This is a genomic window from Mucilaginibacter sp. NFR10 (assembly GCF_900100445.1).
In the GTDB taxonomy this organism is placed as follows: Bacteria; Bacteroidota; Bacteroidia; order Sphingobacteriales; family Sphingobacteriaceae; genus Mucilaginibacter; species Mucilaginibacter rubeus.
This window is the reverse complement of the sequence record NZ_FMTV01000003.1, coordinates 115344-346029: the sequence shown is the minus strand read 5'-3', so window position 1 is coordinate 346029 and position 230686 is coordinate 115344. Positions and strand designations below refer to the sequence as shown.

Here is a 230686-nt window from a genome sequence, read left to right as displayed (position 1 = left end):
TCTTTCTGTTCAGTCAGAAAAAATTGTTTTTTATGAGGCAGACATTACGCAGCCAATAAAAATAGAACTTAAGCATCAATATGACGTGTTTATCCATTTGGCTGCCGCGAATGATATTGATTCTTTGGATCCTAAAACAGCTATGCTCACTACAGTATTGGGTACTAAATACTGTCTTGATCTGTGTAAGGCCAACGGCATAAACAAGTTCATTTACTTTTCAACTTTCCAGGTATATGGAAAGGTAAGTGGAGTAATGAATGAAGAAACGGTGCTTGAGCCAGTAAATGATTATGCTATAACTCATATGCAGGCCGAAGATTATGTTAAGATGTTTAGCCGGACAACTTCAATAAAGCACATTATTGTGAGGCCTACTAATATTTATGGTGCTCCGGTTAATAAAGATATTGATAGATGGACACTTGTGCCTAATTGTTTTTGCAAAGAAGCGGTTGAAAAGAAGACCATCACATTAATGAGTTCCGGAAAGCAAACAAGGGACTTTATCGATTTGAATGATCTTTCAAACGTTACTATTATGCTCTGCGAATCATTTGCTGATTATGAAAATACAATCGTTAACGGAGCATCCGGAAACAATTTTACCATAGTTGAGATCGCTGGAATAGTAAAAGAGATTTATGAGGATAAGTACAATGAGGAGTGCAAACTGGTAATAAAATCTGATCAGCCTTTAGAAGCAAATCAGGTTTCGATAAGTACGGATATGATTACAAAATCGGGATTCAGTTTATCCGGTAAAGAATCTATCAGAGCCGAAATTTCGAGGATATTTGATCTGCTTAAATAACGTATTGCCTGGTTACAAATTAACATTTAAAATTCAGTTCTATTAACGTAACAACGTATGTTGCACAAGATTTTCCGATATCTCAAGACATTAATCAAAATGGATTATTTTTCCAGGTTAATGTTAATCAGAAGAACATATCGTCACGTTTTTACACAATTTTATTTAAAGTTTTTTTTTAATGGTGTTGGCAAAAAGGCCATAGTTTTTAAGCAAAATATATTAGTATTTGCTAAAGGAATCACATTAGGAAATAATGCAATTCTTTTACCTAACAGCCGGATAGAACTTTTGCCACGTTATGCGGGAGTGGAATTTGAACCTAAGTTAGTTTTAGGTGATAATTCTCAAATTCATCCAAACTGCCATATTACCTGTGCAGATTCAATAGTTATTGGTAACGATGTAATTGTAACATCAAACGTAACGATTACTGATATAATACATCCGCATGATGATATTAACATTCCGATAAATAAAACTAAACTCAAAACCTTTCCGGTAAAGTTGGGTGATCAAACTTATGTTTATAACAACTCGGTTATACTTCCGGGCACCGAAACAGGCAGGCATTGTGTAATTGCCGCTAATAGCGTTGTAAGTGGAAAGTATCCTGATTACTGTGTGATTGCTGGAGCACCTGCCAAAATCATAAAAAAATATAATGCAGAATCGGGTTTATGGGAAAAAGTTTAACCGTGTTTACAAGCCGCAGAAGTTGCTTAATACAATCTTTGTTTGGCTTTAATAATATTTAATGTTTGTTTCAAAATATCCTTATTAATAATAGAAAAATTATTTTATGAATAAAATCCTTGTTGTTACAACGGCTCATGATGAAGATTATCAATTTGACCAGTGGTGCAGTTTTTATAATGAGTTTAAAGATGAAGTGTATGAACACGTAATTGTTGATAACGGTTCAAAACCCGGCTATAAAAAGAAAGTTAGGGACTATTACACAAATTCAACAATTATTGAGCTTGAGAAAGATGGTGGTGTAGCAGGTGGCTTCAATGCCGGGATAAAATATGCCATGACCCGGGATTGTACGCACATCATTTTTATAATTCAGGATATGTACCTTCCAAAGGGCAGCCTTACCCGTATGGCTGAAATAATGGAAGAAAAGCCTGAATATGGAGTTATATGCCCGGTGATTTTTTATGAAAAAAGATCGCCCATAATTCGCGAATACGGAGGTGAAATTTCAACTAAGGATTTTGTGATAAAGAAACATTATGTAGGATCTAAACTTGATGCTTCTATCCCGGCTTATAAAGAGGTGACTTTTGTTTGTGGAGGAATGTATATGGTTAAAAAGGAGTTTTGGGAAAAAGTTGGTCTTTACGATGAGAAGATATTTTTATACGGCGACGAAACAGATGTATTTTACCGGGCAGTAAAACATGGTATTAAGATAGCGGTTACCACTGATGTTCATTGCTGGCATGAACATATATGGAAAGATGGCGCAGGTGAAAAAGGAAGGCGGTTCCCATCAAATGAAGCGTTGTTTTATACCGCACGTAATTATTTCTATCTGATTAAGAAACATGGAACCGCCAAAAACCTGGTATATGGCATTGGCAAGCAATTATGGATGCTTCCTAAGTTTGTATACAGGTACATTTTCAGAGATTATTTTCCTGATAAGGTTGGTGTATATATAAAAGGGCTAATGGTAGGGTTGTTTAAAAAGATATAGTGAATAGGTAAGGCGATGATCCATCCCATTTTTACAGCCTGAAAAAAGATTTTAATTTGATAATGGTTAGTTTAGTAGCGAAGTTTAAAAAAGTAGGCACCTTAAAAGTTGTAAAAAACTTTAGCGAGTTGGTTTTTGGTAACCTGGTTTATCAGGTTTTTAACCTTCTGAGCTTAATTTATATAGCCCGGAGATTAAAATCAGAAGGCTTTGGTGAATTTAGTTACCTACTTGTGCAGGGACAGTTATTTGCTACCATAGCTTCTATCGGGATTAAGAATATTTTAATTCGGAATATAGCCAGAGATCTGAATCAATCAAATACCATTTTTTGGGCTGGTATTTACCTGCAGGGTATCGGATTTATTGGATCTATTATTTTATTAGGCCTGTACAGCTGGTTGGTATCTCCTTATGATGCATTTACGTTTGTTATTTTAAGTATTAATATAATGTCGTTGAACTTTTGGGATACTTCTGAAGCTGTTTATATGGCTCATCAAAGAATGCTTTATCCCGGAGTGTTAAAATCAATAACATTAGCCATTTGGGTAGTTTTCATTTTTGTCATAAGTAATAAATTGTTTACTTATCAAACTATGTTTATCACCTACACTATAGTGTTGTTTATAAACATAGTGGTTGCCTACTTTGCGTTAAAACAAGCTAAATTGTTAGATAACAAAATAGTTGATTTTGCGGCGACAGTGAAAAACATTTTTGGTCAGGCTTTGCCATACTTTATACTAATCGTGGTAAATCTTCCGATAAACTTTTTGGCAAACAACTTTTTGAAAATAAATAGTAGTAATGCTGAGTTAGGATACTTTAATACAAGCAACAGGCTTACACAGCCCGTAAAATTAATTACAACTCTTGCACTTTCTTCTTTTTTTCCTAACGTAAGCGTGTTATGGGTTAACAATGCCGAACGTTTTAAAGATAAGATTCAGCAATTGATGCCATTGTTTATTAATATTTTATTGCTGATATGCGTGTTCTTTTCAATTTTCAGCAAGGAGATAATCCTCATTGTATTCGGAAAGGACTATCTGCCCGCTATTTTTATTTTTAAATATCAAATTTGGTTTGTTTTCTTATTTACTATCCAGGGTTTGGTCGGAACACTTTGGATGGCAGCAGATAAACAAAGGATTTTGTCGATATGCGGTATAGCGAACGCTATATTATGTACTCCTGTATTGTGGTTTGGGTCGTACTATGGGGCAAAAGGCGAAGCGCTGGCATATTTTTTATCATATTTGATTATTACGCCATTATTGTTTTTGGTTTTCTACAGATCATTGAAGCTAACGTTTTCAGTTATGATAAAGCCTTCAATAGCTTCACTTGCGGTAATAGCTATTGGTATATTTATACCAGATAATAGCTTGATCTTAAGAATAGGAGTATGTGCTTTGATATTCTTTGTTATACTGTACTTTAATAATAGTAGCATTAAAGCTTTTTTTAAACGTGAAAATCAATAACTGTGGTTAGTTTTTTTAATATAATAATGCGTAGATGGCAGTGTTGGGGGTTAAACGGTAAATAGATGAAATTAAAAACTATTTTTCTTTCGCTTATACTTTTTATGGGATCGGGCTATTTCAGGTTGATCTTTTTTAGCGTGAATGTTATTGCCGTAAGTCAGGCGCTGGTTATAATTTATTTATTTGGTACTGTGTTAGCCAATTTGAATAAGTTAAAACTTACCATTTTTCAAAGGCCGATTTTTTTTATACTTGGTTGTGTTTTTATCAGCGCGTTCAATGCGATAATGTTTCATGATCAGGATTTCGCGACTACTTTTCTCGAGCAGCGGTTCATGTACTTTTATTTATTATATTTTTATCTGTTGGTAACAAAGCCGGATATAGATATGATGTATAACACCATATTGATCCTGGCATCACTGGTTTCTTTGATAGTAATCATACAGGTAATAGTTTATCCAATTGAAATTGTAAATAGTTCCAATTTTCTCGTCGAAAGATCAACCGTTCGTTTCAGAATCGACGGACAGGAATACATATATCTGGGACTGTTTTTCCTGATTGACAGAATGATCCGCCAGGGATTTAAGGTGTTTCAATTCGCATTAGTTATTCTTTTAACGGCAGGCTTGTTTTTACAGGGGTCGCGCTATATATTGTTTGCTTGTGCCGTTGGTATATTCCTTTTATTTATCAACTCTAAAGAAAAAGCAAGGGCGATTGTGGTAATGTTCCTTTTATTTGTCGCAGCTATTTTCTTAATCCCAACTAAGTATTATGAAGAGATAACGGCTTTAACGGCCGATCAGATACATCAGGGCGATAGCTACATCAGGGTAAAGGCCGCCAATTATTTCTTGTTTAATTTCTCTGATAATATTTCGGAGGTATTGTTTGGAAATGGACAGTATGATGCCAGTTCGGCATATGGCGCCAAAGTAACGCGATTAGGTGCATCTGAAGGGTATTTTTTGTCCGATGTAGGTTTCATAGGAGATTATGCACGCTTTGGACTAATTTATCTGTGTGTATATTTTTCCCTGATATACAAAACCATGCGAAAGTCAAAGAAAACAACTGAGTTTTTTTTCTTAATAACAATACTCTTAATGAGTTTACTCAGCTGGCCATTTTCTTATGCTGCGGGCGTTATCTGCTTTTCAATCTGTCTTTATATAGTCAATGAAAAAGCCCGGTTAAAAAAGATAATGTTAAATAGTCAGGCAGAAACGCAACTTATTAAATCATGAAGGTAGCTGTATTTGCATTAAATTATAAAAACAACTACTCTGGAGGGCGAATCCACGCGCTGATGATGGCGCATGGCTTTGCTGCAAACGGTTATACGGTTGATTATTATACCAATTTAGCGCCGGTGTTTTTTGATGATTTTAACATTTACCCCGGAAGCGGAAATTTGCACTTAAAAGTGAGTAAGTATTTTAATTTTCCGCGTGTAAATAATTACGACTTATTACTGGTTGTTCCGCACCTGGCTTCAAAAAAATCTATCGTGTTTGATAGGTTCTTTTTCTATCCAACTGTTAAGAAGTTTCAACGTGCTTCCAAATGTCAGTTGTGGTTTCTTGATTTCGAAAGTCCAAACTGGATTAATAAACTAACCCCGCAAAGCAGGCCGGAGAGTGCTTATAAATATAGCAATAAGATTTTGCCATCAGTTGATGCAATACTGTCAACTACGAAGGAAGGAACAAAGTATGCTGAAGAATATTATGCCCGATTTAATCCTAACTTAAGTTTTAAACAACTGTATCTGAGTATTAACTCAAAGGTTGCAGATGGTTTTATCGATACTCAAAAAAGAAACCAGGTTATTTATTTCGGACGTTTTGGAGAAAAGCACAAAAACTCAAATGTGCTTAACGATATTATAAATGCTTTACCTGCCGGGTATATTTTACTTGTTATTGGTAATCCGGCAAAATTAAATCCGGAGATATATCAGGCTTTGATCAATCAGGCAAAAGAAAACAGTATCGAGTTGGTTTTTAAATCGGGTATTTCTGAGTCCGAAAAATATAAGCATTTAGCGTCGTCAAAACTATTAATCTACAGTTCGTCATTTGAAGGGTATGGTTTACCACCTATAGAGGCACAGTACGTTGGAACGCCGGCGTTATGTTCTGATATTCCGGTATTGAGAGAAGTAAATAAGGGAGCTGAGTTTATCAACTTTGATGATAAAGAAGCATTAACCGCCAAAATTAATAGCATGTTAAACACAAGCTATGACAAAGAAAGGCTTAAAGCAAGTGTAAGTTCTTTTGCTGAGTTTGATAATTATGTTAAAAATATAAAATATTTAGTTGATTCAATTTAAGATAGAATACGTTGTAGAAATGCCGGGTAGTAAAAGGGCAGCTGAAAAATTTTGAATTAATAAACGGCAACCCCATGGTATTATACACTATTAAGGCTGCGAAGGCATCTATATTTGTTGCTAAAAGTTTAATCGCGATAAAGCAACAATCAAAAAAAGGATAATCTGATTTAAAAGTCAGTCGTTAATAATATTATAATCTCATTCTATGAAATTAGGAAAAGTAATAGCTCATATCCCCGCAAGAGGCGGAAGTAAAAGGGTACAGTCAAAAAACCTTAGGTACATGGATGGTAAACCAATGATTGCCTATAGCATTGAAAGTGCTTTAAGTTGTAACCTGTTAGATGAGGTTTATGTGAACACCGATGATGATTCACTTGCGGCAATAGCTGAAAGTTTAAACTGTAAAGTATACCGGCGCCCCGCATTATTGGGTGGAGACGACGCAACCGGCGAAGATTTTACTTATGATTTTATTAATGCCAAAAATCCGGATACACTGGTGCTTGTTAATCCTGTTTGCCCTCTTATCCGGGAAGCTGATATCCAGGGTGCGCTCGAGGCATATTCGGCATCAGATGCAGACACTCTTATTGGATGTACACAAACACAAATGCAGTCATTTGTTGATAATGAACCAATAAACATTGTAGTTGATGGCCCGCTTGCACCATCGCAGAATAATAGGGTGATTACAATATGTAATTGGGCTGTAACTATATGGAACGCAAATGTTTTTAGAAAACTATACGAAAACAACCGAAGCGGATATTTTGGGGTGAACAGGCTTTTTTGGCCGCTTGACCCATTGGTAGCTGTGAAGGTAAGCGAGGAAAAAGATTTCAGGCTTGCCGAGGCGCTATTAATTGCCAGGAAATATCAGTCAACCCAAAATGCAACGCCCAAGTACTGGAGCAAGTAATTAAGGACACCATTGCATTTTGTCAACATAACAATTGTAATAAAAGAACGATAATTTATACTATGAAAATATTAACCTCGCCCTCGTCTTTTGGCCAAGTTGGAAATGAACCTGTAGAGTTGCTTCTCCAAAATGGTTATGAAGTAATCAATAACCCTTACGGAAGAAAGCTAACAGAAGATGAAGTTATAGAGTTGGCTGCAGACTGCATTGGTATAGTAGCCGGTGTAGAACCACTTACCGCCAGGGTAATGGATGCACTGCCTAAGTTGAAATGTATCAGCCGCGTTGGAATAGGCATGGATAGCGTAGATTTAAAATACGCAGCCGAAAAAGGGATTATTGTAACCAATACCCCCGATGGCCCAACCAGGGCAGTTGCAGAATTGACACTGGCTATGACACTGTCATTATTGCGAAAAATACCACAGGCTCATGCTGATCTTAAAAATAAAGTATGGAAAAAGCAGGTAGGCAACCTTTTTCTTAATAAAGTTGTTGGAGTTGTAGGTTTAGGACGTATTGGTAAACTGGTATCGCAACTGTTCAGGGGGATAGGGAACCCGGTAATTGGTTATGACCCTTACGCTGATGCTGCTTGGGCAACAGATAACGGAGTTGAATTGGTTGATTTTGATACATTGTTAACCAAAGCCGATGTCGTTACAATTCATGTACCAGGCAATGAAGACGGATCTGCGGTAATAGGTACTAAAGAGATTGATTTGATGAAAACAGGCGCGTTCCTGGTAAATATATCCCGCGGTGGTATTGTTGATGAAGAAGCTTTATATAATGCCCTTGCAGCCAATAAATTAACCGGAGCTGCTATTGACGTTTTCTCTTCTGAGCCATATTCAGGCCCTTTATGCGATCTGGATAATGTAGTGCTTACCCCTCACCTTGGTTCATACGCCGAAGAAGGAAAACTATTAATGGAAATTGACGCTGTTAAAAACTTAATTAACGCACTAAAATAATACATACTATGAATTACAAAATTGGTATAATAGGTTATGGTGTAATGGGAAAAATCCGGCACCAGGCTATCGATGAAATTAAAAAAGGCGTTGTAGTAGCTGTATCTGAGCCCAATGGAGAAACTGAAATAAAAGGTATCCCCAATATCAGCCATGAGGAAATTATAAATCATGCAGATATAGATGCGATCATAGTTTGCACCCCCAACTTTTTAAACAAAGATTTAACCATACGGGCCCTGAATGCCGGAAAGCATGTTTTTTGCGAAAAACCACCCGCTTTTACCGGTGCTGATATATTAGAGATACAAAAGGCCGAAGCAGCCAGCGGCAAAAAATTGATGTACGGTTTTAATCACCGTCATCATGACAGCGTTATGCATATCAAAAAGCTGATTGACAGCGGTGAATATGGAAAAGTATTATGGTTGCGTGGCCGTTACGGAAAAAGTGTAACCAGCGATTATTTTAACCAATGGAGGGCTAAAAAGGAATTAGCCGGCGGTGGTATCTTAATGGATCAGGGTATTCATATGCTTGATTTGTTCCTGTACCTTTCAGGTGATTTTGATGTTGTTAAAGCTGAGGTTTCAAACCTTTATTGGCACATGGATGTTGAGGATAACGCTTTTGTGATCCTTAAAGAATCGGCAACGGGCAAAGTAGCTTCATTACACTCTACCATGTCGCAATGGCGCCATTTGTTTTCGTTAGAGATATTCCTTGAAAAAGGTTATATGGTATTAAACGGGCTTATAACATCATCAATGTCATATGGCGAAGAAACACTCTCCATTGCCAAAAACAGGTCGACGGCGCCTGCGGCTACCTGGAAAGATGAAATAGTAACCAAGTATGTTGATAACAACAGCTGGCGTTACGAAATGGATCATTTTTTTGATTCAATTACTGCTGATAAGCCGATAGCCATCGGTAATTCGGAGGATGCTTACAAACTCATGCGTATCATAGATAAAGTATACGAACAAAAAGAATTTTAATTAGTAACAATAAGATAAAAATCTATTACAATGGAAAGACAAGAGAAAGTTAAAAACTACCTGGGTGATTATATCGCCCGTTTGACTGATATTTTAAATAAAATTGAAGTTACAAAACTTGAGCAGGTAATTACTGCTATGATCACCGCCTTTAAAAACGGCAATACCATTTATGTTGTTGGTAATGGCGGGAGCGCTGCTACAGCATCTCACATGCAGGCCGACTTCAGGTTCTTTGTTCGTTATTTCTCAAAGTTCCGCCCTAAGATTATCGCTTTAACCGATAACGTACCTATGATTACCGCAATAGGTAATGATAATAACTTTGACGATGTTTTTGTTGAGCAAATGCGCGGTCAGTTTGTTTCAGGCGACATTTTGATCGCTATATCAGCAAGTGGAAATTCACCAAATTTGGTGAAGGCTGCCGAGTTTGCTAATGAATTAGGCGGTACTACAATTGCATTCGTAGGCTTTTTGGGTGGAAAATTAAATGAAATATCATCTATACCACTGTATACACCAAACCCTAAAGGAGATTACGGCCCGATTGAAGACGTGCATATGATCTTAAATCATATAATAGTAAACTACCTTTCAACCGACGAGGAGTTTTTAGCACTTACTGCTAACTAATTATTCTTTATGGATAGCATATCTAACATAAAGATTGATCTGACTGGTAAAGTGGCACTTATAACCGGCGGTACAAGGGGCATTGGCAACGCGATAGCCGAACGCTTTCTTGAAGCCGGTTGTTCTGTAATTTTAACCGGAACTAATGCTTCCGAAATAGAGCGTTTAAATAATGAAAATACCGTTAAGAGGATCAGTTATTTACAGCTTGATTTCACCCGTCCTGAATCAGTTGAAAGGTTTTTGTTGAAACTGAATGAATTAGATAAGATAGATGTGCTTATCAATAATGCGGGGATTAACAAGGTTGCGCTCAACGTGGATACTACCGATGCCGATTTTGATTTGCTGCATAATGTTAATGTAAAGGGACCGTACGTGCTTTGCCGTGAAGTTAGCAAACTGATGAAAAAAAACGGTTATGGCCGCATTGTTAATATCACCTCTATCTGGAGCGCTATTACCAGGCCGGGGCGTTCTGTTTACACCACCAATAAAAATGCCATTGTTGGGCTTACCAAAACGTTGGCAATTGAATTGGGTAAGTATGATATACTGGTAAATGCAGTTGGGCCCGGTTTTACGCTTACGGAGCTTACAGCTACCACAAACTCGGCCGAAGATTTGAAAAAACTAACTGAAGTTATCCCTATGAACAGGATGGCTCAACCTGTAGAAATTGCTAACGTTGTACTTTTTTTAAGCAGCAATTTAAATAGTTATTTAACAGGTCAAAATATAATTGTTGACGGAGGATATACCAATGTATAATTTTAAAATAAAATCAATTGTTCACGATTACGGTGTTCAGTTTATTGATGATACGCAAGGAGTTTTACTTAAGGAACTTAAAGAAGGCGACGTAATTATCATTGATAACAAAATAAAGGAGCTATATAAAGATCTGCTTCAGCCGGTACTTGATTTGTATTGGCACATTGGCATTGATGCCTCCGAAAAGGTTAAGAGTTACCAGGGGGTAATGCCTATAATTGAAAACCTGATAGATAATGGTTTCAGAAAAAATCATAGGTTGGTTGCCATTGGCGGCGGTATAACCCAGGATGCTACAGCATTTATAGCGTCAATCATGTACCGTGGGGTCGATTGGTATTTTTTCCCAACATCATTACTTGCCCAGGGCGATAGCTGCATAGGAAGTAAAACCTCTATCAATTTTAATCAATATAAAAATCAGCTGGGAGGTTTTTATCCGCCTAACCAAATATTTATTAACCTTGAATTTTTAGATACCCTTTCATTGTGGGATTTGAAATCAGGAATGGGCGAAATGTGCCACTATTTCATTGTATCGGGCGAAGAGGATTTTACAAGGTTTAAAAATGAATATGCGCAGGCCCTAACAGATAAAAAAGTTTTAGCCGGTATCATTAACAGAAGCCTGGAAATAAAGAAAGGCTACATTGAGCGGGATGAATTTGACAAAAACGAGCGCCTTGTATTTAATTACGGGCATTCATTCGGGCATGCTATCGAATCATTAACTAATTATCGGATACCTCACGGAATTGCTGTAAGTTACGGTATGGATATAGCCAATTTTGTATCAGTAAAGCTTGGATACATTGATAATTCGGTGCGTCAAAACATAAGGGAGTTATTAAAACAAGTATGGGAGGGAACTTCTATTACTGATATCTCGCTTGATAAATTTACGGTAGCATTAAGCAAAGACAAAAAGAACGTAGGTAAAACATTGGGCTTGATCCTTAATAAAGGTTACGGCAAAATATTCAAAGATTTAAGGCCGATGGATGAACAATTTGTTGGATGGCTAAACGAGTATTTTACAAACGAATTAAACTAATTATACAATGATAGTTGATAAATTAAAGAATATTGATACATATAAAGGCATTTCTGAGGATATATATGCTGGTCTTCAATATTTACAAAATGCCACTCCGGATATTGAAGTTGGTGTTTATAAAATTAACGATAACGTAAAAGCGATTGTTAGCGAATATAATACCGTTGAAAACTTTGAAAGGGGATATGAAGCTCATAAACACGTTATTGACATTCAATATCCTATAAGGGGCCTTGAAAGGGTTAAATGGTCGCCAATTGAAGGTATGAATGTAAATATTCCGTATAGTGAAGAGCATGACCGTACCTTCTATAAAGATCCATCAAGCCAGGGTACTCATGTTGATATAGGGAACGGAATATTTGCTATAATGTTTCCCGAAGACGGACACGGCCCTCAGCATTACGTTAATCAGCCAGAGTTTATTAAAAAAATTACTATTAAGGTAGCTATTTAGCGTGTTGGTAATCTGTTAACAGGTGCTATATATTAATCAACATTGTTGCTGCCCAAATTTCATGTTTAAAATAAATCTATCCCTATGAATATCCGCCTTTCACATATTATCTCACAAAATACGCCGTCGTACGGAAATAAGGATCGCGTATTTATAAGGGATAATTCGTCAATTTTAAAAGGCGAAACGGCAAATACGGCTTGCTGGATATTTTCAAATAACCATATAGGTACCCATATCGATTCGCCTTTTCATTTTTGCCAGGACGGAAAAAAGACTTTTGAAATACCCCTGGAAGAATATTTTTATAAAAACGTTGTTACGGTAGAGATTCTTTGCAGCGAGGCAAAATTGATAAACATCAGTGATTTTGAAAATTTACCACCAATTAATAAAGATGTTGAGCTTTTGCTGATACGTACTGGATTTGAAAATTACAGGAATGACGATAAGTACTGGAACGATAACCCTGGGTTGGCGCCGGAACTGGCAGATTACTTCAGAACCGAATACCCTGAACTAAGATGTGTAGGCTTTGATTTTATATCCCTTACTTCATGGAAGTTCCGACCACAGGGAAGGGAAAGCCACAGGCAGTTCCTTTGCCCGGGCGGCGATAAGAAAAGTATTCTTGTAATAGAGGATATGGCGTTAAACGAAGCATATCATGAATTTGAATGGGTAATTGTAGCCCCTTTATTTGTGGAAGATGGAAATGGTGGTGCTGTAACAGTTTTGGCAAAAAAGCGTGAATCTTAAGCACTGAAAAAATAATTACAGCTTGATCAAACATTATGGCATTAGGAAATATTAAACGTTTATTAACCCTGAAAAGGAGCGATGTTACCCTATCAAGGATAAGTAAAGCGATTTGGAGAAGGATTGCTGATATACCTCAAAAAGTTATTTGGGCTGCCCCTTTTCCATTCACAAAAGCAAACAGGAGCGGTATTGAGCAATTTAAAAATATACATGCCGGCAAACGGTGTTTTTTAATTGCCAATGGCCCAAGTTTGAAGCATATCGATTTTTCACTATTGAAAAATGAATATACTATAGGCTTAAACCGGATTTATTTAATGGAAAAAGAAACTGGTTTTTCGCCTACATATTTAGCGTGTATCGATATAGAAGCCCAGTTATCTCAATTTATTGATGACTATGATAATTTACAGTTGCCATGTTTTTTCAATTGGGATTATAGACACAAGTTTTCAAAAAGAAAAAATCAATACTTTATAAAAGATAAATTAACACCTGAATTTTCTACAAACATCGCCAGACAAGGATATGGTACCGGCCAGTCAGTTACTTATATGGCAATGCAGCTGGCGTTTTATATGGGGTTTAACGAGCTATATATTATAGGAAAAGATCACTCATATAATACCAATGCGAAATCAGGGGCAACTATTAAAAGTACAGGAAAAGAAGACAATCATTTTATAAAAGGGTATTATAAACCTGGAATGACATGGTTTGCGCCGGATTTGCAAAGCGAAGAATTTGCCTATAAATTGTCTCGGAAGGCGTTTGAGCAAGATGGACGGATAATTAAGGATGCCACAATTGGCGGGAATTTGCAAATATTTGAAAAAATTGATTTTTACTCATTATTTCCCTCAAGAAATAAAGGATAACACCTTACGGGGCATAAGTAGTTAACAGATTTATCACATTGGTAATTGCAAAAAAGATAATTTATCGTAAATTACAGTGCTTTAATTTCAATATTTTCCGTGTTTTAAATTAAATTTGTTAAAAGTTTAATCAAAAAAGGCGGCCTTTAGTAATAAAAAATATTAGCTGCATGAAAATAAATACCATATGAAAAATATATTCAACACTATAAGTTGTCTTGGCTATACTGTTTATGCTGACTCATTGAATAAGGTTTCTATAAAGGAGAAAGCCTTAATTTCAACCATTAATCAATATTCATATTGTATTGCTAAAGAAGATGTTGATTTTAAAGAATCTCTTAAAAAATCTGAAATACTGCTGCCCGACGGTGTTGCTATTGTTTGGGCTACAAGATTGCTGACCGGGAAACGAATAAAGAAAATTGCAGGAGCCGATATACATAGCTATTTGTTAAATGAGGCAAATTTGAATAATGGTTCATGTTTCTATCTCGGTGCAACAGATGAAACTTTAGGAAAAATCATAAAGCGGGTAAATGATGAGTATCCTAATATTAAAGTTGGGTCATATTCGCCCCCGTATAAACCGCAATTTAGCGACAGCGATAATAAGGAAATGCTTAAAGCCATAAATGATTTTAAGCCGGATGTACTATTTGTTGGTATGACAGCCCCAAAACAGGAAAAATGGGCCTATGCTTTAAAAGATCAAATTGATGCAAATGTAATTTGCTCGATAGGGGCAGTATTTGATTTTTATGCAGGAACAGTAAAACGACCAGGTAAGCTTGCAATTAACCTGGGAATGGAATGGCTGCTGAGATTATTGAAGGAGCCAAGGCGCTTATGGAGACGTTACTTATATTATGGGCCGATTTTTTTGTACGAAATATTTATGATCAAATTTAAAAGGAGGGTTATTCCTTCGTAGCCGGCTTCTTTTTGCTTAACTGTTTAATTTTAAGTAATAGTTGCCTAACAGAAATTATTTGAAATAGAGGTTCCGTTTGTAGTATTTAATAAAAGAAAATATAATGAAGAAAATTGCTTTAATCACAGGGATAACAGGCCAGGACGGTGCCTATCTAACCGAACTACTATTGTCAAAAGGATACGTGGTACACGGTATAAAACGCCGCAGCTCGTTATTTAATACAGATAGGATTGACCATTTATATCAGGATCCGCACGATGATAATAAAAATATGATCCTACATTATGGTGATCTTAGCGACAGTACTAACCTTATCCGCATTATTCAGCAAGTACAGCCCGATGAGATCTATAATCTTGGGGCTATGTCGCATGTTAAGGTTAGTTTTGATACTCCCGAATACACCGCTAATGCTGATGGTATTGGTACTTTAAGATTGCTTGAAGCAATCCGGATTTTAGGGCTTGAAAAGAAAACTAAGATATACCAGGCTTCAACATCTGAACTTTATGGACTGGTACAAGCAGTTCCTCAATCAGAAACCACTCCATTTTACCCTCGTTCTCCGTATGCAGTTGCAAAAATGTATGCGTATTGGATAACTGTAAACTATAGGGAAGCTTACGGAATTTACGCATGCAACGGTATTTTATTTAATCATGAAAGCCCATTGCGTGGTGAAACTTTTGTGACCCGTAAAATTACCCGCGCAACTGCAAAAATTGCTATGGGGTTGCAGGATAAATTATTTCTGGGCAATCTGGATGCTCAAAGGGACTGGGGACATGCTAAGGATTATGTGGAGGCCATGTACCTTATATTACAGCAGGAAGTTGCTGAAGACTATGTCATCGCTACTGGGGTAACTACCAGGGTTCGCGAATTTGTAAGGCTGGCATTTGCCGAAGTTGGTATCGAGATTGAATTTAAAGGTGAAGGTGTTAACGAAGTTGGATATGTTGTTAGCTGTAATAACCCTGATTTTCAGATCGAAATTGGTAAGGAAGTAGTAGCGGTCGACAAAGCGTATTTCCGCCCGACAGAAGTTGATTTACTTATCGGCGATCCAACAAAATCTAAAACAAAATTAGGTTGGGCTCCTAAATATGACCTGCAGGGATTGGTTAAAGAAATGGTTGCGGCTGATGTGGATTTATTCAGAAGGGAAAAGTTATTGAAAGAATCAGGATACAGCATTAAAAACCAATTTGAATAATATGGATAAATCAAGTAAAATATACATCGCCGGTCACAGGGGGATGGTTGGTTCAGCCATTCAGCGAAAGCTCGAAAAGGAGGGTTTTACTAACTTTGTTACCCGTAGTTCATCTGCACTTGATCTAAGAGACCAAAAAGCGGTAGCTGATTTTTTTGAACAGGAAAAACCAGATTACGTTTTTTTGGCTGCAGCAAAAGTAGGAGGTATTGTAGCCAATAATGTTTACCGCGCCGAGTTTTTGTACGATAATCTGCAAATACAAAACAACATCATCCATCAATCATACTTGAATGATGTAAAAAAGCTGATGTTTCTTGGTTCAAGTTGTATTTATCCTAAACTTGCTCCTCAACCATTAAAAGAAGATTACTTATTAACGGGTTTGTTGGAAGAAACGAATGAGCCTTATGCAGTTGCAAAAATTGCCGGAATAAAGATGTGCGATGCATACAGGGCTCAATATGGCTGTAATTACATATCAGTTATGCCTACAAATTTATACGGGTTTAATGATAATTACCATCCTCAAAATTCGCATGTTTTGCCGGCACTGATACGTAGGTTTCATGAAGCCAAAGAGCAGGAAGCGCCGTTTGTAACCATTTGGGGAACGGGTTCTCCGAAACGGGAATTTTTATTTGCCGATGACCTTGCCGAAGCATGCTATTATTTAATGGAGAACTATAATGAACCCGGTCTTGTTAACATTGGCACGGGTGAGGATATATCTATAAAAGATTTGGCATTGCTTGTTAAAAAAATTATCGGTTATGAAGGAGAGATTACTTTCGATGTTTCTAAACCAGATGGTACACCAAGAAAATTAATGGATGTAACCAAGTTGAGTGAAGCCGGATGGAAATATCATACCGGCCTGGAAGATGGAATTAAATTTGCTTACCAGGATTTTTTGAGCAAAGAGGGTGAATTTGCTCAACGTTAAATGATTCCGTTTTATAACGCGCTTTAACTATATGCCGCTTGCGGCAGTTATTTCAAAAAAAGTTTGCCTTTTTATAAGGCAAACTTTTTTTTTGAAGATTTTGGGGGCTTTCTGGACTTGTTATTAGGATGGCGATTATATAATAATGTCTCCAAAATTTGCTAAAACGCCCCACGATTTCGTGAGGCGTTTTGAGGTAATAAGTTATTTAGATATGAGTTGCCGGGCAGCATTAACCATAGCGGCAACCGCGGGTTTAGGCTTCAAATTATCATCTAATATATTGGCGTGCATCTTGCCAAGGGGATTTCCTGTTAATTTGTTTTTGTATTGAGTATTTGTCGAGCTGGTTGGGTCCCATTCGCCCCATAATATTATAGCATCGCATTTTTGGGCCTTAATGCAGGCTGAAATTACGCCGGCAAATAATTTTCCTTGCTTATCAAAATCAACCTGGGTTGGTGAACCGATAATTGTCGGCCTGAATAAAGGTGGGTCAACTGGTGATGTAGTTGACATAATTGCGTCTAACTCAGTTATTTCGCTTGTAAGGCCAATAGCTGCAAACCTGTCCATGTTTTCAGTTAACTCGCTAAATGGATGGTTATATCCCTGATACAAATGGGTTTGGAAACCCACGCCATTAATAGGAACGCCTTTATCTTTTAGTTGTTTAACGATATTAAACCATCTGTCCATTTTAAAACCTTTGTATTCAACGTTAAATTCGGTCCAATAGAGTTTCGCTGTAGGATCAGCTTCGTGCGCCCATTCAAATGCTAATTGAATATAATCAGTAGGGTCATTTGAACCGGGCTTGTGAATTACATTCCATATTGGTAAGTTACTTCTAAGTCCGTTTGGCAACGAATATTTTGGATTAAAATCGGGGCTGTCACTCATCGATTCATTGACAATGGCCCATGAAAGCACGGCTCCCGGATATTTATCCCTATAATGGCGCATTACAGCCTGGATATGATTTTTTAGGATATTTTTAAGCTCATCGGGCGTAAAGTTTCCTTTTTTTACCCAATCAGGCACATACCACCACACAGGGCTTTGCATTTGTATTTTGGCGCCATGCGCTACAGCAAAGTCTGCAACTTCATCAATGCCCCTAAAATCATACTGGCCGTTTTTGAGTTCCACATGATGAAACCAGGCAGGCACGGTATACAGATTAAAATACTGGTTAATTTGTGTTAAGAAGTTCGCCGGACGCGGAGCTGCGAGTTCAACATCTTCGTTCCCCAAAAAATCGCCAAAATAAATGCCTTTTTTTATTAAAAGTTTTTTCAGGGTACTGGGATCTGAACTATCCTGAATATCTTCTTTTTTTGCCAGGCTTGCAATGGCATTGCGGATAGGTTTTTGTTCTGGTTGTTTTTGTTCTGGTTGCTTTTGTTCCTGTGCGGTAATACTTAATTTATCATCCTTTGAATTAGCCTCGTTGTCTGTTGATTTTAATTCAGGGTCAGCTACTGTGCGCTGCTGTTGAACCTCACGCTCTTTGAAATAGAGATTGATACAGAAGAACAACAAAAAAAGACTAAGTAATGAGATAATTATGTGGGAACGATATTTATTTATTTGCATGCTATCAATTAATTATTTGTTAATCCTTTTTCTTTTGTAAATGCCTTTATTTAAGACGTAATAAACGATTTTTGTATGAATTAATTATGAATGTTATTTAAGTATTTCGTGCAATCCACTGTAGCCTGATTAAGAAGAAGGTGCAAATTAACGTAACTTGAATTACTTTTTTTAACATTTGCGGCTGCATAATTTTGCTATAATGAGAAACTTAAGTTTTTTGCCATCGTAAGAAGTATAACTATTATTGATGTAACCAGGGTTTTATTTAAGCCGTTAAAAGACTTTTTGAATGATTATCGGCTTTGATTATAGATCTATTAGTTAATATTGCATAAATTTTAATGTGTTTTGTCAATTATATCAAATTATAATGACCACACATTACTGTGTTTATAAGGGAAACATATGACTATAATACCAACCCCGCTTGAGGGATGTTTATTAATAAAACCACGTATTTTTAATGATGACCGCGGTTATTTTTTTGAATCGTTTAATCAACAGCGGTTTGCTGATGCTACGGGCTTCAATGTCAATTTTGTACAGGATAATCAATCCTATTCAACTAAAGGTGTATTACGTGGCCTGCACTTGCAAAAAGGTCGGTTTTCGCAAGCTAAGTTGGTTAGGGTAACCAAAGGCGAAGTATTAGACGTAGCTGTCGACCTGCGCAAGGGATCGGCAACTTATGGGCAATATCATGGAGTGCATTTAACCGAACAGAATAACGAGCAATTTTTTATTCCCCGTGGATTTGCCCATGGCTTTATTGTATTGAGCGATGAAGCTGTATTCCAGTATAAATGTGATAACTACTATAACAAAGAGTCAGAAAGTGGTCTGCATTATGCCGATCCTGATTTAAATATTGATTGGCAGCTCAGCGGGAGCGATGTGCTGGTATCGGACAAAGACCTTGAACTGCCCTTTTTAAAGGATGCTCCTGATTTTGGGTTCTAATTTTTATCCTGGTTTAATCAAAAAATAACACTTCTAAAAAATGCAAAATATCATCGTATTTGGAGCATCAGGACAATTGGGTAACTGCTTAAAGAAAGTTGCAGGCGAAAGGAAAATAGATTATATCCATTTCCTGCCCGAAGAAGAGGCAGACATTTTGCGGGACGATTTGCTCGATATTGTTTTTGAAAAATATAAACCAACGTTTGCTATCAATTGCGCTGCTTATACCGCTGTTGATAAAGCGGAAGACGAAGTTGACCTGGCCCGGGCGATCAATAAAACCGGGGCCGCAAATCTTGCCAGGCATTGTAAAGCATATGGTGCTACCCTTGTGCAGATCTCAACTGATTTTATTTTTAAGGGAGACGTGGCATTGCCACTCACAGAAGAAGCCATTGCTGAGCCTATCAGTGTATATGGCCTTACCAAACTGGAGGGAGAACAGGCAATTGCGGAAATTCTTGATGAACACTATACAATTCGTACAAGCTGGCTATACTCCGAGTATGGCAACAATTTTGTAAAAACCATGCTAAGGCTTGGGGCCGACCGTGATGAGCTTAAGGTGATTGCAGACCAGGTGGGCACACCCACATATGCTATTGACCTGGCAGAAGCAATTTTAACTATCATAACAGCTGGCAAAAAAGCATATGGTATTTATCATTACAGCAATGAAGGGGTAACCTCATGGTATGACTTTGCCAAAGGCATCTTTGATATTTCAGGTACTGATGTTAAAGTACTCCCAATACGCACATCAGAATATCCAACGAATGCGCAACGACCGGCATATTCGGTACTGGATAAGGCTAAGATCAAAGCTACGTTTAATATAGAGATCCCTTACTGGCGCGACAGCTTAAAAGCTTGTATTAAAAAATTGGCTGCCGCACAATAAACAATGAGTTTTAAAAAAAATAAAATGCCAGGCTTTTCTTACAAACCTGGCATTTTTTAGCTTTTTTCCAAATAGCTTACAGGAATGTCCCTGCTGCTACCGTTTCATTAGTTGATTCATCAACCAGGATCAATGAGCCGGTAATACGGTTTTTGCGATACTCGTCAAACACTACGGGTTGAGTGGTGCGTAAACGGATCTTCACCATTTCGTTCATCTTAATATCAGTATTTTCTTCCTGCTTTTCAAGCGTATTGATATCAAGTTTATAATAAACTTCCTTAATGATTGACATTACCTCGCGGGTGGTGGTTTTGAGATGATATTTAGCACCTGGGCGCGGGCTGCGGGTTGCCATCCAGCAAATCATGGCGTCAAGGTCCTGGCTCACCTGCGGTTCGCTGTCATCTTTTACAATCATATCGCCGCGGCTTACATCAATATCATCCTCCAAAGTAATGGAAACCGACATTGGTGCAAAAGCTTCCTCAACCGGGCCCGAATAGGTATCGATAGATTTTATAGCCGATGTTAGCCCTGACGGCAATACAGTGATCTTATCGCCAGGCCTGAAAATGCCGCCTGCTATCCGGCCGGCATAACCGCGGTAATCATGATATTCAGCCGCATGAGGACGGATCACTGTTTGCACCGGGAAGCGGGCATCAGAGTGGTTTTCATCACTGGCAATATGAATAGTCTCCAGTGTATGTAACAGGCTTTCGCCTTTGTACCATGGCATGTTTTCCGAATCGTTAACCACATTGTCACCAGCTAAAGCACTGATAGGTACAAAACGGATATCGGTAACATCAATTTTTGCTGCAAAAGCTTCATATTGTTCAACTACTTTGTTAAAAGCCTCTTCGCTGTAGTCAACCAAATCCATTTTGTTCACACAAACAATAATGTGTGGTATTTTTAATAGTGATGCAATAAATGAGTGGCGGCAGGTTTGCTCAACCACGCCTTTGCGGGCATCAATAAGTACCAGGGCAAGGTTTGCGGTTGAAGCGCCGGTAACCATGTTGCGGGTATACTGGATATGGCCGGGGGTATCGGCTATAATAAATTTACGTTTGGGCGTGGCAAAATAGCGGTAGGCCACGTCAATGGTAATGCCCTGCTCGCGCTCCGAACGTAAACCATCAGTTAATAATGAAAGATCAACATGCTGAAGCCCTTTTCGTTCGCTCGATTGTTTTACAGCCTCCATCTGGTCTTCAAAGATGGATTTCGAATCGTATAGCAAGCGCCCTATAAGGGTGCTTTTCCCATCGTCAACACTACCTGCTGTAGTAAAACGTAATAATTCCATTGTGGTGGTATGTTTTGCTCCGGGCTTGACTGCCTGAAGGCTCATTGAATCAAATTTAAAAATAACCTTGTTTTTTCCTGTCTTCCATTGATGTATCCGAGCGTTTATCGTCACTTCGGTTACCGCGTTCGGTGCTGCGGGTTGCTGATACTTCAGCAACTATCTTCTCCAGTGTATCGGCGTCTGATTCGATACCGCCGGTGATGGTGATATCGCCCAGGGTACGAAAACGCATGAGTTTGTTTTCGATAGTTTCACCCTCCCTAAGCTGTAAGAACTCTGAAGCGGGCAGCCAGGTATTATCGCGGTAAACCGCGTTACGCTGGTGTGCAAAGTATAATGAAGGTATAGCTATATTTTCCTGCAGAATGTAGTTCCAGATATCCATTTCGGTCCAGTTACTGATCGGGAACACACGGAAGTGTTCGCCCATGCGCTTGCGGCCGTTAAAGATATTCCAGAGCTCGGGGCGTTGGTTTTTAGGATCCCACTGGCCAAACTCATCGCGGTGACTGAAGAAACGTTCTTTAGCACGGGCCTTTTCTTCATCACGGCGCGCACCGCCGATAGCAGCATCTATCTTGTTGCTTTCGATGGTATCAAGCAGGGTTACTATCTGCAATTCGTTGCGGCTGGCGTTGATACCGCTTTCCTCAACTGCGCGGCCTTTGTTAATTGATTCCTGAACTGAGCCTACAATAAGTTGTACGCCAAGGTTTTCAACCAGCTTATCCCTAAACTCCATAGTTTCAGGAAAGTTATGACCGGTATCAATATGGATTAGTGGCATCGGGATTTTAGCGGGCCAGAATGCCTTTTTTGCCAGGTGTGTTACAACAATAGAGTCTTTCCCGCCCGAAAACAGGATGGCAGGACGATCAAATTGTGCAACCACTTCCCTGATAACGTAAATGGCCTCTGATTCTAATTCCTGCAGATGAGTAAGATAATATTTATGCATGTTAACAATGAAAATCCGCTAAATCCACCTAAATAGTAGTTTTTAACGTTCAAACTGCAATAATAACAATTTTATGCTAATGTTGAGGGGATTAAATGGATTTTGCTTTTGAAAAAGGCTTGTTGCCTGGTACATGGTTTATGTTCAAAATAATCAGATAAAATATAAGTTTGCATATTGAACAATAAATACCAACTTTATACCTGATAGCATTGTTCAATAGTATAATAATGGGTGCTGATATTACGGGAGCATTATTATATACTAACTTCGGGATGTTTACTTAAAAATTAGTATAATCAAATATGAAAGGCATTATTTTAGCAGGAGGGTCAGGCACCCGGCTTTATCCTATAACCAGGGCAATCAGTAAACAACTCATGCCTATTTATGATAAGCCTATGATATACTACCCGCTATCGGTTTTGATGCAGGCGGATATCAAAGAAATTCTGATCATTACTACAGCCGAAGATAATCCCGGTTTTAAGCGGTTATTGGGCGATGGTACAGAGTTAGGCTGTAAATTTGAATATGCTATACAGGAAAAACCTAATGGCCTCGCCCAGGCTTTTGTTATTGGCGAGCAATTTATAGGCGATGATAAAGTAGCTTTGATATTGGGCGATAATATATTTTATGGTACCGGATTTAACGAATTGATCCGCAGTTTTAATGATGTAGATGGCGCAGCTATTTTTGCCTATCATGTGGCCGATCCTGAACGTTACGGTGTGGTTGAGTTTGATGCCGAATTCAGGGCCTTGTCAATTGAAGAGAAACCTTTGCAGCCAAAATCGAAATTTGCAGTACCCGGCCTTTATTTTTATGATAATTCGGTAATTCAAATAGCTAAAGATCTTGAACCTTCACCCCGCGGTGAGTATGAAATTACCGATGTTAACAAGTTTTACCTTGAACAGGGTAACCTGCATGTTGGCGTTATGGATAAGGGAACAGCCTGGTTAGATACGGGTACGTTTGATTCATTGAGCGATGCTACCGAATATGTGCGCGTGATCGAAAAACGCCAGTCAACAAAAATCGGGTGTATTGAGGAGGTTGCTTACCGCCGTGGGTTTATCAATGACGATCAGTTGCGGCTGTTAGTTAACAAGTATATCAAAAGTGGTTACGGCAAATATTTGCAAAGCCTGCTGCCGCAATAAAATAATTATGCGGAAGTTTCAATGGCTTTGACCATCTGGTCAATAATATCGGGAACACCGGCATCAAACCAAACAAAATCTTTATCTTTTCTGAACCAGGTAAGCTGCCTTTTGGCAAAGCGCCTGGTATTTTGTTTTATAAGCAGCAGGGCTTCATCGAGGCTGGTTTTACCATCGAAGTAATCAAATAGCTCTGAATAACCCACAGTATTTAAAGCATTAAGCTCCCGGTAGGGCAGGAGGCTTTTTACTTCTTGAATAAGGCCTTGTTTAACCATCAGATCGACGCGAAGGTTTATACGCTCATATAGTTTTTCGCGGGGCATATCAAGTGCCAGTTTGATAATATTAAAAGGTCTTTTATTTACAGTAGCGTTGCGGTAAGATGAAAATGGTTTACCTGAGGTTTCAAATACTTCCAACGCCCTGATGATACGCTGAGGATTATTAAGGTCGACCTGGGTGTAATAATCCGGGTCGACCTGTTGTAGTTGTTTTTGTAATGTAGTAATTCCTTCCCTTTCCAGTTGTTGGTTTAGTTTTTCACGGACTGAAATATCGGCTACGGGCAAGTTATCAAAGCCTTCACAAATAGCTTTAATGTACAAACCTGATCCTCCCGCCAGGATCACCTTATCATGTACTTTAAAAAGTTCATCTAAAAGCGCAAGCCCCTGTTTTTCAAAATCGCCAACAGAAAAACTTTCGGATATGGAGTGCGAATTGATAAAGTAGTGTTTGGCCGCAGCCAACTCGCTTTCATCAGGTTTGGCAGTACCAATACTCATCTCCCTGAAAAATTGTCTCGAATCGGCAGAAACCACCACAGTATTGAAATGCTGCGCCAACTTAATAGCTGCAGCTGTTTTCCCTACTGCAGTGGGGCCGGCAACTACAATGAGGGTTTTATTACCCTGCGTCATGTTCATAAGCCTAAGCTTTACTCATATCAAAAATGTCGGTAACTAAATATACTTCGTCCCGAACTTATTTTTTACATCGGCCACAACCTGCTTGATGTTTTGTTCTTGGTCGCGGGGGCAAATGAGCAGGGAGTTGTTCGATTCTACTACGATATAATCATGCAGGCCCTGCAATATTACCAGTTTTTCGCCCGGCACGTTTACCATACAGTTTGAAGAATCATACATGATCACTTTTTCGGCGGGGATAACGGCATTGCCCACATAATCCTTGTCGGCAAGGTCATATATTGATGCCCAGGTACCCAGATCGCTCCACCCAAAATCCGAAGGTAATACATATACATTATCTGCTTTTTCCATAATGCCGTAATCTATCGAGATATTAACGCATTGCTGGTATACATTGTGAACGTGAGGTTTCTCTTTATCCGAATTGTACACCGGTTTTGCATCAGCAAAAATCTCGTGCATTTCGGGCAGATACTGGCTAAAGGCTTTAACAATAGTTTTGGCCGACCAAACAAAGATGCCGGCATTCCATAAAAAGTCGCCGCTTTGAATAAAGGTTTTAGCTATTTCAAGAGTGGGTTTTTCGGTAAAGGTTTTTACTTTATGAAACTCATCATTGATAACGTTATCAGTGTATTGGATATATCCGTAACCGGTATCTGGCCTTGATGGTTTAATGCCCAGGGTTATCAGATAATCATTTGAAGCGGCGGTTTGCAATGATTTTTCGATAGCGGCAACAAAAGCATCCTCATCCAGAATCTGCTGATCGGAAGGGGCCACAACAATGGCGGCATCGGGGTTAAGGCTTTCAATTTTAAAACAGCCATAGGCAACACAAGGTGCGGTGTTCCGCATTACCGGTTCGGTAAGGATCTGCTGATCCTCCATATCGGGCAATTGTTGTTTTACCAGTTTGGTGTAGTTTTCGTTAGTAACAACGTAAATATTTTCTTTGGGGCAAACTTTCAGGAAGCGTTCGTAGGTGTTTTGTATTAAGGTTTTACCGGTACCGAGTATATCGATAAACTGTTTGGGGTGCGATGTACGGCTTATCGGCCAAAAGCGGCTTCCAATTCCTCCGGCCATAATTATGGCATAGTAATTTTTGTTATTCATTGATAAATGGGGGTAAATTATTATGAGCTGGTTAAAGTATCAAAACAAGTGAGACGGCCTAACATAAAAAACGAGTATATAAATTATATACTCGTTTTTTGTGATTAATAATCGTCGCTACTGCTACGGCCGGGCCTTTCATCATCATCAAAGCCTTCGTCATCGCTAAATTCATTGCCGAATTCATCTTCCTCCTCTTCTTCTTCGCCGCCGGTGTGTTTTTCTTCCGGCAGATCATCGGTATCTGTAACTTCCGAAAAATCTTCGGCATCCTCCGGGTTAAAGGCCATTTCGTTCAAAAAGTCGAAGTCTTCGGTAACAGGCGGTAAAACGGTAGCATTAAATGCATTGCCAAATTGTTTAGGCGCTTCGCCAACTGATTTTACAACGGCAGGGTAAGTAGTACCCGGTGTTTCATCTAAAATGATCTTCATTAGTTCCACATGAAAATCAAACGGGCGGTCGAAATTGAATGTATAGTAAAATTTTTGGTGCGGATCATCAATAAAACTCAACAGCTTTACTTTATTCATTAATGATACACCACGGTCAATACGCCTTTGGTTAGGCAGGTAAGTTATTTCTTCACCTTTAGTCCACTGATCATTGCTGATATAAAATGATGAAGGAAATTCCGGATTATAACCGGTTGACTGATGAATTGCGCGGTGAAGATCTTCGAAAGTTTGATTTGATTTTACATCAATTTCTCTCGTAACGTCATCGTAGTCTTCAAAAGTAACCCTGAACCTGTATACTGCCATTGCTTATTGTAGATTTTGGACAAAAATAATAATGTTTTAATTTAATTTGGGGTAGTCACAACTTTTAAGCCAATTTCAAGGCCCTTGCTTATTGTAAAGCTTAACGCGGCCTCCCGATTGTTAGGAATTTCGCCTTCCAATATGGCTTCGCGGATCTGATTTTTGATTATTCCCACCTCGCGGCCTTCTTTTATACCGAACATGGTCATGATATCGTTACCGGTAACCGGCGGTTGCCAGTTACGGATGCTGTCGCGTTCTTCAACATCTTTTAATTTTTGTTGAACAAGCTCAAAATTGTTACGATATTTTTTAACCTTATATTCATTTTTGGTGGTGATGTCTGCTTTACACAACAACATGAGTGCTTCAATATCGTCTCCTGCCTCAAAAAGCAAACGCCTCACTGCCGAATCGGTAACTATGGATTGTGAAAGTACGATGGGCCTTAAATGCAGCTGCACCAACTTTTGAACCTGCTTCATTTTTTCATTAAGCGGCAGCTTAAGCTGGGTGAAGATCTTGGGCACCATGCGTGCGCCCCGGTCTTCATGACCATGAAAAGTCCAGCCGTGGCCGGGCTCAAAACGTTTGGTGGCGGGTTTGGCTATGTCATGCAGTATAGCAGCCCAGCGTAACCATAGGTCGTCAGTAGTTTCGCAGATGTTGTCAAGTACCTGAAGGGTATGGTAAAAGTTATCCTTATGGCCTTTACCATCTACATAGTCAACCCCGTAAAGGGCTACCATTTGCGGGAAGATCTTATGCAGCAGCCCGGTATCAAACAAATAATTAAAGCCGATTGATGGTACCGGCGACAGGATGATCTTGTTCAATTCATCGGTAATGCGCTCTTGCGATATGATACTGATCCTGTCGGCAGTGGTTTTAATGGCTTCAACAGCGATATCATCAATCCTGAAATTAAGCTGGGTAGCAAACCTGATGGCTCGCATCATGCGCAGCGGATCATCAGAAAATGTTTCGTTAGGATTAAGCGGTGTGCGGATCAGCTTGTTTTTCAGGTCGGCAATGCCGTTAAAGGGATCAAGTAACTCGCCAAAAGTATCCGGGTGGAGGGAAATGGCCAGCGCGTTGATGGTAAAATCGCGGCGTTTCTGGTCATCTTCCAAAGTGCCGTTCTCCACAATTGGCTTGCGCGAGTCGCGGCGGTACGATTCCTTGCGGGCGCCAACAAACTCTATCTCCAGATCACGGTATTTGAGCGAGGCAGTACCGAAGTTTTTATAAACCGCCAATTTAACTTTAAGTGTATTGGAAACAATTTCGGCAAAAGCTATCCCGTTGCCAATAATTACGATATCAATGTCCTTCGACGGGCGGTTCAGGAAAATATCGCGCACAAAACCACCTATAGCATAGGCCTGTACATTTTGTTCGCCCGCCAAACGGGATATAACAGAAAATACGGGATGCCTGAGGTGTTGTTGCATAGTTGGATGCTTAAAAACGCTAATAAGGGTACAAAGGTAAGATTAATTGGTAAAATGCCCCGGTAAAGTCAAAAGTCTTAAGTGGGAAGTCTTAAGTGGAAAGTCCTAAGTATCTTTCCGCTTAATAAACAAAATCTTCAGACTTCAGACTTTGGACCTCATACTTCCGGCTTTCTGCACGACAGGGGGTTAACAGGGTTAACACAATTTAAATTGTTTTGATTTAAATAATTGATAATCAATGCATTGAATATATAGAGGGGTTACGCCAAAGATTTTCCAAAAATGTTTCTGTTAAAAGATATTTTCAAAAATGCCTTTTTAACTAATCGCTAATCTCCAGCCTCTAATCAATCGTTAACGACGCAAAAACTCAAACCTGCCATCAGGGGCCAACCTCATGATGGTTGACGGTGTTTTGATCTCCTTGCTGTGCTGCTCTAAATCAACAACATAATCAACACCGTCAATAATTTCCTGGTCTATTTGCGAAAAATATTGCGGCGAGGGCTTGCCGCTAATATTAGCTGATGTTGACACCAAAGGTTTGCGTAAACGCTGGATCAGCTGTTGGCAAAAAGGCGTGTCTTTTACAACCCTGACCCCCACACTGCCATCGGCGGCAATTAATGCCGGAGAAATGTTTTTGGCGCCCGGCATTACCAGTGTTAAAGGGTTTTCTGCGTATTCAATCAGTTCAAAGGCCAGCGGGTTTACTTCACTGATATAGCTTTCCACCTTGTTTTCAGTATCCAGCAAAATGATCATGCTTTTGGCCTCATCGCGCTGTTTCAGGCGGTAGATCTTTTGAATGGCTTCGGTGTTGGTGGCGTCACAGCCGATGCCCCAAATGGTATCGGTAGGATAAAGGATGATGCCACCCTCTTGTACAATTTTAAAAGCCTTGGCTACTTCGTCTCTAAGCATGGTTCAAAATGTTTTGGTAAAGCTGCATTAATTGCCGGCTTAGTTTATCATCGGTAAAATTAGCTGCGTGAGCGCGGCCTTTGGTGATCATGGTTTGCCTTAAGCTATCATCACTAAGCACCTGGTTTAGTTTTTCGGCAAGACCGGCATCATCATCCGGGTTTACATAAAGACTGCCCGGCCCGCCTGCTTCTTCGAGGCAGGAGCCTGTTGCTGCTATAACCGGCGTGCCGCAGTTTAAAGCTTCTAACACCGGTATACCAAAGCCTTCGTACCGTGATGGGTAAACAAATACTGATGCCAGCTGATAAACAGCAGGTAACTCTGCAAAGGTAACGTCTTTTAAAAATATTACCCGGTGGTTTAAGTTATTAGCTGTTATATATGTTTTAACCAATTCTGTGTATCGGGTTTCTTTGCCAATTACTACCAGCGTTATGTCATCCACATTTTTCAACGCCTTAACGGTTAACAGCAGGTTTTTGCGTTCTTCAATAGTGCCAACACTCAAAATAAAGCGGTTGGGTAGCTTATATTTTTCTTTTACAGCCGATTTTTGCGCGGCGGTTTGTTCAATTGCAAATGAAGGGTCACATCCCTGGTAAATAACTTCTATTTTTTGGGGGCCGATGCTGAGCAGGTCGACAAGGTCATCCTTTGTTTTTTGGCTTATGGCGATAATTTGATCCGCGACGCGGCAGGCATGTTTAACCTTAGCGAGGTAAATACGGTAATTAACTGCACCAAAATGTTTCGGATAACGTATGAAGATCAGGTCATGCATGGTGACAACCGACTTAATGCCGGTATGTTCGATTCCCGAAGGCAACTCGTGACTTAAACCATGGTACACTTCAATACCATCACGTTTTAAATCTTTGATAATTCCTTTACTACGCCACCATGAAGTGAACCATTTGCTTTTTGGGGTAACTGTGCGAATGCTGGGATAATCGCCAATAAAATTAAGCCGCGGATTGGCTTTGGCCTTTGGCGTATATAAATATAAAATGTTGGATAGATTGAGCGACGCTATGCCTTTAATTAACCAGCGGCTGTAATTACCCAAGCCGGTATTATTGTAAAAAGCCCGTTTAGCATCGTATCCTATCTTCATGTTTTAGATATGAGATGTGAGATATGAGACGTGAGAAATGCTGCATTCTCAGAGGAATATAGCAGATGTGAAATAAAGGTATTGCCGGAATCTTTACCATGCAAAATCTCATATCTCACATCTGATATCTCATATCTATAATTATACCGCTACGTTGTTTTCACGCAGGGCGTCATTTAATGACGTTTTTTTGTCGGTTGATTCCTTGCGGGTGCCGATGATGAGGGCGCAAGGCACCTGGTATTCGCCGGCAGCAAACTTTTTGGTATATGAACCCGGAATTACCACCGAGCGGGCAGGTACGCGGCCTTTATATTCAACCGGGGTGCTGTGGGTAACATCGATGATTTTGGTTGATGCGGTTAATACCACGTTTGCACCTAATACAGCTTCATGTTCAACATGTACGCCCTCAACAACAATGGCACGTGAACCAATAAAGCAGTTATCTTCAATAATAACCGGGGCAGCCTGTAGCGGTTCTAAAACACCACCAATACCAACACCACCGCTTAAGTGTACATGTTTGCCAATCTGCGCACATGAGCCTACAGTAGCCCAGGTATCAACCATGGTGCCTTCATCAACATAAGCGCCAATATTTACGTACGATGGCATCATGATAACACCTTTGGCCAGGTGGGCACCGTAGCGGGCAATACCATGAGGTACCACGCGAACGCCGGTTTGCTTGTAATCCGTTTTGAGTTTCATTTTGTCATGAAAAACAAAAGGGCCGGTTTTAATTTCTTCCATCTGCCTGGTCGGGAAATACAAAACAACCGCCTTTTTAATCCACTCATTTACATGCCAGCGTGTGCCAATGGGTTCGGCCACACGGATCTCGCCTTTGTCCAAACGGTCAATAACGGTTTCAATGGCGTTGGTGTATTCATTATAGTTCAGCAGGTTCCTGTCTTCCCAGGCCTCTTCAATCAGTTTTTTAAGATCTTGCATTGGTGAAATTAAACTTTTGGCAAATTAAAGGATTTTTTACTTTTATGCTGTTTTGATGCCTTCATGGCCATAAAGGGACAAAACAGGGACAAAATTGATTACCTTATATTAATGTTTTTTGAGTTATGAATTTATTTACTTGCACACTTCCGAAGAAGATTAGCAGGGACAAAGATAATAAAAAGTGGTTTGTTCGCTACTCCATTACTTATAATGGCGAAAAAACAGAATACCCTAAAGAGTATAGTGAAAATTCACCCCGGAATTTCAATAAGTCTCCAATTCGATTGCTTTGGTAGAATCCCAACCTTTCTTTTTAAAAAGTCTTTTGCTTAAAAGTAGTCCTAAAGACAAACCTAAAACTACTCCTGATACGCTGAACGGCAAAACGAAATTGACAGGGTTTTTCAATATAGCAAATTGGTAAAAGATTGCTACACCAACAAGCAAATAAGAAATGATGGTCGATATTGAAACCCCGATTTTTTTAGGCCGGGGAACGAAATAAGCAGTAAGTACTATCAGAACAAAACACAGAATGAAAAACACAAGGAAATGATACATTGCATCAGTAACAATGTTTTTAGCCATAAAATCATTTAAAGGGTTGGCGTATGCTAATGCAGATATCAGGCCAGTAAAAATTAAAAAGGCAAATAAAACTCCTAAAATCGTTTTAAAGATATTCATCCTGTAGGTTCGGTTATCAAAGATAAAAATACTTCGGTCTAATATTTATTAATGTGAAATTGATAAAGAAGGCTTGGGATTCATTTAGAATGAAGAAGGTGTAGTTTTACATGCTTACAAAGATATTGTAGGTGTTTGGACTATCTGTATAGGCTGTACTTATTATCCGAACAGTAAACCAGTAAAAGAAGGTGATATCATCACTCAAATCCAATGTGATGACCTTTTTTTGAATGTTTGCGTATAATATTTTGACTTACAGAGCCTTGTTTTACACACATTTATACAATATCCGGACAATCGATGGGTAGCTATATAAAAAACATTAAGTAAGCCTTAATTTTATGTAAACGGAAACCAACGTTTAAACTAATTAGGTGTCAAAGCCTTCCGGACAGCGAGTGTCGGGGAGGCTTACTTTTTTTATTTCAACGGGCGCTTATAGGTATAATTCCGGGGTTGGTATAATAGGATTTTTGGGTAAATAACTTGATTTTAAAAGAGCGTTTATTTATTGTTATTTGTTAATGTTGTTGGTAAATAAGTTTATAAAACAGTAAACATTAGCACTTTACTTATCGTATAACTGCTTATTATATCAATCTGTTAGCTTAGCTGAATATTGGTATAATTGTTTTAACCTTTTAATTTATTGCTGTTAACAAATTATTCCCAATATGACCCCTTTAGTACTATTTGCAGTTATTTTGCTTTCGGTGGCACTGCTGCTTATCTTAAGCGTTTTGTTTTTTAGTTTACTCAAATACATCCAAAGGCGCTATTATCCACACTGGAAATTTCCGGATTATGTTAGTGTTGGTTATGCCGAATACCTTTATCATAAGTTCATTAAAAAAGACCTGCCCAAGTAAATTGTAAAAACGAAGTTTTGCGGTTGTTGATTTGCCAGCATATTAAAAAATGTTGTGTTAATTAGCCCTTGTGACTGTGAATCGTAATTTTTATAAAGACGTATTATTTGGTGTAGCCGTTGGCGACGCACTGGGTGTTCCTGTTGAATTTAAATCGCGGGAAGACATTGCTAAAAAGCCGGTAACTGATATGACCGGTTTCGGTACTTATGGACAGCCGCCGGGTACATGGTCGGACGATAGTTCGTTGACTTTTTGTCTCGCCGATGTTTTAGCAGATGGTTATAGTTTGCAAAAAATTGCCGATAGTTTTGTTAACTGGTTATATAACGAACAATGGACTGCGCGCGGAGAGGTGTTTGACGTAGGCATGGCAACCCGAGTTGCTATTGAACGGGTTTTACACAAAGTACGGCCCGATCTGGCCGGTGAGTTCGATGAATCATCAAATGGCAATGGTTCGTTAATGCGGATTCTGCCTCTACTATTTTACATAAAAGATAAGCCTGTAAAAGAGCGTTTTGCCATCGCAAAAGAGGTATCATCTATAACACATGGACATGTGCGTTCGGTAATAGCTTGTTTTTATTACCTGGAGTTTGCCCGTAGCTTGCTGGCAAATAATGATCCTGAATCTGTTTATCAGAAAGTAAAGACTGAAGTGTCTTCGTTTTTAGAGGGAACAACTATTAACCCTGATGAGATAGCCTTGTTTGACAGGTTATTGAAAGGCGATATTTACATGCTGCCTGTAACTGAAATACAAAGTAGCGGGTACGTACTGCATACTCTTGAAGCGGCAATTTGGTGTTTGTTAACCACAACGAACTATAGCGAAGCCGTATTAAAATCTGTAAATTTGGGCCTTGATACCGATACCACCGCAGCGGTAACAGGTGGATTGGCTGGTTTAATTTATGGTTTTGAAAGTATTCCCGAACATTGGGTAATTATGCTTGCCCGGAAAAATGATATTGATGCATTGGCCGAACGCCTGGCCGGTAAATATAAAAGAAATTGAATATTATGGCCGAAAAAGAGAAACTGAGAATAGATAAATACCTGTGGGCCATCCGCGTGTTTAAAACACGTACGCTGGCTTCTGATGCCTGTAAGGCCGGCCGCATCAAGCTGGACGGTAAAAACATCAAGCCGTCATACGAGGTGAAAATTGGCGATGTTTACCAGGTAGCAAAAGGCATTGAACGCAAGGTTGTAAAAGTAACCGGCTTGTTGGAAAACCGGGTAGACGCCAAAACGGCTGTCAATTTTTACGAGGATATAACTCCTGTTGAACAAACCCAGGCCTTTAAATCAATGTTCCATGCCCCGATACTGAAGCGTGATCGTGGCACGGGCCGTCCCACGAAGGCCGACAGGCGTGAGATTGATGACCTGAAAGATAATTTTTTTGAAGAGCAGGAGGAGAGCCAGGATTAGTCTGAACCATGATTAGCAGGATTTTAGGATTTTCATGAGAACTAAAAGTGTCAGACGCTCAGTAAAAAATTATACTTTTACTGTATTGAATCCTATTAATCCGGCGAATCCCCCCAAATCCCGGTCAATAATGATCTTTATGTTCGGTTGTTTCCCAAAGTTTAAAAGCAGTTAGCGCTTCATCACGAAGGATTTGGACAAAAGGGAGTTTGCGTTTTTCCATGGTACAGCCCAGTTCATCATAAATAAAATGATCGTCGAAACCTATCGCGGCCGCATCGGCTTTGGTATTGGCGTAATAGATTTTATCGATACGGGCCCAGTAAATGGCACCCAGGCACATGGGGCATGGTTCGCAGCTGGTATAAATTTCGCAGCCTGATAAATTATAGGTTCCCAGTTCCTGGCAGGCCAGACGGATCACCGAGACTTCGGCGTGTGCGGTAGGGTCATTAGTGGGCACAACACGGTTGGCACTGCGGGCTATGATCATGCCGTCCTTAACTATTACGGCCCCAAAAGGCCCGCCCATTCCACGCTTTACATTGTCTTCGGCCAGTTCAATGGCTATGCGCATAAATTTTTCGTGTGCCGTATTTTCCATATTGCCCTAAATTAAAAAACCTCAACCGAAGTTGAGGTTTTAATTTGAAAATGTGTCAATTTGAATATTTGAAAATGACTTGTAATTTTCAAATTACTACATCATCAAATTTTCAAATCGTATATTATTTTTTGTCTTTAGCGTAAGCTTCGTTAAGGCGTTTGGCAACGTCAACGGTAACATCTAAAGATGGATCACCATACAATACGGTTGGATTGGCTTTTGAATAGGTTAACACCAGTTTGTAGCCTTTTTCTTTAGCATAACCTTTTACAAAGTCGGCAATTTTATCATACAGCTTAGCATTTTCAGAGGCTTGTTCGTTTTGGAATTCGGCACCTGCGTTTTGAGAGTAGCCCTGTAATTCCTGTTGTTTACGCTGTAACTGTTGCTCAGTAGCCTGGCGCTGATCGGCAGGCATAGTAGCCTGATTTTTCTGGTACTCGGCAACCTGGCGCTGAAATGCCTGACCGCGGTTTTGCAGATCGGTTTGTGATGCTTTGCCTTTTTCTTCAAGGCGTTTTGACATATCCTTAAAGTAATCGTACTTGTTTAATAAAGAGTCAGAGTTTACATAAACAATAGTTTCTTTATCAGGCGTTGCTGTGGTTGCAGCAGCCGGTTTATCGGCGGTTTTATTTTGAGTACAGGCCGCAACGCTACCTGCAATTGCTAATCCTAAAGTAAGTTTGGTTAAAACTGAAGCACTGGTTTTCATTTCTGTCAATCTGAAAAATATTATAAAATTTTGACAAAGATAATCTTTCATTGCAAGTATCCTAATCGGATGTGCAGATAATCAGATGTGCAGATTTCAGATACGCGAATGTGTAGATGATGTTTGTTGCGGCGGCCCGTTATTTGAAAACGAAGATTTTTTTCACGCTAAGGCGCTAAGGCCGCAAAGGTTGGGTTGCCTCAAAGGTTTTTATGGTCTGTAAATTTGCGTTAGGGATAGTAGCGGATACCGGCCTGAGTGTAATGCCTGCAGGCGTATGAGCGGATAGCCCGGCCGCAGGCAACGCCATTAATGATTTTGAATATCGGATTTTTGATTTCGGAACTTATGAACTGGATTCTTTAAAATTATTAATGCATTGCCAGGGTTGGAAATACAACAAATTCTATAAATCCTTTAAATTCTATAAAATTCGAGTTCAGACAAGGTATTCTGTTAATCCTAAAATCCTGTAAATTCTGATTCTGACAACTCTCCACAACTGTACTTTTATCCACAAATAATCGTTAATACGGGGTATTTTTTGTAATTTTGAAGATTGTTTCATTAAATAAATATGAGCGAAGAAATTCAGGATAAATCCAATTATTCAGCAGATAACATACAGGTTTTAGAAGGTTTAGAGGCGGTGCGCAAGCGTCCGTCGATGTACATTGGCGATACAGGTGTTAAAGGTTTGCACCACCTTGTATATGAAGTAGTTGATAACTCTATCGACGAAGCCCTTGCCGGTTATTGCGATGATATAAAAGTTACTATACATGTTGGCAATTCCATAACCGTATCAGATAACGGTCGTGGTATCCCTACGGGTATCAATACAAAAGAGGGTAAATCGGCGCTTGAAATTGTAATGACCGTTTTGCACGCCGGTGGTAAATTTGATAAGGATACTTATAAAGTATCCGGCGGTTTACACGGTGTGGGTGTGAGTTGCGTTAACGCATTATCAACCCATGTGAAGACCCTTGTGCACCGTGAAGGCAAGATCTTTACCCAGGAATACGAACGCGGCAAGCCGATGTTTGATGTTAAGGAAATTGGCGTATCTGATAAAACAGGTACTATTCAAACCTTTCAACCCGATCCGGAGATTTTTACTACAACTACCGAGTATAAATATGATACGCTTGCTGCCCGTTTGCGTGAGTTGTCATTCCTGAACAAAGGCATTCGCCTAAGTTTAACCGATGAGCGTGAAACCCAGGAAGATGGTACTTTCCGTAGCGAAGAGTTTTTCTCAGAAGGTGGTTTGCGCGAGTTTGTTAAGTTTTTGGACGGAACACGTACATCGATCATCCCCGAGCCCATTTATGTAGATGGTAATAAGGGGGGCATCCCGGTTGAGCTTGCCCTCCAGTATAATGATACATACAGCGAGAATGTTTTTTCGTACGTAAATAACATTAACACCATTGAGGGTGGTACGCACGTAGCAGGCTTCCGTCGCGGTTTAACCCGTACCTTAAAGGCTTATGCCGATAAAGAGGGCTTGCTGAAAAACGTAAAAGTTGAGATCAGCGGCGATGACTTCCGCGAAGGATTAACTGCCATTATATCAGTAAAAGTTCAGGAGCCTCAGTTTGAAGGCCAAACCAAAAGTAAGTTGGGTAACAACGAGGTAATGGGCGCGGTTGACGTAGCTGTGGGTGAAATTTTGGGTAACTTTTTGGAAGAGAACCCTAAAGAAGCCCGCCTGATTGTAAATAAAGTGATCCTTGCCGCTACTGCCCGTGCCGCCGCCCGTAAAGCGCGCGAAATGGTGCAGCGCAAGAGTGTGATGACAGGCTCGGGATTGCCGGGTAAGCTGTCTGATTGTGCCAATAGCGATCCAACCCTTTGTGAGTTATTCCTTGTCGAAGGTGACTCGGCGGGTGGTACCGCCAAACAGGGCCGTAACCGCGAGTATCAAGCTATTTTACCATTACGTGGTAAGATCCTGAACGTGGAGAAAGCCATGGAGCATAAAATTTACGAAAACGAGGAGATCAAGAACATGTTTACCGGTTTGGGCGTAAGCCGCGGTACACCTGAAGATGATAAAGCCCTTAACTTAAGCAAGCTCCGTTACCATAAGATCATCATCATGACGGATGCCGACGTGGACGGTTCGCACATTACCACGCTGATCCTTACCTTCTTCTTCCGTTACATGAAGGAGCTGGTTGAGGCCGGTTATGTATATATTGCTTCGCCGCCGCTTTACCAGGTTAAAAAAGGTAAGGAGTATGAATACTGCTGGAACGACGTACAGCGCGATGCCGCTATTCAGCGCCTTAAAGGTGCCGGCAAGGAAGACAGTGTGCACGTGCAGCGCTATAAAGGTTTGGGTGAGATGAACGATATCCAGCTTTGGGATACTACCATGAACCCGGCAACCCGTACGCTTAAACGCGCTACCATTGAAAACGCCGCCGAGTGCGACCATACCTTCAGTATGCTGATGGGTGATGAAGTTGCCCCACGCCGCGAGTTCATTGAGCGCAACGCTAAATACGCTAAAATAGATTCGTAAGCGCCCCTCCATCCCTGAATGGGAGGGATGGTTAATACATTTTTAAGGCCTGCTTCTTTTTGAAGCGGGCCTTTTTTGCAGGAGCTTGTCCGCGCTTGGTTTTGGCGGGGCGTATTTAAATCCATTTTGCCGGAGTTATTGTAATCGCTAACTTTAATTATGGAACATTACGATAACCGGGTTGATGCCTACATCGAAAAATCGCCCGAATTTGCAAAGCCAATTTTAAACTATCTGAGAGCTGTGGTGCATGAAGCCTCGCCTATGATAATTGAAACCATGAAATGGAGCATGCCTTTTTTTGATTACAAAGGTGTGGTTTGCAATATGGCCGCTTTTAAACAACATTGTTCATTTGGTTTTTGGAAGGCATCGTTATTATACGACCCACAAAAGGTATTAAGCCTGGCCGATCAGGCTGCAGGTAGCTTCGGCCGCCTGACCAGTATTGATGACCTACCTCCAAGGGAAGTACTTATCGAGTTTATACAACAGGCGATAGCTTTAAATGAGGACAATAAACCGAGGCCGGCTTCCCAAAAAAAGTCGCCCGCCCAACGCGACGAGCTGGTAGTACCTGACTACTTCGTGAAATTTTTAGAAGCCCACCCGCAAGCCTGGTTAAACTTGAACCAATTCAGCTACTCGCAGAAAAAGGAGTATATTGAATGGATAACCGAAGCCAAAACCGAGGCCACCCGCCTTAAGCGTATGGAAACCGCCGCTGAGTGGCTTACTGAAGGTAAATCAAGGCACTGGAAGTACAAATAAATTCCAAATACCGAATATTAAACTTAACGCTTATGTTTTTCATCGATCTTAAGTATATCGCCCCTCTTGAAGAGATTGATGCTTATATGGAGGTCCATCTGAAGCATCTTAATAAATATTATGATGAAAAGGTGTTCGTTGTTTGGGGGCCTAAGGTGCCGCGCACGGGTGGAGCTATCCTGGCCTTTGCAGGCTCAAGGGAGCAAATAGAGAAGATCATTACCCAAGATCCATTTTACAAGCATAAACTTGCTGAATTTACCGTCACCGAGTTCTTAACTCCTGTGTATCATCCAGATTTAACGGCACTGCTGGACGGTGCGGAATAGGTTTAGTTTATTTTATCGAGCCGGGTTGGTTTTTCATTTGGAAAGCTGAACACCATGTACATTTTGTTGCCTTCTGTATGGAAAGTAATATCGGCCCGTTCATTTTCGTACATAAAGAATGATGCTTTTGCATATGGTATAATTACCATAGGTATTGCATCATTTTGGACGAAATATAGTTTGCCTTCAGCAACATAAGTCTTGAATTTGTTTTTTTCATCGCCTGCTATCTGGTAATTACCTTCATATTGTTCCAATTGCTTTGCAGGTATATTAATAGCCTTATGCTGTCTGCAATAAGCAAATTTTATTGCGTTTTGCATTACTTGCGCCAATGCTGCCCCATGCCCGGCATTTGGGGTGATCGCGGTAGCAATATCAAGCCCTTTACAATGCTGGTTTTCCATGTAGATTTTAAAATCCTGAATATTTTTGCTGGTTAAGAGCTCAAAAGAACCTACGCCTAAAAACACCCTGCAGTTAATGTCATGATTATTGGCAAAGTATTTTTTAGCCGAAGGAATCAGTTCACTGCCGCTGTTGCCCGGAGCGCCTATGAAAATCATGTTAAACAGGTTGGGGTGCTCAAACAATACCATAGTAGTGAACATACCTCCAAACGAATAGCCATATAAGGCTTTATTATCGGCTACACGATACTTGCTTTGTATAAAAGGAATTACTTCCTGCTCAATAAATGATATGAACTTTGGTCCGCCGGTTGCGGGGTTCAGGTCGCGGCTGCGCTGGTTTGGGCGGCTGCCGTAACCAATGCCTACAATGAGTGCTTCGGTGGTTTCATAATCCTGCCGGAGCATGTTGAAGCAGTTCATGGCAACAGTCATGTTCCAGTCGCCATCGGTCATGTATAATACCGGGTATTTGGTTTTAGTAGTATCATAACCCGGAGGAAAATGTACGTAGATGGTATAATCTTCGCCAATAACTATTGAGTGATAGTCCCATTGCACCATGTCTTTGTCCGTAAAAGGGGCGGGGGTATCACTTTTAACCTGCGCGGCAGCAATGTTTGCGAAAAAGATAAAAGCAAGCAGACAGAGGTTGGTCTTGATACTTTGTTTCAACATGGCGTGTGGTTATATAAATTAAGATAGTCTTAATTTACAAATGGTTACAGCGTTGCCGAAATAAAAAAGGAATACCGGGAGAGGAATTTTCATTCCCCCTTTAGGGGGCAGGGGCTAAAAATCCAGCGGCCCCAACCGCTTCATATTTTTCATAATGAGGTATTGCCTGTGCCTTAAATATTTGGTTGGGTTGGTGGCCGACCATTTTAGCGGGCTTGGGAAAATCACCGCTATGGCGGCGGCTTCCTGCCGGGTTAAATCGGAGGCCGGTTTGTGAAAATAAGCCTGTGAAGCAGCCTCAACTCCGTATATGCCATCGCCCATTTCAATCTCGTTCAGGTAAACCTCCATGATGCGCTTTTTGCTCCAAAAGGTTTCTATCAATATGGTAAAATAAGCTTCGATACCTTTACGGAGTATGGAACGGCCTTCCCAAAGGAAAACATTTTTGGCTACCTGCTGTGATATGGTACTGCCGCCAATTAGTTTTTTGCTGTGCGAGTTTTTTTCGATAGCTTTTTCGATGGCGTTAAAATCGAAACCGTGGTGCTCTAAAAAGGTCTGATCTTCGGCAGCAACGGCGGCACGTTTCATATTGTCGGAGATCTCGTCAAAATCTTTCCACTTTTTATCTATCTTCCATTCCTTACCTGCCGATTTACGCTGGAAGCCGCGTTCGATCATTAACCAGGTAAAAGGAGGGTTTATAAAACGGTAACCAATTACACCCAAAAGGCTTAAACCAAAAAACAGGATGAATATCAGTTTAAAAATTCTGAATATCAATTTAGGGATGCCATAAAGCTTTGAATCCGATGGTGAATTCCGTTTGCCCGACTTTGATTTTTGGTTGTTTTTGCCGAAGAATTTGAACACTGTTATAAAATATTTCCTGATAAAAGAAGAGGGTGCTTTGCTTTAGCAAAACACCCTCTAAAATTCTAAATTTTTTCCAGAAATCCGAAATAAATATTCTTGATTTAGGATTTCGAGTTTTCGATTTCGAATTTGTTTTTATTTAATTCTAATCATAAAAAAAAGGTGTTTTGAATTAACAAAACACCTTTTAAGTTTTTCAAAATCCGAAATCTTAAATCCGAATTCCGAAATATAATTATTCCGCTACTACTTCAAACGGAACCTGTACTTTAACTTCTTTGTGCAGGTTGATGTTGGCTACGTATTCACCAACAAATTTTGGCTCCTGGTCAAAAGTGATACGACGACGGTCAACTTCAAAACCTTCTTTTTTCAATGCATCAGCAATTTGGATAGTGTTGATAGCACCGAAGATTTTGCCTGTTTCGCCGGCTTTAGCACCAATGTTAAGTTTAACACCTTCTAAACGAGCTGCAATAGCATCAGCATCCTTGCGGATTTTTTCTTGCTTAAATTGAGCTTGTTTAAGGTTTTCGGCTAAAACTTTACGTGCGCTTTCAGTAGCTAATATGGCGTAGCCTTTTGGTAAAAGGTAGTTACGGCCATAACCTGGTTTCACATTTACGATATCGTCTTTATCTCCCAGGTTTTTTACATCTTGTTTTAAAATAACTTCCATTTCTTAAATCTCCTATTATTTTAATGAATCTGTAACGTAAGGTAATAAACCGATGTGGCGTGCGCGTTTAACAGCCTGTGCCACTTTACGCTGAAACTTTAATGAAGTACCGGTTAAACGGCGTGGTAATACTTTACCCTGGTCGTTAATGAACTTCAATAAAAAGTTTGCGTCTTTGTAATCAATATACTTGATACCGTTCTTTTTGAAACGGCAGTATTTTTTACGGTTATCCTCCACTTTTGGAGCGGTAACGTATTTAATTTGTTCGTTAGCCATTAGTTTGCTGCCTCCTCTGCTTTAGCTGCTGGTTTTTTGTTAAAAGCACCGCTGCGTTTTTTGTCATTGTAAGCAATGGCATGTTTATCCAAAGCAATGGTCAGGAAACGCAAAACACGCTCATCGCGCCTTAACTCTATCTCCAATTTGTTAATTAATTCACCCGGAGCCTTAAATTCAGTTAAGTGATAGTACCCTGTAGTTTTCTTTTGGATTGGGTACGCTAATTTTCTCAAACCCCAATTATCCTCCTGGACAATTTCGGCTCCGCCATCAGTAAGAATTTTGCTGTATTTGGCATTTGCCTCTTTAGCAGTCTCTTCTGAAAGCAACGGGGTTAGAACGATCACGATTTCGTACTGTTGCATTATACTTGATTTTTAATTATTTACCCGCTATAACGGGGCTGCAAATGTAGGGGTAATTATTGAAACAATCAAATGTTTTTAAATGAAATGCTACGTGTGTAACAGCAAATTAGCCCGGCAGTGCTATATTAGCAGCCAAATTAATATTATGAAAAAGAACCTGCTCCTTTTTATCGCATTTTTTATAACAACAACCGGTGCAATAAAAGCACAAACAATAGGGCCCGCGCAGCAACGCCTGCTTGATTCGCTTTGTAAGGAACTGTCCAAAATTGACGTGGCAAAGATATCTACCAAACAAGCTGCCAATGATGCTTTTGAAAAGTGCTTTGAAAACCATGCCGACTTGCTGACGGATGTAGCCAAAGAGCAAAATGTTGAGGTAACCGATGAACCGGCAATGAGTAAAGTAGGCGTGGAGATCGGTAAAAACCTGATGAAGCAAAAATGTGGATCTTTTATGCAACTGGCCATGAAAATGGGAAAGGGTGACGATGCTGAGGGTACCGGCGCGCAGGTTACTACCGGCGTATTTAAACGGATTGATACAAAAGGATTCAATTATATTGTTATAACAGATAAGGCGGCGGCCGAAAAATCATTTATCTGGCTCAGGCAGTTTTCCGGGTCTGAGAAATTTATGGATGCTCCACCGGCTAAACTTGCCGGTAAAAAACTGCAGATAACCTGGAAGGACCTGGAAGTGTATCTGCCGCAGGCCAAGGGGTATTATACGGTAAAGGAAATAGTATCGATAGATATTCTGTAAACAGGGGAGAGATTGTGTTGATAAAAACAATATTTTTTCTAAAACTTATGGCATAGCTTATGGTTTTACTTAAAAACTCATAAGCTATGCAACCCGCAACTATTCAAGCCGAAAAAGGAACAAGCAATCCGCTTACTTTCGATGAGATCTTAATGTATGGCGGAGGGGATGATCCCCTTGAAGGCGACTGGGACGACCAGGAAGATGAAGATTTTGATGATATCCTTGAGGATAAAGAAGATCTGCATGAAATACAGGTTGATGGCAGTATCGGTGAGCCCGACCCCGAAGATGATGATCATTTGCCTGATGATGATATTTAATATATTATGTGTTAAGTCTTGTTTGTTTGACCGCGACATATTAAGTTCCTTTTTGCTTATTCCTGTTTATTTCCTGTTGCTGCCTTAAAAAGGCAATCAGAGCAGCTTGTTCCCTGAGCTGAGTTAAATCAAAATTGCGTAGTAATCATAACGCAGGCTCTTTTGTGTCTATTTTTTTTCTCCAAGATTTAATTTTTTTCGACCTGAGTTTCATTGACTTAAACGGATAGTTAAATTTAATTTGAAGTTAAAATGCGAATAATGTAATTTATTTGCTACATTACGATTGTTTTTGTATTAGCAATAGTATTATTGATGTGATTTTAATAAAAAAATAATATTATTTTTAATAAATTATCATTTTTTGTTATTTGAAATTAATCGTTAGCCGAAACTGTCTGTTATGAAAAAATTAGTCGTCTTATTGCCGATATTATTATCTTTTTTTTTAGCAAAAGCACAAAATCAGGATGTGCATATTAGCCTGGAGGCCCAGGGCATTGTCACTACCAATAATTCAGTGCCATTTTGGTTAAGGGCAAATCAGTTTGGCAGTATTCCGTTATCGGGTGGGTCCGGTAGCTTAATCGGAAAAATTCGGAAAGATTATGATACAACAAAAACTTACGACTGGGCCGCATCCTTTGAAGGTAGAGGAAATGCCGGAAATAATAGCAAGTTTATTTTAATTGAGGGATTTGTAAAGGCCCACGCCGGTATTTTTGAATTGAAAGCTGGCCGTTCAAAGGATATTGTGGGGATTGTAGATTCGACCCTTTCATCCGGGTCATTTCCGATTTCAGGTAATGCCTTAGGCATACCCAAGATTAGTTTAAGCATACCCAACTATTATAGTATTCCATTTTTCGGGAAATTATTTGCAGTTAAGGGGACGTTAGCAAGTGGTTATTTAGGAGATGTTAAAGTTAGAACTGGTGAAAGGCCAACAGATTTCAAAGGTTATTATCTGGAAAATACATTGTATGTTAAAATAGGCAAGCCATCATGGAGATTTAAGTTTCAGGCGGGCTATAATCATGAAGCCTTATGGGGAAATGAAAAACGTGTGTTTAGCCGTTTTCAATTGTCGGGATCCGAAACGTATTGGTATGTGCTTACCGGTAAATTATATCAGGGAAGTAAAGTTGGCAATCATTTAGGGTCGTTAGACATGGGCGCTGAATATAGATTTGATGGGGTCACGGTATCAATATATCGCCAAAACTTTTATGATATAGGTGCCTTAAGGTCATTAGCTAATGTCACAGATGGCTTAAACGGAATTACTTTCGTTAATAACAAGCCAAACTCGGATCATTTTTACTGGAAGAAGTTTTTATTTGAATTTTTATACACAGCGAACCAGGCTGGTAAGGCGGATTCCAAGAAAACAAAATCAGGTGCTGAAAATTATTACAATAATTATGAGTACGAAGAAGGATGGTCATATAACGAAGTTGGATTGGGTACCCCCTTTATAACTACAGTAAATGATGTAAGAGACAGCCAAATAGGTAATAACAAACAATTTTTTGTAAATAACAGGGTTTTAGCGTTGCATACCGGTGTGCAGTTTTATGCCTTTAACTGGCTTTATACAGGCAAGTTTTCCTATTCAGAAAATATGGGAACTTATGATAATGGCACTGAACTGTATAGATCGGTTGGAGGCAAAATACGAAGCCCTGCCAATTATGGGGCATTTAAAAAGGTGCATCAATACTCAACTTATTTTGAGGGAATCAGGGCGTTAAAAAATGGTTATTCTGTTGGATATGATCTGGCATATGATCATGGGGGCCTGCTTTACAATTCGTTTGGCATTATTTTAAAGGTGTCAAAAGCGTTTATGTAATAATGCCGGGTTTAACATGGCGAAGAGGCCGGTGTGTAAAAAAATTAGCAAAGCCGCTCTTTCACCAAATCTAATTTCTCACTACCTTAGCACTTGTGGATAATTTCATTGTTTCGGCCCGTAAGTATCGCCCGGCTACTTTTGAAACCGTTGTTGGTCAGCAACATATAACCAATACGCTCAAAAACGCTATAAAAAATAACCAGCTGGCACAGGCATTTTTGTTCTGTGGGCCGCGTGGCGTGGGCAAAACTACCTGCGCACGGATCCTGGCAAAAACCATTAACTGTACCAATTTACAGCCCAATGGCGAAGCCTGCGGCGAATGCGCTTCATGCAAGGCTTTTGAAAACGGAAATTCTTTTAATGTTCATGAGCTTGACGCTGCTTCAAACAACTCTGTTGATGATATCCGCAGTTTGATTGAGCAGGTACGGATCCCGCCCCAGGCGGCACGTTACAAGGTTTATATTATTGATGAGGTGCACATGCTGTCGCAGGCCGCTTTTAACGCGTTCCTGAAAACACTTGAGGAACCACCTCATTATGCCATATTTATATTAGCTACTACCGAAAAGCATAAGATCCTGCCAACCATTCTTTCGCGCTGCCAGATCTTTGATTTTAACCGCATCAGGGTTGAGGATATGGCCAACCATCTGGCATCAATTGCCGGCAAGGAAAGCATAGGTTATGAGCCCGACGGTCTGCATATCATAGCCCAGAAAGCCGATGGCGGTTTGCGCGACGCGCTTTCGATGTTTGATCAGATTGTAAGCTTCTCTGGTGGCAAAGTTACTTATCGTTCGGTTATCGATAACCTGAACATACTTGATTACGATTATTATTTTAATATAACTGAGAGCCTGCTTAAGGAAGATACCGCTAAAGTATTATTGTTTTTTGACGAGATCCTTTCGCGCGGGTTCGATGGCGCGCATTTTATAGCCGGGCTTTCTGAACATTTCAGAAATCTGTTGGTGGGGAAGGATCAATCGACACTAAAGTTGCTTGAGGTGAGTGAAGGCATTAAAACAAAATACCTGCAGCAATCGCAGCAGGCATCGGTGTCATTTTTGCTCTCGGCCATGAATATTGCCAATCAGTGCGATATTAGTTATAAGCTCAGCAAAAATCAACGGCTCCAGGTTGAACTGGCATTACTCAAGATGTGCCACCTGCCATCGGTGTTTAACCTGGCAACCACACCACTCACTGTAACTTCCGCGACCGACGGGGGACTAAAAAAAAAACCTGATACCTCAACAGTAGCGCCTGTTAACGGAGCGCAGGCAAGCCCTGCTGTATCTATGGTGAGCGAAGCCGCACCGGTATACAGTGCCCCACCAAAAGAGGTTGTAACGCCATCTGTACAGGTAAAAGAAACAATAACATCGCCTGCTGAAAAGCCTAAGATAGTAATGCCTTCGCGAAGTACGCTCACCCCTTCATTAACCGGTGAAGTTAAAACGCAGGAAGAATTACTTGAAGAAGAGGACCCATATTTAAAAGGAGAGGATAAAGAGGATTTTACTATGGACGCCTTTTTGCAATGCTGGAGCGATTTTGCTGCATTCGCAAAAAAAGAGGGTAAAAAAACTTTGCTAACCGTTCTTACAGCGGGCGCGCCGCGCATGCTAAAGCCCTATGTTTTTGAAGTAATAGTAGGCAATATGGTGCAGGAAAACATTTTCAGGGATGAAAAGCCGGTTATGTTGAATTATCTGCGCAGTACACTTAAAAATTTTACTATCGAGGTAAATGCCCGGGTTGACGAACAAAAGGTAGTACGTAAGCCTTATACCGCGCCCGAAAAGTTTCAGCATATGGCAGCCCGCAACCCGCAGTTGCTGGAATTGAAAAGCCGGTTTAATCTTGATTTTGATTAACCGGGTTTTGAATGCTGAGCTGCGGGCTTAATTAAAAACCCACAACTCAGCAGTTAATAAATTATCTCAGGGGTTCCCTGTCATTTTTGGGGTATCCCTCTTCATCAAGGTCGTCGCGGTCATCTTCGGGAGTATGAGAAAGGGCGGCATCAACCGGATCAATCTCAACACTTTCTCCGTTGTCAATGTGCATTCCCAATTCATCTACATCGGTTTCAAGCGAACGGTCTTCGTCAAATTCGCCCTCTACATCGTAAGGGTTTGCCTCGTCATAGGTGGAGTTAAAATCCTCGCCGTTTTTTGCGGCAGTGTGATACGGGTCGGGATGGTCATAATCCGGGTCATCGCTTTTAACATCGTATTCGTAGCTATTATCGTCCGGGTTATAGCTCAGGTCTTCCTTATCAATGGTTTCGCCCAGTTCATCTTTCAGGCTTTCGTCGCGATCAGGCAGATCATCATTGAAACCTGCATCGTCTATTTGATCGTAGTTCATAGGTTTGTGCTTTTATTATATAAATATACGCAGTAAAAATCCTGCCAAAAAGCAAATCAACCAAAAAAGATTTAGCCTAAGCTTAATAATGGATCTGTTTGCGGTAAGATGTAACACCACCAATGGCAAATTTAAAACCTAAAGTAACCTGCGAATACGCGTCATTATGCGCGCCGGCTACGTAGGCGTCCAGATTATCGCCCATAATAAAATTGTACTGGTAGCCCAGGTCAATTTTAACTGCAGGCTGGTTGTAACTGTTAAACAGCTTAAACTCATAACCCAGCCTTAGTGGTATAAATATTTCATTTGTTTTGCGTTCGTAGGGTAATTCCAGGCCCTGCTCTAATAAAAGCGCATCTTGTGTTCTGTCTACAACATTATTATTAATGTATCCTAAGCCCGATGACAGGTAAAGGTTTTTAAAAGCATTTGCTACAGCACTTTTCGAGTAGTCAATTAATTCGCCTGCCTGTACCTGCACCCTGAAAGAGTAAGCACTGAAATGGTTTTCAAATTGCCTTTGAGTACTTGTAGCCGGCGAACCGCCTTTTAAACGGCCTACCTCCACATTAAATACATAATTTACAAACGGGCTTTGATTGTAAGTAAAGTTAAGATTTATAGAAGGTGTTGTTTTTAGGGTTTGCACATCGGTGGAACTGGCCTGGTTGATACCTGCGGCAAAGCCAACGTCATATTGTGCATAATCAAAGCCTATTTGGGCTTTAGCTAAAAAAGATACAGAACACAGCAGGATTATAATGGAGATTTTTAGTATGGATTTTATCATAAATAAACGGCAGCACCTGTATAAAAGGAGCTTGTTTTATGGTAAGCGTTTTATTTTATAAAAATAGCACCAAAGTTTATAAAAACAACAATGCCGGTACTAATAATTGTCATTATAACGAAATCTATAATTTTTCATTGCGTTATTTGATAAAATTGATAAAGTCAATTTTATATATTTGGGCCGTTTGTATAACAAAAACCACATCAGGCATGTCAAAAATAAAAGTAGAGAATCCGGTAGTTGAACTGGATGGCGATGAAATGACCCGAATAATCTGGAAATTCATCAAAGACAAATTGATTACCCCGTACCTTGATCTTGATATTAAATATTACGATCTGGGTATCGAGTACCGCGACCAAACCGACGACCAGGTAACTATTGACGCAGCTAACGCTATTAAACAATACGGCGTTGGTATTAAATGTGCTACTATTACGCCCGACGAAGCGAGGGTGAAAGAGTTTGGGTTAAAACAAATGTGGAAATCGCCGAACGGTACTATCCGTAACATATTGGACGGCACTGTTTTTCGTGAGCCTATTGTTATGTCCAATGTACCCCGCCTGGTACCTAACTGGACAGCACCTATCTGTATTGGCCGTCACGCGTTTGGCGATCAGTACCGTGCTACCGATTTCTTAACCAAAGGCAAAGGTAAATTAACCGTTAAGTTTACTCCTGAAGATGGCGGCCCCGAGCAATCATACGAGGTATTTAACTTTAAAGGCGATGGTGTTGCATTGACGATGTACAATACCGATGAATCTATCAAAGGATTTGCGCATGCCTGCTTTAACCAGGCTTTAATGAAAGGCTGGCCTTTATACCTTTCAACCAAAAATACCATCCTTAAAAAATATGATGGCCGCTTCAAAGATATTTTTGAAGAGATCTATCAAAATGATTACAAACAAAAGTTTGAAGCAGCCGGTATCACGTATGAGCACCGCTTAATTGACGACATGGTTGCATCGGCCCTTAAATGGAACGGTAACTTTGTTTGGGCTTGTAAAAACTACGATGGCGACGTACAGTCAGATACTGTAGCACAAGGCTTTGGTTCATTAGGTTTAATGACCTCAACCCTCGTTACCCCTGATGGTACTGTAATGGAAGCTGAAGCTGCCCACGGTACTGTAACCCGTCACTATCGTGATCACCAGGCCGGTAAGCCAACTTCAACCAATCCAATTGCCTCTATTTTTGCATGGACAAGAGGTTTGGAATTCCGTGGCATCTTAGATAAGAACACTGAATTGATCAATTTCTGCAAGGCTTTGGAAGAAGTTTGTATTGAAACCGTTGAAAGCGGCAAAATGACCAAGGATTTGGCCATCACCATTAAACCAAAAGTGGAGCATGGTACCGATTACCTGTACACCGAAGAGTTTTTGGCTGCAATTGACGAGAACCTGAAAAAACGCTTAGGTAAATAATTGCCAGGCGATTTAAATAAGAAAAAGCTCATACATTATAGTATGGGCTTTTTTGTTACACATTAAGCTGAGTAAACCAATTTAGCGTTTTCAATTTTCTATTTAACTCCTAACTTAGCGGGCAAAAATACATAACACTATGTCGGCATTATATCCATTAAAATTTAAAACCATATATAAAGACAAGATATGGGGCGGTCAAAAGATCAAAACCTATTTGCATAAAGATTTTGGCAGCCTGCCAAACTGCGGCGAAACCTGGGAAATATCGGGAGTGAAATCTGATGTTTCGGTTGTTGCTTCAGGCGCCCTTGAAGGTGAATCATTAGCCGATTTACTGGAGCAATACAAAGACGAGCTGGTTGGCAAAAAAGTTTATGACCATTTCGGTAACATCTTCCCTTTATTGGTAAAGTTTATTGATGCCAATGACGATCTTTCGGTACAGGTACACCCTGACGATAAGCTGGCTAAAGTACGTCATAACTCATTTGGTAAAACCGAAATGTGGTATATCATTGAAGCTGATCCGGGTTCGACATTGATCACCGGTTTTAACCAGGAAATGACCGAGCAGAAATATGTAGATGCTTTAAACAGCGGCCACATCATGGATATCCTTAACAAAGAGAAGGCAGTAGCTGACGATGTTTTCTTTTTACCCGCAGGCAGGGTGCATACTATTGGCAAAGGTTTGCTGATTGCCGAAATTCAGCAAACATCTGATATCACTTACCGTATTTACGATTTTGACCGCGTTGATGATAAAGGCAATAAACGTGAGCTACATACTGAAGAAGCCCTTGCTGCTATTGATTACAAGCATTATCCCGAATATAAAACCCAATACGAACCTAAAAAGAACGAGACTGTAAAACTGGTTACCTGCCCTTATTTTACTACCAATGTGCTCGATTTTGACGAAAGTACATCGAAAGACTATTCGGCACTTGATTCATTTGTGATCCATGTTTGTGTTGAAGGTGGATATACCGTTAAATATAACAATGAAGCGTACGCCGTTAAAATGGGCGAATGTATCCTGTTGCCAAAAAGCATCGATAAAATTGAGCTGGAAACAACAGGTGGCTTTAAAATACTGGAAAGCTATATCGAATAATAGCATACGGTTGTTTCCTGCGTTTATGAAAAAACAAATATATTTTTTAAGCCTGGCCACAGTAGCATTACTTGCGGGTAATGCCTGCAAAAAAGAAAAGGGTGAACCTGTAAATGCTTATGCAGGTAAGTATTCGCTGATATCAGAAACGAATATAAACATCACCACCGGTCACTCAGATACCTATACAAACGTTGCATCTCCATGCATAAGTGATAACCAAACTACCCTGAAAGGTGATGGCACATGGACAGCCGCTTACGTAGGCGCTGAAGATTGTTATGTTTCACGGACTGATAATAGTTATACTATTATTGGGCAAAAGGGGGCATCTGCGTCAGGTTCCTGGGTGCAAAGCGGTAACCGGATAAAGTTTACTTTGTCTAATAAATCTGTTTCATACGGCGTGGTGAGCAATGTAGGCGGAAAAGTTCAGCTAACATTTAAAGATACCTCCCAATACTTTATTTCTACTTCGGTGTTAATGAAGCAATAATAAATACGGAGCCTTTTAGGTTCCGTATTTATTTACTTGCTCGTTCACTTGCAGTTAAACGTTGTCAAAAACCTCTTTTAACTGATTTATTCTTACAGGTTTGAACAGATAGTCAGAAACTTCAGAAATATTTTTAGCCCGGTGGATATCGTTAAGATCAACGGATGAGCTCACCATATAAACAGCGATCTTTTTCCCCGTTCGGGGTTTTATTTTCGCAAATTCATGCATAAACTCCCATCCATCCATAACCGGCATATTAATATCCAGTAATATTACATCGGGTAGGTTATGGTCTTCGTTTGCTTTTTTCAATGCGCAAATGGCTTCTTCTCCATTTACAAAATGGCTTAATTGGGTATTCAGTTCCTTTATGCTTATTAATTTTTTAAGGCCGTAAACGTAAATACTATCATCATCCACAATCCAGGTGTTAGCCGGACTTCGCTCTGCAATCATCTCTTGGTAATTTTAATTATACCAGTCTGATAGTAAATTTTGTGCCAACGTTTACTGTACTGTCAACTTTAATGCTTCCGCCTAATGCTTCAATCTGGTTACGGGTTATAAATAAGCCAATGCCTTTTGCATCCGTATTTTGATGAAATGTTTTATACATGCCAAAAATCTTATCGCCATAACGGTCAAGATCAATACCAAGGCCGTTATCTTCAAAAATGAGATAAATATGTTTCCCTTCTGTTAAGGTATAGCATTTTATAACGGGCTGCCTGTCGGGGTGACTGTATTTTAAAGAGTTGGTAAGCAGGTTTTGTAAAATACTTTCCATGTAAGCCGGTATATAACTAATCTCGCGGCATTGCGTAAAGTCACCTTCAACGTGGGCGTTTATGGTCTCAATATTATTTTTTAGTGCCGAGCAAATGTTTTTGAACATCGGCTCCAACTCAACCACTTTCCGCTCTTTGGTAATTTCAGTTTGAATCTTAACTATTTCGTTGATGTGTTCGATAGTCAGGTCCAGGCTGTCGCTGATGGTTTTAATATGCGAAAAGATCTCCTCCCGTTCTTCAGTTGTTTCGGTTTGTTCAAACAGGTTTACCATAAATTGAAGGTTGCCCGTATGCGAACGAAGATTATGTGAAACAATGTACGCGAAGTTTTGCAGGCGGCGGTTTTGGTCGGTCAGTAAATTTATCGACTGTTCAAGTTTCAGCAACTTTCTTTTTTCGCTGTCGATATCCTGGATAACCCCTTTTACTGATGTGCATTTACCCAGGTGATCAATCACAGGTACAGCCTTTACTTTTAGCCATAACATATTGTTTTTGGCCGAACGTAAAAGCAATTCAATATCAAAGGGCCTGCTGTCTTCAACAGTATGGTTAATAGCATTTTGTAAAACAGGCCGGTACGGAGGCTCAAAAAAACTAATAAACTCTTCAACGCTAAGTTTTAAATGATTTTGAAGATCAAATAAGTCATATACTTGTTTTGACAGCACAATGGTATTGATGTTTTGAGGATCAATTTCCCAGATGCCTAAGCGTGCTGTTTTAAAGGCACCATCATTGGTGATTTGGCTATGAGCCGATAATAAGTCATCTTGTTTGTAACGGTTGATGTTTACAAGCGAACCGTAAACTATACTGCCATGCTCGTCGTCCAGTTTCCTGATAGTGGTTTCAAACCACTGGTACCCGTTTTTTTTTGTTAAAAAACGTAATTGGAGCGGTGGTGTGTCTTCCGCTATCCTGTTGTTAATGGCGTTGAAAAAAAACGGTTTATCGCCGTGGTAAAGCAGATGTTCAAAAAAAGTATAAGCATCACATTCAATTTCATTGACTTGATAACCTAACAGCGTATAGAAGCCCGTCGACCATTTTACTTCCCTTGTATTGAAATTGTACTTCCAGATCCCCGTATCCAGATCATTGATCAAAGGGGTAAGATGTACATCATCGCCGGAAAGTTTGCCCTTTTCAAAAAAACTCATATCAACAATCTGTTCACTAATTCAACTTGTTTTTGACACGTGCATATGACTAAAACATGTGCCATGATTTGAAGTTTTTATAATTTATAACCATCAGTTGTATGGCCGTGGCTTCTTATCAATCATTTATTCCACATTTGGCCTGCTTCAAATATAATATTTTTGATACTTTATAATGTATTCTTTTACTGGTATTTACGGCTTGAAGAATATTTGGCCATATCTACTCTTAATTGAAGTGATATTTTACAAAAATATGCTCACACTTCATTTTTGTGTTAAAAAAATGAAGGTATCCTTCATGAAATTGTTTGATGTAATTGAATTGTAAAAAATTGCGGCCACCAGTTTAGTAAATATGGGTGAACTATTATTGGGTTTTATAATGTCCTATTTTACAGGCAATTTGCCGGAAATTTAACTTTGTAGAAAATATTAAATCATTATTTTCTTATTAGTTCATCAAGCGCGTTTTTTGCAATCCATTTGGCCGATTTGCTGGGCTGGTTATATATATTTTGTGCAGTGTTAATGGCTTTAACTTTTAATATATTATTCCGTTTGCCTATTTGACGTAAAGCCCAGTTAATAGCTTTTTTAACAAAGTTCCGGTTATCCCAGGCTTCCCGCTCCATAATGGGAAACAGGTTTGTAAATATTTTGTCGGGCGCCGTTTTATTATGAACTGCATATTCGGCCATTAAAACGAAACCGGCACGTTTTACAAATTCCTGCTCATGACTGCTATATTCAACAGCTTTATCAATGGCAAATGGGGTGCGGTCAAAAAGATTACCGCAAACCTGGTCGCAAATATCCCATGAATAAAAGCCGCCGGTCCAGCTGTCCATTAGTTCGGGGGTAACCTGTTTAGGATCGGCTATCATGGAGGCCAGCATCCGGGCTTCATGTATTTGCGTATTCCAAAGTGCTAAAGCCAGCTCATGATCTTTTTCAATGATCTTAGCCAGTTTGCGGATCTCCGGCAATTTTACCCCTAAAGCCCTCGAATTATCAATACCAAAACGGGCCATGCCTTTTAAGTACGCAGCATCAGCTTTTTCTTTAAGCTGTTCAAGTACAAATAGTACGTCATCCATTTAATTGGTCATGCTTTTCTTTTGGAGGGTGTTGTGAATCGGCACTACCTGCATCAGCGCCGCGCTGCAATAAAAAGGGTGCAGCTCCATAACTAAAGTTCCTGCTTTGATGGCCGGATCTGTTTCAGTAAGTTTTTGGGCTTCGTCTACGGTTTCTACATTAAAAATAAAGATACCACGTAAGGGTTGGTTATCCAGAAACGGACCGGCCACAACTAACTTACCCTCGGCAGCAAGCCGGCCAATGTTTTTAAGGTGCGCCATCTGCAGCTGCATGTTAGCCGCCGAATCTTTGAGTTGTGTTGGCCCTTCTTTTAAAAAGGCCATCACATATTTTTTCATGCCGTAATCATCAGCCCCAAGCTTTTTGGCCAGGACAGCATCGTAAACAGGTTTTGAAGCAGCAGTATTCTGAGCTAAGCAGTTAAAGCTTAATGCAACAGCGGCAATGATGAGTAAAGCTTTCTTCATAAAAGTAATTATTGGTTATATCAAATATAAATAATGCTGGCAAATAAAAAGCCGGGCAACCGCCCGGCTCCAAATCATAATTTCAATATTAAAAATCCGAAATCTAAATTCCGAAATCCGATATCAATCAAAGATTTCCCCTTGCTTCTTGTTCACGTTCAATGGCCTCAAATAGGGCTTTAAAATTACCTGCGCCGAATGATTTGGCACCCTTGCGCTGAATAATTTCAAAGAACAGGGTTGGCCTGTCTTCAACAGGTTTGGTGAAGATCTGCAACAGGTATCCTTCGTCATCGCGATCAACCAAAATACCTAAGCGTTTCAACGGCTCAAGGTCTTCGTCAATATGGCCAACACGGTCAATCAGATCATCATAATAAGTTGAAGGAACAGTTAAGAATTCAACGCCCCGGTTTTGCAGTTCGGTAACAGTAGCTACAATATCATGGGTGGCAAGGGCCAGGTGCTGTACACCTTCGTCCTCGTAAAACTCCAGGTATTCCTCAATCTGCGATTTCTTTTTACCTTCGGCAGGTTCATTGATCGGGAATTTTACATAGCCGTTTCCGTTGCTCATCACCTTGCTCATCAAAGCCGAATATTCGGTCGAGATCATTTTATCATCAAAAGTGAGGATATTTCGGAAACCTAAAACCTCTTCATAAAAGTTAACCCATTCGTTCATTTTATGCCAGCCCACGTTGCCCACGCAGTGGTCAACATACAGCAAACCGGTATCTGCCGGATTGTAGTTATTTTCCAGCTTTTGATATCCCGGTAAAAACAAGCCTTTGTAGTTTTTACGTTCAATGAACATATGCACCGTTTCGCCGTATAATTTAATGCCGCTGGTACGTACTTCGCCGTTTTCATCAGTCAGAGTTTGCGGTTGCTGGTATGGCTGGGCGCCTCGTTTGGTGGTTTGCTCAAAGGCATCATAGGCGTCGTCAACCCAAAGGGCCAGCACTTTTACACCATCGCCATGTTTTTTAACATGATCGGCAATAGGGTGATCAGAGTGCAGGGGAGTGGTAAGCACAATCCTGATTTTGCCTTGTTGTAATACGTATGATGCCCTGTCGCGCACCCCGGTTTCGGGTCCGGCATACGCCAGGTTTTGAAAACCGAAGGCGGTTTTATAGTAATGGGCAGCCTGTTTGGCGTTGCCAACATAAAACTCCACATAATCGGTGCCGTTAAGGGGCAGGAAGTCAGCCCCCTCTAAATCTCCCCCGGTAGGGGAAACTTTTTTATCTAAAGTTTGTGTGTGCATTTTAATTAGTGATTTAGTGAGTTAATGATTAGTGATTTTGGCATTACGGCTAATAGCCCTTCAGCTTTTACCTTTCGCCTTTAACCTCACATCTGCCAGCTTTTATAATAATTTTCATCCTCTATCCTGATGGCATCCTCCGTGAGCATCAGCGGCCTGAACGGGTCGATCATCACAGCCAGTTCGTCCGTTGATTCTTTGCCTATTGATTTTTCGACCGAGCCGGGATGCGGGCCGTGTGGGATACCCCCCGGATGCAGGGTGATTTGCCCTTTTACCACGCTTTTGCGGCTCATGAAATCGCCATCTACATAATATAACACCTCGTCGCTATCTACATTGCTGTGGTTGTAAGGAGCAGGGATAGATAACGGATGGTAATCAAACTTGCGGGGCACAAAGGAGCAGATCACGAAGTTATTACCCTCAAAGGTTTGGTGTACCGGTGGTGGCTGATGTAACCTGCCTGTTATTGGTTCAAAATCATGGATAGATAGCGCCCAGGGATAATGGAATCCATCCCAGCCCACAAAATCAAAAGGATGAGTGCCATATATATAGGGATAAATAAGACCTTGCTTTTTGATCAGGATCTTGAAATCGCCATGTTCATCATAAGTTTTCAGATCGGCCGGTAGTTTGATATCACGCTCACAATAAGGCGAATGTTCCATCAATTGACCATATTGGTTACGGTAGCGCTTTGGCGGCCGGATAGGGCTAAAGCTTTCCACAATAAAAAGCCGGTTAGCCATGCCGTCAAACTCCATCTGGTAAATGGTGCCACGGGGGATCACCAGGTAATCGCCATACTGGAACTTGATATTGCCGAAGCCGGTTTTTAAAGTGCCTGTGCCTTCGTGAATGAAAACTACCTCATCGGCCTGGCTGTTCTTGTAAAAATAGTCGGTCATACTTTTGCGCGGTGCTGCCAGCGAAATATGCAGATCGCTGTTTACCAGTACCGGCTTGCGGCTTTGCAGGTAGTCATCCTCGGGCTGGATATTGAAACCTATCAAACTGGTATGCTTCAGGTGTTTTTCGCGTGCTATTTTAGGTTCCACACTATAAGGCTCGCCAAGGGTTTTTACAATGGTGGGCGGATAGGCGTGGTACACCAGCGAATAAAGGCTTGAAAAACCTTCGGTTGACACCAGCTCTTCGGCATATAAACTACCATCGGGCTTACGGAATTGCGTATGCCGCTTAGGCGGAATTGATCCTAAACTATGATATAGAGGCATGGATTGGTTTAATTGGTTAACTATAAAACGTATAAAATGCTGATTTGTGTTCGGGCTAAAAAGTCCGTAACGCATAACCTGACCATTTAATAAATAATTGGTTAAAAATAATAGAGGAAAGAGGAGGGGAAATTAGTATTGCGCCAGCACGATCTTAGCAAGCATAGCATCTCTGAACGATGACGCATCGCTCATGGAGGTTAACCCCAATGAAAACAGAAAATGCATTTGTACGCGTAACATGATACTAAGTTAGCGGGATTATATTTAGGATGCAAGTTTTGGGTTGAATAGTGAGTGGTTGATTAGGTGACTGGTTAGTTATTTTTTAATCCTTACGCCGCCGCTCGGCTCCAGCCGAGTGGCAACTATAAAACGGCCTCTGGCCGCCGGCATGATGTATACAGGCCAGAGGCCTGGGAATAATTACCACCCGGCTGGAGCCGAGCGGTGGCAGTATATCTTTATATACGCCCGCGAGAGGGACCTCTCAACTTAATCAACCATTCACTATAATTCCCTCAATCAAAATCATTAGCTTTGATTATACCAATTAAGCTACTCTATGAAATTAGTATCCTATAAAACCGAAGACCGTGAACATCTTGGCGTTTTTGTTAATGGCCATATCTACAATTTAAACTCCTGCGATAAGCTGATCCCCGACAATATGAACGAGTTTTTATGGGGAGGCCCCGAACTGATGGAGCATGCTGCACGGGTTAACGAAGATATCCGGTCGGGAAAGATAGAGGCTAAAGAGGAACTGTTTTTTGAGCTGATGGCACCGGTACCCCATCCAACATCATGTCGTGACGGTTATGCATTTCGCCAGCACGTGGCTTCGGCAAGGCGCAACCGTAAGCTGGATATGATACCTGAGTTTGATCAGTATCCTATTTTTTATTTCACCAATCACAACGCCATACAAGGCCCCGGCGAAATTGAATGTATGCCCGATCATTTTCAAAAGCTTGATTTTGAGCTGGAAGTTGCCGTTGTTCTCCATAAAAAAGGCCGTAACATTACAGCTGCCGAAGCCGATAGTTTTATAGCGGGATATATGATCATGAATGATATGAGCGCCCGCACCCTGCAAATGGAAGAAATGCTGCTGAACCTTGGCCCGGCAAAGGGTAAGGATTTTTCGACGGTGATTGGTCCCTGGTTGGTGACGCCCGATGAATTGGAGCAATACAAAGTGCCTGCGAAGCCCGGGCATGCCGGCAACGCCTATAACCTGGAGATGAAATGCGTGGTGAATGGCAAACAGGTATCGGCAGGTAATATGGCCGATATGGACTGGACCTTTGCCGAGATCATTGAGCGTGCTGCCTACGGTTGTGATGTATTACCGGGCGATGTAATTGGTTCAGGAACGGTTGGTACAGGCTGTTTTCTTGAACTGAATGGCACCGGTGTACTTAATAATGCCGATTATGAACCACAATGGCTGCAGCCGGGAGATTTGGTTGAAATGGAGGTTACCGGTTTAGGGATGCTGGGGAATATTATTAAAAAAGCAAATAGTGATTTTTCGATATTGAAGTTGAAGAAGTAAGAAATAATACCAGTAAGCATAAAATGCGTCATTGCTATAACCCACTAGGAAACCCCGGGAAAAAATGGTGATGACCTTTAAAATGTATTATGACGTGCGGGGCCGCGTTAGGGATTGCAGTGAAAAGCCCCACAGCGCGTGCAGGGATTGCGGGTAGGAAAGGCGAGGACTTGTAACGGAAAGCCCGGGCCGCAGGCAACGCCCATGTTATAAAATTGATCGAGAAAATATACTTAATAATCAATGACTTATAATTCCGTCATTATAAGGTACGAAGCAATCCCAAACTATACAGAGGGACTTGTATAGCTTCTCTGCTAATTGGGGATTGCTTCGTACCTCGCAATGACGGTTGAAAGTAAAACGTCCATGCCAAGCATCCACATATCCGATCTTTCTCCTGTTCAACTGCAAAGCTACCTGAACTTTGCGGTAGCTCCGCGACCGATTTGCCTGGCCTCTACAGTTGACAAGGCCGGGAATGTAAACCTGAGCCCTTTTAGTTACTTTAATATTTTCAGCGTTAATCCGCCGATATGTATTTTTTCGCCTTCGCGGCGGGTGAGGGACAATACCACCAAACACACGCTCGAAAATATCAGGGAAGTGCCCGAATGCGTGATCAATATTGTTAATTATGATATGGTACAGCAAACTTCGCTCTCAAGCGTAGAGTATCCGCAGGGTGTTAATGAGTTTATTAAATCGGGTTTAACACCTGTGCCATCCCAATTGGTAAAACCGCCACGCGTGGCGGAGTCATATGTGCAAATGGAATGTGTAGTTAAGGAGGTTGTTGAATTGGGACAAGGCCATGGCGCCGGCAATCTTGTATTCGCCGAAATCAAGATGATGCACATTAATGATGCCGTTTTAGACGCGGATGGCAAAATAAACCAGGCCAAAATGGACCTGGTTGCCCGGCTTGGCGGCGACTGGTATTGCCGGGTTACTAAAGATAACCTGTTTAAAGTAGCCAAACCCAATACCAAAATGGGTATAGGTGTTGATGCACTGCCTTATGCTATCCGCAACTCGAGGATCCTTACAGGTAACAACCTCGGGCAATTGGGTAACCTCGAAGCTATACCCGGCGATGAGGCTATCGAAGCCTTTGCGCTTACCCCGGAGATAAAAGAAGTACTTGATGCCACCATCGGCGACAGCCAGACCCGTGAGCTGCAATTACATTTGAAAGCTAAGCATTTACTTGAAGAAGAGCGGGTTGAAGAAGCTTTGATGGTGTTGCTGATGGAATGATAGCTGAATACGTATTCTTCTGCCAGTGTGAGACGGATCATCAGCTACATCCCTTTAAAGTCTGTTATAGTGTTTCCATCATACCGGTACACTCCACCTATAGCACCAAACCAAATATTTCCTTTATCATCATCTAAAATCCCAAAAACCATTGGCTTATTAGTTATTTCGGTTACTGATGGCTTTTTATCAGACAAGGATTTTTCATCGTAACGGGAAAGCGCCCAGGCCGCTGTATTAGCGCTAAAACCAGAAAGTACCCTGTTGGGGTTATCAGCACTTTCTGAACTTGTCCAAATGTTTCCTTTTTTATCTTCGTAAACGTAACCCGCAAATTTCCGGGTGAAATTGGTAAATGAACTACCATCATAGCGCCACAGTCCATCACTGCCGGCGAGCCAGATATTGCCCTTTTTATCTTCCATTACAGAACGAACATTGGTAAAAGGTTTGCCATTACGGCTTAAAACGTTAAATATTTTGCCGTCGTACACAAAGGTGTTGCCTCTTGTGGCAAACCAAAGCTTGCCCGTTCTGTCTTCAATAATTGAATTAACTTCATAAGGTGCCCTATCCGGAAATGTTTTCCCTGTTGGGTCTTCATTCATCCCATATCCGTTTATGATATAATTCCGAAATGATATTCCATCATACCGACTTGTTCCACCCCAAACGCCGAACCAGATGCTGCCTTTTTTATCTTCATAAATACTTACAACATCATTATTGAGAAGGCCATCCTTTATTGTAAAATTACGAAAGGATTTCCCGTCGTAACGGTAAACACCTGAACCGATAGAGCCGAACCACAAGTTGCCTTTCCTATCTTCTAAAACAGAAAAAAAGCGGGCCGAACTCACTTTACTTGTGATATTGGTAAAGGATTTCCCATCGTACCGAAAAATACCATCAAATGCAGCAATCCAAATGTTGCCTTTTTTATCTTGTATGATATTACGGGTAATACGGTTAGGTCCGGCGAAAGGGATTACGCTTTCGGCATGCTTTTGCTGGGCCTGTGCAGGGGAATAAATTACTCCTGCCAGCAGAATAATCAGGCAGGACAAAACGTTTCTTTTATTTTTCATATCATATCAAAGTTGATCCAGCGAAATTACTTTGATACCTTACTGTCAGAAGAACCAGGATTGTAAATAAAAATGTAAACTTTGTAAATAAAGTCTCCATGTTATGCCTGGTGGCCGAAGTCTCCTCCCCCGGGGAATGCAAATCCTTGTTCGGATTGACATTGAGTGTGTGTTAACGCCAGAAGTGTTCGGAAGAAATAGAAAAAGCGAGGGATTGTGCGATTCCCTCCCCTGGGAGGGTGTAGGGAGGGGTTTTAACGAGATACCTGATTGTTGCAAGGCGTATAAACCCCTCCCTGCCACCACAAAATCCAGCCGCACCCCTCCCAAGGGAGGGAATTAAAATCTTTCGAATACTTCTGGTGATAACACCGATCACAAGCTAAATATTTGAGCCCCATCCGCGTAATCAAAAAATCAACGGTTAATAAGCGTATTCCTTCCCCTTAAGATGATAATCAACTGGTAGCTGTCGTTTTTCAAATAATTCGTAAGCCGGTTTGAGGCTGCGCCAAAAGGCATCCTGTCTGTAAGCCGCATAGCGCTTTAAGTTTGCGTCATCCATCCGGAAAGGGAAAATATCAACACGGACTTGCTTTTGGCCGGCTACAAATGCCTCGTAAACCAGGGTATAAATTTCTTCTATCCGTGCATCGGTCATGGCATAGCAACCTATAGAAGCACAATGCCCATGTACCATGATGGCACTGCCGGTATAACCTTTGGCTTTTTCCACAGCATTAGGATAGCCTACATTAATAGCCAGGTAATAGTTGCTTACCGGGTTTAGTTGTTTGGGCTCTATGGTATATAAGCCTTCCGGGCTTTTACCGTCGCCGCTGCGGGTTTTGGTACCTAACCCGCCTGAATATGTGCATACGTCATAAGTTTTAAAGAGCTGGTATTTATTAGCCGATTTTACCCATACTTCAAGTACGCTGATGTCTTTAATGATACGGAGGTACACTGAGCCATAGGGGGCAAAGCCTTTGTCTTTAAGCTCTTTCTGAAGCTTAGGCCATACTTTAAGACGCACATCGTTAGCTCTTTTGCTGTCGGGGATTTCGGTTTTGTGAAGTGCTGCCAATATAATTAATAGCAGCAATGTAATTGGTTTAGGCATTGGTCAGGTTTTTAACTATAATTATAGTTAACGGAGTTGTTGGAAGGAAATTATGCGGGAGGGGAGATTTTTTTATTGGCTAAAAATGCAGGTTATAATCTCCATGTCATTGCGAGCGCAGCGCGGCAATCGCACGGATGCATAGCCGCTCTGTATAGCATGCGATTGCTTCGTCGTCCCTCCTCGCAATGACATTTTTTTGTTGTAAGCAGTTGGTTCTATATCCCCAGCACCTGTTTCAACTTCACATACCCTGTTTTACTTACCGGGATTTTAGCGCCTGATTTCAGGATGGCCAGGTGCGCGTCTTTTTCGTATGGGTCGATACGGGTGATTTGTTGTATAGCTACGATGTAGGAACGATGAACTCGAACAAAATGATTAGGATCAAGGGTTTGCTCAAAAAAGCTCATGGTTTTGTTTTTGAGGTACGAGCCTTCTTTGGTGATCACACTTACATAATCATCATCGGCCTGTAAATACTCAACATCGGCAACGGGGATGATCTTTACCTTGGTGCCGGTTTTAACCACAATACGCTCATGCTGGGCGGGCGACTGGGTAGCGGCGGTCTCCAGCAACTCTTCCGTTTGCTTAACGGCAGGTTTTGGCGCGGCTGAGGCCAGGAACTTTTCAACCGCTTTATTAAACCGTTCTTTACTGAATGGTTTTAATAAATAGTCAACCGCGTGGGCTTCAAAAGCTTTGATGGCGTATTCGTCAAATGCGGTGGCAAATATTACGGCAGGAGGTTGTTCAACCAGTTCAAGCATTTCGAAGCCGGTAATTTTAGGCATCTGGATATCTAAAAAAACCAGGTCGGGCTGGTGCTGCTGAATGGCTTTGAGGCCTTCAAAGCCGTCGTTGCATTCCTGTATCAGTTCAATGTCTTTAAAATCAAGCAGGTATTCCCTTACAACCATGCGGGCTAAAGGTTCATCATCAATAATTAAAGCTCGCTTCATAGTTGCGGTATTTTTATAATGGTTGTGTACAGATCATCGCTCGCATGGGTTTCCATTAAATCATTGCGGGCATACAGCAAATATAATCGCCGTTGCACTCCCCGCAAACCAAAACCTGTACCTTTTTTTGGTTTCGATGTTTGTGGGTCATATGGGTTCTGTACCATTAAGTTCAGGTAGCCATCCTCAATTTCACCGCGAATGCTCACTGTAACTTCGCCTATGGTGTCGTACAGGCCAAATTTAATGGCATTTTCAACCAAAGGCTGTAACAGCATAGATGGCAATATGGCACTTCCGCATTTGGGGTCGCAGCTTATTTCGGTTTGTAAACGGTGGCCAAAGCGTACTTTTTCTATATCGAGGTATAAATTAAGATGTGCCAATTCCTCGGTAAGGCTAACCTGTAACTGATCGTCCTTTTTAAGCGTTCCGCGTAAAAAATCGGATAACTGGTGGATCATCCTGCGGGCTTCATCAGGCTTAAAGCCAATAAGCGCGTTTATAGAGTTAAGACTGTTGAACAGGAAGTGGGGTTGTAATTGCTGACGCAGGTTATAAAGCTCGGCCTCGCGGGCCAACTGCTCGGCTTCGGTTTTGCGTTTCAGGGTTTCTTTCTGGTCGAGCTGTGAAAACCACAGTAAGCTGATCATAGCCATCCAGCCGATAGCTAAAAAGTCGGTAAAAAAGCGGATGGTTAACGACTGGGCCAGGAAACCGGTGTAAATTGTGTCGCTGTTAATGAGCGGTAACAGGTAACGGCAGCCGGCGGTGCAGATCCCTGCCAGCGCAACGCACCAGATAAACAGGTTAATATAGCTGCCCTTACCCGGCTGATAGTAGCGTAAGTTATTGTTGATAAGCCAGCAGGCACATGAAAGCAACACGGCGCTCAACAGGCCATCTGTTGCGGCGGTGAACCATAAAAAACCAAAACTATGAATGATGTAAGTTTGTAATGCAGCCCAGGCCACACCGCATATTACAAATGCCGCATATAGTTTTGATGTTTGTATTGATGGAACTTCCAAAACGGTTACTTTCTGTGGTTTTAAGGTTTAATTTCTGATGCCCAATAAGGCCGACTTATGATGTGCCCAGGCAATGTACAGGTCGGCATCGGGTGTTTCGTGTATGTTGTAATACAATTCGGCGCCGTCGGTAAGTTCGCCAAGTTGGTTAAGCTCGGCTACATCAATAAATTGCCATTTAACGGTTTGCTTTTCAATATTCTTAAAGCTATCCTGGTTGGCGTGACCTATGCGGTTGGCTTTTTCATAAGCCACCAGTTCATTATCTGCGCTGATTAACCTTAATTGCTCATCAAACTGCGCCTGATGGTCGCCATCCCCGCTTATCACCCTGAAAACTAATTTTGCTACGTACCAGTTCATGTTTTTATGCTTTTCGTAATTAGCTGCCTTGATTAATTAATAACTGCGGATATCTACACCCGCAAATATGGATACGCCTTTAAGTACCAGCACCTTCTCGCTGCCTACACTTGCGGTGCTCCTGATGCGCTTATCATCAACACTGGCAAAAACTGCTGCCAGGTCAGATACTACCTGCCAGTTTGATGGCACAATAATTTTGGTGCCGCCGAAGATCTGGGTAATGTCAATGATAATACGGCCGTTAATATCTGCCTGGGTAAAATCAAGCTCGGCACCGCCAAATATGTTTACGATATCGCCACCGCGGAACTGTTTGGAAAGGATGGTTTTGTTAACCCCGCCAAAAATGGATACGGTATCGATATAATCGTCGCCGGAGTATTTGGTGTTGTATTGCTGTTGTTTTTGAGCGTAGGGATCAACCGGGGGGATCTCGCTGCCTTCTTCTTTTACGGTGTAGTCAACAGTTTCGGCTTTTTCAAATTGGAAGGGCTCTTTTTTATCCCAGTTGGTCCATTTTTCTCCTTTGAAATCGTTTTTCCACTGCTGCGGATCAAAATGTTTGTTGCGTCTTAATATCAGCCACATACCAAATCCAATTACAGCTAAGGGGCCTACTATCCGATCGGAGTTGTTAATGTTTTGGGTGATCAGGAATACAGTACCTAAAGCTACCAGCAATACCCACGATGCCTTTTTGTAATTATGCTTGGCGCCTATGTATATCCCCCAGAAAATAAGCCATAAGGGCCACAGGGAAAGATGAGCGGGTATGAAAAAAATTCGGAATTGCTGAAGCAGCAATATGCCGCCTACAGCAAGTAAAATGATCCCGGCAACAGATTTGCCTTTGTTGGGATCTTTTGGATGTTCTATATCGTTGTTCATTGTATTATCTGCAAATTAAAATCATATCCAAAACTAAGGTAACATTATAGTTGAGCCAAACAAAAATTGGCGATGTATTTAAAGAAATCGGTGAGTGGGGATGTTTTGGCGGTGAAAAAGTTGCGGTTGATTATTTATCATCCGGCAAAAATAAAAATTTGTATGTTGCGACAGTTTTTTATCAGTAAATAACCATACTAAACTTTATCATATTAAAAAATGAAACAGGAATACACTATATCGCTATACTGGCGAATTTTTTATGGAGCAATGGGGACATCAGCAATTGTTTTTTCATTATTCCTGCTAACTAAACCGACTAATGGACTTATTATATTCCCCGTTGTATTTGGAACGGGAGGTGTGGTAACATTAATAAACCAATTTAAAAGTAAGCTTATAATATCTGATTACAGTATTGTAAGAACGACCGTATTTGGTACCAAAGAGCTTTTGCGTGCTGATATTAAAGGTTTCAGGATTAACAATAAGGTAATTGTTATTGAGCCTGTAGAAGCAGGCTATTCCAAAATAAAAATTCGCGACTATTCAAGCATCGGGAATCTTAATAACCTAACCTCTTGGTTGCGCACTAATCTTAAGGATTTAAATAAAGAAGATTACGAAAAGGAGAAAAATGATATAATAAATAATGCTAATTTGGGATATAGCGAAGGGGAGAGGACAGACAAGTTTAAAGCAATAACACGGTTATCGGGGATATACAACTTTGTTGGGTTTGTACTTTTTGTATTGTTCTTGTTTTTTCTGAGGGATACCAGCGCGGCTGATGCAATATTATTGGTTTTTCCTTTAATTGGTATTTCGATTATTTATTTCAGTAAGGGGCTTGTAACATTAATTTCTAAAAGAAACAGCGCTTATAACAATGTAATGCCGGGCTTATATCTCGGAGTATTATTATTGGTTTTAAAATCTCTGAATTATTATCACATAACTAACTATGATAAATTAACTGTTCCAAGTCTGATTTTAGGTTCAGTTATTCTCGGAGTATTAGCAGTGAAAGGATTTAATAACACATATAGTTCACGTATCGGGCAATTTTTACTAATGATTATATTTTCAGCAGCTTATGCTATAGGGGTAATAGCCAATGTTAATTGTTCTTTTGATAAGTCAAGTGCTCAAATCTATTCTACAACTGTAACCGATAAATTTATCTCCTATAAGCATGCAACTAATTATCATATCCGGATAGATAGTTGGGGGGATCATCACGAAGCGGAATATATTATAGTTCCCAAATCTTTTTATTACCATACAAGTGTTGGCTCAACGGTGCGTGTAATGGAGAAAAAGGGACTTTTTAAAATGCCATGGTTTTATGTCGACTTATAATATTTTTAAATCGATGGGAGGACAAACAAAAAGCCGGAGCTTTTTAAAAATGCCCCGGCTTTGATATATGATGGATGATTGAGTTTAAGCTTCGGTTTTGGGTTGTTCAAAGTCGAAGTGTTGTTTAGCTTTTTCGTTCTTTTCCCAGAAGTCCCGGTCGGTTTGTTTGGCCGGTTTGATGGCTATCCAGGTACCAAGCAGCATCAATGCAATTGGCCAGGTTATGCGGTCGGCGTTATAAACGTTATCATTTACCAGGAATATGATGCCTAACAGTATCATAAAGATCCATGATGGTTTTTTAAAGTCATGTTTGGCACCCATGTAAGCGCCCCAGGCTATGAACCACATTGGCCAGCTAAAAAGCCAGTCGGGAATAAGGAAGGCATTGAGCTGATCTATCAGAAATAAACCACCGGCGGCCAGTAAAATTATTCCTAACATGATTTTGCCATTTCTTTTGTTTTCGGTGTTTATTATATCGTTGTTCATCGCTTTAAGTTTTAATGTTACCCAAAACTACAGCAACATGGCAGGCGGGTCAATCAATTATTGGCGATGTAAGGGGAGATGTCGGTAAAGTAGGGGATAAAGGCGGTGAAAAAGAAGCGGAGCGGCAAGAGCCAGGAAGTCAAGAGTCAAGAAGCAAGATATAGAAAGCGGCAAGAGGTCAAGATGGAAGAAACAAGATAAAAAGGAAAAGCTTCATTTAAAAAAGCGAATTGTCATTTCGACGAATGAGTAGGGTAAAGTGTGTGTGGAGAAGCAGAAATCTTATACGCCCTGCTTTAAGCCAATGCATCGCTGCTTTACAAGGCGTAGAAGATTTCTCTTTCGCCCCGATGCTCAATACCACTGTCGCTCTGTCGAAATGACAACAAACAAAAAAGCCTCCCTTCAGGGGAGGGTTGGGTGGGCCTGTTATTCCGGTTCCTGCTGGCTGAGGCAGTGGAAACTGCCGAGGCCCCAGATAATGTCGGTACTGTCAATGCCTACAACCTTGCGGTCGGAAAAGCATTTGGTTAATATATCAAGCGCTTTATCATCGTTCTTTGAACGGTAAGTAGGCACAATCACGGCCGAGTTAGCTATATAAAAATTAGCGTAAGAGGCCGGTAAGCGGGTGTCTTCATAAATTACCGCGTCGGGCATTGGCAGCTCAATAATGTTAAGTTGTTTGCCGTTAAGCAGGCGCATGGTTTTCAGCGTTTCGAGGTTTTCCTGTAGCAGGTGATAGTTTTCATCGTTCTTATCTTCCTCCACAACGGTAACTACGGTATCCTCGTTTACAAAGCGGGTGATATCGTCGATATGTCCGTCGGTATCATCACCTACAATGCCATCACCCAGCCAAAGGATCTGTTCTGCGCCATAATAATTTTGCAGGTAGCTTTCAATCTGTTGCTGGTTAAGCTGCGGGTTCCGATTTTTGTTAAGCAGGCAGGCAGTGGTAGTTAAAATTGTGCCTTTACCGTTAAAGTCGACCGAGCCGCCTTCCATTACTATGCCGGGATTAAATATCGGCAAACCAAAGTGGTTACCTATTTTGGTAGGGATTACGTCATCCAAATCAAATGGGGGGTATTTGCCGCCCCATGCGTTATAACCCCAGTCTACGATAGCTTTTTGACTTGTAGTCGGGTTGATCAAAAACGCCGGACCGTGGTCGCGGCACCAGGCATCATTGGTCGGGAATTCAAAGATCTCTATTTTGTTAAGATCAACACCTGCGTTTTGCAACTGGAAAATCACCGAGGCCTTCATATCAGCATCAGTCACGTTAATGCGTACCAGTTCGCCTTCGGTAACAATCTTTATAAACTCAATGTAAGGCGCGTAAATGGTATCGATCTTGCCAGGCCATGATGCCTCTTTGTGAGGCCAGCTTAGCCAGGTAGCCGTATGTTTAGCCCATTCAGCAGGGAAAGAAAAGCCCTGCGAAGCGGGTGTGTTTTTGTCCATGGTCGATGGTCCATGGTCCATGGTAAATGGTTTCATAATGTGTTTTTTAAAGACGTTATCATTTTACATAATGATTGATAGTCATTATATAACATGGTAAAATCATCTTCATTAATAATTTTCCTTTTTTTGGCAATAAACAAACAAGCTACAACTTCGATGGCAGATCTTAATGAATAACCTAAAAAGGTTTTGAATACCGCGTTTGTTTGTCCGGTACAACCTTCAGCAATATTTAATACAACAGAGTCCGCAGCTCTTTTTATTTGCGATGTTAAAATAAATAACTCCTCTTTAGGAAAACTGCTTTTTGTCAAAGTATTGACTTCGTCAGTCAACTCCAATGCCTTTTGCCAAACCTGAAGATTTTCGAATTTAAAAGCCATACTTTTTACTATGGTCTATGGACTATCGACCATGGACTAATCCTCATCTAAAAGTCTCTTTGTCATCGGCTGATAAGAATCGATACGACGATCCCTCAAAAACGGCCAATGGCTGCGGTAGTAATCAGATTTATCGAGATCAAGCTCCTGTACTATAACTTCTTCCTGATCGTGTGATGTTTGATGGATAATTGCACCAAATGGATTAGCAAAGAATGAACCGCCCCAGAATTTTACACCGGCTTCTTCGCCAACACGGTTAACGCTTACTACGTGTATGCCGTTAGCTACAGCGTGCGAACGTTGAATAGTTTGCCATGCGTTGTATTGCTCAACGTTGGTTGCTTCATCCTGCGTGGTAGCCCAGCCGATAGCGGTTGGGTAAAATAATATATCGGCACCCATTAGGGCAGTGATGCGTGCAGCTTCAGGATACCATTGGTCCCAGCAGATCAGTACACCTACACGGGCAAATTTGGTGTTAAATACTTTGTAACCTAAATCGCCGGGAGTGAAGTAAAATTTTTCGTAAAAGCCCGGGTCATCAGGGATATGCATTTTGCGGTATTTGCCTAAATAGCTTCCGTCGGCATCAAGCACAGCGGTGGTGTTATGGTAAACACCCTGAGCACGTTTTTCAAACAATGAAGCAATGATCACCACATTAAGCTCGGCAGCAACTTTTGAAAGCTCATCGGTTGATGGGCCGGGAATAGCTTCGGCCAGCTTAAAATTATTGTAATCTTCTTCATCGCAAAAATAAAGTGAGGTAAAAAGTTCCTGTAAACAAACTATTTGCGCGCCTTTAGCAGCCGCTTCCCTTACTTTAACAATTGCTTTTTGCAGGTTCTGCTCTTTATCAGCAGTACAGCTCATTTGTACTAAACCAACTTTTACTTTACTCATCTCCAAAAAATTTGCGCAAAAATAACACTTTGTTATTAGGATTTTACTGATTTGATATTATGATTACACAGAGTTGAATATTTGATTACAATAGCCATCGTTTAATTGTAGAAGCGATGAATTAATGGGGCGGAAAATTGTGCTGTAATAATTACCTGATTTACTGGTTTTAATGTTTGTGAAAACAAAATGAAGAAAAATTGTTAATTGACTATCCCGTACATCCAAATAAAAAAATAACATAGCTTTGCAGCCGAATGACACAAACAGAAGACATCATTGACGAAGGTGCCGAACACAAAACCTGGAAAGGTAAGCTTTGGGGCGTTGTAAAAGTAATCCTTATTATTGTAGTAACCGGCGGCTTGCTTTACTATGTATTCAGTAAGGTTCCGTTTGCGAAAATTAAATATCGTTTAGTCCATGCCGACCGCGCCTGGCTAACCGCCGCTATAGCCTGTTATATCGGGTCGATGTTTTTTTCATCATGGCGGTTATTAAGCTATTTCAAATCCATTGGTTTACGGTTAGACTGGCGCTTCAACCTCCGCCTGTATTTTCTTGGCTTGTGCTATAACGTGCTATTGCCCGGCGGTATCGGTGGCGATGGTTACAAAATTTACCTGTTGCACAAACGCTATCATTTACCTACAAAAAAAGTGTTCTGGGCCATCCTGTTTGACAGGCTTAGCGGTTTTTGGGCGATAGGCGCCATTGTAGTGGGGCTGGTTGTTTTAATACCGAGTTTTCCCTATCACCTGGCCTGGCCGCTTGGTATAGTATCGGTTGGTTCTGTGATCTATTACGCCGTAGCCCGTAAATTTTTTAAAGAATACACCCACAACTTTATACAGGCACATTTAAAAGCCATAGGTGTACAAAGCATGCAATTGCTTACCATTATTTGTTTACTGCTTGCGCAGGATTTCAACGGTAAGTTTGCTCCGTATCTGCTATCGTTTCTTTTCTCGTCGTTAGCGGCAATTATTCCATTTAGTTTGGGCGGCGGCGGTATCCGCGACGCGCTGTTCCTTACACTGGCCCGGCAGTTTAACCTGGCCGAAGATATGGCTGTGTACCTGAGCTTTGGATTTTATCTCATCTCAATTATTGTAGCTTTATTAGGTGTATATTATGTGCTTATTCCTAAACGACTTGAGGCTGGCCTTAAAAAAGGCGAAGAACCAAAATTGGAAAATCATCCAATAGAAGAATAATATTTTGCTGTTATTTTAATTTCAGAATAATAAACTGAAACTTGTTTTCATGGCAACCATCTGCTAAACTTGGCGTTGTATTATAAATCGCCAGTTATCAATGAGCCATTTTAATGATTTTAATAATCCGCAGGTTGCGGCATTGCCCGGTCATTTAAAACAATTTATAGTCGACCAGCACTACGAGCATTATACGCCTATCGATCATGCGGTGTGGCGCTATGTCATGCGCCAAAATTATAGTTATCTAAAGGATGTCGCTTACTACCCGTACATTCCCGGCCTGCAAAAAGCAGGTTTAACTATTGAACATATTCCCAATTTACAGGAGATGAATGATGCCCTCGGCAAAATTGGCTGGGGTGCTGTTACGGTCGACGGCTTTATCCCGCCGGCGGCCTTTATGGAGTACCAGGCGTACCGGGTGCTGGTTATCGCCGCTGATATACGCCAGTTAAAACATATTGAATATACTCCAGCTCCTGATATCATTCATGAATCGGCAGGGCATGCGCCCATAATTGCCGACAAGGATTACCATGAATACCTGAGTTATTTTGGATCGATAGGGGCTAAAGCCATGTTTTCGGCACAGGATTTTGAGCTTTATGAGGCTATCCGCGCACTATCGATATTAAAAGAAATGCCTGATGCTGATGAACAGGAAATACTTAAAGCCGAAGAGCTGGTAACTTATTGCCAGGAAAACATGGGCGAACCATCGGAAATGGCCCTCCTGAGCCGCCTGCACTGGTGGACGGTTGAGTACGGCCTGATTGGAACGCTGGAGCACCCAAAAATCTACGGCGCGGGCCTGCTTTCATCTATCGGTGAAAGTTCAACCTGTATGAATAAAGATGTTCAAAAGCTATGGTATACTATTGACGCTGTTAAATATCCCTATGATATCACCAAGCCACAGCCCCAGCTTTTTGTAACCCCCGATTTTCAGAACCTGATCAGCGTGCTGGAAGAGTTTGCCAATACCATGGCTTTCAGAAAAGGAGGGGCTTATGGTTTACAGAAAGCTGTTGAAAGTAAAAATACCTGTACCGTAGTTTATAGTTCGGGCTTGCAGGTTTCGGGTAACATTACCGATTTTAAGACAGATGCAGCCGGCAAACCTTATTTTATAAAAACCACCGGCCCTACCGCGCTGGCCCTGAACAATAAACAGTTAAGAGGCCACGGTAAAGATTATCATAAAGATGGTTTCAGCTCGCCGGTTGGTAAATTGAAAGGCTATCACGATACACCTTTGGAGGATTTTTCGGAGGATGATCTGAAAGCAGCGGGTATGATAAAAGGGTTGGGCACCGAACTGCATTTTGAAAGCGGGATCACCGTAAAAGGCATTATTAAAAATATCTTTTCGGACGATGGCAAAATCTGCCTGATCACTTTTGATAACGTAACCGTTACTGATGATAATGGAACGTTGTTGTTTGATCCGGCCTGGGGCGTTTATGACATGGCCGTTGGCGAAGAGATCATTTCGGTATTTTGTGGCGCGGCCGACAGGGAAGCTTATGAAACCATTGTTTATAAATCCAAAACCGAAACCCATCACGCCCGGCATGATCATAAAACCAAAGAATTGCACAAGCTTTACCAGCAGGTACGAAATTGCCGCATTAACCATGGTGATTATGGCTTTTTAGGCAATGTATGGCAGCAACTGCAAAAAGACCATCATGACGACTGGCTTTGTGCCCTCGAGATACTGGAAATACTTGACCATGAAGGTGTAGACCCAGTGTTAGCAGCCGGGATCAAGCATTTTCTTGAAGAAAAAGGCCGTAACGAGCCCGAATATGGTAAACTCATCAGTGACGGCTTTTACCTGATTAAGCACCCGGTTGAGCAAAAATTGGTAGTTTAGCGTTGATTTATCATCTTAGAGGATAAATCACGCGTCATTGTGAAGAACGAGGCAAGGACGCGTGGGAAATGAAATTAATAATAAATAATCATTCCCCCTTTAGGGGGTTAGGGGGCATATGAACATCATAATAACCGGCGCCAGCAGCGGCGTGGGCTTTGAAGCCGTAATTGAACTAATACTTTCGGGCAGCCATAAGGTAATAGCCCTGGCCCGCTCACAGGATAAACTGGAACGTTTGCTGGAGATAGCACATGGTTTAAACCCCGATTGCCAGTTGTTTGCTTTAAAATTTGATATAGTGCATGATGATTATGAAGGTTTGCAGCAGTTCATCGCATCACATTTTGATAATCGGGTTGATATTTTAATCAACAATGCAGGGGTGCTTATCAATAAGCCATTTGCCGAATTACTCGAGTCGGATTTTGTAGAGATGTTGCAAAGCAATTTTATTGGTCATGTACGTGCTATCCAGGCATTGCTTCCTTTAATGCCTGCGGGCTCGCACATTGTTAATATTGGCAGCATGGGAGGATTTCAGGGGAGCGCTAAATTTCCGGGGCTGGCGGCTTACTCAGCAAGTAAATCAGCATTGCATACGCTAACCGAATGTTTAGCACAGGAGTTAACCGAACAAGGGATCAAAGTAAATTGCCTGGCTTTAGGATCGGCACAAACCGAGATGCTGGAACAAGCTTTCCCGGGTTATGAATCGCCGGTAATGGCATTTGAAATGGGAAAATATATCGCCGATTTCGCCTTAACCGGGAGCAAGTTTTTTAACGGAAAAATAATACCTGTAGCAGCAACTACCCCTTGAAATATTAGATAATATTGCAAACATTTTTTATAACTTAGTTATTATAACTATGTTATACCTGCCGCGTATGGACACAAGGTTTACGTCACTCTTTACTCATTCAAAAGATATTTTTTTTGTCATGGATATGAATGGCGTGATCATGCATATCAATCATGCTTTTCGTAATACTCTTAACTATAGCGATGAGGAGTTAACGGGTATAAATATTGAAGCTATATGCCATCCGGCAGATAAAGAACGCCAGACAGAGTCACAAAACAGCCTTCTGCTTAATAAAAAATTAGTTGGCTATCAAAGCCGTATTAAAGCTAAAGACGGGTGTTACTTTAGTATTATCTGGTCGGTAATACTGAATGAGGATGATAACCTGATTTATTCGAGCGGGAATACACTGGCCGGCGTGATCGGTCAATCAGAAGATGATATTGTTCAGCATACTATTCAAAGCCTCAATGAAGGCTTTATTGTACTTGATGCCAACTGGGATATAATTTCCTTTAATCCGGCGTTCCAGGCTATGACTAACCTTAGTTTAACCGAGCTTGCTGAGGCCAATTTTATGGAGATTAAAAGTCTTGGTTTAACTGAATCAGTAGAGAGTGAGTTTCAACTTTCATTAACCTGCAAAAAATCCATACAGGTACAATATTTAAATGCCTATTCAAACAGCTGGCTTCGGATCAATATATACCCTTATCAGGATCAGCTGGCTGTTTTTATACGTGATATAACGGAAATAAAAATGCAGGAATGGGTATTGGAGCTTGAAAAGAAGGTGCTGGAATTAAACGCGATGTCACAATATACGCTGGCGCAATCTGCTACCGAACTACTTATGGGAATTGAAAGGATCTTCCCGGATATGATCTGTTCTGTTTTGGAAGTTGACGATAAGCAGGAGAAATTACATACGCTTGCCGGTCCGCGGTTGCCACAGGCTTACAGTAATCAACTGGAAGGTTTATCAATAGGGCCCAATGTAGGATCGTGCGGTACGTCGGCATTTCACCGTAAGCAGGTTATAGTAAGCGACATTGAAAACGACCCGCTTTGGGCTGATTATGTTGGTCTTGCCAAACCATACGGACTAAAGGCTTGCTGGTCGTCGCCTGTAATGAGTTCGAAAAACTCAAAGGTTCTGGCTGTATTTGGCATTTATTACCATACCATGCGTAAGCCAAATAAGGAGGAGTTAAATATCATTGAACGCACGGTGAATATTTTGAGGGTGTTGATAGAAAGCAAAAAAACCGAAGATAACATACGCGAGCAAAACCACAGGCTGCAAACCATAGCCAATATCAGTTCGCACGAATTGCGTAAGCCGGTAGCTACTATTTTGGGTTTAGTTAATCTGTTTGATAACGATGATCTGCAAAACCCACTCAACAAGGAGATCATCGGGCATATTGATACTACATCGCAGCAACTTGACGGGGTTATTCATTCTATTGTGGAAAGAACCGCGTATATTAAGGCATTCGGGGCTGATGCGTAACTGCGAGTTTTAATCAATGGTTATATTTTTTACGTCTTAAAGTAGGTAATTGTGTAGGAATTTCTTAAATTGGGGGTATAATATAAAACCTATGCGCCTTTTATTTACACTTATCACGTTATTGATCATTAATGCCGCTTTCGGGCAAGCTGTAACCGAAACCTATCCTAAAACCCTATTTTGCCCCGACGATTCGATCAGGCTTAGTTTTTCAAAATTTCCTGGAAAAGAAGCTTATTGCGTCAGCGGCCTCAAAACCAGCCCCGGTACTGATGCCACAACTGGCATATATGCTACTTTTTACTACGGGAAAGATTCTGTGAAGATAAACTATCGTAATAACCTGCCATACGGTCACGTAGTATACATTAAGCTTGAATCGCCAAAAGGTAGTAGTACTTTAAGACTTCACTTTAATGATATCTCTAATTCCTTCCCGAAAGCTTATATGGCAAAAAATCTTAATAATATACAATTTGATATCCCCGAACCTTATGAGCTGGCCAATATCATCTGGACGCTTTCGCCTGCCGGGCAAAAAGCTACTGATCTGAACAAAGAAGGTGATTACTATAAAAAGGTGGTAAGTTGGTTTAAACCTTATATGGACCATAAAGTGTTTAAAGCGTTGAGTATTCCGGATAGTCTTTACGGCAGTAAATACTATGAGTTCCGGGAAAATAGTTTTGCGTTTAATTTCCAGGATACAGTACCCGGTTCAAAAAATACAAAATTGCTTTTCAACGGGCCTTACTATTATGTTTATGGCAATGAACTTGCCGATAGCAGCTTGTTTGGAAAGCTAAAGCCATTGGTTGAAGATTTTGCTGCAAAGTCTAACTTCAGGAAGTTTTATCAGCAGAATTTACCTTATTACCGGCAACAACTTGCACGTCAAAAAACACTATTACCGGTGAGGCAAATGTGGACCTGGCTTGAAAATCAATTTCCGAAACGGAAGTACCAATCATACAGGATAGTATCCTCTCCGCTTATTGGCGGTTCGCACAGTACACAACGTTATGCTACCTATGACTACGACGAAAATAAACTATTTACCGAAAATGCGATGTTTATATGCGGAACAGACAGGTATGACCGTGAAAAAGAACTTTCAGAAAAACAACGCGAAGGTTTAATGACAGGCATTGTATTTACGGAGATAGATCATAATTATATTAACCCTACAACAAGTGTATACGCTAAACAAATTGACAGCATATTTTCAAAGCGTTCTGTTTGGGCCAAGACAGGTAATAGCAGCGATTTTTATGAAAACCCTGTCAGCGTGTTTAATGAATATATGACCCACGCCGCTTTTTGTCTTTATATAGCTGATAATTATGACAAACCGGTAGCTGATTATGTGATTGAACGCCGCGAAGCTCTAATGGTAGAGCGTCGGAATTTTATCCACTTTAAAGAATTTGATCAGGAGCTGTTACGCTTACACCGCCAAAATAGAAACTTAAAAACGGCCGATCTTTACCCCATGATCGTATCCTGGTGTAAAACGCAGATATAAGTAATCAGCAAATGAGTGGATATAAGCCTGTGTAGAATGAAATATTTGATTTGCATTAGTTTTTTCTTGTTTGTGTGTGCTGCTTCTTTTGCGCAGGTTACCACATTCACCATTGATAGTAGTAAGTTAAACAGGTCATTAATGATAGTTTTGGATTCTATTTATCAATCAGATCAATCGGTTAGAATAAAATATCTGCGGGCAAAAAGAGATAATGCACAAATCAACGTTGCCGATAGCCTGCAAGACGTTATGCATAAAACTGACAGTCAAAATTTGATCAGGGTAAATACTATTCTAACAAAGTATGGTTGGCTTGGTCCACAAAAAGTAGGTATTACAGGTAGCCAGGCTTTGTTCCTGGTAATCCAACATGCCGATTTGCAAACGCAGCAAAACTACTTACCACTGATCAGAACCGCGGAGAAAAACGGCGAAATACTTTCAAGCAACCTTGCCATTCTTGAAGACAGGATCAATATGCGGACCGGCAAAAAGCAAGTTTACGGCAGCCAGGGATTTACAGATAAGCAAACAGGCAAAATATATGTCTATCCTATTGTTGATGTTGATCATTTAGATGAGCGACGCAGGGCAATGGGGATGCCGCCAATGAAAGATTATGCTAAAAATTGGGATGCAGAGGATTACAAAAGGCAATTGCCGGAGATAGAGAAGATAGTTCAGGCGCAGAATATCAGATAACGTTCCAGATAAATACCTACGGGAAGCTTAAACCTACGCTCAAGCTTCCCGTAAAGGGTGTTCTTCTTTAGGCGATACCTGGGCTCTTGTATCTACCGATTTTACCCGCCAATGCCCCACAGCTTTTGGCGTATCGCCATTTGCTCTTCAGCCTTTTGCGCCCACTTTTAAAAACTCATTAACTACTATTTCGGATACATAACGTTTAACGCCATCTTTGTCGGTGTAATTACGATTGGCCAGTTTGCCTTCTACAGCAACTTCATCACCTTTTTTTAGCAGGTCTTCGGCAAGTTTGGCTTGTGGCCCCCAAAAAACCAGGTTATGCCACTGGGTATCGGTTATTTTCTCGCCTTTATCATTTTTGTAGCTTTCATTGGTGGCAATAGAAAGGCGCACCATTTTTTTATTACTGTCGAATACCTTTACTTCCGGGTCCATACCTAAGTTACCTACAAGGCGTACACTGTTTCTTAATGAGTTCATAGTTTTAATATTTATTGCTTAATGTTTGTTTGAATCAACAATACAAAGGTGCGGCAAGTCAAAAGAGTTAACCGGATATTAACCGTTTATAGTCGATAGTATCCGTTTGTAAGCGTTTGCAAACGGATAAATTAATTGCTACCTTTATGTCATGAACCAGGAAAGAGTATGCTTAGATTGCGGCACGCCATTACAGGGCCGGGCTGATAAAAAGTTTTGTAATGATCTGTGCCGCAATAATTACAATAACCAGCTCAACAGCAGTAGCTATAACCTGGTGCGCAATATCAATAATATCCTTCGCCGTAATCGCCGTGTGTTGGAAGAGTTGAACCCGACCGGCAAAACCAAAACAACCCGTAAAAAGCTTGCTGCAAAAGGTTTTGATTTCGACCATATCACCAGCATCTATCAAACAAAAACCGGGTCGACCTATTTTTTTAATTATGAGTACGGCTACCTGTTATTGGATAATGATGAAGTGCTGCTGGTGAAACGTGAAGGGGAGCAGTAGCAGTTGGCAGTTTTCAGTGGGCAGTTTGCTTGAGTGGCAGTAGCAGTTTATAGTGGGCGGCAGTTTGCTGTGGGATTTGCCGGTTTATTTGCTTTGAGCTTTAGGCGTTCTGCTTTGAGCTTTAAAATCCAATTCTCTATAGATTTAATAGCATTTAACAGTTTAATATTTTGATAATTAATACTTAACAGTTGTTTCATTCGGCGCTTTATGTTTTCAATAAATTTAAGTACGTTTGGGGAAATGTAAATTTTTAATTTTTGACTGATCTTACTAATTTAAAATGAAATTATTTATTAAGAAACCGATTGCTCAACTAATGGCTGCTTCGGCAGAGACGGAGAAGTCGCTCAAGAGAACCTTAGGCGTTGGCTCACTTATAGCACTCGGTATCGGCGCGATTATAGGTGCCGGTATTTTCGTTCGTACGGCAGCCGCGGCAGGTGAACATGCCGGGCCTGCGGTTACCATCTCATTCCTTATAGCAGCCGCCGGTTGCGCCCTGGCTGGTTTGTGCTATGCGGAATTTGCCAGTATGATCCCCATCGCAGGATCTGCTTATACCTACTCTTACGCTACCATGGGCGAGTTTATTGCCTGGATTATTGGCTGGGACTTAGTGCTTGAATACGCGCTTGGGGCCGCTACCGTTTCCATCGGCTGGTCGCAGTATTTTAATGAGTTTTTAACAACGTTCTTTAACGTGCACATACCATATGCATGGTCGCACTCGTTTATGGAAACCTCAAACACTACCGTAGGTATGTATGCCAGCGAGTTAGGTACAAGAGGTATTGTTAACCTGCCTGCTATCCTGATCCTGTTCCTGTTAACGATGTTGCTGATTCGGGGCACGGCCGAATCTGCGGTTGTAAATAATATCATTGTAGTTGTAAAAGTTGCTATCGTATTAATGATCATTGGTTTAGGCTGGCACTTTATTAATCCCGCCTTCCATACGCCTTATACTATCCCTGCCGATGCAGGAAAGATCAAAGTAAGTGCGGGTATAGTTGATTATGCCGATACCTTTAACCATGGATGGCTCGGCGTGTTGCGCGGTGCAAGCGTTGTATTCTTTGCTTTTATTGGTTTTGACGCGGTTTCAACTGCTGCGCAGGAAGCTAAAAATCCCCAAAGAGATATGCCAAAAGGTATCCTGATATCACTGGTTATCTGTACTGCGCTTTATATCCTGTTCTCGCATGTGTTAACAGGTTTGGTATCTTACAAAGATTTCCTTATCCAGGGTAAAGAAGCATCGGTAAGTTACGCTATCAAAACCGCTATGCCTGGTTACGGATGGTTGGCTTCATTTGTTACAGTATCAATACTTGCAGGTTTTTCTTCAGTGATCCTGGTGATGCTGATGGGCCAGACCCGTGTATTTTACACCATGAGCACCGATGGTTTGATCCCTAAAGTATTCTCAAAGCTGCACCCTAAGTTCCGTACGCCTTACAAATCGCAATGGTTATTCTTTGTGTTTGTATCATTGTTTGCCGGTTTTATTCCTGATAAATATGTAGGCGATATGGTGAGTATAGGAACACTGTTCGCTTTTGTGCTTGTATGTATTGGTATCTTTATTTTAAGAAGAACCGACCCGGGCATTGAACGCCCGTTCAAAACTCCGGCTTATATGATAGTTTGCCCGCTTGGCGCCATCATATGCCTGTGTATGATTGCCAGCGAAGGCTGGGAAAACTGGGCAAGGCTTATTGTTTGGTTATTGATCGGTTTTGCCGTTTACTTTGGCTATAGCATCAAACGCTCGCATGTAAGGCATGGTAAGGTTGAAGGTGCCGTTAATCCTATCAACCCTAAATTTGTTGAATAGTATAACAATGTTATCATAAACAAAAAAGGTTCTGAGTTTTCAGGACCTTTTTTGTTACATTCCTTTTTTATACCGGTAAACCAATAAAACCGCTTCATGAAGGGCGATAAAAACCTGTGGGTATTAGTATTTGTATGTGTCATTAACTCGTTAGGGTTTGGCATCATTGTACCAATACTTTACTCTTATGGTAAAACCTTTGGCGTTACCGGCGAAACATTAGGCATCCTCACCGCTTCCTTTTCAGTAGCTCAGTTTTTTGCTACACCTGTTTTGGGTTCCCTGTCTGATAAATGGGGACGAAAGCCTTTACTGGTGATCAGCCTGGCAGGTACCTGTATCTCCTTTATCCTTTTTGCCGAAGCCCGGAGCATGATCATGCTTTTTGCAGCCAGAATTTTAGATGGCCTTACGGGTGGTAATGTGTCCGTTGCGCAGGCTATGGTATCTGATACGGCTAAACCCGATAACCGTGCCAAAAGGTTTGGCATTTTAAGCTCGGCCTTTGGCTTTGGCTTTGTGATTGGGCCGGCTGTGGGCGGCTTCCTGAACAGGTACGGTATGCAGGTGCCTTTCTTTTTTGCGGCGGGTATTTCACTTATAGGCACACTTTGCAGCCTGTTCTTTTTAAAGGAAACCAACCCGCCCGATAAAACAAAAAAGAATTCAGAAAAAACTAAATTTTCGTTTACCTCGCTGATAACTACCCTTAAACGGCCGGTTATTGGCACGGCCGTATTTACAGGCTTTATGCTCACCATGGCGCAGTTTACCATGATTATCGCATTTCAAACTTTTACTGTTGATGTATTGAAGATCAACCCTACACAGATCGGTATTCTGTACGCAGGTTTCGGCGTGAGCGGTATTATTATGCAGCTTTGTGTGCCGCTGTTTACCAAATGGTTTTCATCTAAATCAATGATCCTGTTGCTCTCTACTTTTCTTTGCCTTGCGGCGATGTTTGCAACCGGGCTCACCAATCATTTTATTCCGTTCGTTATAGGTATTTGTATTTATGGCCTGTTCAACGGTCTGCGTAATCCTATGCTCAACGCAATAATTGCCGATCATATTGACCATAAAGAACAAGGCAAAATATTGGGCATCAACCAGTCGTATGCTTCCATAGGGCAAACCCTTGGTCCGGTTACAGCCGGCTTTGCAGCTTTGCTATCGGTACATGCTATTTTCTTCTTATCTTCATGCTATATTTTAGCTGCGTTGCTGCTAAGTATCCGGTTAAAGAGAAAAGAATAAATTTAAGAGACCATGCCGCACCCATTTATTTTTAAGGAGATCATTTCGGTTACGATGATCCTTTTTGCTATTATTGATATTTTGGGTGCTATACCGGTAATTATCCAGCTCAGGCAACGTGTAGGTCATATCGAGTCGGAAAAGGCCAGTATAGCCGTGCTGGTGCTTATGGTGACCTTTCTTTTTATAGGTGATGAACTATTGGCTGTAATAGGCTTGGATATTTCTTCATTTGCTATTGCAGGTTCATTGGTGATTTTCATCATTGCCATGGAAATGATTTTAGGTGTCGACTTTTTTAAAGAGGAATTACCACAGGCTGCGTCCATTGTACCACTGGCTTTCCCGCTTATTGCAGGCGCTGGTACCATGACCACGCTGTTATCTTTGAAATCGCAATATCAGACGCAGAATATACTTGTGGGCATTGTGTTAAACACACTTGTGGTTTATTTGGTACTTAAGAACGTAAAGTGGCTGGAAAGGTTGCTTGGGCCGATAGGTTTGAGCGTATTGCGTAAAGCATTCGGGATTATTTTATTGGCTATAGCCATTAAGCTTTTCAGGAGTAATACGCATTTGTAGATATCAAATATATACTACATGTCATTGCGGGGAGCAGCCGGGGAATGTGCGCAAAGGGCGACGCGGCAATCTCGTAGCTAATGCATATTAGATTGGCATGATGGTCATTAACGCGACGAGATTGCCGCGCTATGCTCGCAATGACATATTTTTTATTAAACGATTGGAGAGGGGTTCAGCCTTGCCACAAACATGGTATCCGCCTTACGCTCGTATCCTTTTAATACCGCTTTCTCTTCCAGTTTTAAACCAAGCTCGTTTACCAAATAATCAACCACATCTTCATTTTCACCTTTAAAGGCCGAGCAGGTGATGTAGATAAGCGGCTTACCGGGTTTAAGATATTTAACCACGTTTTGGGCGATGCTTTTTTGTAGCTTTTGGAAAAACTCAATCTTATGCACATCAAACTGGGCTATCATTTCAGGAGTACGTCCCCAGGTGCCCGAGCCACTGCACGGGGCATCAAGGATGATCCCGTCAAATGCATAATCATGCATCACCGAATCAATGTTTTGGGTAAGGTCGAGGGCTTTTTTCTGATATTTGGTTAATCCGGCCAATTGAAAGCGCTCATCAAGGTTAGCCAATATCGATTCGCGGATATCGGATACAACCAGTTTGATATTAGGCTCATCTTCATGCAGTAATAATGATTTACCACCCGACGCTGCGCAGGCATCCCACCAGCTATCCCAGCGCTGTGGTTTAAAGTAATTACCTGTTTGTTGCGATGAATAATCCTGCACCTCAAACCAGTGTTGTTTGGGAAATATGGTTTCGAGGCGCGTACCGTTTGGCAGCGAATAACAGCCGTTGCCCTCATCCTTAAAAACAACCTCCGCTTTGGACAGTTCGGCTTTTACCAAATGATCATAACCGTTGCGTACGCGGATAAACAGATCGGGCTGACAAAAAAATGATTTCAGGAAAGCTTCTTTATCAATCCCGTCTGAAAGCTGGCTGCTCCATGGGAAAACATCTGCCAGTTTAAAATCAGGGTAGGCGGTTTTTACAAGGGCTAGTTTATCATCGTCATTAAAACCAATACATGCAGCCCATTCTGGTTTGAAGTGTTGCAGGTAAGAGTTAGTTTGGGTATTGCATAAAAATTCGGCAACCATTAGCCGCTCATCTTCAGGTAAGTTTGGAAGTGCCCTGCCCAGGCGAAAGTAATTGTATACTAACCGGTTGGCCACCCGCCTGTCGGTTGAGCCCATTTGTTTGTTCTGCCGGTAAAAGCCGGGTAAAAATTTACTTAGTGGCGTATCGGCAGGATATTCACCCAAAATTCGCTGAAACGTTTTAAGCTGGTTTATGGCCTTCATTCTACCTGTTTTAGCTCAAAGTTAGTGTACATTAATATTTTTACGTGGGTGTTGATCCAGCCCAACCCCGGCTTTTTGATGAAATGGAAGCCGTTGTGTAAGCCGGTAAAATCGGTCTCATCTATAGATTGCATGCCTTTATCCGTAAAAAGTAGCTTTCCAAAATACAATCCTTCATCAAAACCCTTAATGGCGTATTCGGTCGGTTCAACGTGATATGCACGCCTATAGTTACGTAAAAATGTTGTTGTAGCCCCTGCTTTGTAATTTATTTTTTCGGTAGAGGTAATATGCGTATTCAAACGTTGTAAAAGTTGCGGTTTCAGGAAGCTGAACTTCTCCCAGCTCGGGTGCCCGAACACCATAACCGGGTAGTGTTTGTTCAATGTATCTAACGATCGGAGGGTTACACCCAAAAATGCCTGGTCGGTTGCAGGGATAACAAACACATTTTTCTCTGTTTTAGAAAGCTGCGGAAGCAGGCTACTCAGTTTGCCCCGTATAACATATACGTTGGTAACCTTTACCTTCTTTTTGCTTAAGCTGTCGATAGCCTTTTTAAAATTAACAGCGTAATCATTTTCCTGGTTAAAGCCCGAACGCAGAATAAAGATTTTTTTAGGCTTAACTGTTCTGTTAATGTATTCGGCAGCGCCCCATGCGTGATATTCAAGCGGCGGAATAGCAGTGATTAAATTTTTGCTTTTAATTGTGCTTGGATTGGCAGGCGATAAGGGAGATAAAATTGGCCCCTTTGAATATGATAACGCCCCGGAAAATGCCTTCACCCCATCCGGAAAAACCGGGCCGACTATCAGATCGCTTGAACGTACAAACGCGTTTAAAGCCAGATCATGCGCTTGCATGGCCTCATCTCTTGAGTCAAAGATCTGTAGCTTGTAATTATTGCCGTAAGCAGTAAGCGAATCAAGGGCAAGTTTAAAGCCCTGGTAATATTCAACGGCAATATTAGCCTGGCTTAATTGTATAGGGCTATATTTTTGAGCTGGATTTAAATGCTCAAGATTCAAAGGCAGGATCATGGCTATATTAGCCACCTTTTGTTCCGAGGGCTTATCTGATGGTTTTTCGGTAGTATTGCTGGGCTTTTTTTCGGTATCAGTCGGTTTTTTTACGGTAGTTGCTACCGGCCGCGTTTTGGGTGAACACGCGGCCAGCAGCAAGGCTATGCAAAAAAACGGTAACCACTTATTCCCACTCAATGGTGGCCGGTGGTTTTGAACTGATATCATATACTACCCGGTTAATTCCTTTTACGTTGTTGATGATCTCGTTGCTGATCTTGGCCAGCAAGTCGTACGGTAAATGGCACCAGTCGGCGGTCATCCCGTCAACCGATTCAACAGCACGGAGACAGATCACGTTTTCGTAAGTACGCTCATCGCCCATTACGCCTACCGACTGTACCGGTAAAAATATAGCGCCGGCCTGCCAAACTTTATCGTAAACCCCGGCAGCACGTAAATTGTTTATATAAATTGCATCAGCTTCCTGTAATATCGCTACTTTTTCAGGCGTGATGTCTCCCAAAATCCTGATAGCCAGGCCCGGGCCCGGGAAAGGGTGACGGCCTAAAATGTTAGGATCGATACCTAAAGCCTTACCTACTTTCCTAACCTCGTCTTTAAACAACGTGTTAAGCGGCTCAACTACTTTGAGCTTCATGAAATCGGGCAAACCGCCAACGTTATGGTGCGATTTGATAGTAGCAGAAGGGCCTTTAACTGATACCGACTCGATAACGTCGGGATAGATTGTGCCCTGGCCAAGCCATTTCACGTCCTGTACCTCATGCGCGGCATCATCAAATACTTCGATGAATACGCGGCCGATCGCTTTACGTTTTTTTTCAGGATCGGTTAAGCCGGCAAGCGCGTCATAAAAACGTTGTTTGGCATCGATGCCTTTTATGTTTAAGCCCATGTGCTGGTATGAATCAAGCACCTGCTCAAATTCATCCTTACGCAAAAGTCCGTTATCTACAAATATACAATGCAGGTTTTTGCCGATAGCATGGTGCAGCAATACTGCCGCAACCGACGAATCAACGCCTCCTGATAAACCAAGTACTACCTTATCATCGCCCAGTTTTTCGCGAAGAGCGGCAACTGTGGTTTCGATGAATGAATCAGGTGTCCAGTCTTGTTTGCAACCGCAAATGTCAACCAAAAAGTTTTGCAGCAATTGCTTGCCGTCAATACTGTGCGTAACTTCCGGGTGAAATTGGATGCCGTAAGTTTGGGTTCCGGTTACCTGGTAAGCGGCAACTTTAACGCTATCGGTACTTGCAATTACCTCAAAGTTATCGCCAATGGTAGCAATGGTATCGCCGTGCGACATCCACACCTGTGAGCCACCAGGAACATCCTTAAACAATGGATTATCCTGTTTAATATATTCCAAATTGGCGCGACCGTATTCACGGGTACTTGAAGGCAATACTTCGCCGCCATGAAAATGGGCAACATACTGCGCACCGTAACAAACACCTAAAATAGGGCGTGTGGTATGGAATTTTTCAAATTCGAAATGAGGAGCATCTTCCTGCCTTACAGAATAAGGGCTGCCGGAAAGAATGATACCTTTTACAGTGCTGTCAATTTCGGGATAATGATTGAAGGGGTGGATCTCACAATAAATATTGAGCTCCCTGACGCGGCGCGCTATAAGTTGGGTGAATTGCGAACCAAAGTCAAGAATGAGGATTTTTTCTTGCATGGGCAAAGATAGGATTTTGATTTCGGAATTGGGAGTTGGGATTTCGGATTTTTTTATTTGATGATTTGCCGATGAACTTGCGCTCATTTGTGATGAGTGCTTAATATGGTTCCGCATTTGTAATGCGATTCGCGATGCAATCGCTGAGCCACGTTAAGCGCTCGTTGCAAACGGGCGCAAGTAGATTTTCAGGACAAGACACGGACCAAAAATCCCCCCAAATCCCGGTTCAAACGTTCTGATAATTCAACATCCAGTTAATTCCATACTTATCAGTAAACTCTGCGAAGTATGCCCCAAAGAACATATCGCTCAATGGCATGGTAACCACACCACCGGCCGAAAGTTCATTGAACAGGCGCTCGGTTTCTTCGCGGCTTTCGGGTTCAACGTTGATGTGCATATTATTGCCGGTTTGCAGTTTAAAGCCCATACTCTCCGGCGCGTCGGTAGCCATTAGTACGTGGCCTCCCATAATGGTAAGTTCGCCGTGGATGATCAATTTTTTATCAGCTTCGTTCATCCGGACCTCAGCCGGCAACTCTATATCACTGAACCGCGTAAGTTTTTTGCCGGTAAACTCACCCTTAAAAACCTCTTTGTAAAAGGTTAAAGCCTCTTCAGTGTTCCCCGGGAAGTTTAAATAGGTGGTAACCCTCGGCGAGTTGTTGGGCTTCAGGTCTTTCCTGATCCTGAAAGCTGTGCTCAGGTAATGATCAAGGTTGCTTAAGCCGGCAGTGAAGCCTTCCTGGAAGCCCATACCAACAATGGCTTGCATATCTTCCACTTTATCAAAATAGATATCGATGTTAACGGTAGTATGCTCACCCTCGCCTGTAAAGTTCTTCTCCCAGTTCATAACAGGGAAATTGGTATTGGTTACAGCATTTTCATCACAAAAGGAAACAGCATTGGCAATTTTTTGCGGGACTACAATGGTTTTATACTCTTCCTTGCACCATGTTGGATGTTCAGTATGCTCCGGGCCAACCATCTGGTATAGCCAGTAACCGCCTTCCCTAAAATCCTGCGTTTTGGTTTCGGTACGATAGGGATGAGGTGCCCACCATTGGTCAAGGATCTCACTTTCGGTCCATGCCTGCCATACTAAATTGAGTGGCGCGTCAAAAGTTCTTACCACATTAAGCCTTTTGTTGTGCAGGTCTTTGGTAAATACGGTTTCGTTGTTTGTCATGACTGTTTGTTTTTTAGGTTTTGTAGTACGTTATCTAACTGGCTAAAACGGGTTTCCCACAGGGCGCGGAACTGGTCCATCCAAACATCCACTTCTTTCATTTTTTGAGCGTTAAAATGATAATAAATTTCGCGGCCGGTTTGTTTTTGATTAACCAGCTGGCATTCGCTCAGGATTTGGATATGCTTAGATACAGCTTGCCTGCTGCTTTGAAAATGTTCGGCAATGGCATTGGGTGTCATAGCCTGCAAAGCAAGCAAACTAATAATGGCCCTGCGGGTAGGATCGGCAATGGCCTGAAATACATCTCTTCTCATAAAAGTCTCTTTTTGCAACCGTTCGATTGCAAATATAAATGCAATTAATCGGTTGCGGAAATTTATTCGAAAATATATTTTAAAGCTGGGATTTCAGGGTTTGAAACATTGGGATTGATTTCCCTGGAAAGCTAAATGTATTTTAGCTTTTGTCCCCGTGAAAATACTCATATGCAAATGCCTCAATTTCTCCCGAGCCGGTTAATTCGTTCTTATTCGGATCAAAAAGCTTATAGAGTTGTTGAACTCCGCCGATATTTGCTGCTCCATCAATACCTAATAAAAAAGTGTAATATGTATCGGTTAGGATTGTATCTATAATTTCCCGAAGTATGGTCATTTCTTTTTCATCCGGGTCGAGCTGGTTTATAAGGTTTGAGACGTAGGTATCTTGGTGTTTATTCAAATAATTGTCAAATTGATCTTGTTTCTCAGTATAAAATATTTTCACAAATTGTTCAGGCGTCATAAGTAAGTTGGTTATTAATTCTAAAAGATAGGGCTATTTCTCATCCGTAAAATGAACCTTTCGCTTTTCCTGAGCAAATTTATCTGCATTGTAATTTTCAGATTGCCCCCTGGGGATAGATAGCGAATGCCAGTTTTCATTGCAAAGCATCTTACCTAAAAAAACGATCTGGCCAACGTGGTAAGGGTAATGGGCCAGCTGCCGGTTAATGGCTTCCATAACCGTATGGCCCTGGTTGCGGATATAGATGATCTTATCGAGATCGTCGGCGGTTAGTTTATCAAGCGTATCAAAAAGGCATTGCCATCCCTGTTCCCAGGTTTCGGTAATTGTTTGGCGGGTGGGGGTAGAAGGGGTAAATTCAGCTTCCCGGTTACGGGTGGATTTTTCACCATCAGTAGCGAAAATATCAGTCCATCTGGAAATCATATTGCCTGCCATGTGCTTCACGATCATGGCAATGCTGTTTGATTCGGGGTTATATTGCCAATATAATTGTTCGTCGGTAAGTTGTTCAAACGTTTTTTCGCCGAGGGATTTGTAATAAGCAAACTGCTTTTTTACACTGGTTAGATAGTCGTTTTCCATAAGTTAAAGTTACAGATGAAAATAGAACGCAAAAAGCATAAAGCTATGAGCTTTGGTATTAAATTTATAATTGTTCACACAGTTTTTTTAATATGGCAAGTGTTACATTCCAGTAAAAATTAACATGCTTGTAAATTATTTTGTCCGGAAAATTATTTAAGGTTAATATAATCATTGTTTTATCTTCAATGGGGGTTAATACAAAGCGGACTTCTGTGTAATTTTCAGGTATATCAGGCAGGTTTGAAAGCGAACTCCAATAATTATATTGAAAAACCTTTTCGGGGTCGAATTGCCGGATAGTGCCCTTGTTTTCAAAACTTATCCAGTGCAGATCCCCCCGGAAAATTATTGGGCTTCCAACCTGCCATTCGGATATCACATCAATTGCAGAATCAGACATCCATAACTTAATTAATGCCGGAATTGTCATGGCATCCCACACCTTTGAAACCGGGGCATTGATATTAACCGTTTTATTTATTTCTGTTTCATATGGTGAACTGTCTGTCATGTTTCCCTGGTAGTTGATTAAGAGGTAAAGTGAAAATAAAATTTAAAAATAGGAAAGACCAGCGTTAATCAATTTATATGACCGCAATTGAACATGATATGTGCAAAATCAGACGGTTGGAGTGAATGTGTTTTTGCTTAAGGTGTTGGTTTTTAATTATTTAAAACAATGGCACGATATGCGTGTATAATAAAGTACAGGCTGAGATTTAACCTGGTTTAGTTGATCGATATCAATGAGATGTTGTCGAGATTGCGTTCCGGGGTGAGATACGGAACGCATTTTTTTGAGAGGATTATCAAACAAAAGTAATTGTCATTTCGAAACGAGGAACGAGTTAGAAATCTCTCTCGCCGTTGTTGGTGTTGTCACCAACAACTCCGCGCCGCTCAATTACTACGTGCATAGCAAATGGTGATTTCGTGACTATAAGAGACAAAACAGGCAAAAAAGTTGTTGGTGACAACACCAACAACGGCATGAGCCACTCAAAAAGGAAATAGAAATAAGTTTTTAAGTAATTACTGTTTCCCTTTCAAACTATCAGCTTTTGCTTTTTCTTTCTTTTTGAAAAAACCTCTCAGGAAAAAGTTATGCTGAACAGCTTCCAGATCATCATTTAATTTGATAGATGCTGCCTGCAGGTTATTGATGGCCGATTGTGTTTGCACCGCCGCTTTGGGATCGTTCAATAATACGCCCAGAGCATTATCGGTAGTGTTAAGCTTGTTACTTGCCCTGGTAAGATTGCTGGTAAGTGTTGAAGCGTTTGCTGCGGTTTGCTGCAGTTGGCCTACAGCCTGTTTAATTTGAGCAAAGGTAGCTGTATCCGTAAGCATTTTATCGGCAAGGCCGCCTTTGGTGTTCATTTTACGGCTAAACTGGTCAAGCTGTACAGCCATTAAAGCAGCACTTTGAGTAGTGGCCTGCAGGTTGCGCATGGCGCCGCGCAGTTGTATCGCCATGGTGCTGTCGGCTAATAATGCGCCAACGGTACCTTTACCTTGCAATATGTTATGGCTTAATGATTTAAAATCGTTAGTGATGGCTAACAGGTTTTGGTTATTATCCTGCAGGGTTTTAAGCATGTCATCGGTCGAGAGCATTTTTTCGGATTGCAATACGTCACCATCTTCAATTACCGGTGCCTGTGCGGTTCCGCCTTCTATCACAATAATTTTATTACCTATCAAACCGTCTGATCCTATTTTGGCCATCGCGTTGCGGCGGATGTATTGCTGTGTAGCCTCATCAACATTCATATACACCTGGACCTCTGATGGGCCGATAAATTTGATATTGCTGATAGTGCCAACTTTAACGCCCGAAAACCAAATGGCGTTGCCTTTCTTTAAACCGGCAACATCGGTAAATACGGCGCTTAACTTTATATTTTTAACAAAGGCTTTTTGCTGGCCCCCCAGGGTAAATACCCCCAATATAAACAATATGAGCCCAAGTGCCAGGAATATGCCTACTATGATCGATTTTCTTTTTTCTGCTGGATCCATGATAATGGTATATCTTATCTAATTGTTGTTATTCAATAAAGTTGTAATCGTAAAATGGTTTCACCCGGCTATCGGTGGTGTTAAACACCTCGTCGAAAGTGCCGGTGCGCTGAAACTGCCCGTCTAAGAGCATGGCTATCCTGTCGCCGGTTTGCTTGGCGCAGGTCAGATCATGTGTTATAATGATGGATGATGTATTATACCGCTGCTGCACCTCGTTAATCAGGTCATTGATTTCGATACAGGTGATAGGGTCAAGGCCGGCGGTAGGTTCATCATACAGCATAACCTCGGGGTTCAGGATCAGTGTTCGTGCAATGCCGATACGCTTACGCTGCCCGCCCGAAAGCTCGGATGGCATCTGGTTGATGGTTTGCGAAAGTCCAACCGCGTCAAGCACCGTTTCAACCGCGGTATTGATCTCCCCGCGGGTAAGGTTACGTTTGTTACGCACCAACGGGAACTCCAGGTTTTTACGCACGGTCATACTATCGTACAAAGCGCTGTTCTGAAACGAAAAGCCGATACGGATGCGTAATTTCTGTAAGTCATCTTCGGTAATATGAGCGATATCCTGGCCAAATACTTTTACCATACCCTCATCAGGTTTAAGCAGGCCCGATATGATCTTGATCAGTACCGACTTACCTGTACCTGAGCGGCCAAGCACTACAAGGTTTTCACCCTGGTAAAGGTCAAGGTCAATACCGCGGAGTACGGCATAATCCTGGAAAGCTTTTTTTAAGCCCCTGATGCTGATAACCGGGTTATTATGATCTGTGTGTACTGCTGCCTTTTTCATATCTCCATAAATTAGCGGAACCAGCCGGTTATCTGTACAATAATAACTTCTTCAATAAACACCAGGAACATGGCGGTAATTACCGCGCCGTTTGCAGCTTTACCCACGCCTTCGGTTCCTTTATTGGAGTTATAGCCCTGGTAACAGCCCACAATGCCAATGGTAAAGCCAAATACAATTGATTTTATAAGCGATGCCACAAAATCGGTAAAGGTTAGCGGCTCAAAAACTTCCTGTGTAAAAGTTGTCCAGGTGGTGCCTTCGTTCATGGTTACATTTAAATACCCGCCAAATAAAGCCACAAAGCCTGTATAGGTTGATAAAATTGGAATAGTAAGCGTGGTAGCCAGCACGCGGGTACATACCAGGTATTTAAATGGTTTGGTGCCCGATACTTCCATCGCGTCTATCTGCTCGGTAACGCGCATGGACCCCAGCTCGGCGCCAATGCTTGAGCCTACTTTTCCGGATGCTATCAGTGCGGTAACCAAGGGCGCAAGCGCACGCATGATGGCTATGGATACCAGCGAAGGCAACCACGATTCGGCGCCAAACTGTGATAACGATGGCCTTGATTGCTTGGTAAATATCACCCCCACAATAAAACCCGTAACCGATATCAGGGTAAATGAACGTACACCTACTTCATAACACTGGCGTATAACTTCCTTAAGTTCAAAAGGCGGTACAAAAGCTTCTTTAAAAAAGCGGATGATGAACTGGTTTATGCGATAAAGCGTTAAAAAAAAGTCGCTCAGGCTTTGTTTAAGCTTCACGAATCTTTTGTTTGTATGCCTGGTAATGCTTTGCGTATTGTCCATTAAAAATGTACTTGTATATGCGTATGGTAACTCTACAAAACCCGCAGGTGTTTGTTTGCTGTACCGTGGTTTATTTCCTTTAAGATACTTTGGGTAACTTTTTAAATCGTTTTAAAAAGAGTTTATTTAATTGATAAAATGACATAAAAGTATTAGGTATCGGTGCTTTATTTTGAGTGTTTACAGTAGTAATTTAAACGTTTTTGGTAATTTAAAACTAAATAATGAAAAAAAAGTATTATATCTTGCCCGTGCATTAAAAGTACATTTGATAATAAATCAATTATAAAATGCTGTAGCAAAAGGCCGGCCAAAATCTCTGCCGGCAAATTATCAATACAGTATTAATGACAGATTAAATTACGGCTAAATAAACCTTTGACCGTTTGGGTTAAATGTTTAAACCAATTTGTCTGCAAACCTAAAAGTTAAAATTTATATAGCGCAGTACAGCCCCTAAAATATTAGTTAATGAAGTGTAAAATTTTGATAAGTTGCCTTATATTATACTGTATTACCGGGCATTTTAAAACGCGCTGCCAAATTCATTTGAGTTTTCACGGCTTGATATAACAGTAAATTATCAGATAGTGGGGCGAACTTTGATTTTGCCATATAACTAACGTTAAGCCCTGCAGGGACATTTTAATTGTTTACGGCGCTGTAAGGGGGCATAATACGCAATGAGGTAACGAAAATTGATAATTAATTGTTTAATTGACATTTTGAAAGTATAAAAGTGTTAAATTAGTATCATTAATTAGTAAACTTATTTTAGTGGATTCTATGACGACAAGTAATGTAATGCGGGAGATAACTCCGCTAACGCCAAGTGATTGTTTTACTATTTTTTCGAGGGTAAAAAAGAAATTTGATTTTCCGCTTCATTATCATGACGAATACGAGCTTAATTTAATTATCAACGCCAAAGGGGCCAAAAGGGTGGTAGGTGGCCATATTGAGGTTATTGAAGAAGTGGAACTGGCGCTGATAGGCCCAAACTTATACCATGCCTGGTTTACGCACCAATGTCAAAGCGAAGATATAACCGAGGTTACCATCCAGTTTCATAAAGACCTGTTTGATGAAAAGTTTCTGAAGCGAAATCAGTTAAGTTTTGTAAAAAGCATGCTCGAGCGCTCGCAAAGGGGGATTTCTTTCTCATCGGAAACCATTTACGCGCTTAAAGACAGGATTATGCAATTGGATAAAAAGAGCGGTTTTGACTCCGTATTAGAGCTTCTGTCCATTCTTCATGACCTGTCAATTTCCCGCAATATGAAAATGCTGTCGGATCCAAGCTTTACAAATGAGAAGTTTTACTACAACAGCCGCCGCATTGAAAAAGTGTTTGAGCACATGAATATTAACTATAACAAGCAAATCACCCTTGCCGAAGTAGCTAAAATTGCCAATATGCCCGAAGCTTCATTTAGCAGGTTTATCAAAAAGCGCACGGGCAAAACCTTTATTGACAGTTTGAACGAGATCAGGCTTGGGCATGCTTCCAGGATGCTTATTGACTCTACAACCACGGTAGCCGAAATTGCCTATAAATGCGGCTTTAACAATATCTCCAATTTCAACAGGATCTTTAAGCGTAAAAAAATGTGTATTCCCAAAGAATTCAGGGAAACCTATACCGGAAACCGCGTATTTATTTAACTGGTATTTATTTGGCTTTATGGCTGGTTAAAAATGTATTAGCCTATCGATAAAGTTAAATATAAGGTTAAAAAAGTATTATAAAGTTGCTGATAATAAATTCATTTTTGAGTAATGACAGTTAGGTGTCTGAACTCGAATTTTTGGAATTTATGAATTCGTCGAATTTATTGTATTTGGCCATTTTTAAACCAGGATTGTAGTATTCTGACAATTATTTAATTCAAAAAATTCCGGTTCAGACAAAATCAGACAAGATGAAGTTACACTTACTTGATGTTGCCATTATAGTTTTATACCTGCTGAGCACCATTTTTATTGGTTTATGGTACCGTAAAAAGGCCCGCGAAAATAAGGAAAGCTATATGCTGGGCGGCAAATCTTTACCCTGGTATAAACTGGGTTTAAGCGATGCCTCCGATATGTTCGACATCAGTGGCACCATGTGGATGGTAAGCCTGTGCTTTGTTTATGGCATGAAAAGTATCTGGATCCCCTGGCTATGGCCGGTATTTAACCAGGTGTTTTTGATGATGTACCTGTCGCGCTGGCTGCGTCGGTCAAACGCCGCTACCGGGGCCGAATGGCTGGCAACCCGCTTCGGTAAAACTGGGCCAGGGGTAACCGGCTCAAATGTGGTGGTTATCGCTTTTGCGCTACTGAGCTGTTTCGGTTTTTTAGCCTACGGATTTATCGGTTTGGGCAAGTTCATTGAAATATTTATCCCGTGGGACCTGGTTAAAGCTTACGTGCCCTTCCATGTTGCACCTCAGTATGTGCCGCATATGTACGGGATCATATTTACGCTATTCGCCATGTTTTATTCTATCATAGGCGGCATGCATAGTATTGTATTGGGCGATATGATCAAATATGGCATCATGACCGTAGCCTGCGTATGGATCAGTTTCATAGCTGCAGGCAAACTCAGCGGCAATCACCTCAATGTGCCCGATGGGTGGTATAGCCCTTTTTTTGGTAAAAATCTGGGCCTCAGCTGGACGGGGATCATCAGCGAGGTAAATAACAAGATCAAAGAAGATGGTTATTCGCTGTTCGGCCTGTTTTTTATGATGATGACTTTTAAAGGCTTCTTCGCGGCAGTGGCCGGGCCCGCGCCTAATTATGATATGCAAAAGATCCTCTCCACCCGCTCGCCCGAAGAGGCCAGCAAAATGAGCGGCTTTGTAAATATCATCCTGCTGCCTATCCGTTATTCGCTTATTGTGAGTTTAACTATCCTGGGCGTACTTTTTTATCACCAAATGGATTTGAAAGACGCCAAAGGGGCTATTGATTTTGAACGCATCCTGCCGGCCGTGATCAACAACTTTTTGCCGGTTGGTTTGGTTGGATTGTTGCTGGCCGGTTTGCTTGGAGCTTTCATGAGCACCTTCAGCGGTACCATGAACGCGGCGCAAGCTTATATTGTGAATGATATCTACCTCAAATATATCAACCCAAAGGCATCTACCAAAAAAATCATCACTGCCAATTACATGGTGGGGGTTTGTGTGGTAGCGGTAGGCGTGATACTCGGCTTTTTTGTAAAGGATGTGAACAGTGTGCTGCAATGGATAGTATCGGCACTTTATGGCGGTTATATAGCCAGTAACGTACTTAAATGGCATTGGTGGCGCTTTAATGCCAACGGTTTTTTTTACGGGATGCTTTCGGGGATTTTGTCAGCCATGATATTCTCGCTTATTATCCCTTCGGTCCAACTGTTGTACTGGTTCCCGGTGCTGTTTGCCATCTCGCTGGGGGGCTCGGTTATCGGCTCGTACGCTACAGCGCCAACGGATATGACCGTGTTGCGGTCGTTTTATACCACCGTAAGGCCATGGGGCTTTTGGGGGCCTGTTAAGGCTTTGGTAATGGAGAAAGATCCATCATTTGTGCCCAACAAAAACTTTAAGCTAAACATGTTCAACGTGGTTATAGGCACTATTACACAATGCTGCCTTACCATACTGCCCATGTACCTGATACTGGCACAAAAAACATCGCTTATAGTTACCGTAGCTATACTGGTGGTAACTATCACCATACTGAAAAAAACCTGGTGGAATAAATTAAAAGACTATTGATAAAAAACTATATGACGCAGGAATTTAACCAAAGGCTCGTTCAACTACAGGCCGAACAAGCGCAATTGATTAACCGGCAAAACCAGGTTGAGGAAACAGGCAACGGTATTTTTTGCCGGTTTAAATATCCTGTGCTTACTGCCGCCCATACCCCGCTTGAGTGGCGGTATGATCTTGATGCTAAAACCAACCCTCATTTAATGGAACGTTTTGGTATTAACGCCGTTTTTAATGCCGGCGCTATAAAGTTTAACGGCAAATACCTAATGGTAGCGAGGGTTGAAGGCGCCGATCGGAAATCATTTTTCGCTGTGGCCGAAAGTGCTGATGGGATCAATGGTTTTAAATTTTGGGATTACCCGGTTGAGCTGCCCCAAACCGATGAACCCGATACCAATGTGTACGATATGCGCCTTACCCAGCATGAAGATGGCTGGATCTATGGCCTGTTTTGTACCGAACGCCGTGACCCCGAAGCTCCGTCATATGATCAGTCGATGGCGATAGCGGCCTGCGGTATCGCGCGCACCAGGGACCTGGTAAAATGGGAGCGCCTGCCCGATCTGAAAACCAACTCGCCCCAGCAGCGCAACGTGGTGTTACACCCCGAGTTTGTTGATGGTAAGTATGCCTTGTATACCCGTCCGCAGGATGGTTTTATCAGCGCAGGGACCGGCGGTGGAATAGGTCTTGGCTTATGCGACACTATGGAAAACGCGGTTGTTGACCATGAAACTATCATTCACAATAAAAGCTACCATACCGTTTACGAAGCCAAGAATGGCCAGGGCCCGGCGCCAATCAAAACGGAAAAAGGCTGGCTGCACCTGGCGCATGGCGTACGCAATACAGCTGCTGGTTTACGTTATGTGTTGTACATGTTTATGACCGACCTTCATGACCTTACTAAGGTACTTTACCAACCAGCAGGTTATTTTTTGGCCCCGGTTGGTGACGAGCGTATCGGCGATGTATCCAATGTGGTGTTCTGTAACGGCTGGATAGCTGACGATAACGGATCTGTTTATGTTTATTATGCATCCTCAGATACCCGCATGCATGTAGCCACCACCACAATTGATAAACTGATAGACTATGCCATGAACACACCGGCCGATGGTTTGCGTTCGGCCTCATCGGTACAGGCAGTGTACAATATTATCGATAAAAATAAAGCTTTAAGCCAATTACAGGGAGCCGGCGCCTGAACAGAGATTTAAACATGCTTCAACTATCAAATACTGTTTCAAATCATCAGCTTGCTGTCTTTAGCAATGAGCTAACAGGTGAGTTGAAAAATGTCCTCAATTATTGGCTTAATTATACTGTAGATGAAGTAAATGGTGGTTTTTGGGGCAAGATCAACAATGACAACCAGGTTATTCCCGGTGCTCCCAAAGGTTCGGTCTTAAACGCAAGGATCCTGTGGAGCTTTTCAGCTGCTTATAATCAAAATCCTGATGAAGCTTATTTACAGGCAGCTGAGCGGGCCTATGATTATATCAAAGCTCATTTTGTTGATGATGAGTTTGGCGGTGTGTATTGGTCGGTTGATTATAAAGGCGATATGTTGGATACAAAAAAACAGGTATATGCCAATGCCTTTACCATTTACGCGCTGAGCGAATACTATATAGCTTCGAAATCGGAAAGGGTAAAGGAGGAAGCCATCGGCCTCTATCATCTTTTGGTTGATAAAAGTTGCGACAACGATAAAACGGGTTATTTCGAAGCTTTCACGCGCGATTGGCAGCCGCTCGGCGATCTTAGGCTAAGCGCTAAGGATGCCAACGAGAAAAAGACCATGAACACCCATCTGCACCTACTGGAAGCTTATACCAATCTGTACCGCATCTGGGCCGATGAGGGACTTAAACAGCAGATTGAAACCCTGATCAATAATTTTTTTGATCATTTTATTGATGCTGGAACCGGGCACCTCGTGCTGTTTTTTGATGAGGATTGGAACCGCCGGTCAGAAACCATATCGTATGGGCATGATATTGAAGCCACCTGGCTTTTACTGGAGGCCGCCGAAGTTATCGGCAATCAGGAAATGATCGAGAAGGTCAGCAGTATTTGTATAGCGATAGCAGAAGCAACTGTACAGGGTTTAGATGTAGATGGTGGTTTATGGTATGAATATGAACCGGAAAATGATCATCTAATCAAAGAAAAACACTGGTGGGTACAGGCCGAAGCTATGGTAGGCTTTTACAATACCTGGCAGGTTAGCGGTAATGATAAATACTTTCATTTGGCCCTTAAAAACTGGGCTTTTATAAAAGATAAAATACTGGATAAACAGCATGGCGAATGGGTTTGGGGTATTAAAGCCGATGGCAGTATTATGCCCGGCGAGGACAAAGCTGGGCTTTGGAAATGCCCCTATCATAACAGCCGTGCATGTATTGAAATTATCAGGCGTATAGGCCCGATAAATTAGCGATAAAGCAAGGCTTCAAATGGTTTAACTTAGCGGCAGTGATTATGATAAAATTTTTTAGAAGGATTGCTGTTTTATACCTGCTGATCCATAGTTCAACCGCTATGGCGCAACTGTTTGAACCTGCCGATAAGCATGCCACAACCGAAACCCGGCAGCTTTTTTACAGTATGCAGCGCCTGCTTAACGTGGGGGTAATATTTGGTCACCACGATGACCTGGCTTATGGTGTGGGATGGCGTAATGAACCAGGCCGCTCAGATGTTAAGAGTGTTACCGGATCATACCCGGCCCTGTATGGTTGGGATTTGGCCAGGATTGAGCACGACAGCATTCACGATATTAACGGAATCGCCTTTGAACAGCAGAAGCAGTTTGTTAAGGATGTTTACGCGCGCGGCGGCATCAATACATTTTGCTGGCATATGGATAACCCGGCCAATGGCAAAACCGCCTGGGATACCACGCAGCATACGGTAAAAGATCTTATCCCCGGCGGCGCGTTTCATGATGTATATGTTGAATATCTTGATCATGCGGCCAATTATTTAGCTGATATGAAAGGCCCGGAAGGCGAGGCTATCCCGATATTGTTCCGGCCATTTCATGAACTTACGGGCAATTGGTTTTGGTGGTGCAAAAACACCAGTACCACCGATGAATTTAAAGCCCTGTGGCGTTTTACTATCGATTACCTGCGGGATAAAAAGAAGCTGCATAACCTGCTCATCGTATATTCGGCGGCTGATTTTGAATCAGAAGATGAGTTTTTGGAACGCTATCCCGGCGATGCTTACGCGGATTTTATAGGCTTTGATAATTATTGTACGCAAAGCGTTGAGCGTTTTCAAGCTAAGCTGGATCAACGCCTTGCCATTGTTGATGGCATTGCTGTAAAACACCATAAAATAACATGCCTGCCCGAAACCGGCTATGAAGGTGTCCCCATGCCCAACTGGTGGACGGATATATTACTGCAAACCCTCGCTAAGCATAAAGTATCCTACGTAATGGCCTGGCGCAACGGAAACGATCATCATTATTACGTTCCATACCCCGGCCAAATCAGCGCCGGTGATTTTATAAAGTTTTATAACAACCAGCAAACCATTTTCCAAAACCGCATAACACCACTGGGCATTTATGGTAAGCCAAATTGGAAGCAGTAGCCTTGCGGTTCATGGATGATAGTTCATGGTTCATAGAGGAGGTGGATAATACATTCATTTTGGCTTTATGCTTTAAGCCTTCGGCTTTTTGCTTAAAACAGCTACCCCCGATATTCCGGCCAGTAAAGAGGCTAACAGGATCCCATATTTGGCCTGGTCAATCATTTCGGCATGATCAAAGGCCAGTGCCGATATAAAAAGGGACATGGTAAAACCTACGCCTGCAAGCAAAGCCACACCTGTCATTTGTTTCCAGGATGAGCCTGCGGGTAATTGTGCGCCAAATTTTACCATGAGCCAGGTAAAGAGCAATACACCTGTAAACTTGCCGGCAAGCAGGCCTATAGCCACACCCATGCTAACAGGGTTGGCCAGTGACGAGAAAAAGTCATGGCTAACAATAATCCCGGCATTAGCCAAAGCAAAAAGCGGCATGATGACGAAAGCGACCCAGGGATGCAGGGTGTGTTCAATTTTTTGCAGCGGTGTTTCGGCGTCAAGGCTCAGCTTTTTTATTTTATCAATAATGTGGTGCTGTTCGGGCGTTATAAGCGTGCTGTTGTTTGGCTGCTCGTTTTCAAAATCGGTAAGGTATTGCTTTACAGATTGGGTGTAACTGATCTCGCTGATGCGGGTACGGGCAGGAATGGTAAAAGCCACCAACACACCCGCGATGGTTGCGTGGACGCCTGAAAGTAAAAAAGCTATCCAAACAGCGAAGCCTATGATCAAATAAAAAGCGGTACTCCTGATCCCCATTTTATTGCCGATAAGCAGCAGCACCAGCAGCCAAACCCCAAAGGTAAGTGGTACAAGCGCTATGTGACTGCTGTAAAACAGGGCAATTACCAATACCGCGCCAAGGTCATCAGCAACGGCCAATGCCGACAGGAAAACTTTTACAGAGGATGGAATATGTTTGCCCGCCATAGATAGTAAAGCCAGCGCGAAGGCAATATCTGTAGCCATCGGGATCCCCCAGCCATGGGCTGATGGCTTACCTGTATTAAAAAGGAAAAAGATGAAAGCGGGCACCAGCATTCCGCCCAACGCGGCAAACATGGGGAGCGAAGCCTTTTTTACAGACGATAGTTCGCCGGCCATGAACTCGCGTTTCAACTCGAGGCCTATCACAAAGAAAAATAAAGCCATAAGGCCGTCGTTGATCCAAAGGTGCAGGGGATGGTTTAAAACATATTTATCAAAACCGATTGATAGTGTGAGTTCCCAAAGTTGGTGGTAACTGTGCTGAAAAGGCGAGTTTACCCATACGATAGCCACAATTACGCTGATAAAAAGCACGATGCCGCCGGTATGTTCCTGGTTTATGAATTTGCTTACCGGCTGCGTGATTTTATCAATAGGGTAGCTTTGTTTCATAGATGCCTAAAATAAGGAATTAAGTTTGATTTTTGGGTGACACAACCTGTCGATTCAGGGAAATCGCTTTTAACCACATGCGGATTGAAAAACAATAAATGAAAAATTTCACACTAATTTTTACGGATTAATCGAATTACACGAATTGAATCAATTTAAGATTCGTGTAATTCGATTAATTGTGGAGCGCTGCAAAGCATTTGTGTAGAAATTTTTCAGTATGAGATTAGTAAAACAAATCGAATTATTTTAAACGCGATTTCCCCGCCTGTCGATTACATCCATTTAAAACAAAACCCGGCCATAAAACATTTATCAATGAAACCAGATATTATGAATAACTATCAGCAAAAATGGATAAGTACATTGAAAAACGCTCATTTAAATGGTTGGGAAATCAAGCCCCAGGGAGATGATATTTTTGTGGAGATGCCGCATGTTACGGATCTTAAACTGATAAGGGATAACCTGCCTGAAACGCTTGCGCTGATGGCTTTGGATATTAATTTACCGAAGGAAAGGCTGAAGTTTATTTTTCACAACGGGTACGAGCAGTTTGAATACCTGCTTAATCCTGCCGCTGCGGATTTGGAACAGGAGGGCTAAAATCAACGGTTGTTGTTTCGTTTGGTAATTCCTCTTTGGTATTATCCGAATCAATTTTGGCCATAGTTGATACCACTACTACCGAAATTCCCATACAGGCAATCAGGATAAAAGAGGCCCTGAGGGTAGCAATTCCTGCTATAAAACCGATAACCGGCGGGCCGACTAAAAAGCCCATAAAACCAATAGTTGATACTGCAGCCAGTGCAACGCCCGGCGACATAGTTTTTGATTTACCGGCAGCGCTGTATACCATTGGTACTACAGATGATACACCTGCACCAACCAGTAAAAAGCCTGCCATGGCCGTATAAACATAGGGGAAAGCTACGGCAATTAACAAACCCATTGCGGTTAATGAGCCGCTAACCTGTAAGGTGCGTTTTAAGCCAAACTTGTGAGCAAACCAATCGGCCACAAAACGTCCGCCTGCCATGGTGAACATGAATGTAGTAAAGCCTATGCCAACCAACGCCTCGGGAGCCAGCACCACTTTTTTGAAGTAGATCACGCTCCAGTCGAACATGGCGCCTTCGCAAATCATGGAACAGAAGGCTATAATACCTAATTTAATGAGCGACTTATCGGGCATTACAAATACAGGCCCGGAATCGGTTACTTTATCATCTTTCAGATAACGGGCAGCTACGGCCACGCCAATCGCTATCACGATCAGCATTAACGAAAAATGATGAAAAGGGATAATGCCGTTGGCTATCATGAACGTGCCTATACCTGCCCCGGTAAAACCGGCCAGGCTCCACAGTCCGTGAAAAAAAGCCATAATGGGCCGCTGGTAAAGCTGCTCGGTAGCCACTGCCTGCGTGTTTACCGCAATGTTTACAGAATTGCTTGCAAAGCCGAAGCATAGCAGGCAGATGATAAGTTGAAACGTATTTTGTGCGAGGCCTAAACTTACCAATGCGGCAGCATAAACCAATAGCGCGGCGATAACGAGTTTTTTACTGCCTATTTTGGTGATGATCCAGCCCGAGAAGGGCAGGGAACACATAAGGCCGACAGGAAGGGCGAACAACACAGCACCCAAACCGGCATCTGATAAACCTAAATTTTGCTGAACAGTAGCAATGCGCGATGCCCAGCTGGAGAAACTTAACCCCGCCATAAAAAACATAGCGCCCACGGCAATGCGGAGCGTTAGTTTGTTAATGATATCTGTTTTTTGCGGGAAATTGTTCATGTTTTAGTACGATCATAGTGTCATTTGGACACTATGATTAATTGCTACAAATATAAGGCAATTAATTGTACTTTTAATAAGCTAAATCGTTTTTTACTTTTGTGTGAAATGGACCTAAAAAAAGAAGCCTCGACTCATTTTTAAATACAAATCAGGACTTTATGTTTTGAGGATTTATTGTTTCAGATTAAAAGATCCTTGTACGTTGCGGTGGATTTTATCGGTAGAGAACTCTTTCATATCCGCCTGGAATGTTCCCTGCATGGTTCCGAGGAAACCACTGGTTGCAAATTTTGTAACTTTCACTTTTCCTAAGCCCGGTATAAGTCCCAGCTCGCCAATATCTAATTTTTCTAATGTGAACGTACCTGTTGATTTGCCGTTAAAGTCAAGATTCATATCATAATCACCCATACCGGTAATATATACGTCCCCGTCTAAAGCACTGCTGTGATCGAGAATAGCCGCAAAAGAGTTTGTTTTGTCTGTATAGGTTACCCCGTCTATCTTAAATATAATTGTGCCGACAGGCCCAAGTGCTAATCCATCTCCGGTTATGTTAGTCACCGCCGGATCAGTGCCCGTTCCGGTCCCTGTACCAGTTCCAGTGCCTGTACCAGTTCCCGCCCCCGTCCCCGTTCCCGTTCCCGTTCCTGTACCTGTACCTGTACCTGTACCAGTTCCCGTCCCCGTCCCCGTTCCAGTGCCTGTACCAGTTCCCGTCCCTGTATTTGTAGTAGGGACAACGTCAATAGCTTTTGTTTCTTTATCCGGGCCGAGAGGAGGGTCAAGTTTGCAGCTACTTACCGAAGCTGCTATTAAAAGAAGGGTAATTACTTTGCAGTAAATTTTTTTCATATATACAAAGAGTGATAGTTTATGGTTTTACGGTTTAAATATAAGTATTTTAGCTCTTTGTACGTATGAGAAAAACTATTTGATACAAATAATGTTAAGAAAGGTTTACAATTTTTTCAATTATTTACAGTCGCCATCGGGGCTGCATGATTCGCCTTCGATTGTATCAAACGCTGGTTTGGGGTTTTCTTCCTGCCAGCCGGTAAATGCTTTTGCAAGGGTATCTTTAAATACGGCCACTTCCTGTGCCCCTGATACGGCATATTTGCGGTTCATTACAAAAAACGGAACACCACGCACACCTAAATATTGAGCTTCGGCAATATCATGTTTTACATCGTCGGAGTAGGTGTCGCTTTCAAGCGTTTGTTTAATTTCTTCAGCGTTCAGGCCAATCGCTGTGCCCATTTCAATAAGGGTTTCGGTATCATCAATATTGCGGCCTTCAGTAAAATACGCCCTGAACAAAGCTTCTTCGGCAGCGTCTCCCAAACCATGTTTTTTGGCCAGATGAGCTAACCTGTGCGCATTAAAACTATTAGCTACAACCGATTTGCTGAAGTTATAAGTAAGGCCGGCCTGTGCCGCCATTTGGGTAACATGATCGTTCATCTGTTCGGCATGGTCAAGCGTCCATCCTTTTATATCGGCCAGGTACTGGTTAATGCTGATATTGGGGTTGGTTTTAAGATCGGGGTTTAGCTGAAAGCTTTTCCATTCTATCTCAATTTGTTCTTTGCCTTCAAAGCCGGCCAGTGCTTCCTCGAACCTGCGTTTGCCTATATAACAAAACGGACACATCACATCCGACCATATTTCTACTTTCATCATTTCCATTTTAAATGTTTAAACAAATTTAAGGCCTGTAATTCTTATCCCCGTAAGGGCAAAGTAAAATTTAACGGGCTTTGTTAGATGCCAGAGTAATTTTTGAACTACTTTTATGGCTTTAAAAACACGTCCCCCTCATGAAGAATTTATGCCTGAGATGCTTTTCGCTCTTAATGATCTTTACAAGCCTTAAAACATCGGCACAGCAAAAAGTAGTTGATAAAAATTTATTCAGCGCAGGTTACGCGGCAGGTTTTATCGGCGGCTTGTATGATTCCTATTATCCGTATAAACAATTAAAACAACATGGCGATTTTGGTTTGGGCGCCCCGGGCAAGCTTGATGGTGAGCTCATTGTGTTTAACGGCAAACTTTATCAAACCCAGTCAACGGGTAAAACAACCCAACTTGCCGATACCGGCAAAACCCCTTATGCTGTGGTTTGCTTTTTTCATGCCGAAAAAACATATAAGTGTAATAAGCCTTTATCTAAATCGGCACTGTTTAGCTACCTCGACAGTATCTTAACCAACCAGAACGGGATCTACGCTATCCACATCAAAGGAAATTTTAGTACGGTTAAAACAAGGGCTTTCCCGCCGGTTGATAAACCTTATTTGCCCTTGGCGGCGATGCTTGACAGGCAACATTTTTTTGATTTTAAGAACATCAAAGGCGATTTCATAGGTTTTAAGATCCCCGCACTGATGGAAGGAGCGCATATCAGCGGTTACCATTTTCATTTTTTATCTGATGATAAAACCGGTGGCGGCCATATTATTGATTTGCTTGCAGATGATATCACCATTGAAGTTGAAACGTTGACAAGTTATACCATTGACTTGCCGCAAACGCCGGAATTTAACAGCTTTGACTTTAAGAAAGACCGCAAGGAAGAGATCAAAAGCGTGGAGAATGGAAAAAAGCAATAATTGCCGATCGTTTTATTTGGGCTATAATTTTTTGTAATATGTAAATTTTTATAAATTAGGAAATTATAAACCAATTATAAACTTATTGAGGTAACAGCCCAATGCTGAGGATTTATTGAATAAGCATGAGATGGAACAGTGCTAAAATATTCTGGATAGGTATCATTTTACTGGTGGTGCCCGGCCTTGTTCATGCTTACCTGCTCATGCCATTTCCGGGCAGCCAGGATCTGAATGCCATAACCCTGTGTTACTATCTCGAAAAGGTGATCATGCCGCTGCGCTTGATTGGCTTGCTATTCGTTGTTTGGTACCTGTTTAAATTCTACGCTAAAAATACCTTTAAACAAAAGGCTGTTAAAGCCGCTGTTTTTGTGCTTTGTATAGGCAGCTTTTACATAACCGATTATATGTATAAAGCCGAAACCATGTTTAAAGAAACCACAAAAGCTGTTTTTGCCAATGGATTAAAAAACAGGGTGCCGTTAAGCTACCTGGTAGTAGGTGTTGTAAACAACGGTGTCGCCAAAGCTTATCCGCTCATCTACCTGGGCTATCATCATAAACTGCAGGACGATGTAGGCAATAAACCTGTTTTGGTTACCTATTGCACCATGTGCCGTACAGGCAGGGTTTACAGTCCGGTTATAAACGGAGTAAGGCAAAACTTCAGGCTGGTGGGGGCAAGGCACTATAATGCCATAATTGAAGATGAAAACACTAAAACCTGGTGGTACCAGGCTACCGGTAACGCGGCTGTTGGGGAGCTGAAAGGAAAACAATTAACCGAGCTGCCTTATGAGCAATTAACCCTCGCGGCTTGGTTACAGAAACATCCCGAAACGCTCATTTTACAACCCGACAGGCTATACACCGCAGATTATGCCGACCTGAAAAACTACGACCGTGTGCAAGCTATCGATCGTGACAGCACTATAAAAAACAAAGACTCCCTGATGCGTAAAAGCTGGGTAATTGGTGTGATCATAAACGGCAAAGCCAAAGCTTACGACTGGCGCCACATGTACGCCAAACGCCTGCTAAACGATGAGTTGAACAAAAGTTCACTGCTTATTGGCATTGAAAAAGACAGCCTCAGCTATCATGCCTGGAATACATCAGTAAGCGGTAAAACCCTTCACTTTAAACTGGATGATAAAGGCATGCTCACCGACGAAGAAACCGCTTCGGTTTGGGATTGGGACGGCCTGTGTTTAACCGGTACACAAAAAGGGCAGCGCCTTGCTAAAATTCAGGCCTACCAGGAATACTGGCACTCATGGAAACATTTTCATCCCGGTACCGTGTTTTGGAAAGGCGATGAATCGCTGGAGCAAACGGCATCCATTTACCCGCCTTTTTAACAACAGCTTTAATTAGATAGCGGTTGCTATTTTGCTGATGTCATCGTCATTAAGCAGAGCTTCTTCAGAAATGTTGGGGTAATACTTATTTAGTATCTTTTGAATAAGCTGGTAGCTTTCGATGGATTGAATGGGAGCGGAAGCCAGTTCAGTGATGGTTGAACCAATAAGCTTAAGTTTTTTCGCCTCGTACTGGTTGATCACAAAGTCAGAAGTTTTTTTCTTACGGCTTTGTTGTATGAGATCATCAAGTTTCTTGATCTCTTCAACCAGGTCAATCATTTTTAATACTTCCACCTTTTTCATCAGCGCCAAAATTAGTGATTTATTTGTAACAGGGGGTATAACAGGATATAAGTTGTATTGTTTGTAAGTATGAGACGGGTGGAAGCTGTAATTGTTACCGATAGAAATTGAGCACGTTTTCTGTGTGCAAGATAGCAAAACAAAAAAGCGTCATTACGAAGCAATCCCCATGAGGCAGAGTGGTTATGCACGTTTCTCTGTACGGTTTGGGACTGCTTCGTTATCTTATAATGACGTGATTGTAAGTTGTTGGTTATTAAATATATTTTTTTGATCGATATTATAAATATGGGCGTTGCCTGTGGCCCGTGTTATACGCTCATACTGCACAGGCATTAGCCACAAGGCCGGTACCCGCTCCTATCACTAACGCGCCCCGCGCGCCATCTCTAAAATATGTTTTATACATCATTACTTTTTTTTTCGGGGTTTACCTGGTGTTTCCTTGCAATGACGGGTCAGAGGCAGAATTAAAACGATTATTTCTTATCCTCTGTAGTATCCCTTTCAACCAGGGCCATGCCGCATTTAGGGCAGGTGCCGGGTTTCTCAAAGGTAAGATCGGGGTGCATGGTGCAGGTGTATTTGCCTTTTTTCTTTACGGTTGAGGTGCTGTCGGTTTTGCCGGTGCTTTTAACCGCACTGTTGCAGGCGCCAAGGGCCATGCTGGCAAAGGCTAAAATGATAAAGCTTTTTTTCATTGATTATTTGTTTTTGATGAATGAGGCCAACCCGAACAACGATACTACCAGCACACCTAAGGCGGCCAGCATACTCACTATATCGCGGATATCCTTACCCGCCCAGGTCATGCCGAAATACTTGTGTAAAAATATAAAAGAAAGCCCTTCAATCCGGTCAATCCCTGCAACTTTTGTAGCCAGTTTTGATGAGGTAGTTTCAATATACCAATTGCTGCCGTCGGCGTAGCTTACCCGCTCAACCGGCAGGCGTTTGTTGATGAAACCGTACCCGTTATCAAACTGCTTTACCTGGTTAACTTTTACCCTGCCATAAAACTGGTCAGGATCCTGGTGGGTATGGTAATAGGTACTTAAAAAACGGGCATAATCCTCATCTCCATTAATTTGTTCTATGCCGGTTAAGGTGTTAAAGTACGAGATCTGCTTTTTATCATCAGTTACCTGGTAATAAGTATTACCACCAAAGTTAACCACAGCTATCCTTTTGATGATACTGTCGGCAACAGGAAGCTGAAGGTTGGAGATAGCCAACTGTTTCCTGTTGATCACTTGCCCGTGATCAGGCTTTGGTGTTTCGGTATTGTGCAGTTTTACGACAAGGTGAAAAGCCCCGCTGATCACGAAAGTAAACATCACAAAGGAAACAATAAGCCCTATCTGCCTGTGATAACGATGAACGATGCGCGTGTCCTCACCGCCATTTTCTTTTCGCTTTTGAGTTACGGATTTAAACTTCTTCCACATTAAACCATAAACAGTTAAGCCGCTGATGAGGGCGAACAGCATTACCACCATGATGATGAGTAATATTACATTACGGAAAACATCGCCGCCGATATCGGCTAAAAACTGCCAGGTATGGAACTGTTCAAACAGCCAAAGGAAAGCTTTGCGGGTATTGTTATTAAATGTCCCCATGCGGCTCTGACTGGTTTCAATATAAATATCCATACCATCGGGGCGGTCAAAACTAATCTTCCAAACAGGCAAAAGGTGATTGATGGGCTGGTATTGCCCATCAAACGTTGTTTGCAGATCGATCTTTTTAATGTTAGATGTCGAATCCTGCGTAAAATAGCGGGCAAGATAAGTGGCATATAGCTTATCCCCATTTTTTAACAATACCCCATCATTGGCCGAGTAGTAATTGTACACGCTATCTTTATCCAGCACCTGGTAATAAGTGTTGTGATTGAAATTAACCAGTCCGAAGTTCCTGATAACGGAAATGTTATTTTTATCCAATACCTGCTGAATGCTGAGCACCGGTTTCATCTGGCTTTGAGGTAGCGGTTTAAACACTTCCTCCGCAATTGAAGGCCTGAACCAGTTTGACATGAACGGGTGTGAAAGACCGCTCAATGTCCAGAAGATCACCGGGATGAGGGCCGTTAAGCCCAGCACCCGGTGCCATTTATAAAAGTTGCTTTTTACTGTTGCAGATGCCATTGATCAATATTTTGAAAATGAATAACTGATGCCCAGGGCATAGGTACGCGGCGGCGCGGCGTTATAGGTATCGCCGTACTGGCTGCTGGTTACCGTAGTTGCATAAAGCTTATTGGTTAAGTTGAGCACATTGAACCAGATGCCTGCGCCTTTTAATATGCTGCTTTTTACCTCATAGCCCAAACGCAGGTTGTAAATATCATAACCTGAGTAAGTTTTGGTATTGGCGGGGTTGGTGTAGTATTGATTGATGTGCTGCCACTCTGTTGCTATCCTGAAACCGGGCAGGTATTGCGGCTTGTAGCTGAGCTCGGAGTTGGCAACCCAGGCCGGCGCGTTGTTCATGCGTTTCCCATCATAGTTGGTAACCGTGTTGGCACCGGTGGTGTAATTGGTGGTCACCTCGCTGTATTCCACATAGGTGTGTTTGGCATTGGTACCGCTAAACCTGAAGGTAAGCTCTTTAACCGGGGCTACAGTAAGCGAGTATTCAATTCCCCGGTGACGTGTTGCGCCTGCGTTTTGGTTCTGGGTAGTATTATCCGGCAGCAGTTGGTTAATGATTTCGTTATGGCCTTCTAAATCAAACACACTCAGCTCAAAATATAGCTTTTTGTTAAAAGCGGAAAACCAGCCGCCGGCTTCGTAATTATCAAAAGTGGCCTGTTTAAGCTGGGTAAGCTGACGTGAGCTGTACAAGTCGCCGGTTTCCGGCGGTTGAAAACCTACGCTGTAGTTGGCATAAAAACCTTTGTTGTTACCCAGGTTATAGGTAAGGCCAAGTTTGGGGGCTACAATGTTAAAATTGTTGGTCTCCTGTTGTTTATACTTGGTTTGCCCGGCGGGGATCTCATTATCAAAGTTGTAATGCACCCTGTCGTACCGTAAACCGCCAACTATTCTTAATGCTTCCGTAGGCTTGACTTCATACTGGACATAAGCCGCTGTGTTGAACAACTTGATCTTGTAATTATCAATGTACCTGCCGGTATTGCTGAAGCCGGTGTAGTAGTTGTTAGCTACATCTTTGGTGATATCAAGATATTGGGCATAATATGAACTCGGGCTATCATCCATATAAACACCGCCAATCAGCCTCGAATGCAGGAAATCAAAATCAACCCGGTGCTGTGCCAGTAAGCCATAGCTGTTGAATTTTTGATCATTTACTTGTCCGTTGCTGCTTTTGTAAACACCGTTAGCGTCGCGCACATCAGAGATATAATAACTTGGCAGCTGCGCAGTTGAGTTGTTGCGGAAAAACAGCGTCACAAAAGTGCTGTTCTTGTCATCCCACTGATGATCCAGACGGGTGCCGGCACGAAACGATTTTACCTTGCGATAGGCGAAACGTTGGTTGGAGCCGTAGCTGCGGTCATAAAACCGGGCGCTGTCCAAACTACCCGGAGTTTGCGTATTGAGATAATTGTACGCTACAGAGGTTGTCAATTTAGTTTTGGCGCTGAAATCATAAGTAGTTTTAAAATTGGCCGAGTATTTATCAAAATCAGAATAATCCTGCCAGCTATCGGTTTGATGGGCTACATATCCTCCTGCATACAAACCAAATTTGCCCTGTGTGAAACCACCATCGGCATCAACGCGGCGATAATGGTAGTTATCGCCCTGAACAGCAACATTGCCTGCATAACCTGTAGGCGGTCCCTGGGTAATAAAGTTAACCGCGCCACCAATGGTGTTACTGCCATAAAGCGATGATGCAGGCCCTTTGATCACTTCGATATCCTTAACGCCCGACATGTTGATCTCATACAGCGAGTTATGGTTGAAGATGCCCGTAGGGCGGATAGGTACGCCATCCTCCATATACAGGTAAAGGGCATTGTAAGTTATGGGCTGACGAATAGCCATGGTATGCTGCTCATTACCCAAATTCACCATGTAAACACCTGCAACCTTGTTCAGCAATTGATAAAGGGCAGTGGCTTTGGTGTCCTTAATTTGGGTGGAATTGATTTTACTGATGGCGATGGGGGCGTCCTGCCTGGCCTGGCCTTCGCGGCTGGCGGTTACCACAACAGGTTGCAGATCCACAGTTGAAGGCTCTAAGGCAACATCAAGCTTTTGGCCTTTTATGGTTGATACTTCAACAATACGTGCGCTGTAACCAACCATGGCAAATTTAAGCCGGATAATGCTTTGCGTATTAATGCTGAAGTGCCCTTTGGCGTTAGTCATGCCCAGTTTCGCACCTGTAGTGGCATCGGCATTGCAGATTGATGCACCCGCGATTGCTTCGTGGGTATTGGCATCTGTTATGGTGCCTTGTATATTTTGACCGTAAGCCTGTGTTTTAGCAAGTATAAAAGTTATAAATAGGATTAAATATCGTTTCATTATATAGTATTACAGGAGTTGCCTCCCGGTGTAAAAATGGGTAGAGTAGGGTGTGGAGCGATTGATGGGAATGGATTGTAGCTTCTGCCTGCCATTACTTTTTGCCGATGATTGGTCAAAAAACGTATGTCACGCCGAGGAACGAAGTACTTAAAAACGGGTGTCATGCTGAGCTCGTCGAAGCATGGTGGGGGGCCTCTGCGCGCGTCCTTCGACAGGCTCAGGATGACAATCCCTCCGCACCCAATGTCATTTAACCTTCTTTTGATGGTTTTTTAGCACGTAATTACAAGGTTGTAGTTATACAACTGATATAGCTATCCTACACCATCAATCAAAAACCAATAAAAATGAAATGATTATCCTAACTGCGGAGGCTGGAATATCGTAGCCGGGCGATCGGCCGGTACGGTGGGGGTGTAAGGGGTTGAAATAACCTGCAACAGGCTGGAGTGGAATTTAACATCAGTTGAGCTGATGACATAAACCTCCTGAAAGAGGCTCTTTTGCGACTGCCTTTCGTCGCTGGCCTGCTTGTCCTCTGCCTGTTTGATCTTTTTCGCGAAGTAGCATTTACCGTCACAATGCAACCAGGGTCTGTTCCTGTTTTCGCAAAGCTTGGTAGCAATGTAATTCCTGTTCAGCTCAAAACCCGCGAAAATGAAAAACCGCGAGAAATTGACCGTGATCAGCGAAAAGATGAGTAAATAGGCTGTAATACGTTGCAGCATGGCGCAAAGGTACGCCCTGTGGGTTTAATACACAACATTTAGTTCAAAGTCTATAGTCTCAATCTATAAGTCATACAATAATCTGACTTTCGACCTGAAAAATTGCCGCACTCCTTTTGACTAAAGACTCCATACTTAAGACTTTCGACTTCACTTGTCTCTTTTCAATGTAGCATGCAGGTGCTGACCTTTGTAAACCAGGTCCATACCAATAGAATCCTGATAAACTTTACCCGTATGGGGCGAACTGCCTCCCGGTACCGGGATACTGAAAGAGAAATTATCGCCGTTGATCATGCCGTCGGTAATAGCTACATCACCCTGCGGAGCATGGGCTGTACCTGTAAGTTTGCCGCTGTCTACCTTAAAAGTGTAGCTTAAGGGAAAATGATCATCGCCCGGAAGCGTTAGCGAACCTATCCATTTGCCGTTAATATCGGCCATCGAAATAAAACTAAAAGCGGTAATGATAACAAACGCACTGATCACCAGGAACTCTTTTTTCATTGTTGATATAGCTTAAGCAGATGCCTATATGCAGTAATTTTAAACTATATACAATTTTGTTGCCTTTAAGTTTAAAAAAAAGAAAAACCTTACCGGACGGGGTAAGGTCTTTCTTTTTTTGATATTTAAGATACGTCATCCTGAACTTGTTTCAGGATCCCACGAGACAGGCAGACCATGCAAGGCCGCTTAGCAAGTGGGGTGCTGAAACAAGTTACCCATGACAACTTAAAAAATGGGTGTCATACTGAGCCCGTCGAAGTATGGCGGGCAGGCCTCTGCTCACGAGTCTTCGACAGGCTCAGACTGACAGGCCCTCTTTTGTCATTTCACCTTCAGAGGCCTCCGGATTTAAACACTCAGCATGACGATCATATTTGAAAATTATTTCTTTTCAACAGGTCTTTTCAATACCGAGCTGCTTTTTGAGCCATTGATATCCAGTTCAACGTTAACCGAATCGCCCATGAATTTGCCTGTATGAGGTATCACGATACCGCTGGTGGCTACTGTAAATGAAAAGTCGGTACCATTGGTTTTGCCTTCTTTAATGTCAACGTCGCCTTCCGGAGTTAAGGCTGTGCCGGTCAGTTTATCGCCATCAACCTTAAAATTATAAAGCAGTGGGTATTCCTGGCCGTCGCTTGTAACTAATTTGCCTGCCCATTTGCCGTTAAGATCAGCTATAGCTGCAAGACATATCATAAAGCAGCTTACCAATAGTGTAGTAGTAAAAATCTTTTTTTTCATAAATGTGAATTTTGGTTTATAAATATAAGCACCTTGATTTATAGGATGAAATGATTATATGATATTTTATGGTGTGGAATTTGAATATCATGTAATTCTTAAATCAGGAAATTAAGGTTGTTGAGCTCTTTTTAAAGTGCTATGTACTTTTGAGCCATTGGCTTCAATATCAACACCTACCGAATCGCCATAGAATTTACCTGTATGGGCAATGTGAATATCTTCGATGCTTACGGTAAATTTAAAACTGTCGCCGGTTATTTTGCCATCTTCAATCGGCATATCGCCTTTAGGCGTTTTGGCTGTGCCAGTTAGTTTGTTCCCATCAATCTGAAAATTATAAAGCAATGGGTAAACTTCTCCGGTTTCTGTTTCAAGCTTACCTTCCCATTTTCCGGAAATTCCCGCAAGGGCTGCAAAGCAGGCTACAAAACAAACTGTTACAAGGGCTAAGGTTAAAAAAGTCTTTTTCATAGCTGTTGTTTTTCTATCAGTAAATGTATAATCGATATTGAACCAGAACGTAAACTGTACATTAAATTTACCGTCGGCAGTATTATCGGTTTATGAACAAAGATTGTACTATAACGGCTTGGTAATTAATGCCGGGTTCAATTTTTTACTTTCACTTGTATTTAGGGGCATTTTTTGACTATCTCTAAATAAATGTTAATGATACATTTCCAATTATTCAAAATCATTGTACCTTTAAATCTGCATACTAACCGGGCGAAATCCTGTTTCGCTTTTCACTTTTAAACAACCTATAATAATGAAGAAAATTTTTACCGCATTGCTATTGTTGGGTGGTACATATCTGGGCGCTTCTGCACAGGATGTTCAGCTTAACAAAGGCTGGAAATTTGCTGTGGGTGATTCTGCCCAATGGTCGTCCCCAACTTTTAACGATCAAAACTGGCAAAACATTGATGTCGCCCATTCCTGGGAGCCGCAGGGACACCCTAATTACGATGGCTTCGGCTGGTACCGCGTCCATGTAGTGATCCCATCATCGCTTAAGGAAAAAGCTTATTTAAAGGATAGTCTCCGCTTAAGCCTGGCCAGTGTTGATGATAATGACGAGGTGTATTTAAACGGAAGGCTTATCGCCAAATATGGCGGTCACAGCGGAACCATTAAGGACGGAAATTACGGGCCGCGAACTTATAATATCTCAGCTTCAGATCCGGCTATTTTGTGGGATAAAGAAAATGTGCTGGCCATCCGCATTTATGATACCGGCGGAGATGGTGGTATTTACGGCGATAATTTTTCTATTGCCATGGCCGATGTAATGGATCACGTTACAGTTAATACCGATGGCGATTTTACTTTCCAGGAAAATAACAGCCTGGCCAAATCGGTTAAATTGATTACGACCAATAAATACCAGTACCAGGGTACTTTGGCCTTTAAAGTTACCGATCCTGAAACGGGCGCGGTGATCTACGAAAAAACAAACCCTGCAAACTTTACCACCGGCAAGCCTTTTACCTATTCGTTTGTGATAGCCCGCTTAGCAAAAAAATCGTATACCATAGCTTATACTTTTACAGATCAAAAATCGGGTAAAGAGATTGTTAAAACCGAAACCACGCCTTATGTGCTTACACCTTACCCATCGCCCAGGCCAAAAATTAATGGTGCCGATGTTTACGGTGCAAGGCCGGGTAACCCTTTCCTTTATCTGATCCCGGCAACCGGTAAAAAGCCGCTTACCTATAAAGCTGCGGGCTTGCCCGCGGGCTTAACGCTTGATGCTAAAACCGGTATCATTTCGGGTGTAGTAAACCAAAAGGGAGATTATCCTGTAACGCTTACGGTTACCAATAGCTTAGGCAATAAAACCAAAACACTAACGATTAGCATTGGCGATAAAATCGGTCTTACCCCAGCCCTCGGCTGGAACAGCTGGAATGCCTGGGGATTAAGTGTTAATGACGAAAAAGTAAAGATCTCGGCTAAAGAAATGTCGGAGAAATTAAGTGCTTATGGCTGGAACTATATCAATATCGACGATGGCTGGGAGGCGGAAAACCGTGCTGCCGATGGCGCCATTGTAGCTAACAGCAAGTTTCCGGATATGAAAGGGCTGACCGATTATGTACACAGCCTTGGCTTGCATACCGGGATTTATTCATCGCCTGGTCCGCGCACCTGCGGCGGCTTTTTGGGCAGCTGGCAGCATGAAGACCAGGACGCCAAAACTTATGCCGACTGGGGTTTTGACTATTTGAAATATGACTGGTGCTCCTACTCGGAAGTTACCCCACCGCATCCCGACCTGCCTGCACTTAAGAAACCATACGAAGTAATGCGTACCTCTTTAAATAAGGTAAACCGCGATATTATGTTCAGTTTTTGCCAGTACGGCTGGGGCGATGTTTGGAAATGGGGTGCCGAAACCGGCGGTAACAGCTGGCGTACCACCGGCGATATCCAGGATACCTGGAGAAGTATGAGTGATATTGGCTTTAGCCAGGATCCTGCTTCGCCTTACGCTGGTCCGGGACATTTTAATGATCCGGATATGCTGGTTGTAGGCAAAGTAGGCTGGGGGCCAAGCCTGCACAATAGCCGTTTAACCTATGATGAGCAGTATACCCACATCAGTTTATGGAGCCTGCTGTCTGCGCCGCTGTTAATCGGCTGCGATATGGGGCACCTGGACAGGTTTACGCTTAGCTTGTTGACGAATGATGAAGTACTGGCTATTGACCAGGATGCCTTAGGCAAAGGTGCAAGACAGGCTTCTAAAACAGATGAGCAGCAGATTTGGGTAAAAGAGCTTACCAAAGGTGAAAAAGCAATAGGTTTCTTTAACACATCTGATAAATATCAAACTGTTAACCTGGAAGCTAATGACAAGTTGTTAAAAGGCTTTACCAAAGCCCGCGATGTTTGGGAACAGAAATACCTGATAGCGGTTAACCACAAATACACTTTCAAAATCCCACCGCATGGCGTAAAGCTTATTAGGGTTATGTAAGGATTTAGGATAGGGAGATAAAAACACGCGTCGTTGCGAGGTACGAAGCAATCCCCGATGAGCAGGGCCACCCTGTATAGTTTGGGATTGCTTCGTACCTCGCAATGACGCTTTTTATTTGATTAGCTGATTTTCATGTCCCCTCATGGTCTCTCGCAGAGGACCCTGAGGTTCACCGCGTTTGGGTACTTAGAACAGCTGATCTGGCGTATACATCAATCTGCATGGCGTATACATCAGGGTCCTCTGCGAGAGACCCTGATGGGACGTTGATAGCAAAAATGGCCTATATCTATTCGATAAAGGCCATTTTTATATAACGTAGTTGGGAAAATCAATTTGGCACATCGTAATGATATACCGGCGAAAAAACTCCTTCACTTGTAGTGTAGTAGCCTTTGCCATCTGGCTGAAAACCTATAGCCTCGCCCTGTTTTTCAACTTTGTAGGTAAGTTCCCGTGGCTTGCGTACCATGGTTTCCCATATGGGTTCGTTATGCTGACGGCGCCAGTAGTAAACTTTGTCGTAACTTTTTAGCAGGATCTGCTGCCCGTCTTTAGAGATATCGCCGGCTGTGATCCATTTAAAAGGTTTAAAACCAGCGAAGAACAATTTGCAGCGTTTGGTTAATACTGTTGTTGTATTGGCCTGGTATTTTAACGGACTGGTGTAAACCGCAACGGTATCACCCCTTTTGCTTACAATGATCAATTGTTTGCCTATCGGGTCAATCATCAATGTTTCCGCATCTTTAGGGCCATCCGGATATTTAAAATCTGCCCGTACAGCTTGTGTGTTTGTAATGGCCTTATCACCTGTAGCCCATGATTTTTTTTCGGCCATGCGGTAAACTGTAATATATGGCCTGTTTTGATTGTTATCGCCTATATCGCCAAGGTAAACGTAGCTTTTACCTTTTTCCGGTCCGGGGCCAACATCAATATCTTCACAATCCTGTACACCCAGCTTTTGAGTGCTGTCTCCCTTAAAATAAATGGTTGATTTAAGTTTGCCTTCGGCTGTTATAGCAAAAAAACGGCTGGTATCGCCGCTGTCGTTATGTACATAGTAAGTGTCGGGACTAATAGACGATGCCGCAATACCCGACGTTTCATCCATCTCTTTATCATTCAGGGTGCCTGTAATGTCCTGCCTGTCGAGCAGCCTGTGCTTGGCAAAGGCCCCCATAAAAAGCAGGGATACAAGTGGTAGTAGTATATTTAATTTTTTTGATCGGCTCATTCTGTTTCTTGCAAACAATAACGCAAATAAAGCGCGTTAGTATGAAGTTGACATTAATTATTTGATTTTGTTACGACTATATGAAAATTAAGTAACAAACAGGGCAAATGGTACACAATATTCGTACCATGAAACATTTATGCCGATTCAAATGCATGTAATAAAGCATTTTGCCTGTATATTTCGGTAGGGGCACGGTAATCGGCCAGTTCCAGTTCCTGAACATATTTGCAATTACAGGGGTGCCCGGGTTCAATAAAAACAGGCATATCATAGCCCAGTTGCTGGTAGTATGGAGTGATGAACGCTTTTACAGGCAGATCGTTTGCTGCTGAGACAACATCGGGCGTAAGTTTTTTTAAAGGCTTTAAAAGTAACTTAATTTCGCAAAGCCTGAAGTTATCATAAAGCGGGATCCAGCGTATTACATCGTCAATATTAACTGCTATGGCATTATGTTTTACTCCAGTAAGGACGCCAATATTCACTTCGCTATTGTTTAAAAGACTAATGATCATAACCTGCTGACCGATATAACGACTAAAAATCACGAGCTGGGCTACCACACTTACTTGTTTCATTTTACTAATTTTATTAGCAATTATACGGAAATTAGTTAGTGAGATGCAAGGGCGAATGTGAAATGTTTTTAGGCGTGGTTGGGCAATGTACTATCAAAAAAAAGGGCCTTATTTCAGGCCCTTTTTCATCGCTACCGCAAGCGTCCTCGCTTGTGGGTATCATGCTAAGCTATGCGAGAGGCTAATCAGGTTGTATACCTAAACGCGGGCCACAAGCGTGGACGCTTGCGGCAGCGGCGGATGCAAGGGCGAATGTGAAATGTTTTGGGCGGGGGAGGCAATGTGCTACCAACAAAAAAGGACCTTATTTCAAGGCCCTTTTTTGTTTTCTTATTTCTCAACGTCTATAAGCTCCGGTTTTGTTGCTTCGGACTTGGTGAGGTCAATATCTGGTTTTGAAATGTCTGTTAGCGCTACACGACCGCGGTCTTTACGCAGAATGCGGTTAAACAACGAGATCTCCCTGTCAAACAAAAACTGGAAGAACAGCTTTGTCCATGAAGTATGATAGTGTAATGTATCGTAATACTCAGGAGCCGTTTTCCTGATCTCCGGAAGTTTATTCCATGGGATAGAAGGAAAATCATGGTGCTCATTATGGAAACCTACGTTAAAGGCTACCGCGTTAAAATTGCCATAATAGCTGTATGTTTCCTGTTCTTCGGTAACGGTAAGGTAATGTTCCTGGATCCAGCGTGCGCCCAAAGGGTGCAGGCCAACCGAAAATGAAAAGCTTAACAGCAGGAAGGCTACCGCATGCCATCCCATAAAGTAAGCGATTGCGGTTGTAAATGCTGCCTGTAATAACCAGTTTGTCAGGATCCAGCCATCAAAAGGATGGATTTCCCTTAGACGTGAAAGGCGGAACAATTGAAATACCGGGAAAAACAGCAGCCAGATTGCTTTACCAAAAAATGAATTGCTGATCAGTTTTGCTTCCCAGCGGTTCGGTAAATCGGCATCAAGCTCATGCACACCCTGAAAGGAGTGATGTTTGATGTGGTACTTTTCGAACGAAATAGCGCTTGGCAATATCTGCGGTAAATTGGCAAACATGGATGCCCAACGGTTTGCGTTGCGGTTTTTAAACAATAGCTGGTGTGTACACTCGTGGATCATTACAAACAGCGCGTGATCGGCAAAAGCGCCGAGCAAATAAGCCGCTCCGAAAACTATCCACCATGACTGGTCGCGTACAAACCAGGCTAAAACAACCTGAAAAGCTACTAAACCAACAATGGCCCATATGGTTTTTGGGTTTTTACCTATAAGCTTTCGCAGTTGCGGAAACTCTTTTAAGATTTTTTTTGTGCGGATACGATGAGGTTCAGACTCCTGGGAATAAACAAAATCAGTCTTTTTAATCATATAGTGTTAAAACGTTAAATATAACGATAACGTGCGCAAAAGTTCATTTTTTTGTAAAAATTAATTAGTAATATTAGGAATAAACAAAATCTTCATGATCATTTCATATAAATTTTATATACAATTTACGTTAGTTTTGCTTAAAAACAAGCACCTTAAACGTATTGGGAATGGCTTTACGTGTGCCGGGTTCAAACTGTGCAACGCTTAAATAAATTTTGTGGGTTTTGGCGTCAAGTGTCATGGTGCGCGCCCTTTCGGCGGTTTTTAGGGTTTGGATCACCTCATATTCTTCAGCCGATTTTTGTTTGATGATGGTAGTTGTGCCATCGCCGCATGAGCAAAATATCAGTTTCGTTTCAGGGTCATAAACCACCGCGTCAACACCCGCGCCAATTGGCAGGGTAGCAGTCACTTTACCTGTTTTGATATCAACAACACTCAGTCCCTTATTTTCGCGGCAAACGGTAAACAATTTCTGATTAGCGGCATCAAGCGCTAAGCCTGTTGGGCCGCCGCAGGGGGCAAGGGGATAGTTTTTAATCACCTTAAGGCTTTTGCTGTCGATAACATTCAGGCTGCTTTTATCTTCAAGGTTATTGTAGATTTTGCCTTTACCGTCGGATACAGCAAACTCGGGGCCGCCGCCGAGTGCAACCGTGCCAACCTGTTTAAGCGTTGCCGGGTTAATTACCGATGAATTATTGCTTTCGCCGTTGAAGGTAAACACCCGGTCGGAGTAAGGGTCATACATAATGGCATCCGGGCCATTGGCAGCTGTTAGGGCAATTGTAGTAATGGTTTTAAAAGTTTTCAGATCAAAAACTACTACCGCATTTGCCTTGCCATCACTAATGAAACCACGATTAAGTTTATTTACAATGGCTATACCGTGAACGCCTTTCATGTTATCAATAACGCCAACCGGCTTTTCGGTATCCAGGTTGATGACATTTACGGCGTTACCATGCGATACATACAGGTTGCGGTTGATCTTGTCGATAGCCAGGTAATCGTAACCACCGTCACCCGGTAGCGCGATGGTTTTATCGGCCACATAGGTTTGCGCGTTCAGTTTAAAAGGAGCTATACCTGCTATGAGCAAGGCTACGGCCAAAATTTGCTTTTTCATTTTTCGGGAGTGTTTATTGCCATGAAATTAAGTCCCGAATCTGTAAAAATGCTGTGTTAACCGTGATGGCTTTCATTAATTTCATTTAAATGGGTACTAAACCCTTTGCTGTACAATATACGGAGCATAGCCGGTAAAACAATAAGCAATAATGGCAATGCTGCTAAAAAACCGCCGATAACTGCAATTGCTAATGGCTGATGCAATTGAGCGCCGGCACCTATGCCTAAAGCAAGCGGCAACAGGGCTATAATGGCCCCCAAGGCGGTCATCAGTTTTGGTCTTAAACGGGTACTGATGGCAAAGGTTATAGCCGCGTCAATGTTTTTATTTTCATTTTCAATAGCGCTTTCCTTAAACTGCAGGAAGGTGAAAATAGCATTTTCGCCAATAATGCCCACAATCATGATCAACCCTGTATAGCTGCCCACATTCAGCGGCGTACCGGTAATAAATAAGGCCAGGAAGCTGCCGGCGATGCCTAAAATGCCAATTACCAAAATAAGCAGCGCTATCCTGAACTGCCTGAACAGGAATAATATCACACCAAAAACCAGTAAACAGGCAGTTATGAGGATAATAAGCAATTCTTTAAATGACTGCTGCTGCTGGGCGTAGGCCCCTCCGTACTCCACATGGTAGCCTGTTGGCAGGTTTACGTTATCGTGGATGGTTTTTTGAATGGCCGTTATTACGGTACCGAGGTCGCTGCCTTCCAGCCGGGCACTTACTACGTTCATGCTTTGCAGGTTTTCGCGGTTGATCTCGGCATCGCCGGGCTTTAACTCTACCGAGGCGAGCTCAGTTATAGGGATGAGTTTGCCGTTGGGTAAAAATATATGCAGGTTATGGATGTCATTCACGTTAAGCGAGCGGTTACCCGGGTAAACCATGCGAATGGGTGAAAGCTGTTCTTTCTCCAGTAAGCTGCCTATCACATTACCTTCCAGCGCGGTTTGGACCTGCATTTGCAGATCGGCGGCGGTAATTCCATACTGTGCGATTTTGCTGTAATGAGGTTGAATGCTTACCGAAGGACCGGCGATAACAATACCCGGCAGCACATCGGCAGTGCCTTTTACTTTTTCAACCAGCCCGGCTATCTGCCTTGACAGGTTTTGCAATGTTTGTTGATTATCACCAAATACTTTGATCTCGATAGGCTCGGCTGATGTGGTGAGGTCGCCAAGCATGTCGGATATTACCTGGCCAAACTCAACCTGCAGCGCGGGTTGGGTTTCTTCAACCATTTTGCGCAAATCGCTGATCACCTCTTCGGTGCCTTTGGTGCGATCTTTTTTTAGCTGTATAAGATAATCGCCGCTATTAGGCTCTGTAATAAAAAAGCCCATTTGTGTACCCGTGCGGCGCGAATAGGCAGTTACATCCGGATGTTTTATGATCTGCTTTTCTATCTGGCGCAACATCCGGTCGGTTTCTTCCAGTGATGTTCCCGGAGGCGATTTATAGTCGAGCACGATGGCGCCTTCGTCCATATCAGGCAGAAATCCTGTTTCCAGCAAAGGCGGTACTATCACTATCACTGCTGCCAACGCGGCAACAATAATAAGGCTTACATAGGGGCGCAGGATAAAGAAACTAACCCACTTTTGTTGTTTAACTGTATGTATTTCTTCTGTCTTGGCTTTTGCTGTATTTAATTTAGGCTTACGCGTTACGAGCAGGTAAATTACAGGCAAACCGATCCAGGTTACAAAGAATGAGCTCAGCAAGGTTATGATCATGGTATCGGTAAGCACCTTGAAGTAGGCCCCGGCCACACCCGTCATCAAAACAAAAGGAATAAAAATTACGATAGTACTGATAGATGAGCCCACCATGGCCGGGAAAAGGTAATCAATAGCCTTGCGAACCAAATGGCTGCTCAGCTCATCAGGGTGTTCTTCATGTACCCGGTGGATCTGTTCAACCACTACAATGGCATCGTCAATAATTAATCCTATGGATGCTGCGATAGCACCCAGCGTCATGATATTAAAAGTATAGCCAAGCCAGTATAGTATAAGCAGGGTAAGCCCGAGTGTAACCGGGATGGTAATCAATATGGTGATGCTTGCCTTGAATGATCGTAAAAAGATCACGGCCACAATAATAGCCAGGAGCAAGCCTATCCAAAGGCTGTCACTCACGCTCCTAACCGAATCGTTCACAAAATCGGCCTGAACATAATATGGCCGTATACTTACCCCCCGCGGGAGCAGTTTTTTCAGCGCGTCAATCTTATCGGCCATATCGTTACTAACCGAAATGAGGTTGGCATTGGGCTGCTTCACTACAGCGATCAGTACCCCATCGTGCCCGTTGGCGTTGATGCGGGTGTATTCAATCCCTTCGTTAACCTGGATGCTTGCAAAATCCTTGAGCCGTACTATTCTTTTGCGGTTGTTGCTGATCACCAGGTCTTCCAGCTGATCTTTGGCATTGATGGTAGCATCAGTAACAGTGAGGTACATGCGCTTATAATCAGACAGATAACCCTCTGATTTTACAAAATTGGTAGTAGCAAGCGTATTGCTGATAATATCAGGTGTGAGGCCCAACGAAGTCATTTTTTGCTGATCGAGCGTGAGCCAGTATTCTTTAAGTTTACCGCCGATCACCCTGATCTCCGATACCCCGTCGACCTGCGAAAGGAATGGTTTTACTGTGTATGTAGCTAACTGCCTTAATTCAATAGGGGACAGGTTATGGCTCTCCAAAGTGTAACCGCTTACCGGTAAAATGGAAGGGTTCATTTTGGCTACGCTGATATTTACATCGGCAGGAAGGTCGTTCTTGATCTGGTCGATGCTCGACTGGATACGCTGCTGGCTCAGGTCGATATCGGCATTCCAGTTGAGCAGGGCCGAAATTTCGCAGCTTCCCCTGCTCGTAGTACTGCGTACCAGTTGCAGGTCGGGCACCTGCTTAATGGCATTTTCCAGCGGTTTGGTAACCGTAACCATCATTTTATTTACCGGCTGCAGGCCCTCGTCGGCAATGATCTTGATCTTGGGGAAAGTGATTTCAGGAAAAAGCGAAGTTTGCAGTTTTGAATAAGCAAACAAACCGCCCATAATAATCAGGGCCAGCACCAGGCCTAAAGGCTTGCGATGGGTTATGAAGTAATTTTTGCGCTGGTTTTCCTTCATCACTCTACAATTTTCACTTTAGCCGTATCTGCCAGTCCGTAATTACCTGTAACCACTATTTTATCATTCGCCGAAAATTTGGGGGTTAAAATTTCCACCCTGCCGCCGGCTTCAATGCCTTTGGTTATGGCGGTTTTTACCGCGGTAGTAGGATTGATCAGCTTCATTACCCAAAACTCCGTTTGTGTTTCATTGCTTAGTATGGCCGATTTTGGAAGTGATAGCGTATGCGGGCGTATCGACTTAATGATCCGCGCTTTAGCTACCAAATTTTCAGGGATGGGATTGGCGCTGTTTACCTTAAGCACAATGCCCTGGGTTTGCGATAGTGAATCAACAGCAGGCATTGATGAGCTTACTTGTGCCGTCAATTTTTCGCCGCCGGGCAGTACAAGTTGTACGTCCTGATTGTTTTTTACATAGCTACGCAGTTCATAAGGCAATTGCATCACAAATACAAAGCTTGAGCGGTCGCTGATCACGGCAAGCTGCTCACCATCCTGCACATAATCGCCCTGCTGGTGATTGAGTTGGGTAACGTAGCCATTACCGGCAGCTTTTATTTTATTTACGCCCGAAAACTTAAACGTAGTATCCAGCACATTGATGCTGTTACCAATACTCTGTGCTTCTTTAGTTTTTATGCTGAATAAAAACTCGCCTTTATTTACATAATGCCCCGGCAGGATGTTCACCTTTTGGATGTAACCGTTAGCATTGGCTTTCACAATGTTTTTTTGCTGAAAAACGGAGGTAGCGCTGAGGTCAATATAGTCCATCATGGCGCTATCGGCAACTGTAGTTACGGTTACAGGTGTTTGAGCGGCCGAACCTCCGTCGCCGGCATCATCCGCAGGTTGGGTATTGCCTTTGCAGCTATACAGCAAGATTAAAAGGCCTGCAAATAGGTATATATGTTTAAATTTCATATTATTTATTCCAGTAATTGAGCTGATTAATGAGCTGCAGCTTATTAATATTGGTTTGCGTTTTAAGGTTTTTAATAGCAAGATAATTATTAATGGCCAATACCAAATCGGCCACACGTACGTCACCTGTTTGCAGCAGTTGGGTGTCAACTTTTACCAGGCTTTCGGTATATTTCATCTGTTCATCTATCTGGGCTAACAGCTTTTCAGAACCATCAATCTGCTGGTTTAACTGGGCAATCTGCTGGCGGTATTGGGTATCAAAAAATGCTTTGTAGCTGCGCCGGGTATCCTCTTCTAACGACAGCTTACGGTACTGGATTTTGCGCTGACCACCGTCATACAATGGCAGCGTAAAGCTAAAACCAATACTGGCGCCGAAATTTTTATATGCCGGTCCGCTTAAAAAATCGGAGTTATAGCCGCCATCGGCCAGCAGATTGATCTTAGGTTTGTAGCTGAAATCCACCAATGCACGGCTATTCACCAGCTTAAGGCTATCCGTTTTATACTGGTTGAAAAAGATGCTGTTGCTGATATCGGCCCGGATAGTTTTTTGAATACCGGGATCCTGTAATTCGATGTAACTGGTATCGGCAATGCCGGTTAAATAGTTAAGCGTTGTATAGTCATTTTTATATTGCAGCCTTGCCTGCGACAGCGTTAGTTCCTGCTGCTTAAGGGTAACCAGAAAGGTAAGGTAATCGCTTTGGTGATAAACATTGGTGCGCGTTAACTTTTTAAGCAGCGCTTCCTCCCGGTTAAGCAGGGTGATCACTTCCTGGTTAAATTTTACCTGCTGCAGGCTGCCAAATGCGGCGATGTATTGCGCGGTGACTGCTTTTTTCAGATCCTGCTCGGATATTTTAGCGGTATTGAGCACCGATTGCGATTGCAGCTTAACTGCGTCGATCTGGGCGGCGATATTTTTTTTGCTATCCAGCGATTGATTGATGCCTAATAGTGCATTGAGCGTATGTTCGTTGGTTATAGCAGGCGCATAACCATAACCGCCGGACACCGGGGCATAAAGTCCTGCACTGTTAGCGCTAACCTGTGGCCTGTAACCTGCCCTGATCCGGAGGCTGTCCAATTGACCTGAAGCAACCTGGTTTTGCAGGTCCTTTAACAGCGGACTGTTGCTTTTGGCAAGCTCCAAATAATGTTCAAGATTGTAGGTTTGTGCCTGTGTAGCAGCACTAAGCAGGCAAAATAAAAAGCCGAAAACCCATTTTATCCGGATGGTCAAAATAATGCGTATTGTTTAAATAATAGCTAAGCTACACGATAATTCTGGAAAAAATTGGTAGGGACAGTGTAACAAATTTAAAAGTTAACCTTGAAGATATGGTAAGGCTCTTCATAACTGTAAACCAGTTGATAACCCAAACTTTCGCAGATCTGTTTGGAGATAGTGAGCCCCAGCCCGCTGCCTTCAGATGTGGATGCTTTATGAAAGCGGGTAAAGATATTTTCAGGATTCAAGGCTATTTGCTCGCCGGTGTTTTTGATTGTTAAATTTTCGGTTGTGAGGCTGATGATGATCTCGCCTCCGGTTTGGTTATGCCGAACCGCGTTGATGATGAGGTTATTCAACAGGATCTCAATAAGGTAATTGCTGGCTTCAATTTCCTTTTTGCCAATTGTTGAAATAACCGTTATTTCTTTGTCGTTGAAAATATCTTCCAATTGATACAGCAAATCATCTATAAGTTCCTGTAAATCCAGGTGCTGTCGATCGTTCAGTAGTTTGTTCTCAATCTTTACCAGTAATAATAACGATTGATTAAGCCTGCTCAGGCGCGATACCGCGCTGTAAAGGTCATTGAGTAACTTGCTTTGATGCTCGCTAAAGTTTTCTGTCTGGATCAGGGTATCCAGTTTGGAATTGATCACAGCGATAGGGGTAAGCAATTCGTGCGAGGCGTTTTCGGTAAAGGTTTTAAGGTTTTTGTAGTCTTTTTTTACCCTTTCGGCCATGGCGGTAACTTCGGCCTGAAGTTCGTTAAACTCATCGATAGTAGTATTGGGAGATGGCATTTCCCGGCTGTCGGTAACGTTAAATAGTTTCAACTCACTCAGGATACTGTAAAATGGCTGCCAAAGCCGGCTCAATATGAGGCGGTTGGTAATTACCAGCACCAGCAGCAGTAATAAGATAACGCCAATGGTAATGCCGAAGATGATCTGGATCAGGTCTTCAGTTTCTACTTTCGATTCAACTATCAGAATTTTATAATACCTGTCGCCAACTTTTACCGAACTGACCAGGCCGCGACCAGATTCCGGCTCGTCTTTTTCGCGGTAATAAGTAGTGTTAAAAAATTCGCGTTTAACAGAATTGGGGTCGGCCGAAATAAAGGTGATCTGCTGGTCTTTCGAGGCAAAAACCTGGGGCAGGTGGTGATTGAGCTTTACGTAATCAAAAACTTCCTGCTCTTCAACCTTAAGTGAATTGTCTTTTTGATTAGTAAGGATGAGGCTGATAGCCTGGTAATAAATAACGCCGGTTATCAGCATGATAACGATAGTGGCAATTAAATTTACCCGGTTATACCTTTCCGAAAGCTTCATTATTGATCGGCAAATTTGTAACCCATGCCATAGGCTGCATAAATATAATCCTTACCGCCGGCTTCCATTATTTTTTTGCGGATGTTTTTGATGTGCGAATAAATAAAGTCGAAATTATTGGCCAGGTCGATGCCATCTCCCCATAAATGTTCGGCAATGGCGTTTTTTGAAATTACCTTGCCTTTGTTGGAGATAAAATAGATAAGCAAAGCAAATTCCTTGCGGGTAAACTTTACCGGTGTGCCGTTTACAGCTACGGTTTTGGCCATCAGGTCGATACTGAGCTCGTTAAAGTTAAGCACGTTGCTGCCATTGAACATTTTACGCCTGATGATGGCAGATACCCTTGCCTTCAATTCCGAAAGGTGAAAGGGTTTTACCAGATAGTCATCGGCACCGAGGTCAAGGCCCTGGAGGCGGTCATCGAGCGAATTTTTGGCCGATATAATGAGCACACCGTCGGTATAATTATTGGCTTTAAGCTTTTTTAATATATCAATACCATTACCTCCGGGCAGGGTGATATCCAGCAGGATGCAATCGTAACGGTATAATTCAACCTTAGCGAGCGCTGCTGCATAGCTGGCCGCGGTTTCACAAATGTTACCGGCTTCGGTAAAATATTCTTCAATACTTTCGCGCAGGCCTTCTTCGTCTTCGATGATGAGTATTTTCAAAACGTTTTTTTGATAAAGTTAAAACGCCAATTTGTACAGATTCTGGATTTTGAGTAAGACTGACAGCTATCTCACAGATTTTGTACAGAATGCCTAAGCAAATTTGCACTTAGCTTGTTGCAAGTTAAATACAAATCTGATCATTATGTGGTGGATCTACGCATTACTTTCGGCACTGTTTGCAGCGCTTACAGCCATTTTTTCCAAAATAGGGATTAAAGGAGTTGATACCGACCTCGCTACGGCCATCCGTACCGTAATAGTCCTGATCCTGGCCTGGGCCATAGCGCTTTTTAAAGGGACTCATGGCGGTATCGGCAGTCTTACTAAAACCAACTGGACTTTCCTCATTCTTTCGGGCTGTGCAACCGGCCTTTCGTGGATCTGTTATTTCCGCGCCCTGCAGTTGGGCAAGGTAAGCCAGGTTGCCCCTGTTGATAAACTAAGCGTTGCTTTGGCCATAGCGCTTTCTGTTATTTTCCTCGGCGAGCCATTAACTTTAAAAAATGCCATAGGCGCGCTGCTTATCATCGGCGGAACAATTGTATTGATTTTTTAATCTTTTTGTAACATGCTCATATACAATGTAACAAGCATATATACATAACAAAAACATATTGTAACAAATACACTTCAATACCATTTAATTCAGATTTAATCCAATCTTTCTTATAAAATTTGTGGTTCCAAACACCCGTATTTTATAATGAAATCTGTTTTTTTGATATTATTTTCTTTTATTTTTATAACCACCTTACACGCCCAAACTGTCCCCGGAGCCAAGGGGAAAATCACTGGTAAAGTTACCGATGCCACTACAAAGCAACCGGTTGACTATGCAACCGTATCTGTATTTAAACAAGGCGCTGCTTCACCCTTCAATGGCATCAGCACCGATCCTAAAGGAAATTTTAGCATAAATAACATCCCCGCCGGGGAGTATAAAATAACCGCCGAATTTTTAGGTTACCAGAAAGCAACTATCGAACATGTAATGGTTAAAGATGGAACCGTATCATTGGGCGAAATCAAATTGACTCCGGTTGCCAATGAACTAAAAGGCGTAACCATAACTGCCAAAGTACCTACTGTTGAAAACCGGATAGATAAAATGGTTTACAACCCTCAAAACGATTTAAGTGCACAGGGCGGCGTAGCTATTGATGTATTGAAAAAAGTACCGCAGATCACGGTTGATATTGATGGTAATGTGGAGCTTCAGGGCAATGCAAATATCCGTTTTTTGATCAATGGCAAACCATCAAGCATTTTCGGGGCCAGCCTTGCCGATGCTTTAGCCAGCATCCCGGCCAGCCAGATCAAAAGTATTGAGGTGATTACCAGCCCGGGCGCTAAGTATGACGCGGCCGGTACGGGAGGTATCGTAAACATTATCCTGAAAGACAGCAAAGTGCAGGGCATTAACGGCAGCGTTAACCTATCGGCAGGTACCCGCCGCGAAAACGGTTCATTTAACCTCAATGCCCGCAAAGGCAATTTTGGTGTTAATGCTTTTTTTAGCGGTAATGCCCAAATTAATACTAATGCACCTAATACCCGTAACCGCGTATCAACTGATTCGGCCAATAATAAAACTACCTTGTTCCAGCAGGGAAGTAATAACTTTAAACGTAATGGTTACGAATCAGGGATCAATTTTTCGTGGGATATTACCCCTAAAGATCAGCTGACCGCAGGCGTAGGTTTTAACCATTTCGGCAACCATGGCAACGGAATTACCAACCAGGATCAAAGCGAGGTTGACGCGGCAGGTACCCCGATATCTGATATCAGGAGTATCCGTAACTCAAGCAGTAAGTTTAACGGCACTTCAACCGATGTGAGCCTGAACTATAAAAAAACCTTCGCCAAAGAAGGGCAGGAGCTCGATGTACTATATTCATCAAGCTTCGGCCGTAACTCGTTCAGCTCGTTCCAGCGCCAGGATTATGATTCGGGTATCACCTCATCCGGTATTTCCAATAATAACCCGGGTAAGGATAGGGAAACCGATATCTCTGTTGACTATACGCAGCCAGTAAGCAAAAACTTTACACTTGAAACAGGCGGCAAGCTTGTATTTAATCATATTAACAACAACGTTATAACGGATACGCTTTTTGGCGGTAATACCTTTGTGCCTAATCCAAGCCAAACCTATGGTTTTACTTACGACCGTAAAGTGTATGCCTATTACCTGTCGGCATCAACATCGGTATTTAATAAATTTTTGGATGTGAAAGCCGGTTTAAGGGATGAGTATACCACTACTACAGCCGATTTTCAGGGTGTAAATATCCCATCTTATAATATCCTTGCGCCATCGTTGGTTTTCTCTCATAAGTTTGGAAACGGCGGCGAATCACTTAAATTAAGCTACACCCGCCGCATTCAACGCCCTGATTACGGCGACCTGAACCCTTTCCTGAACATCAGCGACCCGCATAATATCAGCACCGGTAACCCAAATCTTAAACCCGAAAAGGGCGACAACTTTGAGTTGGGTTATAACAAATCATTTGATAAGGGAGCCAATCTCAACATAGCGGCCTTCTATCGCCGTAATACTGATGATATCCAACAGTTCACTACCTTTTATTCCACGTTTGACGTGAATGGTACAACGTATACCGATGTGTCATTGAACCAGCGTTATAATATAGGTTCGGAAGAGCGCATCGGTATCAATATTTATGCTTCGGTGCCGGTAACCAGTAAGCTAAGCCTGCGTACCAATATGATTTTCAGCGACAGGCGCAGCACCAACCCTGGTTTCGCCAATGTAAGTGCCTTCGCGTATCGCCTTAACCTCAACGCGCAATATAGCTTTGGTCATGATTTGAGCGCCGAGTTTTTTGGTAACTACAATTCATCGCAAAAGGGCATCCAGGGTACCAATCCCAAATTTGTGTTTTACAATTTCGCCATGCGCAAAATGTTCATGAACAAAAAAGCCAGTATTGGGCTTACAGCTACCAATCCGTTTGCCAAATATGTGAGTCAAAGCTCATCAACCTTTGGCAGCAACTTTTATTCAACCAACCTGAGGCTGGTACCGGTACAGTCGTTCGGCATAAGCCTGAGTTATAAGTTTGGCAAGCTTGAATTTAAGAAGGAGCGGGAAAAAGAAAGAAACAATGATCAGGATAATAATGGAGGTGACAATGGCCCTCAAACTGATAAGGGGAAATAACCTCACCTAAATCCTCTCCAAAGGAGAGGACTTTAAAAACAAAAAAGCGATGAGTTATCATCGCTTTTTTGTTTAAAATATCTATTTAAAGCCTTCTCCTTTGGAGAGGGTTGGGTGAGGTTACCCGTTCTTGATCAAAATACTTTCAATGATCAGCGTTGTATCTTCACAGCTGTCGGTAGCAGTTTCCATGGCTGCAAAAACGTCGGTATATTTAATTAATTCAATCGGATCTTTTTCATTATTAAGCAGATCGGCAAAGGCTTTATTGTGAACTGAATCGGCCTGGGCTTCCAGTTTTTTGATATTGCTGCAAAGCTCAAAGATCTCAGCCGATTTGTTCAGGTTATTCATCGCGTTTACCGCTTTTTCAAGCTCTGTACTGGTCTTAAGGATCAGCGCGGCCAAATCTATCATTGGCTGGGTAATAACAGGCACGTTGTAAAGGTTGATCCTGCGGGCCGCCATGGTAATGCTATCGGCTACGTCATCAATAGCCGATGCCAGATCGCACATATCCTTACGGTTAAATGGAGAGATCAGCATCCGGCCCGATTCTGAAAATACCCTGTGGGTAACTTCGTAACTTTTAAATTTCAGCTTATCAATATGCGCAAAATTAAACTTCTGCTCATATGATGTTGGGGCGTTAACGGCTTCATTCAGTAGCCTGGCCATTTCGGTAACATTGGCTACAGCAGTGTTGAACAAATCGTAAAAAACCTGGTTTGAGTTTGGAAATATCGATTTTGAGTTAGTGCTCTTCATTGATCTGTCTTATCAGTCCGTGAATTTACAGTAGTTATATTCAGTGGATTTTAAAATATGTTACTATAAATTATTCAGCGGATAAAAGTAACCATTAATACAATGCCAAATGTTAAGTTAATGTTAAGAATGGTTAGGCCAATGTAATAAAACAAAATTAATGAGATTATAACTTGTTGATTTAAAGTAAAAAGAAACCCGTATATTGAATGAAGAAAATTGTGTAACATTTAAGTTTAATTAAAACAATCCTGCCATCTGCAGTATTGTATTTGTATTAGTCAATCCAATTATGAAAGCCGGGGAAAAGCATTATAAATGCGTAAACAGCAAAACAGGTTACGCCATTTATTACCATTCGCTGGGTAGGGAGCTCAGCAATGAAGAAGTGAAAGCCGAATTAGAAAAAATACGTGCGCGTGTAGCTATTCAAAACGGTATTTACCTTGAAACACTCTACTGGGAAGAAATGAAGCAGGATGCCGAACTGACGCAATAGCAGGCGCGGTTTTGCAAGGGGGTATAACTAATTTAAAATGAGTGTTTTTGCAAATAAATACTTATATTTAATTGCCATTATATAACCAGTTTAACCTGCTATTATCCCGCTTATGAAAAAGATAGTTTTATCGCTGTTAGCGGCATGGTATTGCTCTGTGCCTGTTTTTTCACAAAATAATAAACCGGTTTCACCTTCCGTTTCTTTAGATGCTGTGGTATCGCGCCTGCAAACTTTATCGGCCAATAAAGCGGTTGAAAAAGTGTACCTGCATTTGAATAAACCTAATTACAATGCAGGCGATACCGTATATTTCAAAGCATATGTAACCCTGGGCGAACAGCATGAGCCTTCAAAGTTAAGCGGCATGTTACATGTCGACCTGGTTAACCCTTCCGATTCCCTGCTGCAAACTATCACGCTGCAAATGGTTAATGGCTTGGCCGCAGGCGATTTTAGTCTTCCCGGTATCTTGCCCGGAGGGGCCTATCGTATCAGGGCGTATACTAAATGGATGATCGATAACGGGCAGAGTTCATTTGACCGGCAGGTAAACGTCAATGGGAGGGCATTTGCGGGCAATAAAGCGTTAGTGGTTAAAGCAGGTAAACCTAACATCGCTTTTTTTCCGGAAGGGGGAAGTTTTGTAAACGGTATACCAACCAAGCTGGCCTTTAAAGCGGTAAGTGCAAACGGGCCGGGGCTTGATGTTAAAGGTGTTGTGGTTGATAACTCCAATGCCGAAGTAACCAGGTTTGAATCGAAACACCTGGGCATGGGGCTTATATTTATTACTGCCGAAGCAGGTAAAACTTATAAAGCTAATTTAACCTATGCCGATGGTACCAAAGCGATAGTGGATTTACCGAAAGCCGATAACGAGGGGATCACGTTGATGGTTAACAATGATAATCCGGATAAACTTGGCATTGAAATAAATGCCAATAAAGCTTATTACCTTAAAAATAAGAACAAAGAAATAGGTATAATTATTTATTCGGCCGGTAGTATCCGCTCGGTAAAAACCGTGCTTGATAACCAGGTGCTCGACCTAAATCTTAATAAAAAAGATTTTAAAACAGGTATAACCCGGATAACGCTTTTTTCGGAGCAGGGCGAACCACTCAATGAGCGCCTGGTATTTATCCAAAATCCCGACCTGTTAACGATTACATCTGTTAGCGATAAACCTTTATACCCGGTAAGAGGAAAGGTGCATATTGCTATCAATACTAAAAACAAAAACGGAGAGGCGGTAAAAAGCTATTTATCAGCATCAATTATTGATGCCGGTAAAGCGTCTGTAACCGGGGATGATGAAAATAGCATATTATCAAGTCTGCTGCTAACGTCTGATCTGAAAGGGGTAATTGAGCAACCCAATTATTATTTTGCTGATGTTAGCAATGATACCCGGTTTAACCTGGATGTATTGATGTTAACCCAGGGGTACCGCCACTTTGAGTGGAAGCAAGTGCTCAATGATAACAACACTGCCGCAGTGTATACTGCCGAAAACGGTTTCGATGTATCGGGCCAGGTGAAAACAATTTCGGGGAAGCCGGTTGATGGCGGTATGGTAACCCTGATGCCGCAGGCAGGCGGGGCTTTATTAACACAAACCACCGATCAGGATGGTAATTTTACTTTCAAAAACCTGGTTTATGATGATAAAACCCCGTTCATGATCCAGGCTAAAACAGCCGAAGGGAAAAGTAATACCAAAATATCCATTTCTCTGGCAAAGGCATTAACAAATATTAAAACCGGAGATTTGATGGGCCCGGCACAGGAGGTAAACGGTGCGGGCTTTGATAAAACAACGCAACAGCCGGTTTACATAGCTGATGCGAATAGCAGGGCACTTAATGCGGTTACTATTAATGAAAGAGGTATTAATGCCGGTAAACTTACTACAGAGGTTTTGGGGAAAAATAACCTGCGAGACCAAAGCACCCTGTCAAACGGGTTGCAGGGCCGTTTAAATGGTGTTGTTTTGAGACAAGGCGTACCCTACCTGGCTGATAAGGTGAACCCGGCCATGCAGGGAGGGCCAATGTTGATCGTAGTTGATGATACCGTATTGCCGGCCGGAACAAGTATTGATAATTACAATGCTGCTGATGTTGAAAGTGTAAATGTGTTAAAAAATAACGATGCTACCATTTATGGTGTAAGGGGGGCAAATGGGGTATTGGTACTCAAAATGCGGAAAACTCAAGCTCCGGTTGTTTCAAATAATGTGATGTCGCCAGGCTTACTGTATTTTACAGCAAGGGGTTTTTACAAAGCCCGTACCTTTTATTCACCGGTTTATGAAGCATCAACAGGTGCTGATAAGAAACCTGACGCAAGAACCGCTATATACTGGAACCCCGATATTGTAACCGACAAAGATGGCAATGCCTCGTTTGATTTTTTTAATGCAGATAGCAAAGGTAATTACCGTTTGGTGATGGAGGGTATTGATGAAGCAGGCAATATAGGACGGAGCATATTAACTTATAAGGTACAATGATGCCGGCGCATAAAAAACCCTGCCATGGTAGGCAGGGTAAAAAAACCACAACAATTGTTTAACCTTTGGGCTATGAATCCCTCCGGTCGATTCCTAATTGCAATATGATCTTTCAATTATTAAACAATATAAAATCAAAATAGTTTAACCATCAGGTGTTTATTTTCAGTGTTTTATGTGTTAAAATCACCTCTCGAAGGTATTTAAACGAATAGTTGTTTTTAAACCAAATTTCAATCTATCTTTATATTAAACAATTTATGAGAAATCTTATGAAAAAATCATTTCAGCTCAAAGCAGCATTCCTGTTTGCTTTCGCCTTATTAGTATCAGCGGTAACCTTTGCCCAGGACAAACCAGCAAGCCCGCGCGATAGCGTTAGCGGTACAGCGGCTGGTTCAACTATTACTATTAACTATGGCAGCCCATCGGTTAAAGGCCGTAAAATTTGGGGCGGTCTTGAAGCTTACGGTAAAGTATGGCGTGCAGGTGCTAACGAGGCCACAACTTTTACAACAACAAAAGATATCAAAGTTGAGGGTAAACCACTGGCAGCGGGTACTTATAGCTTCTTCCTGGTTCCTGCCGAAAACGGTACCTGGACAGCTATCTTTAACAAAGTGGCCAAACAATGGGGCGCGTTTAAATACGATGAGTCAAAAGACGCCCTGCGTGTAAACGTAAAAACCAAAGCCGCGCCGATGCACGAAAGATTAGTTTATACAGTTGATGCAAAAAGCTTTTGCATGTTCTGGGATAAGATCGTAGTGCCGGTGTCTGTAAGTAAATGATATTCAGTAACCTTATTTTTCACAATTTTGAAAGCCTCCTGCCAAGGGGGCTTTTTCTATTACCCGGGTTTTTAGCGCGCAAAAGCATTCTTTTTTAAACCTGAACCCTAAAGCCCTATATTTACCTTAGATAATGCGCTACCCAACCAACAAAAAACCTGTACTAAAAAGGATCATCGCGATAATATCATTGGCATTGGCTATTTTTTTGCTGATGCTGTTTGCTGATCACCCGGCCGCTGTTGAACGTTATTATGCCAATGGTTTTTACATTATTATTTGCCGGGTTTTTCATTCCGTTTTAAACGTATTTCCGTTTAGTGTTGGCGACATTATATATATAGCCGTGGTTATTTATTTGATCTATGCGGTGATCAGGCTAATTGCCCTGCTGTTTAAAAAAAGGTTCCAAATGGCGGGGAGACTTTTTTTAGGATTGGTTATAGGTATCCAGGCGGGCATTGTGGCTTTTTATTTGTTGTGGGGAATGAACTATTTCAGGCTGCCGGCCTCCGAGCGGCTTGGGTTCAGCGACACGGCTTTTACAACCGCCGATCTTAAAGCCGTAACCCGCATCCTGATTGACAGCGCCAACGTTACCCGTGCACGGCTTACACCGGCCGACTGGGCCCAAAGTAATACCCATATTTATAATACAGCACGGCATGCCATTGGCGTACTCAGTAAAGATTCTGTTAATTTCAGGGCTTATAATCCTGATATTAAACCATCGATATTGACGCCCTTATTAAATTATATTGGCACCTCGGGCTATTATAACCCTTTCACCTCCGAAGCCCAGGTAAATTACCAGATGCCCATTTTTAACCGGCCCTTTGTGGTATGTCATGAAATGTCGCACCAGATGGGATATGGGGCCGAGGATGAAGCCGATTTTGCCGGCTTTGTCATCGCAGTAAAATCGCATGACAGGTTATTGCGTTATTCGGCATATCATCTCGCCGTGCAGGAGTTCATGCATTCGCTTGGTGCCCGTGATACCCTTGCTCATAAAGAACTCAAAGCACTCATCAGTAAAGATGTACGCGGCGATTATATCACCGAGCGTAATTACTGGCTGGCCTACGAAAACAAGCTGGGCGCAATAAGCAGTATTTTTTACGATAATTTCCTGAAAGCCAACAACCAACCCCAGGGCCTCGAAACCTATAACCGCATGGTGTTGTTAGCTATGGCGTGGTACAGGGATAATTGGGTTCATTAGTGGTTCATAGTTGATGGTTCATAGATCATGGCCGAATTTGAATCTCGTTAGTGATTACCACTAATTGCCATGAACCATTAACTATGAACTATGATCCCCCAGAAACAAAAAATGCGTTCCGTATCTCACCCCGGAACGCACACAATATCACGTCTCAAATGATATTGAATCAACTAAATCTCAGATATCATCTTAAATGTGTACCCAAGCTCTTTATATTCGGATACCGGAGTGGAAACCGGTACGAAATTTATCAAATGTTAACTGTACAGTTTTAAAGTACAGCAAATAATTACCTCAAAAAAGCCGATTGTAAATATTTGAATAAAAACGGCGCTGCTATGTAATTATTATGAATTAATCTCCAAATTTACCTCAAAATCTTTAAAAAGCCTCGTTTACTTCACATTTATATGGATAAATTGTTTGGTAAAATTGCTGTTACTATAAAAGCAAATTTTATTATTGTTTCAATGTTTCTTCCTGCTTTGGTTTTTGCTCAAAAAATTAATCAAAAGGAAATAAAACGGGAGAAAACATTAGCAAAGTCAGTAACCATTATCAGGGATAATTGGGGAGTTCCTCACATTTATGGAAAAACAGATGCAGCGGTTGTTTTCGGATTGATGTATGCCCAGTGCGAAGATAACTTTAAAGGCATTGAACGTAACTACCTTTACCAGTTAGGTAAACAGACCGAGGTTGACGGCGAAACTAATTTATATACCGATGTGCAGCTGCAACTGATTGCCGATAGTGCCGACGCCATCAAAGATTACAAAACAAGCGCCCCTTGGTTCCGGAAACTGTTGGATGCTTTTGCCGATGGCATTAATTATTACCTGTACAAGCATCCCGAAGTAAGCCCCAAAGTATTTAAACATTTTGAACCCTGGTATGCGTTGATGTTTACCGATGGCAGCGTTGCCGCTACCGAAACCGGGGGGATTAAACTAAGCGAAACCAAAGACTTTTACAGTACCGCCCCCGAAAAGCTTGGCGCGGTAACCGGCCTGCCTGCAAAAAATATTTATGATATGGTAAGCGAGCGCGAAACCGGTTCAAATGGCTTTGCTATAGCACCATCCAAATCGGCATCGGGCCATGCTTTGTTGTATATCAATCCGCATGTGCCGTTCTATTTCCGCAGTGAGGTTGAGCTGGTAAGCGATGAAGGCCTTAACGCGTACGGAGCCGTTACCTGGGGCCAGTTTTTTATTTACCAGGGCTTTAACCAGCACTGCGGATGGATGCATACCAGCGCCTATGCCGACGTAGCCGACCTTTACGCCGAAAAGGTGAGCAAAAAGGATGGTAAATGGTATTACGAATATGATGGTAAGCTAAGGCCCGTTATCACCCGCGAACTATCTTTCAAAATAAAGAATAACAATGAGATTGAACAGCGCTCTATAACAGGCTATTATACCCATCATGGCCCGGTGCTGGGTGCAAGGGATGGTAAATGGCTGGCACTTAAAGCCAACAACCGTTCATACAATGCCCTGGTTGAGTCATGGCTGATCACCAAAGCCAATACCCTGGCCGAATACAAAAAGGCCATGAACATGGTATCAAACGCTACAAACAGCACTGTTTATGCCGATGATAAAGGGAATATCATTTTTTGGTATGGCAATTATATTCCTAAACGCAACCCTAAGTATGACTGGAGCCTGCCGGTTGATGGCAGCACATCAGCTACCGAATGGCAGGGTGTCCACAAACTGAGCGAGATCATCACCAATACCAACCCCGCCACCGGCTGGATCCAGAACTGTAATTCAACGCCGTATACGGCGTCGGGCACGTCAAGTCCGGATAAAAGTAAATACCCGGTTTACATGGCCCCCGACGGTGAAAACTACCGGGCGGTAACTGCTATCAGGATTTTAAAAGATGCGAAAAACCTTACGCTTGATGACCTGGTAGCCAAAGGGTATGACCACTACCTGGCCGCTTTTGATGATCTGTTACCATCACTTTTCAAAGCTTATGACGCCGCTCCCGATTCGGTTAAGCAATCGCTTGCCGGGCCAATAAAGGTCCTGCAGTTGTGGGACAGGAATACCGCTATCCATTCTGTAGCCAGTTCGCTTGCTATTGAATGGGGCACCCTGATGATGAAAGCGCTGCCGCCGCCTCAAACCGATCAGGAAAGCACTTTTATTACCCGGCGCTTTCAAACGCTGGTTAAAACCATAAGTCCGGCGCAGCAGTTGGCCTGGTTAAACGATGTACTTCAAAATTTGCAAAGCCGTTTTGGCACCTGGAAAGTGGAGTGGGGAGAGATGAACCGTTACCAGCGCCCGGATGATGGCATTAGCTTTGATGATAATAAACCCAGTATCCCGGTTGGTTTAACTGGATCGGGCTTTGGACAGCTGCCATCGTTCCAGAGCCGTACCATGAACACCAACAAGCGGTATGGATATTCGGGCAATAGTTTTATCGCTGTTGTGGAATTTGGTACACGATTAAGGGCTAAAAGCATCGTAAACGGCGGCAGCTCTTTTGACCCTGCATCAAAAAACTTCACCGATCAGGAGCAGGGCATTATTGACGGTAAATTTAAGGATGTGCTGTTTTACAAAAAAGATGTTTTAAAGCATGCGCAGCGCACCTATCATCCCGGCGACTATTTTAAATAGTAAAAAGTATATTTGGTAAGTTAAAAAATGAAGAGAACCCTGTTAATTGCCTTATTGTTGTTTTGCAGCGCAACGTTGTTTGCTCAAAGCATAACCATTAATGATCTGGCAAATATCTCCAATCTTTCAAACGCCGAAGCACACAACTATCTTACCCTCGGAAAAAAATTCAAGCGCCAGTATCTCCAGGATGTTAATGGCAACAGCATTGAGCACCTGAACAGGATAGGGCCGGATAATAAGGAAGAAACCATTGTAATTGGCGTTAACAGCAAGCTAAGCAGCGGGGCTATATTGCGCACCGTTACCTACACCACTTCTACACCGCAACACATCATTAACTTAATAGGCCAGGCAAAACACATGGGCCTGATCATGAAACTCCACGGCTCTGATATTAAAAACGATATCTATCTGTTTGATAATGATTTTTTCCATATCGTAATATTCCTTAATCACGATAATATCTCCGGCTCGGTAGAAGTGCACCAAAAGGAATATTTAGGATTTGATTGATTCTGAACCTTGATTTTCAGGATTTCAGGATTACCGGGATGATAATCGAAATATCCGCAGGCTATTTAAAATTTTGTCCATTTAAACAAATTCAAAAAAGCCGGTTCACCCAATAGATTCCTTAAAAATCCCGGTTCAGAAAAAATCATGACAATTCTTAAATCCTGAAAATCATGGTTCTGATCTATGCCAAAATAGTTGAACATTTTGTTTAATTCCCGATAACTATTTACCTGCAAACCTTATTTCTTTGTGTTACCGATATAAACTTTTTTGAGAGCTATTCTATGAGCCAGCGATACTGTTTAACCCTCGATCTGAAAGATGACGCGGCACTCATTGCCGAATACGAAAAATATCACCAGGCTATTTGGCCCGAAATTCACGACAGCATTATCGCCAAAGGAATCACCAAAATGGAGATCTACCGTTTTGATACCCGCATGTTCATGATCATGGAGGTTGATGATACTTTCAGTTTCGAAAAATCGGCAGCTTTAGATGCGGCAAACCCTAAAGTAAAGGAATGGGAAGATTTGATGTGGGGATATCAGTCGCCGGTAAAAAATGCGCCCGCAGGTGCAAAATGGGTTTTAATGGATAAAATTTTCTCCTTATAAATAGAATAGTTATGCTAAAGAAACTACAATTACTGTTGATGTTGGTATTGCTGATGGCCCCATCGGTATTTGCGCAAAAAATGATAGGCACCGAAACCGATGCCCAGAAAGAGAAACGCATGGAATGGTGGAAGGACGACCGCTTCGGCATGTTCATTCACTGGGGCCTATACTCACAGGCTGCCCGTCACGAATGGGTAAAGCATAATGAAAAAATTGATAATGCCGGTTACCAGAAATATTTCGACCAGTTTAACCCTGATCTTTTTGATCCGCAGAAATGGGCAAAGCAGGCCAAAGCGGCAGGGATGAAATATGCTGTGCTGACCACCAAGCACCACGAAGGATTTTGCCTGTTCGATTCAAAATTTACCGATTATAAAGCTCCCAATACCAAAGCCAAACGCGACCTGGTACGTGAATATGTGAACGCTTTCAGGGCACAGGGTTTAAAAGTGGGTTTTTATTATTCACTGTTAGACTGGCACCATCCCGATTATATAATAGATGAGCATCATCCGCAGTCACCTGCCGATAAAAGTGATGCATCATACGCTAAGCTGAACAAAGGACGCGATATGGCCAAATACCGCCAGTATATGCGCGATCAGATCACCGAACTGCTAACCAAATACGGCAAAATCGATATCCTTTGGCTTGATTTTTCTTTCCCCCGTAAGGATGGGCACGGTAAAGGTAAAGATGATTGGGGATCGGTTGAATTGCTTAAGCTGATCAGGAAGTTACAGCCGGGCATCATTGTAGATAACCGCCTTAACCTGGAAGAATATAAAGACGGCGCCGATTTTGAAACCCCTGAACAGGTAAGCACCGCCGAGTTAGCTAAATACCGCGGCAAAACCTGGGAAACCTGCCAAACCTTTTCGGGCTCATGGGGGTACTACCGTGATGAAAATACCTGGAAAACCCATCGTCAACTGCTCGATCTGTTAATTACTTCGGTAAGCAATGGCGGCAACCTGATCCTGAATGTAGGGCCAACCGCCCGCGGCGAGTTTGACTATCGTGCTACCCGCGCGCTGGATAGCCTGGCTTACTGGATGCATGCCAACAGCAAATCGGTATATAACTGCACGTTTGCCCCAGACACCTATAAGATACCAGAGGGAAGCAAGCTTACTTATAACAAAGCGGCCGGTAAACTGTATATACATTTGTTTAACTATCCGCAAGGCAAACTGGTATTGCCCGGCTACAAAGGCAAGATTAAATACGCGCAGTTTTTAAATGACAGCTCGGAGCTTTTATATAAGGATGGCAGCGGTGACGACCTGGAGTTAACGCTCCCCGCACAAAAGCCGCCGTATGAAATTCCGGTAATTGAACTTACGCTTCAGCAATAAGCAAAAAAATATTGTCCTTACTAAAAAAAGGACCGATCATATACAAATAATGTCAACACAAAAGGAAACATATTTAAGGATCCATCCGCATGATAACGTACTGGTAGCCTTGCAGGACCTGCCGCAGGGAACCGTTATCACGTTTGATGGACAGACTTTTACACTGGTAGATAAAGTAGCAGCTAAACATAAATTCGCCATTAACGAACTGCCGGCAGGCAAGGAAATTTACATGTACGGCGTACTGGTAGGCAAAGCCTCGGCAACCATACCGCAGGGTGGTTTGTTAACTACCGAAAATGTACACCACGCAGCCGAAGGATTTCACCTTGGCGAGCGCAAACTACAATGGCACCAGCCCGATACGACTAACTTTGAAGGTAAAACCTTTATGGGCTACCACCGTGCCGATGGCTCGGTTGGTACAGGTAACTACTGGATTGTGGTACCGATGGTTTTTTGCGAAAACAGGAATATCAACGTATTAAAGGAAGCACTAGTTGATAAGCTGGGCTATAAAAAAGCCAAAAGCTACGAGGGCGATGTGGAGCAACTGATGGAACTTTACCAGGCCGGTAAATCTGTTGAGGAAATTTTGAACGCTGATATCCAGGCATCCGAGGATAAGCCAAACTCTAAACGCCTGTTCAAAAATATCGACGGCATTAAATTTTTGAGTCACAGCATGGGTTGCGGTGGCACCCGCGAAGATTCAGATACCCTTTGCGGATTGATAGCAGGCTACATTACCCATCCCAACGTGGCTGGAGCAACCATATTAAGCTTGGGCTGCCAGCATGCGCAGGTAAGCATTTTGCAAAATGAAATTGCTAAACGTGATGCTAATTTCAGCAAGCCGCTGGTAGTATTGGAGCAACAAAAAGTAGGCACCGAAAGCGAGCTGTTGAAACAAGCTTTGAAACAAACCTTCGCGGGTTTGGTGAAAGCCAATGAAACAACCCGTCAACCTGCACCATTGTCAAAACTGTGTGTTGGCTTGGAGTGCGGCGGTTCGGATGGTTTTTCGGGAATTTCGGCTAACCCGGCATTGGGTTATTTATCCGATCTGCTGGTTGCCATGGGCGGTTCGGTGATCCTTTCAGAGTTCCCTGAGCTTTGCGGTGTGGAGCAGGAACTGAGCGATCGTTGTATCGATGTGGAAACCGCTAACCGCTTCATGCACCTCATGACTACTTATAATGCACGTGCAGAGGCGGATGGGTCAGGCTTCTATGCCAACCCATCGCCGGGTAATATCCGCGATGGATTGATCACTGATGCTATCAAATCGGCAGGTGCAGCGAAAAAGGGCGGTACATCGCCGGTAACCGCGGTATTGGATTATCCTGAAAAAGTAACCAAACCCGGTTTGAATTTACTATGTACCCCTGGAAGCGATGTGGAAAGCACCACTGCCGAAGTAGGCGCAGGCGCGAATATCGTATTGTTTACCACCGGTTTGGGCACACCTACAGGTAACCCGGTAACTCCGGTCATCAAACTATCAACCAATACGGCCATGTTTCAACGCATGCCCGATATTATCGATATCAATTGCGGAACTATCATCGAGGGAGCGGAAACCATCCAGCAGGCCGGCGAGCGCATCCTGGATTACGTAATAAAAGTAGCCAGCGGCGAAGCAGAACCTAAATCGGTAAAACTCGGCCAGGATGATTTTATTCCGTGGAAAAGAGGGGTGTCGTTATAATATAGGAGGTTGTTGGTGACAACACCAACAACGGCGAAGAGCCCCACCCAAACCCTCCCCTAAAGGGAGAGGGCTTTTGATTAGCGCGAAGTATAAGTTATTGGTGACAACACCAACAAAGACGAAAGATAAAAGCTCCCCTCTTGAGAGGGGGCGGGATGGAAAAGAGCGTTAGCAGGGGTGTGTCTCTGCGCATTGACTTTCAAAGCAGAAACACACCCCTACACCCCTCTCAAGAGGGGAATCGCGCATTCCCCGGTTTTGGAAGCAAAGAAGAAATATTTAATAACCATAAAAACAAAAAGTCTCCCCTTCCGGGGGAGATTTAGAGGGGGCTCGGCCCGTATTTATGTTCAAACTAACCAATAAATCAGTAATTGTAACCGGCGGCGGCAGCGGCATAGGTAAGGCTATGGCCGTATTATTTGCACAGCAAGGTGCCGAAGTTCATATCATCGAATTAAATGACCAGGCAGCGGCCGATACCGTGACCGAAATAACTTCGGCAGGCGGTAAAGCTACTGGCTATGCCTGTGATGTTAGCAACCAGCAACAAGTGGTTGATACTTTTACCAAAATAGGTAAGATAGATATCCTGATCAATAACGCAGGCATAGCGCATATTGGCAGGGCAGATAATACCAGTACCGAAGATTTTGAGCGGGTGTTTAACGTAAATGTTAAAGGCGCTTACAACTGCCTTTACGCGGCCCTCCCGGCAATGAAAACCAATGGCGGCGGCGTGATCCTCAACACGGCTTCCATAGCGGCCAGCGTTGGTATTACCGACAGGTTTGCTTACTCCATGAGTAAAGGCGCCATCCATGCCATGACTTTATCAGTAGCGCGTGATTTTCTCCATGATAACATCCGTTGTAACTGTATTTCACCGGCAAGGGTGCATACTCCTTTTGTGGATGGCTTTATTGCTAAAAACTATGCGGGCAGGGAAGAGGAGATCTTCGAAAAGCTCTCAAAAAGCCAGCCTATAGGCAGGATGGGTAAACCTGAAGAAGTAGCAGCATTGGGGCTTTACCTTTGTTCGGACGAGGCCGGATTTATTACCGGTACCGATTACCCTATCGATGGCGGCTTTATCACCCTGAACAATTAAACCTGACTTGATATGATTAAAAAGCTATTATTAATGGGTATGTTGCTTGGCGCCGTACGCGCGGGTGCTCAAACCTACACGCCAACGGCCGACAACCTTGCTGCAAGGCAAAATTTCCAGGATATGAAGTTCGGCCTGTTTATTCACTGGGGTATTTACAGTGAGCTTGGCGCGGGCGAGTGGGTGATGAATGAAAAGCATATCCCTTATGATAGCTATAAACGCCTGGCCGATTTCTTTAATCCGCAGGCTTTTAACGCCCACGACTGGGTGATGTTTGCCAAAAAAGCGGGCATGAAGTATATCACCGTTACCTCGCGCCATCATGATGGGTTCAGCATGTTTGGTACTAAAGCATCGCCGTACAATATTGTTGATGCTACGCCATACCACAAAGACCCGCTGATGGAACTGGCACAGGAGTGCGTTAAGGAAGGTATTGAACTGCATTTTTATTATTCATTGCTTGATTGGGGCCGCAAGGATTATGCTTATGGCAGCCCGATTGTTGATGGCAAACCTGCAAACGGCGACTGGGACAGCTACATCAGTTTCATGAAAGCACAACTTACCGAACTCATCACCAAATACCCGGGAGTTAAAGGCATTTGGTTTGATGGTCATTGGGAACGCGACGTTAATTGGCATTATGACGAGATCTACGGATTGATCCACAAACTGAACCCTGCTATACTAATAGGCAACAACCACCACCTTGCGCCAAAAGAGGGCGAAGATTTTCAGATGTTTGAAAAGGACTTGCCCGGAGCCAATACAACCGGCTTCAGCGGTAAATCAAAAATAGGTGCATTACCTTTGGAAACCTGCGAAACCATTAACAACAGTTGGGGCTTTAACATTACCGACAGGAGCTTTAAATCATCAAAACGCATAATCCATTATTTGGTGAACGCAGCCGGTTTAAATGCAAACTTTTTATTGAACATAGGCCCGATGCCTAACGGAAAAATTCAGCCTGAATTTACCGATACACTGGCTGTTGTAGGCGCCTGGGTACAAAAAAACGGGGAAGCTATTTATGGTACCCGAGGCAGCGGTATCCCGGCACAGCCCTGGGGAGTAATCACCCAAAAAGATAAAAACCTGTATGTGCATGTGATGACAGCACCGCAACAACCCTACGTTTTCATTCCGCAATTAAAAGGAAAAGTAACTAAAGCCGCTTTACTGGCCGATGGCAGCGCGGTGAAATTTAAACAACAAACCGAGGGCGTGTTTGTATATCTTAGCGGTGTGGCAACCGACCCTAACGATACTATTATTAAACTGACAACTAACTAAAAACATACAAATGAAGCTTATACGATTTGGCGAAAGCGGTAAAGAGAAACCGGGAGTTATCCTGAATGATAAAAAATACGATGTATCGGCCTTCGGCGAAGATTACACCGAACAGTTTTTTGAAACTGACGGACTTAGCCGCCTTGCTGATTTTATAAAAGATAACTTACTGCCCGAAGTTGCTGATGATGTACGCTTAGGCAGTCCTATCGTGCGCCCTTCAAAACTGGTTTGTATTGGCCTTAACTATGCCGACCATGCCAAAGAAACCAATGCGCCGCTGCCGCCCGAGCCGGTGATCTTTATGAAAGCAACCACCGCTATTGTTGGTCCGTTTGATGACATCATGATCCCTAAAAACTCTGTAAAAACGGATTGGGAAGTGGAACTGGCTGTGGTTATCGGCAAAAAAGCATCGTATGTGGAAGAAGCCGAGGCTATGAACTACGTTGCCGGTTACGTACTGCACAATGACGTAAGCGAGCGTGAATTCCAACTGGAGCGTAATGGTACCTGGGATAAAGGTAAAGGCTGCGACACCTTTGCGCCGCTTGGTCCGTTTTTAGCTACACCTGATGAAATTGTTGATCCGCATAACCTGCGCCTGTGGCTAAAAGTTAACGGCGAAACCATGCAGGACGGTACTACCTCAAACTTTATATTTAACCTGCCGCACCTGATCTCGTATACCAGCCAGTTCATGACCCTCCTGCCGGGCGATATTATCTCGACAGGTACACCTGCAGGTGTTGGCTTAGGGATGAAGCCGCCGATCTACTTAAAAGCAGGCGACGTGGTAGAATTAGGTATTGAAGGCCTTGGCGAATCAAAACAAAACCTGATAGCTTATGCTAAAAATTGATGCACATCAGCATTTCTGGCAATACAACCCGGTAAGGGACAGCTGGATCACTGAAGACATGCAGGTAATAGGGCGGGATTTTTATCCCGAAGACCTGTTACCTGTACTGCAAAAACACGGCATGGATGGCAGTGTCGCCGTTCAGGCCGATCAGTCGGAAAAGGAAACGGAATTTCTGTTAGATCTGGCATCCGTTAACCTCTTCATCAAAGGGGTAGTAGGCTGGATAGATTTGAAAGCCGATGACCTGGAAGACCGCCTGGATCATTTTAAAAAATATGAAAAGCTTAAAGGCTTCCGGCATATCCTGCAGTCGGAGCCCGACGAGCAATACATGCTTGACCCGCAATTTAAAAAAGGGATTGCCGCTTTGGGTAAACACGGCTATACCTATGATATCCTCATCTTTCCGAACCATTTGCCATATGCCGCGCAATTGGCAGCTGAATTTCCGGATCAAAAGTTTGTGCTTGACCACATGGCCAAGCCCTACATCAAAGCCCGGAAAATAGATGGCTGGAAACAGGATGTCGAAAAGCTGGCAAGCTATCCCAATGTATCCTGCAAGGTATCGGCCCTGCTCACCGAAGCGGACTGGCACAACACCCCGGCAGCTGATTTTATCCCTTATATCGATATTGTATTCAACGCTTTCGGTATCAACCGGGTAATGTTCGGTTCCGACTGGCCAGTGTGCCTCCTGGCCGGAGGCTATGAAAAAACAATGGAGGTAATGGACCTGTATGCCGAAAGACTTTCTGCTACAGAAAAGGAATTGTTTTTTGGTGGGAACGCGGCTGCTTTTTACAGCTTGTAGCTGGTGTTACTATTGATGCAAATGGCAGGCGATCCGTGGGGACACGGATCGGAGAGGTTAAATTAATTCATTACCCGGCGTTCGTGTCCTCACCAGAAGTGTTCGGAAGAAATAAAAAAGCGAGGATTGTGCGATTCCCTCCCCTGGGAGGGTATAGGGAGGGGTTTCATTCACAGACTTATTCGCCCGAAATGAAGTATAAACCCCTCCCTGCCACCACGAAATCCAGCCGCACCCCTCCCAGGGGAGGGAATTAAAAATCTTCCGAACACATATGGTGTCCTCACGAACGCTTTTGTAATTTATGTCATTGGATAACCACCGCGGCTCCCCGGAAAAAAATCCTAATGGCGTGTAAAATACATTTAAAGATGGTGCGCGGGGCGCGTTAGTGATAGGAGCGGATACCGGCCTTGTGGCTAATGCCTATGCAGTATGAGCGCATAGCACGGGCTGCAGGCAACGCCCATGTTCTGAACCGGGATTTGGGCGGATTATTCGGATTTATTGGATTTCTCTTGAAATATCTCCGGCTATTTAAAATCCTGTCCATTTCAGAGGCTGTTTAAAAACAAATAAAAGCGCCATCGATATGACATGGTTTGATAAGTCTTAATCTCATCAAATTTCGCTCTTTTACGATACTTCGCCACTGTACTAAAATCACTAAACTGTACTGTATATTATTTATTTCAAAACGATAGGCTCTATTATCAATATGATAGCGCAGTGTTTGGTACATTTAATTATAAATCAATTAAATATCAGCATAAATGTAATATTAAGGTAACACAGAGCGTCAGATATAAGTATGGCACACATTTAGCTATATGGACACATGATGGGTATAAAATAACATTAAAAAGGCGAACCATTTCTCTCCCGATAACGTTATATGGATACCAATCAGACTTAAATTTTTATGTTAGACGTTATGTACACAACCCTGTTACAAGTTGTAGTCCTGCTTGCGGTTTTCATTTTGCCGATGTTCATATTTGGCAAAAGGATCAGGAACAAAAAAGTAAAGACCGTTAATTACAAGATAGATACCGATACCTCTGAGGCCCGATATGCTATTAATGAAAATGGCTTCCTTGAAGAAATAAATACAGGTAAGCTGTCAAAGCACCGTAGTTGAGTGCAAAAACATACAAAAGCAAAGCACGCTTTTGCCTGCTTTGCTTTTGTATTTAAAAACTGATCTTATTACTCCTGTTTTTTCAGAAACCCTTCTCATCCGCGCTTGGGCCGTAGCTGCCCGGTATCGGGATATCCAGCAAACGTAAATAAACTCCCAACTGCGCCCTGTGGTGTACAATCTGGCAATAAGTCATCCTGATCACTTCTGCTTTTGTACGTTGATTAAGAATCTGTTCTCCGTTACGAAGTGTCCAGATTTTATCAAACGTGCTGATATCAGCTTTTTGCAGGCTCGAATAGCCGTCGGCCAGTGAGTCTTCAAAAAACTTCAGCAAATCAGCAGTGCCGCTTACTTTATTAGGCTCGTAAGGTACAGTGGCAAAATCCAGTTCGTCGGTATTTAAGGTAATAGTAACCCAGGTAGGTAATTCAGCAATGTGGGTCGAGAGCTGTTCAATGGTCATGCTTTTAGGGTGCGGCTTCCACTGGTATTTATCGTCGGGGATGCGGCTCAGCATTTTTTCGGTGGTTTGAGCTTCCTGCTCCATCTCCTGCAATAACGATTTCAAAGTGTCCATAAGTGTTGTTGTTTGTTTTATGATGTAAAGTAACGGAGGGGTAATGACAGCCCTATGTCAGCAGGGACAGATAACGGCAATATTATTTTTCTGAACCGTGATTTTTAGGATTAGAGGATTAATCGGATTCTCTTTTTTAGATAAATGATTATATAAAACGGAACTTTTCCGTCAGCAGATAAGTTTCGGGTGAAAGCAATCAGAACAATGGTGGGCGGTGCGGCTGTAGGGGCATAGCAAATATTTGCAGAAGGTTGGGGATGGAGCGAACGAAGTAGGGCAACTTTTTGCAGCCCGTGGTTCTGGTTGTTTTGCAGGGCAAGACCAGCGTTAGGAATTGGGGAGGGCAGTGCGGCAAAGAAACCTCTCTGCTGACTTGATTTTTTGGTTACTTTTGTATCAAGACAAAAGTAACAGCCACCGCGGCAATTGAGCGGCGAATGCTTGTTGGTTAAAACTAAACTCATTAGTAGTGTGGGCGTTCCCGTTAACTAACGGGCGGGCTTTCCGCTCATACTGCACAGGCATTAGCCACGGGCCGGTATCCGCTGCAATCCCTAACGCGGGGCTTTTGTTCAATTTAAACTATGAACTACACACCACCACAGCTCCGCACCGTTAACGTGATCCGTTACGTAACGCCTTTACGCGAGGGCGGATCATTGCCGGCCATAGCCGAAGCAGATGACGAATTTTTATATGTACTGAAATTCCGTGGGGCAGGCCAGGGGGTAAAAGCCCTCATTGCCGAACTTATTGGCTGCGAAATAGCACGCCTGTTAGGTTTCAAGGTCCCTGAGCTGGTATTTGCCAATTTAGATGAAGCATTTGGTCGTTCGGAGGCTGATGAAGAGATCCAGGACCTGCTGAAGTTTAGTGTAGGGCTTAACCTGGCGCTGCATTATTTGTCGGGCGCTATTACTTTCGATCCGGCGGTAACTATTGTTGATGGCAAACTGGCTTCGCAAATAGTTTGGTTCGATTGTTTGCTTACCAATGTGGACCGTACCGCTCGTAATACCAATATGCTGATATGGCATAAAGAATTGTGGATGATTGATAACGGCGCCGCGCTGTATTTTCATCACTCATGGAACAACTGGCAGGAAATGGCTACCCGCCCGTTTTTACAGGTGAAAGACCACGTGCTGCTGCCACGGGCCAATCAACTGGACACGGTTGATGCTGAATTCAAAGTGATCCTAACGCCCGAAAAGATCCGTGATGTAGTTGCGTTGATCCCCGACGAGTGGATCACCTACCGCGATTTTGAAGAAACGCCTGACGAAGTGCGGAATATATATGCCGAGTTTTTGATAACCCGGTTGGCCGCTTCAGAAGTATTTGTTAACGCCGCAAAACAAGCCCTATATGCAGGTATTTGAGTACGCCATAATCCGCGTTGTACCAAGGGTGGAGCGCGAAGAGTTTATCAATATAGGGGTGATCCTGTTTTGTCCCAAACAAAAATTTTTAAAGGTATTGTTCAAGGCTGATGATGCAAGGTTAGCTGCCTTTTGCGGTGACCTTGACCTGGATTGCCTGAAGGAAAATATCAATTCGCTTGAGCGCATCTGCAATGGCGAAAAGGATGCAGGGCCAATAGCGCAGCTTGATCAGCCCTCACGCTTCCGCTGGCTTACGGCTACACGCAGTACGGTGGTACAGGCATCCAAAGTGCATCCGGGCATGACTGCTGATGCGGAGGCTACGCTGAACAGGTTGTTTGAGCAGATGGTGTTGTGATAATATGCGAATTGCCCGTGAGGACACGGGCAAAGGGAGAAATAATAAAAAGATACATGTGCTCGTTGTAAATGGGTGCATGTATAAATATCTGCAAAATGAAACCTATAGCCTTATTATCAATTGTTCTTTTTACTGCGCTAACATTGATTTCCTGTTCGGCAGGCTTCGAGTCGAAAACCTACGAGGCAATAAAATCTGCAAAAATTAAGTTTCCAAATTTGGTTATTCTTGATGGAAAGGAATACGAAGTAGTTAGGAGCCTGAACATACCAAAACCAGAAGCCCGGATCCAACTGTTTCAACCGGCGAAATCACCAGATAGACTACAGCAAATACTTGTTATATCCAATAGCAACAATCAATTTTATGCGATACCAATTCCCTCCATAAGGTTTAAAAGCTATTGGAACTTTGTTTATGATACCACTCCTATACAAATGCATTCCGCCACAGCGACTTTTGAAGCCGAACTTAATAAAGCTTTGGACATACTAAAACTCAATAATGGTTATGATGGGAGGATAGTGCTCAATGAAATCTTCATATCTGTTTTACAAGCCACTTCTGTTAATAAGACCGATTCGGCAAACCTAAAGATCAACGGTTATGGAACACGAACCTTTCCTGATACTTGTTTGATGGTTGATGAGGAAAATTACAAGTCGATACTAAAATCTGCACAGAGTGATTCCTTAGTCAACTTTTATATAGGAAGTGTATTTTTAAATCATCAAAGAATTTTTGACATCAACTATCCTGCTTTAAAGCAAGGTAAAAAAACATATTATAAAATTGACGTTTACAGACAACCATGCGTTATGGATGCGGTGCCAATCGCTATAGATTAATTATGTACGGCAGTATTTGTGTTAACCCGCCGCGACAGTGTTACAGTGTTGTCATCAACTTCTAATCCCCCCTACATCACCTCTCATCCCCCACTTTTACTAACGCCGACCCTGTAAATCCCTTATTTTTATATCACAATTATAACCACGGGGATTTTTATGATCTATCAAATCAATATCAGGAAAGTAGTACTGTTTGCCATCGTGCTTTGCATGGCATTTTTTAGTGTAAGCAGCGCCCATGCCCAAAGCCATAAAAAATTCAAAGTAATAGCCTTTTATACCGGCCGGAGCGATTTGGCGCATATCAGCTTTGTGCACGAGGCTAATCGCTGGTTTCCGGCCATGGCCAAAAAGTACAATTTCACTTACGACAGCACCAACAACTGGGCAAATATGAACCCGGAGTTTTTGGCCAAATACCAGGTAGTAATATTTTTAGATACCCGCACTGATAACACCGAACAACGTGCAGCTTTTGAACAGTATATGAAAAAGGGCGGCGCCTGGATGGGGTTTCATTTTTCGGCCTTCGCGCTTACGCCCTCGGACTTTCCGCAAAACTGGGACTGGTACCATAACGAGTTCCTCGGTTCGGGACAATATGTGAGCAATACCTGGCACCCAACTTCGGCCATTTTAAGAGTTGAGGATGCTAATCATCCGGTAACCAAAGGCCTGCCCATCACTTTTAAAACCAACCCTAACGAATGGTACCGCTGGGAACACGATCTTCGTAAAAATCCGGATATCGATATCCTGCTGGCGGTTGATTCAACAAGTTTTCCCTTGGGTACAGGCCCAAAGCAACACGAGATCTGGCATAGCGGTTACTACCCCGTAGCCTGGACTAATAAAAACTACCGCATGGTTTATTTCAACATAGGTCACAATGATATGGACTATGACGGCGGCACAAACAAAGAGCTTTCTCAAACTTTTGCTAACGATAATGTTGATAAGCTGATCATCAACTCGCTGCTTTGGTTAGGCAGAGGAAAATAGTGGCACCAGCCCCTTGAAGCGGAAGTTTTATTTTTACGCGGGTTTAAGGTGCATCCACGCCCTGAACCGTAACCTAAGAAAAAAACTCTTCAAAAGTGGGGGAATGTGCGATTCCCCTCTTGAGAGGGGCGGAGGGGTGTGTTATTCTACGTGCGGCTTATCGCTTGTATAACACATCCCTGCTCCCGCTTTTTCCTACTGCGCCCCCTCTCAAGAGGGGATTTTAAAGCGCTTACGTTAAATTAATCCCTTAGATTAACGGTTATGGCATCCACGCCTGAACCTTGCCAGGGAAGGAGCGTCCACGCTCCCCGCCACAGGCAAGAAATTCCTGCGTATCCGGGCGCAAAAAACTATCGGAAAAACAGAGCATAAAAATGGTGTCGCCACATTGTCAGTATGCCAGACAGATAAAGCCTCCATTGGGTTTTTTCTCAAAAAAACGCTAAAAAATCGGCAAAATTACACTTTTAAATGCTACCAATTTTAACCTTTCAAAAAAACGCGTTTTAAACTCTTTATAGTTTTAAGTGTTGATTATCAGTATTTTAATAATGTTTCACGTAAATGTTAAAATATTGAATATCAACGTGTTTCATAAAAAAGGTGTTCCGCGTTTTTACATTCAGAATTTGGAACACCCCCGTTTTTCCAAAAAAGAACGCCGGCAGGATTTTTAAATTTTTATGGGGAATCAAAAATTTGGGACATGCGTTTTGTTACAATTGGAATGCAGGACTTCGTCGGGACAATGTAAATAAAATACCTATTGGTATATTTTAAAGGCGCTTTTGCTTATTTTGCCGGCGAAATCCTGCCTCGCTTATGAAAAAGTTAAAAACGGTATTTAACCAGGTAAAATCTCTTAATGGCGCCGAAGCGCCTGGTACGGTTAACTTGCTATGGCAATTGATCTGTTATTCGCCTAAAATGCCGGTCCGCCTGCAGCAGCAACTTTTGCTTGATGAAGCCAAACCTTTTACACTTGAAATAGATGATCCTCATTTTGCCAAATCTACTTTAAAGTTCAACGGTTTTACCTGGGGAGAGGGGAAACGCAAAATACTTATCACCCACGGCTGGGGCTCAAAAGCCGCCGACTTTGCCGAGCTCATTACGGCTTTAAAAAGTGTTGATGATGTGCAGGTAATAGCTTTTGATGCACCGGGTAACGGCAGCTCGGAAGGAGAGCTGTCAAACCTCCTGCTCTTCGCCAAAGCTGCGGCAACGGTAATCAAAACCTTTGGGGCGCCCGATGTGCTCATCGGTCACTCGTTAGGGGGAATGGCCAATGCCATTGCTATTAAGGAAACGGCTATTCAGCCTGCCTTGCTCATCAGCATTGCCCCGCTGATTAATCTGAAAGAGAATTTTATAGCCAGCCTGAACGCGGCCGATGTAGCCCCGGGTTTACAGGATCAATTCTTTACTGATTTTGAGGCATTGTTTGATATGGAGGCTTCGGATTTTACACTTCATAATTTATATCCTGCCGGCCTGGTCGGGAAGCATTGGTTAGCCTATGACCCGGAAGATAAAATTGCACCCTTCGCATTCCTGGAAAACTTCCTTATCGCTCATCCCGAAGTTGAAACCAAAGTATACCAGGGCCCCGGTCATGAACGCATTATTAAAGATGAGCTTGTTATATCAGATCTCGTTAGCCTGATAGCTTAATTTTACATAAAATGCTTTAAGCTTTTATAAAACTATTTGGCTGCCATCACCTCATCCATGGCTTTCATAAAAGTTGTCACTTCAATTTCGTTTCGGTGTGCCTTTAAATATGCTAACAGCTTCCTGTGCGCATCTGCGGGTGTAACCAAATAATCGCCGCCCACGCCGTGAAACATGAAGATGCCCAGTCCACCGCTTTGTTGTACTTTCTTTACAAAATCTATCAGGGCATCGCCGGTTACCGGGTTGCCTGTTACGCCCCATGAGGGCACTTTTAACGGGTCGAGGTTTTTAAAATCAGTGATCACAGCATCCGGCCCGCCGCCTATACGGGCGTATTTTGCGAGGCCTGCTTTACGCAGGGTATCAACATAGTTCACGCCGCCAACTTCAAGTTCAGTGCAGGGGTAGGCATAAGTGCGGCCGCCGGTTTTACCATCAAGGGCAAAAAGCAGGGTGTTCATTTCCTTTATTTCGCGCACCATGATATATGGGGTATAATTGGCCGAATTGTCGGCAGGATTAGTTTTTACATTTAGCAGGCACGGATGGTACAAAGTATGGTTAGCGAGTTCGTAACCTTTTTTACCTGCCTGGCGCCAGCGGGGTAACGAAGCTTCGGTCATGTTTCCGGTTAAAAAAAAGGTGGCGGTAAGATGTGCCGAATCCAGTTGCGGAATGGCTGTGTTTAGCTGCGAAGTTAGCCCGTCATCATATGTAAGCACAATGATGGCTTTTTTGCGTTTGGCTTGTTGAGCGTTGGCAACAAATAAAAAGTTGAGCAATAACAGAAACAGCGCTAATTTTTTCATGACGGGGGCTTTGGATTAATTGGCCTAAAATAAAAAAATCCGGTTGGATAACCGGATCTCTTCATAATTTTAACATACCTCGCTCTGCACCCCCGAATAATATTTCAGCTCGATCAGGTCATGCGGCAGTGTTTTGGTATTCCAGGCATGATGAATAGCCAATGCTGTACCTACGGCAGTTGCCTGTGCCATCGACGCGGCGTAAACTTCCAAATGAGGGAAGGCCAGCGCCAGCAGGTGCATGAAAACGCTGTTTTTACTAAAGCCGCCATCTACAAAAATGCGCTTTACCGTACAGCCGTTTAAAACATAATTGGTTGATATGGTTTGCTGGGCAATAATATCAATCATGAGTTGGTGGTAAGCTTTAACATCATCGGCAAAACTGTTTAAGTCGCGTTGCTCAAATGCCGATTTCTGTAACTGGCCTTCATTTTCATTTGCCTGTAGTGACGGCTGATTATTTAACCGGGCTGCAATTGCAGGATCATAATTTATGGCACGATACCTGATCTCGTCCTGGTTAAAGTGGGCGGCTATTCTTTTTACCTGCTGCTCATATTCATAACCCGTAAACAAACGTGAGGCTTTTACCGGGCTGCCTTTATATTGCAGGTAGTTAAGACAATCATGCTTCAGCTCATCAGCTGTAAGCGGTGTTTGGTTAAAAGGGTTCAGGCTGATAGACCAGGTACCCGTAGAGATCAGCACAAAGGGCATATTAAAGCTCACGAGGTAAGGGATGAGCGCTGCCGAACTATCATGCAACCCAATACCAACCTTGTAAGTGCTGCCCGGAAATTCGGCCGGAAGCACACTATCTGCGGGATGAAGAGGCGCCATTTTGGGCAGGATCTCTTCATCGTTGAGCCAGTTGTGATAGGTGTTCTTAGCAAAATCCCAAAGAGCGGTATGGCAGCCAATGCTGGTAAGGTCGCTCACCATTTGCCCGCTGATAAGATAGCTCATATATTGGGGTAGGTGTAAGGCATACTTTATCCGCTTAAACACTTCGGGCTGTTGATATTTAAGCCTGTATAACTGCAATCCCGAATTAAGGTTGCCCAAAACCGGCGAGGCGGTTTCTAAAGCAAACCTGGCTTCATCGCCATAGTTTTCATAAAACTGCCTGCTCAGTTCAGGCGGATATGGTTTGAGGTAATTATACAGTGGGGTAAGCGGCTTGCCGTGTTCATCAACATAAACAAAGCTGGCGCCATAAGTTGAAAAGTTGACCGCTTTAAGATCAAACTCTTTATGCTTAAAAATTTCCCGCAATGAATCAAACACCGATAACCTGAGGCTGTCGAGGTTTTCACATGCGTCGCCATCTTCGTCGTGGGTTTCCAAAAAACGGGCTGTCCGTTCAAAAACTATTTTGTAGTTCTCATCGAACAGGAACAGCTTCTTGTTGGTTTTACCCACATCAAAAACGGCTATAACAGGTATCGGCTCCATAGACTTACAATCCGGTTGATACTGCTTTAGCTCCTCTTTCGTTTATCAGTTGCTGCCTGATAGTTTGCTGCCTGTAAACAGCCAGCGGGTTTAACGCGCCGCCTGCTCTTAAGCGTGCTTCGGCCAATAACGAACGGACGTCGGTGCGGTAAGCCTGCTGCAATATTTCCTGGGCAAGTACTACATCATTATCCTGTTGGGCCTGTACCAATGCTGGAGTATCTACTAACAATGCCTGTGCATAGGCTATCTTAATGGCTTCTACTGATTGTAACAGGTCTTCAATCGGATCTTTTACATTGTGTGAAGCATCGATCATCCAGCCTATAGAAGTGGCGTGTGTCATGCCGCGGGCGTCCATACCTTCAACCAGTTCGTTAAAGATCAGGAACAACTGATATGGATTGATACTGCCAACGGTAAGGTCATCATCACCATATTTTGAATCATTAAAGTGGAAGCCGGCCAGTTTGCCTTCCATCAGCAGTAATGAAACTATTTGCTCTATGTTTGCCCCTTGTAAATGGTGACCAAGATCAACTAATGTTTGTGCTTTTTGTCCCAGTTTTGATGATAACAGGTATGATTGCCCCCAATCGCCAATAGTGGTTGAGTAGAAGTTAGGCTCATAAGGTTTATACTCAACCCAAACTTTCCAGTCGTCAGGCAGTGCCTCATAAATTTCCTGTAAGCTTTCTAAAGTGCGTTCAAACGCGCCGCGCATGTTCAACTGACCGGGGAAATTTGATCCGTCCGACAGCCAAACCGATAATGCTTTGGAATCAAGCTCAACGCCGTATTTGATCACCTCAATATTGTGGGCAACAGCTTGTTTACGTACCGCTTTATCTACATGGTGCAATGAGCCAAATTTGTAGCTCAATTCCTGGTTTGGCTGATCCTGGAAGGTATTTGAGTTAACCGCGTCAAAATGCAAACCCAATTGTGCCGCATGGGCTTTGATAGCTGAGGCATTGGATGGGATATCCCAGGGAATGTGCAGCGAAATAGAGTTGCTGCTACGGTTAAGCGCGTGGATCAAGCCCACGTCTTCAATTTTTTCTTCCAGGCTACGCGGCTCACCACCGCCCGAAAACCTGCCGAAACGGGTACCACCCGTACCCAAAGCCCAGCTTGGTATGGCAATATTAAAATCAATCAGTTTTTGCAGGATAGTATCCAGGTTTTTTACATCACCGGCAACAAAATCAAATTTGCGCTGATGATCTTTTAGTTGCTGATGATTGGCTTCATCAATTTTATATTTTTCTAACTGCATAATTGGTATTGGTTTAAAGCAAGTTCAAGCGTGGACGCTTAAACTTGCTAAGTTTATTTTGTTCCCTCCTTCGGGAGGGGCGCGTAGGGCTGTGCATTGGCAGGGAGGGGTTATACGCCTTGCTTAATTAATAAGCTTATCGAAGAAACCCCTCCCTACACCCTCCCAAGGGAGGGAATCGCGCAACCCAACGCTTCTTAATTTATCTTAAGCGATGACCATGAAGCATGATCTATCAACCATGAACTAACTATCTCACAAACGCCATCGCCACGCCGCCATCAACATTCAACACGTTACCGGTTGATTTGTTGAGCAGGCCGCCGGTAAAGGCGAAGCAGGCATTAGCAATATCGGCAGGTAAAATTACCTCGTTCAATAATGTACGTTTCGCGTAGTAAGCCGGTAGTTCGTCCACGGTAACGCCGTAAGCTTTAGCACGGCCTTCGGCCCATCCGCCGGCCCAAATGTTGCTGTCGCTGATTACGGCATCCGGGTTAACTACGTTCACACGGATTTTATCGGTGCCAAGCTCGGCCGCGTTCAGTCTGCTCAGGTGTAGCTGGGCAGATTTTGCCGAACCGTAACCGGCATTGTTTGGTCCGCTAACCAGGGCGTTTTTGCTTACAATGTTGATAATGTCGCCGCCAATGTCTTGTTTTTTCATCACAGCGACTGCCGCCTGGGTAATGAAGAACTGGCCTTTAACCAGTACGTCATACAATAAATCCCAGTCTTTTTCGGTATGGTCGGCAATTGATTTAGAGATAGATAAACCGGCATTATTTACCACTATATCCACACCGCCGAAAGCTAAAGCAGCAATTTCAAGCGCCTCGTTGATCTGGTCGGCTTTGGTTACGTCAAGTACGGCTGTGGTGTATGAATCTTTGCCGTATTGTTTTTTGAACTCTTCACCTGCACCTTCCAAACGCTCGGCGTTCATGTCATTCAGAATAACTACAGCGCCTTCATCAACAAATTTTTTGGCGATAGCTTTACCTATACCACCAGCACTGCCGGTGATCAGAGCGATTTTACCTGATAAGGCTTTTGGTTTAGGCATACGCTGTAGTTTGGCTTCTTCCAATAACCAGTACTCAATATCAAACGCTTCCTGGCGTGGGAGGGAAGTATATTCTGAGATAGCCTCAGCACCTTTCATTACGTTGATGGCGTTGGTATAAAACTCGGCAGCAACACGGGCAGTCTGTTTATCTTTCGAAAAAGAGAACAAACCTACGCCCGGATACAGGATGATCACCGGGTTGGTATCCCTGATAGCCGGGCTGTTATCATGTTTGCGGGTGTTGTAATAGTCGGTATACATTTGGCGGTAGGCTTCAAATGCAGGAGCCAAACGTGCTTTTAACGCGGTAACATCGCTCAGGTCTTCGCCCGGTGCAAGGTCAAGCACCAGAGGACTGATCTTTGTACGCAGGAAGTGATCGGGGCAACTGGTACCCAATGGAGCCAGGCGGTCAAGATCATTTGAGTTGATAAATTCCAATACACGGGCATCATCAGTAAAATGACCAACCATGTGCCTGTAGCTTGAGCAAAAGCCGCGCAATACCGGGGCAAGGGCAGCGGCTTGTTTTTTACGGCCGGTCTCGTCCAGGCTTTCAATTTTTTGACCACCGAAAACAGGGCCTTTTTTTCCGTAGTTTTCTTCAAGATATTCGGCACAGCGCTCAATAACCTCAAGCGTGTTCATATAGCTTTCGTAAGCCGTATCGCCCCAGGTGAATAAACCATGCGAGCCCAGCATTATACCACGGATGCCCGGATTTTCATCCAAACATTGTTTTAATTGCAGGCCGAGTTCAAAGCCTGGTTTTTTCCATTCAACCCAGCCGATGGTACCGTTAAAAAGCTCCTGGGTTATTTTTTTACCATCTTTTGCTGCCGCGATGGCGATGGCAGCATCAGGGTGCAGGTGATCGATGTGTTTGAATGGCAGGAAGCCGTGAAGCGGCGTATCAATAGATGGTGCTTTTGAGTTAAGATCGTAGATGCAGTGGTTAAATAATTCCACCATTTCATCTTCAAATTCAACCCCGCGATAAATGTTTTTCAGGCTACGAAGGCGATCAACATAAAGGGCAGCCAAGCCGCTCTTTTTCAGCGTACCAATGTCACCGCCCGAGCCTTTGATCCACATTACCTCAACATCATTGCCGGTAAGCGGGTCTTTACTCATCAACTTGCATGAGGTGTTACCGCCACCATAGTTGGTAAGGCGCAAATCGGCACCCAAAAGGTTGGAGCGGTATATGAGCAGGGCTACTTCATCGCCAGCCAGTTCGGCGGCTTTTGCTTCATCCCACAAATAGCTTACGTGTTTAAATTCAGTTGTTTTCGACGACATATATTTTAATTGTTGAATTATTGAGTTAATGAATTATTGATTTGTTTTTATCGTTGGCTTATTTAGTTCGGCTTTTACCGTTGGTTTTTCGGGTTTTATCTTATTTCCATATCCCACAACCAGTACCGATATTACAATTACTGCTATACCGGCTATTACCGTTGCGAATGCTTTTTTACTTACGCCTTTCCACTCTTTAAGTACCAGGCCCCACGTATTAGCTATCAGGATAATGAAAGCCATGTGCAGGATCCAGGAGCTGGCGCCATTACCCATTTTGCTTTCGCCCATACCGTAAAAAAAGAACTGTAAAAACCAGGTTGTGCCGGCCAGTGCCGCAAACAGGTAGTTTTTAAGCAGCGGTGTTTTTTTATCGGTATAATTATCAAACGTTTTGTTGCGGGCATTTAGCACCATACACCATATAAAGTTAGTGGTTAAGCCACCCCATAGTATAATAATATAGGTTACGTTGTTTGAAAACAGGAAGTTACCTTGTCCAGGATGCGCCGCCTGCCAGATCTGGTTAGCGGTATCCGCCATTGGTTTCCCGGCTTCAATACCGAAGTTGAAACAAGCGCTCAGGATCCCCGAAACTACCGCCACCAGTATACCTAAACCAAAGCGGTAATCTTTATTCTCCTGGGCTATGGTTTTATCGGCCGAGAGTTCTTTCTCTTTCATCATACCTGCTTTACCGCATATAATAATGCCCACTACACAAAGCACAATGCCCAATAAAACCATCTGCCCCCATTCGCTGTGCAGCATCAGCGTAAAAGTATCTTTTCCCTCTTTCGGGAAAAGGTCATAATACACCGACGGAATTATCGACCCAAAAACCGAGCATAAGCCCAGTATAATGGTGCTACCCAGCGATACTCCCAAGTAACGTACCCCTAATCCATATGTTAAACCGCCAATGCCCCACAGCAGTCCCATAAGGTACGTCCAGCCAAGGGTAGCTGTATCTGTATGGCTTATAATATCGGCAAAGCCGGGAATAGTAAGCCATGCTGCCAGCGGTGGTACAATGAGCCATGAAAAAATGCCGCCTACTATCCAGTAGCTTTCCCAGGCCCAGCCTTTTATTTTTTTGTAGGGGATGTAAAAGCTCCCCGAAGCAAAGCCACCGATAAAATGGAAGATGACCCCTAAAATTACTTGCATATTCTCTGATTGGTTTATATTGGTAAGGCTAATGTAGATAATTTAAATGCCGGAACTGTCCTTTGCTGTCATGGATGTGAAGGAATTTGTCTGAACGGGGATTTGAGGTGGATCTATGGAATAGACAGGAATTTGTCTGAACGGGGATTTGAGGTGGATCTATGGAATAGACAGGATTTTTGTCTGAACCGGGGTTTTTGGGATTTGCTGGAATAGACAGAATTTTGATGAGCTGATTTTATGTTAAACTGTTAAAGAAATCCCATAATCCTAAAAATCCCCCCAAATCCCGGTTCTCTTTATTATTTTGGCAATCAAATACATCTCTATGCAGGCATATATTTTAGGTATTGATATTGGCACCGGCAGTACAAAGGCCGTAGCGGTAAGTTTAACGGGCGAACCATTAGGTACAGTATCCAATCATTACCCCATTAGTAGCCCCGAGCCCGGTTACAGCGAACAGGACCCGCTGTTGATTTGGGATGCTTTTGTAAAATGCCTTGCGGGTATTACTGCCAAATTGGGCGCCGCCCCGCAGGCCGTGAGCCTGAGTAGCGCCATGCATAGTATTATTCCGGTTGATGAGCATGGCGAAGCGCTGCTGCCTATGATGACCTGGGCAGATGCGCGGAGCGAGAGCATCGCGCAGGCATTGCGTGCAACGGAAAAAGGTGAACGCCTTTATCATAACTGCGGCACTGCGATCCATGCCATGTCGCCCTTAAATAAGTTGCTGTGGCTGCGTGATAATCAAAGTAAGATCTTTGAAGCCACCCATAAATTCATTTCGATAAAGGAGTTTATCTGGTTCAGGTTTTTTGGTGTTTTTGAGGTTGATTATTCCATTGCGTCGGCTGCAGGATTATTTAATATAGTAACCAAAGAATGGAATGATGAGGCTCTTACACTCACCGGTATTACTGCTTCAAAATTATCCATCCCGGTTAATACCACTTATTACCGTAACAATATCAGGCCCGAAGTAGCTGCATTAACCGGGATAAATGCCGGTACCCCGTTTGTTATAGGGGCAAGTGATGGGGCATGTGCTAATTTAGGCAGCCACACTACCGGCCCGGATGTAGCGGCGCTTACTATAGGCACCAGTGGCGCGGTGCGCATTACCAGCCCGAAACCGGTTTACAATTACGAAGCCATGGTTTTTAATTACCTGCTTGATGAGCAAACTTATGTATGCGGCGGAGCAGTAAATAACGGAGGTATAGCGGTAAACTGGCTGCTCAAAAACTTTTTGCAAAAGGATAACCTTACCGTTGCTGATTATGACGCTTTATTTAATGAGATAGCAACCATACCTGCCGGCAGCAACGGACTTATATTTTTACCCTACCTGTACGGCGAACGCGCTCCGCTTTGGGATACCAAAGCCAGCGGTACATTTTTTAATATCAAGCCGGCCCATACCCGGTCGCACTTTTTACGTGCGGGGCTTGAAGGCATTTGCTTTGCGCTGAATGATGTGCTTAAAACATTGGAAGATGCATCGGGCGGGATTACACAAGCCAATATCAGTGGTGGTTTTACCAGCTCAGCAATATGGACACAGGTACTGGCAGATATCACCGGGAAAAGACTTGCAGTGCTTCAGTCTGAAGATTCATCGGCGCTCGGCGCTATTTATCTCGCTGCACGGGTATTATATCCTGAAAGTTATGGCGCGCTTACCCGTGTTGAACAGCAGGATTTTATCGAACCAAATACTAAAAATCATGAAGTATACAGCAAAATGTTCCCGGTGTTTAAAAAGCTGTATGGTGCTTTAAAGGACAGCATGCATTTGGTGGATGGATGGGAGTGAAGACGGATTAAAAAAGTTATCATTCCAGCCCCAGCCACTTAACCAATCTCCAGCAACCATATACAAAAAATGGTGCGGCCACTACATCAATAGTGTAATGAATATGCTGTATCAACAGTAATACAACCAATACTATCGCGCAAATTAATGCGATCAGTTTATCTGTGCGCTTTTGCAGGTGCAGGTACACGAGCACCATGGTTGCTGTATGGCCCGAAAAAAACAGGTCTTTGGTGATAAACGTATGCCCGTAAAAAACGCTTGTGCTTGGGTCAATAAGCGGGACAAGGCCCATTGGCGGATTGAGCTTGACCAGGCCGATAGTGATAAACCGGGCAATACATACAAAATTCAGTGTCCAGATATAAGTGATACATACCCTCGGGTTATAAAGCGCCCGCCACATCATGAGTAGGCCCATGCTCCAGATGAGTATAAAAATCGGGACTGAGAAATCGTAAGAGGGTAAATGGGCCAATACCCAATCATTAAGTACAACCCCGTCCCGTCTTTTTTCGATATACTTAAAAAAAGATGGTAACAGGTTAATGATGATGACTATGACTATAGTGGCACCCAGTAACTTGAGCCTGCTGGCCCGGGTATCGTAGGCGCTCTGCCAAAGCTGTTTTATATGATAAATGGAGGCTAAATTCAATCTGTGTTTTTTTAGAAAGCCTGCAAAAATACAGTTTGCTGATTAATATTAAGTAATTGTCAGGTATTTGTTAATTTAATAAACTCAAATATGGATAGTGAAAACAAATGCAATTGTGTTGCATTAACTTGTTTATATTTGCGGCATGGATTTTCAAAAGCTTTCGCCCCGGCTGGATAATATTGGTATCACCGCTTCAACGCTTTGTGCTATCCATTGTGCAGTAGTGCCTTTGCTGTTTACGAGTTTGCCCTTGGTGGGCCTTGGTTTTTTGGCTAACGCCTGGGTAGAGTGGGGGATGATCATTTTCGCTTTGGTTATAGGAGTGTATTCTATAGGCCTATCCTACCGGCGTACGCATCGCCGTTCAGTTCCACTATTTATGCTTGTATCAGGTTTTGTTATCATAATGGGAGGGCACGCGTTTACAATAACAGGAAAAACCGAGGCTATGATAATTCCTGTTGGAGGCTTGCTGATAGCCGCCGCGCATTATGTAAATTATAGGTATACCGGTGCCTGCAATCATGATCATAAAACATATAAACTTAAAAAGGTTGAGTAATGGATAAGCGCCACAGGAAATTCTTTTATGCGTTTTTACTGTTCAACTGCTTTTTGAGTCCGGCTTGTAATCATGAAAAGCATAGTGCCCCGGCTGTATCAAACCATCATACTAAGCTGATAAAAAATACCGTTATAAAAGCCGGCAACTAATGGCGTATATTATACGTACCATTATTAAATTAGCGGCCTTATAATTATTACCCGATTAATACATGACACAAACCCGCGATATACATCATTTTGAGCACCTGCTTGATAAGCATCACCTGAAAAAAACCGCGCCCAGGCTGCGGGTTTTATCTATGATGTCGTCAAGGCATTCGGCTACCTCGCAGCCCGACCTGGAGAACCTGATGCATGATATCGACAGGGTTACCCTTTACCGGATCCTTAATGCTTTTGAAGAAAAAGGGATCATCCATAAGGTATTTGATTTAAACGGTACGGCAAATTATGCCCTTTGCTCATCAAGTTGTAATGAGCATGACCACCATGACGAGCACCTGCATTTTAATTGTACCCAGTGCAAAAATGTATATTGCCTTAATGATATGAACCTGCCCGCGATAGATCTTCCAGCGGGCTTTGAGTCGCATGGCTTTACCCTGTATGCTCATGGCTTATGCCCCAGGTGCAGTAAAAAGGCGGTCAAAAAATGAAATACATCGCTTTGTCCGGGATGATCATCCTGGTGTTCCTGTTTCAAAATTCATTCGCGCAGCAAAAAGATACTATACCTGCTGTTACAACTTTTAGGTTTAAAACGGTTGTTATTGACGCCGGGCATGGCGGCAAGGATGCCGGGGCGCGTGGTTCACATTCGTTTGAGAAAAATGTGACCCTGTCAATAGCCCTGAAGCTCAAGGCAGCGCTTGATACGGCCATTACCGATGTTAACGCTATCCTTACCCGTACCGATGATACCTTTATCCCGCTAAACCAGCGCTCGGCTATTGCTAATCAAAACCATGGCAACCTGTTTATTTCCATTCACTGCAATTCATCACCCGAGGGCACTGCCGCACGTGCACACAAGCAAAAAGGTGTGCTGATGCTGGTATACGGTTTCCACCGCCTTAAGGAGCAGGAAGAGGCCGTACGCGAAAATGCTTCTATTTTCCAGGAAAAGGATTACAAACAGAACTATGAGAGCTATGATGAAAGCGATCCTTCAAACCTGATCGTACTGAATGCTTATATTCAAAAATACCGCAAGCAAAGTATCCGTTTTGGCGACCTGCTTGACGATGAGTTTACCGGCGTTGACGGCCGCGAAAGTAATGGTGTGAAAGAACAGGGAGTATTGGTGCTGGCCCATAGCGCTATGCCTGCGGTATTGATTGAAACCGGTTTCATTAATAACTCCGAAGAGGAGGAGTACCTTAACTCGGACGAAGGGCAGCACGAAATTGTAATGACGATCATCAGGGCACTTCGGAATTACAGGAAGGCAATAGGGGCATAAAAAAGCTAAATGCCTAAAGCTGAAAGCCCAACCTTCCGTTACATGGGCTATAGGATTTTCTCCTCAATCCGGCGCTTTGCCCCTCGCTGTACGTTGAAACGACGCTCTTATTAAAAATTACAGTTTATTCAACTCATCCATCAGTACCTTGCTGTACTGATTAAAATAGCGCCTTACCCCAAAACCCATAACGGTTTGGATACCGCGGGTGGCGTTGGTTAAAAATACTTCATCGGCCTCGTATAAAATATCAGGGTTGATCTGGGCTTCGGTGATATCAATGTTGTTTTCTTTTGCCAATTTGATCACTACCTGGCGCATTACACCTTCAACGCAGCCCTCGCTTAGCGCCGGCGTATATAAGTGGTTTTGATAATTGATGAAAATATTGGAACTGCTGGCTTCGCATAAGTTACCGCTTTGGTTCAACAGAAAAACATCATCCAGCTTGTTTTGAGTTTTGTACAAACCCGCCATTACATAAATAAGCGAGTTGCATGTTTTAATGTTCGACAGATAGTTGGACGGTTTAGGCAGTTCCGTAAACACATCCATGATCAGGCCCTTCTCATTCAAAAAATACCTGGGCTCTTCGGATGGGGTTAGTTCCAGGCAATAACCCATTTTATTTTGAGTAGGGGTATACAAGCCTTCGGCATCGCGGTAAACTGTCAGGCGCAGCCTGCCATGTTTAACTTTATTCCTGCGGGCAAGCTCATTAACTATTTCGTTCAGGAACCAGGTATCCATTTGCGAATAACCATCAATTTTAAGGGCTTTCATGCCCCGCTGAAGGCGGTTGGCATGCAGTTCGGCAAATTTCAGTTTCCCTTTCATTAGTCGCATGCTTTCAAACAGGCCGTCGCCATATTTAAAGCCCCTGTTACCAATGGTAAGCAATGGTGTGTTTTGGGGGAGATATTCGCCGTTAAAATTGATGAATACGGGCATCATAGGACGGATAGATGTTATAATTTGATCGTGTTGTTAATAATTACCGGGTATTGTTGCTCTTCTATCTAACGTCTGTTATTTCGTATCTGTATCGCTGTACTTTCGCCATTTTGCAAGTACGGCCTCAAAATCAGCCGGCAGCGGCGATTCAAAATGCACCTGCTTTTTTAATGTAGGATGTAAAAAGCCCAGTGTTTGTGCATGCAGGGCTTGCCGTGGCATCAGCTCAAAACAATTTTCAACAAACTGTTTGTACTTGCTGAACATGGTGCCCTTTAAAATTTTATCACCGCCGTAAGTGGCGTCGCTAAACAGGGGGTGACCGATATGCTTCATATGCGCCCTGATCTGATGGGTACGGCCGGTTTCCAGCTGGCACTCAATCAGAGTAACGTAACCCATTCGCTCTAAAACTTTATAATGCGTTACAGACCATTTTCCTTTTTCAGGATCATCATATATCGACATTACCCGCCTGTCGGCCACACTGCGGCCAATATAGCCGGTAACGGTGCCATCTTCAGGTAAATCGCCCCAGGCAAGCGCTATATATTTACGGGTGATGGTATGCTCAAAAAACTGCTTAGCCAGCCAGTTCATGGCACGTTCATTTTTGCTGATAAGCAGCAGGCCTGAAGTATCCTTGTCAATGCGATGCACCAGCCCCGGCCTGCCGTCGTTGCCCGGCAGGGTTGGCAATTGCTGAAAATGGTAAACCAGCGCATTCACCAACGTGCCCGTGTAATTGTTATAGCCGGGGTGAACCACCATACCGGCTTCCTTATCAACCACCAATACATCATCATCTTCATAAATAATATTGATGGGGATGTTTTCGGGATATACTTCCGTATCGCGCGGCGGGTGCGGCAGCACTACCGAAATTATATCAAGCGGCTTTACCTTATAGCTCGATTTGATGGTTTTATCGTTCACCAGCACATTGCCAAGCTCAATGGCATTTTGAATGCGGTTGCGCGAAGCATTCTCCACGCGGTGCATCAAAAATTTATCAATCCGCAAAAGCGACTGGCCCTTGTCAACCACTACGCGTAAGTGTTCGTACAAGTCCTGTTCTTCCTGCTCAATAAGTTCGGGTTCGTGTGCCATTTGAGGCGCAAAAGTAATCGTTTTTTATGGTAGGTTAAACGTAATATTGCAATAGCATTAACGCCGTATTATTTTATGAACATTGAGCTTGAAATTTTTAGCCCGGTACAGCAAATCAGTAACCCCCTGTTTGATGACTACGGCGTTAAAGTTTTCATTAAGCGCGATGACCTGATCCACCCCATGATATCGGGCAATAAATGGCGTAAGCTTAAATATTTACTGAAACAGGCGCAAACTGCACAAAAAACACACCTCGTAACTTTTGGCGGCGCTTACTCCAACCACCTGATGGCCACAGCCGCGGCTGCCGCAAAGTTTGGTTTTAAAGCTACCGGCATAGTTCGCGGCGAGAAGGTTGATAACGATACCTTGTTTTTATGCCGCCTGCATGGTATGGAACTGCGGTTTACCGATCGCGACAGCTATCGTGATAAACCGGCCCTGTTCAATCAGTATTTTGGCAATGATGAACAGGCTTTTTTTATTGACGAAGGCGGTGCATCAGCCCAAGGGGCCAAAGGCTGCAGCGAACTGGTTAACGAGTTAACAGAAAGCTATGACCATATCTTTTGTGCCTGCGGTACAGGTACAACAGCGGCAGGTATCATTAACGGATTAAATGATCATCAGCTAAAAACAAAGTTCAACGCGGTGCCGGTATTTAAAAATAGTGGTTTTATTAAAGAGGAGATAGGCCGGTTCTTAACGGCCCTGGCAGATTATAACATACATACCGATTACCACTTTGGAGGCTATGGCAAAGCGAATGACGAGCTTATCAGTTTCATTAAACAATTTGTAGCAACAACAGGGATATTGATAGAACCTGTATACACCGGTAAAATGATGTATGCACTGTATGATTTAATAAGCAAAGGGCATTTTAAACCCGGCAGTAAAATCCTGGCTATTCATAGCGGGGGCATTTGGGGATTATTGGGGATGAAAGAAAAGTTTAATCAACACTAATTACACGAATGAGGTCGAATTTTCGCGAATTGGAATTAAATAGCACTAATTTCACAAATGCGTCTGAATTTACACGAACCAACTAATTCGTGTAATTCGTTCTAATTGCTCAATAATACGCTAAGCATTCGTGCATAAATTTCAATTCGTGTTTATCGGGATCTCAAAATGGAAGGTTGACCCTTCGCCGTAAGTGCTTTCAACCCAAAGCCTGCCCTGGTGACGGTTAACAATTTCCTGGCAAATGTACAGGCCAATTCCTAACCCCGACATGTGAGAGGCGAGGTTCTCAACGCGGTAAAAACGTGAAAACACCCGTTCCAGTTGATCGGGCTGGATGCCGATACCAAAATCCTGTACCGATACCCTGAATTTGTTGTTGATAACAAGGGCTTCGATGATCACTTTATCTGCCTTTGGCGAATATTTAACGGCATTGGTTACCAGGTTAATGACAACCTGCTCAATACGCTGGCTATCAGCATGGATAATTAATTCTCCGGCAGGTAAATTTAAAAGGAGCTGATGGGAGGGACCGGTTTGTTGCAGGATCTCCCTCAATTCGGTAAGCAGTTTGATCACATCAAAATCGGCATAAGTAAAAGGCAGTTTACCGGTCTGGATTTTGGTAACATCAAGCAAATCCGATATCAGGGTGGTTAATTTGCCCACCTGTTCCAATGCTCTGTTGGCCAGTACTTTGCTTTTATCATCCGGGGGGAGGTTACGGGCAATGATTTGCAGGTAACCCTTTAAACTGGTGACCGGTGTTTTTAGCTCATGGCTTGCAAGCCCTATAAACTCATCCTTTTTTTCATTAAGCTCTTTAATATTTTCATAAAGCTTGGCGTTATCAAGTGCTACCGCGGCCTGGGCGGCAACAGCCAAAACAAGTTGCTCGTGCTCCCTGGTAAACCTGGCCGGTTGTTCGTGTCCAAAAAATAACCCGCCAATCACCTCGCCCGATTTGCCCCTTACCGGAACAGCGAGGTAGCTTACCACCGGCAGGTGCCCTTTAGGTTGGCCAAAATGTGGTGCATTTTTTCCGTAGCGTGGGTCTTTGGTTATATCATCAACCCTTACCGTTCCCTCACCACTGAAAGTAGGGTGAAAGACTGCCGTATTACGTGGCATGCCAAATTTTTCAAATGCCTCACGCGGCGCGCCCGAAAGCGTGAATAGCATATATGATTCGCCCTGCTCGTTAACCTGGTTGTGAAAAAAAGCGCCAAACTGTGCGCCGCACAACTGGGTGGTGGCATCGGTAACTTTTTGCAGGATATTTTGAATATCCAACTCGGCCGAAATAACCTGTCCTATGGAGTTTAAAATCTCCAGGCGTTCGGCATACTGTTGTAATCTTTCTTCTGATTTTTTTTGCCTGCCTATATCGCGGATTATTTTTGAAGCCCCTATTACCTTATTGCTGTTGTTTCTGATGGGAGATATGGTAAGCGAAATTTGTATTTCCTCGCCGCTTTTTGTTTTACGTATGGTTTCAAAATGTTCTATCCGTTCGTTAGCCCGTATTTTATTAATGATCATTTCTTCCTCATCATAACGGTCTTCCGGTATCAAAACCGTGATGTGTTTGCCTATGATCTCATCTTCGGTATAACCAAATAAACGTTGGGCCGCGCCGTTCCAGCTGGTAATTATACCATCAAGGTTTTTACTTACAATAGCATCTTCTGATGATTCAATGATAGAGGCCAGCATCCCTTGCTTTGACTCGGCATTTTTTTTTTCGGTAATATCTATCAGGGTATTGGCGGCGCCTGCCAGTTCGCCCTTTTCATTGAAACGGGGCTTAGGGTTGGATAATATATAGCTTACACTTCCATTGGGACGTTTAATAAGTATTTCCTGCTGCTTTATAGCTTTGCCATATTTTAATACTTTACCCGTTGGTGTTTCATCGGGAGCTAACAGTATACCGTCGGAGGTAAATATCTCCCAGTTTACATACCACTTGTCTTTATTAACTTCAGGCGTTTTGCCCCAAAGCTTTACCGCCGCTTTGTTAAAAGAGGTTATATAACCCTCTTTATCGCAGGTATAAACTGCAACGGGCAGGTCTTCAAACAAGTCCCAGTCGGCACTATTGTTAAATGTTACTTTTGGGACCGGTTTTGAGTGGCTGGCAGATAATGGTTCTTCTCCCATGGTTATAAATATCCCCTTTGGTTGTATCTGCCACTAATTTAATATTAAAATAATCAATCTATGTTAAATTAATTAAAAAGAAATTTTATTAAACTATCCCGTTACAATTCAGGTTCGCAGATGGAGGAATTTGATTGTTAAACGGGCGGAAAATGCAAATTTCGGCTGCGTTTTTTTATGAATACGGTGGTTGAAGCAGGTGTACCGGTTTTGAGTTTGGTACAAAAAGTAACTTTAAACAATTTAAAGTTACTTTTTTGTCAATCGGTTCAAAAACCGCTTAAATTTTGATTTTAGGCGGTTTTTACTAAATTTGTAATAAACCAAATTAATATGTACAACCTACTTGTTTCTCCGCAGGATGTCCAGGCATCGCTTCAAAAGCATGTACTGGCCGATGGATTCGACCTCACTTTTGATATGGAAAAAAGTAAGGGTGTTTATATTTATGATGCAAAATATAATCGTACGCTGCTTGACTTTTTTACCTGCTTTGCTTCGGTGCCTTTGGGCTATAACCATCCCAAAATGCTGAACGACGAGGAGTTTAAGAAAAACCTCATGCTTGCGGCTTTAACCAACCCGTCAAATTCAGATATCTATACAACGCAATACGCCCAGTTTGTTGAAACGTTTGACAGGATAGGGATCCCCGAATACCTGCCGCACGCTTTTTTTATTGCGGGTGGCGCACTGGCTATTGAAAACGCACTGAAAGTAGCTATGGACTGGAAAGTACAAAAAAACTTTGCCAGGGGCTATACTAAAGAAAAAGGCTTTAAAGTATTGCATTTTGAGCATGCATTTCACGGTCGTTCTGGTTATACCCTGAGCCTCACCAATACCTTGCCCAATAAAACTAAGTGGTTTGCCAAGTTTGACTGGCCCCGGGTATCTGTACCTTATATGAATTTCCCTTATAGCGACGCCAATCATGAAGACCTGTTAAAGAGGGAGCAATTATCGGTGGCACAAATCAGGAAAGCATTTGAAGATAATAAGGATGATATATGCGCCATAATAATTGAACCTGTGCAATCAGAAGGAGGCGATAACCATGTACGCAAGGAGTTTTTGGAAAAACTGCGTGAGCTTGCCGATGAGTACGAGGCATTGCTGGTATATGATGAGGTGCAAACAGGTGTTGGTTTAACCGGAAAATTCTGGTGTCATGAGCATTTTGGTGAAAAGGCGCGCCCGGATATCATAGCTTTTGGCAAGAAGATGCAGGTTTGCGGCATATTGGCCGGCAGGCGCATTGATGAGGTTGAAGATAACGTGTTTAAAGTATCATCGCGTATCAACTCAACCTGGGGCGGTAGTTTGGTTGATATGGTGCGCTCGTCGAAAATAATGGAGATTATTGAGGAGGATAACCTTTGTGATAATGCAGCACTGATGGGAGAGTACCTGCAAAACGGCTTGAGCGAAATTGCCGAAAGACATCCGGTTGTAAGTAATGTAAGGGGAAAAGGATTGCTTACAGCTTTTGATTTTCCGGACAAAGCAATAAGGGACAGCTTTATTAAAAAAGGTTTTGAAAATAATATTATGTACCTTGGCTGCGGCGAAAGGAGCGTGCGTTTCCGCCCCGCGCTGATCATTGAGAAAAGCCACATTGATACAGGCCTTGATATGCTTGAACAACTTTCGGTCACTTTATAATACAGTAAATAAAGAAAATTAATCCCGGCTACAGCTAAATCCGCTCATGAAACGGATGAAATTAACTAATATTTAATAAGGTAAAATCGACATCTATTATTTGCAAAAATGGAAAGATATTAATATACGCTACTTTTTTTCCAAAATACGCTATATTTTTTGTTATTATTCCGATTAGATTTGTTGCAACCCTATTAAAGTAACGTAGTTCTATTTCAAGCACCATGAGCAAACACATAGAGAAATTAAAGAAACAACTGGTTGAAGTTGCCGAGGTTGTAAACTCATTCAAATCTGAAGCTGTGCAGGTTCGAATAATTGACCGTTTACTGGAAGTTATGATCGAATCGGAGAAAGTAGATGCCGAGGGTGTTGAAATGTTTGGTAAAAAAGTAAGGAAATTACGCGTTGAAGATGAAGGCGGAGGTGTTTCAGGACGTAAAAAGCCCGGCGCTACCAAAATACTTAATCAATTGCTAAATACAGATTTCTTTGATAGTCAGCGGTCTATTTCATCAATTGCCAATTACTGTAAAGAACAGTATGATTCTGATTTTAAAACATCTGAACTTTCAGGGATCCTCTTAAAATTAGCTAATGAAAATAAGCTCAGAAGGGAGCGGAGCAATGAAAACAATCGCTTTGAATATATTAAAGCATAAGTATCATCATACTTGCTAAAATAAACAGGGAGCCTGATTTTCAGGCTCCCTGTTTATTTGGGGTGAAATTTATTATATATAACTTATAGTTAAATATAAATATTATTTAAGGTTAAATAAATTATCTACCCCTAAAATTTTTCTGCTTGTAAAGCCCTCGGCATATTTTACCTGGATACTTTTGCCAAACTCGCGTGCCCGGCCGGTTACTATCTCAATAAAATTAGATGTCGAAATATAGGTTTGAGGTTCACCTTCCCAGCTTGGGTTATAAAACTGCGATCCGTAGGCATTAATACTCTCTATCTTTTTATCCCAATGTTCGGTTACATCAATTAATATATCAGGAGTAATATAATTATCCTGTATAAAATGCAGCACCATGTCTGGCCGCCAGGCCTCTTGTGGTGAGCCATCAATATCAAATGTTTCTATTTTGCGAAGGCCCGCTAAAAATGCCGAGGCTTCAACAAGTTCATTTGCCCGGCCATGATCGGGATGGCGGTCATGGTAAGCATTGGTTATTACGATGGAAGGACGAAATTTGCGGATGGCTTCAATAACCTTTACCTGGTGTTCGCGGGTATTTTCAAAAAAGGCATCGGGCAGGCCAAGGTTTTCACGTACGGCTAAACCTAATATTTCAGCGGCGGCGGCGGCTTCTTGTTTACGGATCTCGGCCGAGCCGCGGGTGCCCAACTCGCCGCGGGTAAGGTCAACAATACCAACTTTATAGCCAAGGGCAATATGTTTTAAAATTGTACCTGAGCAACCTAATTCAGCATCATCAGGATGTACCGATAAAACTAATATATCTAATTTAAGCATGCGCAAAAGTAATTCATTGGTTAAATGCCGCTGTCAGCAGGCGGTCAATCTTTCGCCTGATTTTTGAGGAGTTTGGTTTGGTGAAAGGGTAGTAAAAATCAACTACATACCCATTCTTATCAATCAAGAATTTATGAAAATTCCAGCGCGGAACCGACCGTACATTTCCATTCTCCTTTTTATCGGCAAAAAATTGGTACAGAGGGTCGGCATATGGGCCACGCACCCTTATTTTTTCAAATATGGGATAATTTGCTCCATTGGCTTCACAAAAAACAGCAATAGCTTCGCCATCTAAAGGTTCCTGGCCGCCAAAATCATTTGAAGGGAATGCAAGGATTTCAAAATCCTTGCCGGCAAGCTGAGTTTTTAAAGCTGCCAATTCTTTTAGCTGAGGTGTAAAGCCGCATTGCGATGCCGTGTTTACAATTAAAAGAACCTTGTTTTTATATTCGGAAAGACTGATCTCTTCACCGTTTAACTTTTTAACGTTAAACTGGTAAATGCTTTTGTTATCCATTAAACTAATTGCTGTATGAATTATATCCGGCCTGGTTTAATATGGCTTCGATATCCTTCTGTTCTTCAGGGTCGTAGGTTTCTTTGAGATTATGACCAAATATGCTGGCTACCGACTGGAACATGAAAGCCTTAAAGCCGCCTTTTAATTCTTTAACCATAGCAAAGCTGGTTTGCCCGGTTTCGCGGTCAATAAGCTTAATTAAAACCTCTCCCTGACTAATTGTCAGGTTTTTTATTTCTTTATTGAACAGGTTTTTTATTTCACCCTCGCAGGTGCTTACCAGTTCTTTTTGTTTTTTCCTGTCGGCAGTAACGGCAAGGTCGCGCTGTAACTGGCGGTACCTTTGCCCTGCAAAACGTGCGTAGGGCAGTACTTTCATTACATTATAACGCAAACGGCGGTAGTTTAGCCTGTCGGCCTCGCTCGCAAAAATACGGGTATCTACAATTCTAACCTCCGGCTCAACTATCCATGGTACAAGCTCACCATCAAGGTTGGTCATCGCTGTTTTGATGGTATCATTTTTGCCAAGAGTTACGGGTGCAGGCGTAGCTGTTTGGGCCTTTGCAGCACCCATTAAGCAATATAACAGCAGCGTAAAACCAATAAATTTCATATTTTTACTTAATACAAAAATAATGTAATTTTTTTTGGTATTTTACTAATACCTGCAATAATATTTATTTGCTGCATGTTTATGATTGAATACCGCTAATACCCCGTACATGAAAGACTTAGTGATAGACCTGGAAGCCGAGAAGAACGAGATACTAAAAAGATACCGTGCTTTGTTGCGTGCCTGTAAATCAACCCTGCAAAAGGGCGATAAACGCATGATACGCAAGGCATTTGATATGGCCCTTGAAAGCCATAAGGATATGCGCCGTAAAAGCGGCGAACCTTATATATACCACCCTATTGCCGTTGCCCAGATAGCCGCCGAAGAAATTGGCCTGGGTACCACCTCAATAGTATGCGCCCTGCTGCACGATGTGGTTGAAGATACCAACATGACGCTTGATGAAATTGAGATGGAATTTGGTAAAAAGGTAGCCAAAATTATTGACGGCCTTACCAAAATATCAGGTGTATTTGATACCAACAGCTCATTGCAGGCCGAAAACTTCCGTAAAATGCTGCTTACCCTTGCCGATGACGTGAGGGTGATATTGATTAAGCTTGCCGACAGGCTGCATAACATGCGTACCATGGAGTTTATGCCCAGGGATAAGCAGCTTAAGTTATCGTCAGAAACGGTTTACCTGTACGCGCCCCTGGCACACCGCCTGGGCTTGTATGCCATAAAATCTGAGCTGGAAGACCTTTCCATGAAATACATGGAGCGTGAAACCTACCAGTTCATCAAAAATAAACTGAACGAGAAAAAGGCCGAACGCGAGCGTTTTATCCGTGATTTTATCGAGCCAATAAATAAATCATTACAAAGCCAGGGGCTTGAGGCCGATATATTCGGGCGACCGAAATCTATCCACTCCATCTGGAATAAGATGAAAAAGAAATCGATACCCTTTGAAGAGGTATATGATCTTTTCGCCATCCGGATTATATTGGATAGCGCCCCTGAACATGAAAAGGCCGACTGCTGGAAAGCCTATTCTATAGTAACCGATCAATACCGCCCAAACCCGGACAGGTTGCGCGACTGGATCTCATCGCCCAAGGCCAACGGTTATGAGTCATTGCATACCACGGTAATGGGCCCGCGGGGGCAGTGGGTTGAAGTGCAGATCCGCACCAAGCGCATGAACGAGATTGCCGAAAAAGGTTTTGCCGCGCATTGGAAATACAAGGAAGCCAGCACCGACAGCGGGCTCGACCAATGGGTACACAAAGTGCGCGAAATGCTCAAAAACCCGGATACCAACGCGCTCGACTTCATCGATGATTTTAAGATGAACCTCTTCAGCGATGAGATCTTCATTTTTACGCCAAAAGGAGCGCTGATCCAGTTGCCATTGAATGCTACGGCGCTCGACTTTGCCTTCGAGATCCATACCGATGTAGGTGCAAGCTGTATCGGTGCTAAAGTAAATCATAAACTGGTGCCGCTAAGCTACAAGCTCCAAAACGGCGACCAGGTAGAGATCATTACCTCAGGCAAGCAAACCCCTAAGGAAGACTGGCTTAATTTTGTAGTTACCGCAAAAGCTAAGGCTAAAATCAAATCGGCTTTAAAAGAGGAGAAACGCAAAATTGCCGAGGACGGTAAAGAGATCCTGGAGCGTAAAATGAAATCGCTCAAGATCACCTATAACTCCGAAAACCTGCAAAAGATCAGCTACTTTTTTAAGCTGCAGGCCACTCAGGATCTTTTTTACAATGTTGCCAAAGGCATTATTGATATGAAAGACCTGAAAGAGTACCAGGCGTCCGAAAAAGTGATTGACAATAAGCCGCAGGATAAAATTGACCAGGAGCAGGTTCAAAACCTCATCAAAAATATCAAGGCCAAAGACAGTGATATCCTGCTCATTGGCGAGGATATGCAAAAGATTGATTACAAGCTTGCCAATTGCTGTAACCCTATCCCCGGCGATGATGTTTTTGGTTTTGTTACCGTGAGCGACGGGATCAAGATCCACCGTACCAATTGCCCTAATGCGGCCAAGCTTATGGCCAACTACGGCTACAGGATAGTAAAAGCCCGCTGGACAAATCAGCAGGAGCTTGCCTTCCTTACCGGCCTGCGCATTACCGGTATTGATGAGGTTGGGTTAATCAACAAGCTCACTACCGTAATATCAAATGATTTTAAAATAAATATCAGGTCTATTACAGTTGATAGTGATAATGGTATATTTGAAGGCTCGCTGATGTTGTATGTGAACGACACCAGCCACCTTGATACCCTGATTAAAAACCTAAAACAAGTAAAAGGCGTAACCGCAGTTAACCGTTTTGATTCGGCGATAGAAAAAGCGTCTTAGGAGAGAAGCAGGAAGTCAAGAGTCAAGAAGCAAGAAAGAAGCAGGAAATTAAGAATTATGAGGCAAGACAGAATTCACCAATCTTGATTCCTGACTCTTGACCTCTTGTCTCTCTAATCCATAATTTATTAATAACTTTGCCCCGTTAATACATCATTATGTCACAGCAGGATACCATACCAATGGTTAAAAAAATTTTTGAGGCCTACCTCGAAAATAAAAACCTCAGGAAAACCCCTGAACGTTTTGCTATACTCGAAGAGATATATTCCCGTACAGATCACTTTGATGTGGAGTCGTTGTACATCCACATGAAAAATAAAAAATACCGCGTGAGCCGTGCAACGGTTTACAATACGCTTGAGCTGTTGGTTTCGTGCGATCTGGTTACTAAACACCAGTTTGGAAAAAACATGGCCCAGTTCGAAAAATCATACGGCTACAAACAGCACGACCATATCATTTGCATCGACTGTGGTAAAGTGGTTGAGTTTTGCGATCCGCGCATCCAGCAGATCCAGAGTATGATGGGCGATATATTGAAATTTGACATCAAACACCACTCTTTAAATCTTTATGGTAATTGTACCAAATTAAGAGAGGGTTTTTGTGACAGACGAGTATAAAATCATGGACAAACCTATTTTAAGCAAGCAGGCATTTTGGGATGTTGATATGGATAGTATCGACTATCAGAAAAATGCCGCGCATGTTGTTGAAAAGGTTATCGAAAGAGGAAAAGCAGAAGATTTTAATAACTTGTTGAAATTTTATGGTTTTGACAAGGTGAAAGAATTAGCCTTGCAAGCATTATGGCTTTCAGATATCAGCATGAATTTTTGTTGCGTGCTGTTTAAGGTTAAACCTACTGATTTTAAATGCTACGAAAAGAAACAGTTGAACCTGCAACACTGGAACTTTTAAAAAAAATAGTTTCATTTCCTGGATTTGAACAATTTAGATTGGTTGGAGGTACTGCACTTTCGCTACTTTACGGACACAGGCTATCAATTGATCTTGATTTTTTTACAGATCAGCCACTTGATAAAGAATTTATCAAAGAAACCCTTAGTGATAACTTCAATCAGGTTAGAAGTGAAAACGACAGGTTTAAATCCATATATCAATGCCTCATTGAAAATATCAAAGTTGATTTTGTTTCTGTTAAAGATCCATTTACTTATCCGGCACAAATAATTGAAGGAATTCCCATTGCCGATATTCGCGATTTAATAGCGTTGAAGCTTAATGCAGTGAAAGGCAGAGGGGTAAAAAAAGACTTTTGGGACATTGCCAAACTCCTGGAGTTTTATTCATTTGAAAATCTTTTTCAATTTTATCATGATAGATATACTTATGATGATACCTTTGCGGTCATAAGATCAGTGGTTTATTTTGCTGACGCTGAAAATACTCTAGCTCCTGGGTCATTAGATGGTATGACGTGGGATAAAGTGAAACAAACCATCACAAACGCATTTGACGATTATTATAGAAATATTAGAAATTAATGGCTGTTGACGTATTATTAGGCCTCCAGTGGGGCGATGAAGGAAAAGGAAAAATTGTTGATGTGCTTAGCGCAGGTTATGACCTGATTGCACGTTTCCAGGGCGGACCAAATGCAGGTCATACTTTAGAGTTTGACGGTAAAAAGTTTGTTTTAAACACCATTCCTTCAGGTATATTTTTTGAAAACACCATGAACCTTATCGGTAATGGTGTGGTGATTGATCCTATCACCCTGAAAAAAGAACTGGATAAGTTAAAAGATGCCGGACATGACCTGCTGGCTAAAAAGAATCTTTTAATTGCTAAAAAAGCACACCTGATATTACCTACCCACCAGTTGCTTGATGCTGCCAATGAAAAAAAGATGGGCGAAGGCAAAATTGGTTCGACTTTAAAAGGTATCGGTCCAACGTATATGGATAAAACCGGTCGTAACGGTTTACGGATTGGCGATATTACCCTGCCCGATTTTAAGGAGCGTTACCAGAAACTGGTTGATAAACACGTATCAATGCTGCAGCAGCTTTATGGCGAGGTAGCAGATTTTTCAGAACGCGAAACACTGTTTTTTGAAGCACTTGACGTTTTACGCCAGTTCCCGCTGGTTGATTCTGAGCACTTAGTGAACAGCTATATTAAAGAAGGTAGAAAGGTATTGGCCGAAGGAGCACAGGGCGCTATGCTTGATATCGACTTTGGCTCATATCCGTTTGTAACTTCATCAAATACTACCGCTGCCGGCGCTTGCACAGGTTTAGGTATTGCCCCTCAGCAAATTGGCGAAGTAATAGGTATTTTCAAAGCTTATTGCACCCGTGTAGGTGGTGGTCCGTTCCCAACCGAGCTGGAAAATGAAACCGGCGAAGAATTACGTAAGGTAGGCCATGAGTTTGGCGCAACTACCGGCAGGCCACGCCGCACCGGCTGGATCGACCTGCCGGCTTTAAAATATGCTATTATGCTTAATGGCGTTACCCAGCTGGTAATGACCAAGGCTGATGTTTTAAGTGGTTTTGAAAAGATCTATGCTGCTACTCATTATAACTATTTAGGTGAGCAGATTGATTATATGCCTTACGATATTTGCTCAGTTAAACCAGAACCGGTATATAAGGAAATTGATGGCTGGAACGAAGACCTGACCGGCATTACCGAGCTGTCTCAAATCCCGGCTAAACTGCAATCATACATTGATTATCTTGAAGCTGAACTTGGCGTACCGGTTAAGTATTTATCAGTAGGCCCAGACAGGAAGCAGACTTTAACATTGCACTAAGAATAAAAAAGCGTCATGCCGAATTTATTTCGGCACCCCACCAGCAGGGTGTACTTCGTGTGTAACCTTCTTGTAGGATACTGAAACGAGTTCAGGATGACATAGCTATAAATAAGAATAAAAAGGCCGGACGTTCCGGCCTTTTTTCATTTACTTGGTTATTTTTGCGGGGTGATAGTACAGGTTAATGATCTGCCGGGATTCAGAAAGAAGGCGTTGCAATGGGCCACAACTTTTGATACGCTGTGTTACCTTGATTCGAACGGATTTAATGATCCCTACTCCAAATTTGATACGCTGATAGCGGTTGGCTCCCGTGCCGAACTTACTGCAGATGCAGGTAACGCTTTTGATCAGCTTGATGAGTTCAGGAAAAATAATCCCGGCTGGATGACGGGTTTCCTGGGATATGACCTTAAAAATGAAATTGAAGCGCTTACATCAACTAATCACGATGGCTTAAAATTTCCAGATTTGTATTTCTTTGTTCCTCAGCATCTGATTTTGATAAGGGGGGAGGAGGCTGAAATTATTTCAGATAATCCCGAATTTGTTATAAGATCAATCATTGAGCAGGGTTTAATCGAACCTGTACAGCAGGCTAATATCAACCTATCCCCACGCTTCAGCAGGCAGGAATACATTGACACGGTAAACAAAATAAAAGGGCACATTACCCGCGGCGATATTTATGTCACTAACTTTTGTCAGGAATTTTTTGCAGAGGATATACTTCTTGATCCGCTGGAGATTTTTACGAGACTGAACGAAGTTTCGCCCAATCCGTTCTCTACTTTTTTTAAATGGAATGGTAATTATATTCTCGGCGCTTCGCCCGAACGATTTTTGGCTAAACGGGGAAGTAAACTCATCTCGCAACCCATAAAAGGTACGGCTAAAAGGATGGATGATATTGAAGCCGATGAACAGGCTAAACAGCGCCTGCGCAGCCATCCCAAAGAACTGCAGGAAAACGTAATGGTTGTTGACCTGGTAAGAAATGATTTAACCCGCTCGGCTAAACCCGGCACGGTTAAAACCGAAGAACTTTTTGGTATCTACAGCTTTAAGCAGGTGCACCAGATGATCTCGACCGTGGTTTGTGAAATACAGGAGAGCTTATCAAATGTGCAAGCCATCAAAAACACTTTTCCTATGGGCAGCATGACCGGTGCCCCGAAAGTGAGCTGTATGCAGCTGATGGAGCAATACGAACGCAGTAAGCGTGGCGTATACTCTGGTGCTGTTGGTTATTTTAGTCCGGACGGTGATTTTGATTTTAATGTGGTAATCCGTTCTTTACTCTATAACTCTTCTAATAAATATTTGTCGTTTCATGCAGGTGGAGCTATAACTTATCACGCTATCGCCGAAAATGAATATGAAGAATGTTTGTTGAAGGCGCAGGCGGTTATGGAAGTTTTGGGAGGGAATTGATTATTTTGAAAACTAAAAAATAATCCGTCATTGCGAGGAACGAAGCAATCCCCAATCAGCAGAGTAGCTATGCAAATCCGCCCTGTAAAGTTGGGGATTGCTTCGTTCCTCGCAATGACGCGTGTAGCAGATCACCAATTTTTTATTATATTGGCTGTAAAGTACTATCACTATTCGCTTCTAATTATTAATATGTTAAGACCCCTACAAAACATAAAGCTAATTATCGTTTCCCTGTGTTTATTAGCAACCGATATCTCTTCAGCCCAAACTAAGTATCGTCCTTCAGATTTATTCCCGGCACAACCCTTATTACCTCCGGGTAACTCATATCGCACAGCCACCGGCGAACCGGGCCCTGCTTATTGGCAAAACAAGGCCGATTATGTAATTAATGTAGCGCTTGATGATAAAACCAACGTCATAACCGGTACAGCTACAATTACTTATACCAATAATAGCCCCAAAGCCCTTTCGGCACTGTGGTTGCAGCTGGAACAAAACGTGTTTAAAAAAGATTCGCGGGGGATTCAATCCAAGCTATTTCTTTACCAGGATCCTGAAAAAACTACTCCAGACGGCGGATACCAGGTAGAAGGCGTGCAGCTTGCCGGAAATAAAGCTGGAAATATCAAATACCATATTTATGATACACGCATGCAACTGGAGCTGGCACAGCCGCTGTTAAGCGGGCAGGCCATCAGTTTTAGCATCCGTTATCGTTATAACTTCCCGGTAAATTATAAAAATGCTGATTTCCTGGTTAACCGTACCGATATCCTCCCAACAAAAAACGGTAATATCTATGCTGTGGCACAATGGTACCCCAGGATGTGTGTTTTGGATGATGTAGAAGGATGGAACACACTGCCGTACTTAGGTAACGGTGAGTTTTACCTGGAGTATGGCAATTTCAGGGTTAATATAACAGTGCCATCGGGACTTATTGTGGAAAGCTCTGGAGATCTGCTGAATCCTGAAGAAGTACTAACATCAGCCGCACTCAAGCGCTGGCAGGCTGCTAAACAAAGTGATGTGCCGGTGCAGATCCGTACAGCAAAAGAAGTAACTGACCCATCATCAAGGCCAGCAAAAGCTACCTGTACATGGAAATTTAAATTGGATAATGCAAGGGATTTTGCGTGGACGGCCTCACGGTCGTTTATTTGGGAAGCGGAGAGTTTTAAGCTTGCTGATGGTAAACGGGTAATGGGTAGTTCGGTATACCCGGTAGAATCGGAGAAGCAAGGTAGCTGGAAACGCTCATCGGAATATATCAAATTTACCTTACAGCATTTTTCAGAAAACTGGTTTCCTTACCCTTATAACAAAGCGGTTAACGTAGCTTCGAATTTGGATGGAATGGAATATCCCGGCATGGTTTTTTGTTCGGCAAAGGACACCGGCAATATGTATTTTGCAGTAGTAAACCATGAGCTGGGCCATACCTGGTTCCCGATGGTAGTGGGCAGCAACGAGCGTAAATACGCATGGATGGATGAAGGGTTTAATATGTTCATTGACAAAATGGCTACCAAAGCTTTTAATAAAGGTGAGTTTATAGGTTATGTAGAGATCGATAGTCCGCTCGATTCCCTGTTTGCGGAAAAGTTATTGCCTATTGTTACCCGCCCCGATGCTTTGCCCGGCAACCAGGTATATCCGTTGCAGTATCAAAAAGTGGCTTACTCTCTCGCGCTTTTGCGTAATCAGATATTAGGCCCTGAACGTTTTGACCGCGCTTTCAGAAAATATATCCGCGACTGGGCTTATAAACACCCAACTCCCTGGGACTTTTTTAGGAGTATGGATAGCTCGGCAGGCGAAGACCTAACCTGGTTTTGGAAATCGATGTTCCTCGAAAACTATCGCCTCGATCAAAAAATTGTTAAAGTAGAAAGTTCGGCGGGTTCCCAACCTATTATTACAGTCGAAAATATGGACAAAGCAGCCATGCCTTTGGTGGTTGAAATAAACTACGCTGATGGCTCAAAGGAGCATCGTGAATTCCCGGTAGAGATTTGGGAGTATAGCAGCGTTTATACTTTTACCGGCGATAAGAAAGCGGCTGTCGCCAAAGTTACTATCGATCCTGATAAGATCTACCCGGATGTGGATAGGAGCAACAATGGTTATGAAGTGAAGAGGTAAGAGATTATTCGTCGTGAGAACGAAGAGTATCATCATATCGTTCTTAACCACGTCATTGCGAGTAACCATCAGGGGAAACCCTGAAAAAAATGTAATGACATGTAAAATATATTTTAACGGTGTTGCGGGTGGGCCGCGTTAGGGATTGCAGTGTAAAGCCCGGAGCGCGTAAAGGGTTTGCGGGCGGGAAAGGCGAGGACTTGCAACGGAAAGCCCGGGCCGCAGGCAACGCCCAATGTTATAAAATCCATCAAGAAAAATATACCTAATAATCAATAACTTACAATCACGTCATTATAAGGAACGAAGCAATCGTGATCTGTACAGAGCCACTCTGTAAATCGGGATTGCTTCGTACGTTGCAATGACGATTTTATACGTTTTGTCCCGTCAGGGTCTCTCGAAGATGGCCCTGATGTTCTGCGGGGACGCTCTTACAACTTCACGCCTCTCAAAAAGTCCTCAATACCCATGCGTTTCTTGCCTTCTAACTGGATATCTTTTAGCAACACAAAACCATCCTTAGCAGCAAATTTCAAATAGGTTTTATTGTCGGTCAAAAAGCCGCCGGGCTGTATGGCCGGTTCTGATAATTGATATTCAGATGCATAAACTTTTAGGCTTTTGCCATTAAGCTCGGTGTATGCGGTGGGCACAGGGCTCAGGCCGCGAATTTTGTTATAGATTGACAGGGCTGGTTGCGTCCAATCTATCCGGCAATCATCCTTAAAAATCTTTGGTGCGTGTTTTAATTCTGTTCCCTCAGCCAATTGCGATTGCGGGTGTTCATTGTAACGTCCGCTCTCAACCGCTTTAACTGTTTTAACCAGCAGCCCTGCACCTTTGTTCATGAGGCGGTCATGTAATTCGCCGGCATCTTCATGGCCGGTAAGGGTTATTTTTTCGGTGAACAGGATGTTACCGGTATCAATATCATGTTTTAAAAAAAAGGTGGTTACGCCGCTTTCTTTTTCGCCGTTAATCAGCGCCCAGTTAATGGGGGCGGCGCCGCGGTATTGAGGTAATAATGAGGCGTGTAAATTTATGGTACCTTTGGCAGGCATGTTCCAAACAGCTTCGGGCAGCATCCTGAAGGCTACTACAACCTGCAGATCGGCTTTCAATGCTTTCAATTCGGCAATAAAATCTTCATTCTTAAGTTTTTCGGGTTGCAGCACTTTTAAGCCGTTAGCTACGGCATATTGTTTAACAGCCGACTCACTAACTTTTTGTCCCCTTCCGGCTGGTTTATCGGGCGCTGTAACAACAGCAACGATGTCACTACCGGCTTTAATTAAAGCGTCTAACGAGGCAACGGCAAACTGGGGGGTACCCATAAATATAATTCTCATAGTATGTTTAGGTATTAGATGTGCTTTATTCTGTTATTCGTATAGTAAGTATTTTTTGCGTGTGGCTTTAAACTTAGTTAGTCCGGGTTGCCAGCCGGCACGGATCTCTTCTTCGGTTTTGCCGGTTTCAATTTGTTTCCTAAGTTCGGCTGTACCTGTGAGCTTTATAAAATAGGCATTAAAGAAATGGTCCTTGTCGGGGAAGGCGTTATATAACTCCAGGAGCCATTTCAAATTAATAACACCTGTACCCGTGATATCAGTTGGCGGAATATTTTGCAGATTAATGCCAAAACATTCCTGGTCTTTCTGCGGCGGGTTCTCGCTCATACCCGGGATACTTTTGGGTGTAAACGAAAAACTGTATTTCCCTTTCAACGCCGGATGCCCCAGTACGGCAAAGGGAAAGAGCGTACCCCTGCCCAAACTAAATGTTGTACCTTCAAATAAGCAGGTACTCGGATATAATAAAATCGATATAGGCGTATTTAAGTTGGGCGAAGGGTTTACGGGTAAGTTATAAGGCAAATTATGCTTGTAATTAGCCACTTTAATGATCTTCAGTTTACATTTAACCCCATTTTTTAACCAGCCTTCGCCGTTTATCATTTGGGCATATTCGCCAATAGTCATACCGTGGGCGATGGGGATGGGGTGCATGCCCACAAATGAACGGTTAACCGTATCCAGAACAGGGCCATCAATCAAATAACCGTTAGGGTTTGGACGGTCAAATATCATGAGCTCTACATTGTTTTCGGCACAGGCCTCCATTAAGTAATGCAGGGTTGAAATATAAGTGTAAAAGCGTACGCCAACATCCTGTATATCAAATATCATGAGGTCGATACCCTTCAAATCGGCAGGGGTTGGTTTGTAATGCTTGTTGCCGTACAACGATATTACAGGCAAGCCGGTTTTAGGATCTTTAGTGTCGCCAATGGTAGCGCCGTTACTGGCATTACCCCTGAAACCATGCTCGGGGCCAAAGATTTTTTTTACGCTTACGCCTAAATGCACCAAACTATCTACACTGGCAGTTAAATTTTTACCAATAACAGAAGTTTGATTAATGACCATCCCTATATTTTTTTCCTTAAGATAGTTAATATACAGCGGAATTTGATCGGCGCCGGGAATAATAGGGCTGTTTTTTTTGTTTTTTGAGATGGATGCCGTCTTGCAGCTTTTATAATTGGTTGCCTGGCTGCAGGCCGTGTTTGCAAGTAAAACTGTTATCAGGGCAAATCGTAAAAAAGCACAAATCTTATTCATAAAATATTGAGTTGAAACAATTTTAAAAGTAGCAGGTTTAACAGCAAAACCGCATATTTGCGAAGGTACAAAAAATCAGTCTGCCATTGAGTTTCGCCTCCTTTATATCAGCCCGTATAACATTTAAATCAAAACGCACATTTTCAAAACTGATAGTGCGTATTGCAATAATAGGCATTATGCTGGGCCTTGGTGTAATGATACTGTCACTTGCTATCGTTAAAGGATTTAAACACGAAATCCGCAATAAAGTTCGCGGCTTTGCCGGCGACATCCGTGTGGTTAAGTTTGACCTGAATAACTCTTACCAAAGTTCCTCATTTCCTGCTGATAACGAATTTGTTAAGCGCGCGCTTAAAAGCCCGTTTATTACCCATGTAATGCCGGTGGCCACCAAACCCGGTATTGTTAAGGCCAATAACGAAATTGAAGGAGTGGTACTTAAGGGCGTTGACAAAAATTATGACTGGAGCTACTTTAAAAAAATGATGGTTGCCGGCGAGGTGATCAGTTTTGCCGATTCGGTTGAGGCGCAAAAGGAGATCATGATCTCGCAAACAACGGCCGACAGGCTTAAACTGAAAGTAGGGGATAAGCTGCTGATGTATTTTGTGGAAGATGATCTGCGCAGGCGCCAGTTTAAAATAAAAGGTATTTTCAATATCGGGGTTGAAGAAGTTGACAAAACCTTTGTTATCGGTGCCTTATCGCTCATTAACCGCCTTAACAATTGGAAACCGAACGAGATAGGCCAATACGAACTACGCGTAGCCGATTTTGATCATATTAATGAAGCCGCCTATGCGCTCGAGACTGTTTTGCCGGTAAAATTGAAAGAGTATACCATTGAAGAAGATTATCCTACCATATTTGAATGGCTCAACCTGCTCGATGTTAATTCGATAGTGATGCTGGTATTGATGGTGGCGGTTGCTGTAATCAATATGATATCGGCCCTGCTGATCATGATCCTCGAACGCACCGCTATGATCGGGATGCTCAAAGCGATGGGGGCATCCAACTGGGCTATCCGCAAAATATTCCTTATCAATGCCAGTTACCTGATAGGATTAGGGCTGCTGCTGGGTAATTTACTGGGTATAGGCCTGGGATATTTCCAGATGTATACTCATTTTTTCCAACTGGACCAGGCTTCGTATTATATGACCTTTGTACCGGTTGAGTTTAATATTTTTGATATTGTTGTCCTCAATATTGGTACACTGATCATTTGCCTGCTGGTGCTTGTTATACCATCAACGCTGGTAAGCCGGATCTCGCCTGTAAAGGCTATCCAGTTTAAGTAAGTTTTAAAGCAACCGGTAGCTTAATCCCAACCTAAAATATTCGCTATGCGCGTTAAAGGAAGCATCGCCTACCATGTCTTTCATATAATTGGTCAGGCCGTGGGCAAAGCTTGCATTTAAGCCATAGCGACCGTAACTGGCCGCCGCGCCAAGGCGTAACCTAACATCGGTTGGGGCTTTGCTTCTTTTGTAGTTAACTTTATAAATCTTACCTTCTTTATCCTTTACCTCGCCTTTATCCCTGGTATCCAGTATCAGGCCAATATCCATCCCCGGTAAAATATCAAGCTTAACTTTATTGAGGGCAAACCGGTATCCGATATATGGATTAAGGTTAATACTTTGACTTTGTAAAGCAACATGGCCGGTTACAGCAAAACTTCCGTCATTTGCTACTATGTCGTATTCCGTTGGATTAAGAATGATAGGGGTATATTTATTAACTTCGGCTTTGCTCCTTAATAATTCATAACCACCCTGTAGCCCTACTATAAACCCGCCTTTTGATACCGTTTGAACCTGGATACTGCCACCATAGCTAAAGCCATTTTTGCTGCCGTATGGGTTATTGGCACGGTTCATCGGATCGCCGGTGATTGAGCCTTGTAATACCTGGGTGGTAGCCGACGATGATTTACCCGCAAAATGAAATAAACCGGTGTTGGCCTGTACAGTAACTTCTAACTTTTGAGCACGGAGTTGCAACCCACTAATCAACAGTGGGGCAAGGATAAGGAGGTACTTTTTCATTTTTTATGTGTTGTAAAGTTCAGTTTCAGGTTTAAACCGCCTGCCCCAAATTTTATCTGCTGTGAGCCAAGGCCGTCAAGCGGGTATTTCAAAAATGGTTCAATAATTATCCTGTTGCTTTTGCCAAGCGGATAGCCAACACCAAATGCTACGTTCAGGGTTTTGGCAAAATAAAAGCTATTAAAGCTTTTGTGCGTTGTTTCATCGGATGTTTGCGGTTGTACACCGGCAGCCTGTGCCAGCCCGGGGTAACTGTAACTTGCCGTGTAGGCTTCATTTATAAACGTTCCCGAACTTAAACCTGCAGAAATATAAGTGTCATTTTTTTGCGGGTTAAATTCATACTTAAGGTTAACAGGAATATCCAGACCGATCAGGTTAGCACTGTAGTTTTTAAATGAAGGTGTAGACGATACCTTACTAAAATCGGCCAGCGTGTTATAAGCTGTGCTTAATGATGGCGAAAATGACACCGCAGCCGCAACATTTGAGGGTTGGTTTTTATTGTAATTAAGCGTGTTTTGGGCCAAAGCTAAACCGGTAGAAAGTTTGAGATTTTTGCTTAGCTTAATATCAGATGTAAAGCCGGCGCCGGCATTTACCTGGTTTTGGCTGCCCTTGGCATAGTTAAAGAATGTAGCCGCGTAAACACTGAATTTTACCCCGCGTTCGTTCATGTCCATATCAGGTTTTTTAGGCTGATCCTGATCACTGGCAAGTAAAGATTCCATAGAGTTGATTTTTGGTTTTACTTTTACTACTGATGAAACAGCAGGCGGGTTTGTGGTAACAGGTTTGGTATTTGCCGGAGGCTGTACAGCAGGGTTATTAGCATATTGCTGCGCATTGGTTTGCTGCAATACAGATTTTACACTATCAGCTTTTTTAGCCGGAGTTACGTTGATTACACTGTTATTAGCTGGTTGAACTGTAGGGGGCACGTTGGTTTTGGCAATACCGTTAACTGGGTTTGCAGTTACAGGATTTGCCGGCACAGATGTAAACGCTGGTACGGTTGCTGCCGGTTGATTTACGATTACGTTGCCAGCCGGTTTATTTAAAGCGCTATTGTTTGCAAGTACATTTGATTTATTTGCCGGGGTGTTGCCTGCCGGATTCAGTTTTGTTGCTGAAGATTGGGTGCTATTGTTGCCCGCAAGGTTTGTTGCAGGTGATTGCTTAGTTGTTACAGGAGGCTGTACCGGGGTAGCGTTTTGAACATTGCTATCTGCCGTGTTGCTTTGCGGCTGCGCAGGTTTTACCGGTTTAGCCGAAAACGTTTGACCATTATTATTAACATTATTTTTATTCGATGCTATCCACAAGCCTATACTCAAAAACAACAACAGGACAGCAGCGGCGCTTGCCCACCATAGGTAAACCGGGCGGCGCTGTTTTTCCTGAACGGGGAATCTCTCCCTGAGCAGCAGCCAGCCTTCATCAGCGGTAGTGTCCTCGTAATTATCAAACACTTCCCTGATGCGGTCTCTTAAGTCGTTATCCAACTGGTCATCCATGGTTTTGTGCTTCTTTTCTTAATATACTTCTTAATCTTTCTTTAGCCCTGCTCAGGTAAACGCGCGATGAGCTTACCGGGATGCCGAGCGTTGTGGCTATTTCGTCATGGTCATAGCCGTCTATCTCATACATGTTAAAAATAGTTCGTTGTATAGCCGGGAGTTCAACCATCAATTTTAAAATATCCTGTACGTTTAAATTATCAACCGGCCCCATATTACTCCTGATGGGGGCGGCATTTTCCAATTCAACATTAAGCTGGAATTTAAGGTCTTTGCGCCGGCGGTCAATGGCAGTGTTAACCAAAATGGTGCGGAGCCAGGCTTTAAACGGCTTATCAATGTTGTAGCCGCCAATAGCGTTAAACACTTTTATAAAAGCGTCATTTACTGCTTCAAGGGCATCATCGCGGTTTAAACTGTAACGCAAACTTATACCCATAGCATAGCCATAGAACTGCTTATACAGCAATTCCTGATGTTTTAAACTGCCTTTTTTGCATTGCCTTACGATCTCTTCTTCGGTAATGCGAGGGGGTGGATGCATTAAATGTACTTAGTTCCGCTAAATGTTGTTTTAAAGCCTTTACGCAGCAAAACAGTTAAATGATACAAAATAAAAAAAATTCTGCCCGGATTATTTGCTGTAGTAATCAAAAAAAGCCGGTACCCTCAATGCGGGCACCGGCAACGTAATAAAACAATAAAAAGTAGTTAATTCGTTTTTTTCAAATTGTATTGAACAGTTAACGTATCGCCGTTGCTGTTGCGCTGCAGTTGAAATACGTTACCATCATAATAATATTGGTAAACACCTTTAAGATGAAATTTTTTGACACCTGGTACTACCGCCAATGAATCATTAAACTGGATATAGTAACCGTTGTACACAAATGCTCCGTAGCTCGCCACGTGTTTCCTGGTGTCGGTAGCTACTTTAAATAATGATGCCGCGGTAAGTTTTAAAGCTATCGTATCACGAACGGTATCATAACCGGTACCGCTTGTTTTTTTAACCAGCGCACCAAATGTACCGGTAAAATTGCCCTGTGGTTGAGCAACCGGAACAACCTCATTTTTAGGAGAGCAGGCCACGCCTAATGTTAACAATAATGGAAGCAGGTAAAATAAATTACGTTTCATATAATCTTATCTCGTTATCAATTTTTAACCATTACGCACGTTTTTAACTAAACGCTACAGCCGGGATGCATTATTTACAGTTTTTTTGCCTCGTCCCAAAAAATATCCATCTCAGCAAGGCTCATGTCATGCAGCTGTTTGCCATTTTCCTGTGCTTTAAGCTCCAGGTATTGAAAGCGCTTAATGAATTTTTTATTGGTTTTTTCGAGAGCGTTTTCCGGGTTAATATTAATAAAACGGGCGTAATTGATCAGCGAAAACAGCAGGTCGCCAAATTCGGCTTCGGCCCTTTCATGGTCGATAGTGCTTTCATCTTCGGCATTAAATTCGTTTTTAAACTCCTGCATCTCTTCCTCAACTTTTGCCCAAACCTGGCTTTTCTCCTCCCAGTCAAACCCAACGCCGCGCGCCTTTTCCTGTATGCGCGATGCTTTTACCAATGCCGGTAAGGAAGCCGGTACGCCACCCAAAACAGATTTGTTACCCTCTTTAAGCTTGATCTGCTCCCAGTTACGTTTTACATCTTCCTCGTTCTGCACTTCTATGTCGCCATAAATATGCGGGTGGCGGTTGATGAGCTTATCGCAAACGCTGTTCAAAACATCGGTAATGGTAAAGTCGTTGGTTTCGGAAGCTATTTTAGCGTAGAATACCAGGTGTAACATGATATCACCGAGTTCCTTTTTTATTTCGGGCATATCGCCGCCCAGTATGGCATCACTTAGCTCATAGGTTTCTTCAATGGTAAGATGGCGCAGGCTTTCGAGCGTTTGCTTTTTATCCCATGGGCAATTGGCCCGCAGGTCGTCCATAATAATGAGCAATCTATCGAACGCTATTGAGGCAGTAGGGGCGGTTTCAGGGGCTTTTAAAGGCATAAATTATTTATAATGAATACTTATGCTGCAAAGGTATGATAACATCTTTAATGAAAACTTACTGTATCATTAATTTTAAACTAACATTAATTAATTTTATTAGCCAATTGTTAATGCTACCTATAAGCACATTTTATCATGAAAAAAACTTACCTGTTTATCCTCCTTTTCGTTTCGATAATTAAAGCTGGTTATGCTCAACAGCAGCCTGCCGGCGATGTGGCCAACAGTACTTTTAGCCAGCCTCAACCATTCCTGTTTACAGTCAGCACACTTAATCCGCAAGGCCGCAACTGGAGCCTAAATTACTCGGGCGGATATGGTGAGCGCACTGTTACACCACTTGGGTTTGATGGCGTAGATCAAAACTTTTCGGCCAAAGGATACTTAGGTAATAAGTTTACGTTGATGGCCATGCTGGGTACAGGTTTTAGTAATAATGGTGGTGTACGTACATTACAGCAGGCCGAAGTGCTTCGAGATTTTGTTGGTGGTAACCAGCCGATGGGTTTCAGGGCAGGGGCAAGCCTTGGTTTCAGGAGGGAGTTTAACAGCGATGCCGTGGCATTCAGTCGTATAACTGCGGCGTATGAGGTATCAAAATGGAAGCTTGGCGCTAATCTTCGCTTTGAAAAAGCGTTTTCAACCCACCGCGATGGTTTGGATTTGATAACCAGTGTTGGCGTGCATCGTCATATTTCAGGACAGTTATTCGGCGGCTTTGAAGCAGTAGGGCAGGACCTGGAAGGTTTTTGGGAAGCCCACGAGGCCGAAGGCGGTGCCCGTTTATTGATTGGCCCATCGCTTAATTACGCTCCGGTTAATTCACGCCTGGCATTTTCACTTTGCGGCGGCCCCATCATTTATGCAACCCGCAGTGCAGCAACGCAAGGCCAGTTTGCTTATCGCGAATTGCCAACTACCAATGGTTTTACACTGAAATTCAATGTAGGCTTCCGGTTTTTATAGCAGGAAGATTAAAGTTTTACTGCCCTGAGCATTTCGCGTTTGCCGGGTGCTCCGGGTGCTTTCTCTATTTTAAAGCCCTGGCTTTTGAGCATGCGTTTCAGGTTGCCGGTAATGGCATAGGTAACAAACACACCACCCGGTTTTAAAAAGCTAACGGTGTGACCGATGGCTTCTTCATCCCACATTTCGGGTTGATGGGCTGCGGCAAAGGCGTCGAAATAGATAATATCAAACTGCTCGTCTGTGTTAAAATCCAGCAGCTTGCTGTGAGCGATATGTAACTGTGTTGTGTTATTGATTTGAACTTTGGCCGTTAACGCAGCGGGATAACTGCTGTTGAATTGTTCCCATAACAGTTCCTGGATATATTGCTGGTAGCCGGTTTGCGCCATCATTTCGGCGCTTAAGGGGTAAGCTTCGATACCGGTGTAGTTAAGTTTTATTTGCGCGCCGGTACATGCATCGGCTGTTAACAGAAAGTTGAGCCCGGTGCCGAAACCAACTTCGAGGATACTAACCCCGCTGGTGTTATTCCGCTCCAGGAAATATTGTAAGCCTGATTTAACAAATACATGTAAGCTCTCCTGCAAAGCCCCGTGGCGCGAGTGGTAATGCTCACCAACTTCGGCATTGTAAATGGTATTGGAGCCGTCGGCTGTGGGGACTATGGTTAGTTCATGGTTCATGGATGATAGTTCATAGTTTTGGGTGGCATACTTAGTTCATGGTTTATGGATGATGGTTCATAGTTTCCAAGACCTTATTGGCCATGAACCATGAACTATCATCCATGACCATTAGCCATGAACCTCTTTCATCATCTCAGTCACCACCTCACCCAGGTCATAAACCGGTACGGCATTTATTGCAGCCGAAACAATGCTCACACCGGCAGCCGAACGATAGCCTGCAGCGCAATGCACTACGACAGGTTTATCGGCAGGGATCTCACTAACGCGTTCGCGCAGTTCGGGCAAAGGTATACTAATGGCATTTTTAAAAACCCTGCCTGCCGCAACTTCTGCCTGATTACGTACATCAACTATCGTGTAATCATTTTCATTTGCCCTGAAGGTGTCTAAATCAAGATCGGGGGATACTTCATTGGCGTTTACAGGAACTAACAATGCGCCTTTGATATTTTGTTCGTAGCCTATTTTGGCTGCTTTTTTAATCAGGGTGTCAAGCTTATCATCATTTTCGGCAATGAGGTAAAACTGCTCATCAGGGCCGATAATGGAACCCAGCCATGTTTCAAATTTTTCACCATCCTGGAGGTTAATAGCGCCATGCAGGTGACCGCTCCTGAACTGTGCTTTGGGACGGCCATCAACTACTAAAATGTCAGCTTCCAAAGCGCTGCCTTCCTCCATACGGGGTACAGCAGTAATGCTGTCCTCAAAACCTGGTACACCATTTTTATTCAACAGCACATCACGGCCAAAGTATTTGGGCATAAAAGGCTGATCGGTGGTAAGCGTTTTAACAAATTCCAGTTCATCCATCAGTTGTAAGGCATAATTTTCACGCAGTTCGCGGCCAATGGTGCTTTCCAGCTCGGGGCTCATGTTTTTACCGCATAACGAACCCGGGCCGTGCGCCGGGTAAACCACTACGTTTTTGGGCAGGGTCATGAGTTTTTGCCGGGTGCTTTGAAACATCTGGCGGGCAAGTTCCTCTTTTTTTGCGGTAATGTTACCCACATTTTCCCGGAGGTCGGGTCGGCCTACATCCCCAACAAATAATGTATCGCCGGTAAAGACGGCGGTTTCGCGGCCTTCTTCATCTACCAGTAAAATACAGATAGAATCGGGCGAGTGACCGGGAGTATTGATGGCTTTTAGTTTAATATCGTTAAGCTGGATAACGTCGCCGTCATCAAAAGTTTCGTGCGGATATGTTGCGCCGGTTAACTTGCTGCAATAAATTACAGCGCGTGTGGTTTCATGAATTTCGAGGTGCGAACTTACAAAATCCGCATGCGGGTGGGTTTCAATAACACCCACAATATCGGCGTCGTGCTGGGCCGCGAAATCATAATAAGGCTGCGGGTTACGGGCCGGGTCAATAACTATCATTTTGCCCGTACGGATCACGGCATATGAACCATGCGCCAGGCCTTTATCGTAAAATTGTTGAATGATCATATTTTGCCTGCAAAGATAATGCTTAGGCGGAATGTTTTATTTGTGCAATGTTTGAGTGGTGTAAATATTGATCCTTTTTGTGTAAACCTGTGAAGCCGGTTGTCTGCATAGATCAGAAAATTATTGAAAAAGAATTTTTACACGAATTTTTACGTATTAATCGAATTACACGAATTTTGAATTTGGTTAATTGACATTCGTGTAATTCGATTAATTGTGATGAGTTTAAAGAAATTCGTGTGGGAATTTTTCAGTATGCTTTGACGTCAATTACTAAACTGCCTTAAATGATGGTCAACATGTTTATAAGCTAACTGACCCATTTGTTCCCTGGTCATTTTGCCAAAAAAAGTATGCTCAAAGTCGGTTTTTGAAGTTTTGCCATATTCCTCAACCAGTTCAATCCATTGTTTTTTCTGAGCCTCTATGTCGCCTCCGGCTTCTGTTACTTTACATTGGGGAACTGTAGGATTATTCTTTGCCAGTGGAGCATCATCCTTCAGCATACCTTTCAGCGCCACTTTGCCAAACAATCGACCGATAAACGCTCGTTTATATGTTTTTTTGCCCAGGTACATTTCGTCCGAAAGGGTGCAATGTTTTAGCATTTGATAAACATTCATTTTTCCCCATTGTGGCTGGCTGTTTTCGTTAATTAAATTGATACGGGTTATGAGGCCATCGCGGGTTTCTTTATCAAATATTGTTTTCATTGTTTTAAAGCGTTTACGGTCATAAAGCTACTGCGAATTACAAAACAAGCACAGGGGTTTTTGAGCCATAAACGGGGAGGATTTACGCCAGTAGAATAACTTGTAAACCAAACAGGCCCGTTTTATAACCGGGCCTGTTATAAAAAACAAAACTATTGCTTACCAGATCTTTGTCCTGTCTTCTGGTTTTTTATACATTTTATCGCCGGGTTTTACGTCAAATGCTTTGTACCATGCGTTGATATTGGTTATAGGCGCATTGGTGCGGAACTGCTCGGGCGAGTGCGGGTCGGTCAGGATCCTTTGCGCTGCCGATTCCGGAGTTTGTGATGAACGCCATACCTGTGCCCACGACAAAAAGAACCGCTGATCGGGTGTAAAGCCATCAATGGTATTGGCCGACTGGCCTTGTTTGGTTTTGCTGAATGCCTCGTAAGCAATGTTCAAACCACCAAGGTCGGCCAGGTTTTCGCCAAGGGTAAGTTTGCCGTTTACGTGCAGGGTATCAAGAACGGTAAAGGCATTGTATTGTTTCACCACCTGGTCGGCGCGCGATTTAAATTTATCGGCATCTTCTTTGGTCCACCAATCGCGCAGTGTGCCGTCGGCATCGTACTGGCGGCCCTGGTCGTCAAAGCCGTGGGTCATTTCATGGCCAATTACCGCTCCAATACCTCCGTAGTTAACGGCGTCATCGGCGTTAAAATCAAAGAACGGGAATTGAAGGATCCCGGCAGGGAACACAATTTCGTTATTAGTTGGGTTGTAATAAGCATTAACGGTTGGCGGTGTCATTCCCCATCGGGTTTTATCAACCGGTTTACCTAATCGGCTTACATTAAAATTGTAGCGCCATTTGACTATTGCATGCAGGTTACTGAAGTAATCGTTACGGTTAATCACCATGCCATCGTATTTTTCCCAGTTGTCCGGATAGCCGATTTTTACGGTGAAAGCATTAAGTTTTTTAAGCGCGCGTTCTTTGGTTGCGGGGCTCATCCAGTCAAGGCGCTTAATCCTGTCGCCAAGAGTTTCTTTAAGGTTGTTTACTAAATCAACCATATATTGTTTGGCGGCCGGGGTAAAGTATTTTTCAACAAAAAGCTGGCCCAGTAATTCGCCAAGGTAGCTATCAACAAGGGCGCTCATGCGCTCAACGCGCGGTGTCTGTACTTTTTGACCGGTCAGCGCGCTGTTGTAAGCAAAGCTTGCGTTAGCAAAGTCGGAGCTTAAATAACTGGCTGTTCCTCTTAAAATATTCCATCGCAGGTATATTCTCCAGTTAGCGATCGGGGTAGCTGCAAACAGCGAGTCGGTAGCCCTGAAAAACGAAGGCTGGCCAACAAGAATGCTGTCCTGTCCGCCTGCATTAAGCGCAGGAAGTATCTTTGACCATTTTAAATGTGGGGTTTGTTTTTCAAAATCTGCAATCAGGAACTTGTTGTAGGTTACATGCGGATCGCGCATGGCTACACGGCTCAATTGCGCCTTAGCCCAGGTATATTCAAGGCCGTAAACTATAGCAGTGTTTTTGGCTGCTTCATCAGCACTGCTTCCGCTAAGGGTGAACAAAGTTGTGATCAGCTTTTTTAAGGCGTCCTGTGCTTTTTTTGAACGCGGATCGTTTTTGAGGTAATAATCCCTGTCGGGCAGGGTAGTGCCTCCCTGACCAAGGCTTATCACATATTTGTTTACATTCTTTTCATCCTGTTCAACCCCAAACCTGAAAATCGGCGCACTTATTCCGTTAACACGCTCGTAAATCAGTTCGTTAATAAAGTCGTCAAGGGTTTTTAACCGGTTAATGCGCTCCAGGTCGGGTTTGATGGGGGCATAACCGTTTTTTTCGATGGTCAGGCTATCCATACCACTGGCGTACAAATCTCCTACAAGTTGTTTCAGGCTGCCTTTGGGTTGCGACGCTGATGTCTGGCTTACTTCATTCAGCAAGCCAATGAGCCTATCTGTATTTTCCTGGCGCAAAATATGGAAACTACCCCAGCGGGTTTCTTTAGCAGGGAATGCCGTTCTGTTTTAACCAGCCGCCATTGGCATATTCAAAAAAATCATCGCCGGGCTTTACGCTCAGATCCATGTTGGCGGGATCGATAAATTTTTTAGGAGGGGCGGAAGTTTTGTGCCTGGGTTTTACGGGTTTTGGGCCATCTATGGCAAAAGCATTTACCGACATGCCAAGGCAGGCAGCCAGTAATAAACAGTTAAACTTTAATTTCATGTCAATACTTAAAAATTAAAGTTAATAAATAGCGGGTATTAAACACAAGTGGCCGGTGGCAGGCCTTTAGTGATTGAACCAGTTAATAATGGCTTCGAGTTTTGTTTTTTTCAAAATATCAAGCCAGAAACGGTGTAAGGGTAATGTTTTCATGACAATTTGAATGTTACATATATAATAACTTGTTAATTGTAAAAATATTGTGGGAGTGGGATTGTTCATGGTTGATAGATCATGGTTCATGGTTTATAGATGATTGATCATGATTACATGTTGTAGTGATAATCATTTTACAATGTACTGGTTTGCGTTAGGGATGGCAGCGGATACCGGCCAAGTGGCTAAGGCCTTGTGCAGTATGAGCGTACAGCCCGGGCCGAAGGCAGCGCCATTATTCTGAACCGGGATTTGGGTGGATTTTTGGGATTAATAGGGTTTGCTTTTATGTTGTTGTCTGAACTCGAATTTTTTGAACTAAAGAAATAACAGAATGCTAAGTAAATTCAATAAATTCTTAAAATTCGTTTAATTCGAGTTCAGACAATGGCATTACCTGCGGCCCGGGCTGTACGCTCATACGCCTGCAGGCATTACGCTCGTTGGCCGGTATCCGCTCCCATCCCTAATGCGGCCTCCGCTCTTGACCGATCAAAAACTATCGGTTTAAAACCATCATCTATGAACCATGAACTATATTCCCAAAAAAATCCCCCAACCTTTGGCTATGAACCGTTAACTATCGTATTTTTGCGCGTTATGAGTATTGCTAAAACATATATCCCAAAGGAAACCGAAGAAAAATGGTACAGTTACTGGTTGCAGCACGGCTTTTTTAAGTCGGTGCCTGATGAGCGTGAGCCTTATACCATAGTCATTCCGCCGCCAAACGTTACCGGGGTTTTACACATGGGCCACATGCTTAACAATACCATACAGGATGTGCTGGTTCGCCGCGCCCGGATGAAAGGCAAAAATGCTTGCTGGGTTCCCGGTACCGACCACGCCAGTATTGCTACCGAGGCCAAAGTTGTCGCTATGCTTAAAGAGCGCGGCATCAGCAAAAAAGACCTTACCCGCGAAGAGTTTTTAACTTACGCCTGGGAGTGGAAGGAAAAATACGGCGGCATTATCCTGGAGCAGCTTAAAAAATTAGGTGCCTCCTGCGATTGGGACCGTACCAAATTTACCATGGACGAGAGCCTATCGGAAGCGGTTATTGATACGTTTATCCACCTGTATAAAAAAGGTTTGATCTATCGCGGTATCCGCATGATCAACTGGGATCCGCAGGGCAAAACCGCGGTGAGTGATGAGGAAGTAATCCGTAAAGAGGTTAATCAGAAGCTTTATTATATCCGCTATTTTGTGCAGTCCGAAAGTCCAGAAGTCGGAAAGTCGGAAAGTGGTGAAGCTTCTTCGGACTTCCGGACTTCCGGACTTCCGGACTCTCCTGGCTTCCTAACCATCGCTACTACCCGCCCTGAAACCATTATGGCCGATGCGGCTATCTGTATCAATCCTAATGACGAGCGTTACCTGCACCTGCACGGTAAAAAGGTTTACATCCCGCTGATCAACCGTGAAATACCGGTGATATTGGATGATTATGTGACTATGGATTTTGGTACCGGCTGTTTGAAGGTTACCCCGGCACACGATTTAAATGACTACGAACTGGGCCAGCGTCATAACCTGCCGGTTATTGATATCCTGAATGACGACGGCACCCTGAACGAGAAAGCGCAGATACTGGTTGGTGAAGACCGTTTTGCCGCCCGTAAAAAAATAGCTGTGCTGCTGGAAGAAGCCGGCGTACTGGAAAAAGTTGAAGAATATAAATCACAGGTTGGTTTCAGTGAACGGACCAACGCGGTGATTGAGCCAAAACTATCCATGCAATGGTTTTGCAAGATGGGCGAAATGGCCAAACCAGCTTTGGATTATGTATTGAACGGCGAGATAAAACTGATCCCCGAAAAATTTGTGAACACTTACCGCCATTGGATGGAGAATGTACGCGACTGGAACATCAGCCGCCAGCTGTGGTGGGGACAACAGATTCCGGCATGGTATTTACCTACAGGCGAATTTGTAATTGCCAAAAACGCTGAAGAAGCATTGAAGGAAGCGCAACTTAAAAATCCCGCACTTACCGCAGCCGATCTTACCCAGGACGAAGACGTAGTTGATACCTGGTTTTCATCTTGGTTATGGCCCATCTCGGTATTTGACGGTTTTAAGGATCCGAACAATGCTGATATCAATTATTACTATCCAACCAATGATTTGGTTACCGCGCCCGAAATTTTATTTTTCTGGGTAGCCAGGATGATCATGGCCGGTCATGAGTTCAGAGGCGAAGTACCATTCAGAAACGTATACCTTACCGGTATAGTAAGGGATAAGCAGGGTCGTAAAATGTCAAAGCAATTGGGCAACTCTCCCGACCCGCTTGACCTGATAGCTCAATATGGTGCAGATGGCGTGCGCGTAGGTATGCTGTTATGCTCGCCTGCAGGTAACGATTTGATGTTTGACGAAAGCTACTGTAAACAAGGCAGCGGCTTTGCCAACAAAATATGGAACGCCTTTAAACTGGTAAAAGGCTGGGAGGTTGATGAAAGCCTTTCCAACCCTAACGGCGTAGCCATTGAATGGTTTGCCAACAGGTTTAACCAGGCGCTAACCGAAATTGAAGCTAACTTTGCCCAATATCGTTTATCAGAGGCCTTAATGGATACCTATAAACTGGTATGGGACGATTTTTGCGCATGGTACCTGGAGATGATCAAACCGGCTTATCAGCATCCTATTGATAAGGCTACTTATGCAGCTACTATTCAATTCTTTGAAAATATTTTGAAGGTATTGCACCCTTTTATGCCGTTCCTTACCGAAGAATTATGGCATGATGAACTGTTTGGCGAACGTTCTGAAACTGACTGCTGTATTGTAGCGCAATTGCCCGCTATTGGGGAAATTAATTCACGTCTATTAAATGAAACAGAGCTTGTTAAAGATGTGGTAACCAACATCAGAAACACCCGCAAAACAAAACAAATTTCTGACAAAGAGCCGCTTGAGTTATTTGTTAAATCAAATTCAGGGATCAATTACGGCCAGTTCGAAGCTATCATTACAAGGCTTGCCAACATCAGCAAATTTGAATCAGTAGCCGATAAAATTGAAGGGGCTATTAATTTCTTGGCCTCAACAGATGAGTTTTATATTCCTTTCAGCGAAGAAATTGACCCGGTTGCCGAATGTGTGAAACTGAAAAAAGAGCAGGAATACCTGTTAGGTTTCCTGAAATCGGTTAATGCAAAATTGGGTAACGAACGGTTTATGGCTAATGCAAAACCCGAGATTATTGAGGTGGAGCAAAAGAAAAAGGCCGATGCCGAAGCTAAATTAACCATCATTGAAGAAAACTTAGCTGCTTTGGCTTGCTAATTGCAGAACTTACCGGCTTTGCGTAACAAGCTACCGTACAGTATTTTGATTGCTGTACGGTGGCCTGTTCAATTGCAGGGCCAATGTTAAGTTCTGAATATGAGTAATAAAGTAAGTTTTTTTAACTTATCAATTTATAAGATTTTGTCGAAGGAGCAATCGTTCCTTGACCAGGCCCGGATTCGTTTATTGTATTATGGGTTCTTCCTTATTTTTGTTGCCCTTGGGGCACTTTACCTGAACGTTTATTTCCAAAACCAAAAAATGCTTGCTGATACCGCCCTGTTTTTGATGGGAGCGGTAGTGGTGTTATTTAAGTATTTAACCTGGCGGCCCGACTGGCGCAGCGCAGCACATGCCCTGCTTATTGTGGGTACACTTGTTAATACCAGCCTGGTTTATGCCTCTATGCAAACGGTAAATATCATTACCGTGCAGGTTATTATAATCGTGATCGTATTCAGCTATTATATGCTCGGCCAGCAATGGGGGCTCATGTACTCATTGCTTAATACAGTACCGGTTTTGGTATTTATGATCATTGAATACAACAGCGGGTACATTATTAGTATAAAGCCTAACAAAGTTGATCAGTCTACCATTATCATCAGCCTGTTTGCCAATTTTATATTGCTTATTTTTATCCATAGCCATTTTTATACTGCTTTCTTAAAAAACATCAGGCACCTTAAAGATAGCAGCAGGGAGCAGGCCCAGCTTTACAATAAGATGGAAACAGCTATTGAAAAGGCAGAGAAATCAGCCCAGGCCAAATCAGAGTTCCTGTCAACCATGTCGCATGAAATCCGTACGCCGTTAAACGCGGTGATCGGGATGAGTAATTTGCTGATGATGAGCAATCCGCGGCCCGACCAGCGGGAGAACATCGAAATCCTTAAATTTTCGGCCAATAACCTGTTAGCCATTGTTAATGACGTGCTTGATTTTAGCAAAATTGAATCGGGGAAGGTAGTATTTGAAAATATCCGCTTCAACCTTGTTGAGCTGATGAACAATATTTGCGGCGGGCAGATACTGAAGGCCGAAGAGAAAGGCTTGCTTTTTAAGCTTGATGTTGACAGCTCATTGAGGGATAAGGTGCTTTTTGGCGATCCTACCCGCATAACCCAGATCATTTTTAACCTGGTTAGTAATGCTATAAAATTTACACCGCAGGGAAACATATGGGTAAGGGTTACTTGTGTGGAAGACCGGCATAATACCGTTACCGTTAACTTTTCGGTAAGGGACACCGGCATCGGTATCGAAAAAGAAAACCTTGAAAGTATATTTGAACCATTTACGCAGGAATCATTAGCTACTACCCGCGAGTATGGCGGCACAGGGCTTGGCCTGGCCATAGTTAAGCGTTTGCTTGAGCTGCAGGAAGTGCAAATGACCGTTAACAGTACAATGGGGCGCGGATCAGAGTTTTCATTCCATATGGAATTTCCTGTATCTACAGAAGCATTGCCTGTTGCAGTAACCACTGCTCCCGAAGCTAAACAATTTTCAGAAAACCCGCTGGCCTGTTTACGTGTACTTATTGCCGAAGATAATATGGTTAATGTGATGCTGATGAAGAAGCTGCTGAGCAAGTGGAGCATTAACCCAACCATTGCCGAAAACGGGGAACGGGCAGTTGAGTTTATGCAGTACGGCAATTTTGATATTATATTAATGGACCTCCAGATGCCGGTGATGAACGGCTTTGACGCAGCTAAAGAGATCCGTAAAATGGCCGATCCTAAAAAATCAGGCATACCGATCATCGCGCTTACAGCTTCCGCACTTTTTGATATCAAAGAACAGGTATACGAAGCCGGCATGAATGATTATGTATCCAAGCCATTTAAACCGGATGAACTGCTGGAGAAGCTTAATAATTATACATTGAACAGGGTGGGGTGAGCCCCACCCAAACCCTCCCCGGAAGGGAGGGCTATGCCATTGTTGGTGTTGTCACCAACAATTCCTAATGCTCTTTTACGCCATTGTTGGTGTTGTCACCAACAATTCCCAATCCTCTTTTAATCACGTTATTTCATATGACCAGTTAAGCTCCCGGTTGCTTATTTAATGCTATAACTGCGTGGAGTAGAGTTGTTGGTGACAACACCAACAACGGCCAGCGCTCACCTAATGGCCTATTTATTCAACTTATCCCCCTCCTTAATCACCGCCTGGTTTATTTCCCTTACTCTTTCGATCTCCATTTTTTCAACGGCCCTGTCGTAGGTTAAAACGCCGTTTACTTCGTGTTCAACGTCGGTGGTTTGGGTATATATGGCAACGCTTAGTCCTTTATATTTCATTAATTGCTCTACCTCATCCAGCAAAAAAACATAACGATCGGTAAGCCTGGCTTTGGTTGGTTCGTAGTCATAAGCATCGTTTTGTACCGGCCACATATGGCCACGCACAAAGAGGCCAACACCGCCAAATTCGCCCAGTGAGGCAGCCCGGCGGCTATCAGGAACAGAAGCACCATACGGGCCAATATAAATATGTGTGTCCACGTAATCGCCATTGCCCGGATCGCCGTAAGGTTTTTGATAGCTGGGATTATTGTTAAAGCCCGAATTGCCGTTAACTAATCGCGAGGGGTCATATTGTTTAACCCAATTGGTTATGTTTTTTACATCAAATGCGCCCCAGTTTTCATTGAAAGGCACCCATGTAATAATGGAAGGCGAGTTATAATGATCGTCGATTATAGCTTTTAACTCCTGCCTATAAACGCGCCTGTTCTTAGTAGTATCTTCATTCTGATACCATATAGCGGGCATATCCTGCCAAACCAATAAGCCCATTTTATCGGCCCAATAATAAAAACGCTGGGGCTCGGTTTTCATGTGCTTACGGATGAGGTTGTAGCCCGCTTTTTTGGTGTATTCTATATCAAATTTAAGTGCTTCTTCCGTAGGTGCGGTTAAAACCCCGTCGGGCCAGTACCCCTGGTCAAGCAGGCCAAGCTGCATGATGAATTTACCGTTAATAAGCGGACGGATCATGCCGTTAAGCTTGCCCAATTTAATATCACGCATGCCGAAATAACTTTTAACCTCGTCGGCTTCGCTACCATCAGTATTGTATAGGGTAAGCTTCAGATCATACAAAAACGGAAAATTTGGTGTCCATAAAACCGGGTTATCTATTGGCAGATAGAAATATGATCCGGCGGCCGCATTAACCTGCGACACCTCTTTGCCGTTGTTTAAGGCAACTGCTTTGATCTTGCCCGCGCCTGCAGCGTTAACAAATACTTTTAAGCGTTTACCTTCCGGATCAGGCAGGAGCCGGATATTTTTGATATAGGAGCTGTTGACAGGCTCCAGCCAAACGGTTTGCCATATACCCGACGAAAAGGTATAATCGCCACGAGGGCCGTTCTTGCCCGATGGTGTTTTACCGTCATTGGGGTCATGAGCAGCAACAATAAGGGTATTGCTGCCTTTTTTAAGATATGAGGTAATGTCAAAGCCGAAAGAATCGTACCCGCCCGAGTGCGAACCTACTTTTTTACCATTCACAAAAATAGTGGCATCATGATCAACTGCTCCGAAATGAATAATGACGTGTTTGTTTTGCCATTTTTCGGGTACTTCAAAACTTCGGCGGTACCACATATTAATCTCCTGTTTACGCTGCACGCCGGACAATACCGATTCAGGGCAATAAGGCACCAGTATTTTATCCGACTTGTCATTAAAAGATACGGGCGTTTGAGGGTTCAGGGCATTAGGCGCGTTTTTACCACCCTGGTAATCCCATTTACCATTTAAGCACAACCAGTCATTACGCTGTAGCTGGGGACGGGGATATTCCGATAAAGGTATTTCGGCCTGCATGGCAGTGTTTGTCCATTGAGTTGGCAGTTTGGCTTCCTGGGCAAAGGCGGCGCATCCGTATAATACAGCGGCCAAAAACAGGGCTTTTGCTTTGAGATAGGCGTTCATAAGGTAATGTTACAATTGATGAGGTTATGAAGGCCAAAATAGGGAATTGATAACTGTTATCATAACATTTTATTGGGAAATAGGATGTTGTCTGAACCCGAATTTATTGAATTTAGGGAACGAGCAGAAAATGCGATACACATTCCATGAATTATTCAATGTCTCGTCCTAAAAAAAGTTTACAGTTTAACTGCTAAATCCTGTTATACGTTTACAATATTAATTAATCCTAAAATAGGTTTACAAAATCACATTTTGAGGTTTATAATAACTTTTCCATGTTCGCTCCACTTCTATGTTATTTTGATGCACAAACTCAGGGGTGAGCATATTACAGCTCATGTGTGGCCTTTGGTTATTATAGCTTTTTACAGACTTGGTTAATAGTTCCATTACCTCTTCTTTGGTACTCGGGCTCTGATGTTCCAGGTATTCCTGTTTCATAATTCCATTAATCCTTTCGGCAATAGCATTTTCTAAAGGATCACCATTCTCGGTCATGCTAATGATTATGTTGTTGTCCTGTAATAGCTTTACATAATCATAACTGCAATATTGAACACCTCTGTCTGAATGATGTATTAAGCCGGTTATTGGTTGCCTATTTTCTTTGAGGGCCATTTGTAAAGCGCTTAATGTATGAACACCTTCTAATGTATCTGCAGCATGATAACCAACAATTTTCCTGCTATATGCATCTGTGATAAAGCTTATATATACAAAGCCCTGAGTTGTTCTGTAATAGGTTATATCTGATACCCATACCTCATTTACTTTATTAGGGATTATTTCTTTTATACAGTTGGGATACTTTTTTAACCAGTGAAAAGATTGGGTGGTATAAACCCTTCGCCTTTTCTTCCGTACCAATAACTGATGTGCAGCAAGAAGATCAAAAAGAGCATCCCTGCCCATCTTTATTTGATGCTCAAGCAAAAACGCCTGTAATAAGACATAGAGCTTCCTGCCTCCCATAGCGGGATGTATAGCCCTTAAATACCTTACCTCATTTAATATAATCTCCTGTTCGAAACTAATTGCTTCTGCCTGCCAAAAGTGTTGATAATAAGCTTGTCGGGTAATACCAAGTAAACAACAGCACTTTCCAAGGCTTACCCTGGGATAGCTGTTTTTAGTCTCACGGATTACTTGGTAACGGACTTTTTTCGGATATTGATCTTCAGGTCTCTTTCAGCAACCTCTATCATTTTACGATAAAGCTCCTTTTCCAGAAGTGCATCTTCCAGTTGCTTTTTCAGCAACTTAACTGATGCACTATCTTCAGGCTGGATATCCGGATCTCTCTTTGCTGGCATGATACACGAAGATACATAAACCGGCCTTTTTTTCTCCAGACCAAACGATTTTAACCAGGCTGAAATCCGGCTATTCCCTAAATTATATTTCCGCTCAAGAAAGCTCAGGCCTTCATCTCCCGTTAAATATTCCTGGCAAATTTTTCGCTTAAACTCCTCACTGTACTGGCTCTGCCATTTACTCCCATACACTTTTGAATATCTTTCCATTTTTGTTTACTGATGTGTAAACCTATTTCAGGACAAGACACAAATTCGTTTCCCCCATGGCGCAAGTGTTGTGCGGCTGTTAGAAGGGCGGATCACTTGTGACTATAAAAATCAACCCGCAGTATTTGTTTAGGAGGAATGATTGATTGGTAATTGGAGAAGTTACAAGTCAGCCATAGCGCTACCCTACACTCAAGACTTGCGCCAGTGAGGGCAGAAAATGCTATACACATTCCATAAATTCTTCAAATTCGTTTAATTCGAGTTCAGACAGCTTCAGCCCTTCACATACCCCGGCAACTCTTCAATAAACCGGTAAGTACATTTTTCATGATCTATAGTACAATAATAGTGTTGCAGGCCATTGCTCACCGCCAGCAGGGATACTTTATGAACCATATTATACCGGGCAATCTGATCGAATGTTTTTTGATCGATAGTTACAGATGGGGCTTTACATTCAACCATTAAAATGCGTTGCCCGTCGGGGTTAAACACCACTATGTCGGTGCGCTTTTGCAGGGTGTTAAGTTTAAGGCCGCCTTCCAGTTTAATCAGCGAGCGGGGGTAGTTTTTTTGTTTGATGAGGTATTGTACAAAATGCTGGCGTACCCATTCTTCAGGTGTAATAATGATGGTTTTCTTGCGGATCTCGTCAAAAAGCGTTAATGTTCCGTTATCGTCGCTTATTTTAAAAGGGTAGGGTGGCAGGTTAAGCGGTTGGAGCATTTTTGCGAAGTCTTAAGTCGAAAGTTATGAGTCTTGAGTCGGGCTTCAAAATTAATAAATATATTATCAGGGAAATCGCCTTTGAGGTAATTCGATGCATTGAAAAAATAGCAATAAAATTTTCACACGAATTATCTTCATTCTTACCACAATTAATCGAATTACACCAATTTTTCAATTACATAAATTTAAAATTCGTGTAATTCGATTAATTTGAAAAAAATAGTGTAAAAATTTCTTATCCATTCGCCTCATGTCAACATAGATTTTAAAAGCAATTTTCCTGTTTATATCATTGCATCGCCCTAATTAAAAATACATTCCACTTTTGACTTTCGACTTAGTACTTTTGACTGCGAAATATGACTGCTGCCGAGATATTAAAGGACCTTAAGAACCGTAAGTTTAAACCGCTGTACCTGTTGCATGGGGAGGAACCTTATTTTATCGACCTGGTAAGCAATTACATTGAGCATCACTTGTTGCCCGAGCACGAACGCGGCTTTAACCAAACCGTGGTTTACGGCAAGGATACTGATATCATGACTGTGCTCAATGCGGCCAAGCGTTACCCCATGATGGCCGATTACCAAGTGGTGCTGGTAAAAGAGGCACAGGACATGAAATGGGGGAAGGACGATGATAACAAGAAAAGCATCGACCCTGTATTGAGCTATCTCGAAAATCCGCTGCCAAGTACTATTCTTGTTTTTTGCTATAAATACGGCAAGTTTGATAAGCGCAAGAAAACATACAAAGCCGTTGAAAAGAACGGGCTTATTTTTGAATCGGCTACTTTATATGATAATAAGGTGCCGGCCTGGGTTGAAGGTTATGTAAGCGAGAAGGGTTACAAAATGAACCAGCAGGGATCGGCCATGATTGCCGAGTACCTGGGCAACGACCTGGCTAAAATTGCCAATGAGCTCGAAAAACTGATGCTGAATGTTAGGGCAGGGCAGGAGATTACCCTGAAGCATATCCAGGATAATATTGGTATCAGTAAGGAGTACAATGTATTTGAGCTGCAAACGGCCCTCACCAAAAAAGATGCTTACAAGGTAAACCAGATCATCAATTACTTTGAAGCCAATCCCAAATCAAACCCTATTGTGCTGGTGCTGGGTAACCTGAATAACTTTTTCAGCAAGGTGCTGGTGTACCATTACGTAAAAGACAAAACCCCGCAAAACCTAGCCCGCGAAATGGGCGTTAACCCATACTTTATTAAAGATTATGAGCAGGCCGCCCGTAACTACCCGCTTGGTAAAATTTTCCAGGTGATCAGCTATCTGCGCGAATATGATTTGAAAAGCAAAGGCGTTGAATCAAACGCGCCGCACGGTGAGTTGATGAAGGAACTGATGTTTAAGATCCTGCATTGATACCGATTCCGATTTAACAGTTATGACCCTATCCTCGCAATCAAAAGTTAATATAGCATCCGGCATGATCCGCGTATCGGCGGTTTTGTACCTGGTTTATTATTATTTGAACGGCGGAAGGTCGGCTTCTTTTCAAATCGCTTTAGCAACGTGCATAGCGCTGGGCATTTTACTTTTACTTGCTTTATTTATAAGGCGGGGTTATAAATGGGCAAAATGGCTGCTATTAGGCTTATTAATCTTAACTATAACGCCCGACGCTATAAATCTGCCCGCAACTTTTAAGGCAAACTTTTATGCAGGCTGCATCGCTGTTATAATTGACCTGTTACAAATAGGGGCGCTTGTTTTACTTTTTATGCCGGATAAAGAAAAGCCGGTTGCCGAGGATGCTGAATAGTTTTTTAATGATTATTTGTTAAAAGGTGCCCGGCTTATGATAGCATACATGAGGCCGCCAATTGTGACAATAAACCATAAGAAGTATAAAGACTTTTTCAGGTCATTTATTTCTCTATCCTCTTTCAATACTAATGCCCTGAAAGCCGGTGAAAAAAGTGTCAGTGCGATCATAAAAAAAACGAACAGGAGTGACACGAGCGAATAATTTGCAGCACGGCCAACCCCTTCTTTTATAGAACCGGCAAAAAGAGGGATATTCCAACCCGCTAAAAACACAATTAATGCTGCAGTTTTAAATGGTATTCTGCCCTGCCCCTGCATTTTCTTAACCTGGTAATATTGTACCTGGTTATTGGCGGTTTTATTAAAGAATCCTGTTGCTTTTATGTTTTCAATTATGTCATTGTAAGGCATGTTTGCTGTAAACATAACTTTTTTAAGGTATGACGATACGTTGTGTATTATCTTGATGCCGCTGCCGGCAATTGAGGATGCATATTCGATTTGAACAATATCATCAGCGTTGAAAAATAACTGACCTAACAAACCAAGGTTAATCTTGAGTACAGAAGTATCAGCTTTCAAAGCTGCAAAAGGTTTGGAGACTTTGGTATTGCCAACATAGGCACCCCCGTTAAGTAAAAATTCGTTCATGTTTATTGTGATAGGTTCTTTAGCCCACAGTAAATATATCATAAAAACGAGTCCTCAAATAATCTCCAAAATCATTTCTGATAAATTAAATAGCGTAACATTTTTGTTAAGTGTAGCGTTGGTTAGTGTTTGACCGTATACATCCATTTATTCATTAAATCTTCATTTTTAGCCGGTATTGGTTACTTTTTTCTCCTGACTTTCCGTTGTTCAGTGTTGCATGTAATTGATTATTTACAATGTAACAAAATTCATCAGCCAATTAATTTCCTAAGTTCACTTATCCTAAGCAATATGTTAAGCTGATCAATAAGGCATACTAAATAAAAAAATTAAGGCATGATACTTTTATTTTGCGGATTATCAGGTGCGGGAAAAACTACTTTGGCAAAAAGTGTGGCCGCCGAATTAACAAGCCTGGGTATTAAAATTGAAATTATTGATGGTGATGAATACCGTGCGGCACTGTGCCGTGATCTGTGCTTTAGTAAGGAAGACCGGAACGAGAACATCCGCCGCCTGGGCTTTGTAGCCAGTCGTTTCAGCGCTCAGGGTATTGTTACCATAGTGAGTGCTATAAATCCATATGACGATGTCAGGCAGGAGCTTGCCGAAAAATATGATCATGTAAGCATTGTTCACATTGATTGCCCCGTAAACAAGTTGATAAGCCGCGATACTAAAGGCCTGTACAAAAGGGCGTTGCTGCCGGATGGGCATCCTGATAAACTACCCAACCTGACAGGTATTAACGATAGGTTTGATGTACCCGTTAAGCCCGACCTATACATTGATACCTGCAATTATACCATACAACAAAGTACCTCTTCACTGCTTTATTATATTATAAACAATCTGCATCCTGTTAAGCAGACTATTAAGATACCAAGCTATACCTGACAAAAAAGGACGCTTATAAGATTTTATGCAAAAAAGAGTACTGATTATTACCGGGATGCACCGCTCCGGAACCTCGCTTATTACCCAGTGGTTGAGCAAATGCGGCCTGCAAACAGGCGAAAAACTGGTACCCGGTGGCCATGGCAATGTGGAAGGGCATTTTGAAGATATTGAATTTTTAAAAATGCACGAAGAGATCCTGGCCGACCATAACCTGCCCAAAACCGGGCTTACGGTTGAGCATGTGGCCCAGTTTACCTTGTACGAAAGGGAAAAGCTCAAAAGCATTATTAAAGTTAAACAACAGTTATACGACCAATGGGGTTGGAAAGACCCGCGGACCTGTCTGTTTCTGGATGTATATAAAGAACTGCTGCCCGATGCCTGTTACCTGGTTATCCTGCGCGATTATCAGTCGGTAGTGAGTTCACTTTTACGGCGTGAATTTAAGTGGGTGGAAAACAGGTACATGGCGCGTAAATATTTTTCAAGACTGGTATGGACAAAATTTCGCCGCGGCCGCCGCATGGTGCAGTTTTATAATGATCATGCTACCGAATACCTGAAAGTTTGGATAGCCTACAACCAGGACATTTTGAAATGTATTGAAACACTGCCCCGGGATGCATTTGTAGTTGTTAATTATTCGATGCTGAAAGACGAGGATGAACAGGTTTTTGAGTATCTGAAAGACAAGTGGAACCTGGTATTAAAATACTCCAGATTTAAGGACATTTTTAAGGAAAACCTGATCGGCCCCGATGTCGCTTTTGAACAATATATCAACGATAAAACCCTCATTACGCAGGCCATAAAACTACAGGCCAAGCTTAAAGAATATATGCTGACTGATTAGTATCAAAAGTTTTTTGCGGTTTATTATACATTGTTGCGAAAGAAGTAAACAAGTATCTGTGCAATAAAGTGTAAAGGCAGTCCAATTTGTGATACAATCGTTATTATGGTTTGATAATCAGTTAATTATTTCTCCAAATTCGTTTTACTCAATGGCTTAAGTACCCCTTGTTACGGTGCTGATTTAGCCGTTGTAAAACGAAGGAGGAGGATATGAAAGCTAAGTTTTTTTGCTACTTGCCCTACAGAGTAGTTACGGGGCTTTTGATCATCATGTGTTTACATTCGCCGGGTTTTTCGCAGGCGGCGAAAATCGGGTCGCTGGCATATTTAAGGGCGCGCAACGGAATTGGCGGGTTTAACCTGGGCGGCTTGTTAACCGGCGAGCAGGAGCAAGCTTTAACTTACATTGATGGTGAGGGCAGCAAGCCCGATGCGGATAGCTGTGTTACCTATGAATATCATCCGGATAAGCAGCTGGAACTGGAAGACGGGCTAACCGCAACTCATATTTGTGTACGTACATGGCAAAATAAAATAGTAAATATTTATGTTTTCTTTAACCGTAACCAGGGCTATAAAATGCTCAGTAAATTTTTGCACTGGTACGGTACCTTCACTGCAAAGCCAAATGATTACCAGGACGTTTATCTGTGGGATTCGCGCACGGTAAAACTATTATTGAGCTATCACCCCGATGATGACCAGGGAATTGCTGTTTATACCTCTGTTCCGTTAACAAACACTATCAACGCACAAAATGCTAAAAGGCTAACCCAGTTGTTAACGAGTAATGAATAAGTGAAGACTTTATTAACCCCTACTTCACCACTCCACCCCGTAATTTCATTGTAACAATACCCTGTATTGCCTGTAGCGCATTTTAGTTTACGCTCTCTTTTTTACATTTTTACGTTACAAAAATTTATACCGTACAAATGCAACATTGGTTAGTAAAAAGTGAGCCCTTTAAATACAGCTGGGAAAAATTCAATAAGGATGGTCGTACCTTTTGGGATGGTGTGCGCAATTACCAGGCACGCAATAACCTGAGGGAAATGAAGGAGGGTGACCTGGTGTTATTTTACCACAGCAACGAAGGAAAAGAGATTGTAGGCATAGCCAAAGTTGTTAAGGAAGCTTACCAGGACCCCACAACCGATGATACCAATTGGGTGGTTGTTGACCTGGCCCCGGTTGAAGCCCTGAAAACCCCGGTGACCCTTGAGCAGATCAAAGCCGACCCTAAATTACAGGATATTGGCCTGGTAAGGCAGGGGCGTTTATCGGTAATGGGGGTAAAGCGCGAAGAGTTTGATTACATCTTAGCGCTGGGCAGTAAATGAAACTGAGCAACATCTTTGACAGTTGTTTTATTAAGCCGGGCCTTGTCGCCGTTTTATTGGTATTGCCGGGACTTGCAAAAGCGCAGGATGCTTTCAGCGCCTTTCCCGATCTGTTTACCACCCCTTACGGCTATGTTGCGAAACATGTAAAGCAAGCGCCGGTAATTGATGGCGATGTGGAAGATGCTGTATGGCAGCAGGCCAAATGGACCCGGGATTTCCAGGATATTGAAGGCCGCCTCAAACCGCAGCCACCACTGCAAACCAACGTTAAAATGCTTTGGGACGATAGCTGCCTGTATGTAGCAGCCCGCATCAGAGATTCGCATGTTTGGGCTACGCTTAACCATCATGATGATATTGTTTACAAAGACAATGATTTTGAGCTGTTTATCGATCCTGCCAACAGCACGCATAGTTATTTTGAAATTGAGGTAAATGCCCTCAATACTATTTTCGACCTGTTTTTGACCAAACCCTACCGTAACAGCGGCGCCGCGATAACCGGTTGGGATGCGCACGGCTTACGCTCGGCGGTAAAAGTTGAGGGCACACTGAATGATCCTACGGATACGGATAAAGGCTGGACGGTTGAAATGGCTATCCCATTTAAAGCCATAGCCGGTGGCTTTAACCACGCTGTGATAAAGGATGGTACTTTGTGGCGTATCAATTTTTCGCGGGTGCAGTATGATACTAAAGTGCAAAACGGCAAGTATGTAAAGCAGCAGGATAACAACCGTCGTGATTTGCCCGAGCATAACTGGGTTTGGAGCAACCAGGGACTTATCAATATGCATTACCCCGAACGCTGGGGCTACCTCCTCTTCAGCGATCATGAAGCCGATGACGCGAGGTTTAAAATGCCTTATGCCGAAGAGCAAAAAAAATACCTATGGCTGGTTTATTACAAGCAAAAGCAGTGGTTTAAAGATCATCACCAATACTGCACCTCGTTAAACAACCTGGGTGTTGAAAATAAGGTAACAATAACAGGCTATACTAACGAACTTAAGCTGGAAGCAACTGCCCATCAGTTTATAGCTTATATTGCCGATAGTAAAACCAAAGCGACCTATAAAATTGACCAGGAGGGCCTGGTGCAGCAGCAGATAATCCCTAAAACTCCATGAATAAGCGCGAATTTTTAAAGGCTGGTTTACTGGCCGGCGTGGCTGCCCAGTTGCCCTTAGTAAGCAATGCCGCTGTTGAAGCTGCCAAGAGCACCAAGAAAAAAGCCATGAAAAACTGGGTATGGATCAACCCTAACCAAAAAGATACTGATGATGAGCTGGCCACCCGTTACGCTTCCTACAAAGCATCGGGCATCACCGGCATATTTTTCGAGAACGACAGCGAACGCCATTTTCGTGCCGCTAAAGCTAAAGACCTGGAGGCCCACCGCTGGATCTGGACTTTTAACCGTGCCGAACTGGTAAACGAAAAGCCCGAATGGTACAGCAAAAACCGCAAAGGCGAATCATGTGCCGATCATCCGCCTTATGTGCAGTATTACCGCTGGCTGTGCCCGTCGCGTCCCGAAGTACAGGAGTATTTAACCAAAACTGTCGATGATATTTTAGCTAAAGATTATATCGATGGTATCCACCTGGATTACGTGCGTTACTGCGATGTGGTGTTACCGGTAAACCTTTGGGATAAATATAAAATTGAGCAAACCAAAGAGCTGCCCGAATATGATTTTTGCTACTGCGATGTTTGCAAAGCCAAATTCAAGGAAGAATATAACCAGGACCTCGATCAGATCCAATACCCCGAAGCCAGCCTTTCATGGCGCTTGTTCAGGTATAATAACATAACCCGGGTGGTTAATGGTATTTCGACTGTTGCCCATCAGCATAAAAAACAAATAACTGCAGCCGTATTTCCAACACCCGAAGTAGCCCGCCGCAACGTAAGGCAGGACTGGACAAACTGGAACATGGATGGCATTTGCCCCATGATATATCACGGCTTTTACAAGGAGGGCGTAAGCTGGATAGGCAACGCCGTAGCTGAAGGTGTGCATTTCCTGGCAGGAAGGTTCCCGCTGTATGCAGGCCTGTATTTATCCGATTTTAAGAATGATGATGAAATTCGCACCGGTATACAGGTGGCGCTTAAAAATGGCGCGATGGGCGTGTCTTTCTTCGGTAATGTAAGGCCGGAAGTGCTGGCAATATTGAAAGATGAAGTTGCGGCGTTTAAGGCTTCGTAACCAATTAAAGTTTATACATGATATGTCATTGCGAGGAGGAACGACGAAGCAATCTCGTAGCCGATGCAGATCGTACATGCATTGGCTACGAGATTGCCTCGCTACGCCCGCAATGACATGTTTTTATTTTGAATTTAAGGGTAATAACCTTTCGCCTTTAGCCTTTTCCCTTTCACCTAAAAAATCATCCCCGCATTTTGTCCAATAGATCGCTTAGGGTCGCGGCTTCATCTTCGGTGAGGTTGTTGCTCAGGATCTCTTTTGTTTTAAACTCGGCGTCCATTTTTGAAAGGGTTGCAAGGCCTTCATCGCTGATGCGGATATCTACAGCGCGCCTGTCTTTATTATTGGTGCAGCGCGATACCAGTCCTTTTTGAACAAGGCGGTCAACAATGCGCGATGCATCCGACATCTTGTCGATCATCCTTTCCTTCAATAAATTTATGGTAGCCGGTTTGGGGTACTGACCGCGCAGAATCCGCAGTATGTTGAACTGCTGCTGGGTAATATTATGTTTTTCAAAATGACAACGAAAATAGTTAGCCAGCCAACCTTGCGTGTATGCCACGTTAATGGCCACTTTGTGGTAGTTGTCTTCAAAATTGGTACTTTGTATTTCGTCTTCTATTCGCATAGTAATAGTAATGAATGGGATACAAATATGTTTAATTATTTTTAATTTAACATTGATTTATTTATCGCTACCGTCTGATTCAGTGTCATTTCCAAATAATTTTACCTTGCCATAACCCCAGGGGCAGTGCAGGCACTTGTTTTTACAGCAATAGCCCCGCTTTAAATGATAGGCTTCGGTAAAAACAAAATTGCCGTCTTCGTTGATATAATAATCAATGCCTTCCTGCAACATCAGTTCAGAATTTTTACAAAGATATCATCTTTAAAGTAAGCTTTCAGATGTTCGCCCTTACCGTGAAGTGTCCACACCTGTTTGGGTTTGGTGTTGGCGATGGTTTGCAGGATATCGTTCCAGTCCACATGGTCGGATATAAAAAGGGTATCCTGGTTATTAACCTGCAAGTTTTTCCATCCCGAAGCAAAGAGGCGTTTCACACCTGTGGCGCGGATATAACTGTCGAAAGTAAATGGCGGCACAATGTAAACAAACTCATCCTGCACCTTCATCAGCTTGCGTCCGTAAATCTGGTATTTGCCGGGAGGGAAGCCCATCTTTTCATAAATAGCGTTGATGGGCATTATTTTATGATGTACCAGGATCTTTTTTTGCGGCGCATGTTCGGTAATGAGGTTGATCAACCGCTGACTTTTACCGAGCGCGTACGCACCAAGTAAAATATTGCTTTTAATATCGTTGATCTTACGGATCTCGCTCACCGGATCCGGGTGAATAACAGCCGGATTGGCGAAGGTGCTTTCGGTGATCAGCACATCGGTTGTCACCCATTCAATAGGTTCGCAGGTGGCATCGGGCTGTAGCTTGTAGTCGCCGGTGTATAAATACCTTGCGCCTTCATACTCCATCAGTATTTGTGCCGAACCAAGCATATGCCCTGCCGGGATCAGCGTTACCGTAACTCTGCCCACTTCAAATGGCTGGTTAAAGGCAGCTATGTTAAACACTTTGGCGGCGGTACGGTCATACCGGAGTTGCATAATGCTTGCTGTGGCGCGGGTGCAGTAAACGTTGTTGTTACCACTTATGGCATGATCGGCATGGGCATGGGATATTACAGCCGTTTTTACCGGCTGTTGGGGGTCTATATAAAAGTCGCCGTATTTGCAGTACAGCCCTTTTTCGTCAAAAGAAACAAAATCGTCAAGTATCATTAATGCTGAGCGAGCGATAAATACAGTTCATGCAGGGCTATTACCTGCGGTATAACCAATTGTTTACCATCGTTAATAATTACATCATTGGCCAGTTTCAGTTTTTCCTCCTGCGATAGCTGGCGGGCCTCGCGACTTTCAACATCGGCCCGGCTAATGCCGTCGCGTTCCATAACACGGGCAATGCGGGTTTCAAGCGGAGCGGTGATCATGATGGCCCTGTCGCACATTTTGTATGAGCCGCTTTCAAATAAAATGGCCGCTTCGCGAATTACATAAGGAGCATCCTTGTGCAGTTGGTCAAAACTATCAAAAGCCCTGAACACGGCAGGATGTACCAGGGCGTTAAGCTTTTCAAGTTCGGCTTTATTGTTAAAAACTATCCCCGATATATACTTGCGGTTCAGGCTGCCATCATCAAAATAAGCCTGCCGACCAAATGTTTGTTTAATACCTTCAATAAGAAGCCGGTCGGTAACCATTACTTTTTTGGCTTCGTCATCGGCATAAAAAACAGGGATGCCAAGCAATTCAAATACCTGGGCTACGGTAGTTTTGCCGCTGCCTATGTTACCGGTTAAACCTATTTTAAGCATTATTTTTTTATGTAGAAGTCAATATTGGCAGGGGCAATCTTTACTATTTTACAAAAGGGGGGCATATGGATAAGTTTTACCGGCAGGGCCGTATAACCCTTATCGCGCCAAAGATTAAGATCGGCAACAGCCTCAAACAGGTCTTCATCAATATCAGCATACCGGCTTAACGACGTAGTAAAAGTTACTTTAATTTTTTGCGGAAATACTTTTACGGTGTAATAGTTGTTGTTATTGATCAACTTCACGGGGATCTCCAGCGTTTTCTCAGTAAATTCATCAACAGGAATGATGGCCTGTACCGAGCGCGGATAAACATTCAGGTTGCCTTCATTGCTGGGCTTTAAGTTAACCCTGGTATTAATGGTTTCATTAACATTACTGAATTTAAGCGAGTCTGTTTTCCACGAGGTGATCTGCTTCAGGCGTTCAATAGGGCCGCTCACGGTAACATAAGCAGGCCTCACCGTTATGTTACCTGATACGGCAAATTGCTTTTGATAGCTAACGCCCATGGTAAGCTGAACAGGCACCTTTTTGATAAGGCGGTTACTGAAATCAAAATAAAGCGTATCCGGATCAATGGATGAAACGCGGTTGGCCGGATCTTTCCCCATATTCATCTGCTTAAGCTGCGTGCTGTCGATAACCACATAATTGCGGGTCTCGAGCGAGCGGAGGTCAACAGTTAGTGGCTTATTATCACTGTTGAGCCTGGAGAACAGCATTTGCCAGCCGGTACCCTGTATGGTAGCATCGACAGTATCGGGCTGCAGCGAATGAAAAGCCCGCCTTTGCGGCGCGTTTTTAAAAGTTAAGACTTTTTTTACCTTATACGGAAGCGGATCAGAAAGGGCAGTAAAAATCCAGGCAATGATAGCCAGCGACAAACAGGTAAAAAATACCGAGAGCCGTCTGCGTTCTGTTGCCGATAATTTTACTATTGCCATCTTTAAGGTTAAAGGCGAAAGGTTAAAGGTGAAAGGTCATGCACTTTCATGCATTCCTTTTCCTTTAACCTTTCATCTTGTTTATTTTATTGGAGTGAAGTTTTCTGGTTTTAAAGCGATTGGCTTCTGCCTTTCGCCTTTAACCTTTTTCTTTCGCCTCAAAAAATTAAGCTTTCTTTTCAACCACCGGTGTGTTCAATGCTTTTGATGCATCAAGCGATATGGCCGATTTATCAAAGCGGATCTTGCCGTTTTCAACCTCAACCAAAAATGTGGTTTCGTTTAAATCAACGATACGGCCGTGGATACCGGCTGTAGTTATAACCCTGTCGCCTTTTTTAAGTTCTTCAACGTATTTTTTTTGGTCTTTTTGCTTTTTAACCTGCGGGCGGATCATAAAGAAGTAAAACACCACGATGATCAGTACCATTGGTACTAATGAACCGTAGCTGCCTAAGCCGCCGCTTGAAGCCTGTAATAAAATAGTAGCTATCATTTGTTTAAATTAATTGTTATTTTTTTAAAACCTCGCCAATTAAATGTACCATGGTTTCGGCGGGCTGGGTGTTTGCTGTAACGGTTATTTGTTTATCCTGTAAACCGCTTTTACCGGCGCTGTTAAAAGTAACGCTGATCACGCCGCTTTCGCCGGGTTTAACCGGGGCTTTTGGCCAGGTAGGGGTAGTACAGCCACAGGTAGCACGCGCGTTGGTAATAATTAATGGCGATTTACCGGTATTGGTGAACTTAAAATCGTATGATACCTTGTCGCCTTCTTTGATCTTGCCGAAATCGTGACTTTCCTTTTCAAATTTAGCTACCGGCGCGTTAGCCGCGGTTGCGGCGCTATCGGCATTAGCTTTTGAAGCGCTATCGGCTGTGTTGCCGTTGCTGCTGTTGCAGGCCGATAATAACATGCCTGCTGCTACTAAGCTTAAAAATAGTTTTTTCATTTTTTAATATTATTCTATTAAGCCACGGCCTATCTTTTTGATCTTGTTTTCGGCTTTAAGCTCTATTAAAATCTTGTCCAAGATACCGTTTATAAATGAATTACTCTTAGGCGTACTAAACTCTTTTGATATTTCAAGATACTCGTTTATAGTAACCTTAACCGGGATAGAATTGAAGTTAATAAACTCGGTTATAGCCATTTTCATTAACAGGGTATCCATCATGGCAATACGCTCGGGCTCCCAGTTTTGGGTTTTGGCGGCTATCAGCTCATGGTAGGCCTCATTGTACCTGATGCTTTGCTGAAACAGGTTTACTACAAACTCACGGTCCTCAACCCAGTTGCCGGTAATTTCGGCAAGCTGGTTAAGCTTGTAATCATCGTTTGAAAAGTTTTTGAAAGTTTTGGCAATAAGCGCCTGGAGCACATCTTTATCAACAGGCCAAAAAATAAACCTGTCTTCAAAAACCTGCTCGGCTAATGACGATTTAAGGATAACCTTTTTGAAAATGAATTTGATGATATCCTTGTCTGTTTGCAGTGTATCGCCTGTTTTGGCAAGATACTCGGCATACTCGGGCGAGTTTTTAAGGATAATGAAAAGTGATTTTGCAAGTTCGGGCTCAAAGGTCCAGTCAACTTTGTACTTTTTCCAGGCTGTAATGTATTCCTTATTATCGTTCAGGCTCAGGATAAACCTGTTGGTGAGGATCTTTAGGTTTGCATTTAAGTCATCGGCGGTAGGGAGGTGTTTGTTGGCGCGTTCCTGCGCGTCATTCGCGGCAAAACTTACTACTTCATTAATTAATGATAGCATCCAGATATACATTTCGTAAACCTGGTCAATGCTGCTTAGCATGTTTTTCTCGAATAGCTTAACATCTTTCGTGTCTGATTGATGATACGCGTACAGTGCCTGTAATACCTTTACCCGGAGGTGCCTTCTGTTTAACATTTTTGTAAGAACGATTTGGTTTGCTTATGCAAACGGTTTATATAAAAATTAATTGTTTTAATAGGATGATTTTACTTTTCTGATGTCTTCAATGCGTTTTTCGGCTATTTTATTGGCCGCGCTAATGGTTGGAATGTTTTCGGCCTTTGACAGCTTTAACACATTGCGCGTAGCTTCGTAAATATTTTCTGTAAGCTGTAAGGTACGCTTTTTATTGAAATTCATCAACTCCGAATAACCGGTAATAATACCACCCGCGTTGATCACATAATCGGGCGCAAACAGCACACCTTTATCAAGCAGCATTTGCCCGTGTACGCTCTCGTCAAGTAATTGGTTATTGGCCGAACCTGCAATAATGCCGCATTTTAATTTGGCAATGGTTTGATCATTTACGGTACCGCCCATAGCGCAGGGGGCGTAAATATCCGCATCGATATCAAAAATATTATTATTTGATACCGGCTGCGCGCCATATTTTTTGGAGATCTGGCTTACGCGTTCCTCATTAATATCGCTGGCGTAAACTTTTACATTTTCGTCCCTAAGCAGGCGTACCAGGTTTTCGCCCACATGGCCAATACCCTGTACTATAACCGATTTACCTGTTAAGCTGTCGCTGCCATACATTTCCCTCACACAAGCTTTAATGCCCATCAAAACGCCCAGCGCTGTTATTGGCGAAGGGTCGCCGCTGCCGCCAATATTTTCAGGAGCGCCGGTAACATGGTTGGTTTCCATTTTGATGTACTCCATATCGCGGGGGTTGGTGCCTACGTCTTCAGCAGCGATAAATTCGCCGTTAAGGTTTTTGATAAACCGGCCAAATTTACGCAGTAAAGCTTCGTTTTTGTCCTGGCGCGAATCGCCGATGATCACCGAATAGCCGCCGCCAAGGTTAAGGCCGGCTATCGCTGCTTTATAGGTCATGCTTTTTGCTAATCGCAATACATCATTAAGGGCATCACCTTCGGTTTTATAGGCCCACATACGCACGCCGCCAAACGCAGGGCCAAGCGTTGTATTGTGGATTGCGATAATAGCTTTCAGATGGGTATCAGGATCGGTACAAAAAACAACTTTCTTATGCCCGAAAGCGTCAAGTTGGCTAAATATGGATTCCGGTGGATGTTGTTCAGGCATTAGTACTATAAGTAAATGTCTTTAAGCGCACAAAAGTAGAGGTTTTTTTTAATACTGGCAAAGATATTAAGTGAGGACCAGGTATGAAATGATTATTAAATAAGTATGAACGGCTGTTAGCGGGATATTTAAGTTTTATGATTACAGTAAGATTATAAAAACAAATTTTGAATTTGAGACATTTGTCTGTATATTGGTAGACATTATGGCAGAGGTAGCTAATCACCCGAGGAAAATAAATATAGCCGATCTTGAGATTGGATCGCCGGACGCATGGTATGTTTTTTCTTTTCTTTTCCCGGAAGATTATGTTAAAAGCAAGATGAAGTGCGGGGTGGATAGTAATGTAATTGATTGTATCAGAAGCGGGATACCAAGGCGGGCTATTGATAGCATTTTAGAAAAAACAAATGTTTCCAGGGCTCAGCTTTCTAATATACTTCATATCAGCACCAGGCAGCTTAATCGTTATGGGCAGGATGACCGCTTATCGCCCGAGCAATCAAACTTTCTTTATGAGTTTACGCGTGTTTATACCCGCGGGCTTGATATTTTAGGTGATGCAGCTACTGTTGATAAATGGCTGATGCGCCCCAATATGGCATTGGGAGATAAACAACCATTAGAACTGCTTGATACCAGTGAAGGTTTAAGGATGGTGAACGATCTGCTTTCGCAAATTGAATACGGGTTTTACTCATGATCCTTTATCGCATTACGAGGGAAAAATATGCACACGACCTGTCGGGCAGGGGAGGATTGTTGTCATCAGCCCGATGGCATGATCATATCCCGGTTATATACGCCTCTGTTAATTCATCAACAGCTATCCTGGAAGTATTGGTGCACCTGCAACCCGAAGAAATTCATAACGACCTTGTGATTATGAGTATTATTGTGCCGGATACAGCTGTAAGCGAAGAATTAGATATAGACCAATTACCTGCCGGCTGGAATAATTATCCGGCACCGATAATATTAAAAAGGATTGGTAATGCCTGGCTTACATCAAAAAGCGCAGCGCTGCTTTATATTCCAAGTGTGATAGATCCCCTTGCAAAAAATGTGCTGATAAACCCCATGCACACTGATGCCTCACGGCTGAAAATTGGTGATGTACAACCTTTTACTTTTGATAAACGATTGATTAAAAAGGATTGATAATTCCTTTGCCTGGCTTTGACATGAAGTTGGAGGCGACTACATGTGTTCCCTGCTTTTACTTGGAATTACATTTTGTTTCCCTAAGGGCAAGTAGCTTTTTTCCACTTGCTCGCCTTGTATGCACGTGCTATTAGGGAGAAAAAATAACTTCCATGCTCAAAAGCCTCCTACACAAGACTGTATTTTAATTTATTTCAACTAAGTAAGCTGTGAGATTTTATTTATAAACTCAGCTAAATGAACAGTATGATCAGGAGTGACCGGTTGGATTGTGCGTATAACTATGGCTGTGTTGATGATCTCTGCTACAAAATCGTTGTACATCATTTCAACAAGAATATTCCTGAAAGCTGAAGTCATGGCCGCTTTCGCTTTTTCATTATCGTTAGCAACAACATAAAAATGATCGTTGAAGATTCTGTCATCATTAAATTTAAGCTCAATAGGGTGAAATATTTCTAATACCCTATCTGTAAATGTTTCTCTTCTGATTAATACCCTTCCAAAATCTGATTTTAAATCTGCAAATGCCCATACCTGGTATTTATCATACCGGGTAACCTGCCCCCCTTTACCACCACGACCGCCCATGCTATTTTGATAGCTAAATTTAACAAAGTTCAGATAACAATTTGCCGAAGGGTGGTTGATGAGTAAAGTACCTCCTAATTTTGCGCCTGGAATGTTATTAAATATTTCAAACTTGTTGATGTACTGTTCAGATTCATTCGGTAAGCCGATGCTAAATTTTCTTTTAAGCTCTTCGTAAGTATCTTCAAGTGATTGTACCTCGTCGGCATCAAGTGCGGTAGTATCAAATGGGAAATTTTTCAATTTTATAATTATTATTTGTGGACCTAAATTAAAAATAACTTATGGAAATAATTTCCCCGCTTGTTTCAACGTCATATACTTAATCTTAGTGTCGAAGACATTAAGTTATGTGTAAGTTGCATTGGCTGCATTGGCTGCATTGTCCAGCCAGTCAATTAGCCTCAGCTAATAAAACAAAAGCCGCCCCGGTAAAAACCGGAAGCGGCATTTGCTAACTAACCTGTACTATTATTTATCCCACCAAACGCGGGCTTTAGCATTAAAATTATTAGTGCCGCCGTAATTGGCTAAAGCCGCGGTTACGTTGGCATTATTTAAATTAAACTCTGATTGAGGATAAGGTATTTTGCGCGGGATAACACCGCTTGTACCAGGGGTTGGGGTTAACACAGGGTATCCGGTGCGCCTCCAGTTGGCCCACACCTCATCGGCATCAAAAACAAAACCAGCCACCCAAAATTCGGTGTTTATTTTAGCTATTTGTGCTTCTGATGTTGCCGGCAACGGGTTTTTTGCCAGGTATGCGCTTATCTGGGCATCGGTAATAACCGGATTGCCCGATAATTTTGATAACGACTGCATGTGCGCCCTGATACCTGCCTGGTAATGATCATTGGCGCTGCCGGTAATATAGCCGCGCACAATAGCTTCTGCTGTTAAAAACTCAACCTCTGCATAGGCAAAATCAAAAAACGGGGTATCTTTTTGACCAAACGCGTCGTAATTAACGCGGGTATTTGGTGCCGGGTCGCTCGCTTTAACGCTGTAGCCATTAAATTGAGTAGTATCAACCGGGGTGGCTTTTGTGCCGCCATTAGCAATAAATGTGTTGTAAACACCGCCATATATAAATAAACGCGGATCACCTGCAACCTTCATTTCGGTTACGAGGGTTTTATGCAGGAAGAAATCATTCTGCCCGTCGTTAAGGGTAAAGTTAAATCCGTTGGGGGCGGCGGCATTGTGTAATAAAACGGGCATATCGGCATTACTGCTCATTACACCATCGGCAATAGCTTCTTTGGCTAAAGTTGATGCCTGGGTTGGATCAACCTTAATTAAACGCATGCCTATCCTTAGCAGCATGGATGAAGCCAGCTTTTTCCACTGCGCTGCATTACCGCCATAAAACTGGTCGCCGCTTACTTTCTGATTTGCGTTATTTGACAAAATTGAAATAGACTCCCTAAGCTCCTTTACAAAATCGGTATAGATCTGTTGCTGAGGATCATACGCAGGAGTGAATACTTTATCGCTTAAAGCTTTACCAGCCTGGCTGTAAGGGATGTCGCCATAATAATCAGTTAATTTTTGATAAACAAATACCCTCCATATCCTGGCGGCAGCATAAGTTGACTGTAAATCGGTACGGGCTTTTAATACTGGTACTACGTACTCAAGATCATTTAGCGCCGGCCGGTAAAAGTTGTTCCAGTAACGTTGCGATACATCATCAGTTGCAACATAAGCGTTGCCTGGCCAGTCATTAGCATAACCGTACTGCATAAAAGCGTGGCAATAAGCCGTACGCGGAAACATATCCACAGTTGATGTACTAACCATCGCGTCAGAAAGCAAGGCTCCCGGATCAATAGTAGTTATGGCATCTGGGTTTAAGTTGTATTTCGGGAAGTTTTTTGTGCAACCCGAAAGCGCAGCTGTTACAACAAAGAATAATATGCTTTTTAATGAGTTTTTCATGATTTTCTCCTTTCTGTATAATTAAAAGGTAACATTTAAATTAAAGCCAAAAGTGCGGCTGGTTGGCAGCGCGCCACTGTCATAACCATATCCCTGGGCAATACTGTCTGATGCTTCAGGATCAAAAGTTGGCAGGTTTTTCTTAATATAGAAAAGGTTACGGGCAATAAGTGAAAGGGTAACTGAGCGGATATGGCTGCCGTTCAACAGGCTTTGGGGCAGCGAATAGCCCAGGGAGATTTGCCTGAATTTGACAAAAGTGCGGCTAAACACATGTGCCTCATCAGCGCTTTTATCAGCATTTCCACCATCATTATATTGGATATAAGGACTAAACGGCAGGGTGTTTTTTACGTAAACAGGTGCCGATGCCGTACCTGTGTTGATAACGCCGTTTGGTATATAGTTACCGTCGCGGCCAACAAGTGAGGCTTGTGAATTACCGAAATAGTTGGTCCACCGGGCACCTGCTTCATAAATCTGGCCGCCAAACTGGCCGTCGATAAGGAAGCTGAACGAGAAGTTTTTATAGTTGAAGGTGTTGGTGATACCGCCAGCCCAATTTGGGTTTGGTGAGCCAAGATAACTTTCATTATTGTTAACATCTTTGATAACGGCGTCATTTGGCTGTGAGGCATCAGATGTGCCATATCTCGAATTTACGGGTACATAAACATCCTGGCCCTGGGCATTCTTTAAAAATGTGGTACCGAAAATAGAACCCAGCGGATAACCTACCTTTGATTTTATGTTGTAATAATGCGAGATCCCGTTAGCGCCGATTGTAGGGTCGAGCGCGGTTACCATGTTTTTGTTTCTGGCTGCATTAAAGCCAACGTTCCAGGTAAAGTTTTGAGATTTAACAGGGCTGCCGCTAATAGCTAATTCTACACCGCGGTTATACATGGAACCGGCGTTAAAGTACAATGAATTATAAGTGGTTGCATTACTGATTGTTGATTGCAGTAAAAAGTTATCAGACTTTTTGTAGTAGTAAGCAAAATCAACCGATATCCTGTTTTGGAAAAATTTAAGTTCGGTACCGAGTTCTGTTTCTGTTGTAGTTTCAGGTTTTAAACTTGGCGGCGGTACGGTTGCGCCGGTAATTTCGGCATTGGTAATGCCATTTACAGGCGGTTTAAGCGTAAAGGTGAGGTCGGTAAGCTGTGGGGTGGGGTTACTGCCCGTTTGCCCTATAGATGCCCTTATTTTACCAAATGATAACACTGACTGATCTAATTTCAACGCATCGGTAAATACAAAGCTTAAGTTAGCCGATGGGTAAAATAAGTTTGGTTTAAAATTAGGGCGGGTAGATGCAAGCGCCGAATACCAGTCATTACGGCCGGTTAGTTCCAGAAACAGGTATTCTTTATAGCCAAATTGCACATCGGCAAAAACCGAATTGGTTTTATACCTCGGCGTATGCGATTCTGTAGGTGGGTGCACATTGCTTGCATTGCTAAAGTTTAACAGGTTAGGGTCGGCCAGTCCTTCAGCATACAGGTCTAATGAATATTGTTGTGAATTTTGTAATTCGGCACCGGCAAAGGCATTCACCGTAAGATCTGAAAATTTATGATCGTATGATAACATCGCCCTAACATCAGATTTTTGCTGCTCAATGGTAGTAGTACGGTAAACGCCGTTGGTATTAATTACGTTATTTGGGCGTACCACAAATAAGGCGGGTGTGTTTATATAATCGTAACCGGCAACTAAATTGGCATGCAGGTGGCTTGTAATATCATAGGTGATATTGCCCGATGACAGGATGCGGTTTTGCGTTTGGTTGTTGGTTACCTGTTCTATCTGCACATAAGGGTTGGCGTTATAAGTTGACAGGTATTTGCCGTCAGGTGTTTTATCATCCAGCAAAGTGATATCTGTCGAGCTTGCAATACGCGGATAAGCAAGGCCAAATGAACCGCGGCCATCCCCGCGTAAAAGCGGCGCGTTCTTGCGTAGGGTTCTTGAAAGGTCTATCTTAAAATCGGTATGTAACCTGCTGCCATAATCCTGGGTGGCACGTATTACGGCGTTATAGCGCTCGTATTTTTCGCCGGGGGTAGGCAGGTTGTCTTGTGTTTGCGATAACGAAACCCTGTATGAGCCGTTTTCGGTACCTTTTGTAAAGGCCAGGCTGTTGGTAGTAGTTACACCGGTTTTAAAAAAGCGATCGAAGTTTTTTGCTGCCGATTGAGATACATAGGGTTTTGTTTTTCCGTCGATATCTATAAATGGCCTGCCATCCAGCTTACCACCCCATGACCATCCCGGCGCATCGCCGGAATTATCCGCAAGCTGCCCGTAAAATATCGGATCGCTATAATCGGCGGCGGTGTATGGGCGGCCAAGGTAACCACGGCCATACTCGGTTTGCAAATCGTCATAAGGCACCATTTTTTCCAGCACCGTGTTGCTGTTAAAGCTGATACCGAGGCCCTGGCCTTTTTTGCCTTTTTTGGTGGTGATTAAAATAACGCCGGCTTGCGCGCCACCTCCATAAAGAGCTGCTGCCGATGCTCCTTTTAAAACGCTGATGCTTTCAATATCATCAGGGTTTATAGATGACAAACCATCGCCCGGGTCAGACCCGCCATAAACCTTGCCGCCATCGTCGCTGTTTTCGCGGGTGCTGCTGTTGATAGGTACGCCGTCAACAACGTACAACGGTTGGTTTGATCCCGAAAATGATGAGTTGCCACGTAATATAACCCTTGATGAGCCGCCCGGGCCGTTTGGCGGGCTTTGTACTACTAACCCCGCCACTTTACCTTCCAGCGCGTTTATAAAAGTTGGCTCGCGGGTTAACGATACCTCTTCGCCGCCAACCTGGCTTATGGAGTAACCTAATTGTTTTTCGGCTTTTTTGATGCCCAGAGCTGTTACTACAACTTCGCTTAATTTGCCTGATTCACTAAGGCTAACTGTTAAAAACGTATTGTTGGCAACCGCGACTTCTTTTGGTGTGAAGCCAACAAAGCTTACAATTAAAATGCT

The 230686-nt window shown here is 42.6% G+C and carries 220 protein-coding genes and 1 pseudogene (2 of these 221 only partly in view); 107 read left to right on the top strand and 114 right to left on the bottom strand.

The features are described 5' to 3' along the window. The 18 genes from BLP33_RS12590 to BLP33_RS12505 all read left to right on the top strand — a co-directional run. A protein-coding gene (locus BLP33_RS12590; protein WP_090528640.1) for an NAD-dependent epimerase/dehydratase family protein crosses the window boundary here: on the top strand, positions 1–814 show its 3' portion. Its footprint begins 104 nt before the window's first position; only the last 814 of its 918 coding nucleotides appear in the window; its start codon lies beyond the left edge, outside the window; it ends in the stop codon at positions 812–814. Between the two features lie 99 nt (positions 815–913). Then, positions 914–1510 carry an acyltransferase gene (locus BLP33_RS12585; protein WP_167516050.1) on the top strand — a complete coding sequence of 199 codons (597 nt, stop codon included), beginning with the start codon at positions 914–916 and terminating at the stop codon, positions 1508–1510. A gap of 106 nt (positions 1511–1616) precedes the next feature. After that, entirely contained in the window at positions 1617–2522 is a 906-nt protein-coding gene (locus tag BLP33_RS12580) for a glycosyltransferase family 2 protein (protein WP_090528633.1), read from the top strand. A gap of 62 nt (positions 2523–2584) precedes the next feature. Further along, entirely contained in the window at positions 2585–4012 is a 1428-nt protein-coding gene (locus BLP33_RS12575; protein ID WP_090528630.1) for an oligosaccharide flippase family protein, read from the top strand. Between the two features lie 575 nt (positions 4013–4587). Next, positions 4588–5268 carry a hypothetical protein gene (locus BLP33_RS27170; RefSeq protein WP_139159983.1) on the top strand — a complete coding sequence of 227 codons (681 nt, stop codon included), beginning with the start codon at positions 4588–4590 and terminating at the stop codon, positions 5266–5268. Further along, on the top strand, positions 5265–6359 hold the full coding sequence (locus tag BLP33_RS12565; protein WP_090528624.1) for a glycosyltransferase family 4 protein: 1095 nt from the start codon (positions 5265–5267) through the stop codon (positions 6357–6359). Before BLP33_RS27170 ends, BLP33_RS12565 begins: the two co-directional genes overlap by 4 nt. Positions 6360–6567: 208 nt before the next feature. After that, positions 6568–7284, top strand: coding sequence for an acylneuraminate cytidylyltransferase family protein (locus BLP33_RS12560; RefSeq protein ID WP_090528621.1), 717 nt, complete (start codon positions 6568–6570; stop codon positions 7282–7284). A 62-nt stretch (positions 7285–7346) separates the two neighbouring features. After that, positions 7347–8264: a phosphoglycerate dehydrogenase gene (locus BLP33_RS12555; RefSeq protein WP_090528619.1), complete on the top strand. Its 918-nt coding sequence runs from the start codon at positions 7347–7349 to the stop codon at positions 8262–8264. 8 nt (positions 8265–8272) lie between these two features. After that, positions 8273–9265: a Gfo/Idh/MocA family protein gene (locus BLP33_RS12550; RefSeq protein ID WP_090528616.1), complete on the top strand. Its 993-nt coding sequence runs from the start codon at positions 8273–8275 to the stop codon at positions 9263–9265. Positions 9266–9295: 30 nt separating this feature from the next. After that, entirely contained in the window at positions 9296–9901 is a 606-nt protein-coding gene (locus BLP33_RS12545; RefSeq protein WP_090528613.1) for a D-sedoheptulose-7-phosphate isomerase, read from the top strand. Between the two features lie 9 nt (positions 9902–9910). Continuing rightward, positions 9911–10672 carry an SDR family NAD(P)-dependent oxidoreductase gene (locus BLP33_RS12540; protein ID WP_090528610.1) on the top strand — a complete coding sequence of 254 codons (762 nt, stop codon included), beginning with the start codon at positions 9911–9913 and terminating at the stop codon, positions 10670–10672. Continuing rightward, a complete protein-coding gene (locus BLP33_RS12535) occupies positions 10665–11729 on the top strand; it encodes an AroB-related putative sugar phosphate phospholyase (cyclizing) (RefSeq protein ID WP_090528607.1) in 1065 nt (354 codons plus the stop codon). Before BLP33_RS12540 ends, BLP33_RS12535 begins: the two co-directional genes overlap by 8 nt. Before the next feature lie 7 nt (positions 11730–11736). Continuing rightward, positions 11737–12189 carry a NanQ anomerase/TabA/YiaL family protein gene (locus tag BLP33_RS12530; protein WP_090528604.1) on the top strand — a complete coding sequence of 151 codons (453 nt, stop codon included), beginning with the start codon at positions 11737–11739 and terminating at the stop codon, positions 12187–12189. 84 nt (positions 12190–12273) lie between these two features. Continuing rightward, positions 12274–12948 carry a cyclase family protein gene (locus BLP33_RS12525; protein WP_090528601.1) on the top strand — a complete coding sequence of 225 codons (675 nt, stop codon included), beginning with the start codon at positions 12274–12276 and terminating at the stop codon, positions 12946–12948. A gap of 35 nt (positions 12949–12983) precedes the next feature. Further along, positions 12984–13829: a 6-hydroxymethylpterin diphosphokinase MptE-like protein gene (locus BLP33_RS12520; RefSeq protein WP_090528598.1), complete on the top strand. Its 846-nt coding sequence runs from the start codon at positions 12984–12986 to the stop codon at positions 13827–13829. A gap of 187 nt (positions 13830–14016) precedes the next feature. Further along, positions 14017–14763, top strand: a complete 747-nt coding sequence (locus BLP33_RS12515; protein WP_090528594.1) for a WecB/TagA/CpsF family glycosyltransferase — start codon at positions 14017–14019, stop codon at positions 14761–14763. A gap of 103 nt (positions 14764–14866) precedes the next feature. Then, complete coding sequence (gene gmd, locus BLP33_RS12510; RefSeq protein WP_090528591.1) at positions 14867–15982, top strand: GDP-mannose 4,6-dehydratase; 1116 nt, start codon at positions 14867–14869, stop codon at positions 15980–15982. Between the two features lies 1 nt (position 15983). Next, positions 15984–16928, top strand: a complete 945-nt coding sequence (locus tag BLP33_RS12505) for a GDP-L-fucose synthase family protein (protein ID WP_090528588.1) — start codon at positions 15984–15986, stop codon at positions 16926–16928. A 204-nt stretch (positions 16929–17132) separates the two neighbouring features. Here BLP33_RS12505 and BLP33_RS12500 read toward each other — a convergent pair whose 3' ends face one another. After that, positions 17133–18527, bottom strand: a complete 1395-nt coding sequence (locus BLP33_RS12500) for an endo-1,4-beta-xylanase (RefSeq protein WP_090528584.1) — start codon at positions 18525–18527, stop codon at positions 17133–17135. A gap of 408 nt (positions 18528–18935) precedes the next feature. On the opposite strand from BLP33_RS12500, the gene rfbC reads away from it, so the two are divergent. Further along, complete coding sequence (gene rfbC / locus BLP33_RS12495) at positions 18936–19490, top strand: dTDP-4-dehydrorhamnose 3,5-epimerase (protein ID WP_090528581.1); 555 nt, start codon at positions 18936–18938, stop codon at positions 19488–19490. A 40-nt stretch (positions 19491–19530) separates the two neighbouring features. After that, a complete protein-coding gene (gene rfbD / locus BLP33_RS12490; RefSeq protein WP_090528578.1) occupies positions 19531–20394 on the top strand; it encodes a dTDP-4-dehydrorhamnose reductase in 864 nt (287 codons plus the stop codon). A gap of 76 nt (positions 20395–20470) precedes the next feature. Here the strand turns inward: rfbD and cysN are convergent, their stop codons facing one another. Both cysN and cysD read right to left on the bottom strand, forming a co-directional pair. Further along, entirely contained in the window at positions 20471–21757 is a 1287-nt protein-coding gene (gene cysN, locus BLP33_RS12485) for a sulfate adenylyltransferase subunit CysN (RefSeq protein WP_090528575.1), read from the bottom strand. Positions 21758–21767: 10 nt separating this feature from the next. Further along, on the bottom strand, positions 21768–22673 hold the full coding sequence (gene cysD / locus BLP33_RS12480) for a sulfate adenylyltransferase subunit CysD (RefSeq protein WP_090528572.1): 906 nt from the start codon (positions 22671–22673) through the stop codon (positions 21768–21770). A gap of 305 nt (positions 22674–22978) precedes the next feature. Here cysD and rfbA point away from each other — a divergent pair, with 305 nt between their 5' ends. Then, positions 22979–23842 (top strand): glucose-1-phosphate thymidylyltransferase RfbA, encoded by an 864-nt coding sequence (gene rfbA / locus BLP33_RS12475; protein WP_090528569.1) that lies wholly within the window; start codon positions 22979–22981, stop codon positions 23840–23842. Positions 23843–23847: 5 nt separating this feature from the next. Here rfbA and miaA read toward each other — a convergent pair whose 3' ends face one another. The 8 genes from miaA to BLP33_RS12435 all read right to left on the bottom strand — a co-directional run bounded on the left by miaA (position 23848) and on the right by BLP33_RS12435 (position 31805). After that, complete coding sequence (miaA, locus tag BLP33_RS12470) at positions 23848–24771, bottom strand: tRNA (adenosine(37)-N6)-dimethylallyltransferase MiaA (protein ID WP_371328322.1); 924 nt, start codon at positions 24769–24771, stop codon at positions 23848–23850. A 36-nt stretch (positions 24772–24807) separates the two neighbouring features. Beyond that, positions 24808–25896: a mannose-1-phosphate guanylyltransferase gene (locus tag BLP33_RS12465; protein WP_090528563.1), complete on the bottom strand. Its 1089-nt coding sequence runs from the start codon at positions 25894–25896 to the stop codon at positions 24808–24810. Between the two features lie 104 nt (positions 25897–26000). Continuing rightward, positions 26001–26660 (bottom strand): IS1096 element passenger TnpR family protein, encoded by a 660-nt coding sequence (locus tag BLP33_RS12460; protein WP_090528559.1) that lies wholly within the window; start codon positions 26658–26660, stop codon positions 26001–26003. A gap of 41 nt (positions 26661–26701) precedes the next feature. Continuing rightward, positions 26702–28114 carry a CCA tRNA nucleotidyltransferase gene (locus tag BLP33_RS12455; RefSeq protein WP_090528556.1) on the bottom strand — a complete coding sequence of 471 codons (1413 nt, stop codon included), beginning with the start codon at positions 28112–28114 and terminating at the stop codon, positions 26702–26704. 357 nt (positions 28115–28471) lie between these two features. Further along, positions 28472–29041 (bottom strand): L-threonylcarbamoyladenylate synthase, encoded by a 570-nt coding sequence (locus BLP33_RS12450; protein WP_090528553.1) that lies wholly within the window; start codon positions 29039–29041, stop codon positions 28472–28474. Then, a complete protein-coding gene (locus tag BLP33_RS12445; RefSeq protein ID WP_090528550.1) occupies positions 29034–30158 on the bottom strand; it encodes a glycosyltransferase family 4 protein in 1125 nt (374 codons plus the stop codon). The genes BLP33_RS12450 and BLP33_RS12445 overlap by 8 nt, the downstream gene beginning before the upstream one ends. Positions 30159–30299: 141 nt before the next feature. Continuing rightward, complete coding sequence (locus tag BLP33_RS12440; protein ID WP_090528546.1) at positions 30300–31115, bottom strand: 2,3,4,5-tetrahydropyridine-2,6-dicarboxylate N-succinyltransferase; 816 nt, start codon at positions 31113–31115, stop codon at positions 30300–30302. Positions 31116–31382: 267 nt separating this feature from the next. Continuing rightward, entirely contained in the window at positions 31383–31805 is a 423-nt protein-coding gene (locus BLP33_RS12435; protein WP_090528543.1) for a hypothetical protein, read from the bottom strand. 103 nt (positions 31806–31908) lie between these two features. Between BLP33_RS12435 and BLP33_RS27855 the strand changes: the two are divergent. From BLP33_RS27855 to BLP33_RS12420, 4 genes and pseudogenes are all read left to right on the top strand, one after another. Further along, positions 31909–32052: pseudogene (locus tag BLP33_RS27855) on the top strand (glycoside hydrolase family protein); the annotation flags it as partial. A gap of 430 nt (positions 32053–32482) precedes the next feature. After that, positions 32483–32677, top strand: coding sequence for a hypothetical protein (locus BLP33_RS12430; protein WP_090528540.1), 195 nt, complete (start codon positions 32483–32485; stop codon positions 32675–32677). Between the two features lie 76 nt (positions 32678–32753). After that, positions 32754–33698 (top strand): ADP-ribosylglycohydrolase family protein, encoded by a 945-nt coding sequence (locus BLP33_RS12425; protein WP_090529650.1) that lies wholly within the window; start codon positions 32754–32756, stop codon positions 33696–33698. Positions 33699–33703: 5 nt separating this feature from the next. Beyond that, positions 33704–34117 (top strand): RNA-binding S4 domain-containing protein, encoded by a 414-nt coding sequence (locus BLP33_RS12420; protein WP_090528538.1) that lies wholly within the window; start codon positions 33704–33706, stop codon positions 34115–34117. A gap of 124 nt (positions 34118–34241) precedes the next feature. Here BLP33_RS12420 and BLP33_RS12415 read toward each other — a convergent pair whose 3' ends face one another. Next, positions 34242–34721 carry a nucleoside deaminase gene (locus tag BLP33_RS12415; RefSeq protein ID WP_090528535.1) on the bottom strand — a complete coding sequence of 160 codons (480 nt, stop codon included), beginning with the start codon at positions 34719–34721 and terminating at the stop codon, positions 34242–34244. Positions 34722–34845: 124 nt separating this feature from the next. Further along, positions 34846–35439, bottom strand: a complete 594-nt coding sequence (locus BLP33_RS12410; protein ID WP_090528531.1) for an OmpH/Skp family outer membrane protein — start codon at positions 35437–35439, stop codon at positions 34846–34848. A gap of 577 nt (positions 35440–36016) precedes the next feature. Between BLP33_RS12410 and gyrB the strand changes: the two genes are divergently transcribed. From gyrB to BLP33_RS12395, 3 genes are all read left to right on the top strand, one after another. After that, positions 36017–37975 carry a DNA topoisomerase (ATP-hydrolyzing) subunit B gene (gene gyrB, locus BLP33_RS12405; protein ID WP_090528528.1) on the top strand — a complete coding sequence of 653 codons (1959 nt, stop codon included), beginning with the start codon at positions 36017–36019 and terminating at the stop codon, positions 37973–37975. A gap of 159 nt (positions 37976–38134) precedes the next feature. Beyond that, positions 38135–38746 carry a YdeI/OmpD-associated family protein gene (locus BLP33_RS12400; RefSeq protein WP_090528525.1) on the top strand — a complete coding sequence of 204 codons (612 nt, stop codon included), beginning with the start codon at positions 38135–38137 and terminating at the stop codon, positions 38744–38746. Positions 38747–38778: 32 nt separating this feature from the next. Continuing rightward, positions 38779–39075, top strand: a complete 297-nt coding sequence (locus BLP33_RS12395) for a YciI family protein (RefSeq protein ID WP_090528522.1) — start codon at positions 38779–38781, stop codon at positions 39073–39075. Positions 39076–39077: 2 nt separating this feature from the next. On the opposite strand, the gene BLP33_RS12390 is transcribed toward BLP33_RS12395, so the two are convergent. The 5 genes from BLP33_RS12390 to rpsF form a co-directional block, all read right to left on the bottom strand. After that, positions 39078–40163: an alpha/beta hydrolase gene (locus BLP33_RS12390; RefSeq protein WP_090528518.1), complete on the bottom strand. Its 1086-nt coding sequence runs from the start codon at positions 40161–40163 to the stop codon at positions 39078–39080. Between the two features lie 114 nt (positions 40164–40277). Next, entirely contained in the window at positions 40278–40949 is a 672-nt protein-coding gene (gene mtgA / locus BLP33_RS12385; RefSeq protein ID WP_218117281.1) for a monofunctional biosynthetic peptidoglycan transglycosylase, read from the bottom strand. A 328-nt stretch (positions 40950–41277) separates the two neighbouring features. Continuing rightward, positions 41278–41721: a 50S ribosomal protein L9 gene (gene rplI, locus BLP33_RS12380; RefSeq protein WP_090528515.1), complete on the bottom strand. Its 444-nt coding sequence runs from the start codon at positions 41719–41721 to the stop codon at positions 41278–41280. A 15-nt stretch (positions 41722–41736) separates the two neighbouring features. Beyond that, complete coding sequence (gene rpsR, locus BLP33_RS12375; RefSeq protein WP_022833472.1) at positions 41737–42000, bottom strand: 30S ribosomal protein S18; 264 nt, start codon at positions 41998–42000, stop codon at positions 41737–41739. Further along, on the bottom strand, positions 42000–42368 hold the full coding sequence (gene rpsF / locus BLP33_RS12370; RefSeq protein ID WP_090528512.1) for a 30S ribosomal protein S6: 369 nt from the start codon (positions 42366–42368) through the stop codon (positions 42000–42002). The genes rpsR and rpsF overlap by 1 nt, the downstream gene beginning before the upstream one ends. Before the next feature lie 148 nt (positions 42369–42516). Between rpsF and BLP33_RS12365 the strand changes: the two genes are divergently transcribed. The 4 genes from BLP33_RS12365 to BLP33_RS12350 all read left to right on the top strand — a co-directional run bounded on the left by BLP33_RS12365 (position 42517) and on the right by BLP33_RS12350 (position 47204). Then, positions 42517–43137, top strand: coding sequence for a hypothetical protein (locus BLP33_RS12365; protein ID WP_090528509.1), 621 nt, complete (start codon positions 42517–42519; stop codon positions 43135–43137). 86 nt (positions 43138–43223) lie between these two features. Beyond that, positions 43224–43460, top strand: a complete 237-nt coding sequence (locus BLP33_RS12360) for a hypothetical protein (protein ID WP_090528506.1) — start codon at positions 43224–43226, stop codon at positions 43458–43460. A 403-nt stretch (positions 43461–43863) separates the two neighbouring features. Further along, positions 43864–45315: a capsule assembly Wzi family protein gene (locus BLP33_RS12355; RefSeq protein ID WP_090528502.1), complete on the top strand. Its 1452-nt coding sequence runs from the start codon at positions 43864–43866 to the stop codon at positions 45313–45315. A gap of 95 nt (positions 45316–45410) precedes the next feature. Beyond that, the gene (locus BLP33_RS12350) at positions 45411–47204 is read left to right on the top strand and encodes a DNA polymerase III subunit gamma/tau (protein ID WP_090528498.1); all 1794 of its coding nucleotides are present in this window, start codon (positions 45411–45413) and stop codon (positions 47202–47204) included. Between the two features lie 61 nt (positions 47205–47265). Here the strand turns inward: BLP33_RS12350 and BLP33_RS12345 are convergent, their stop codons facing one another. Then, a complete protein-coding gene (locus tag BLP33_RS12345; RefSeq protein WP_090528494.1) occupies positions 47266–47700 on the bottom strand; it encodes a hypothetical protein in 435 nt (144 codons plus the stop codon). Between the two features lie 82 nt (positions 47701–47782). After that, positions 47783–48493 (bottom strand): hypothetical protein, encoded by a 711-nt coding sequence (locus BLP33_RS12340; RefSeq protein WP_090528491.1) that lies wholly within the window; start codon positions 48491–48493, stop codon positions 47783–47785. A gap of 212 nt (positions 48494–48705) precedes the next feature. On the opposite strand from BLP33_RS12340, the gene BLP33_RS12335 reads away from it, so the two are divergent. From BLP33_RS12335 to BLP33_RS12325, 3 genes are all read left to right on the top strand, one after another. Beyond that, entirely contained in the window at positions 48706–49935 is a 1230-nt protein-coding gene (locus BLP33_RS12335) for an NADP-dependent isocitrate dehydrogenase (RefSeq protein WP_090529643.1), read from the top strand. Between the two features lie 139 nt (positions 49936–50074). After that, complete coding sequence (locus BLP33_RS12330) at positions 50075–51055, top strand: type I phosphomannose isomerase catalytic subunit (protein WP_090528489.1); 981 nt, start codon at positions 50075–50077, stop codon at positions 51053–51055. Positions 51056–51080: 25 nt separating this feature from the next. Next, positions 51081–51551, top strand: a complete 471-nt coding sequence (locus tag BLP33_RS12325) for a hypothetical protein (RefSeq protein ID WP_090528484.1) — start codon at positions 51081–51083, stop codon at positions 51549–51551. 54 nt (positions 51552–51605) lie between these two features. Here the strand turns inward: BLP33_RS12325 and BLP33_RS12320 are convergent, their stop codons facing one another. From BLP33_RS12320 to BLP33_RS12295, 6 genes are all read right to left on the bottom strand, one after another. Then, complete coding sequence (locus BLP33_RS12320) at positions 51606–52010, bottom strand: response regulator (protein WP_090528481.1); 405 nt, start codon at positions 52008–52010, stop codon at positions 51606–51608. Positions 52011–52026: 16 nt separating this feature from the next. Further along, positions 52027–53508: a PAS domain-containing sensor histidine kinase gene (locus tag BLP33_RS12315; RefSeq protein ID WP_090528478.1), complete on the bottom strand. Its 1482-nt coding sequence runs from the start codon at positions 53506–53508 to the stop codon at positions 52027–52029. A gap of 443 nt (positions 53509–53951) precedes the next feature. Then, positions 53952–54608 (bottom strand): DNA alkylation repair protein, encoded by a 657-nt coding sequence (locus BLP33_RS12310; protein WP_090528475.1) that lies wholly within the window; start codon positions 54606–54608, stop codon positions 53952–53954. Continuing rightward, entirely contained in the window at positions 54609–55079 is a 471-nt protein-coding gene (locus tag BLP33_RS12305; RefSeq protein ID WP_090528472.1) for a YciI family protein, read from the bottom strand. A gap of 127 nt (positions 55080–55206) precedes the next feature. After that, the gene (hppD, locus tag BLP33_RS12300; protein ID WP_090528469.1) at positions 55207–56352 is read right to left on the bottom strand and encodes a 4-hydroxyphenylpyruvate dioxygenase; all 1146 of its coding nucleotides are present in this window, start codon (positions 56350–56352) and stop codon (positions 55207–55209) included. A gap of 86 nt (positions 56353–56438) precedes the next feature. Then, complete coding sequence (locus BLP33_RS12295; RefSeq protein WP_090529640.1) at positions 56439–57596, bottom strand: homogentisate 1,2-dioxygenase; 1158 nt, start codon at positions 57594–57596, stop codon at positions 56439–56441. A gap of 565 nt (positions 57597–58161) precedes the next feature. Here BLP33_RS12295 and BLP33_RS12290 point away from each other — a divergent pair. Then, complete coding sequence (locus tag BLP33_RS12290) at positions 58162–59157, top strand: fumarylacetoacetate hydrolase family protein (protein WP_090528465.1); 996 nt, start codon at positions 58162–58164, stop codon at positions 59155–59157. A 369-nt stretch (positions 59158–59526) separates the two neighbouring features. Next, the gene (locus BLP33_RS12285; RefSeq protein ID WP_090529637.1) at positions 59527–60417 is read left to right on the top strand and encodes a flavin reductase family protein; all 891 of its coding nucleotides are present in this window, start codon (positions 59527–59529) and stop codon (positions 60415–60417) included. A gap of 44 nt (positions 60418–60461) precedes the next feature. On the opposite strand, the gene BLP33_RS12280 is transcribed toward BLP33_RS12285, so the two are convergent. From BLP33_RS12280 to BLP33_RS12250, 6 genes are all read right to left on the bottom strand, one after another. Next, positions 60462–61505, bottom strand: a complete 1044-nt coding sequence (locus tag BLP33_RS12280; RefSeq protein WP_090528462.1) for a ligand-binding sensor domain-containing protein — start codon at positions 61503–61505, stop codon at positions 60462–60464. A 424-nt stretch (positions 61506–61929) separates the two neighbouring features. Continuing rightward, on the bottom strand, positions 61930–62628 hold the full coding sequence (locus BLP33_RS12270; RefSeq protein ID WP_090528456.1) for a L,D-transpeptidase family protein: 699 nt from the start codon (positions 62626–62628) through the stop codon (positions 61930–61932). Between the two features lie 218 nt (positions 62629–62846). Next, the gene (locus BLP33_RS12265; protein WP_090528453.1) at positions 62847–63593 is read right to left on the bottom strand and encodes a LytR/AlgR family response regulator transcription factor; all 747 of its coding nucleotides are present in this window, start codon (positions 63591–63593) and stop codon (positions 62847–62849) included. Next, positions 63590–64624, bottom strand: a complete 1035-nt coding sequence (locus BLP33_RS12260) for a sensor histidine kinase (RefSeq protein WP_254780116.1) — start codon at positions 64622–64624, stop codon at positions 63590–63592. The genes BLP33_RS12265 and BLP33_RS12260 overlap by 4 nt, the downstream gene beginning before the upstream one ends. A gap of 27 nt (positions 64625–64651) precedes the next feature. Next, positions 64652–64987, bottom strand: coding sequence for a DUF4288 domain-containing protein (locus tag BLP33_RS12255; RefSeq protein ID WP_090528450.1), 336 nt, complete (start codon positions 64985–64987; stop codon positions 64652–64654). Between the two features lie 36 nt (positions 64988–65023). Next, a complete protein-coding gene (locus BLP33_RS12250; RefSeq protein ID WP_090528447.1) occupies positions 65024–65878 on the bottom strand; it encodes a LiaF transmembrane domain-containing protein in 855 nt (284 codons plus the stop codon). Positions 65879–65928: 50 nt separating this feature from the next. Between BLP33_RS12250 and BLP33_RS27450 the strand changes: the two genes are divergently transcribed. Continuing rightward, positions 65929–66066 carry a hypothetical protein gene (locus tag BLP33_RS27450; RefSeq protein WP_175490003.1) on the top strand — a complete coding sequence of 46 codons (138 nt, stop codon included), beginning with the start codon at positions 65929–65931 and terminating at the stop codon, positions 66064–66066. Between the two features lie 31 nt (positions 66067–66097). Beyond that, complete coding sequence (locus BLP33_RS12245; RefSeq protein ID WP_090528444.1) at positions 66098–67240, top strand: hypothetical protein; 1143 nt, start codon at positions 66098–66100, stop codon at positions 67238–67240. A gap of 84 nt (positions 67241–67324) precedes the next feature. Here BLP33_RS12245 and BLP33_RS12240 read toward each other — a convergent pair whose 3' ends face one another. The 4 genes from BLP33_RS12240 to BLP33_RS12225 form a co-directional block, all read right to left on the bottom strand. Continuing rightward, positions 67325–67732: a LiaF transmembrane domain-containing protein gene (locus BLP33_RS12240; protein ID WP_090528441.1), complete on the bottom strand. Its 408-nt coding sequence runs from the start codon at positions 67730–67732 to the stop codon at positions 67325–67327. 429 nt (positions 67733–68161) lie between these two features. Then, positions 68162–69223 carry an agmatine deiminase family protein gene (locus BLP33_RS12235; RefSeq protein ID WP_090529632.1) on the bottom strand — a complete coding sequence of 354 codons (1062 nt, stop codon included), beginning with the start codon at positions 69221–69223 and terminating at the stop codon, positions 68162–68164. A gap of 11 nt (positions 69224–69234) precedes the next feature. Then, positions 69235–69588 carry a four helix bundle protein gene (locus BLP33_RS12230; protein ID WP_090528438.1) on the bottom strand — a complete coding sequence of 118 codons (354 nt, stop codon included), beginning with the start codon at positions 69586–69588 and terminating at the stop codon, positions 69235–69237. A gap of 36 nt (positions 69589–69624) precedes the next feature. Beyond that, a complete protein-coding gene (locus tag BLP33_RS12225) occupies positions 69625–70494 on the bottom strand; it encodes a carbon-nitrogen hydrolase (RefSeq protein ID WP_090528435.1) in 870 nt (289 codons plus the stop codon). Positions 70495–70751: 257 nt separating this feature from the next. Here BLP33_RS12225 and BLP33_RS12220 point away from each other — a divergent pair, with 257 nt between their 5' ends. The 6 genes from BLP33_RS12220 (at position 70752) to BLP33_RS12195 (ending at position 78147) form a co-directional block, all read left to right on the top strand. Further along, positions 70752–71711, top strand: coding sequence for a lysylphosphatidylglycerol synthase transmembrane domain-containing protein (locus tag BLP33_RS12220; RefSeq protein ID WP_090528431.1), 960 nt, complete (start codon positions 70752–70754; stop codon positions 71709–71711). A gap of 100 nt (positions 71712–71811) precedes the next feature. Then, positions 71812–73593, top strand: a complete 1782-nt coding sequence (locus tag BLP33_RS12215; protein WP_090528429.1) for an aromatic amino acid hydroxylase — start codon at positions 71812–71814, stop codon at positions 73591–73593. Between the two features lie 118 nt (positions 73594–73711). Next, positions 73712–74416 (top strand): SDR family NAD(P)-dependent oxidoreductase, encoded by a 705-nt coding sequence (locus BLP33_RS12210; protein WP_090528426.1) that lies wholly within the window; start codon positions 73712–73714, stop codon positions 74414–74416. Between the two features lie 67 nt (positions 74417–74483). Continuing rightward, positions 74484–75917 carry a PAS domain S-box protein gene (locus tag BLP33_RS12205; protein WP_175490002.1) on the top strand — a complete coding sequence of 478 codons (1434 nt, stop codon included), beginning with the start codon at positions 74484–74486 and terminating at the stop codon, positions 75915–75917. 91 nt (positions 75918–76008) lie between these two features. Beyond that, the gene (locus BLP33_RS12200; protein WP_090528420.1) at positions 76009–77442 is read left to right on the top strand and encodes a DUF4932 domain-containing protein; all 1434 of its coding nucleotides are present in this window, start codon (positions 76009–76011) and stop codon (positions 77440–77442) included. 36 nt (positions 77443–77478) lie between these two features. Next, complete coding sequence (locus tag BLP33_RS12195) at positions 77479–78147, top strand: DUF6624 domain-containing protein (protein WP_139159982.1); 669 nt, start codon at positions 77479–77481, stop codon at positions 78145–78147. A 147-nt stretch (positions 78148–78294) separates the two neighbouring features. On the opposite strand, the gene BLP33_RS12190 is transcribed toward BLP33_RS12195, so the two are convergent. After that, positions 78295–78633 carry a single-stranded DNA-binding protein gene (locus BLP33_RS12190; protein WP_090528414.1) on the bottom strand — a complete coding sequence of 113 codons (339 nt, stop codon included), beginning with the start codon at positions 78631–78633 and terminating at the stop codon, positions 78295–78297. A 151-nt stretch (positions 78634–78784) separates the two neighbouring features. Between BLP33_RS12190 and BLP33_RS12185 the strand changes: the two genes are divergently transcribed. Further along, positions 78785–79147, top strand: a complete 363-nt coding sequence (locus BLP33_RS12185) for a hypothetical protein (protein WP_090528409.1) — start codon at positions 78785–78787, stop codon at positions 79145–79147. A gap of 47 nt (positions 79148–79194) precedes the next feature. Here BLP33_RS12185 and BLP33_RS27445 read toward each other — a convergent pair whose 3' ends face one another. Continuing rightward, positions 79195–79347: a hypothetical protein gene (locus BLP33_RS27445; protein ID WP_175490001.1), complete on the bottom strand. Its 153-nt coding sequence runs from the start codon at positions 79345–79347 to the stop codon at positions 79195–79197. A gap of 83 nt (positions 79348–79430) precedes the next feature. On the opposite strand from BLP33_RS27445, the gene BLP33_RS12180 reads away from it, so the two are divergent. The 3 genes from BLP33_RS12180 (at position 79431) to BLP33_RS12170 (ending at position 82832) form a co-directional block, all read left to right on the top strand. Beyond that, the gene (locus tag BLP33_RS12180) at positions 79431–80987 is read left to right on the top strand and encodes an amino acid permease (RefSeq protein WP_090528406.1); all 1557 of its coding nucleotides are present in this window, start codon (positions 79431–79433) and stop codon (positions 80985–80987) included. A 96-nt stretch (positions 80988–81083) separates the two neighbouring features. Beyond that, entirely contained in the window at positions 81084–82247 is a 1164-nt protein-coding gene (locus tag BLP33_RS12175; protein ID WP_090528403.1) for an MFS transporter, read from the top strand. 12 nt (positions 82248–82259) lie between these two features. Then, a complete protein-coding gene (locus BLP33_RS12170) occupies positions 82260–82832 on the top strand; it encodes a MarC family protein (RefSeq protein ID WP_090528400.1) in 573 nt (190 codons plus the stop codon). A 155-nt stretch (positions 82833–82987) separates the two neighbouring features. Here the strand turns inward: BLP33_RS12170 and BLP33_RS12165 are convergent, their stop codons facing one another. From BLP33_RS12165 to BLP33_RS12115, 11 genes are all read right to left on the bottom strand, one after another. Further along, positions 82988–84160, bottom strand: a complete 1173-nt coding sequence (locus tag BLP33_RS12165) for an RsmB/NOP family class I SAM-dependent RNA methyltransferase (RefSeq protein ID WP_090528397.1) — start codon at positions 84158–84160, stop codon at positions 82988–82990. Beyond that, entirely contained in the window at positions 84157–85413 is a 1257-nt protein-coding gene (locus BLP33_RS12160; protein WP_139159981.1) for an ABC transporter substrate-binding protein, read from the bottom strand. Before BLP33_RS12160 ends, BLP33_RS12165 begins: the two co-directional genes overlap by 4 nt. Next, positions 85370–86899, bottom strand: coding sequence for a glutamine-hydrolyzing GMP synthase (gene guaA / locus BLP33_RS12155; RefSeq protein WP_090529629.1), 1530 nt, complete (start codon positions 86897–86899; stop codon positions 85370–85372). Before guaA ends, BLP33_RS12160 begins: the two co-directional genes overlap by 44 nt. A 229-nt stretch (positions 86900–87128) precedes the next feature. Continuing rightward, entirely contained in the window at positions 87129–88094 is a 966-nt protein-coding gene (locus BLP33_RS27745; RefSeq protein ID WP_090528392.1) for an SRPBCC domain-containing protein, read from the bottom strand. Beyond that, complete coding sequence (locus tag BLP33_RS12145; RefSeq protein ID WP_090528388.1) at positions 88091–88411, bottom strand: ArsR/SmtB family transcription factor; 321 nt, start codon at positions 88409–88411, stop codon at positions 88091–88093. Before BLP33_RS12145 ends, BLP33_RS27745 begins: the two co-directional genes overlap by 4 nt. 142 nt (positions 88412–88553) lie before the next feature. Then, positions 88554–88880: a hypothetical protein gene (locus BLP33_RS12140; RefSeq protein ID WP_090528385.1), complete on the bottom strand. Its 327-nt coding sequence runs from the start codon at positions 88878–88880 to the stop codon at positions 88554–88556. Positions 88881–88913: 33 nt separating this feature from the next. Further along, the gene (locus BLP33_RS12135) at positions 88914–89468 is read right to left on the bottom strand and encodes a DUF1572 family protein (protein ID WP_090528381.1); all 555 of its coding nucleotides are present in this window, start codon (positions 89466–89468) and stop codon (positions 88914–88916) included. Between the two features lie 64 nt (positions 89469–89532). Beyond that, entirely contained in the window at positions 89533–89982 is a 450-nt protein-coding gene (locus BLP33_RS12130; protein ID WP_090528379.1) for an SRPBCC family protein, read from the bottom strand. 521 nt (positions 89983–90503) lie between these two features. Continuing rightward, positions 90504–91493 (bottom strand): MlaD family protein, encoded by a 990-nt coding sequence (locus BLP33_RS12125; protein WP_090528376.1) that lies wholly within the window; start codon positions 91491–91493, stop codon positions 90504–90506. A gap of 28 nt (positions 91494–91521) precedes the next feature. Then, entirely contained in the window at positions 91522–92295 is a 774-nt protein-coding gene (locus BLP33_RS12120) for an ABC transporter ATP-binding protein (protein ID WP_090528374.1), read from the bottom strand. 11 nt (positions 92296–92306) lie between these two features. Continuing rightward, a complete protein-coding gene (locus BLP33_RS12115) occupies positions 92307–93116 on the bottom strand; it encodes an MlaE family ABC transporter permease (RefSeq protein ID WP_090528371.1) in 810 nt (269 codons plus the stop codon). A 786-nt stretch (positions 93117–93902) separates the two neighbouring features. Here BLP33_RS12115 and BLP33_RS12110 point away from each other — a divergent pair. The 5 genes from BLP33_RS12110 (at position 93903) to BLP33_RS12090 (ending at position 100486) form a co-directional block, all read left to right on the top strand. Next, entirely contained in the window at positions 93903–94781 is an 879-nt protein-coding gene (locus tag BLP33_RS12110) for an AraC family transcriptional regulator (RefSeq protein WP_090528369.1), read from the top strand. A gap of 257 nt (positions 94782–95038) precedes the next feature. Next, the gene (locus tag BLP33_RS12105; protein WP_090528366.1) at positions 95039–96871 is read left to right on the top strand and encodes a sodium:solute symporter family protein; all 1833 of its coding nucleotides are present in this window, start codon (positions 95039–95041) and stop codon (positions 96869–96871) included. Positions 96872–96882: 11 nt separating this feature from the next. Continuing rightward, the gene (locus BLP33_RS12100) at positions 96883–98079 is read left to right on the top strand and encodes a glycoside hydrolase family 130 protein (protein ID WP_090528363.1); all 1197 of its coding nucleotides are present in this window, start codon (positions 96883–96885) and stop codon (positions 98077–98079) included. A 14-nt stretch (positions 98080–98093) separates the two neighbouring features. Further along, a complete protein-coding gene (locus BLP33_RS12095; RefSeq protein ID WP_090528360.1) occupies positions 98094–99317 on the top strand; it encodes an AGE family epimerase/isomerase in 1224 nt (407 codons plus the stop codon). Positions 99318–99361: 44 nt separating this feature from the next. Next, on the top strand, positions 99362–100486 hold the full coding sequence (locus BLP33_RS12090) for a glycoside hydrolase family 26 protein (protein WP_090528357.1): 1125 nt from the start codon (positions 99362–99364) through the stop codon (positions 100484–100486). 72 nt (positions 100487–100558) lie between these two features. On the opposite strand, the gene nhaA is transcribed toward BLP33_RS12090, so the two are convergent. After that, positions 100559–101866, bottom strand: coding sequence for a Na+/H+ antiporter NhaA (gene nhaA / locus BLP33_RS12085; protein WP_090528354.1), 1308 nt, complete (start codon positions 101864–101866; stop codon positions 100559–100561). Between the two features lie 318 nt (positions 101867–102184). On the opposite strand from nhaA, the gene BLP33_RS12080 reads away from it, so the two are divergent. Then, a complete protein-coding gene (locus tag BLP33_RS12080; RefSeq protein ID WP_090528351.1) occupies positions 102185–102472 on the top strand; it encodes a hypothetical protein in 288 nt (95 codons plus the stop codon). Here BLP33_RS12080 and BLP33_RS12075 read toward each other — a convergent pair. From BLP33_RS12075 to BLP33_RS12065, 3 genes are all read right to left on the bottom strand, one after another. Further along, positions 102435–103673 carry an MFS transporter gene (locus BLP33_RS12075; protein ID WP_090528348.1) on the bottom strand — a complete coding sequence of 413 codons (1239 nt, stop codon included), beginning with the start codon at positions 103671–103673 and terminating at the stop codon, positions 102435–102437. The genes BLP33_RS12080 and BLP33_RS12075 overlap by 38 nt on opposite strands. A 174-nt stretch (positions 103674–103847) precedes the next feature. Beyond that, positions 103848–104531 carry a hypothetical protein gene (locus BLP33_RS12070; protein WP_090528346.1) on the bottom strand — a complete coding sequence of 228 codons (684 nt, stop codon included), beginning with the start codon at positions 104529–104531 and terminating at the stop codon, positions 103848–103850. 120 nt (positions 104532–104651) lie between these two features. Next, positions 104652–105362, bottom strand: a complete 711-nt coding sequence (locus BLP33_RS12065; RefSeq protein WP_254780114.1) for a DsbA family oxidoreductase — start codon at positions 105360–105362, stop codon at positions 104652–104654. A gap of 137 nt (positions 105363–105499) precedes the next feature. Here BLP33_RS12065 and budA point away from each other — a divergent pair, with 137 nt between their 5' ends. Together budA and BLP33_RS12055 are read left to right on the top strand one after the other, a co-directional pair. Continuing rightward, a complete protein-coding gene (gene budA / locus BLP33_RS12060; RefSeq protein WP_090528343.1) occupies positions 105500–106294 on the top strand; it encodes an acetolactate decarboxylase in 795 nt (264 codons plus the stop codon). Positions 106295–106419: 125 nt separating this feature from the next. Then, positions 106420–107658: a DUF3179 domain-containing (seleno)protein gene (locus BLP33_RS12055; protein ID WP_090528340.1), complete on the top strand. Its 1239-nt coding sequence runs from the start codon at positions 106420–106422 to the stop codon at positions 107656–107658. 12 nt (positions 107659–107670) lie between these two features. On the opposite strand, the gene BLP33_RS12050 is transcribed toward BLP33_RS12055, so the two are convergent. The 8 genes from BLP33_RS12050 to BLP33_RS12015 form a co-directional block, all read right to left on the bottom strand. Further along, entirely contained in the window at positions 107671–107964 is a 294-nt protein-coding gene (locus tag BLP33_RS12050; RefSeq protein ID WP_090528337.1) for a hypothetical protein, read from the bottom strand. A 479-nt stretch (positions 107965–108443) separates the two neighbouring features. Continuing rightward, positions 108444–108665, bottom strand: coding sequence for a heavy metal-binding domain-containing protein (locus BLP33_RS12045; RefSeq protein ID WP_090528334.1), 222 nt, complete (start codon positions 108663–108665; stop codon positions 108444–108446). 3 nt (positions 108666–108668) lie between these two features. Then, a complete protein-coding gene (locus BLP33_RS12040) occupies positions 108669–110117 on the bottom strand; it encodes a PepSY domain-containing protein (protein WP_090528331.1) in 1449 nt (482 codons plus the stop codon). Positions 110118–110120: 3 nt separating this feature from the next. After that, complete coding sequence (locus BLP33_RS12035; protein WP_090528328.1) at positions 110121–112475, bottom strand: TonB-dependent receptor; 2355 nt, start codon at positions 112473–112475, stop codon at positions 110121–110123. Between the two features lie 359 nt (positions 112476–112834). Then, entirely contained in the window at positions 112835–113206 is a 372-nt protein-coding gene (locus tag BLP33_RS12030; protein WP_090528324.1) for a hypothetical protein, read from the bottom strand. 150 nt (positions 113207–113356) lie between these two features. After that, positions 113357–113713 carry a hypothetical protein gene (locus BLP33_RS12025; RefSeq protein WP_090528321.1) on the bottom strand — a complete coding sequence of 119 codons (357 nt, stop codon included), beginning with the start codon at positions 113711–113713 and terminating at the stop codon, positions 113357–113359. 384 nt (positions 113714–114097) lie between these two features. Next, positions 114098–114463, bottom strand: coding sequence for a hypothetical protein (locus BLP33_RS12020; protein WP_090528318.1), 366 nt, complete (start codon positions 114461–114463; stop codon positions 114098–114100). Positions 114464–114574: 111 nt separating this feature from the next. Then, complete coding sequence (locus BLP33_RS12015) at positions 114575–114937, bottom strand: hypothetical protein (RefSeq protein WP_090528316.1); 363 nt, start codon at positions 114935–114937, stop codon at positions 114575–114577. A 298-nt stretch (positions 114938–115235) separates the two neighbouring features. Between BLP33_RS12015 and BLP33_RS12010 the strand changes: the two genes are divergently transcribed. Then, complete coding sequence (locus BLP33_RS12010; RefSeq protein WP_090528313.1) at positions 115236–117452, top strand: putative Ig domain-containing protein; 2217 nt, start codon at positions 115236–115238, stop codon at positions 117450–117452. A gap of 334 nt (positions 117453–117786) precedes the next feature. On the opposite strand, the gene BLP33_RS12005 is transcribed toward BLP33_RS12010, so the two are convergent. The 9 genes from BLP33_RS12005 to BLP33_RS11965 all read right to left on the bottom strand — a co-directional run bounded on the left by BLP33_RS12005 (position 117787) and on the right by BLP33_RS11965 (position 129108). Further along, positions 117787–118695, bottom strand: coding sequence for a hypothetical protein (locus BLP33_RS12005; RefSeq protein ID WP_090528308.1), 909 nt, complete (start codon positions 118693–118695; stop codon positions 117787–117789). 137 nt (positions 118696–118832) lie between these two features. Beyond that, positions 118833–119276: a hypothetical protein gene (locus BLP33_RS12000; RefSeq protein WP_090528305.1), complete on the bottom strand. Its 444-nt coding sequence runs from the start codon at positions 119274–119276 to the stop codon at positions 118833–118835. Between the two features lie 330 nt (positions 119277–119606). Beyond that, positions 119607–120644, bottom strand: a complete 1038-nt coding sequence (locus tag BLP33_RS11995) for a fatty acid desaturase (RefSeq protein ID WP_090528303.1) — start codon at positions 120642–120644, stop codon at positions 119607–119609. 130 nt (positions 120645–120774) lie between these two features. After that, the gene (locus tag BLP33_RS11990; protein WP_090528300.1) at positions 120775–121776 is read right to left on the bottom strand and encodes a YncE family protein; all 1002 of its coding nucleotides are present in this window, start codon (positions 121774–121776) and stop codon (positions 120775–120777) included. Between the two features lie 56 nt (positions 121777–121832). Further along, positions 121833–124928, bottom strand: a complete 3096-nt coding sequence (locus BLP33_RS11985) for an efflux RND transporter permease subunit (RefSeq protein WP_090528297.1) — start codon at positions 124926–124928, stop codon at positions 121833–121835. After that, on the bottom strand, positions 124928–125857 hold the full coding sequence (locus tag BLP33_RS11980) for an efflux RND transporter periplasmic adaptor subunit (RefSeq protein WP_090528294.1): 930 nt from the start codon (positions 125855–125857) through the stop codon (positions 124928–124930). Before BLP33_RS11980 ends, BLP33_RS11985 begins: the two co-directional genes overlap by 1 nt. A 1-nt stretch (position 125858) precedes the next feature. Further along, complete coding sequence (locus BLP33_RS11975; protein ID WP_090528291.1) at positions 125859–127106, bottom strand: TolC family protein; 1248 nt, start codon at positions 127104–127106, stop codon at positions 125859–125861. Between the two features lie 77 nt (positions 127107–127183). Further along, on the bottom strand, positions 127184–128431 hold the full coding sequence (locus tag BLP33_RS11970) for a sensor histidine kinase (protein WP_090528289.1): 1248 nt from the start codon (positions 128429–128431) through the stop codon (positions 127184–127186). Then, positions 128431–129108 (bottom strand): response regulator transcription factor, encoded by a 678-nt coding sequence (locus tag BLP33_RS11965; protein ID WP_090528286.1) that lies wholly within the window; start codon positions 129106–129108, stop codon positions 128431–128433. Before BLP33_RS11965 ends, BLP33_RS11970 begins: the two co-directional genes overlap by 1 nt. A 145-nt stretch (positions 129109–129253) precedes the next feature. Between BLP33_RS11965 and BLP33_RS11960 the strand changes: the two genes are divergently transcribed. Together BLP33_RS11960 and BLP33_RS11955 are read left to right on the top strand one after the other, a co-directional pair. Next, a complete protein-coding gene (locus BLP33_RS11960; RefSeq protein WP_090528283.1) occupies positions 129254–129667 on the top strand; it encodes an EamA family transporter in 414 nt (137 codons plus the stop codon). Positions 129668–129814: 147 nt separating this feature from the next. Then, a complete protein-coding gene (locus BLP33_RS11955) occupies positions 129815–132301 on the top strand; it encodes a TonB-dependent receptor (RefSeq protein ID WP_090528280.1) in 2487 nt (828 codons plus the stop codon). 120 nt (positions 132302–132421) lie between these two features. Here the strand turns inward: BLP33_RS11955 and BLP33_RS11950 are convergent, their stop codons facing one another. After that, the gene (locus BLP33_RS11950; protein ID WP_090528277.1) at positions 132422–133069 is read right to left on the bottom strand and encodes a DUF47 domain-containing protein; all 648 of its coding nucleotides are present in this window, start codon (positions 133067–133069) and stop codon (positions 132422–132424) included. Positions 133070–133361: 292 nt separating this feature from the next. Here BLP33_RS11950 and BLP33_RS11945 point away from each other — a divergent pair, with 292 nt between their 5' ends. From BLP33_RS11945 to BLP33_RS11880, 14 genes are all read left to right on the top strand, one after another. Further along, a complete protein-coding gene (locus BLP33_RS11945) occupies positions 133362–133568 on the top strand; it encodes a hypothetical protein (RefSeq protein WP_090528273.1) in 207 nt (68 codons plus the stop codon). 112 nt (positions 133569–133680) lie between these two features. Then, positions 133681–136086, top strand: a complete 2406-nt coding sequence (locus tag BLP33_RS11940; protein WP_090528270.1) for a hypothetical protein — start codon at positions 133681–133683, stop codon at positions 136084–136086. A 272-nt stretch (positions 136087–136358) separates the two neighbouring features. Then, positions 136359–136877 carry a DUF2911 domain-containing protein gene (locus tag BLP33_RS11935; protein WP_090528267.1) on the top strand — a complete coding sequence of 173 codons (519 nt, stop codon included), beginning with the start codon at positions 136359–136361 and terminating at the stop codon, positions 136875–136877. A gap of 133 nt (positions 136878–137010) precedes the next feature. Then, complete coding sequence (locus BLP33_RS11930; protein WP_090528264.1) at positions 137011–138102, top strand: DUF3810 domain-containing protein; 1092 nt, start codon at positions 137011–137013, stop codon at positions 138100–138102. Between the two features lie 413 nt (positions 138103–138515). Then, on the top strand, positions 138516–140753 hold the full coding sequence (locus BLP33_RS11925) for a penicillin acylase family protein (protein WP_090528261.1): 2238 nt from the start codon (positions 138516–138518) through the stop codon (positions 140751–140753). Between the two features lie 27 nt (positions 140754–140780). Beyond that, positions 140781–141269, top strand: a complete 489-nt coding sequence (locus tag BLP33_RS11920; protein WP_090528258.1) for a hypothetical protein — start codon at positions 140781–140783, stop codon at positions 141267–141269. Positions 141270–141556: 287 nt separating this feature from the next. Then, positions 141557–141889 carry an L-rhamnose mutarotase gene (locus BLP33_RS11915; protein ID WP_090528255.1) on the top strand — a complete coding sequence of 111 codons (333 nt, stop codon included), beginning with the start codon at positions 141557–141559 and terminating at the stop codon, positions 141887–141889. A gap of 11 nt (positions 141890–141900) precedes the next feature. Further along, the gene (locus tag BLP33_RS11910) at positions 141901–143253 is read left to right on the top strand and encodes an alpha-L-fucosidase (protein WP_090528251.1); all 1353 of its coding nucleotides are present in this window, start codon (positions 141901–141903) and stop codon (positions 143251–143253) included. A 49-nt stretch (positions 143254–143302) separates the two neighbouring features. Further along, positions 143303–144964 carry a UxaA family hydrolase gene (locus tag BLP33_RS11905; RefSeq protein WP_090528248.1) on the top strand — a complete coding sequence of 554 codons (1662 nt, stop codon included), beginning with the start codon at positions 143303–143305 and terminating at the stop codon, positions 144962–144964. 349 nt (positions 144965–145313) lie between these two features. After that, positions 145314–146078 carry an SDR family NAD(P)-dependent oxidoreductase gene (locus BLP33_RS11900; RefSeq protein WP_090528245.1) on the top strand — a complete coding sequence of 255 codons (765 nt, stop codon included), beginning with the start codon at positions 145314–145316 and terminating at the stop codon, positions 146076–146078. A 12-nt stretch (positions 146079–146090) separates the two neighbouring features. Next, positions 146091–147380: an alpha-L-fucosidase gene (locus BLP33_RS11895; RefSeq protein ID WP_090528241.1), complete on the top strand. Its 1290-nt coding sequence runs from the start codon at positions 146091–146093 to the stop codon at positions 147378–147380. 10 nt (positions 147381–147390) lie between these two features. Continuing rightward, the gene (locus BLP33_RS11890; protein WP_090528238.1) at positions 147391–148242 is read left to right on the top strand and encodes a fumarylacetoacetate hydrolase family protein; all 852 of its coding nucleotides are present in this window, start codon (positions 147391–147393) and stop codon (positions 148240–148242) included. Further along, positions 148229–149059: an amidohydrolase family protein gene (locus BLP33_RS11885; RefSeq protein ID WP_090528235.1), complete on the top strand. Its 831-nt coding sequence runs from the start codon at positions 148229–148231 to the stop codon at positions 149057–149059. Before BLP33_RS11890 ends, BLP33_RS11885 begins: the two co-directional genes overlap by 14 nt. A gap of 922 nt (positions 149060–149981) precedes the next feature. Then, complete coding sequence (locus tag BLP33_RS11880; protein ID WP_139159980.1) at positions 149982–150200, top strand: hypothetical protein; 219 nt, start codon at positions 149982–149984, stop codon at positions 150198–150200. Between the two features lie 82 nt (positions 150201–150282). Here BLP33_RS11880 and BLP33_RS11875 read toward each other — a convergent pair whose 3' ends face one another. Both BLP33_RS11875 and BLP33_RS11870 read right to left on the bottom strand, forming a co-directional pair. Continuing rightward, the gene (locus BLP33_RS11875) at positions 150283–150780 is read right to left on the bottom strand and encodes a DinB family protein (protein ID WP_090528229.1); all 498 of its coding nucleotides are present in this window, start codon (positions 150778–150780) and stop codon (positions 150283–150285) included. 110 nt (positions 150781–150890) lie between these two features. After that, entirely contained in the window at positions 150891–151247 is a 357-nt protein-coding gene (locus tag BLP33_RS11870; RefSeq protein WP_090528226.1) for a hypothetical protein, read from the bottom strand. 120 nt (positions 151248–151367) lie between these two features. Between BLP33_RS11870 and BLP33_RS11865 the strand changes: the two genes are divergently transcribed. From BLP33_RS11865 to BLP33_RS11845, 5 genes are all read left to right on the top strand, one after another. Beyond that, a complete protein-coding gene (locus BLP33_RS11865) occupies positions 151368–152165 on the top strand; it encodes a HipA family kinase (RefSeq protein WP_090528223.1) in 798 nt (265 codons plus the stop codon). After that, positions 152152–152526, top strand: coding sequence for a DUF3037 domain-containing protein (locus BLP33_RS11860; protein WP_090528220.1), 375 nt, complete (start codon positions 152152–152154; stop codon positions 152524–152526). Before BLP33_RS11865 ends, BLP33_RS11860 begins: the two co-directional genes overlap by 14 nt. Positions 152527–152624: 98 nt before the next feature. Then, positions 152625–153377 (top strand): hypothetical protein, encoded by a 753-nt coding sequence (locus tag BLP33_RS11855; RefSeq protein WP_090528217.1) that lies wholly within the window; start codon positions 152625–152627, stop codon positions 153375–153377. A 159-nt stretch (positions 153378–153536) separates the two neighbouring features. After that, positions 153537–154382, top strand: coding sequence for a ThuA domain-containing protein (locus BLP33_RS11850; RefSeq protein ID WP_090528214.1), 846 nt, complete (start codon positions 153537–153539; stop codon positions 154380–154382). Positions 154383–155207: 825 nt separating this feature from the next. After that, complete coding sequence (locus BLP33_RS11845; RefSeq protein WP_090528212.1) at positions 155208–156059, top strand: alpha/beta fold hydrolase; 852 nt, start codon at positions 155208–155210, stop codon at positions 156057–156059. A 32-nt stretch (positions 156060–156091) separates the two neighbouring features. Here the strand turns inward: BLP33_RS11845 and BLP33_RS11840 are convergent, their stop codons facing one another. The 5 genes from BLP33_RS11840 to rhaT form a co-directional block, all read right to left on the bottom strand. After that, entirely contained in the window at positions 156092–156871 is a 780-nt protein-coding gene (locus BLP33_RS11840) for a polysaccharide deacetylase family protein (protein ID WP_090528209.1), read from the bottom strand. Positions 156872–156940: 69 nt separating this feature from the next. Beyond that, positions 156941–158329: an FGGY-family carbohydrate kinase gene (locus BLP33_RS11835; RefSeq protein WP_090528206.1), complete on the bottom strand. Its 1389-nt coding sequence runs from the start codon at positions 158327–158329 to the stop codon at positions 156941–156943. Between the two features lie 4 nt (positions 158330–158333). Then, positions 158334–159608: a sugar isomerase gene (locus tag BLP33_RS11830; RefSeq protein ID WP_090528203.1), complete on the bottom strand. Its 1275-nt coding sequence runs from the start codon at positions 159606–159608 to the stop codon at positions 158334–158336. A gap of 250 nt (positions 159609–159858) precedes the next feature. After that, complete coding sequence (locus tag BLP33_RS11825) at positions 159859–161979, bottom strand: bifunctional aldolase/short-chain dehydrogenase (RefSeq protein ID WP_090528200.1); 2121 nt, start codon at positions 161977–161979, stop codon at positions 159859–159861. 33 nt (positions 161980–162012) lie between these two features. Continuing rightward, the gene (rhaT, locus tag BLP33_RS11820; RefSeq protein ID WP_090528196.1) at positions 162013–163149 is read right to left on the bottom strand and encodes an L-rhamnose/proton symporter RhaT; all 1137 of its coding nucleotides are present in this window, start codon (positions 163147–163149) and stop codon (positions 162013–162015) included. A 328-nt stretch (positions 163150–163477) separates the two neighbouring features. Here rhaT and BLP33_RS11815 point away from each other — a divergent pair, with 328 nt between their 5' ends. After that, complete coding sequence (locus tag BLP33_RS11815) at positions 163478–164971, top strand: gluconokinase (RefSeq protein ID WP_090528193.1); 1494 nt, start codon at positions 163478–163480, stop codon at positions 164969–164971. Between the two features lie 19 nt (positions 164972–164990). Here the strand turns inward: BLP33_RS11815 and BLP33_RS11810 are convergent, their stop codons facing one another. Next, positions 164991–165629, bottom strand: a complete 639-nt coding sequence (locus BLP33_RS11810; RefSeq protein ID WP_254780112.1) for a sphingomyelin synthase family protein — start codon at positions 165627–165629, stop codon at positions 164991–164993. A gap of 145 nt (positions 165630–165774) precedes the next feature. Between BLP33_RS11810 and BLP33_RS11805 the strand changes: the two genes are divergently transcribed. The 3 genes from BLP33_RS11805 to BLP33_RS11795 all read left to right on the top strand — a co-directional run bounded on the left by BLP33_RS11805 (position 165775) and on the right by BLP33_RS11795 (position 167661). After that, entirely contained in the window at positions 165775–166194 is a 420-nt protein-coding gene (locus tag BLP33_RS11805; protein ID WP_090528190.1) for a MerC domain-containing protein, read from the top strand. A 214-nt stretch (positions 166195–166408) separates the two neighbouring features. Beyond that, positions 166409–166855: a Fur family transcriptional regulator gene (locus BLP33_RS11800; protein ID WP_090528187.1), complete on the top strand. Its 447-nt coding sequence runs from the start codon at positions 166409–166411 to the stop codon at positions 166853–166855. Next, the gene (locus BLP33_RS11795; protein WP_090528184.1) at positions 166852–167661 is read left to right on the top strand and encodes an N-acetylmuramoyl-L-alanine amidase family protein; all 810 of its coding nucleotides are present in this window, start codon (positions 166852–166854) and stop codon (positions 167659–167661) included. The genes BLP33_RS11800 and BLP33_RS11795 overlap by 4 nt, the downstream gene beginning before the upstream one ends. Before the next feature lie 117 nt (positions 167662–167778). Here the strand turns inward: BLP33_RS11795 and BLP33_RS11790 are convergent, their stop codons facing one another. Both BLP33_RS11790 and BLP33_RS11785 read right to left on the bottom strand, forming a co-directional pair. Further along, complete coding sequence (locus tag BLP33_RS11790; protein WP_090528179.1) at positions 167779–168615, bottom strand: aminotransferase class IV; 837 nt, start codon at positions 168613–168615, stop codon at positions 167779–167781. 75 nt (positions 168616–168690) lie between these two features. Beyond that, on the bottom strand, positions 168691–169725 hold the full coding sequence (locus tag BLP33_RS11785; protein ID WP_090528176.1) for an RluA family pseudouridine synthase: 1035 nt from the start codon (positions 169723–169725) through the stop codon (positions 168691–168693). 75 nt (positions 169726–169800) lie between these two features. Between BLP33_RS11785 and BLP33_RS11780 the strand changes: the two genes are divergently transcribed. Beyond that, on the top strand, positions 169801–170697 hold the full coding sequence (locus tag BLP33_RS11780; protein ID WP_090528174.1) for a 1-aminocyclopropane-1-carboxylate deaminase/D-cysteine desulfhydrase: 897 nt from the start codon (positions 169801–169803) through the stop codon (positions 170695–170697). Between the two features lie 141 nt (positions 170698–170838). Here the strand turns inward: BLP33_RS11780 and BLP33_RS11775 are convergent, their stop codons facing one another. Further along, complete coding sequence (locus BLP33_RS11775) at positions 170839–172863, bottom strand: PAS domain S-box protein (protein WP_090528171.1); 2025 nt, start codon at positions 172861–172863, stop codon at positions 170839–170841. A 333-nt stretch (positions 172864–173196) separates the two neighbouring features. Here BLP33_RS11775 and lat point away from each other — a divergent pair, with 333 nt between their 5' ends. Together lat and BLP33_RS11765 are read left to right on the top strand one after the other, a co-directional pair. Continuing rightward, positions 173197–174528, top strand: a complete 1332-nt coding sequence (gene lat, locus BLP33_RS11770) for an L-lysine 6-transaminase (protein WP_090528168.1) — start codon at positions 173197–173199, stop codon at positions 174526–174528. Between the two features lie 224 nt (positions 174529–174752). After that, the gene (locus BLP33_RS11765) at positions 174753–175190 is read left to right on the top strand and encodes a hypothetical protein (RefSeq protein WP_090528165.1); all 438 of its coding nucleotides are present in this window, start codon (positions 174753–174755) and stop codon (positions 175188–175190) included. A gap of 102 nt (positions 175191–175292) precedes the next feature. Here BLP33_RS11765 and bshB1 read toward each other — a convergent pair whose 3' ends face one another. The 3 genes from bshB1 to BLP33_RS11750 are packed head-to-tail and all read right to left on the bottom strand — an operon-like array spanning position 175293 to position 177157. After that, positions 175293–176018 carry a bacillithiol biosynthesis deacetylase BshB1 gene (gene bshB1 / locus BLP33_RS11760; protein ID WP_090528162.1) on the bottom strand — a complete coding sequence of 242 codons (726 nt, stop codon included), beginning with the start codon at positions 176016–176018 and terminating at the stop codon, positions 175293–175295. Between the two features lie 13 nt (positions 176019–176031). Continuing rightward, positions 176032–176538, bottom strand: a complete 507-nt coding sequence (locus tag BLP33_RS11755; protein ID WP_090528159.1) for a glutathione peroxidase — start codon at positions 176536–176538, stop codon at positions 176032–176034. Between the two features lie 4 nt (positions 176539–176542). Then, positions 176543–177157 carry a DUF4294 domain-containing protein gene (locus tag BLP33_RS11750; protein WP_090528156.1) on the bottom strand — a complete coding sequence of 205 codons (615 nt, stop codon included), beginning with the start codon at positions 177155–177157 and terminating at the stop codon, positions 176543–176545. Positions 177158–177266: 109 nt separating this feature from the next. Here BLP33_RS11750 and BLP33_RS11745 point away from each other — a divergent pair, with 109 nt between their 5' ends. The 7 genes from BLP33_RS11745 to BLP33_RS11715 all read left to right on the top strand — a co-directional run bounded on the left by BLP33_RS11745 (position 177267) and on the right by BLP33_RS11715 (position 185865). After that, positions 177267–179489, top strand: a complete 2223-nt coding sequence (locus BLP33_RS11745; protein WP_090529622.1) for a RelA/SpoT family protein — start codon at positions 177267–177269, stop codon at positions 179487–179489. Between the two features lie 158 nt (positions 179490–179647). Then, positions 179648–180115, top strand: coding sequence for a Fur family transcriptional regulator (locus BLP33_RS11740; protein WP_090528154.1), 468 nt, complete (start codon positions 179648–179650; stop codon positions 180113–180115). A 4-nt stretch (positions 180116–180119) separates the two neighbouring features. Further along, on the top strand, positions 180120–180413 hold the full coding sequence (locus tag BLP33_RS11735) for a DUF6922 domain-containing protein (protein ID WP_090528151.1): 294 nt from the start codon (positions 180120–180122) through the stop codon (positions 180411–180413). Beyond that, the gene (locus BLP33_RS11730; protein WP_090528147.1) at positions 180368–181000 is read left to right on the top strand and encodes a nucleotidyl transferase AbiEii/AbiGii toxin family protein; all 633 of its coding nucleotides are present in this window, start codon (positions 180368–180370) and stop codon (positions 180998–181000) included. The genes BLP33_RS11735 and BLP33_RS11730 overlap by 46 nt, the downstream gene beginning before the upstream one ends. Next, positions 181000–182277 carry an adenylosuccinate synthase gene (locus BLP33_RS11725; protein ID WP_090528144.1) on the top strand — a complete coding sequence of 426 codons (1278 nt, stop codon included), beginning with the start codon at positions 181000–181002 and terminating at the stop codon, positions 182275–182277. Before BLP33_RS11730 ends, BLP33_RS11725 begins: the two co-directional genes overlap by 1 nt. A gap of 171 nt (positions 182278–182448) precedes the next feature. After that, entirely contained in the window at positions 182449–183714 is a 1266-nt protein-coding gene (locus BLP33_RS11720) for an anthranilate synthase component I family protein (RefSeq protein ID WP_254780110.1), read from the top strand. 192 nt (positions 183715–183906) lie between these two features. Further along, positions 183907–185865, top strand: coding sequence for a M1 family metallopeptidase (locus tag BLP33_RS11715; RefSeq protein WP_139159979.1), 1959 nt, complete (start codon positions 183907–183909; stop codon positions 185863–185865). Positions 185866–186299: 434 nt separating this feature from the next. Here the strand turns inward: BLP33_RS11715 and fmt are convergent, their stop codons facing one another. Both fmt and BLP33_RS11705 read right to left on the bottom strand, forming a co-directional pair. Beyond that, positions 186300–187217 carry a methionyl-tRNA formyltransferase gene (gene fmt / locus BLP33_RS11710; protein WP_175490000.1) on the bottom strand — a complete coding sequence of 306 codons (918 nt, stop codon included), beginning with the start codon at positions 187215–187217 and terminating at the stop codon, positions 186300–186302. A 33-nt stretch (positions 187218–187250) separates the two neighbouring features. Then, a complete protein-coding gene (locus BLP33_RS11705; protein WP_090528135.1) occupies positions 187251–188492 on the bottom strand; it encodes an exo-beta-N-acetylmuramidase NamZ family protein in 1242 nt (413 codons plus the stop codon). A 155-nt stretch (positions 188493–188647) separates the two neighbouring features. On the opposite strand from BLP33_RS11705, the gene BLP33_RS11700 reads away from it, so the two are divergent. After that, positions 188648–189799 carry an ABC transporter permease gene (locus BLP33_RS11700; RefSeq protein ID WP_371328321.1) on the top strand — a complete coding sequence of 384 codons (1152 nt, stop codon included), beginning with the start codon at positions 188648–188650 and terminating at the stop codon, positions 189797–189799. A 3-nt stretch (positions 189800–189802) separates the two neighbouring features. Here BLP33_RS11700 and BLP33_RS11695 read toward each other — a convergent pair whose 3' ends face one another. From BLP33_RS11695 to mazG, 5 genes are all read right to left on the bottom strand, one after another. Continuing rightward, positions 189803–190549: an outer membrane beta-barrel protein gene (locus BLP33_RS11695; RefSeq protein ID WP_090528131.1), complete on the bottom strand. Its 747-nt coding sequence runs from the start codon at positions 190547–190549 to the stop codon at positions 189803–189805. After that, positions 190546–192066 carry a hypothetical protein gene (locus BLP33_RS11690; RefSeq protein ID WP_090528129.1) on the bottom strand — a complete coding sequence of 507 codons (1521 nt, stop codon included), beginning with the start codon at positions 192064–192066 and terminating at the stop codon, positions 190546–190548. The genes BLP33_RS11695 and BLP33_RS11690 overlap by 4 nt, the downstream gene beginning before the upstream one ends. Next, positions 192059–192613: an RNA polymerase sigma factor gene (locus tag BLP33_RS11685; RefSeq protein WP_090528126.1), complete on the bottom strand. Its 555-nt coding sequence runs from the start codon at positions 192611–192613 to the stop codon at positions 192059–192061. The genes BLP33_RS11690 and BLP33_RS11685 overlap by 8 nt, the downstream gene beginning before the upstream one ends. 167 nt (positions 192614–192780) lie before the next feature. Next, positions 192781–193209, bottom strand: coding sequence for a hypothetical protein (locus tag BLP33_RS11680; RefSeq protein WP_090528123.1), 429 nt, complete (start codon positions 193207–193209; stop codon positions 192781–192783). 74 nt (positions 193210–193283) lie between these two features. Further along, a complete protein-coding gene (gene mazG / locus BLP33_RS11675) occupies positions 193284–194087 on the bottom strand; it encodes a nucleoside triphosphate pyrophosphohydrolase (RefSeq protein ID WP_090528120.1) in 804 nt (267 codons plus the stop codon). A 138-nt stretch (positions 194088–194225) separates the two neighbouring features. On the opposite strand from mazG, the gene BLP33_RS11670 reads away from it, so the two are divergent. After that, a complete protein-coding gene (locus BLP33_RS11670; RefSeq protein WP_090528116.1) occupies positions 194226–195056 on the top strand; it encodes a hypothetical protein in 831 nt (276 codons plus the stop codon). 8 nt (positions 195057–195064) lie between these two features. Here BLP33_RS11670 and mnmD read toward each other — a convergent pair whose 3' ends face one another. The 5 genes from mnmD to BLP33_RS27740 all read right to left on the bottom strand — a co-directional run bounded on the left by mnmD (position 195065) and on the right by BLP33_RS27740 (position 200152). Beyond that, complete coding sequence (gene mnmD / locus BLP33_RS11665) at positions 195065–195742, bottom strand: tRNA (5-methylaminomethyl-2-thiouridine)(34)-methyltransferase MnmC2 (protein ID WP_090528114.1); 678 nt, start codon at positions 195740–195742, stop codon at positions 195065–195067. A gap of 111 nt (positions 195743–195853) precedes the next feature. Beyond that, complete coding sequence (locus tag BLP33_RS11660) at positions 195854–197203, bottom strand: MBL fold metallo-hydrolase (protein WP_090528111.1); 1350 nt, start codon at positions 197201–197203, stop codon at positions 195854–195856. A 266-nt stretch (positions 197204–197469) separates the two neighbouring features. Continuing rightward, the gene (locus BLP33_RS11655) at positions 197470–197916 is read right to left on the bottom strand and encodes a DinB family protein (RefSeq protein WP_090528107.1); all 447 of its coding nucleotides are present in this window, start codon (positions 197914–197916) and stop codon (positions 197470–197472) included. 159 nt (positions 197917–198075) lie between these two features. After that, positions 198076–199899: a M13 family metallopeptidase gene (locus BLP33_RS11650; protein WP_254780108.1), complete on the bottom strand. Its 1824-nt coding sequence runs from the start codon at positions 199897–199899 to the stop codon at positions 198076–198078. 28 nt (positions 199900–199927) lie between these two features. Beyond that, entirely contained in the window at positions 199928–200152 is a 225-nt protein-coding gene (locus BLP33_RS27740; protein ID WP_254780107.1) for a hypothetical protein, read from the bottom strand. 756 nt (positions 200153–200908) lie between these two features. Between BLP33_RS27740 and BLP33_RS11645 the strand changes: the two genes are divergently transcribed. Then, positions 200909–203605 carry a valine--tRNA ligase gene (locus BLP33_RS11645; protein ID WP_090529617.1) on the top strand — a complete coding sequence of 899 codons (2697 nt, stop codon included), beginning with the start codon at positions 200909–200911 and terminating at the stop codon, positions 203603–203605. A gap of 144 nt (positions 203606–203749) precedes the next feature. Then, entirely contained in the window at positions 203750–205516 is a 1767-nt protein-coding gene (locus BLP33_RS11640) for an ATP-binding protein (RefSeq protein WP_175489999.1), read from the top strand. A 236-nt stretch (positions 205517–205752) separates the two neighbouring features. Here the strand turns inward: BLP33_RS11640 and BLP33_RS11635 are convergent, their stop codons facing one another. The 4 genes from BLP33_RS11635 to BLP33_RS11620 form a co-directional block, all read right to left on the bottom strand. Further along, positions 205753–207564, bottom strand: coding sequence for a glycoside hydrolase family 2 protein (locus BLP33_RS11635; RefSeq protein WP_090528101.1), 1812 nt, complete (start codon positions 207562–207564; stop codon positions 205753–205755). Between the two features lie 240 nt (positions 207565–207804). Further along, the gene (locus BLP33_RS11630) at positions 207805–208710 is read right to left on the bottom strand and encodes an IS3 family transposase (RefSeq protein WP_139159978.1); all 906 of its coding nucleotides are present in this window, start codon (positions 208708–208710) and stop codon (positions 207805–207807) included. Then, the gene (locus BLP33_RS11625) at positions 208710–209090 is read right to left on the bottom strand and encodes a hypothetical protein (protein ID WP_090528094.1); all 381 of its coding nucleotides are present in this window, start codon (positions 209088–209090) and stop codon (positions 208710–208712) included. Before BLP33_RS11625 ends, BLP33_RS11630 begins: the two co-directional genes overlap by 1 nt. 276 nt (positions 209091–209366) lie before the next feature. Beyond that, complete coding sequence (locus BLP33_RS11620; protein WP_090528091.1) at positions 209367–209819, bottom strand: type I restriction enzyme HsdR N-terminal domain-containing protein; 453 nt, start codon at positions 209817–209819, stop codon at positions 209367–209369. A 362-nt stretch (positions 209820–210181) separates the two neighbouring features. Between BLP33_RS11620 and holA the strand changes: the two genes are divergently transcribed. Next, entirely contained in the window at positions 210182–211204 is a 1023-nt protein-coding gene (holA, locus tag BLP33_RS11615; protein ID WP_090528088.1) for a DNA polymerase III subunit delta, read from the top strand. 22 nt (positions 211205–211226) lie between these two features. Next, on the top strand, positions 211227–211604 hold the full coding sequence (locus BLP33_RS11610; protein WP_090528086.1) for a hypothetical protein: 378 nt from the start codon (positions 211227–211229) through the stop codon (positions 211602–211604). Between the two features lie 11 nt (positions 211605–211615). Here BLP33_RS11610 and BLP33_RS11605 read toward each other — a convergent pair whose 3' ends face one another. Further along, on the bottom strand, positions 211616–212260 hold the full coding sequence (locus tag BLP33_RS11605) for a hypothetical protein (RefSeq protein ID WP_139159977.1): 645 nt from the start codon (positions 212258–212260) through the stop codon (positions 211616–211618). Positions 212261–212599: 339 nt separating this feature from the next. On the opposite strand from BLP33_RS11605, the gene cysC reads away from it, so the two are divergent. The 6 genes from cysC (at position 212600) to BLP33_RS11575 (ending at position 217579) form a co-directional block, all read left to right on the top strand. Next, positions 212600–213160 carry an adenylyl-sulfate kinase gene (gene cysC, locus BLP33_RS11600; RefSeq protein WP_090528080.1) on the top strand — a complete coding sequence of 187 codons (561 nt, stop codon included), beginning with the start codon at positions 212600–212602 and terminating at the stop codon, positions 213158–213160. Positions 213161–213185: 25 nt separating this feature from the next. After that, complete coding sequence (locus tag BLP33_RS11595; RefSeq protein WP_090528077.1) at positions 213186–214016, top strand: sulfotransferase; 831 nt, start codon at positions 213186–213188, stop codon at positions 214014–214016. A 212-nt stretch (positions 214017–214228) separates the two neighbouring features. Continuing rightward, on the top strand, positions 214229–214816 hold the full coding sequence (locus BLP33_RS11590; RefSeq protein ID WP_090528074.1) for a hypothetical protein: 588 nt from the start codon (positions 214229–214231) through the stop codon (positions 214814–214816). Positions 214817–214953: 137 nt separating this feature from the next. After that, positions 214954–215361: an EVE domain-containing protein gene (locus BLP33_RS11585; protein WP_090528071.1), complete on the top strand. Its 408-nt coding sequence runs from the start codon at positions 214954–214956 to the stop codon at positions 215359–215361. Then, positions 215358–216494, top strand: coding sequence for a carbohydrate-binding family 9-like protein (locus BLP33_RS11580; protein ID WP_090528068.1), 1137 nt, complete (start codon positions 215358–215360; stop codon positions 216492–216494). Before BLP33_RS11585 ends, BLP33_RS11580 begins: the two co-directional genes overlap by 4 nt. Beyond that, entirely contained in the window at positions 216491–217579 is a 1089-nt protein-coding gene (locus BLP33_RS11575) for a family 10 glycosylhydrolase (protein WP_090528065.1), read from the top strand. The genes BLP33_RS11580 and BLP33_RS11575 overlap by 4 nt, the downstream gene beginning before the upstream one ends. Positions 217580–217763: 184 nt before the next feature. Here BLP33_RS11575 and BLP33_RS11570 read toward each other — a convergent pair whose 3' ends face one another. From BLP33_RS11570 to BLP33_RS11535, 9 genes are all read right to left on the bottom strand, one after another. Then, positions 217764–218213 carry a MarR family winged helix-turn-helix transcriptional regulator gene (locus tag BLP33_RS11570; protein WP_090528061.1) on the bottom strand — a complete coding sequence of 150 codons (450 nt, stop codon included), beginning with the start codon at positions 218211–218213 and terminating at the stop codon, positions 217764–217766. 57 nt (positions 218214–218270) lie between these two features. Next, complete coding sequence (locus tag BLP33_RS27440) at positions 218271–218447, bottom strand: DUF5522 domain-containing protein (RefSeq protein ID WP_175489998.1); 177 nt, start codon at positions 218445–218447, stop codon at positions 218271–218273. Further along, the gene (locus BLP33_RS11565; RefSeq protein WP_090528058.1) at positions 218447–219385 is read right to left on the bottom strand and encodes an MBL fold metallo-hydrolase; all 939 of its coding nucleotides are present in this window, start codon (positions 219383–219385) and stop codon (positions 218447–218449) included. The genes BLP33_RS27440 and BLP33_RS11565 overlap by 1 nt, the downstream gene beginning before the upstream one ends. Beyond that, the gene (gene coaE / locus BLP33_RS11560) at positions 219385–219981 is read right to left on the bottom strand and encodes a dephospho-CoA kinase (protein ID WP_090528055.1); all 597 of its coding nucleotides are present in this window, start codon (positions 219979–219981) and stop codon (positions 219385–219387) included. The genes BLP33_RS11565 and coaE overlap by 1 nt, the downstream gene beginning before the upstream one ends. Beyond that, on the bottom strand, positions 219981–220931 hold the full coding sequence (locus BLP33_RS11555; RefSeq protein ID WP_090528052.1) for a CdaR family protein: 951 nt from the start codon (positions 220929–220931) through the stop codon (positions 219981–219983). The genes coaE and BLP33_RS11555 overlap by 1 nt, the downstream gene beginning before the upstream one ends. A gap of 166 nt (positions 220932–221097) precedes the next feature. After that, positions 221098–221427 (bottom strand): preprotein translocase subunit YajC, encoded by a 330-nt coding sequence (gene yajC, locus BLP33_RS11550; protein ID WP_090528049.1) that lies wholly within the window; start codon positions 221425–221427, stop codon positions 221098–221100. A gap of 16 nt (positions 221428–221443) precedes the next feature. Beyond that, the gene (locus BLP33_RS11545) at positions 221444–221884 is read right to left on the bottom strand and encodes a DUF1573 domain-containing protein (RefSeq protein WP_090528047.1); all 441 of its coding nucleotides are present in this window, start codon (positions 221882–221884) and stop codon (positions 221444–221446) included. A gap of 9 nt (positions 221885–221893) precedes the next feature. Further along, positions 221894–222841 (bottom strand): transcription antitermination factor NusB, encoded by a 948-nt coding sequence (gene nusB / locus BLP33_RS11540; protein ID WP_090528044.1) that lies wholly within the window; start codon positions 222839–222841, stop codon positions 221894–221896. A gap of 57 nt (positions 222842–222898) precedes the next feature. Next, positions 222899–223984: a Glu/Leu/Phe/Val family dehydrogenase gene (locus tag BLP33_RS11535; RefSeq protein WP_090528040.1), complete on the bottom strand. Its 1086-nt coding sequence runs from the start codon at positions 223982–223984 to the stop codon at positions 222899–222901. A gap of 205 nt (positions 223985–224189) precedes the next feature. On the opposite strand from BLP33_RS11535, the gene BLP33_RS11530 reads away from it, so the two are divergent. Both BLP33_RS11530 and BLP33_RS11525 read left to right on the top strand, forming a co-directional pair. Further along, on the top strand, positions 224190–224687 hold the full coding sequence (locus BLP33_RS11530) for a type II RES/Xre toxin-antitoxin system antitoxin (protein ID WP_090528037.1): 498 nt from the start codon (positions 224190–224192) through the stop codon (positions 224685–224687). After that, a complete protein-coding gene (locus BLP33_RS11525; protein WP_090528034.1) occupies positions 224684–225145 on the top strand; it encodes an RES family NAD+ phosphorylase in 462 nt (153 codons plus the stop codon). The genes BLP33_RS11530 and BLP33_RS11525 overlap by 4 nt, the downstream gene beginning before the upstream one ends. A 201-nt stretch (positions 225146–225346) precedes the next feature. On the opposite strand, the gene BLP33_RS11520 is transcribed toward BLP33_RS11525, so the two are convergent. From BLP33_RS11520 to BLP33_RS11510, 3 genes are all read right to left on the bottom strand, one after another. Then, positions 225347–225982: a hypothetical protein gene (locus tag BLP33_RS11520; protein ID WP_090528031.1), complete on the bottom strand. Its 636-nt coding sequence runs from the start codon at positions 225980–225982 to the stop codon at positions 225347–225349. 228 nt (positions 225983–226210) lie between these two features. Then, the gene (locus tag BLP33_RS11515) at positions 226211–227683 is read right to left on the bottom strand and encodes a SusD/RagB family nutrient-binding outer membrane lipoprotein (protein ID WP_090528028.1); all 1473 of its coding nucleotides are present in this window, start codon (positions 227681–227683) and stop codon (positions 226211–226213) included. 21 nt (positions 227684–227704) lie between these two features. Continuing rightward, positions 227705–230686, bottom strand: partial view of a SusC/RagA family TonB-linked outer membrane protein gene (locus BLP33_RS11510; RefSeq protein WP_175489997.1) — the 3' portion only. It continues 450 nt past the right edge of the window; 2982 of the gene's 3432 nt are visible here — the last part of the coding sequence; the start codon falls outside the window, past its right edge — the gene reads right to left on this strand; it ends in the stop codon at positions 227705–227707.

Bases quoted from the DNA above. Each gene is read 5' to 3' on its own strand.
- BLP33_RS12415 (WP_090528535.1), bottom strand. From the start codon at position 34,721: ATGGAAAATACGGCACACGAAAAATTTATGCGCATAGCCATTGAACTG.
- BLP33_RS12335 (WP_090529643.1), top strand. From the start codon at position 48,706: ATGTCAAAAATAAAAGTAGAGAATCCGGTAGTTGAACTGGATGGCGAT.
- BLP33_RS11705 (WP_090528135.1), bottom strand. From the start codon at position 188,492: ATGAATAAGATTTGTGCTTTTTTACGATTTGCCCTGATAACAGTTTTA.
- BLP33_RS11780 (WP_090528174.1), top strand. From the start codon at position 169,801: ATGAACATTGAGCTTGAAATTTTTAGCCCGGTACAGCAAATCAGTAAC.
- BLP33_RS12255 (WP_090528450.1), bottom strand. From the start codon at position 64,987: ATGAACTGGTACGTAGCAAAATTAGTTTTCAGGGTGATAAGCGGGGAT.
- nusB (WP_090528044.1), bottom strand. From the start codon at position 222,841: ATGTTAAACAGAAGGCACCTCCGGGTAAAGGTATTACAGGCACTGTAC.
- BLP33_RS12215 (WP_090528429.1), top strand. From the start codon at position 71,812: ATGAGCCATTTTAATGATTTTAATAATCCGCAGGTTGCGGCATTGCCC.
- BLP33_RS11570 (WP_090528061.1), bottom strand. From the start codon at position 218,213: ATGCGAATAGAAGACGAAATACAAAGTACCAATTTTGAAGACAACTAC.
- BLP33_RS12235 (WP_090529632.1), bottom strand. From the start codon at position 69,223: ATGGACCATGGACCATCGACCATGGACAAAAACACACCCGCTTCGCAG.
- BLP33_RS12185 (WP_090528409.1), top strand. From the start codon at position 78,785: ATGAACCAGGAAAGAGTATGCTTAGATTGCGGCACGCCATTACAGGGC.
- BLP33_RS12190 (WP_090528414.1), bottom strand. From the start codon at position 78,633: ATGAACTCATTAAGAAACAGTGTACGCCTTGTAGGTAACTTAGGTATG.
- BLP33_RS12125 (WP_090528376.1), bottom strand. From the start codon at position 91,493: ATGGATCCAGCAGAAAAAAGAAAATCGATCATAGTAGGCATATTCCTG.
- BLP33_RS11785 (WP_090528176.1), bottom strand. From the start codon at position 169,725: ATGGCACACGAACCCGAACTTATTGAGCAGGAAGAACAGGACTTGTAC.
- BLP33_RS11945 (WP_090528273.1), top strand. From the start codon at position 133,362: ATGAAAGCCGGGGAAAAGCATTATAAATGCGTAAACAGCAAAACAGGT.
- BLP33_RS11685 (WP_090528126.1), bottom strand. From the start codon at position 192,613: ATGCATCCACCCCCTCGCATTACCGAAGAAGAGATCGTAAGGCAATGC.
- BLP33_RS12285 (WP_090529637.1), top strand. From the start codon at position 59,527: ATGCCAAGCATCCACATATCCGATCTTTCTCCTGTTCAACTGCAAAGC.
- nhaA (WP_090528354.1), bottom strand. From the start codon at position 101,866: ATGAAACAAAGCTACCCTATTGATAAAATCACGCAGCCGGTAAGCAAA.
- cysC (WP_090528080.1), top strand. From the start codon at position 212,600: ATGATACTTTTATTTTGCGGATTATCAGGTGCGGGAAAAACTACTTTG.
- BLP33_RS12430 (WP_090528540.1), top strand. From the start codon at position 32,483: ATGACCCCTTTAGTACTATTTGCAGTTATTTTGCTTTCGGTGGCACTG.
- BLP33_RS12135 (WP_090528381.1), bottom strand. From the start codon at position 89,468: ATGGAAAACGACTATCTAACCAGTGTAAAAAAGCAGTTTGCTTATTAC.
- cysN (WP_090528575.1), bottom strand. From the start codon at position 21,757: ATGAGCCTTCAGGCAGTCAAGCCCGGAGCAAAACATACCACCACAATG.
- BLP33_RS11715 (WP_139159979.1), top strand. From the start codon at position 183,907: ATGTTAAGACCCCTACAAAACATAAAGCTAATTATCGTTTCCCTGTGT.
- rpsR (WP_022833472.1), bottom strand. From the start codon at position 42,000: ATGGCTAACGAACAAATTAAATACGTTACCGCTCCAAAAGTGGAGGAT.
- BLP33_RS12310 (WP_090528475.1), bottom strand. From the start codon at position 54,608: ATGGATGACGTACTATTTGTACTTGAACAGCTTAAAGAAAAAGCTGAT.
- rplI (WP_090528515.1), bottom strand. From the start codon at position 41,721: ATGGAAGTTATTTTAAAACAAGATGTAAAAAACCTGGGAGATAAAGAC.
- BLP33_RS11985 (WP_090528297.1), bottom strand. From the start codon at position 124,928: ATGAAGGAAAACCAGCGCAAAAATTACTTCATAACCCATCGCAAGCCT.
- BLP33_RS12500 (WP_090528584.1), bottom strand. From the start codon at position 18,527: ATGCAAATAAATAAATATCGTTCCCACATAATTATCTCATTACTTAGT.
- BLP33_RS12090 (WP_090528357.1), top strand. From the start codon at position 99,362: ATGATAAAATTTTTTAGAAGGATTGCTGTTTTATACCTGCTGATCCAT.
- budA (WP_090528343.1), top strand. From the start codon at position 105,500: ATGAAGAATTTATGCCTGAGATGCTTTTCGCTCTTAATGATCTTTACA.
- BLP33_RS27440 (WP_175489998.1), bottom strand. From the start codon at position 218,447: ATGTTGCAGGAAGGCATTGATTATTATATCAACGAAGACGGCAATTTT.
- BLP33_RS12170 (WP_090528400.1), top strand. From the start codon at position 82,260: ATGCCGCACCCATTTATTTTTAAGGAGATCATTTCGGTTACGATGATC.
- BLP33_RS12340 (WP_090528491.1), bottom strand. From the start codon at position 48,493: ATGATAAAATCCATACTAAAAATCTCCATTATAATCCTGCTGTGTTCT.
- BLP33_RS12105 (WP_090528366.1), top strand. From the start codon at position 95,039: ATGAAGTTACACTTACTTGATGTTGCCATTATAGTTTTATACCTGCTG.
- hppD (WP_090528469.1), bottom strand. From the start codon at position 56,352: ATGCACACACAAACTTTAGATAAAAAAGTTTCCCCTACCGGGGGAGAT.
- BLP33_RS11555 (WP_090528052.1), bottom strand. From the start codon at position 220,931: ATGGCAATAGTAAAATTATCGGCAACAGAACGCAGACGGCTCTCGGTA.
- BLP33_RS12045 (WP_090528334.1), bottom strand. From the start codon at position 108,665: ATGAAAAAAAGCTTTATCATTTTAGCCTTTGCCAGCATGGCCCTTGGC.
- BLP33_RS11940 (WP_090528270.1), top strand. From the start codon at position 133,681: ATGAAAAAGATAGTTTTATCGCTGTTAGCGGCATGGTATTGCTCTGTG.
- BLP33_RS11575 (WP_090528065.1), top strand. From the start codon at position 216,491: ATGAATAAGCGCGAATTTTTAAAGGCTGGTTTACTGGCCGGCGTGGCT.
- gyrB (WP_090528528.1), top strand. From the start codon at position 36,017: ATGAGCGAAGAAATTCAGGATAAATCCAATTATTCAGCAGATAACATA.
- BLP33_RS12035 (WP_090528328.1), bottom strand. From the start codon at position 112,475: ATGAAACGATATTTAATCCTATTTATAACTTTTATACTTGCTAAAACA.
- BLP33_RS12515 (WP_090528594.1), top strand. From the start codon at position 14,017: ATGAAAAATATATTCAACACTATAAGTTGTCTTGGCTATACTGTTTAT.
- BLP33_RS12130 (WP_090528379.1), bottom strand. From the start codon at position 89,982: ATGACAGACAGTTCACCATATGAAACAGAAATAAATAAAACGGTTAAT.
- BLP33_RS11845 (WP_090528212.1), top strand. From the start codon at position 155,208: ATGAAAAAGTTAAAAACGGTATTTAACCAGGTAAAATCTCTTAATGGC.
- yajC (WP_090528049.1), bottom strand. From the start codon at position 221,427: ATGATAGCTACTATTTTATTACAGGCTTCAAGCGGCGGCTTAGGCAGC.
- BLP33_RS11730 (WP_090528147.1), top strand. From the start codon at position 180,368: ATGCTACGAAAAGAAACAGTTGAACCTGCAACACTGGAACTTTTAAAA.
- cysD (WP_090528572.1), bottom strand. From the start codon at position 22,673: ATGCATAAATATTATCTTACTCATCTGCAGGAATTAGAATCAGAGGCC.
- mnmD (WP_090528114.1), bottom strand. From the start codon at position 195,742: ATGAACCATGAACTAACCATAGTCCCCACAGCCGACGGCTCCAATACC.
- BLP33_RS11875 (WP_090528229.1), bottom strand. From the start codon at position 150,780: ATGGACACTTTGAAATCGTTATTGCAGGAGATGGAGCAGGAAGCTCAA.
- BLP33_RS11750 (WP_090528156.1), bottom strand. From the start codon at position 177,157: ATGAAATTTATTGGTTTTACGCTGCTGTTATATTGCTTAATGGGTGCT.
- BLP33_RS11935 (WP_090528267.1), top strand. From the start codon at position 136,359: ATGAAAAAATCATTTCAGCTCAAAGCAGCATTCCTGTTTGCTTTCGCC.
- BLP33_RS12180 (WP_090528406.1), top strand. From the start codon at position 79,431: ATGAAATTATTTATTAAGAAACCGATTGCTCAACTAATGGCTGCTTCG.
- BLP33_RS12355 (WP_090528502.1), top strand. From the start codon at position 43,864: ATGAAAAAATTAGTCGTCTTATTGCCGATATTATTATCTTTTTTTTTA.
- BLP33_RS12295 (WP_090529640.1), bottom strand. From the start codon at position 57,596: ATGCCTCTATATCATAGTTTAGGATCAATTCCGCCTAAGCGGCATACG.
- BLP33_RS12535 (WP_090528607.1), top strand. From the start codon at position 10,665: ATGTATAATTTTAAAATAAAATCAATTGTTCACGATTACGGTGTTCAG.
- BLP33_RS12040 (WP_090528331.1), bottom strand. From the start codon at position 110,117: ATGGCATCTGCAACAGTAAAAAGCAACTTTTATAAATGGCACCGGGTG.
- fmt (WP_175490000.1), bottom strand. From the start codon at position 187,217: ATGAGAATTATATTTATGGGTACCCCCCAGTTTGCCGTTGCCTCGTTA.
- bshB1 (WP_090528162.1), bottom strand. From the start codon at position 176,018: ATGCTTAAATTAGATATATTAGTTTTATCGGTACATCCTGATGATGCT.
- BLP33_RS12240 (WP_090528441.1), bottom strand. From the start codon at position 67,732: ATGAACAACGATATAATAAACACCGAAAACAAAAGAAATGGCAAAATC.
- BLP33_RS12580 (WP_090528633.1), top strand. From the start codon at position 1,617: ATGAATAAAATCCTTGTTGTTACAACGGCTCATGATGAAGATTATCAA.
- BLP33_RS11835 (WP_090528206.1), bottom strand. From the start codon at position 158,329: ATGGAGCCGATACCTGTTATAGCCGTTTTTGATGTGGGTAAAACCAAC.
- BLP33_RS11535 (WP_090528040.1), bottom strand. From the start codon at position 223,984: ATGCCTGAACAACATCCACCGGAATCCATATTTAGCCAACTTGACGCT.
- BLP33_RS27745 (WP_090528392.1), bottom strand. From the start codon at position 88,094: ATGACAAACAACGAAACCGTATTTACCAAAGACCTGCACAACAAAAGG.
- BLP33_RS12445 (WP_090528550.1), bottom strand. From the start codon at position 30,158: ATGAAGATAGGATACGATGCTAAACGGGCTTTTTACAATAATACCGGC.
- BLP33_RS11790 (WP_090528179.1), bottom strand. From the start codon at position 168,615: ATGATGCCCGTATTCATCAATTTTAACGGCGAATATCTCCCCCAAAAC.
- BLP33_RS11625 (WP_090528094.1), bottom strand. From the start codon at position 209,090: ATGGAAAGATATTCAAAAGTGTATGGGAGTAAATGGCAGAGCCAGTAC.
- BLP33_RS11885 (WP_090528235.1), top strand. From the start codon at position 148,229: ATGCTAAAAATTGATGCACATCAGCATTTCTGGCAATACAACCCGGTA.
- BLP33_RS12440 (WP_090528546.1), bottom strand. From the start codon at position 31,115: ATGCAAGATCTTAAAAAACTGATTGAAGAGGCCTGGGAAGACAGGAAC.
- BLP33_RS12400 (WP_090528525.1), top strand. From the start codon at position 38,135: ATGGAACATTACGATAACCGGGTTGATGCCTACATCGAAAAATCGCCC.
- BLP33_RS11580 (WP_090528068.1), top strand. From the start codon at position 215,358: ATGAAACTGAGCAACATCTTTGACAGTTGTTTTATTAAGCCGGGCCTT.
- BLP33_RS11955 (WP_090528280.1), top strand. From the start codon at position 129,815: ATGAAATCTGTTTTTTTGATATTATTTTCTTTTATTTTTATAACCACC.
- BLP33_RS11530 (WP_090528037.1), top strand. From the start codon at position 224,190: ATGGCAGAGGTAGCTAATCACCCGAGGAAAATAAATATAGCCGATCTT.
- BLP33_RS11995 (WP_090528303.1), bottom strand. From the start codon at position 120,644: ATGATTAAAAAGACTGATTTTGTTTATTCCCAGGAGTCTGAACCTCAT.
- BLP33_RS11930 (WP_090528264.1), top strand. From the start codon at position 137,011: ATGCGCTACCCAACCAACAAAAAACCTGTACTAAAAAGGATCATCGCG.
- BLP33_RS11610 (WP_090528086.1), top strand. From the start codon at position 211,227: ATGACCCTATCCTCGCAATCAAAAGTTAATATAGCATCCGGCATGATC.
- BLP33_RS12465 (WP_090528563.1), bottom strand. From the start codon at position 25,896: ATGAATAACAAAAATTACTATGCCATAATTATGGCCGGAGGAATTGGA.
- BLP33_RS12410 (WP_090528531.1), bottom strand. From the start codon at position 35,439: ATGAAAACCAGTGCTTCAGTTTTAACCAAACTTACTTTAGGATTAGCA.
- BLP33_RS12210 (WP_090528426.1), top strand. From the start codon at position 73,712: ATGAACATCATAATAACCGGCGCCAGCAGCGGCGTGGGCTTTGAAGCC.
- BLP33_RS11670 (WP_090528116.1), top strand. From the start codon at position 194,226: ATGAAAAAAACTTACCTGTTTATCCTCCTTTTCGTTTCGATAATTAAA.
- BLP33_RS12460 (WP_090528559.1), bottom strand. From the start codon at position 26,660: ATGGCAGTATACAGGTTCAGGGTTACTTTTGAAGACTACGATGACGTT.
- BLP33_RS12200 (WP_090528420.1), top strand. From the start codon at position 76,009: ATGCGCCTTTTATTTACACTTATCACGTTATTGATCATTAATGCCGCT.
- BLP33_RS12070 (WP_090528346.1), bottom strand. From the start codon at position 104,531: ATGAAAAAAATTTACTGCAAAGTAATTACCCTTCTTTTAATAGCAGCT.
- BLP33_RS12525 (WP_090528601.1), top strand. From the start codon at position 12,274: ATGAATATCCGCCTTTCACATATTATCTCACAAAATACGCCGTCGTAC.
- BLP33_RS12390 (WP_090528518.1), bottom strand. From the start codon at position 40,163: ATGTTGAAACAAAGTATCAAGACCAACCTCTGTCTGCTTGCTTTTATC.
- BLP33_RS11660 (WP_090528111.1), bottom strand. From the start codon at position 197,203: ATGATCATTCAACAATTTTACGATAAAGGCCTGGCGCATGGTTCATAT.
- BLP33_RS12330 (WP_090528489.1), top strand. From the start codon at position 50,075: ATGTCGGCATTATATCCATTAAAATTTAAAACCATATATAAAGACAAG.
- rpsF (WP_090528512.1), bottom strand. From the start codon at position 42,368: ATGCAACAGTACGAAATCGTGATCGTTCTAACCCCGTTGCTTTCAGAA.
- BLP33_RS12100 (WP_090528363.1), top strand. From the start codon at position 96,883: ATGACGCAGGAATTTAACCAAAGGCTCGTTCAACTACAGGCCGAACAA.
- BLP33_RS11590 (WP_090528074.1), top strand. From the start codon at position 214,229: ATGAAAGCTAAGTTTTTTTGCTACTTGCCCTACAGAGTAGTTACGGGG.
- BLP33_RS12145 (WP_090528388.1), bottom strand. From the start codon at position 88,411: ATGAGAAGAGATGTATTTCAGGCCATTGCCGATCCTACCCGCAGGGCC.
- BLP33_RS11755 (WP_090528159.1), bottom strand. From the start codon at position 176,538: ATGGATAACAAAAGCATTTACCAGTTTAACGTTAAAAAGTTAAACGGT.
- BLP33_RS12230 (WP_090528438.1), bottom strand. From the start codon at position 69,588: ATGGCTTTTAAATTCGAAAATCTTCAGGTTTGGCAAAAGGCATTGGAG.
- lat (WP_090528168.1), top strand. From the start codon at position 173,197: ATGTACAACCTACTTGTTTCTCCGCAGGATGTCCAGGCATCGCTTCAA.
- BLP33_RS11825 (WP_090528200.1), bottom strand. From the start codon at position 161,979: ATGTCGTCGAAAACAACTGAATTTAAACACGTAAGCTATTTGTGGGAT.
- BLP33_RS12160 (WP_139159981.1), bottom strand. From the start codon at position 85,413: ATGATATCAGTTCAAAACCACCGGCCACCATTGAGTGGGAATAAGTGG.
- BLP33_RS11925 (WP_090528261.1), top strand. From the start codon at position 138,516: ATGGATAAATTGTTTGGTAAAATTGCTGTTACTATAAAAGCAAATTTT.
- BLP33_RS12055 (WP_090528340.1), top strand. From the start codon at position 106,420: ATGAGATGGAACAGTGCTAAAATATTCTGGATAGGTATCATTTTACTG.
- BLP33_RS12540 (WP_090528610.1), top strand. From the start codon at position 9,911: ATGGATAGCATATCTAACATAAAGATTGATCTGACTGGTAAAGTGGCA.
- BLP33_RS12455 (WP_090528556.1), bottom strand. From the start codon at position 28,114: ATGCAACAACACCTCAGGCATCCCGTATTTTCTGTTATATCCCGTTTG.
- BLP33_RS12175 (WP_090528403.1), top strand. From the start codon at position 81,084: ATGAAGGGCGATAAAAACCTGTGGGTATTAGTATTTGTATGTGTCATT.
- BLP33_RS12015 (WP_090528316.1), bottom strand. From the start codon at position 114,937: ATGAAAAAGACTTTTTTAACCTTAGCCCTTGTAACAGTTTGTTTTGTA.
- BLP33_RS27740 (WP_254780107.1), bottom strand. From the start codon at position 200,152: ATGAAATTAAAGTTTAACTGTTTATTACTGGCTGCCTGCCTTGGCATG.
- BLP33_RS11545 (WP_090528047.1), bottom strand. From the start codon at position 221,884: ATGAAAAAACTATTTTTAAGCTTAGTAGCAGCAGGCATGTTATTATCG.
- BLP33_RS12010 (WP_090528313.1), top strand. From the start codon at position 115,236: ATGAAGAAAATTTTTACCGCATTGCTATTGTTGGGTGGTACATATCTG.
- BLP33_RS12450 (WP_090528553.1), bottom strand. From the start codon at position 29,041: ATGCTTAGAGACGAAGTAGCCAAGGCTTTTAAAATTGTACAAGAGGGT.
- BLP33_RS12250 (WP_090528447.1), bottom strand. From the start codon at position 65,878: ATGAACAACGATATAGAACATCCAAAAGATCCCAACAAAGGCAAATCT.
- BLP33_RS12550 (WP_090528616.1), top strand. From the start codon at position 8,273: ATGAATTACAAAATTGGTATAATAGGTTATGGTGTAATGGGAAAAATC.
- BLP33_RS12575 (WP_090528630.1), top strand. From the start codon at position 2,585: ATGGTTAGTTTAGTAGCGAAGTTTAAAAAAGTAGGCACCTTAAAAGTT.
- BLP33_RS12030 (WP_090528324.1), bottom strand. From the start codon at position 113,206: ATGCTGCAACGTATTACAGCCTATTTACTCATCTTTTCGCTGATCACG.
- rfbD (WP_090528578.1), top strand. From the start codon at position 19,531: ATGCAAAATATCATCGTATTTGGAGCATCAGGACAATTGGGTAACTGC.
- BLP33_RS11830 (WP_090528203.1), bottom strand. From the start codon at position 159,608: ATGCAGTTAGAAAAATATAAAATTGATGAAGCCAATCATCAGCAACTA.
- BLP33_RS11850 (WP_090528214.1), top strand. From the start codon at position 153,537: ATGATCTATCAAATCAATATCAGGAAAGTAGTACTGTTTGCCATCGTG.
- BLP33_RS12115 (WP_090528371.1), bottom strand. From the start codon at position 93,116: ATGGACAATACGCAAAGCATTACCAGGCATACAAACAAAAGATTCGTG.
- gmd (WP_090528591.1), top strand. From the start codon at position 14,867: ATGAAGAAAATTGCTTTAATCACAGGGATAACAGGCCAGGACGGTGCC.
- BLP33_RS12280 (WP_090528462.1), bottom strand. From the start codon at position 61,505: ATGAAAAATAAAAGAAACGTTTTGTCCTGCCTGATTATTCTGCTGGCA.
- BLP33_RS12365 (WP_090528509.1), top strand. From the start codon at position 42,517: ATGAAAAAGAACCTGCTCCTTTTTATCGCATTTTTTATAACAACAACC.
- rfbC (WP_090528581.1), top strand. From the start codon at position 18,936: ATGACTATAATACCAACCCCGCTTGAGGGATGTTTATTAATAAAACCA.
- BLP33_RS11745 (WP_090529622.1), top strand. From the start codon at position 177,267: ATGAAAGACTTAGTGATAGACCTGGAAGCCGAGAAGAACGAGATACTA.
- BLP33_RS12220 (WP_090528431.1), top strand. From the start codon at position 70,752: ATGACACAAACAGAAGACATCATTGACGAAGGTGCCGAACACAAAACC.
- BLP33_RS11855 (WP_090528217.1), top strand. From the start codon at position 152,625: ATGAAACCTATAGCCTTATTATCAATTGTTCTTTTTACTGCGCTAACA.
- BLP33_RS11515 (WP_090528028.1), bottom strand. From the start codon at position 227,683: ATGAAAAACTCATTAAAAAGCATATTATTCTTTGTTGTAACAGCTGCG.
- BLP33_RS11805 (WP_090528190.1), top strand. From the start codon at position 165,775: ATGGATTTTCAAAAGCTTTCGCCCCGGCTGGATAATATTGGTATCACC.
- BLP33_RS11680 (WP_090528123.1), bottom strand. From the start codon at position 193,209: ATGAAACGTAATTTATTTTACCTGCTTCCATTATTGTTAACATTAGGC.
- BLP33_RS12140 (WP_090528385.1), bottom strand. From the start codon at position 88,880: ATGACGCCTGAACAATTTGTGAAAATATTTTATACTGAGAAACAAGAT.
- coaE (WP_090528055.1), bottom strand. From the start codon at position 219,981: ATGCTTAAAATAGGTTTAACCGGTAACATAGGCAGCGGCAAAACTACC.
- BLP33_RS11815 (WP_090528193.1), top strand. From the start codon at position 163,478: ATGCAGGCATATATTTTAGGTATTGATATTGGCACCGGCAGTACAAAG.
- BLP33_RS12020 (WP_090528318.1), bottom strand. From the start codon at position 114,463: ATGAAAAAAAAGATTTTTACTACTACACTATTGGTAAGCTGCTTTATG.
- BLP33_RS12075 (WP_090528348.1), bottom strand. From the start codon at position 103,673: ATGAACAATTTCCCGCAAAAAACAGATATCATTAACAAACTAACGCTC.
- BLP33_RS27170 (WP_139159983.1), top strand. From the start codon at position 4,588: ATGATCCGCCAGGGATTTAAGGTGTTTCAATTCGCATTAGTTATTCTT.
- BLP33_RS11690 (WP_090528129.1), bottom strand. From the start codon at position 192,066: ATGGATGACCAGTTGGATAACGACTTAAGAGACCGCATCAGGGAAGTG.
- BLP33_RS12435 (WP_090528543.1), bottom strand. From the start codon at position 31,805: ATGAATATCTTTAAAACGATTTTAGGAGTTTTATTTGCCTTTTTAATT.
- BLP33_RS11695 (WP_090528131.1), bottom strand. From the start codon at position 190,549: ATGAAAAAGTACCTCCTTATCCTTGCCCCACTGTTGATTAGTGGGTTG.
- BLP33_RS12165 (WP_090528397.1), bottom strand. From the start codon at position 84,160: ATGAAGGCCATAAACCAGCTTAAAACGTTTCAGCGAATTTTGGGTGAA.
- BLP33_RS27445 (WP_175490001.1), bottom strand. From the start codon at position 79,347: ATGAAACAACTGTTAAGTATTAATTATCAAAATATTAAACTGTTAAAT.
- BLP33_RS12320 (WP_090528481.1), bottom strand. From the start codon at position 52,010: ATGATTGCAGAGCGAAGTCCGGCTAACACCTGGATTGTGGATGATGAT.
- BLP33_RS12505 (WP_090528588.1), top strand. From the start codon at position 15,984: ATGGATAAATCAAGTAAAATATACATCGCCGGTCACAGGGGGATGGTT.
- BLP33_RS12050 (WP_090528337.1), bottom strand. From the start codon at position 107,964: ATGAAAAAGGTGGAAGTATTAAAAATGATTGACCTGGTTGAAGAGATC.
- BLP33_RS11565 (WP_090528058.1), bottom strand. From the start codon at position 219,385: ATGATACTTGACGATTTTGTTTCTTTTGACGAAAAAGGGCTGTACTGC.
- BLP33_RS11635 (WP_090528101.1), bottom strand. From the start codon at position 207,564: ATGAACGCCTATCTCAAAGCAAAAGCCCTGTTTTTGGCCGCTGTATTA.
- BLP33_RS12305 (WP_090528472.1), bottom strand. From the start codon at position 55,079: ATGAAGAAAGCTTTACTCATCATTGCCGCTGTTGCATTAAGCTTTAAC.
- mazG (WP_090528120.1), bottom strand. From the start codon at position 194,087: ATGCCTTTAAAAGCCCCTGAAACCGCCCCTACTGCCTCAATAGCGTTC.
- BLP33_RS12005 (WP_090528308.1), bottom strand. From the start codon at position 118,695: ATGAGCCGATCAAAAAAATTAAATATACTACTACCACTTGTATCCCTG.
- BLP33_RS11595 (WP_090528077.1), top strand. From the start codon at position 213,186: ATGCAAAAAAGAGTACTGATTATTACCGGGATGCACCGCTCCGGAACC.
- BLP33_RS12245 (WP_090528444.1), top strand. From the start codon at position 66,098: ATGAAACAGGAATACACTATATCGCTATACTGGCGAATTTTTTATGGA.
- BLP33_RS12530 (WP_090528604.1), top strand. From the start codon at position 11,737: ATGATAGTTGATAAATTAAAGAATATTGATACATATAAAGGCATTTCT.
- BLP33_RS12120 (WP_090528374.1), bottom strand. From the start codon at position 92,295: ATGAAAAAGGCAGCAGTACACACAGATCATAATAACCCGGTTATCAGC.
- BLP33_RS11795 (WP_090528184.1), top strand. From the start codon at position 166,852: ATGAAATACATCGCTTTGTCCGGGATGATCATCCTGGTGTTCCTGTTT.
- BLP33_RS12360 (WP_090528506.1), top strand. From the start codon at position 43,224: ATGCAACCCGCAACTATTCAAGCCGAAAAAGGAACAAGCAATCCGCTT.
- BLP33_RS11970 (WP_090528289.1), bottom strand. From the start codon at position 128,431: ATGAAGCTTTCGGAAAGGTATAACCGGGTAAATTTAATTGCCACTATC.
- BLP33_RS11900 (WP_090528245.1), top strand. From the start codon at position 145,314: ATGTTCAAACTAACCAATAAATCAGTAATTGTAACCGGCGGCGGCAGC.
- BLP33_RS11960 (WP_090528283.1), top strand. From the start codon at position 129,254: ATGTGGTGGATCTACGCATTACTTTCGGCACTGTTTGCAGCGCTTACA.
- BLP33_RS12560 (WP_090528621.1), top strand. From the start codon at position 6,568: ATGAAATTAGGAAAAGTAATAGCTCATATCCCCGCAAGAGGCGGAAGT.
- BLP33_RS12585 (WP_167516050.1), top strand. From the start codon at position 914: ATGGATTATTTTTCCAGGTTAATGTTAATCAGAAGAACATATCGTCAC.
- BLP33_RS12205 (WP_175490002.1), top strand. From the start codon at position 74,484: ATGGACACAAGGTTTACGTCACTCTTTACTCATTCAAAAGATATTTTT.
- BLP33_RS12545 (WP_090528613.1), top strand. From the start codon at position 9,296: ATGGAAAGACAAGAGAAAGTTAAAAACTACCTGGGTGATTATATCGCC.
- BLP33_RS12000 (WP_090528305.1), bottom strand. From the start codon at position 119,276: ATGAAACAAGTAAGTGTGGTAGCCCAGCTCGTGATTTTTAGTCGTTAT.
- BLP33_RS11870 (WP_090528226.1), bottom strand. From the start codon at position 151,247: ATGAGTTTAGTTTTAACCAACAAGCATTCGCCGCTCAATTGCCGCGGT.
- BLP33_RS11605 (WP_139159977.1), bottom strand. From the start codon at position 212,260: ATGAACGAATTTTTACTTAACGGGGGTGCCTATGTTGGCAATACCAAA.
- BLP33_RS12420 (WP_090528538.1), top strand. From the start codon at position 33,704: ATGGCCGAAAAAGAGAAACTGAGAATAGATAAATACCTGTGGGCCATC.
- BLP33_RS11860 (WP_090528220.1), top strand. From the start codon at position 152,152: ATGCAGGTATTTGAGTACGCCATAATCCGCGTTGTACCAAGGGTGGAG.
- rfbA (WP_090528569.1), top strand. From the start codon at position 22,979: ATGAAAGGCATTATTTTAGCAGGAGGGTCAGGCACCCGGCTTTATCCT.
- BLP33_RS11990 (WP_090528300.1), bottom strand. From the start codon at position 121,776: ATGAAAAAGCAAATTTTGGCCGTAGCCTTGCTCATAGCAGGTATAGCT.
- BLP33_RS11765 (WP_090528165.1), top strand. From the start codon at position 174,753: ATGAGCAAACACATAGAGAAATTAAAGAAACAACTGGTTGAAGTTGCC.
- BLP33_RS11840 (WP_090528209.1), bottom strand. From the start codon at position 156,871: ATGAAAAAATTAGCGCTGTTTCTGTTATTGCTCAACTTTTTATTTGTT.
- guaA (WP_090529629.1), bottom strand. From the start codon at position 86,899: ATGCAAGAAAAAATCCTCATTCTTGACTTTGGTTCGCAATTCACCCAA.
- BLP33_RS11915 (WP_090528255.1), top strand. From the start codon at position 141,557: ATGAGCCAGCGATACTGTTTAACCCTCGATCTGAAAGATGACGCGGCA.
- BLP33_RS12345 (WP_090528494.1), bottom strand. From the start codon at position 47,700: ATGAACTACGATCAAATAGACGATGCAGGTTTCAATGATGATCTGCCT.
- BLP33_RS12095 (WP_090528360.1), top strand. From the start codon at position 98,094: ATGCTTCAACTATCAAATACTGTTTCAAATCATCAGCTTGCTGTCTTT.
- BLP33_RS12270 (WP_090528456.1), bottom strand. From the start codon at position 62,628: ATGCCTAAACCAATTACATTGCTGCTATTAATTATATTGGCAGCACTT.
- miaA (WP_371328322.1), bottom strand. From the start codon at position 24,771: ATGAACATGACGCAGGGTAATAAAACCCTCATTGTAGTTGCCGGCCCC.
- BLP33_RS12195 (WP_139159982.1), top strand. From the start codon at position 77,479: ATGAAATATTTGATTTGCATTAGTTTTTTCTTGTTTGTGTGTGCTGCT.
- BLP33_RS12110 (WP_090528369.1), top strand. From the start codon at position 93,903: ATGACGACAAGTAATGTAATGCGGGAGATAACTCCGCTAACGCCAAGT.
- BLP33_RS12325 (WP_090528484.1), top strand. From the start codon at position 51,081: ATGAAAAAACAAATATATTTTTTAAGCCTGGCCACAGTAGCATTACTT.
- BLP33_RS12265 (WP_090528453.1), bottom strand. From the start codon at position 63,593: ATGAAGCGAGCTTTAATTATTGATGATGAACCTTTAGCCCGCATGGTT.
- BLP33_RS12080 (WP_090528351.1), top strand. From the start codon at position 102,185: ATGAAACCAGATATTATGAATAACTATCAGCAAAAATGGATAAGTACA.
- BLP33_RS11655 (WP_090528107.1), bottom strand. From the start codon at position 197,916: ATGAAAACAATATTTGATAAAGAAACCCGCGATGGCCTCATAACCCGT.
- BLP33_RS11645 (WP_090529617.1), top strand. From the start codon at position 200,909: ATGAGTATTGCTAAAACATATATCCCAAAGGAAACCGAAGAAAAATGG.
- BLP33_RS11880 (WP_139159980.1), top strand. From the start codon at position 149,982: ATGTTAGACGTTATGTACACAACCCTGTTACAAGTTGTAGTCCTGCTT.
- BLP33_RS11865 (WP_090528223.1), top strand. From the start codon at position 151,368: ATGAACTACACACCACCACAGCTCCGCACCGTTAACGTGATCCGTTAC.
- BLP33_RS11775 (WP_090528171.1), bottom strand. From the start codon at position 172,863: ATGGGAGAAGAACCATTATCTGCCAGCCACTCAAAACCGGTCCCAAAA.
- BLP33_RS11905 (WP_090528248.1), top strand. From the start codon at position 143,303: ATGTCAACACAAAAGGAAACATATTTAAGGATCCATCCGCATGATAAC.
- BLP33_RS11980 (WP_090528294.1), bottom strand. From the start codon at position 125,857: ATGAAATTTAAACATATATACCTATTTGCAGGCCTTTTAATCTTGCTG.
- BLP33_RS12555 (WP_090528619.1), top strand. From the start codon at position 7,347: ATGAAAATATTAACCTCGCCCTCGTCTTTTGGCCAAGTTGGAAATGAA.
- BLP33_RS12315 (WP_090528478.1), bottom strand. From the start codon at position 53,508: ATGAGTTTTTTTGAAAAGGGCAAACTTTCCGGCGATGATGTACATCTT.
- BLP33_RS11620 (WP_090528091.1), bottom strand. From the start codon at position 209,819: ATGCTCCAACCGCTTAACCTGCCACCCTACCCTTTTAAAATAAGCGAC.
- BLP33_RS11585 (WP_090528071.1), top strand. From the start codon at position 214,954: ATGCAACATTGGTTAGTAAAAAGTGAGCCCTTTAAATACAGCTGGGAA.
- BLP33_RS12565 (WP_090528624.1), top strand. From the start codon at position 5,265: ATGAAGGTAGCTGTATTTGCATTAAATTATAAAAACAACTACTCTGGA.
- BLP33_RS11890 (WP_090528238.1), top strand. From the start codon at position 147,391: ATGAAGCTTATACGATTTGGCGAAAGCGGTAAAGAGAAACCGGGAGTT.
- BLP33_RS12395 (WP_090528522.1), top strand. From the start codon at position 38,779: ATGTTTTTCATCGATCTTAAGTATATCGCCCCTCTTGAAGAGATTGAT.
- BLP33_RS12290 (WP_090528465.1), top strand. From the start codon at position 58,162: ATGAAATTAGTATCCTATAAAACCGAAGACCGTGAACATCTTGGCGTT.
- BLP33_RS11920 (WP_090528258.1), top strand. From the start codon at position 140,781: ATGAAGAGAACCCTGTTAATTGCCTTATTGTTGTTTTGCAGCGCAACG.
- BLP33_RS11735 (WP_090528151.1), top strand. From the start codon at position 180,120: ATGGACAAACCTATTTTAAGCAAGCAGGCATTTTGGGATGTTGATATG.
- BLP33_RS11740 (WP_090528154.1), top strand. From the start codon at position 179,648: ATGTCACAGCAGGATACCATACCAATGGTTAAAAAAATTTTTGAGGCC.
- BLP33_RS12025 (WP_090528321.1), bottom strand. From the start codon at position 113,713: ATGAAAAAAGAGTTCCTGGTGATCAGTGCGTTTGTTATCATTACCGCT.
- BLP33_RS12065 (WP_254780114.1), bottom strand. From the start codon at position 105,362: ATGATGAAAGTAGAAATATGGTCGGATGTGATGTGTCCGTTTTGTTAT.
- BLP33_RS11910 (WP_090528251.1), top strand. From the start codon at position 141,901: ATGCTAAAGAAACTACAATTACTGTTGATGTTGGTATTGCTGATGGCC.
- BLP33_RS11800 (WP_090528187.1), top strand. From the start codon at position 166,409: ATGACACAAACCCGCGATATACATCATTTTGAGCACCTGCTTGATAAG.
- BLP33_RS12520 (WP_090528598.1), top strand. From the start codon at position 12,984: ATGGCATTAGGAAATATTAAACGTTTATTAACCCTGAAAAGGAGCGAT.
- BLP33_RS12225 (WP_090528435.1), bottom strand. From the start codon at position 70,494: ATGAGTAAAGTAAAAGTTGGTTTAGTACAAATGAGCTGTACTGCTGAT.
- BLP33_RS11950 (WP_090528277.1), bottom strand. From the start codon at position 133,069: ATGAAGAGCACTAACTCAAAATCGATATTTCCAAACTCAAACCAGGTT.
- BLP33_RS11895 (WP_090528241.1), top strand. From the start codon at position 146,091: ATGATTAAAAAGCTATTATTAATGGGTATGTTGCTTGGCGCCGTACGC.
- holA (WP_090528088.1), top strand. From the start codon at position 210,182: ATGACTGCTGCCGAGATATTAAAGGACCTTAAGAACCGTAAGTTTAAA.
- BLP33_RS11525 (WP_090528034.1), top strand. From the start codon at position 224,684: ATGATCCTTTATCGCATTACGAGGGAAAAATATGCACACGACCTGTCG.
- rhaT (WP_090528196.1), bottom strand. From the start codon at position 163,149: ATGCAAGTAATTTTAGGGGTCATCTTCCATTTTATCGGTGGCTTTGCT.
- BLP33_RS11725 (WP_090528144.1), top strand. From the start codon at position 181,000: ATGGCTGTTGACGTATTATTAGGCCTCCAGTGGGGCGATGAAGGAAAA.